The organism is Streptomyces sp. NPDC047841, assembly GCF_040704085.1.
GTDB lineage: Bacteria > Actinomycetota > Actinomycetes > Streptomycetales > Streptomycetaceae > Streptomyces > Streptomyces argyrophylli.
Map to the genome: position 1 here is coordinate 113,259 of NZ_JBEYRP010000008.1, position 167,105 is coordinate 280,363.

At 72.8% G+C, this 167,105-nt stretch carries 158 protein-coding genes, 1 tRNA gene and 1 pseudogene (1 of these 160 only partly in view); 100 read left to right on the top strand and 60 right to left on the bottom strand.

Going from position 1 to position 167,105, the window contains the following annotated elements:
* A protein-coding gene (locus AB0947_RS14665) for a penicillin acylase family protein (RefSeq protein WP_366750705.1) crosses the window boundary here: on the top strand, window positions 1-1,926 show its 3' portion. It extends 864 nt beyond the left edge of the window; 1,926 of the gene's 2,790 nt are visible here — the last part of the coding sequence; its start codon lies off the left edge, out of view; its stop codon occupies window positions 1,924-1,926.
* Between the two features lie 18 nt (window positions 1,927-1,944).
* On the opposite strand, the gene AB0947_RS14670 is transcribed toward AB0947_RS14665, so the two are convergent.
* The gene (locus tag AB0947_RS14670) at window positions 1,945-3,243 is read right to left on the bottom strand and encodes a serine-threonine protein kinase (RefSeq protein ID WP_366750706.1); all 1,299 of its coding nucleotides are present in this window, start codon (window positions 3,241-3,243) and stop codon (window positions 1,945-1,947) included.
* 32 nt (window positions 3,244-3,275) lie between these two features.
* On the bottom strand, window positions 3,276-4,496 hold the full coding sequence (locus AB0947_RS14675; protein ID WP_366750707.1) for a DUF1343 domain-containing protein: 1,221 nt from the start codon (window positions 4,494-4,496) through the stop codon (window positions 3,276-3,278).
* A gap of 166 nt (window positions 4,497-4,662) precedes the next feature.
* On the opposite strand from AB0947_RS14675, the gene AB0947_RS14680 reads away from it, so the two are divergent.
* Genes AB0947_RS14680 through AB0947_RS14690 form a run of 3 tightly spaced genes read left to right on the top strand, consistent with a single transcriptional unit; the run spans window position 4,663 to window position 7,713 of the window.
* Entirely contained in the window at window positions 4,663-5,436 is a 774-nt protein-coding gene (locus AB0947_RS14680; RefSeq protein WP_366750708.1) for an SDR family oxidoreductase, read from the top strand.
* Entirely contained in the window at window positions 5,433-7,094 is a 1,662-nt protein-coding gene (locus AB0947_RS14685; RefSeq protein ID WP_366750709.1) for an AMP-binding protein, read from the top strand. Before AB0947_RS14680 ends, AB0947_RS14685 begins: the two co-directional genes overlap by 4 nt.
* A 25-nt stretch (window positions 7,095-7,119) precedes the next feature.
* Window positions 7,120-7,713 (top strand): TetR/AcrR family transcriptional regulator, encoded by a 594-nt coding sequence (locus tag AB0947_RS14690; RefSeq protein WP_041665058.1) that lies wholly within the window; start codon window positions 7,120-7,122, stop codon window positions 7,711-7,713.
* A gap of 40 nt (window positions 7,714-7,753) precedes the next feature.
* On the opposite strand, the gene AB0947_RS14695 is transcribed toward AB0947_RS14690, so the two are convergent.
* From AB0947_RS14695 to AB0947_RS14725, 7 genes are all read right to left on the bottom strand, one after another.
* A complete protein-coding gene (locus tag AB0947_RS14695) occupies window positions 7,754-8,977 on the bottom strand; it encodes an acyl-CoA dehydrogenase family protein (RefSeq protein ID WP_366750710.1) in 1,224 nt (407 codons plus the stop codon).
* Between the two features lie 5 nt (window positions 8,978-8,982).
* Complete coding sequence (locus AB0947_RS14700) at window positions 8,983-10,005, bottom strand: phosphotransferase family protein (protein WP_366750711.1); 1,023 nt, start codon at window positions 10,003-10,005, stop codon at window positions 8,983-8,985.
* Window positions 10,006-10,172: 167 nt separating this feature from the next.
* On the bottom strand, window positions 10,173-10,472 hold the full coding sequence (locus AB0947_RS14705) for a hypothetical protein (protein WP_366750712.1): 300 nt from the start codon (window positions 10,470-10,472) through the stop codon (window positions 10,173-10,175).
* A gap of 185 nt (window positions 10,473-10,657) precedes the next feature.
* Window positions 10,658-10,984: a DUF202 domain-containing protein gene (locus AB0947_RS14710; RefSeq protein WP_366750713.1), complete on the bottom strand. Its 327-nt coding sequence runs from the start codon at window positions 10,982-10,984 to the stop codon at window positions 10,658-10,660.
* A complete protein-coding gene (locus AB0947_RS14715) occupies window positions 10,981-11,373 on the bottom strand; it encodes a DUF202 domain-containing protein (protein ID WP_366750714.1) in 393 nt (130 codons plus the stop codon). Before AB0947_RS14715 ends, AB0947_RS14710 begins: the two co-directional genes overlap by 4 nt.
* A gap of 21 nt (window positions 11,374-11,394) precedes the next feature.
* Complete coding sequence (locus tag AB0947_RS14720) at window positions 11,395-11,910, bottom strand: NUDIX domain-containing protein (protein WP_366750715.1); 516 nt, start codon at window positions 11,908-11,910, stop codon at window positions 11,395-11,397.
* A 145-nt stretch (window positions 11,911-12,055) separates the two neighbouring features.
* Complete coding sequence (locus AB0947_RS14725) at window positions 12,056-12,952, bottom strand: DMT family transporter (RefSeq protein ID WP_366750716.1); 897 nt, start codon at window positions 12,950-12,952, stop codon at window positions 12,056-12,058.
* Between the two features lie 397 nt (window positions 12,953-13,349).
* On the opposite strand from AB0947_RS14725, the gene AB0947_RS14730 reads away from it, so the two are divergent.
* From AB0947_RS14730 to AB0947_RS14740, 3 genes are all read left to right on the top strand, one after another.
* Window positions 13,350-14,324: a hypothetical protein gene (locus AB0947_RS14730; protein WP_366750718.1), complete on the top strand. Its 975-nt coding sequence runs from the start codon at window positions 13,350-13,352 to the stop codon at window positions 14,322-14,324.
* Between the two features lie 141 nt (window positions 14,325-14,465).
* Complete coding sequence (locus AB0947_RS14735; RefSeq protein ID WP_366750719.1) at window positions 14,466-15,215, top strand: molybdopterin-dependent oxidoreductase; 750 nt, start codon at window positions 14,466-14,468, stop codon at window positions 15,213-15,215.
* The gene (locus AB0947_RS14740) at window positions 15,199-15,825 is read left to right on the top strand and encodes a cytochrome b/b6 domain-containing protein (protein WP_366750720.1); all 627 of its coding nucleotides are present in this window, start codon (window positions 15,199-15,201) and stop codon (window positions 15,823-15,825) included. Before AB0947_RS14735 ends, AB0947_RS14740 begins: the two co-directional genes overlap by 17 nt.
* Before the next feature lie 35 nt (window positions 15,826-15,860).
* Here the strand turns inward: AB0947_RS14740 and AB0947_RS14745 are convergent, their stop codons facing one another.
* Genes AB0947_RS14745 through AB0947_RS14760 form a run of 4 tightly spaced genes read right to left on the bottom strand, consistent with a single transcriptional unit; the run spans window position 15,861 to window position 19,631 of the window.
* Complete coding sequence (locus AB0947_RS14745; RefSeq protein WP_366750721.1) at window positions 15,861-16,880, bottom strand: L-idonate 5-dehydrogenase; 1,020 nt, start codon at window positions 16,878-16,880, stop codon at window positions 15,861-15,863.
* A gap of 14 nt (window positions 16,881-16,894) precedes the next feature.
* Entirely contained in the window at window positions 16,895-17,656 is a 762-nt protein-coding gene (locus tag AB0947_RS14750) for an SDR family oxidoreductase (RefSeq protein ID WP_366750722.1), read from the bottom strand.
* A gap of 10 nt (window positions 17,657-17,666) precedes the next feature.
* Complete coding sequence (locus AB0947_RS14755) at window positions 17,667-19,064, bottom strand: gluconate:H+ symporter (protein ID WP_366750723.1); 1,398 nt, start codon at window positions 19,062-19,064, stop codon at window positions 17,667-17,669.
* 39 nt (window positions 19,065-19,103) lie between these two features.
* On the bottom strand, window positions 19,104-19,631 hold the full coding sequence (locus AB0947_RS14760; protein ID WP_366750724.1) for a gluconokinase: 528 nt from the start codon (window positions 19,629-19,631) through the stop codon (window positions 19,104-19,106).
* A gap of 139 nt (window positions 19,632-19,770) precedes the next feature.
* On the opposite strand from AB0947_RS14760, the gene AB0947_RS14765 reads away from it, so the two are divergent.
* The gene (locus AB0947_RS14765) at window positions 19,771-20,472 is read left to right on the top strand and encodes a FadR/GntR family transcriptional regulator (protein WP_366750725.1); all 702 of its coding nucleotides are present in this window, start codon (window positions 19,771-19,773) and stop codon (window positions 20,470-20,472) included.
* A 22-nt stretch (window positions 20,473-20,494) separates the two neighbouring features.
* On the opposite strand, the gene AB0947_RS14770 is transcribed toward AB0947_RS14765, so the two are convergent.
* Window positions 20,495-20,872: a YchJ family protein gene (locus AB0947_RS14770; protein WP_366750726.1), complete on the bottom strand. Its 378-nt coding sequence runs from the start codon at window positions 20,870-20,872 to the stop codon at window positions 20,495-20,497.
* Between the two features lie 173 nt (window positions 20,873-21,045).
* Here AB0947_RS14770 and AB0947_RS14775 point away from each other — a divergent pair, with 173 nt between their 5' ends.
* The 3 genes from AB0947_RS14775 to AB0947_RS14785 are packed head-to-tail and all read left to right on the top strand — an operon-like array spanning window position 21,046 to window position 23,798.
* Window positions 21,046-21,354, top strand: coding sequence for a dsRBD fold-containing protein (locus AB0947_RS14775; RefSeq protein WP_366750727.1), 309 nt, complete (start codon window positions 21,046-21,048; stop codon window positions 21,352-21,354).
* A gap of 11 nt (window positions 21,355-21,365) precedes the next feature.
* The gene (locus AB0947_RS14780) at window positions 21,366-22,670 is read left to right on the top strand and encodes a phosphoribosyltransferase family protein (protein ID WP_366750728.1); all 1,305 of its coding nucleotides are present in this window, start codon (window positions 21,366-21,368) and stop codon (window positions 22,668-22,670) included.
* A gap of 9 nt (window positions 22,671-22,679) precedes the next feature.
* The gene (locus AB0947_RS14785; RefSeq protein ID WP_366750729.1) at window positions 22,680-23,798 is read left to right on the top strand and encodes a CapA family protein; all 1,119 of its coding nucleotides are present in this window, start codon (window positions 22,680-22,682) and stop codon (window positions 23,796-23,798) included.
* Window positions 23,799-23,801: 3 nt separating this feature from the next.
* Here the strand turns inward: AB0947_RS14785 and polX are convergent, their stop codons facing one another.
* Together polX and AB0947_RS14795 are read right to left on the bottom strand one after the other, a co-directional pair.
* On the bottom strand, window positions 23,802-25,529 hold the full coding sequence (polX, locus tag AB0947_RS14790; RefSeq protein ID WP_366750731.1) for a DNA polymerase/3'-5' exonuclease PolX: 1,728 nt from the start codon (window positions 25,527-25,529) through the stop codon (window positions 23,802-23,804).
* A 62-nt stretch (window positions 25,530-25,591) separates the two neighbouring features.
* Window positions 25,592-25,679, bottom strand: a tRNA-Leu gene (locus tag AB0947_RS14795).
* Window positions 25,680-25,889: 210 nt separating this feature from the next.
* Between AB0947_RS14795 and AB0947_RS14800 the strand changes: the two genes are divergently transcribed.
* From AB0947_RS14800 to AB0947_RS14810, 3 genes are all read left to right on the top strand, one after another.
* Window positions 25,890-27,215, top strand: a complete 1,326-nt coding sequence (locus tag AB0947_RS14800; RefSeq protein ID WP_366750732.1) for a M20/M25/M40 family metallo-hydrolase — start codon at window positions 25,890-25,892, stop codon at window positions 27,213-27,215.
* A gap of 161 nt (window positions 27,216-27,376) precedes the next feature.
* Window positions 27,377-27,610, top strand: a complete 234-nt coding sequence (chpH, locus tag AB0947_RS14805) for a chaplin ChpH (protein WP_014671723.1) — start codon at window positions 27,377-27,379, stop codon at window positions 27,608-27,610.
* Between the two features lie 117 nt (window positions 27,611-27,727).
* On the top strand, window positions 27,728-28,588 hold the full coding sequence (locus tag AB0947_RS14810; RefSeq protein WP_366750733.1) for a chaplin: 861 nt from the start codon (window positions 27,728-27,730) through the stop codon (window positions 28,586-28,588).
* Window positions 28,589-28,664: 76 nt separating this feature from the next.
* Here the strand turns inward: AB0947_RS14810 and AB0947_RS14815 are convergent, their stop codons facing one another.
* On the bottom strand, window positions 28,665-28,853 hold the full coding sequence (locus AB0947_RS14815) for a DUF5703 family protein (RefSeq protein ID WP_014671721.1): 189 nt from the start codon (window positions 28,851-28,853) through the stop codon (window positions 28,665-28,667).
* A 47-nt stretch (window positions 28,854-28,900) separates the two neighbouring features.
* Here AB0947_RS14815 and AB0947_RS14820 point away from each other — a divergent pair, with 47 nt between their 5' ends.
* The gene (locus tag AB0947_RS14820; RefSeq protein ID WP_366750734.1) at window positions 28,901-29,602 is read left to right on the top strand and encodes a hypothetical protein; all 702 of its coding nucleotides are present in this window, start codon (window positions 28,901-28,903) and stop codon (window positions 29,600-29,602) included.
* A gap of 125 nt (window positions 29,603-29,727) precedes the next feature.
* On the opposite strand, the gene AB0947_RS14825 is transcribed toward AB0947_RS14820, so the two are convergent.
* Together AB0947_RS14825 and AB0947_RS14830 are read right to left on the bottom strand one after the other, a co-directional pair.
* A complete protein-coding gene (locus AB0947_RS14825; RefSeq protein ID WP_366750735.1) occupies window positions 29,728-32,073 on the bottom strand; it encodes a helix-hairpin-helix domain-containing protein in 2,346 nt (781 codons plus the stop codon).
* A complete protein-coding gene (locus AB0947_RS14830) occupies window positions 32,070-33,053 on the bottom strand; it encodes an aldo/keto reductase (RefSeq protein ID WP_366750736.1) in 984 nt (327 codons plus the stop codon). Before AB0947_RS14830 ends, AB0947_RS14825 begins: the two co-directional genes overlap by 4 nt.
* Window positions 33,054-33,308: 255 nt before the next feature.
* Between AB0947_RS14830 and AB0947_RS14835 the strand changes: the two genes are divergently transcribed.
* Window positions 33,309-34,364, top strand: coding sequence for an LLM class F420-dependent oxidoreductase (locus AB0947_RS14835; protein ID WP_366750737.1), 1,056 nt, complete (start codon window positions 33,309-33,311; stop codon window positions 34,362-34,364).
* A gap of 190 nt (window positions 34,365-34,554) precedes the next feature.
* On the opposite strand, the gene corA is transcribed toward AB0947_RS14835, so the two are convergent.
* Entirely contained in the window at window positions 34,555-35,550 is a 996-nt protein-coding gene (gene corA, locus AB0947_RS14840; RefSeq protein ID WP_366750738.1) for a magnesium/cobalt transporter CorA, read from the bottom strand.
* A 62-nt stretch (window positions 35,551-35,612) separates the two neighbouring features.
* Between corA and AB0947_RS14845 the strand changes: the two genes are divergently transcribed.
* From AB0947_RS14845 to mshC, 4 genes are all read left to right on the top strand, one after another.
* A complete protein-coding gene (locus AB0947_RS14845) occupies window positions 35,613-36,299 on the top strand; it encodes a histidine phosphatase family protein (RefSeq protein WP_366750739.1) in 687 nt (228 codons plus the stop codon).
* A gap of 99 nt (window positions 36,300-36,398) precedes the next feature.
* Window positions 36,399-36,989, top strand: a complete 591-nt coding sequence (locus tag AB0947_RS14850) for a DUF3090 domain-containing protein (RefSeq protein ID WP_366750740.1) — start codon at window positions 36,399-36,401, stop codon at window positions 36,987-36,989.
* Window positions 36,953-37,777 carry an SCO1664 family protein gene (locus AB0947_RS14855; protein ID WP_366750741.1) on the top strand — a complete coding sequence of 275 codons (825 nt, stop codon included), beginning with the start codon at window positions 36,953-36,955 and terminating at the stop codon, window positions 37,775-37,777. Before AB0947_RS14850 ends, AB0947_RS14855 begins: the two co-directional genes overlap by 37 nt.
* Window positions 37,778-37,870: 93 nt before the next feature.
* Window positions 37,871-39,100, top strand: coding sequence for a cysteine--1-D-myo-inosityl 2-amino-2-deoxy-alpha-D-glucopyranoside ligase (mshC, locus tag AB0947_RS14860; protein ID WP_366750742.1), 1,230 nt, complete (start codon window positions 37,871-37,873; stop codon window positions 39,098-39,100).
* Window positions 39,101-39,160: 60 nt separating this feature from the next.
* On the opposite strand, the gene AB0947_RS14865 is transcribed toward mshC, so the two are convergent.
* The 6 genes from AB0947_RS14865 to AB0947_RS14890 form a co-directional block, all read right to left on the bottom strand.
* On the bottom strand, window positions 39,161-40,081 hold the full coding sequence (locus tag AB0947_RS14865; protein WP_366750743.1) for a PAC2 family protein: 921 nt from the start codon (window positions 40,079-40,081) through the stop codon (window positions 39,161-39,163).
* Between the two features lie 164 nt (window positions 40,082-40,245).
* Window positions 40,246-40,917 carry a FadR/GntR family transcriptional regulator gene (locus AB0947_RS14870; RefSeq protein ID WP_366750744.1) on the bottom strand — a complete coding sequence of 224 codons (672 nt, stop codon included), beginning with the start codon at window positions 40,915-40,917 and terminating at the stop codon, window positions 40,246-40,248.
* A 158-nt stretch (window positions 40,918-41,075) separates the two neighbouring features.
* Window positions 41,076-42,692, bottom strand: coding sequence for a glycerol-3-phosphate dehydrogenase/oxidase (locus tag AB0947_RS14875; protein WP_366750745.1), 1,617 nt, complete (start codon window positions 42,690-42,692; stop codon window positions 41,076-41,078).
* A gap of 48 nt (window positions 42,693-42,740) precedes the next feature.
* Entirely contained in the window at window positions 42,741-44,279 is a 1,539-nt protein-coding gene (glpK, locus tag AB0947_RS14880; RefSeq protein ID WP_366750746.1) for a glycerol kinase GlpK, read from the bottom strand.
* Between the two features lie 91 nt (window positions 44,280-44,370).
* The gene (locus AB0947_RS14885; protein ID WP_366750747.1) at window positions 44,371-45,165 is read right to left on the bottom strand and encodes an MIP/aquaporin family protein; all 795 of its coding nucleotides are present in this window, start codon (window positions 45,163-45,165) and stop codon (window positions 44,371-44,373) included.
* Between the two features lie 360 nt (window positions 45,166-45,525).
* Complete coding sequence (locus tag AB0947_RS14890) at window positions 45,526-46,290, bottom strand: IclR family transcriptional regulator (RefSeq protein WP_366750748.1); 765 nt, start codon at window positions 46,288-46,290, stop codon at window positions 45,526-45,528.
* A gap of 283 nt (window positions 46,291-46,573) precedes the next feature.
* Between AB0947_RS14890 and metH the strand changes: the two genes are divergently transcribed.
* The 3 genes from metH to AB0947_RS14905 all read left to right on the top strand — a co-directional run bounded on the left by metH (window position 46,574) and on the right by AB0947_RS14905 (window position 52,941).
* A complete protein-coding gene (gene metH, locus AB0947_RS14895; RefSeq protein ID WP_366750749.1) occupies window positions 46,574-50,089 on the top strand; it encodes a methionine synthase in 3,516 nt (1,171 codons plus the stop codon).
* A gap of 112 nt (window positions 50,090-50,201) precedes the next feature.
* Window positions 50,202-50,903 carry an HAD family phosphatase gene (locus AB0947_RS14900; protein ID WP_366750750.1) on the top strand — a complete coding sequence of 234 codons (702 nt, stop codon included), beginning with the start codon at window positions 50,202-50,204 and terminating at the stop codon, window positions 50,901-50,903.
* Window positions 50,904-51,336: 433 nt separating this feature from the next.
* On the top strand, window positions 51,337-52,941 hold the full coding sequence (locus tag AB0947_RS14905; RefSeq protein ID WP_366750751.1) for an ABC transporter substrate-binding protein: 1,605 nt from the start codon (window positions 51,337-51,339) through the stop codon (window positions 52,939-52,941).
* 87 nt (window positions 52,942-53,028) lie between these two features.
* Here the strand turns inward: AB0947_RS14905 and AB0947_RS14910 are convergent, their stop codons facing one another.
* Window positions 53,029-53,700, bottom strand: coding sequence for a response regulator transcription factor (locus AB0947_RS14910; RefSeq protein WP_014671700.1), 672 nt, complete (start codon window positions 53,698-53,700; stop codon window positions 53,029-53,031).
* A gap of 53 nt (window positions 53,701-53,753) precedes the next feature.
* A complete protein-coding gene (locus AB0947_RS14915; RefSeq protein ID WP_366750752.1) occupies window positions 53,754-54,758 on the bottom strand; it encodes a RecB family exonuclease in 1,005 nt (334 codons plus the stop codon).
* Window positions 54,759-54,935: 177 nt separating this feature from the next.
* On the opposite strand from AB0947_RS14915, the gene AB0947_RS14920 reads away from it, so the two are divergent.
* From AB0947_RS14920 to AB0947_RS14930, 3 genes are all read left to right on the top strand, one after another.
* Window positions 54,936-56,897, top strand: coding sequence for a site-2 protease family protein (locus AB0947_RS14920; protein ID WP_366750753.1), 1,962 nt, complete (start codon window positions 54,936-54,938; stop codon window positions 56,895-56,897).
* A gap of 81 nt (window positions 56,898-56,978) precedes the next feature.
* On the top strand, window positions 56,979-57,881 hold the full coding sequence (locus AB0947_RS14925; protein ID WP_366750754.1) for a tRNA (adenine-N1)-methyltransferase: 903 nt from the start codon (window positions 56,979-56,981) through the stop codon (window positions 57,879-57,881).
* A 234-nt stretch (window positions 57,882-58,115) separates the two neighbouring features.
* A complete protein-coding gene (locus AB0947_RS14930; protein WP_366750755.1) occupies window positions 58,116-58,697 on the top strand; it encodes a hypothetical protein in 582 nt (193 codons plus the stop codon).
* Between the two features lie 7 nt (window positions 58,698-58,704).
* Here the strand turns inward: AB0947_RS14930 and AB0947_RS14935 are convergent, their stop codons facing one another.
* Window positions 58,705-59,007 carry a ferredoxin gene (locus tag AB0947_RS14935; protein ID WP_366750756.1) on the bottom strand — a complete coding sequence of 101 codons (303 nt, stop codon included), beginning with the start codon at window positions 59,005-59,007 and terminating at the stop codon, window positions 58,705-58,707.
* 519 nt (window positions 59,008-59,526) lie between these two features.
* Between AB0947_RS14935 and arc the strand changes: the two genes are divergently transcribed.
* From arc to prcA, 6 genes are all read left to right on the top strand, one after another.
* Complete coding sequence (arc, locus tag AB0947_RS14940; RefSeq protein ID WP_366750757.1) at window positions 59,527-61,293, top strand: proteasome ATPase; 1,767 nt, start codon at window positions 59,527-59,529, stop codon at window positions 61,291-61,293.
* A gap of 232 nt (window positions 61,294-61,525) precedes the next feature.
* Window positions 61,526-63,037: a depupylase/deamidase Dop gene (dop, locus tag AB0947_RS14945; protein WP_366750758.1), complete on the top strand. Its 1,512-nt coding sequence runs from the start codon at window positions 61,526-61,528 to the stop codon at window positions 63,035-63,037.
* Window positions 63,038-63,209: 172 nt separating this feature from the next.
* Window positions 63,210-63,428 (top strand): ubiquitin-like protein Pup, encoded by a 219-nt coding sequence (locus AB0947_RS14950; protein WP_030608326.1) that lies wholly within the window; start codon window positions 63,210-63,212, stop codon window positions 63,426-63,428.
* A gap of 123 nt (window positions 63,429-63,551) precedes the next feature.
* Window positions 63,552-64,064: an endonuclease VII domain-containing protein gene (locus AB0947_RS14955; RefSeq protein ID WP_366750759.1), complete on the top strand. Its 513-nt coding sequence runs from the start codon at window positions 63,552-63,554 to the stop codon at window positions 64,062-64,064.
* Window positions 64,016-64,861, top strand: a complete 846-nt coding sequence (gene prcB, locus AB0947_RS14960; protein ID WP_366750760.1) for a proteasome subunit beta — start codon at window positions 64,016-64,018, stop codon at window positions 64,859-64,861. Before AB0947_RS14955 ends, prcB begins: the two co-directional genes overlap by 49 nt.
* Window positions 64,862-64,922: 61 nt before the next feature.
* The gene (gene prcA / locus AB0947_RS14965) at window positions 64,923-65,678 is read left to right on the top strand and encodes a proteasome subunit alpha (RefSeq protein WP_366750761.1); all 756 of its coding nucleotides are present in this window, start codon (window positions 64,923-64,925) and stop codon (window positions 65,676-65,678) included.
* A gap of 63 nt (window positions 65,679-65,741) precedes the next feature.
* Here the strand turns inward: prcA and AB0947_RS14970 are convergent, their stop codons facing one another.
* Window positions 65,742-66,761, bottom strand: coding sequence for a LacI family DNA-binding transcriptional regulator (locus AB0947_RS14970; RefSeq protein ID WP_366750762.1), 1,020 nt, complete (start codon window positions 66,759-66,761; stop codon window positions 65,742-65,744).
* 118 nt (window positions 66,762-66,879) lie between these two features.
* On the opposite strand from AB0947_RS14970, the gene AB0947_RS14975 reads away from it, so the two are divergent.
* The 16 genes from AB0947_RS14975 to AB0947_RS15050 all read left to right on the top strand — a co-directional run bounded on the left by AB0947_RS14975 (window position 66,880) and on the right by AB0947_RS15050 (window position 83,425).
* The gene (locus tag AB0947_RS14975) at window positions 66,880-68,139 is read left to right on the top strand and encodes an MFS transporter (RefSeq protein ID WP_366750763.1); all 1,260 of its coding nucleotides are present in this window, start codon (window positions 66,880-66,882) and stop codon (window positions 68,137-68,139) included.
* A gap of 9 nt (window positions 68,140-68,148) precedes the next feature.
* Complete coding sequence (gene pafA / locus AB0947_RS14980; RefSeq protein WP_366750764.1) at window positions 68,149-69,510, top strand: Pup--protein ligase; 1,362 nt, start codon at window positions 68,149-68,151, stop codon at window positions 69,508-69,510.
* A 152-nt stretch (window positions 69,511-69,662) separates the two neighbouring features.
* The gene (locus tag AB0947_RS14985; RefSeq protein WP_366750765.1) at window positions 69,663-70,673 is read left to right on the top strand and encodes an FKBP-type peptidyl-prolyl cis-trans isomerase; all 1,011 of its coding nucleotides are present in this window, start codon (window positions 69,663-69,665) and stop codon (window positions 70,671-70,673) included.
* An 87-nt stretch (window positions 70,674-70,760) separates the two neighbouring features.
* Window positions 70,761-71,132, top strand: a complete 372-nt coding sequence (locus AB0947_RS14990; RefSeq protein ID WP_366750766.1) for an FKBP-type peptidyl-prolyl cis-trans isomerase — start codon at window positions 70,761-70,763, stop codon at window positions 71,130-71,132.
* Window positions 71,133-71,276: 144 nt separating this feature from the next.
* Complete coding sequence (locus AB0947_RS14995; RefSeq protein ID WP_366750767.1) at window positions 71,277-72,230, top strand: WYL domain-containing protein; 954 nt, start codon at window positions 71,277-71,279, stop codon at window positions 72,228-72,230.
* A gap of 15 nt (window positions 72,231-72,245) precedes the next feature.
* The gene (locus tag AB0947_RS15000) at window positions 72,246-73,250 is read left to right on the top strand and encodes a WYL domain-containing protein (protein ID WP_366750768.1); all 1,005 of its coding nucleotides are present in this window, start codon (window positions 72,246-72,248) and stop codon (window positions 73,248-73,250) included.
* 145 nt (window positions 73,251-73,395) lie between these two features.
* Window positions 73,396-73,656 (top strand): hypothetical protein, encoded by a 261-nt coding sequence (locus AB0947_RS15005; protein WP_366750921.1) that lies wholly within the window; start codon window positions 73,396-73,398, stop codon window positions 73,654-73,656.
* A gap of 42 nt (window positions 73,657-73,698) precedes the next feature.
* Window positions 73,699-73,893, top strand: coding sequence for a hypothetical protein (locus AB0947_RS15010; protein WP_366750769.1), 195 nt, complete (start codon window positions 73,699-73,701; stop codon window positions 73,891-73,893).
* A 259-nt stretch (window positions 73,894-74,152) separates the two neighbouring features.
* Window positions 74,153-74,434 carry a Sec-independent protein translocase subunit TatA gene (gene tatA / locus AB0947_RS15015; protein WP_366750770.1) on the top strand — a complete coding sequence of 94 codons (282 nt, stop codon included), beginning with the start codon at window positions 74,153-74,155 and terminating at the stop codon, window positions 74,432-74,434.
* Between the two features lie 47 nt (window positions 74,435-74,481).
* A complete protein-coding gene (gene tatC, locus AB0947_RS15020; protein WP_366750771.1) occupies window positions 74,482-75,432 on the top strand; it encodes a twin-arginine translocase subunit TatC in 951 nt (316 codons plus the stop codon).
* 147 nt (window positions 75,433-75,579) lie between these two features.
* Window positions 75,580-78,432 carry a DEAD/DEAH box helicase gene (locus AB0947_RS15025; RefSeq protein WP_366750922.1) on the top strand — a complete coding sequence of 951 codons (2,853 nt, stop codon included), beginning with the start codon at window positions 75,580-75,582 and terminating at the stop codon, window positions 78,430-78,432.
* A 349-nt stretch (window positions 78,433-78,781) separates the two neighbouring features.
* Window positions 78,782-80,452, top strand: coding sequence for an ATP-binding protein (locus AB0947_RS15030; protein ID WP_366750772.1), 1,671 nt, complete (start codon window positions 78,782-78,784; stop codon window positions 80,450-80,452).
* On the top strand, window positions 80,449-80,853 hold the full coding sequence (locus tag AB0947_RS15035) for a roadblock/LC7 domain-containing protein (RefSeq protein WP_366750773.1): 405 nt from the start codon (window positions 80,449-80,451) through the stop codon (window positions 80,851-80,853). Before AB0947_RS15030 ends, AB0947_RS15035 begins: the two co-directional genes overlap by 4 nt.
* A complete protein-coding gene (locus tag AB0947_RS15040) occupies window positions 80,850-81,284 on the top strand; it encodes a DUF742 domain-containing protein (protein ID WP_366750774.1) in 435 nt (144 codons plus the stop codon). Before AB0947_RS15035 ends, AB0947_RS15040 begins: the two co-directional genes overlap by 4 nt.
* On the top strand, window positions 81,265-81,885 hold the full coding sequence (locus AB0947_RS15045) for an ATP/GTP-binding protein (RefSeq protein ID WP_366750775.1): 621 nt from the start codon (window positions 81,265-81,267) through the stop codon (window positions 81,883-81,885). Before AB0947_RS15040 ends, AB0947_RS15045 begins: the two co-directional genes overlap by 20 nt.
* Before the next feature lie 46 nt (window positions 81,886-81,931).
* Window positions 81,932-83,425, top strand: coding sequence for a cytochrome P450 (locus tag AB0947_RS15050; protein WP_366750776.1), 1,494 nt, complete (start codon window positions 81,932-81,934; stop codon window positions 83,423-83,425).
* A 72-nt stretch (window positions 83,426-83,497) separates the two neighbouring features.
* Here AB0947_RS15050 and AB0947_RS15055 read toward each other — a convergent pair whose 3' ends face one another.
* The gene (locus tag AB0947_RS15055) at window positions 83,498-84,448 is read right to left on the bottom strand and encodes an RluA family pseudouridine synthase (RefSeq protein WP_366750777.1); all 951 of its coding nucleotides are present in this window, start codon (window positions 84,446-84,448) and stop codon (window positions 83,498-83,500) included.
* Between the two features lie 87 nt (window positions 84,449-84,535).
* On the opposite strand from AB0947_RS15055, the gene AB0947_RS15060 reads away from it, so the two are divergent.
* A complete protein-coding gene (locus AB0947_RS15060; RefSeq protein WP_366750778.1) occupies window positions 84,536-85,117 on the top strand; it encodes a GNAT family N-acetyltransferase in 582 nt (193 codons plus the stop codon).
* Between the two features lie 137 nt (window positions 85,118-85,254).
* Here the strand turns inward: AB0947_RS15060 and AB0947_RS15065 are convergent, their stop codons facing one another.
* Window positions 85,255-86,103: a siderophore-interacting protein gene (locus AB0947_RS15065; RefSeq protein WP_366750779.1), complete on the bottom strand. Its 849-nt coding sequence runs from the start codon at window positions 86,101-86,103 to the stop codon at window positions 85,255-85,257.
* Window positions 86,104-86,214: 111 nt separating this feature from the next.
* Window positions 86,215-87,135 (bottom strand): 5'-3' exonuclease, encoded by a 921-nt coding sequence (locus AB0947_RS15070; protein ID WP_366750780.1) that lies wholly within the window; start codon window positions 87,133-87,135, stop codon window positions 86,215-86,217.
* A gap of 397 nt (window positions 87,136-87,532) precedes the next feature.
* On the opposite strand from AB0947_RS15070, the gene AB0947_RS15075 reads away from it, so the two are divergent.
* Both AB0947_RS15075 and AB0947_RS15080 read left to right on the top strand, forming a co-directional pair.
* Window positions 87,533-88,105, top strand: coding sequence for a helix-turn-helix domain-containing protein (locus AB0947_RS15075; protein ID WP_171157960.1), 573 nt, complete (start codon window positions 87,533-87,535; stop codon window positions 88,103-88,105).
* 112 nt (window positions 88,106-88,217) lie between these two features.
* Entirely contained in the window at window positions 88,218-88,910 is a 693-nt protein-coding gene (locus tag AB0947_RS15080; RefSeq protein WP_366750923.1) for a helical backbone metal receptor, read from the top strand.
* On the opposite strand, the gene AB0947_RS15085 is transcribed toward AB0947_RS15080, so the two are convergent.
* Window positions 88,822-89,979 (bottom strand): TDT family transporter, encoded by a 1,158-nt coding sequence (locus AB0947_RS15085; RefSeq protein WP_366750781.1) that lies wholly within the window; start codon window positions 89,977-89,979, stop codon window positions 88,822-88,824. The two genes, AB0947_RS15080 and AB0947_RS15085, sit on opposite strands and share 89 nt — an antisense overlap.
* 70 nt (window positions 89,980-90,049) lie before the next feature.
* Between AB0947_RS15085 and AB0947_RS15090 the strand changes: the two genes are divergently transcribed.
* Window positions 90,050-90,967, top strand: coding sequence for a LysR family transcriptional regulator (locus AB0947_RS15090; RefSeq protein WP_366750782.1), 918 nt, complete (start codon window positions 90,050-90,052; stop codon window positions 90,965-90,967).
* Between the two features lie 85 nt (window positions 90,968-91,052).
* Here the strand turns inward: AB0947_RS15090 and AB0947_RS15095 are convergent, their stop codons facing one another.
* Window positions 91,053-91,739: a gamma-glutamyl-gamma-aminobutyrate hydrolase family protein gene (locus AB0947_RS15095; protein WP_366750783.1), complete on the bottom strand. Its 687-nt coding sequence runs from the start codon at window positions 91,737-91,739 to the stop codon at window positions 91,053-91,055.
* Window positions 91,740-91,803: 64 nt separating this feature from the next.
* Window positions 91,804-92,541: an FCD domain-containing protein gene (locus tag AB0947_RS15100; protein WP_366750784.1), complete on the bottom strand. Its 738-nt coding sequence runs from the start codon at window positions 92,539-92,541 to the stop codon at window positions 91,804-91,806.
* A 96-nt stretch (window positions 92,542-92,637) separates the two neighbouring features.
* Between AB0947_RS15100 and AB0947_RS15105 the strand changes: the two genes are divergently transcribed.
* From AB0947_RS15105 to AB0947_RS15115, 3 genes are read left to right on the top strand one after another with little or no spacing between them, the layout of a single operon-like run.
* Complete coding sequence (locus AB0947_RS15105) at window positions 92,638-93,996, top strand: glutamine synthetase family protein (RefSeq protein WP_366750785.1); 1,359 nt, start codon at window positions 92,638-92,640, stop codon at window positions 93,994-93,996.
* 11 nt (window positions 93,997-94,007) lie between these two features.
* Window positions 94,008-95,381 carry an aldehyde dehydrogenase family protein gene (locus tag AB0947_RS15110; protein WP_366750786.1) on the top strand — a complete coding sequence of 458 codons (1,374 nt, stop codon included), beginning with the start codon at window positions 94,008-94,010 and terminating at the stop codon, window positions 95,379-95,381.
* A gap of 11 nt (window positions 95,382-95,392) precedes the next feature.
* On the top strand, window positions 95,393-96,175 hold the full coding sequence (locus AB0947_RS15115) for a 3-oxoacyl-ACP reductase (protein ID WP_366750924.1): 783 nt from the start codon (window positions 95,393-95,395) through the stop codon (window positions 96,173-96,175).
* A 6-nt stretch (window positions 96,176-96,181) separates the two neighbouring features.
* On the opposite strand, the gene AB0947_RS15120 is transcribed toward AB0947_RS15115, so the two are convergent.
* Window positions 96,182-97,384, bottom strand: coding sequence for an amino acid deaminase/aldolase (locus AB0947_RS15120; protein WP_366750787.1), 1,203 nt, complete (start codon window positions 97,382-97,384; stop codon window positions 96,182-96,184).
* Window positions 97,385-98,444: 1,060 nt separating this feature from the next.
* On the opposite strand from AB0947_RS15120, the gene AB0947_RS15125 reads away from it, so the two are divergent.
* Together AB0947_RS15125 and mycP are read left to right on the top strand one after the other, a co-directional pair.
* Window positions 98,445-99,302 (top strand): hypothetical protein, encoded by an 858-nt coding sequence (locus AB0947_RS15125; protein ID WP_366750788.1) that lies wholly within the window; start codon window positions 98,445-98,447, stop codon window positions 99,300-99,302.
* Window positions 99,299-100,507, top strand: a complete 1,209-nt coding sequence (mycP, locus tag AB0947_RS15130; RefSeq protein ID WP_366750789.1) for a type VII secretion-associated serine protease mycosin — start codon at window positions 99,299-99,301, stop codon at window positions 100,505-100,507. The genes AB0947_RS15125 and mycP overlap by 4 nt, the downstream gene beginning before the upstream one ends.
* 4 nt (window positions 100,508-100,511) lie before the next feature.
* Here mycP and AB0947_RS15135 read toward each other — a convergent pair whose 3' ends face one another.
* On the bottom strand, window positions 100,512-101,696 hold the full coding sequence (locus tag AB0947_RS15135; RefSeq protein WP_366750790.1) for a lipase: 1,185 nt from the start codon (window positions 101,694-101,696) through the stop codon (window positions 100,512-100,514).
* A gap of 133 nt (window positions 101,697-101,829) precedes the next feature.
* Window positions 101,830-102,780: a serine hydrolase gene (locus AB0947_RS15140; RefSeq protein ID WP_366750791.1), complete on the bottom strand. Its 951-nt coding sequence runs from the start codon at window positions 102,778-102,780 to the stop codon at window positions 101,830-101,832.
* A gap of 149 nt (window positions 102,781-102,929) precedes the next feature.
* Between AB0947_RS15140 and AB0947_RS15145 the strand changes: the two genes are divergently transcribed.
* Window positions 102,930-103,658, top strand: a complete 729-nt coding sequence (locus AB0947_RS15145; RefSeq protein WP_366750792.1) for an SseB family protein — start codon at window positions 102,930-102,932, stop codon at window positions 103,656-103,658.
* Window positions 103,659-103,681: 23 nt separating this feature from the next.
* Here the strand turns inward: AB0947_RS15145 and AB0947_RS15150 are convergent, their stop codons facing one another.
* Window positions 103,682-104,056 (bottom strand): DUF1844 domain-containing protein, encoded by a 375-nt coding sequence (locus AB0947_RS15150; RefSeq protein WP_366750793.1) that lies wholly within the window; start codon window positions 104,054-104,056, stop codon window positions 103,682-103,684.
* Between the two features lie 340 nt (window positions 104,057-104,396).
* Here AB0947_RS15150 and infC point away from each other — a divergent pair, with 340 nt between their 5' ends.
* From infC to AB0947_RS15200, 10 genes are all read left to right on the top strand, one after another.
* Window positions 104,397-105,095 (top strand): translation initiation factor IF-3, encoded by a 699-nt coding sequence (gene infC / locus AB0947_RS15155; RefSeq protein ID WP_366750794.1) that lies wholly within the window; start codon window positions 104,397-104,399, stop codon window positions 105,093-105,095.
* Window positions 105,096-105,217: 122 nt separating this feature from the next.
* Complete coding sequence (gene rpmI, locus AB0947_RS15160; RefSeq protein ID WP_004933563.1) at window positions 105,218-105,412, top strand: 50S ribosomal protein L35; 195 nt, start codon at window positions 105,218-105,220, stop codon at window positions 105,410-105,412.
* A gap of 96 nt (window positions 105,413-105,508) precedes the next feature.
* Complete coding sequence (gene rplT, locus AB0947_RS15165; RefSeq protein ID WP_014671645.1) at window positions 105,509-105,892, top strand: 50S ribosomal protein L20; 384 nt, start codon at window positions 105,509-105,511, stop codon at window positions 105,890-105,892.
* A gap of 194 nt (window positions 105,893-106,086) precedes the next feature.
* On the top strand, window positions 106,087-106,947 hold the full coding sequence (locus AB0947_RS15170; RefSeq protein WP_366750795.1) for an RNA methyltransferase: 861 nt from the start codon (window positions 106,087-106,089) through the stop codon (window positions 106,945-106,947).
* Window positions 106,948-106,997: 50 nt separating this feature from the next.
* Window positions 106,998-108,128, top strand: coding sequence for an ATP-binding protein (locus AB0947_RS15175; RefSeq protein ID WP_366750796.1), 1,131 nt, complete (start codon window positions 106,998-107,000; stop codon window positions 108,126-108,128).
* Window positions 108,129-108,280: 152 nt separating this feature from the next.
* On the top strand, window positions 108,281-109,402 hold the full coding sequence (pheS, locus tag AB0947_RS15180) for a phenylalanine--tRNA ligase subunit alpha (RefSeq protein WP_366750797.1): 1,122 nt from the start codon (window positions 108,281-108,283) through the stop codon (window positions 109,400-109,402).
* Window positions 109,402-111,924, top strand: coding sequence for a phenylalanine--tRNA ligase subunit beta (pheT, locus tag AB0947_RS15185; RefSeq protein WP_366750798.1), 2,523 nt, complete (start codon window positions 109,402-109,404; stop codon window positions 111,922-111,924). Before pheS ends, pheT begins: the two co-directional genes overlap by 1 nt.
* Before the next feature lie 166 nt (window positions 111,925-112,090).
* Entirely contained in the window at window positions 112,091-113,188 is a 1,098-nt protein-coding gene (locus AB0947_RS15190; RefSeq protein ID WP_366750799.1) for a PP2C family protein-serine/threonine phosphatase, read from the top strand.
* Between the two features lie 187 nt (window positions 113,189-113,375).
* A complete protein-coding gene (locus AB0947_RS15195; protein ID WP_366750800.1) occupies window positions 113,376-114,716 on the top strand; it encodes a transcriptional regulator in 1,341 nt (446 codons plus the stop codon).
* Window positions 114,717-114,781: 65 nt separating this feature from the next.
* The gene (locus tag AB0947_RS15200; protein ID WP_366750802.1) at window positions 114,782-115,318 is read left to right on the top strand and encodes an NUDIX hydrolase; all 537 of its coding nucleotides are present in this window, start codon (window positions 114,782-114,784) and stop codon (window positions 115,316-115,318) included.
* Between the two features lie 11 nt (window positions 115,319-115,329).
* Here AB0947_RS15200 and AB0947_RS15205 read toward each other — a convergent pair whose 3' ends face one another.
* A complete protein-coding gene (locus AB0947_RS15205) occupies window positions 115,330-115,590 on the bottom strand; it encodes a hypothetical protein (RefSeq protein WP_171158001.1) in 261 nt (86 codons plus the stop codon).
* 194 nt (window positions 115,591-115,784) lie between these two features.
* Window positions 115,785-116,645: a 3-hydroxybutyryl-CoA dehydrogenase gene (locus AB0947_RS15210; RefSeq protein WP_171158003.1), complete on the bottom strand. Its 861-nt coding sequence runs from the start codon at window positions 116,643-116,645 to the stop codon at window positions 115,785-115,787.
* A 170-nt stretch (window positions 116,646-116,815) separates the two neighbouring features.
* On the opposite strand from AB0947_RS15210, the gene AB0947_RS15215 reads away from it, so the two are divergent.
* Window positions 116,816-118,090 (top strand): family 10 glycosylhydrolase, encoded by a 1,275-nt coding sequence (locus AB0947_RS15215; protein WP_366750803.1) that lies wholly within the window; start codon window positions 116,816-116,818, stop codon window positions 118,088-118,090.
* On the opposite strand, the gene AB0947_RS15220 is transcribed toward AB0947_RS15215, so the two are convergent.
* Window positions 118,091-118,288, bottom strand: coding sequence for a DUF1918 domain-containing protein (locus AB0947_RS15220; RefSeq protein ID WP_366750804.1), 198 nt, complete (start codon window positions 118,286-118,288; stop codon window positions 118,091-118,093).
* A 19-nt stretch (window positions 118,289-118,307) separates the two neighbouring features.
* The gene (locus tag AB0947_RS15225; RefSeq protein WP_366750805.1) at window positions 118,308-119,219 is read right to left on the bottom strand and encodes a DMT family transporter; all 912 of its coding nucleotides are present in this window, start codon (window positions 119,217-119,219) and stop codon (window positions 118,308-118,310) included.
* On the opposite strand from AB0947_RS15225, the gene AB0947_RS15230 reads away from it, so the two are divergent.
* Genes AB0947_RS15230 through AB0947_RS15240 form a run of 3 tightly spaced genes read left to right on the top strand, consistent with a single transcriptional unit; the run spans window position 119,218 to window position 121,802 of the window.
* On the top strand, window positions 119,218-120,696 hold the full coding sequence (locus AB0947_RS15230) for a PLP-dependent aminotransferase family protein (protein ID WP_366750806.1): 1,479 nt from the start codon (window positions 119,218-119,220) through the stop codon (window positions 120,694-120,696). The genes AB0947_RS15225 and AB0947_RS15230 overlap by 2 nt on opposite strands.
* A gap of 10 nt (window positions 120,697-120,706) precedes the next feature.
* The gene (locus AB0947_RS15235; protein ID WP_366750807.1) at window positions 120,707-121,159 is read left to right on the top strand and encodes a GNAT family N-acetyltransferase; all 453 of its coding nucleotides are present in this window, start codon (window positions 120,707-120,709) and stop codon (window positions 121,157-121,159) included.
* A gap of 49 nt (window positions 121,160-121,208) precedes the next feature.
* Window positions 121,209-121,802, top strand: a complete 594-nt coding sequence (locus AB0947_RS15240) for a histidine phosphatase family protein (RefSeq protein WP_366750808.1) — start codon at window positions 121,209-121,211, stop codon at window positions 121,800-121,802.
* Here AB0947_RS15240 and AB0947_RS15245 read toward each other — a convergent pair.
* Both AB0947_RS15245 and AB0947_RS15250 read right to left on the bottom strand, forming a co-directional pair.
* A complete protein-coding gene (locus AB0947_RS15245; RefSeq protein ID WP_366750809.1) occupies window positions 121,784-122,251 on the bottom strand; it encodes a DUF6314 family protein in 468 nt (155 codons plus the stop codon). The two genes, AB0947_RS15240 and AB0947_RS15245, sit on opposite strands and share 19 nt — an antisense overlap.
* A 114-nt stretch (window positions 122,252-122,365) precedes the next feature.
* Window positions 122,366-123,598, bottom strand: coding sequence for a cysteine desulfurase (locus tag AB0947_RS15250; protein WP_366750810.1), 1,233 nt, complete (start codon window positions 123,596-123,598; stop codon window positions 122,366-122,368).
* An 82-nt stretch (window positions 123,599-123,680) separates the two neighbouring features.
* Between AB0947_RS15250 and AB0947_RS15255 the strand changes: the two genes are divergently transcribed.
* The 11 genes from AB0947_RS15255 to AB0947_RS15305 all read left to right on the top strand — a co-directional run bounded on the left by AB0947_RS15255 (window position 123,681) and on the right by AB0947_RS15305 (window position 134,879).
* A complete protein-coding gene (locus tag AB0947_RS15255; RefSeq protein ID WP_366750811.1) occupies window positions 123,681-124,283 on the top strand; it encodes an ABATE domain-containing protein in 603 nt (200 codons plus the stop codon).
* A gap of 247 nt (window positions 124,284-124,530) precedes the next feature.
* Window positions 124,531-127,083 (top strand): YfhO family protein, encoded by a 2,553-nt coding sequence (locus AB0947_RS15260; RefSeq protein ID WP_366750812.1) that lies wholly within the window; start codon window positions 124,531-124,533, stop codon window positions 127,081-127,083.
* Window positions 127,084-127,105: 22 nt separating this feature from the next.
* On the top strand, window positions 127,106-128,056 hold the full coding sequence (locus AB0947_RS15265) for a glycosyltransferase family 2 protein (RefSeq protein ID WP_366750813.1): 951 nt from the start codon (window positions 127,106-127,108) through the stop codon (window positions 128,054-128,056).
* Complete coding sequence (locus AB0947_RS15270) at window positions 128,056-128,424, top strand: GtrA family protein (RefSeq protein WP_366750814.1); 369 nt, start codon at window positions 128,056-128,058, stop codon at window positions 128,422-128,424. The genes AB0947_RS15265 and AB0947_RS15270 overlap by 1 nt, the downstream gene beginning before the upstream one ends.
* A 46-nt stretch (window positions 128,425-128,470) precedes the next feature.
* On the top strand, window positions 128,471-129,499 hold the full coding sequence (argC, locus tag AB0947_RS15275; protein ID WP_366750815.1) for an N-acetyl-gamma-glutamyl-phosphate reductase: 1,029 nt from the start codon (window positions 128,471-128,473) through the stop codon (window positions 129,497-129,499).
* An 88-nt stretch (window positions 129,500-129,587) separates the two neighbouring features.
* A complete protein-coding gene (gene argJ, locus AB0947_RS15280; RefSeq protein ID WP_366750816.1) occupies window positions 129,588-130,742 on the top strand; it encodes a bifunctional glutamate N-acetyltransferase/amino-acid acetyltransferase ArgJ in 1,155 nt (384 codons plus the stop codon).
* Window positions 130,739-131,647 (top strand): acetylglutamate kinase, encoded by a 909-nt coding sequence (argB, locus tag AB0947_RS15285; RefSeq protein ID WP_366750818.1) that lies wholly within the window; start codon window positions 130,739-130,741, stop codon window positions 131,645-131,647. Before argJ ends, argB begins: the two co-directional genes overlap by 4 nt.
* 59 nt (window positions 131,648-131,706) lie before the next feature.
* Entirely contained in the window at window positions 131,707-132,870 is a 1,164-nt protein-coding gene (locus AB0947_RS15290; protein ID WP_366750925.1) for an acetylornithine transaminase, read from the top strand.
* 7 nt (window positions 132,871-132,877) lie between these two features.
* A complete protein-coding gene (locus AB0947_RS15295) occupies window positions 132,878-133,423 on the top strand; it encodes an arginine repressor (protein ID WP_014671617.1) in 546 nt (181 codons plus the stop codon).
* Window positions 133,424-133,531: 108 nt separating this feature from the next.
* Window positions 133,532-134,119, top strand: coding sequence for a sigma-70 family RNA polymerase sigma factor (locus AB0947_RS15300; RefSeq protein ID WP_366750819.1), 588 nt, complete (start codon window positions 133,532-133,534; stop codon window positions 134,117-134,119).
* Complete coding sequence (locus AB0947_RS15305) at window positions 134,109-134,879, top strand: hypothetical protein (RefSeq protein ID WP_366750820.1); 771 nt, start codon at window positions 134,109-134,111, stop codon at window positions 134,877-134,879. Before AB0947_RS15300 ends, AB0947_RS15305 begins: the two co-directional genes overlap by 11 nt.
* Window positions 134,880-135,018: 139 nt before the next feature.
* On the opposite strand, the gene AB0947_RS15310 is transcribed toward AB0947_RS15305, so the two are convergent.
* The 7 genes from AB0947_RS15310 to AB0947_RS15340 form a co-directional block, all read right to left on the bottom strand.
* Window positions 135,019-136,833 (bottom strand): ABC transporter ATP-binding protein, encoded by a 1,815-nt coding sequence (locus AB0947_RS15310; protein ID WP_366750821.1) that lies wholly within the window; start codon window positions 136,831-136,833, stop codon window positions 135,019-135,021.
* 115 nt (window positions 136,834-136,948) lie between these two features.
* Window positions 136,949-137,122, bottom strand: coding sequence for a hypothetical protein (locus tag AB0947_RS15315; protein ID WP_366750822.1), 174 nt, complete (start codon window positions 137,120-137,122; stop codon window positions 136,949-136,951).
* Between the two features lie 138 nt (window positions 137,123-137,260).
* Window positions 137,261-138,052, bottom strand: coding sequence for an FAD:protein FMN transferase (locus AB0947_RS15320; protein ID WP_366750926.1), 792 nt, complete (start codon window positions 138,050-138,052; stop codon window positions 137,261-137,263).
* Between the two features lie 4 nt (window positions 138,053-138,056).
* A complete protein-coding gene (locus AB0947_RS15325) occupies window positions 138,057-138,830 on the bottom strand; it encodes an FMN-binding protein (RefSeq protein WP_366750823.1) in 774 nt (257 codons plus the stop codon).
* A gap of 16 nt (window positions 138,831-138,846) precedes the next feature.
* Window positions 138,847-140,229 (bottom strand): ferredoxin reductase family protein, encoded by a 1,383-nt coding sequence (locus tag AB0947_RS15330; RefSeq protein ID WP_366750824.1) that lies wholly within the window; start codon window positions 140,227-140,229, stop codon window positions 138,847-138,849.
* A gap of 59 nt (window positions 140,230-140,288) precedes the next feature.
* A complete protein-coding gene (locus AB0947_RS15335) occupies window positions 140,289-140,747 on the bottom strand; it encodes an FMN-binding protein (RefSeq protein WP_366750825.1) in 459 nt (152 codons plus the stop codon).
* 40 nt (window positions 140,748-140,787) lie between these two features.
* Window positions 140,788-142,149, bottom strand: coding sequence for a ferredoxin reductase family protein (locus tag AB0947_RS15340; protein WP_366750826.1), 1,362 nt, complete (start codon window positions 142,147-142,149; stop codon window positions 140,788-140,790).
* A 156-nt stretch (window positions 142,150-142,305) separates the two neighbouring features.
* On the opposite strand from AB0947_RS15340, the gene AB0947_RS15345 reads away from it, so the two are divergent.
* Together AB0947_RS15345 and AB0947_RS15350 are read left to right on the top strand one after the other, a co-directional pair.
* Complete coding sequence (locus AB0947_RS15345) at window positions 142,306-143,046, top strand: response regulator transcription factor (protein WP_366750827.1); 741 nt, start codon at window positions 142,306-142,308, stop codon at window positions 143,044-143,046.
* A 20-nt stretch (window positions 143,047-143,066) separates the two neighbouring features.
* Window positions 143,067-144,524 (top strand): HAMP domain-containing sensor histidine kinase, encoded by a 1,458-nt coding sequence (locus tag AB0947_RS15350; RefSeq protein WP_366750828.1) that lies wholly within the window; start codon window positions 143,067-143,069, stop codon window positions 144,522-144,524.
* A gap of 166 nt (window positions 144,525-144,690) precedes the next feature.
* Here AB0947_RS15350 and AB0947_RS15355 read toward each other — a convergent pair whose 3' ends face one another.
* The 3 genes from AB0947_RS15355 to AB0947_RS15365 form a co-directional block, all read right to left on the bottom strand.
* Complete coding sequence (locus AB0947_RS15355; protein WP_366750829.1) at window positions 144,691-145,395, bottom strand: L,D-transpeptidase family protein; 705 nt, start codon at window positions 145,393-145,395, stop codon at window positions 144,691-144,693.
* A 3-nt stretch (window positions 145,396-145,398) separates the two neighbouring features.
* The gene (locus AB0947_RS15360) at window positions 145,399-145,986 is read right to left on the bottom strand and encodes a pyridoxamine 5'-phosphate oxidase family protein (RefSeq protein ID WP_366750830.1); all 588 of its coding nucleotides are present in this window, start codon (window positions 145,984-145,986) and stop codon (window positions 145,399-145,401) included.
* A 122-nt stretch (window positions 145,987-146,108) separates the two neighbouring features.
* Window positions 146,109-146,960, bottom strand: a complete 852-nt coding sequence (locus AB0947_RS15365) for a hypothetical protein (RefSeq protein ID WP_366750831.1) — start codon at window positions 146,958-146,960, stop codon at window positions 146,109-146,111.
* 172 nt (window positions 146,961-147,132) lie between these two features.
* Here AB0947_RS15365 and AB0947_RS15370 point away from each other — a divergent pair, with 172 nt between their 5' ends.
* The 5 genes from AB0947_RS15370 to AB0947_RS15390 all read left to right on the top strand — a co-directional run bounded on the left by AB0947_RS15370 (window position 147,133) and on the right by AB0947_RS15390 (window position 153,094).
* Entirely contained in the window at window positions 147,133-148,326 is a 1,194-nt protein-coding gene (locus tag AB0947_RS15370; RefSeq protein ID WP_366750832.1) for an argininosuccinate synthase, read from the top strand.
* A 114-nt stretch (window positions 148,327-148,440) separates the two neighbouring features.
* On the top strand, window positions 148,441-149,874 hold the full coding sequence (gene argH / locus AB0947_RS15375; RefSeq protein WP_366750833.1) for an argininosuccinate lyase: 1,434 nt from the start codon (window positions 148,441-148,443) through the stop codon (window positions 149,872-149,874).
* Between the two features lie 92 nt (window positions 149,875-149,966).
* On the top strand, window positions 149,967-150,938 hold the full coding sequence (locus AB0947_RS15380; RefSeq protein ID WP_366750834.1) for an aldo/keto reductase: 972 nt from the start codon (window positions 149,967-149,969) through the stop codon (window positions 150,936-150,938).
* 84 nt (window positions 150,939-151,022) lie between these two features.
* Window positions 151,023-151,574 (top strand): helix-turn-helix domain-containing protein, encoded by a 552-nt coding sequence (locus AB0947_RS15385; protein ID WP_366750835.1) that lies wholly within the window; start codon window positions 151,023-151,025, stop codon window positions 151,572-151,574.
* Window positions 151,571-153,094, top strand: a complete 1,524-nt coding sequence (locus AB0947_RS15390) for an MFS transporter (protein WP_366750836.1) — start codon at window positions 151,571-151,573, stop codon at window positions 153,092-153,094. Before AB0947_RS15385 ends, AB0947_RS15390 begins: the two co-directional genes overlap by 4 nt.
* A gap of 82 nt (window positions 153,095-153,176) precedes the next feature.
* On the opposite strand, the gene AB0947_RS15395 is transcribed toward AB0947_RS15390, so the two are convergent.
* Window positions 153,177-154,829 carry a multicopper oxidase family protein gene (locus AB0947_RS15395; protein WP_366750837.1) on the bottom strand — a complete coding sequence of 551 codons (1,653 nt, stop codon included), beginning with the start codon at window positions 154,827-154,829 and terminating at the stop codon, window positions 153,177-153,179.
* A 146-nt stretch (window positions 154,830-154,975) separates the two neighbouring features.
* Window positions 154,976-155,596, bottom strand: coding sequence for a lysophospholipid acyltransferase family protein (locus tag AB0947_RS15400; RefSeq protein ID WP_366750838.1), 621 nt, complete (start codon window positions 155,594-155,596; stop codon window positions 154,976-154,978).
* A gap of 399 nt (window positions 155,597-155,995) precedes the next feature.
* On the opposite strand from AB0947_RS15400, the gene AB0947_RS15405 reads away from it, so the two are divergent.
* The 3 genes from AB0947_RS15405 to AB0947_RS15415 all read left to right on the top strand — a co-directional run bounded on the left by AB0947_RS15405 (window position 155,996) and on the right by AB0947_RS15415 (window position 158,348).
* The gene (locus tag AB0947_RS15405; protein WP_366750839.1) at window positions 155,996-157,174 is read left to right on the top strand and encodes a glycerophosphodiester phosphodiesterase; all 1,179 of its coding nucleotides are present in this window, start codon (window positions 155,996-155,998) and stop codon (window positions 157,172-157,174) included.
* A 124-nt stretch (window positions 157,175-157,298) separates the two neighbouring features.
* Window positions 157,299-157,805, top strand: a complete 507-nt coding sequence (locus AB0947_RS15410) for a sigma-70 family RNA polymerase sigma factor (RefSeq protein ID WP_366750840.1) — start codon at window positions 157,299-157,301, stop codon at window positions 157,803-157,805.
* A 45-nt stretch (window positions 157,806-157,850) separates the two neighbouring features.
* Complete coding sequence (locus AB0947_RS15415) at window positions 157,851-158,348, top strand: GNAT family N-acetyltransferase (protein WP_366750927.1); 498 nt, start codon at window positions 157,851-157,853, stop codon at window positions 158,346-158,348.
* 72 nt (window positions 158,349-158,420) lie between these two features.
* Here AB0947_RS15415 and AB0947_RS15420 read toward each other — a convergent pair whose 3' ends face one another.
* Window positions 158,421-158,840, bottom strand: a complete 420-nt coding sequence (locus AB0947_RS15420) for a hypothetical protein (RefSeq protein WP_366750841.1) — start codon at window positions 158,838-158,840, stop codon at window positions 158,421-158,423.
* Between the two features lies 1 nt (window position 158,841).
* Window positions 158,842-159,201, bottom strand: coding sequence for a hypothetical protein (locus AB0947_RS15425; protein ID WP_171158062.1), 360 nt, complete (start codon window positions 159,199-159,201; stop codon window positions 158,842-158,844).
* A 532-nt stretch (window positions 159,202-159,733) separates the two neighbouring features.
* Here AB0947_RS15425 and AB0947_RS15430 point away from each other — a divergent pair.
* From AB0947_RS15430 to AB0947_RS15460, 7 genes and pseudogenes are all read left to right on the top strand, one after another.
* The gene (locus AB0947_RS15430; protein ID WP_366750842.1) at window positions 159,734-160,768 is read left to right on the top strand and encodes an ATP-binding cassette domain-containing protein; all 1,035 of its coding nucleotides are present in this window, start codon (window positions 159,734-159,736) and stop codon (window positions 160,766-160,768) included.
* Window positions 160,765-161,502, top strand: a complete 738-nt coding sequence (locus tag AB0947_RS15435) for a methionine ABC transporter permease (RefSeq protein ID WP_366750843.1) — start codon at window positions 160,765-160,767, stop codon at window positions 161,500-161,502. The genes AB0947_RS15430 and AB0947_RS15435 overlap by 4 nt, the downstream gene beginning before the upstream one ends.
* Window positions 161,503-161,587: 85 nt before the next feature.
* Window positions 161,588-162,418, top strand: a complete 831-nt coding sequence (locus AB0947_RS15440; RefSeq protein WP_366750844.1) for a MetQ/NlpA family ABC transporter substrate-binding protein — start codon at window positions 161,588-161,590, stop codon at window positions 162,416-162,418.
* 20 nt (window positions 162,419-162,438) lie between these two features.
* A complete protein-coding gene (locus tag AB0947_RS15445) occupies window positions 162,439-163,260 on the top strand; it encodes a MetQ/NlpA family ABC transporter substrate-binding protein (protein WP_366750845.1) in 822 nt (273 codons plus the stop codon).
* Between the two features lie 161 nt (window positions 163,261-163,421).
* Window positions 163,422-164,060 (top strand): GNAT family N-acetyltransferase, encoded by a 639-nt coding sequence (locus tag AB0947_RS15450; protein ID WP_366750846.1) that lies wholly within the window; start codon window positions 163,422-163,424, stop codon window positions 164,058-164,060.
* Window positions 164,061-164,153: 93 nt separating this feature from the next.
* Window positions 164,154-165,377: a precorrin-6y C5,15-methyltransferase (decarboxylating) subunit CbiE gene (cbiE, locus tag AB0947_RS15455; protein WP_366750847.1), complete on the top strand. Its 1,224-nt coding sequence runs from the start codon at window positions 164,154-164,156 to the stop codon at window positions 165,375-165,377.
* Between the two features lie 342 nt (window positions 165,378-165,719).
* A pseudogene (locus tag AB0947_RS15460) lies at window positions 165,720-167,105 on the top strand (5,6-dimethylbenzimidazole synthase); the annotation flags it as partial.

Sequence of the window (167,105 nt, forward strand, 5' to 3'; positions counted from 1 at the left end):
GCCTCCGTCATCGGCTCGCTGTTCGGCTCCGGCGGCGGCGGCGAGGTCGACAACGCCGTCTCCCTGCTGGCCGCCCAGGCGAAGTACGGCGTCGAGGAGGGCACCAGGGTCTGGGAGTCCTTCCGCGAACGCAACGACCCCGAGGCCGTCCTCACCCTCCACGACGGCCAGAGCTTCCCCTACGGCGCCAAGCCCGCCGACGCCCAGGGCGAGGCCCTGCCGGACGCCGGCTCGGTGACCCGGGAACCGCTGGTCTACGACCGTACCGGCAGCGCGGCCACCGCCGCCGCCACCGGCACCTCGGCCACCGCCGCGAAGAGCGTCCTCGGCTCCGCCCGGCGCGGCATGTCCAACGCCCTCGTGGTCAGCGGCAAGTACACCGCCAGCGGCCACCCCATCGCCGTCTTCGGGCCGCAGACCGGCTACTTCGCCCCGCAGCTGCTCATGCTCCAGGAGATCCAGGGCCCGGGCATCAGCGCCCGCGGAGCCTCCTTCGCGGGCCTGAGCATGTACGTCGAACTCGGCCGCGGCCAGGACTACTCCTGGAGCGCCACCACCTCCGGCCAGGACATCATCGACACCTACGCGGTCGAGCTGTGCCAGGACGACTACCACTACCTGTACCACGGCACCTGCACGGCCATGGAGAAGATCGAGCAGAAGAACGCCTGGAAACCGACCACCGCCGACGGCACGGCCGCCGGGTCGTACACCATGCGCGCGTGGCGGACCAAGTACGGTCCCGTGGAGTACCGCGCCACCGCCGGCGGCAAGAAGGTCGCCTACACCACCCTGCGCTCCTCCTACCTGCACGAGGCCGACTCCATCATCGGCTTCCAGATGCTCAACGACCCCGACTACGTCAAGGGGCCGAAGGACTTCCAGAGCGCGGCGCAGCACATCAACTTCACCTTCAACTGGTTCTACGCCGACTCCCAGCACACCGCCTACTACAACAGCGGTGACAACCCCGTCCGCGCGAGCGGTGTCGACAGCGAGTTCCCGGTCTGGGCGCAGCCGGCGTACGAGTGGCGGAACTGGGACCCGGCCACCAACACCGCCGACTACACCCCGCCCTCCGCGCACCCCAACTCCGTCGACCAGGACTACTACGTCTCCTGGAACAACAAGCAGGCCGAGGACTACGCGGCCGCGCCCTGGGGCGAGGGCTCCGTGCACCGCGGCAACCTGCTGGACGACCGGGTGAAGAAGCTGGTCGCGGCCGGCGGGGTCACCCGGACCAAGCTGGTGCAGGCCATGGCGGACGCGGGCCTCGCCGATCTGCGCGCCGAGGACGTGCTGCCCAAGCTGCTCAAGGTGGTCACCTCCTCGCCGGTGACCGACTCCACGGCCGCCGCGGCGGTGGGCAAGCTCCAGGCGTGGGTGGCCGCCGGCGCCAAGCGCACCGAGACGTCGGCCGGTTCCAAGAAGTACGCCGACGCCGACGCGATCCGCATCCTGGACGCCTGGTGGCCGCTGCTGGTCAAGGCCGAGTTCGAACCCGGCCTCGGCAGCGACCTCTACACGGCGGTCACCGGCAGCCTGCCGGTCGACGAGGCACCGTCCGCCGGCCACGGCCCGACCGGCTCGCACGCCGGCAGCTCCTTCCAGTACGGCTGGTGGTCCTACGTCGACAAGGACATCCGGGCGGTGCTCGGGGAGCCCGTGCGGGGCGGTCTCGCCCGGACGTACTGCGGCGGCGGCAGCCTCACCGCCTGCCGGGACACCCTGATCAGCACCCTGAAGCAGGCCGCCGGCCTGACCGCCGCCCAGGTCTACCCGGGCGACGACCAGTGCTCGGCGGGCGACCAGTGGTGCGCCGACTCGATCGTCCAGCGCACGCTGGGCGGCATCAAGCACGGCAGGATCAGCTGGCAGAACCGGCCGACCTTCCAGCAGGTCGTGGAGTACACCGCGCACCGCTGACCCGCCACGGGCGGCGGGTCAGGCGATACGGCCCGCCGCCAGCACCAGCCGCGCCAGTTCGGGGTGCACGATGTCGCTGTGCGCCCCGGACGGCGCGCCACCGCGCCGGACCACGGCCGCCGCGTCCACGTTCACGCACCCCGACGGGGGCAGCCGGCCGCCGAGAGCCGCCGCCAGGTCGAGCCGCACGGTGCCCGGCACCGCCTGCGTCCCGTCGTGGCCCATGGCACCCCACCGGGGCCCGAGCACCGCCGCGATCTCGCTGCCCGCGCACGTCCGGTCGTCTCCGGTCAGCCGGGAGGCCAGCGGATAGAACGTGCCGAGGGCCGCGTCGAAGCGCGAGTGGCAGCACACCAGCGGGCCGTCGACGCGCCGCTGGAGGTCCTTGAGCGCGCCCGACCGGTCCGGGGCGTGCGGCAGCCTGGCCGCGAACGCGTAGTGCGAGAAGGCACCCTGGAGCAGGGTCACCGACTTCACCGCGCCGACTCCGGCGGGCAGCCCGCGCAGCGCGAACGCCACCAGCCGGCCGCCGAAGCTGTGCCCGACCAGATGCACGCGCACCCCGGGCGCCGCCCCCGCCAACCGCCCCAGCAGCGGGCCGAGTCCCCGCTCGCCGACCGTCCCGGCCCGCCGCTTCATCTGGAGGTACGTCGCCTGCCGCAGCAGTTCCTTCGCGCCGTCCCAGGGGTTCGGAAGGGTGAACCGGGGCGCGTCGCCGGACGCGTCGAGCGCGGCCAGGGCCTCGGCGAACTGCTCGCACACGGTGACCGGGTCATCGCCGAACACGGCCGGTTCGCCGTCCTCGTCCGTGTCGGCCGCCGCCCCCTGCCGGCCGTCGTCCAGCAGCAGCCGCACCAGCCCCCCGAACTCGGTCACCCCCTCGGCGCCGCCCGGCCGTTCGTCCAGCATCCGGGCCAGCCGGTCCAGCACGGTCGCCCGGCCCGGGAACGCCTCCAGCAGGGCGCGCCGGGTGTCCTGGTCCAGCGCCGGGCGCGGTGCCGCCGCCTCCACGGCCGCCACGGACCCCGGGAAGTCCGGGATCGGCTCGTCGCTGAACCGCATCGACGGCCAGATCACGCCGACGTACCCCAGCCGGGCCCCCGGGGCCAGCGCCGGGAGGGGGGCGAGGAAACGGCGGTACAGCGCGGTCGCGCCCGAGCGGTCGTTGTTCCAGCCGTGCGAGAAGACGACCAGGTCACGGACGCCGTGGTCGGTGACCTGCGTCAGCAGCCGGTCGCGTTCGGGGCCGTCCACGTCCCCGTCCGCGTCGAAGGTCAGCTCCCAGTAGGGAGTCACACTCGTCCCGGGCTGCGCCATGCCAGACCCCCAAGCTCCCGGAGGGAGGAGCGCTACGTGTACAGGAGATACCCCTTCCGGACCCGCCGGAACGCGGCCAGCTCCTCCTGCCAGGCGCCCGTCACCTCGTCGGTGCCGGCGCGCGCGTCGATCATCGTGCGGACCTGCGCGGAACCGGTGAGCTTGTCGATCCAGTTGTCCGGCCGCCAGGCGAAACCGCCCCACGCCTTCCGGGCGGTCACCAGCAGCGCGATCCCGGTGCGCACGGGGTCGTAGGCGGCCCGGTCGGTCACGTGGATCTGCACCCCGCCGACGGTCTTGCCCTGGAACTTGGAGAACGTGGGCGTGAAGTACGCCTCCCGGAACCGCACACCCGGCAGCCCCTCCTCGTTCGCGGCGGCGGCCCAGCGGCCGTCTAGGCCCTCGGCGCCGAGGAGTTCGAAGGGCCGGGTCGTGCCGCGCCCCTCCGAGAGGTTGGTGCCCTCGAACAGGCAGGTCCCGGAGTACACCAACGCGGTGTCCGCCGTGGGCATGTTGGGGCTCGGCGGCACCCAGGGCAGACCGGAGGCGTCGTAGAAGCCGGAACGCTTCCAGCCCGACATGCGGACGGTCTCCAGCGGGACGGGCGTGGCCAGGAACTCGCCGTTGAACAGGCGGGCCAGCTCCGCCACGGTCATCCCGTGCGCCTGCGCGATCGGCTGCCGGCCGACGAAGGTGGCGAACTCCTTGTGCAGCACCGGGCCGAGCGCCTCGCGTCCGGTCACCGGGTTCGGGCGGTCCAGCACGACGAACCGCTTGCCGGCGAGCTGGGCCGCCTCCATGCAGTCGTAGAGCGTCCAGATGTACGTGTAGAAGCGGGCGCCGACGTCCTGGATGTCGAAGACGACGGTGTCGACGCCGGAGGCGGTGAAGACGTCGGCGAGCGGGCGGCCGCTCTTCAGGTACGTGTCGTACACCGGGAGGCCGGTCGCGGGGTCGTCGTAGCGGCCCTCGGAGCCGCCCGCCTGCGCGGTGCCCCGGAAGCCGTGCTCCGGGCCGAAGACCGCCGTCAGCCTGACGCGGGGGTCCCGGTGCATGACGTCGACGATGTGCTCGGTGTCCCTCGTGACGCCGGTGGGGTTGGTGACGACGCCTACTTTCTGGCCGGAGAGGGGTGAGTAACCGTCGGCTTCGAGTCTTTCGAACCCGGTGTGGAGATGCTCGCGGTGCGGGGGCGTCGCTGGGAGGGCTGCTGTGGTTGCCGATGCGAGAAGGGTCCGTCGGGACAGGTGCATGGGACCTCCGGTGGGTGAGCATGTGCGGGCCGTCTGTGGTTGCTCGCGCAGTTCCCCGCGCCCCTTGAGGTTGGAGCAGTTCCCCTTCCTTCACACATACCGACCGGTTAGTCTGACCCGACCAGAGCCGACGCGCGCCGCGCGAGAGTCGTGTCGAAGGAGACCGATGGTGGAAGCCGTGCAGGATGCGGGAGTGGTCGTCACCGGAGCCGGCGGGGGGATCGGGGCGGCGCTGGCCCGGCGGTTCGCCGCCGAGGGGGCGCGGGTCGTGGTGAACGACCTGGACGCCGTGCGGGCCAAGGCGGTGGCCGACGAGATCGGCGGGACCGCCGTGCCCGGTGACGCCTCGGCGATCGTCGCCGAGGCCCGCGACGCGCTCGGCGGCACGGTGGACGTCTACTGCGCCAACGCCGGCGTCGCCTTCGAGGACGGCGACCTCGCGGGCACCCTGGACGAGAAGACCTGGGCCACCTCCTGGGACGTGAACCTGATGGCCCACGTGCGGGCCGCGCACGCGCTGCTGCCCGACTGGCTGGAGCGGGGCGGCGGGCGGTTCGTCTCCACCGTCTCGGCCGCCGGGCTGCTCACCATGATCGGCGCGCCCTCCTACAGCGTCACCAAGCACGGCGCGTACGCCTTCGCCGAGTGGCTGTCGCTGACGTACCGGCACCGCGGGATCAAGGTCCACGCCATCTGCCCGCAGGGCGTCCGCACCGACATGCTGGCCGCCACCGGCAGCGCGGGCGACCTGGTGCTCCAGCCGACCGCGATCGCGCCCGAGGCCGTCGCCGACGCCCTGTTCGAGGGCATCGCGCAGGACCGCTTCCTGATCCTGCCGCACCCCGAGGTCGCCGGCTTCTACCAGGCGCGGGCCGGCGAGCCCGACCGCTGGCTCACGAACATGAACCACCTCCAGCGCAAGTGGGAGGCCGCCCGGTGACCGCCTCCCCGTACGCGGCCCGCCCCTGGCTGGCGCTGCTGACCGAGGCCCAGCGCGCCCCCGTCGACGCCGCCGACTCGCTGGTGCACGCCCTGCGCGAGGCCGTCGCCCAGGCCCCCGACCGCACCTTCCTCGCCTACTTCGACGGCCGGATCAGCTACCGGGAGGCCGACGAGCTGAGCGACGCCGTCGCCGCCCACCTCGCCGCGCGCGGCCTGGAACGCGGCGACCGGGTGGCCGTCCTGCTCCAGAACTCCCCGCACTTCGTGCTCGCCGTGCTCGGCGCCTGGAAGGCCGGCGCGACCGTCGTCCCGGTCAACCCCATGTACAAGTCCGGGGAGGTGGCGCACGTCCTGCGGGACGGCGAGGTGGCCGCGCTGATCTGCTCCGACCGGGCCTGGGAGGCGTACCTGCGGGAGACGGCCGCCGGCTCGCCGGTGCGGATCGTGCTCACCGCCTGCGAACGGGACCTCCAGACCCGCGACGACCCGCGCGTACTGGGCTTCGAGCGGCTGCCCCAGGCCCCGGACGCCGACGACCTGGTGGCCGTCGCCCGGCAGGGCGGCCGGGCCCCCGAGGGCCGCGCGCCGCGCCCGGACGACATCGCGCTGATCAGCTACACCTCGGGCACCAGCGGCACGCCCAAGGGCGCCACCAACACGCACGCGAACGTCATGCACAACGCCGGGCGGCAGGCCGCCGGGCTCGGCCTGCCCGAGGCGCCCGTGTACTACGCGCTCGCGCCGCTGTTCCACATCACCGGCATGGTCTGCCAGTTCGGCGCCTGCCTGGTCGGCGCCGGCACCCTCGTGCTCACCTACCGCTTCGAGCCCGGCGTCGTCCTGGACGCCTTCGCCGAGCACCGCCCGCACTACACCGTCGGCCCCTCCACCGCCTACATGGCGCTCGCCGCCCGGCCCGACGCCACCCGCGAGCACTTCGCCTCGTTCGTGAACCTGTCGTCGGGCGGCGCCCCCGTGCCGCCGGCCCTGGTGGAGGCGTTCCGGGAGCGTTTCGGGCCGTACCTCCGCGTCGGCTACGGCCTCACCGAGTGCACCGCCCCCTGCGCCTCCGTCCCGCCGCACCTGGAGGCGCCCGTGGACCCGGTCTCCGGGACGCTCTCCGTGGGCCTGCCCGGCGCCGACACGGTCGTGCGCATCCTGGACGAGCAGGGCGCGGAGGTGCCCTTCGGGCAGCACGGCGAGATCGTCGTGCGCGGGCCGCAGGTGGTGCCGGGCTACTGGCGGCGGCCGGACGCCACCGCCGAGACCTTCCCGGACGGCGAGCTGCGCACCGGCGACATCGGGTTCATGGACGAGCAGGGCTGGCTGTACGTCGTCGACCGCAAGAAGGACATGATCAACGCGTCCGGCTTCAAGGTGTGGCCGCGCGAGGTCGAGGACGTCCTCTACACCCACCCGGCGGTGCGCGAGGCGGCCGTCGTCGGCGTCCCCGACGGGTACCGTGGCGAGACCGTCAAGGCCTACATCAGCCTCCGTCCGGGGGCCGGGACGGACCCGGGCGAACTCGCGGCGTACTGCAAGGAGAGACTGGCCGCCTACAAGTACCCGCGCCAGGTGGAGATCCTGCCCGACTTGCCCAAGACGGCGAGTGGGAAGATCCTCCGGCGGGAACTGCGTTCCCGCGACAGCGAGTGACCTCACGGAAAGGCAGGTGGCGGCAGTGCCCAGGACGACGGACGGAGACGGGACGCCCGTCCCGCAGCGGCTGCTGGCCGCCGCCACCCGGCTCTTCGCGGAGCAGGGCTACGACCGCACCTCCGTGCAGGAGATCGTGGAGGCGGCCGGCGTCACCAAGGGGGCGCTGTACCACTACTTCGGCTCCAAGGACGACCTGCTGCACGAGGTGTACGCGCGCGTGCTGCGCCTCCAGCAGGAGCGTCTCGACACCTTCGCGAACGCCGACGAGCCGGTGGAGAAGCGGCTCAGGGACGCGGCGGCGGACGTCGTCGTCACCACGATCGAGAACCTCGACGACGCGATGATCTTCTTCCGGTCCATGCACCACCTGAGCCCGGAGAAGAACAAGCAGGTCCGCGCCGAGCGCCGGCGCTACCACGAGCGTTTCCGCGCGCTGGTGGAAGAGGGCCAGAAGGCGGGCGTGTTCTCCACCGCGACCCCGGCCGACCTGGTCGTGGACTACCACTTCGGCTCGGTCCACCACCTGTCGACGTGGTACCGGCCGGACGGCCCGATGGGCCCGCAGGAGGTGGCCGACCACCTGGCCGACCTGCTGCTGCGGGCCCTGCGGCCGTAGCGCACCTCAGAGGCCGGGGGCCTGCGAGGCGCCTGCGGCCTCAGAGGTACTTCTTCAGCTCCCGGCGCGCCAGCGACCGCTGGTGGACCTCGTCCGGGCCGTCGGCGAGCATCAGCGTGCGGGCGCTCGCGTACAGCTCGGCCAGCGGGAAGTCCTGGCTCACCCCGCCCGCGCCGTGCAGCTGGATCGCCCGGTCCAGGATGCCGACCACCGCGCGCGGGGTGGCGATCTTGATGGCCTGGATCTCCGTGTGGGCGCCCTTGTTGCCGACGGTGTCCATCAGCCACGCCGTCTTCAGCACCAGCAGCCGCAGCTGCTCCACGGTGACCCGGGCGTCGGCGATCCAGTTCTGGACCACTCCCTGCTGGGCGAGCGCCTTGCCGAACGCCGTACGGGTCACGGCCCGCCGGCACATCAGCTCGATCGCCCGCTCGGCCATCCCGATCAGCCGCATGCAGTGGTGGATGCGGCCGGGGCCGAGCCGTGCCTGCGCGATGGCGAAGCCGCCGCCCTCCTCGCCGACGAGGTTCGCCGCGGGCACGCGCGCGTGGTCGAAGACGACCTCGGCGTGGCCGCCGTGCGAGTGGTCCTCGTAGCCGAACACCCGCATCGCGCGCTTCACGGTGACACCCGGCGTGTCGCGCGGGACCAGGACCATGGACTGCTGGCGGCGGATGTCCGTCCCGTCCGGGTCCGTCTTGCCCATCACGATGAAGATCTTGCAGTCCGGGTTCATCGCCCCGGAGATGTACCACTTGCGGCCCGTGACGACGTACTCGTCTGTGCCGTCGGAGGCGCGCTCGATGCGCGTGGTGATGTTGGTGGCGTCCGAGGACGCCACCTCCGGCTCGGTCATCGCGAACGCCGAGCGGATCTCACCGGCCAGCAGCGGCTCCAGCCACTGCTTCCGCTGCTCCTCGGTGCCGAACTGCGCCAGCACCTCCATGTTCCCGGTGTCGGGCGCGGCGCAGTTGGTCGCGGTCGGCGCCAGGTGCGGGGAACGGCCGGTGATCTCGGCGAGCGGCGCGTACTGGAGGTTGGTCAGCCCGGCGCCGTACTCGGCGTCGGGCAGGAAGAGGTTCCACAGGCCCTGCCTGCGGGCCTCGGCCTTCAGCTCCTCGACCACGGCCGGCGTGTCCCAGGGGGACGCCAGCCGCGCCCGCTGCTCCTCGGCGACCGCCTCGGCCGGGTACACGTGCTCGTCCATGAAGGCGAGGAGCCTGCCGCGCAGCTCCTCGGTGCGCGCGTCGAACGCGAAGTCCATGCGGGTCAGCCTTCCTGAAGGGTCGTCAGTCCGTGGTCGATGAAGACGGGCACGAGGTCGCCGATGCGGTCGAAGCCGCGGCCGACCGTCTGGCCGAGCGTGTACCGGTAGTGGATGCCCTCCAGAATCACGGCGAGCTTGAACCAGGCGAACGCCGTGTACCAGGAGACGGCCGAGACGTCCCGGCCGGAACGGGCGGCGTACCGCTCGACCAGCTCCCGCGGGTCGGGGTGCCCGGGCGCCTCGGCGGTCGTGGACACGGGCGAGTCGGGCATGCCGAGCGGCAGGCTGTACATCACCAGCAGACCCAGGTCGGTGAGCGGGTCGCCGAGCGTGGACATCTCCCAGTCGAGAATCGCCCTGATCGTGTCGTCCTCCCCGATCAGGACGTTGTCCAGGCGGTAGTCGCCGTGGACGACGGCCGGGGCGGGGGAGGTGGGCAGCCGGCGGCCGAGGGCCGCGTGCAGCTCGTCGATGCCCGCCAGCTCGCGGTTGCGGGAGGCGTCCAGCTGCTTGCCCCAGCGGCGCAGCTGGCGGTCGAGGAACCCCTCGGGGCGGCCGAAGCCGGCGAGGCCCACCTCGGCGGGGTCCACGGCGTGCAGCTCGACCAGCGTGTCCACCAGGGACAGCACCGCGTTCCGGGTGCGCTCCGCGCCGAGCGGGGCGAGCTGGTCGGCGGTGCGGTACGGCGTGCCCGCCACGAACTCCATGACGTAGAAGGGCGCCCCGAGCACCTCCTCGTCCTCGCACAGCAGCAGCGGGCGGGGGACCGGCACCCGGGTCGGGTGCAGCGCGCTGATCACGCGGTGCTCGCGCTTCATGTCGTGCGCGGTGGCCAGTACGTGGCCGAGCGGCGGCCGGCGGACGACCCACTTCGAGGTGCCGTCCGAGAGCGCGTAGGTGAGGTTCGAGCGTCCGCCCTCGATCAGCCGTCCGGTCAGGGGGCCGTTCACCAGACCGGGGCGCTCGCGGTCGAGCAGGGCGCGCAGCCGGTCCAGGTCGAGACCGGGTGGGTGGTCGGCGCTCATACGTCACTCCTACGAACGGGCGAACAGGTCTGGACTCATGATGCCGACCGGTCGGTATGCCGTCCAGTGCGCGTCCTGAAGATCGGGCGGAACGTGACCGGAGCCACGATAGGCCGACGGCGCCCGGGCGCGCCGCCCGGAAGCCGTCGCCGTACCTCCCCGGCGGGTCAGTGGTCGTCCCAGTGGTCCCCGTGCTCGGCGTGCCGGTGCCCGCCGTGCAGGTAGTCCACGTGGTCGCCGTGCGGCACCTGCGCGTGCCCGCACTCGTCGTGGTGCACGTGCTCATGGCCCTCGTGGACGGCGTGCCCGGCCGGCTCGCACTCGTCCCAGTGGCCCTCGTGCTCCCGGTGCAGATGGCCGTCGTGGACGTAGTCGACATGGTCGCCGTGCGGCACGGCGTTGTGCCCGCAGTCCGGTCCGTGACGGTGCGTCGCGTGCTCGGCGTGTTCCTGGTGGACGGTGGTCATGGTGCTCACCTTCGAGGGGTGCGGGGGTGCCTGACGCCGGAAGACTGCCACGCGAAAGCCGCGTACCAGGGCATCCCGGTCGTGTGGCGTCCGAGTACCCCGGAGGACCGGCACCTCGTAGACCGCCGTGGCTCGTAGGACCGCCTACCTCGCAGGAGTCGCCGCCGGCCGGGCCGGACCGGGCCCTAGACCACCAGTACGGCGGCGCACACCGCCATCGCCACCGCGCACAGGACCGCCGCCGTCGCCTGGCGCGGGGCGAGCGCGGGCGGTGGGGTGCCGGCCGCCAGGGCGTGGATGCGGAGGTGGGCGATCCGGAGGAAGGCCAGGCACAGCCCGCAGCACAGCGCGCCCAGGACGGCCGCGCCGGCCGAGACGCCACCGTGCAGCGCCGCCCGCACGGCCAGTACGGCGGCCACGGCGGCCGACAGGGTCGTACGCCGCCAGGCCAGCCGGGTGCGCTCCGGCTGGAGCCCGGGGTCCCGCCCGGCGCCCGCCTCCCCGGCACTCACCCTTCCCACCCCACCAGGACCACCAGCACCATCACGACGGCCACCGCGGCCACGACCAGGCTCAGCAGCACGGGGAAGCGGGACACGGGCAGGTCCTCGCCGCGGCGCATCGCGCGCTCGCAGCGCACCCAGTGGTTCACCGCGCGCAGGGCGCACAGGACGCCGGCCGCGAGCAGGGCCAGCGCGAGTCCGACCCGCCAGGCCCGGCGCAGGTCCGGGAGGAACTGGTCCACCGCGAATCCGCCGCCGATCAGTGCCAGCGCGGTGCGCAGCCAGGCGAGGAAGGTGCGCTCGTTGGCCAGCGAGAACCGGTAGTCGGGGGTCCCGCCCTCGTCGCGCAACCGTTCCGGCGCGAACCACAGCCGGATGTTCCGTACGAATTCGCTCACGCGGCCGACCCTACCCGGCGGTCACCGGCCCGCCCGGAACGCCCGCAGCCGCTCGTAGGCCGCCAGCCCGTCCGGCACCCACTCCCACTCGCCGAGCCGCCGCGCGACCTCCTCCCCGGACAGGAAGGCGTGCCACTGGACCTCCTCCGCCTGCGGCCGCACCGGCAGCTCGCAGCGGACCTCGTACACCGCCGACCACCAGCTGTTCCCGGCGCCGTCGTCGTAGAGGAACTTGAAGAGGAACTCCGGCCGGGGCAGCCCGGTCACGCCCAGCTCCTCCTCGGCCTCCCGCAGCGCCGCCTCGTCGTAGGACTCGCCGGCGCCGACGACCCCGCCGACGAACAGGTCGTACAGGGAGGGGAACACCAGCTTGGTCGCCGTGCGCCGGTGCACGAAGAGCCGGCCGGCCGCGTCCCGGGCCTCGATGAACACGCACCGGTGACGCAGCCCGAGGGCATAGACCTCGCCGCGCGGATACCGGCCGACGACCCGGTCGTGCTCGTCGACGATGTCGAGAATCTCGTCAGCAGGATTCATGCCGATCATTCTGGCCGGGAGGGGTCGCCCCGGTCGGCCGGGGTCGCCCCGACCGGGGACAGGGTGGCCCCATCCGAGCAGGCCCCCCACCCGGGAACGGGCAGAGCCCCCGGCCCGGGAACAAACCAGGGGACCGTAGAGGGGCTCAGCGGCGTTGGAGGTCTCGGGGGTCCGGTTCCTGTTCCGTCGTGCCGCACGGCATCGCCGGGTGCAGGCCGAGCAGCACGATGCCCGCCACCACCGCCGCGAGTCCGGCCGCCTCCCCGGCCAGCGCACCGGCGTCGGTGCGCAGCCGGTCGCCCATGAAACCCACCCCGCACAGGATGCCGGTCAGCGGCTCGGCCGCCGTGAGCGCCGGCAGCGACATGCGCAGCGGGGCGGTCTCGAACGCGCTCTGCACCAGGACGAGACCGGTGACCCCGCAGGCCACCACCCCGTACGGCTGCCAGCCGGAGAACAGCTCGGTGAGGCCGCCGGCGGAGAAGCGGGTGCCGCTCACCCGGGTCAGCGCGTCCTGGACGCCGTAGAGCAGTCCGGCCGCCAGGGCCAGCAGCACCGGGCCCCAGCTCAGCCGGGACCGCTTGGCGTACGTCGTCAGGACCAGGGCCGCGCCCACCACCGCTCCGATGATCAGCCAGTGCCGCAGCGGATCGGTGACCGCCGTGCCGCCGCGCGGCTCGCCCGCGACGATGAACGCGCTCACCCCGCCCGCGAGCAGCAGCAGCCCGGCCCAGCCCTGGCGCCCGAGCGGTTGCCCGGTCTGGTGCCGGGAGAGGGCGAGGGCGAACAGCAGGTTGGTCGCGAGCAGCGGCTCGACCAGGGAGATCTCACCCTTGCCGAGGGCGATCGCACCCAGCACCATGCCGGCCACCATCAGTCCGAGACCGCCCAGCCAGCGCGGTATCCGCACCAGGTCGATCAGCAGGCGGAAGGAGAGGAAGTCGCTGAGCGGTGCCTTCTGCGCCGCGTCCTGCTGGAGGACGAACCCGAAGCCCAGACAGCAGGCCGCGCTCACGGCGAGAAGGAGAACCAGAACCGACACGCTGTGTACCTCGATCATCCGGCCGTACCACGGGCGGTAGTGGCCGACTGTAGCGCTCCCAGGAGGACATTGCCCCGGAAGTACCCGGAACCGGGCGATTGACTCGTCATGATCCGGGTCTGACTCGCCGTGGTCCGGGACCGGGGACGCGCGGCGCCATGGCCTGCGCCACAGAAGCCGGGGCGTACGCCCCGGAAAACGGGACGGCATGCGCCACAGGAACTTTCCCGTCCTCGGACGGCCGCGCCCCGGCCCACCTGCACCGGGACGATCAAGTTCCGCTTCGGGCACGGAAGTTGAAGCTCGCACCACCGCCGTTCCGCTTGACGCAACCCTTGGCTGGGGGTTTGCTGTGCGTGATCGGTCGATGGCAGCCCGAGAAACAGGAAGTCCCGCGGTGTCCCCTCTCCCGCCCCTGCTCGGCGCTCGCCGGGCCCTCCCGGAACCGTCCGGCGAGACAGCCGCCGACGCTTCCGGGGCCTTCGACGCCGCCCTCGACGACGCGGAACTGCGCACCGCGCGCGCCGCGTTGGCCCAGGGCCGGCGGCAGGCCGCCCGCTCGCTGCTGGTGCACACCGGCGACGACTGGGACCGCCGCGGCCACCGCCTCACCGTGCTCGCCCAGGACGCCCGCGCCGCCGCCTGGGCGACCGACTGGCTGACCGCCGAACCCGGCTCCGCCGACGCCGCCGCCCTGCTCGCCCTGGCCCTGGTGCACCGCGCCGTGTGCGGCGGGGAGGAACCCGGCCGGGCCCGCGAGGCGTGCGGCACGGCCGCCGGGCTGGCCCCCGACGACCCCACCCCCTGGCTCGGCCGGCTGCTGCTCGCCCGCGCCCTGGGCCCGGAGCGGGAGGTGCTCGCCGCCTTCGCCGAGCTGCGCCGCCGCCACCCCGAGCACCACCACGCCCACCACCTGCTGGTCGCCCGCCTCGCCGAACGCCCCGCCGGCGGCCGTGCCGAGGCCCACGAGGTGTACGACGTCGCCGAGCTGGCCGCGGCCGAGGCCCCCGCCGACTCCCCGCTGGCCGTCCTGCCGGTCGTCGCCTACGCCGAGCGCCACCGGGTCCTCGCCGCCACCGGCCTCGCCCCCGCCGACCCCGCCGCCCGCGGGCACTGGTCCGGCCCGCGCGCCCGGCGCATCCTGCGCGCCTGCTTCGACTGGTGGCTGGAGTGGGAGCACGACGAGCACCCGCGCCGCCACGTCGACCTCAACCACCTCGCGTTCGCCCTGTCCTGCGCCGGCCGCCCGGCCGAGGCGGCGGCCCTCTTCCAGCGCATCGGCGCCCACGCCACCCCCGCGCCCTGGTCGTACGCGCACTCCGACCCCCTGGCGGCCTTCCGGACGGCCCGCGCCCGCGCGCTCGGGCACTGAGACACCGGGGCCCGGACGCCGTACACAAGAAGCGACGCATGCGAGAAGCGACGCCCGTGAGAGGCGACGCACGTAAGAAGTGATTACGGAAATCTGACCAGTGGCCCGACCGCCTGGCCCCGCGCGGCCCCGAGTGCTCGAATGAAACACGTGAACGCTGAACGGTCCGAGGAACAGGCGCACGAGCGGGACGGCAGGCCCATCGGCCGCCGCGTCTTCCTCGGCACCCTCGGCCTGGGCGCGCTCGGCGTGGTCGCGGCACCCGCGCTGCAACGCGGCGTCGAGGGCTTCCTCGGCGGCGTCGCAGGCAAGGACCCCACCGGCCTGACCGGTCTGCTGCCCAACGGCGGCGGCTTCCGCTACTACTCCGTCGCCGCCTCCGTGCCGCACAGGACCGCCGCGGACTACCGCCTCACCATCGACGGCCTGGTCGACCACCCGCGCGGCTACACCCTCGACGAGCTGCGCGCCCTGCCGCAGACCCGGCTGGTCAAGGACGTCCAGTGCGTCACCGGCTGGCGGGTCCCCGGCACTCCCTTCGAGGGCGTACGCCTGTCCCGCCTGCTCGACGCGGCGGGCGTCCGCTCCTCCGCCAGGGCCCTGCGCTTCACCTGCTTCGACGGCACCTACGCCGAGAGCCTCACCCTCGGCCAGGCGCGCCGCCCGGACGTGCTGGTCGCCCTGCGCATGCAGGACGAGGACATCGGCCACGACCACGGCGGCCCGGTCCGCCTCTACGTCGCCCCCATGTACTTCTACAAGTCCGCCAAGTGGCTCTCCGGCATCACCGTCACCGACCGGGTGGAGCCGGGCTACTGGGAGGACCTCGGCTACGACGTCGACGCCTGGGTCGGCCGCTCGAACGGACGCGACGATGAGCCTACGAGCTGAGACCCCGGCCCCGCCGAGCGCCCGCGTCCACCGCTTCACCCGCGCCGAACGCTGGGTGCACCGCGCGACGGCCGCGCTGATGGGCGTGTGCGTGCTGACCGCGGCCTTCCTCTACGTCCCCCAGCTGGCGGTCCTGGTCGGCCGCCGGGAACTGGTCGTCCGGGTGCACGAGTGCGCGGGGCTCGCGCTGCCGGTGCCGGTCCTGCTCGGCCTGGCCTCCCGCGCCTTCCGCGCCGACCTGCGCTTCCTCAACCGCTTCGGCCCGCACGACCGGGTCTGGCTGCGTGCCGCGCTGCGCCGCGACCGGCGCCCCGCATCGCGTCCCGCGGGCAAGTTCAACGCCGGCCAGAAGGTCTACGCCGCCTGGATCGCCGGGGCGGCCCTGGTCATGCTCGGCACCGGCCTGCTGATGTGGTTCACCCGGCTCACCCCGCTGATGTGGCGGACCTCGGCGACCTTCGTCCACGACTGGCTGGCCCTGACGATCGGCGTCGTCCTGGCCGGCCACATCGGCATGGCCCTGGGGGACCCGGAGGCGAGGCGGGGACTGCGGACGGGAACGGTGACGGGGGAGTGGGCGCGCAGGGAGCACTCCCTGTGGCGCCCGTGACACGGAACACCGACTGCCCGTTTCCCCCCGCGCCCTCAGAACTCCAGCAGCACCTTGCAGGACCGCTCCCGGTCGGCGGCCAGCACGAACGCGGACTCGGCCTCGCGCACCGGGACCACAGCGCTGACCAGGCCGACGAACTCCCCGCGGGCCGCCAGCAGTTCGAGAGCATCGTCGAACTCGGCGGCGAACCGGAACGCGCCCCGCACTTCGATCTCCCGGCTCACCATCAGGTTCCCGGCGAACGGCGTCCGCCCGGCCGGCAGCATCCCGAGCTGGACGACCACGCCCCCGCGCCGCACCCGCCGCAGACAGGTGTCCAGACCGGCGGCCACCCCCGACGCCTCCACGGCCACGTCCACCTCCGGCGGCCACCCGGGATCGTCCGGATCGTCGGCCCGCACCAGCGTGTCGGCCCCGGCGACGGCCGCGTACCCCAGCGCCTCGGGCACCAGGTCGGTCACCGTCACCCGCGCCGCGCCCGCCGCCTTGGCCGCCGCGACGACCAGGCACCCGATCGGCCCGGCCCCGGTGACCAGGACGTGCCGTCCGGCCACCTCCCCGGCCCGCCGCACCGCGTGCAGCGCCACCGACAGCGGCTCGGCCAGCGCGGCCCGGCGCAGCCCGAGCCCGTCCGGCAGTGCCCTCAACTGGCTCGCGGGGACGGCCACCTGCGCCGCGAAGGCGCCCTGCACGTGCGGAAAGCGCGCCGCACTGCCCAGATAGCGCGTGTCGCGGCACACGTTCGCCCGCCCGTCGGCGCACTCCGGGCACGTCCCGCACGGCGTGGCCGGGTGCACGGCGACGGCCGTACCCGGGGCGGGACCGGTGGCCCCGGGGCCGTAGGACACGACCGTGCCGACCACCTCGTGCCCGAGCACCATGGGCTCGCGGAGCCGGAAGTCCCCGACCCCGCCGTGCCGCCAGTAGTGCAGGTCGGACCCGCACACCCCGCCGTACCTGACCGCCACCAGCGCCTCGCCGGGCGCGGGCTGAGGGGGCGGCAGCTCCTCCACCCGCAGCTTGCCTGCCCCGTGGATCACACACCCCAGCACGCCTGCCGCCCCTTTCACAGCACGCTCGTCATGCCGCCGTCGACGTACAGCACCTGCCCGCCGACGAAGTCCGCAGCCGGCGAGGCCAGGAAGAGCAGCCCGCCCACCAGGTCCCCGGTACGGCCCCAGCGCCCGGCCGGGGTGCGGCGGCGCACCCACGCGCTGAACTCCCCGTCCTCCACCAGGGGCCGGGTCAGCTCGGTCTCGATGTAGCCGGGGCCGAGGCCGTTGACCTGGACGCCGTACGGCCCCCAGTCGGCGCACATGCCCTTGGTGAGCATCTTCAGCGCGCCCTTGGTCGCCGCGTACGGCGCGATGCCGGGCCGGACGACCTCGCTCTGCAGCGAGCAGATATTGACGATCTTGCCGTGGCCGCGTGCCGTCATCCGCCGGGCGGCCTCCCGGCCGACGAGGAAGGCGCTGGTGAGGTTGGCGTCCAGGATGCGGTGCCAGTCGGCGTCGGCGAACTCCAGCAGCGGGGCGCGCAGTTGCATGCCCGCGTTGTTGACCAGGATGTCGAGCGGGCCCACCCGCTCCTCGACGTCCGCGATCCCGGCGGCCACGGCCGGGCCGTCGGTCACGTCGAACACCGCCGTGCGCACCTCTCCGGGAAGGCCCGCGGCGGCCTCGGCCAGCCGGCCCGCGTCGCGCCCGTTGAGGACCACCGTGCAGCCGGCCTCGGCCAGGCCCCGGGCCAGCGCGAGGCCGATGCCCCGGCTGGACCCGGTGACCAGGGCCGTGCGGCCGCTGATGTCGAAGAGGGGGTGAGCCGTCATCGCCGTACCCCTAGACGACCAGGGAGAGGAGCAGGACCAGACCGCCGGCGACCACCGAGATGATCGTCTCCATCACCGACCAGGTCTTCACGGTCTGCCCGACGCTCAGCCCGAAGTACTCCTTCACCAGCCAGAAACCGGCGTCGTTGACATGGCTGAAGAACAGCGAGCCCGCGCCGACGGCCAGGACGAGCAGGGCCGCGTGCGTGGTCGACATGTCGGCCGCGAGCGGTGCGACCAGGCCGGCCGCCGAGACCGTCGCCACCGTCGCCGAACCGGTCGCCAGCCGGATCGCCACCGCGATCAGCCAGGCCAGCAGCAGTGCCGGGATCGACCAGTCCTTGGAGACGTCCAGGATCATCTGGCCCACGCCCGAGTCGATCAGCGTCTGCTTGAAGCCGCCGCCCGCGCCCACGATCAGCAGGATGCCGGCGATGGGCATCAGGCCCTTCTCGACGGTCTGCTGGAGCCGGTCCTTGGTGAACCCGGCCGGCCGGCCCAGCGTGAAGAAGCCGACGATCACCGCGGCGAGCAACGCGATCAGCGGGGAGCCGACGACGTCGAAGACGCGCTGGGTCGTGTCCGTGGGGTCGTCGACGACGATGTCCACCAGCGCCTTGGCCAGCATCAGCACCACCGGCAGCAGCACGGTGGCGAGCGTGGCGCCGAAGCCCGGACGGCGCTCGAGCTCCTCCGAGGCGCGCTGCGGCAGCATCCGGTCCGGCGCCGGCACGTCCACCCAGCGGGCCGCGACCTTCGAGAACAGCGGACCGGCGATGATCACCGTCGGGATGGCGACCACGAGGCCCAGCGCCAGGGTCACGCCCAGGTTGGCCTTGACCGCGTCGATGGCGACCAGCGGGCCGGGGTGCGGCGGGATCAGGCCGTGCATCACGGACAGGCCGGCGAGCGCCGGGATGCCGATGCGCATCAGCGAGTAGTTGCCGCGCTTGGCGACCATCAGCACGACCGGGATCAGCAGCACGATGCCGACCTCGAAGAACAGGGGCAGGCCGATCACGGACGCGATCAGCACCATCGCCCAGGGCATGGCGCGCCCGCCGGCCTTCGCGAGGATCGTGTCCACGATCTCGTCGGCGCCGCCGGAGTCGGCGAGCAGCTTGCCCAGGATCGCCCCGAGCGCGATCAGGACGCCGACGCCGGCCACGGTGGAGCCGAGTCCGGTGGTGAAGCTGGTGATGGCCTTGTCGAGGGGCGCCCCGGCGACCGCCCCGAGCGCCAGCGACCCGATGGTCAGCGCCAGGAAGGCATGGAGCTTGAACTTGGTGATGAGCAGGACGATGACCGCGATGCCCACCAGGACGGCTATGCCCAACTGGGCGTGTCCTGCGGAGGTGATCGGCGGAGGCGCGTCCGCTGCCAGCATCTCGACGCTGAGTCTGGTCACGGGGGTTCCCTTGCGGTTACTTGGGTGTTCTGACGGGCGCTACTGAGCGCTGCCCGCGGTGTCGGGAAGCGAGCCGAGTGCCTGTACGGCACGCTCGGTGATGTCCTGGGGGCTGCCGCTGACGTCCACGGCGACTCCCGCCTCGTCCGGCTCCAGGGGCTGGAGCGTCGCGAACTGGGAGTCCAGCAGCGCGGTGGGCATGAAGTGCCCCTGACGCTGCGACATCCGCTCCTCGATCAGCTGACGGTCACCCGTCAGGTGCAGGAACACGACCCCGGGGGCCACGGCCCGGAGCCGGTCGCGGTACGCCCGCTTCAGCGCCGAGCTGCTGACCACCCCGCCCAGTCCGGCCCGGCCGTGCGCCCAGTGCCCGATGGCCTCCAGCCACGGCCACCGGTCGGCGTCGTCGAGCGGGATCCCGGCCGACATCTTGTCGATGTTGGCCTGGGGGTGGAAGTCGTCGCCCTCGGCGTACGGCACGCCCAGCCGCGCGGCGAGCAAGGGACCGATCGTGGTCTTGCCCGTCCCCGCGACGCCCATCACGACGACGACCTGGGGGGTTCGCATCACTGCCTCGCTGTCTTCCTCGACATCGACGCCACTGCGGCGTCGCCACACTGAAACCCATTAGGTACGACGAATTCAAGAGTCTGTGACGTATAAGTCTGACTTTTTGTCGCTGTGATCCACGCCGTACGCTGAGTGCATGAGCACAGCGGGCCGGGGGCTGCACGGCCATGTACTGGACACCCTCGGCCCCGCGATCACAGCGGGCGAGTACCCGCCGGGCAGCGTGCTGCGCACCGACGAGCTGGCCCAGCACTTCGAGGTGTCGCGCTCCGTGATGCGCGAGGCGGTCCGCGTGCTCGAATCCATGCACCTGGTCGAGTCCCGCCGCCGGGTGGGCGTCACCGTCCGTCCCCGGGCCGAGTGGAACGTCTACGACCCGCAGGTCATCCGCTGGCGCCTGGCGGGCGCCGACCGCCCGCACCAGCTGCGCTCGCTCACCGTGCTGCGCTCCGCGGTCGAACCCGTCGCGGCCGGCCTCGCCGCGCAGCACGCCACGGCCGAGCAGTGCGCCGAACTCACCGAGTGCGCGCTCGGCATGGTGGCCAACTCACGCGGCCACAAGCTGGACAAGTACCTGGTCCACGACATCGCCTTCCACCGGGTCGTCCTGACGGCCTCGGGCAACGAGATGTTCGCCCGCCTCGGTGACGTCGTCGCCGAGGTGCTGGCCGGCCGCACCCATCACGAGGTCATGTTCGAGGACCCCGACCCGGCGGCCGTCACCCTGCACGTCCAGGTGGCCGAGGCGGTCCGCGCGGGCGACGCCCCCCGCGCCCAGGAACTGACCCGGCAGATCACCGTCGGCGCCCTCCAGGAACTGGACATCCTGGCGCCCTAGCGTCGGACGGGCCCCGGCCGGGCTACTCGCCCGGGAAGTCCCCGTCCACGTACACCCACGCCCCGTCCACCCGCTCGAACCGGCTCCGCTCGTGCAGCGAGCCGCCCCGGTAGGAGGCCCGGAACGTCACCGTGCCGGTGCGGTGGAAGGCGGACCCGTCGGCGGTGTCCAGGATCTCCAGCCCCGTCCACCGCACCCGCGGGTCGAGGTCCAGCCGCGCGGGCCGGGTCCGCGGATGCCAGGTCCGCAGCAGATACCCCGCGTCCCCCTTGACGAACGCGCTGTACCGCGAGCGCATCAACAGCTCGGCCGTCGGCGCGGCCGCCGCGCCGGTGTGGAAGCGGCCACAGCAGGCGTCGTAGGACCGGGGGAGCCCGCAGGGGCAGGTGCGCGAGGTCATGGCCCACATTCTGCCCCCGGCAGGGGAGGCGTCCGCAGCGGGTCGGGTGCACAGTGGAAGTGCCGGACTGGAGCGCCCCTCACGGGCGCGGGGAACTGCGCGACCAGCCACGATGGACCGGCGGACGGCCGGCGGCCCGTCGCGGCACGGCCCGCGGAGCGAGGTGGCGGACGATGACCGGACCCATGAACAGCCGTCCCGCCGTCAAGGAATGGCGGCTGAACCTGTACCTGTCCGAGCACGATCCGGACACCACGGCCCGGATCATCCTCGACACCGGCGACAACGTCCTGGAGAGCCACGCGGAGGCCCGCCGCAACCCCTACGACCGGGCGATGCCCGACATCGGCGACGAACTCGCCGCCGGCCGGGCGCTCATCGCCATGGGCCGCCTGCTGCTGCGCGCCGCCGACGGCGACATGAAGGCGACCGGAGCCGCCGACACCGAGGCCCCGGCCCCGCTCTGGCAGCCACGGGAGTGAAGGAGCCGGCCGTGCACTTCACGAACCGCCTCGAAGCGGGACGCACACTGGGCGAACGCCTGGAGTACCTCAGGGGCCAGGATGTGGTGGTGCTCGGGCTGCCCCGGGGAGGGGTGCCGGTCGCCGCCGAGGTCGCCGCGGCGCTCGACGCGCCCCTGGACGTCTGCCTGGTGCGGAAACTGGGCGTGCCGTACCAGCCCGAGCTGGGCATGGGGGCGATCGGCGAGGACGGCGTCCGCGTGATCAACCAGGAGGTGCTGCGCGGCACCGGTGTCTCCGCCGACGACCTCGCCCGGGTCGAGGAACGCGAGCGCCGGGTGCTGCGGGAACGGGCCGCGCGTTACCGGGGCGCCGCACCCGCCGTCTCCGTCGCCGGCCGGACCGCCGTCGTGGTGGACGACGGCGTGGCCACCGGCTCCACCGCGCGGGCCGCCTGCCGGACCGTCCGCGCCCGGGGCGCCGCCCGCATCGTGCTGGCCGTCCCCGTGGCCCCCCGGGACTTCCCCCGGCGCCTCGGCGGGGACGCCGACGAACTGGTCTGCCTGGACACCCCCTGGCACTTCGCCGCGGTCGGCCAGTTCTACGCCGACTTCGCCCAGGTCGACGACGAGGAGGTCACCGCCTGTCTGCGCCGGGCCGCGAGCCGCCACCGGCACACCGCGGGCGCCGGCTCCACCGACCGGGAGGTGACGGTGACCGCGGGCGGCGTCCGGCTGGGCGGACGGCTCACCGTGCCCGAGGACGCCACCGGAGTCGTGGCCTTCGCACACGGCAGCGGCAGCAGCCGGCACAGCCCGCGCAACCGGTTCGTGGCCGCGGGACTGCACCGGGCCGGCCTCGGCACCCTGCTGTTCGACCTGCTCACCGACGCCGAGGAGGCCGACCGGGGCAACGTGTTCGACATCGCCCTGCTGGCCGGGCGGCTGCTGGACGCCACCCGCTGGCTGCGCGAGGAACCCGGCACCGAGGGCCTCGCCGTCGGCTTCTTCGGCGCCAGCACCGGCGCGGCCGCAGCCCTGTGGGCCGCCGCCGACCCCGGCGCGCGACCCGCCGCCGTCGTCTCCCGCGGCGGCCGCCCCGACCTCGCCGGACCCCGGCTGGCCGCGGTGAGCACGCCCACCCTGCTCGTCGTCGGCGGCGCCGACCAGCAGGTCCTCGCCCTCAACCGGGACGCGCGGGCACAGCTCAGGTGCGAGAACCGGCTGGAGGTGGTCCCCGGCGCCACCCACCTCTTCGAGGAGCCCGGCACGCTGGAACGGGTGACCGAGCTGGCGCGTGACTGGTTCACGGACCACATGGCACCCGCGCACGTATAGCCCCGCGCCATGGGCGAGAACGCCGTCACCCTGTTCCTCGCCGGCGACGTCATGCTCGGCCGGGGCGTCGACCAGATCCTCCCGCACCCCGGCGACCCCGCCCTGCGCGAGGACTACCTCCGCGACGCCCGCGACTACGTCGCCCTCGCGGAGGCCGCGAACGGACCGGTACCCCGGCCCGTGGACGCCGCCTGGCCCTGGGGCGAGGCGCTGCCCGTCCTGGAGCGTGCCGCCCCGGACGTGCGCGTGGTCAACCTGGAGACCGCCGTCACCCGGGACGGCGACTACGCCCCCGGCAAGGCCGTCCACTACCGGATGCACCCGGCCAACCTGCCCAGCCTCGCCGCCGTCCGGCCCGACGTCTGCGTCCTCGCCAACAACCACGTGCTCGACTTCGGGCCCTCCGGCCTCGCCGAGACCCTCGGCACCCTCGCCGCCGCCGGGCTGCGCACCGCCGGGGCGGGCCCGGACGCGGACGCCGCCTGGCGCCCGGCGGCCGTCCCGCTGCGGCCGGGCGGACGCGTCCTGGTCTTCGCCTTCGGCATGCCGTCCAGCGGCATCCCGCACGGCTGGGCCGCCACCGCCGAACGCCCCGGCGTGGCCCTCGTCACCGCGTCGGCCCCCGCCGCCGCGAGGGACTTCGCCGACCGCCTGCGGCGCACCGGCCGACGGCCCGGCGACCTCGTCGTCGCCTCCGTCCACTGGGGCCCCAACTGGGGCTACCGGCCCTCCCGCGACGAGGTCCGCTTCGCCCACGCGCTGATCGACGCGGGCGCTGACGTCGTCCACGGGCACTCCTCCCACCACCCCCGCCCACCGGAGGTCTACCGGGACCGGCTCGTCCTGTACGGCTGCGGCGACCTCGTCGACGACTACGAGGGCATCGGCGGCCACGAGCGCTACCGCGACGACCTGCGGCTGCTGTACCTCGTCTCGGTGGAGCCCGGCACCGGCCGGCTCACCGGCCTGCGGATGGTGCCCTTCCAGGCGCGCCGGCTGCGCCTGGAGCACGCCTCCCGCGAGGACACCGCCTGGCTGCGCACGGTCCTCGACGGGCACGCCCGCGCCCTCGGCACCCGCGTCGAGCACGGTGACGGCGGCACACTCACGGTACGGCCGCTGCGCTGACCCTCAGGGACGCCCGCCCTTGCGCAGGAACCTCCGCAGCCGGGTCAGCGTCCAGGTGTTGATCACGTCCTCCCCGGTGAGCCAGCCGCGCTGCGCGGTCGCCACTCCGTAGCGCAACTGCCCGAGGTGCGGCACGCAGTGCGCGTCGGTGTTCACGGCGAACCTCACCCCGTGTTCCCTGGCCCGCAGGATGTCCTCGTCCCGCAGGTCCAGCCGGTCCGGCTGGGCGTTGACCTCCAGCGCGGTGCCGGTGCGCGCGCAGGCCGCGAACACCTCGTCCCAGTCGGCGTCCACACCCGGCCGCTTGCCGATCAGCCGGGTCGTGGGATGCCCGATGATGTTGACGTACGGATGCTCACAGGCCCGCACCAGCCGCCGCGTCATCGCCGCCCGGTCCAGGTCGAAGTGCGAGTGCAGCGAGGCCACGCACAGATCGAAACCGGCCAGGAACTCCTCCGGCCAGTCCACCTCCCCGTCCGGGCCGATGTTCAGCTCGGTGCCGTGCAGCAGCCGCATCCGGCGCCGGGTGCCGTCCAGCTCCCGCAGCCGCTCCCGCTGGGCGAGGATCTTCTCGTCCGTCATGCGCTGCATGTACAGGTTGGGCGCGTGGTCGGTGACCGCGTAGTACGCGTGACCGCGCTCGGCGGCGGCCTCCACCATCGCCTCCAGCGGGGCCAGGCCGTCCGTGAGATCGGTGTGCGTGTGCAGGTCGCCGCGGATGTCCCGCTCCGTCACCACCTCGGGCAGGCCGTCGCCCAGCGCCGCCTCGATCTCCCCGCGGTCCTCGCGCAGCGTCGGCGGGATCCACGGCAGGCCGAGCCGCGCGTACACCTCCTCCTCGGTGCGGGACGCCACCGACTCCCCGCTGCCGGTGTCGAACACGCCGTACTCGGAGAGCTTCAGTCCCTGGTGCACGGCGATGGTCCGGGTGCGGATGTTGTGCGCCTTGGACCCGGTGAAGTACTGCAACGCGGCGCCCCAGGACTCCGGCGGCACCACCCGCAGGTCCAGCTGGAGCCCCTCGCCGGTGCGCACCGACGTCTTCTTCGTGCCCCGCGCGATCACCTCGGCGGTGACCGGCAGCCCGCACAGCGCGTCCATGAGCGGCGCCGGCCGCCGCGCCGAGACCAGCACGTCCAGGTCGCCGACGGTCTCCCGCATCCGCCGCAGCGAACCGGCGTACCCGCAGCGCTCGCAGCCCGGCACGGCGGACAGCTCGGCGACGATCCGCTCGGCGGTGTCCAGCGCCGACGACAGCGGCACCCGTCCGCCCGCCCGCCGGAGCAGCTCGATCCCGTGCCGGATGTTCTCCTGCGTCTTCTCGCCGAATCCCTTCAGACCGGCCAGCGCGTCCGCCTCGATGGCCGCGGCCAGCTCGCTCACCGAGGAGATGTGCAGGTCCTCGTAGAGCCGCAGCGCCTTCTTCGGCCCCAGGGTCGGGATCGTGATCAGCTCCCGCACCCCCGCCGGGATGCTCGCCCGGCGCTCCTCCACCACGGCCATCGTGCCCGTGCGCAGGTACTCGGCCACCTTCTCGGCGATCGACCGGCCCACGTTCGGGATCTCCCGCAGCCCGTCCGCGTCCAGTGCCGCGACGTCCGCCGGGTAGCCGCCGATCGCCCGCGCCGCCTTCTCGTAGGCACGCGCCTTGAACGCGTCGCCTCCGGTGATCGCGATGAGATCGGCGTACTCCCTCAGGAGCGCCTCGACCTCGTCGTTGCGGCGGGCCACGCCTCAAGTCTAGGAAGCGGCGCCGGGGCACGCGAAAGGCCCCTGCCGGGCAGGGGCCTCACTGGTGTCCGAGGGGGGACTTGAACCCCCACGCCCGATAAAGGGCACTAGCACCTCAAGCTAGCGCGTCTGCCATTCCGCCACCCGGACAAGGTGTCTGTCGTGCGAGGTTCCCCGGTGGGGCTCCCTCGCGGCGACGAAGGAAACATTACCAGGCTTTCGCGGGTGCCTGATCACCCCCGGTCGCGGGGCCGGTCGGGCGTGAACGGCGTGTGACGGGCCGGGACCGGTCTTGGGCCCGGGGCGGCAGCGGAGAGAGGATGACAGGGACCACCAGCAGTGACAGTGGGAGGAAGCAGCGTGAGCGAGACGGACACGACCAGGACCGTCACCGGCGAGGACGAGGTCGTGGACCTCTGCCGCGAGCTGATCCGGTTCGACACCAGCAACTACGGCGACCACTCCGGCCCCGGCGAGCGCAAGGCCGCCGAGTGGGTCGCGGAGAAGCTCGCCGAGGTCGGGCTGGAGCCCAGGATCTACGAGTCGCACCCCGGCCGCGCCTCCACGGTGGCCCGCATCGAGGGCGAGGACCCGTCCCGGCCCGCGCTGCTCATCCACGGCCACCTGGACGTCGTACCGGCCAACGCGGTCGACTGGACTCACGACCCGTTCTCCGGCGAGATCGCCGACGGCTGCGTGTGGGGACGCGGGGCCGTCGACATGAAGGACATGGACGCCATGACGCTGGCGGTCGTCCGCGACCGGCTGCGCAGCGGGCGCCGGCCCCCGCGGGACGTCGTCGTCGCGTTCCTCGCCGACGAGGAGGCCGGCGGCACGTACGGCGCCCGGTACCTGGTCGACCACCACCCCGAGCTGTTCGAGGGCGTGACCGAGGCGATCAGCGAGGTCGGCGGCTTCTCCTTCACCGTCGACGACCAGCGGCGGCTCTACCTGATCCAGACGGCCGAGAAGGGCATGCACTGGATGAAGCTGACCGTGGCCGGTACCGCCGGGCACGGCTCGATGATCCACCGCGACAACGCCATCACCGAGCTGTCCGAGGCCGTCGCCCGGGTCGGCCGGCACAAGTTCCCGGTGCGGGTCACCAAGACCACCCGGGCCTTCCTCGACGAACTGGGCGACGCGCTCGGCACCGAGCTGGACCCGGAGGACATGGAGTCCACGCTCGCCAAGCTCGGCGGCATCGCCAAGCTCATCGGCGCGACCCTGAGCAACACCGCCAACCCCACCCAGCTGACCGCCGGCTACAAGGTCAACGTCATCCCGGGCGAGGCCACCGCGCACATCGACGGACGCTTCCTGCCCGGTCACGAGGAGGAGTTCCTCGCCGACCTCGACCGGCTGCTCGGCCCGAAGGTCCGCCGGGAGGACGTGCACGCGGACAAGGCCGTCGAGACCACCTTCGACGGCGCCCTGGTCGAGGCCATGCAGGCCGCGCTGCTCGCCGAGGACCCGACCGCCAAGGCGATCCCGTACATGCTCTCCGGGGGCACCGACGCCAAGTCCTTCGACGACCTCGGCATCCGCGGCTTCGGCTTCGCACCGCTCAAGCTGCCGCCGGAGCTCGACTTCGCCGGAATGTTCCACGGCGTGGACGAGCGGGTGCCGGTGGACGGCCTGCGGTTCGGCGTCCGCGTGCTCGACCGGTTCCTCGACGCGTCGTGAGCCGGACCCCGTCCGGGGCGCGCACGGCGGGAATCGGGCAGCCGTACGAGATCGACTGAGAAGGGTGAATGCGACGATAGGCTCGTAGCTTCATCAGCCCCTCCTCGTTGCTTTCGATGTGACCCCGCGCCTTGGGGTCGCATTGCCAACTAGGAGGAAGAATGATCAAGAAGGTCGTCGCTGCTGCGGCTGCCACCGGTGGGCTGGTTCTCGCGGGCGCGGGCCTGGCCGTGGCCGACTCCGGTGCCCAGGGTGCCGCCGTGCACTCCCCGGGCGTCGTCTCCGGCAACGTCATCCAGGTGCCCGTGCACGTCCCGGTGAACGTGTGCGGCAACACGATCAACGTGATCGGGCTCCTGAACCCCGCCTTCGGCAACGCCTGCGTCAACAAGTGACGCCGGCTCCCTGAGGGGCGTCTTTTACGAGCCGTCGGCCTCGGAGCGCGCGCCATGCGCTCCGGGGCCGACCGGTCTTTGCGGATCGAAGACAGGGAAGGCAGGGGGGAATCCAGCATGCGACAGGGCACACGCAAGAGCCTGATGACCATGGCCGCCGCGACCGGTGTCATCGCCGCCGCCGGCGGCTACGCACACGCCGACTCGGGCGCGGCCGGCTCCGCCGGGGGCTCACCCGGCGTACTGTCCGGCAACACGGTGCAGGCGCCCGTGCACGCGCCGGTGAACATCTGCGGCAACACCGTGAACGTCGTCGGGCTCCTGAACCCGTCGGTGGGCAACAGGTGTGCCGAGCACGGCGGCGGCCCGGGGGGTCACCACGGCGGCTCCGGCGGCTCGCACGCGGGCGGCCACACCGGCGGCTCCCCGGGCGTCGGCTCCGGCAACACCGTGCAGGTGCCGGTCGACGTCCCGGTCAACGTGTGCGGCAACAGCGTCGACGTCATCGGGGCGGGGAACGCCGCGGTGGGGAACGACTGCGCCGACGACGGCGGGTACGGCAATCCGCCCGGGAAGCCGGGGCACCCCGGACACCCGGGCCACCCGGGCCACCCGGGGGAGCCCGGGCATCCGGGGAAGCCCGGTGAGCCGGGTCATCCAGGGAAGCCTGGTGGGCCGGGAGAGCCGGGGCACCCCGGGCAGCCCGGCAATCCGGGGCAGCCGGGTCACCCCGGTAAGCCCGGCAATCCGGGGCAGCCGGGTCACCCCGGCACCGGCACCCAGACCGGCACGGGCGGCTCGGGGACGCACGGTACGTCCCAGGTCAGGACCCAGGTGGGCCGCGACGGCCGGCCTCTGGGCGCCGCCCAGCTCGCCCACACGGGCAGTGACGTGCCGCTCGGCATCGCCCTGCCGGCCGGCGCGGGCGCGCTGCTCGCGGGCGCGGTGCTCTACCGCAAGGCGCGCGCCAGGGCGTGACCCGCGACGGAGCGGGCCCTGCCGTGCCGGCGGGGCCCGCTCCGTTCATCTGTCCACCCTCATCCTGTGATCACGCTCACCATGTCGCGCGCACCTGGCGGATGATCCGCCGGCGCAACCGCACTCTGCGGCTGCCGTCGCGCAACAGGCTCAGTCGGTCCAACTCCCAGTGTCCGTACTCGGCATGGTCCGTCAGCAGACGTGTGGCCTCCTTGCGGGAGACCCCGCGAGGCACATACACGTCGACAAATTCGTATTCCGGCATCGCATCTATTGTGCGGGCTGGTGCCCGGTACGGATAGCGTCTGCACTATGTCTGATGCTGCGCAGCCCACCGCTGCCGAGGTACGCGCCGCCGCCGAGGCCGTCAAGACCGCGCTCGACCGTCATCTCGCCGCGGTCGAACGCAGGTCGGGGGAGGACGACCCGGCCGTGTCCGAGGCGTTCAACCAGCTGGCCGCTGCCGCCGAGGCGTACGACGAACTGCTCTACGACCGCTTCGACGAGGTCACCCCCTTCGAGATCCCCAGCGCGGACGAAGCGCTGCCGCCGTACGCGGGCCCGGAGGAGCCGAACGCGATCAGTGTGCTGATCCGCCGCGACTACACCGTGGCGGAACCCCAGCGGCTGCTGGCGCAGGCCCAGCGGGTGGAGGCGGCGGAGTACGACGCCGTGGACGAAGACGATGCCGCCGGGACGGTCCCGGGGGCGCTGGGCGTCCTCTTCGGCGAGTTCGAACCGGACGAGATCGCCTCCCGGCACAAGGAGTTCGGCCTGGAGGAGGGCGACTCCACGCTCTGGGTCACCGCTGCCGAGGAGCCGCCCGAGGCCGGGGAGTGGCTGGAGGCGCCGTTCGAACACATCGATCCGCAGCAGGTGGTGTGCCGCTTCGACGTGAGCGCGGTGTTCGACGACGAGGTCTCCGACGACGAGGACGACATCGACTTCGTCGACGAGGACGAGGAAGAAGAGGACGGGGACGGGGAGCTGGAGCCGGTCAACGCCGAGAAGTGACAGGACGGACGTGACCGGGGCGGCGGTGCCGCCGGCCTGGGGCCGGTACGGCACCGCCGGACTCCGCCGCCGTGACGAGGGCCCGCGCACGGCGGGCCTGCCGGGAAAGGCGCGCGGACGAAGGCTCAGGCCGCCGGGACCTGCGTGCGCAGCAGCGTCTGCAGGCGGGTCGTGCGCGGCTTGGGCGGGACCTCCGCCACCGCCTTCGGCAGGGCCTGCTCCACGCCGTGCACGACGGACAGGTGCCGTTCCGCCCGGCCGAACGCCGTGTACACCCACGGGCGGCTGAGGGCCTGCGCGGCGTCCCCGGGCAGGACGACCACCACCGCCGGCCAGCGGGTGCCCACCGCCTGGTGCGCGGTCAGCGCCCAGCCGTGCCGGACACTGCCCTCCACCCGCTCGCGCGGTACGACGACGGGGGCGCCGGCGCACGACAGGTGCAGTCCGTCGGCGTCGGCACTCACCACCACACCCGGCACGGTGCGCCCCGGCGCGGGGGAGTAGGCGATCCGGTCACCGGGGTCGAAGCCGCCGAACCGGCCGGGGCCGGGGTTGAGGCGCTCCTTCAGGGCGGAGTTGAGGGCGCGGGTGCCCGCGGCGCCGCCGTGGCCCGGGGTGATCACCACGGTCTGGTCGGCCGGGACGCCGATCGCCCGCGGCACCGAGTCCGCGACCAGCTGCACCGTCCGGTGCACGGCCTCGCCCGCGTCCCGCACCGGCACGATGACGATCTCCTTGCCCGGTGCGGCGACCTGGTTCAGCTCACCGACGCCGATGCCGGAGACCAGCTCGCCGAGCGGACCGGGGTCGGGGACGCGGGACGCGATCTGCGGGCAGGCACGGGCCGCGAGCAGATCGGCGAAGACACGGCCCGGACCGGCCGACCACAGCACCCCGGGGTCGCCGCAGAGCAGCAGCCGGGCCCCGTCGGGCAGCGACTCCACCAGCATCGCGGCGCTCTCCACGTCCAGCTGGGGCGCGTCCGGCACGATCAGCAGATCGAGTTCCAGGGCGCCGTCCGCGTCGCGGCCCGGACCCTCGGCACCGGACAGCAGCCCCGCGACCGTGCCCGCGCCGTGCTCCGCCGCCTCCCCGCCCAGCCGCTCGGCCAGACGCCGGCGCCCGTCCGGGGTGTGGCAGGCGGCGAAGGCCCGCAGGCCCGCCGCACGGGCGGCACCGAGCAGCGCGGCCGGTTCGGCGCGGGCCGCCTCCCCGCCGGTGTGCAGCACCAGGCCGTGCCCGGCGACCGCGCGGGCCAGCTCGGCCGCACCGCCGGACAGCCCGGCCGCGGTGGCCTCCCAGGCCTGCCCCGGCTCCTTCGCCAGGGAGTTGACCAGCCGGGCCAGGCCGTCCGCGAGGCTCTCCTCGGCCAGCGCGTACCGCTCCAGGCCGACGAGGACCCGGACCGGCCGCTCCCGCTCCTCGTCGGCGTCCTCGTCGCCTGCCTGGGGCGCGGCGGCGCCGGGCTCCTCCAGGGCGTCCTGGAACGCCAGTGCCTCGCCCTCGGCGAGCGCGCCCTGCACCGCCGCGTCCGGGTCGGGCACGCCCTGCTTGCCGAGCGCCGCGATGAGCGTGGGCAGCTCCAGCGCGGTGTGCCCGGCCACGGCCGCCTGCTCCAGCAGCCAGACGGTCAGGGCGCGGCCGCGCCGCTCGTCGTCCGGGCCGCAGGCCGCGCCGAGCAGCGCCCGGGCGAAGCCGTCGGCCTGGTCCGGGCGTACGCCGCCGACCCGGAGCAGCTGCCAGGGGTCCTCCCTCAGCGCGGTGCCGGCGCCCTCGCCGAGGGCCGCGGCGGCCTGGGGGGCCAGGGTGTCGGGCGCGCCGCCCTCGGCCAGCACACGGCGCACGGCGTCGACGGTCTCCGGGGCGGGGCCGCCGGGCGCGACCGGGGCGGGGGCCGGCTGGGGCCTGCGCACCGGTTCCGGGGCGGTGCGGCGCGGTGCCGGTGCGGGCTCCTCGAACACCGTGGCCGCCGGCTTCTCGCCGCTCTCCACGGCCCGGATGGCCGCGAGCAGGTCGGCCGCCTTGCCGCTGAGCTTGGCGCCGCTGTCGATCGGGCCCTGCTTCTCGGCCTTGCGCCGCTCGATCCGCTCCCGCTCGACCCGCTGCGCGGCCAGCTCGGCCTCCGCCTCGGACACCCCGGCAGCGGCGGCACCACCCTCAACAGCCCCGGAGCCACCGCCGGCCTCCGCCCCGGCCGAGCCCTCGCCGGCGTCCACGCCGTCCGAGCCGTCCGTGGCCTCGGCGCCCTCCGAGCCGCCCGCTGCCTCGGTACCGTCCGAGCCGCCCGCGCCGCCGGCGGCATCCTGCGGGCCCGATTCGCCAACCGCGTCCGTCCCGTCCGGGGCGCCGGCGGCACCCGTGTCGGTCGTGCCCCCGGCCGTGACGGCCCCGTCGGTGCCGTGCTCCGTGGTCCCCGGTGTGTCCGGCGTCCCCGGCCCGGCTTCCTCCGTGGTCTCCGGCTCCGTGCTCACAGCGTGCTCCAGTCGTGATCGGGATAGCGGTGCACGGGCGCCGACACATCGTCCAGCGCCCGGCAGATCTCGTCAGGAAGACTAAGGGCCTCCACTGACAACGCCGCCGTGAGCTGCTGTGCGTTGCGCGCGCCGACGATCGGCGCGGCCACCCCGGGCCGGTCCCGCACCCAGGCGAGGGCCACCTGGAGCGGGGTGACCGCGAGCCCGTCGGCCGCCGTCGTCACCGCGTCCACGATGCGGGTCGCCGCGTCGTCCAGGTACGGCTCCACGAACGGCGCCAGGTGCTCGGAGGCGCCGCGCGAGTCCGGGGGAGTGGCGTGCCGGTACTTGCCGGTCAGCACGCCCCGGCCGAGCGGCGAGGAGGGCAGCAGGCCCACCCCGAGGTCGAGCGCGGCGGGCAGCACCTCCCGCTCCACGCCCCGCTGGAGCAGCGAGTACTCCATCTGCGTGCTGGCCAGCCGGGTCCGGACGCCCGGCGCGGCGAGCTGCCAGGTGGCCGCCTTGGCCAGTTGCCAGCCGCAGAAATTGGACACTCCCGCGTACCGGGCCCGGCCGCTGCCGACCGCGAGGTCGAGGGCGTGGAGCGTCTCCTCCAGCGGGGTGTCGGGGTCGTAGGCGTGGACGTGCCACAGGTCGACGTAGTCGGTGCCGAGGCGGGCCAGGGACGCGTCGAGCGCGGCGAGCAGATGGCCGCGGGAGCCGTCGAAGCGGCGGTCGGGGTCGGGCACGCTGCCCGCCTTGGTGGAGATGACCAGGTCACGGCGCGGCACCAGACCGTCGATGAGCTGCCCCAGCAGATACTCCGCCTCCCCGTCGCCGTACACGTCCGCGGTGTCGACCAGGGTGCCGCCGGCCTCCCAGAACGCCTTCAGCATGTCCGCGGCGTCGTGCTCGTCGGTGTCCCGGCCCCAGGTGAGGGTGCCGAGCCCGATCCGGGACACGCGCAGGCCGGTCCGGCCGAGATGCCTCTGCTCCATGACCGCGAGATTACTGGCCAGAACCGGTGCGGTGGGTTGCCTGTGGACAACCCGTTCGGAGTGCTCCGAGGGGCCGGGGAACCCGCACTGCCGCCCCCGCCGGCCGGCGGCGCACGCACCGCCGGGGGACCCCGCCGAGCCACCGCCGGCGAACGACCGGGGAATCGCCGGAGCCGGGCACTCTGCCCCAGGCGCCCGCCCCCGCGCTAAGGTCTGCCGCACAGGGACGTTACTCATGGGTAAGGGGATTCGGCCATGCAGCTCGGGATCAACCTCGGCTACTGGGGTGCCGGAATGGACGGCGACAACCTGGCCGTGGCGCAGGAGGCCGACCGGCTGGGCTACGCGGTGTGCTGGGCCGCCGAGGCCTACGGCTCCGACGCCGCGACCGTGCTCAGCTGGGTCGCCGCCCAGACCGAGCGCATCGACGTCGGCTCGGCCATCTTCCAGATCCCGGCCCGGCAGCCCGCGATGACCGCGATGACCGCGGCCACGCTGGACTCGCTCTCCGGCGGCCGGTTCCGGCTCGGCCTCGGCGTCTCCGGCCCGCAGGTCTCCGAGGGCTGGTACGGCGTCAAGTTCGACAAGCCGCTCGCCCGCACCCGGGAGTACGTGGAGATCGTCCGCAGGGCGATGAGCCGGGAGCGGCTGACGTACGAGGGCGAGCACTGGACGCTGCCGCTGCCGGGCGGACCGGGCAAGCCGATCAAGCTGACCGTGCACCCGCAGCGCGAGCACATCCCGCTCTACATCGCCGCGATCGGCCCGAAGAACCTGGAGCAGACCGGTGAGATCGCCGACGGCGCGCTGCTGATCTTCCCCTCCGCCGAGCACCTGGAGGAGACCACGATCACCCACCTGCGGGCCGGACGCGAGAAGGCGGGCCTGACGCTCGACGGCTTCGACGTGTGCCCGACCCTGCCGCTCGCGGTCGGCGACGACAAGGACGTGGCCCGGCTCGCGGACACCTTCAGGCCGTACACCGCGCTGTACGTCGGCGGCATGGGCAGCGCCAGGCAGAACTTCTACAACAAGCTCGCGCAGCGCATGGGGTACGAGAAGGAGGCCGCCGAGATCCAGCAGAAGTACCTGTCCGGGGACAAGCAGGGCGCCGCGGCGGCGATCCCGCACGACCTCATCGACAAGACCACGCTGCTGGGCTCGGTCGACCGCATCGCCGACCGGATGAAGGCCTACGCCGCCGCCGGGGTCACCACCCTCAGCCTGGCCCCGGCCGGCTTCACGCTGGAGGAGAGGATCGCCTCCCTGCGGGCCGGCCGCGAGGCCCTGGAGCGCGCCGGGCTCGCGTAAGGGATGTCAGCGGCCGTGGTGGGGGCTCGGGGGTCTTCCCCGCCACGGCCGTCACCGGGAACAACGCGCCCGGCCCCGCCCGGTTACGACCACGCCCCGTACTTCCCAGCCCCCCACCACGTCTCCGGCGGTACGCGCCGTCAGCCGCGCCTGGCCGCCTCCTCGCCGCGCCTGTTCGCCCGGGCGGCGCTCACAGCCAGCCGCGCCGCTTGAACTGCCGGTACAGCAGCACCTCCAGCACCGCCATCACCAGGATCACCGCCGGGTACGACCACAGCCAGTGCAGCTCGGGCATGTGGTCGAAGTTCATGCCGTAGATGCCCGCGATCATCGTGGGCACCGCCGCCATCGCCGCCCACGCGGAGATCTTCCGCATGTCGTCGTTCTGCCGCACGCTCATCTGCGCCAGATGGGCGGAGAGGATGTCCGACACCAGCCGGTCCAGGGCCTCCACGGACTCGTTCACGCGCATGAGGTGGTCGCCGACGTCCCGGAAGAACGGCCGCGCCTTGTCGTGCACGAAGGGCACCGTGCCGCCCATCGGCCCGTTGCCGGCCAGCCGGGCCAGCGGCAGCGTCAGCGGCCCCGTGGCCCGGCGGAACTCCAGGACCTGCCGCTTGAAGGTGTAGATCCGCGACGCGGTGCTGCGGGAACCGCCGGTCTCCGGCTGGAACACCTCCGCCTCCAGCTCGTCCAGGTCGGTCTGCAGCTCCGTCGCCACCTCCAGGTAGTGGTCGACGGTGGCGTCCGCGATGGCGTACAGCACGGCGGTGGGGCCCTTGTCGAGCATCTCCGGCTCCTCCTCCAGCCGGTGCCGCACCGCCGCCAGCGGAGAGCACTCGCCGTGCCGGACGGTCACCACGAAGCAGTCGCCGATGAACACCATCACCTCGCCGGCGGAGACCGCGTCGCTCTCGGGCTCGTACACGACCGGCTTCAGCACCATGAACAGGGAGTCGTCGTACACCTCCAGCTTGGGCCGCTGATGTGCCTTGAGGGCGTCCTCCACGGCCAGCGGATGCAGCCCGAACTCCTGGGTGACCAGGTCGAACTCCCGCTCGGACGGCTCGTGCAGCCCGATCCACACGAAACCGCCGGCCGCCCGGGCCTCGGCGAGCGCGTCGGACAGGTCCTCCGGTCCCTCGGTCCGGTGCCCGTGCCGATAGATGGCGCAGTCAACGATCACGCCGCGCATTCTCCCTTCGCCCAGCCGCCGGCGCACACCTCCATGCGCCTACCCTGGTCCGCATGCCCACGCTGATCCTCGTCAGGCACGGACGTTCCACAGCCAACACCTCGGGTGTGCTCGCCGGGCGGGCGCCCGGCGTCGCCCTGGACGAGCGCGGCGCCGCTCAGGCCGCCGCGCTGCCCGCACGGCTCGCCGGCCTGCCGCTCACCGAGGTCGTCACCAGCCCGCTCCAACGCTGCCAGGAGACCGTACAGCCGCTGCTTGAGGCCCGCCCCGGCGTGCCCGTCCACACCGAGGAGCGGATCACGGAGTGCGACTACGGCGACTGGTCGGGCCGCAAGCTCGCGGAGCTGAAGGACGAGCCGCTGATGGAGGTCGTCCAGGCCCACCCGTCCGCCGCCGCCTTTCCCGGCGGGGAGTCCATGCGGGCCATGCAGACCCGGGCCGCCGAGGCCGTACGCGAGTGGAACGCGCGCGTGGAGCGCGAGCACGGCGCCGACGCCGTCTACCTGATGTGCTCCCACGGCGACATCATCAAGTCGCTCGTCGCCGACGCCCTCGGCCTTCACCTGGACCTCTTCCAGCGCATCTCCGTGGAGCCCTGCTCCGTCACCGCCATCCGCTACACCCGCCTGCGGCCCTTCCTCGTCCGCCTCGGCGACACCGGGGACTTCGCTTCGCTCGCCCCGCGCGAGGAACCCGGTGAGGGCGACGCACCGGTCGGGGGTGGTGCGGGCGCACCGTGATCGTCGGCCGCAGTAGGGTGAAGCGATCCACCCCGCCGCGTGTCCCCACGGCCCGCACCGCCGAACCGCCCGAAACCACGACATCAATGGAGACAGGACGTGTCCCGTCAGGTGTTCCTCTACGACCAGCCGGACCGCTTCGTGGCCGGCACGGTCGGACTGCCCGGGCGCCGTACCTTCTTCCTCCAGGCCACCGCAGGCCCCCGGGTGACCAGCGTGGTCCTGGAGAAGACCCAGGTCGCCGCGCTCGCCGAGCGCATGGACGAACTGCTCGACGAGGTCGTACGCCGTAGTGGCGGCAGCGCCGCGGTCCCCGCCGTGGCCCCCTCCGAGATCGCCGACACGGCGCCGCTGGAGACCCCCATCGAGGAGGAGTTCCGCGTCGGCACCATGGCCCTGGCCTGGGACGGCGAGGACCAGCGCATGATCGTCGAGGCGCAGGCCCTGGTGGAGCTGGAGGCCGACACCGAGGAGGACCTGGCCGAGGCCGAGGAGCGGTTGCTCCAGGACGAGGAGAACGGACCCCCGATGCTGCGGGTCCGGCTGACCGGCGCGCAGGCCCGGGCCTTCGCCAAGCGCGCCCTCGACATCGTCAACGCCGGGCGGCCACCGTGCCCGCTGTGCAGCCTCCCGCTCGATCCGGAAGGACACGTATGTCCGCGCCAGAACGGATACCGCCGCGGAGCGTGACGGCCGATCCGAACCCCGCCGAACTGCTCGCGCGGGGTGAGCTGACCGTACGCGGCCGGATCCGCGAGGCGTCCAACGCGGCGCTGTTCTGCACGGTCGCCCTGGACGGCCGGGAAGCCTCCTGCGTGTACAAGCCGGTGGCCGGGGAGCGCCCCCTGTGGGATTTCCCCGACGGCACCCTCGCGGGCCGCGAGGTGGCCGCCTACGAGGTCTCCGAGGCCACCGGCTGGGGGCTCGTACCGCCGACCGTGCTGCGTGACGGGCCGTACGGCGAGGGCATGTGCCAGCTGTGGATCGACGTCCAGCCCGAGGCGGAGCTGCTCGCCCTGGTCGACGGCGAGGAGCCGGAGCCGGGCTGGAAGGCGATCGGGTTCGCCGAGGTCGGCGAGGGGCGCACCGCCCTGCTGGTGCACGCCGACGACGAGCGGCTGCGCCGGCTCGCCGTCCTGGACGCGGTGATCAACAACGCCGACCGCAAGGGCGGCCATCTGCTGCCCACCGCCGGGGGCGGCCTCTACGGCATCGACCACGGCGTCACCTTCAACGTCGAGAACAAACTGCGCACCCTGCTGTGGGGATGGGCCGGGGAGCCCCTCACCCCGGAGGCCGTCGACGTCCTCAAGGGGCTGCGGGACGGCCTGGGGGGCGAGCTGGGCCGCCGGCTGGCCGCGCTGATCACGGCGGCCGAGATCGACGCCACGCGCGCGCGTGTCGACGCGCTGCTCACCGCGGGCGTGCATCCGGAGCCGAGCGGGGAGTGGCCCGCCATCCCCTGGCCGCCCGTGTGAGCACATCCGGCGCCGAGGCACAAGACCGCAGAACCGGCCATCCAGCCGGATCCCGTTCGTATCCGCAGCTCGGCGCCGGTTAGGCTCATGTACATGCATGCCTGGCCCGCTTCCGAGGTCCCCGCCCTGCCTGGTCAGGGCCGCGACCTGAGGATCCACGACACCGCGACCGGCGGCCTGGTCACCCTCGACCCCGGTCCCGTCGCCCGCATCTACGTCTGCGGCATCACGCCGTACGACGCGACCCACATGGGTCACGCGGCGACCTACAACGCGTTCGACCTGGTTCAGCGCGTGTGGCTCGACACCAAGCGGCAGGTCCACTACGTCCAGAACGTCACCGACGTCGACGATCCGCTGCTGGAGCGGGCGGACCGGGACGGCGTCGACTGGGTCGCCCTCGCCGAGAAGGAGACCGCCCTCTTCCGCGAGGACATGACCGCCCTGCGGATGCTCCCGCCGCGGCACTACATAGGCGCCGTCGAGGCGATACCCGGCATCGTCCCGCTCGTGGAGCGGCTGCGCGACCTCGGCGCCGCCTACGAGCTGGAGGGTGACGTCTACTTCTCCGTCGAGTCCGACCCGAACTTCGGCAAGGTGTCGAACCTGGACGCCGCCGCCATGCGGCTGCTGTCCGCCGAGCGCGGTGGCGACCCGGACCGCCCGGGCAAGAAGAACCCGGTCGACCCGCTGCTGTGGATGGCGGCCCGGCCCGGCGAGCCCAGCTGGGACGGCGGCTCCCTCGGCCCGGGCCGGCCCGGCTGGCACATCGAGTGCGTGGCCATCGCCCTCGACCACCTCGGGATGGGCTTCGACGTCCAGGGCGGCGGCTCCGACCTCGCCTTCCCGCACCACGAGATGGGCGCCTCGCACGCCCAGGTGCTCACCGGCGAGTTCCCGATGGCCACGGCGTACGTGCACGCCGGCATGGTCGCCCTGGACGGCGAGAAGATGTCGAAGTCCCGGGGCAACCTGGTCTTCGTCTCGGCGCTCCGCCGTGACGGTGTCGACCCCGCCGCGATCCGCCTCGCGCTGCTCTCCCACCACTACCGCGCCGACTGGGAGTGGACCGACCAGGTCCTCCAGGACGCCGTCGCCCGCCTCGGCCGCTGGCGCGCGGCCGTCTCCCGCCCCGACGGCCCCTCCGCCGACGCGCTGGTGGAAGAGGTCCGCGAGGCCCTGGCGAACGACCTGGACGCCCCCAGCGCCCTCGCCGCCGTCGACCGCTGGGCGGCCCGCCAGGAGCAGGAGGGCGGCACCGACACCGGCGCCCCCGGCCTGGTGACGCGCACGGTGGACGCGCTGCTCGGGGTGGCCCTCTAAGCACCGTCGGGCACGGCGAAGGGGCGGTTCCCGCGCGGGAACCGCCCCTTCGCCGTGCCCTCAGTCGTCCGGGTTGTCCTCGTCCTCGTCCTTGGGCACGCCCCCGGCCGCCGGGGGCCTCGGCTTGCCGCCCGGAGGGCCCACGTCCCGGCGGCGCAGGTACCGCTCGAACTCGCGGGCGATCGCCTCACCGGACGCCTCCGGCAACTCCGCGGTGTCCCGGGCCTCCTCCAGCGTCTGCACGTACTCGGCGACCTCGCTGTCCTCGGCGGCGAGCTGGTCCACGCCCACCTGCCAGGCCCGCGCGTCCTCGGGCAGCTCGCCCTGCGGGATGCGCAGGTCGAGCAGGTCCTCCAGGCGGTTGAGCAGCGCCAGCGTCGCCTTGGGGTTGGGCGGCTGGGAGACGTAGTGCGGTACGGCCGCCCACAGCGACACCGCCGGGACGCCCGCGTGCGTGCACGCCTCCTGAAGGACGCCGACGATGCCCGTCGGCCCCTCGTACTTGGTCTCCTCCAGGTCCATCCGGCGGGCCAGGTCAGGGTCGGACGTGACCCCGCTGACCGGCACCGGACGCGTGTGCGGGGTGTCCCCGAGCAGGGCGCCCAGGATGACCACCAGCTCCACGCCCAGCTCGTGCGCGAAGCCCAGCAGCTCGTTGCAGAACGAACGCCAGCGCATGGACGGTTCGATGCCCCGGACCAACACCAGGTCGCGCGGCTTGTCACCGCCGACGCGGACCACCGACAACCTCGTCGTCGGCCACGTGATCTTGCGCACACCGCCGTCCATGAACACCGTGGGGCGGTTCACCTGGAAGTCGTAGTAGTCCTCGGCGTCCAGCGCCGCGAACACCTCGCCCTTCCATTCGCGTTCCAGATGCGCGACCGCCGTGGAGGCGGCGTCGCCGGCATCGTTCCAGCCCTCGAACGCGGCCACCATGACTGGGTCGATCAGCTCGGGAACCCCCTCCAGCTCGATCACCCAGTGCCTCCTTCCGACGTGCCCTCGCTTGACTCACCAACCTTACGGCGTCCGGCGGGGGCGCCCGCAGCCCCCTTGCGTGGGGGAGTGAACGGATCACTGCCCCGTTCACCACCGCGGAACACGCGCGCGCAGCCAACTCCCGGAGCCGGCCGCCCGCAGGCTCACAGCGTGGACCGCAGCCACTGCTCCACGCTCGCGATGTGCACGGTCGCCCAGGAGCGCGCCGCCTCCGCGTCCCGGTCGCGCAGCGCGCCCAGGATCGCCCGGTGCTCGCGCAGGGTGCGGCCGACGGCGTCCTCCTGGGTGAGCCCCCGCCAGATCCGGGCCCGCGTGGTGGGCCCCGACAGCCCGTCCAGCAGCGAGCACAGCACCGAGTTCCCGGCGCTCTGCACGATGCCGCGGTGGAACTCCAGGTCGGCCGCGACCAGCTGCTCCACCGACGGCTCCGCGCCCAGCGCGTCCAACTGGGCCTCCAGCGCGTCCAGTCGCCCGGCGTCGATCCGGGGGGCCGCCAGCGCGGTCGCGGCCGGCTCCAGGATGCGGCGCACCGCCAGGAACTCCAGCACCGTGTCGTCGCGGTGGAAGTCCACGACGAAGCTCATCGCCTCCAGCAGCAGCTGGGGGTCGAGACTGGTGACGTAGGTGCCGTCGCCCTGCCGTACGTCGAGGATCCGGATCAGCGACAGCGCGCGCACGGCCTCCCGCAGGGAGTTGCGGGACAGGCCCAGCCCGGCGGCGAGCTCGCTCTCCTTCGGCAGCCGGTCGCCCGGGCGCAGCGCACCGGAGACGATCATGCCCTTGATCTTCTCGATCGCCTCGTCGGTGACTGCCACGGCCGGCCTCCTGTCGCCCCAGACATCGGATGTCAGCACATTATGCGGCGGTGCCGCCGGGGCGCGGAGCGCGTTCCGAGGCGCGGGGAGGCGGAAGGGGCGGCCCCGTCGGCAGGGGGCCGCCCCTCGCGGCGCGCCGGATCGTGCGCGTCCGCCTGCTACTTCCCGTCCAGCAGGTCCTGGACCTTGGCGCGGACCTCGTCCGTGGCCAGGCCCCGGATGGTCAGCGTGGTGCGGCGGCGCAGCACGTCGTCCGGCGTCTCGGCCCACTCGTGGTCACGGGCCCAGACGACCTGTGCCCAGATCTCCGGGGCGTCGGGGTGGACGCGCTCGGCCAGCTCCGGGCTCTCGTTCGCCAGGCGGGCGATGTCGAAGGCCAGGGAGCCGTAGTGGGTGGCCAGGTGCCGGGCGGTGTCGGCGGCCATGCGCGGACCCGGGGCCGGGCCGTCGACCAGCAGCCGGTGGGCGACCGCGCGCGGGTTGGCGACACCGGGCAGCGGCAGCTTCTTCGGCAGCGAGGAGATCGGCTCGAAGTCGTCGCCGAGCGGGTGACCCGGCAGCGCCTCCAGCTTCTTCATGATCGTCCGGCCGATGTGGCGGAACGTCGTCCACTTGCCGCCCGCGACGGACAGCATGCCGCCCTTGCCCTCGGTCACCACGGTCTCGCGCTTGGCCTTGGCGGTGTCGCCGGGGCCGCCCGGCAGCACCCGCAGACCGGCGAACGCGTAGGTGATGAGGTCGCGCTGGAGCTGCTGGTCCCGGACGGAGAACGCGGCCTCGTCCAGGATCTGGGCTATGTCCTTGTCGTTGACCGCGACGTCCGCGGGGTCGCCCTCGTACTCCTCGTCGGTGGTGCCGAGCAGCAGCATGTCCTCCCAGGGGAGGGCGAAGGTGATGCGGTACTTGTCGATGGGGGTCGCGAGCGCGGCCTTCCACGGAGACGTCCGCTTCAGGACCAGGTGCGCGCCCTTGGACAGACGGATGGACGGCGCCGCGCCCGGGTCCTCCATCCGGCGCAGGTGGTCGACCCAGGGGCCGGTCGCGTTCAGCACCAGGCGGGCGTTGACGCCGAACTCCTCGCCGGACAGCCGGTCCCTGAGGTCGGCGCCGGTGACCCGGCCCCTGGTGAAGCGCAGCCCGGTGACCTCGGCGTGGTTGAGGACGACCGCGCCCGCCTCGACGGCCGCGCGGACCGTCATCAGCGCCATGCGGGCGTCGTTCATCTGGTCGTCGCCGTAGACGGCCACGGCCTTGAGGTTCTCGGTGCGCAGCTCGGGCACGTCCTGCGCCGCCTTGGCGGGGGAGAGCAGGTGGCCGACGCCGTCGCCGAACGCGGAGAGCGCGGAGTAGGCGAAGACGCCCGCGCCGAGCTTCGCCGCGCCGTGCGGGCCGCCCTTGTACACGGGGAGGTAGAAGGTGAGCGGGTTCGCCAGGTGGGGGGCCACCTGGCGGGAGACCGCACGGCGCTCGAAGTGGTTCTCCGCCACCAGCTTCACCGCGCCGGTCTGCAGGTAGCGCAGACCGCCGTGGAGCAGCTTGGAGGAGGCGGAGGAGGTGGCGCCGGCGAAGTCGCCGGCGTCGACCAGCGCCACCCTGAGCCCGGACTGAGCGGCGTGCCAGGCGGTGGAGATGCCCAGGATGCCGCCGCCGATCACAAGAAGGTCGTACGACGCCTTGGCGAGCTGCTCCCTGGTCTCGGCCCGGCTCGGGTTGGAGCCGGAGGCCGGGTGCGTCCCCAGGGCGGGCACGGTCTGCAGGGTGGACTGACTGGTCATGTCGGGTACTTACTCCTCGTCAGAGATGGCTGAGCCGGGAAGGGCCGCTCAGCTCTCGTCTTCGAGCCAGCCCATGGTCCGGTCGACGGCCTTGAGCCAGTTCTTGTACTCACGGTCGCGGGTCTCCGCGTCCATGCGGGGGGTCCACTCGGCGGCCCGGCGCCAGTTGGCGCGCAGGTCGTCGGTGCTGTTCCAGAAGCCGACGGCGAGACCGGCGGCGTAGGCGGCGCCGAGGCAGGTGGTCTCGGCGACCATCGGGCGCACCACCGGTGCGTCGAGGACGTCGGCGAGGGTCTGCATCAGCAGGTTGTTGGCGGTCATGCCGCCGTCGACCTTCAGGGTCACCAGCTCGTCGCCGGAGTCCTTGACCATGGCGTCGGCGATCTCCCGGGTCTGCCAGGCGGTGGCCTCCAGGACGGCCCGCGCGAGGTGCGCCTTGGTCACGTACCGGGTCAGGCCGGCGATCACACCGCGGGCGTCGGAGCGCCAGTGCGGGGCGAACAGGCCGGAGAAGGCCGGCACGAAGTAGGCGCCGCCGTTGTCCTCGACCGAGAGCGCGAGCGTCTCGATCTCGGCCGCGGTGGAGATCAGGCCCATCTGGTCGCGCATCCACTGCACCAGCGAGCCGGTGACGGCGATCGAGCCCTCCAGGGCATAGACCGTCGGCTCGTCGCCGATCTTGTAGCCGACGGTGGTCAGCAGACCGGCGTAGGAGTTGATGATCTTGCTGCCGGTGTTCATCACCATGAAGGTGCCGGTGCCGTAGGTCGACTTGGTCTCGCCCTCGGAGAAGCAGGTCTGGCCGAACAGGGCCGCCTGCTGGTCGCCGAGCGCGGAGGCGACCGGGATGCCGCCGAGCAGTTCGCCAAGCTGGCCGCCCGTGATCTCGCCGTAGACCTCGGCGGAGGAGCGGATCTCGGGCAGGATCTGCATCGGCACGCCGATGGACTCGCAGATCCTCTCGTCCCACTGCATCGTGTGCAGGTTCATCAGGAGGGTGCGGGAGGCGTTGGTGACGTCGGTGACGTGCTTGCCGCCGTTGACACCGCCGGTCAGGTTCCAGATGACCCAGCTGTCCATGGTCCCGAAGAGGATGTCGCCGGCCTCGGCGCGCTCCTGCAGGCCGTCGACGTGGTCGAGCAGCCAGCGGGCCTTGGGCCCGGCGAAGTAGGAGGCCAGCGGCAGGCCCGTCTCGCGGCGGAAGCGGTCCTGGCCGACGTTGCGGGCCAGCTCCCTGCAGAGCGCGTCGGTGCGGGTGTCCTGCCAGACGATGGCGTTGTGGACGGGCTCGCCGGTGTTCTTGTCCCACAGCACGGTGGTCTCGCGCTGGTTGGTGATGCCGATGGCCTTGATGTCGTCCCGGGTGATGCCGGCCTTGGCGACGGCGCCGGCGACGACTTCCTGGACGTTGGTCCAGATCTCGTTGGCGTTGTGCTCGACCCAGCCCGGCTTGGGGAAGATCTGCTCGTGCTCCTTCTGGTCGACGGAGACGATGCGGCCGTCCCGGTCGAAGACGATGCAGCGCGAGGAGGTCGTGCCCTGGTCGATCGCCGCGATGAAGGGGCCTGCGGTGTGGGCGTCGGTCACTGTGTGCTCCTGGAAGGTCCGTGGTGAGAGGGCTGTACGTACGGCGCGTGCGCGAAGCCTCGGTGCTTGGTCGGGCTTCTCACGAGGCTTCTCAGGCGAAGGCGACGTTGTAGATGCCTGCACCGATGGCGCCGCCGATCAGCGGGCCGACCACCGGGATCCAGGCGTAGCTCCAGTCGGAACCGCCCTTGTTGGGCAGCGGCAGCAGCGCGTGCACGATGCGCGGGCCCAGGTCGCGGGCCGGGTTGATCGCGTAGCCCGTCGGGCCGCCGAGCGACAGACCGATCGACACCACCACGAGCGCGGTGATCAGACCGCCGAGGACGCCGAGGCCGTTGCCCTTGTCGTTCAGGCCCTGGGTGAGGACCGCGAGGATCAGCACCACGGTGCCGATGATCTCCGTGGCGAGGTTCTGCACCACGTTCCGGATCTCCGGACCGGTGGAGAAGATGCCGAGGACGGGGCCGGCGCCCTGCTCCTCGGCCTCGACCGCCTTGGCCGCCGTGGCCTGCGCGCCCGGACCGCCGACGATCTCCTTGTCGGTCAGGTGGGCGTAGAACTGCCCGTAGTAGGCCACCCACACCAGAGCCGCGCCGATCATCGCGCCGAGCAGCTGGCCGGCGAAGTAGGTCGGAACGTTGCTCCAGTCGCCGTCCTTGATGGCGAGGGCGACGGTGACGGCCGGGTTGAGGTGGGCGCCGGACAGCGGTCCGGAGATGTACACGGCCGTCATGACGGCGAAGCCCCACCCGAAGGCGATGGCGAGCCAGCCGGCGTTACGGGCCTTGGAGGCCTTCAGCGTCACGGCGGCGCAGACACCGCCGCCGAGCAGGATGAGTATGGCGGTACCGATGGTCTCGCCGATGAAGATGTCGGAGCTGGACACCCGCGACTCCTTTGTCCTTCGTCCAGGGGTAAGCCGAACCCCGGTCCCAGCGGGGGTTCTGGCGCCCTCGGGGATGAGAGCGATGCCGGCCCTTGGCGTTGTCACACTCTAGCGCGTATTGCCGGAAGGTGTTCGACAATGCCGACCGATGGACGGGAGTCTCGCTTCGGCGTTACACGTGAGTCAAGGGTTCTGTTATCGAAAACAGGATCGTTATTGATCGCTGCGCCTTATCAACGTTCGTGCCCGGACATACGATCTAGCCGTTTTTGCCGATTTCAGGGTAGATCGACGACCGGAACGCCGCCTGGCGTCCCGGTCGTCCCGGTTCTTCCGTCCGTTACCCGCCCGCGCCCGCGGTCAGAACCGCCCGCCGCCCAGATCGCGGGAGACCGCGCGGGCGCAGTCGCGCACCGCGGCGATCAGCTCCGGGCGCAGCTCGCCCTCCCGGCACAGCCGCTCCACGGCGCCGGTGATGCCGACCGCGCCCACGGGCATCCGGCGCCGGTCGTGGATGGGCGCGGCGATCGACGCCACGCCCTCCCAGGTCTCCTCCACGTCGGCCGCGTACCCACGCGCGCGCGTGACGTCCAGGAGGTGCTCGAAGTCGCCGGCGTCGCACACCGTGCGGTCCGTGAAGGCCTTCCGCTCGGTGTCCAGCGCCTCGCTGTGCGCGACCGGGTCGTACGCGGAGAGCACCTTGCCGAGGGCCGTGGAGTGCAGCGGCTGCATGGCCCCGATCTCCAGCACCTGCCGGCTGTCGTCGGGCCGGAAGACGTGGTGCACGATCAGGACGCCCTGCTGGTGCAGGACGCCCAGGTGCACGCTCTCCCCGCTGGACCTGGCCAGGTCGTCGGTCCACACCAGCGCCCGCGCGCGCAGCTCGTGCACGTCGAGGTAGGTGGTGCCGAGCCGCAGCAGCTCCGCGCCCAGCTGGTAGCGCCCGGAGGCGTCGTCCTGCTCCACGAACCCCTCCTGCTGGAGGGTGCGCAGGATGCCGTGGGCGGTGCCCTTGGCGAGGCCCAGTGACGAGGCGATGTCCGAGAGGCCGAGCCGCCGCTCGCCGCCCGCGAGCAGCCGCAGCATCGCCGCCGCCCGTTCGAGCGACTGGATGTTCCGTGCCATCGCCGTCCTGCCTCCGTCCCCTTCGACCGTGCCGCGGTGCCCAGGCGAAAATCACCGTTCGGCAATGCCGAACACTACCGGTCCATGCCGACCTCCCGCTAACGGTCGGACGGCACCTGTTACATCAGACGTGATCCGTGCGTGGCACGCGGGCCACCGCGTCCGTCCCGTGGACGCCGGTGCCCATCCAAGCCGACTCCCGGTTACTCTGACGCCGTGCGGCAACCCGGCCGGTCCGGGCAGCCGCATAGCCGACAGCCGTCGCACCCCAGGGAGCCCTTACATGGCCTCGTCGCCAACGTCCCCTTCCGCCGACAGCCGGACCCGTGTGTCCGCGCTCCGCGAGGCGCTCGCCACCCGAGTGGTGGTCGCCGACGGAGCCATGGGCACGATGCTCCAGGCGCAGGACCCCACCCTCGAGGACTTCGAGAACCTCGAAGGCTGCAACGAGATCCTCAACCTCACCCGCCCCGACATCGTCCGCTCCGTCCACGAGGCGTACTTCGCCGTAGGCGTCGACTGCGTCGAGACCAACACCTTCGGGGCCAACCACGCGGCCATGGCGGAGTACGACATCGCCGACCGGGTCCACGAACTCTCCGAGGCCGGCGCCCGCATCGCCCGGGAGACCGCGGAGGAGTTCTCCGCCCGCGACGGCCGGCCCCGCTGGGTCCTCGGCTCCATCGGCCCCGGCACCAAGCTGCCCACCCTCGGCCACATCGGGTTCACCACCATCCGGGACGGCTTCCAGGCGAACGCCGAGGGCCTGCTCACCGGCGGCGCGGACGCCCTGATCGTCGAGACCACCCAGGACCTGCTCCAGACCAAGGCGTCCGTCCTGGGCGCCCGGCGCGCCATGGAGCGCCTCGGCACCGAGGTCCCCCTGCTCGTCTCGATGGCCTTCGAGACCACCGGCACCATGCTGCTCGGCTCCGAGATCGGCGCCGCGCTCACCGCGCTGGAGCCGCTCGGCATCGACATGATCGGCCTGAACTGCTCGACCGGCCCGGCCGAGATGAGCGAGCACCTGCGCTACCTCACCCGGCACTCCCGTATCCCGCTGCTGTGCATGCCCAACGCCGGCCTGCCCATCCTCACCAAGGACGGCGCCCACTTCCCCCTCGACGCCGAGGGCCTGGCGGACGCCCAGGAGAACTTCGTACGCGACTACGGCCTCTCCCTCATCGGAGGCTGCTGCGGCACCACCCCCGAGCACCTGCGCCAGGTCGTGGAGCGGGTGCGGGACCTGACCCCGCCCGAGCGCGAGCCGCGCCCCGAGCCGGGCGCCGCCTCCCTCTACCAGTCGGTGCCGTTCCGGCAGGACACCTCCTACCTGGCCATCGGCGAACGCACCAACGCCAACGGCTCCAAGAAGTTCCGCGAGGCCATGCTGGAGGGCCGCTGGGACGACTGCGTGGAGATGGCCCGGGAGCAGATCCGCGAGGGCGCCCACATGCTCGACCTGTGCGTCGACTACGTCGGCCGGGACGGCGTCGCCGACATGGAGGAACTGGCCGGCCGCTTCGCCACCGCCTCGACCCTGCCGATCGTCCTGGACTCCACCGAGGTCGACGTCATCAGGGCCGGCCTGGAGAGGCTCGGCGGCCGCGCGGTGATCAACTCCGTGAACTACGAGGACGGCGACGGCCCCGACTCCCGGTTCGCCAAGGTCACGCGGCTGGCGCGGGAGTACGGCGCCGCGCTGATCGCGCTCACCATCGACGAGGAGGGCCAGGCCCGCACCCCCGAGAAGAAGGTGGAGATCGCCGAACGGCTGATCGACGACCTGACCGGGAACTGGGGCATCCGCGAGGAGGACATCCTCATCGACACCCTGACCTTCACCATCTGCACCGGTCAGGAGGAGTCCCGCAAGGACGGCATCGCGACCATCGAGGCCATCCGCGAGCTGAAGCGGCGCCACCCGGCCGTGCAGACCACGCTGGGCCTGTCGAACATCTCCTTCGGCCTCAACCCGGCCGCCCGCATCCTGCTGAACTCCGTCTTCCTGGACGAGTGCGTCAAGGCCGGGCTGGACTCGGCGATCGTGCACGCCTCCAAGATCCTGCCGATCGCCCGGTTCAGCGAGGAAGAGGTCCGCACCGCCCTCGACCTGGTCTACGACCGCCGCGCCGAGGGCTACGACCCCCTCCAGAAGCTCATGCAGCTCTTCGAGGGCGCCACGGCGAAGTCCCTGAAGGCCGGCAAGGCCGAGGAACTGGCCGCGCTGCCCCTGGAGGAGCGGCTCAAGCGCCGCATCATCGACGGCGAGCGCAACGGCCTGGAAGCCGACCTCGACCAGGCGCTCCAGGACCGCCCGGCGCTCGACATCGTCAACGAGACCCTGCTGGACGGCATGAAGGTCGTCGGCGAGCTGTTCGGCTCCGGCCAGATGCAACTGCCCTTCGTCCTGCAGTCCGCCGAGGTCATGAAGGCCGCCGTCGCCTACCTCGAACCGCACATGGAGAAGTCGGACGCCGAGGGCAAGGGCACGATCGTCCTCGCGACCGTGCGCGGCGACGTGCACGACATCGGCAAGAACCTCGTCGACATCATCCTGTCCAACAACGGCTACAACGTCGTCAACCTGGGCATCAAGCAGCCGGTCTCCGCGATCCTGGAGGCGGCCGAGGAGCACCGGGCCGACGTCATCGGCATGTCCGGGCTCCTGGTGAAGTCCACGGTGATCATGAAGGAGAACCTGGAGGAGCTGAACCAGCGCGGCCTCGCCGCCCGCTTCCCGGTCATCCTCGGCGGCGCCGCCCTCACCCGGGCCTACGTCGAACAGGACCTGCACGAGATCTACGAGGGCGAGGTCCGCTACGCCCGCGACGCCTTCGAGGGCCTGCGCCTGATGGACGCCCTCATCGGCGTCAAGCGGGGCGTGCCCGGGGCGAAGCTGCCCGAGCTCAGGCAGCGCCGGGTGCGGGCCGCCGCCGCCGTGGAGATCGAGGAGCGCCCGCAGGAGGGCCACGTCCGCTCCGACGTCGCCACCGACAACCCGGTCCCCGAGCCGCCCTTCTGGGGCACCCGGGTCGTCAAGGGCATCCAGCTCAAGGAGTACGCGAGCTGGCTGGACGAGGGCGCGCTGTTCAAGGGCCAGTGGGGCCTGAAGCAGGCCCGCACCGGCGAGGGCCCGACGTACGAGGAACTGGTCGAGACCGAGGGCCGGCCCCGGCTGCGCGGCCTGCTCGACCGCCTCCAGACCGAGAACCTCCTGGAGGCGGCCGTCGTCCACGGCTACTTCCCGTGCGTGTCCGAGGACGACGACCTGATCATCCTGGACGAGCAGGGCAACGAGCGCACCCGCTTCACCTTCCCGCGCCAGCGGCGCGGCCGGCGCCTGTGCCTGGCCGACTTCTTCCGCCCGGAGGAGTCCGGCGAGACGGACGTCGTCGGCTTCCAGGTCGTCACCGTCGGCTCGCGCATCGGCGCGGAGACGGCGAAGCTCTTCGAGGCCAACGCCTACCGCGACTACCTGGAGCTGCACGGACTGTCCGTCCAGCTGGCCGAGGCCCTCGCCGAGTACTGGCACGCCCGCGTGCGCGCCGAACTCGGCTTCGGCGGCGAGGACCCGGCCGCCATCGAGGACATGTTCGACCTGAAGTACCGGGGCGCCCGCTTCTCCCTCGGCTACGGCGCCTGCCCCGACCTGGAGGACCGCGCCAAGATCGCCGAACTGCTCGGGCCGGAGCGGATCGGCGTCCACCTGTCGGAGGAGTTCCAGCTCCACCCCGAGCAGTCCACGGACGCGATCGTGATCCACCACCCGGAGGCGAAGTACTTCAACGCACGGTGAGGCGTGTCCCACCCAGCAGACTGATCGGACACGTCGTACACTGGTCGGTCCACCGCAGGCCGGTTCCCCGCACGGGAACCGGCCTGGTCGTCCCTCAAGGAGGTGCGCCCGGATGACCAGTACGGTCCCCGCGCTCGGAACCCGTACAGCCGAAGGCTCCGCCCTGCAGGCGGTGCTGCTCGACATGGACGGCACCCTGGTGGACACAGAGGGCTTCTGGTGGGACGTCGAGGTGGCGGTCTTCGCCGCCCTCGGCCACACCCTGGACGAGTCCTGGCGGCACGTCGTGGTCGGCGGCCCCATGACCCGCAGCGCCGGCTTCCTCATCGAGGCGACCGGCGCCGACATCACCCTCGCTGAGCTCAGCGTGCTGCTCAACGAGGGCTTCGAGGACCGGATCGGGCGCACACTGCCGCTGATGCCGGGCGCCTCCCGGCTGCTCGCCGAACTGCACCTGCACGGCATCCCCACGGCCCTGGTCTCCGCCTCCCACCGGCGCATCATCGACCGGGTGCTCACCGTGCTCGGGCCGCACCACTTCGCCCTCTCCATCGCCGGCGACGAGGTCTCCCGCACCAAGCCCTTCCCGGACCCGTACCTGCTCGCCGCCGCCGGACTCGGTGCGGATCCGGCCAGATGCGCGGTGGTCGAGGACACCGCCACCGGCGTCGCCGCCGCCGAGGCCGCGGGCTGCCGCGTGGTCGCCGTCCCCTCCGTGGCCCCCATCGGCCCGGCCGAGGGGCGCACCGTCGTCTCCTCCCTGGAAGAGGTCGACCTGGCATTTCTGCGGGGCCTGATGACGGAAATGCGCTAGCCGTTCACCCAGCGTGTTAAGTCCATTGACGACTGTGGACACATTTCCGGGGAAGTACACCCGAGGGGAATTCGCCGACCGCGGAGCGGCCGAATTCCGCTGACTGACCGCACAGTTGACCGTGTGACGTTCCCCACGTCGACGGGGCTCGACAACGTGGGCCAAGTGTGCTGACCGGGCCGGCCCCGGGTGTTTCCGCGCGACCTTGTGTCCCGATTGATGGGAAGCTGCACTAATCCTGCCGCTGTCGGGTTTTCGGTGTGTCCGCGGCCGGTTCCACTGCGTGATGGGGGGTCAACTCACGCGGCTGCGAACCCGCCTGCGGGCGCGGACTAATCTCGTCGCGAGAACATCGCCGAGAACCCCCGTGATCCGCCGCCTCACCCCTGCATGCCGGATACACGGACCCGAACAGCTCTGGAGAAACTCCCGCATGAACCGCAAGACTTTGGTGCTGCCGGCGGTGGCCGGCCTGCTCACCCCGGTTCTCGCCGCGTGCGGCGGATCCGACAGCGGGAGCAAGAGCGGTGACGCCATCGTCGTCGGGACCACGGACCAGTTCACGGCCACCAAGGAAGCCCCGGCGCCGCTCGACCCGGCCTTCGCCTACGACGTCGGCACCTGGAACATCCTGCGCCAGTCCGTGCAGACCCTGATGGCCCAGCCCAAGGGCGAGGGCGACCCCGTCCCGGACGCCGCCGAGAGCTGCTCCTTCACCGACAGCGGCAGCGAGCGCTACGCCTGCAAGCTGCGGGAGGGCCTGAAGTTCGCGAACGGCGACCCGGTGACCGCCGCAGACGTCAAGTACTCCATCGAGCGTGCCCTGCGCATCAACGTGGCCGGCGGCCCGGCCGCCCTGCTGAACACCATCGACACCGTCGAGACGCAGGGCGAGCGCGAGGTCATCTTCCACCTCAAGACGGCCGACGCCACCTTCCCGTACAAGCTGTCCACTCCGGTCGCGGGCATCGTCAACCCGAAGGACTACGCGAAGGACAAGCTGCGGGACGGCTTCGAGATCGACGGTTCCGGCCCGTACACCTTCAAGGCCGACGTCAAGGACAACGCGATCGTCGACGCGACCTTCACCAAGAACCCCAACTACAAGGGCGGCGTGACGGTCAACAACGACAAGGTCGAGCTGCGCTCCTTCACCGACGCCGACGCCATGGGCGCCGCGATCGACAAGGGTGACATCGACGTCATGACCCGCACCATGTCGCCCGCGCAGATCCAGAAGCTGGACGCCGGCACCGACGGGAACGTCGACCTGGTCGACATGCCCGGCCTGGAGATCCGCTACCTGGCCTTCAACACCGACGCCGACAGCGTCAAGTCCAAGGCCGTGCGCCAGGCCATGGCCCAGCTCATCAACCGCGGCGAGCTGGTCTCCAAGGTCTACGGCACCCAGGCCGAGCCGCTGTACTCGCTCGTCCCGGCCACCGTCACCGGCCACTCCAACTCGTTCTTCAACAAGTACGGCAACCCCAGCGTCGACAAGGCCAAGTCGCTGCTCACCAAGGCCGGCATCACCACCCCGGTGAAGCTCACCCTGCACTACACCACCGACCACTACGGCTCGGCCACCAAGCAGGAGTTCGAGGTGCTGCAGAAGCAGCTCAACGACAGCGGCCTGTTCGACGCCACCATCCAGGGCCACCCCTGGAAGATCTTCCGGCCCGCCGAGCAGAAGGGCCGCTACGACGTCTACGGCATGGGCTGGTTCCCCGACTTCCCGGACGCCGACAGCTTCATCGCGCCCTTCCTCGACAAGGACAACACCCTCGGCTCGCCGTACAGCAACAGCACCATCCAGCACACGCTGATCCCGCAGTCCCGCCGCGAGGCCGACCGGCTCAGCGCGTCCAAGAGCCTGAACCAGATCCAGGACATCGTCGCCGAGGACGTCCCGGTCCTGCCGCTGTGGCAGGGCAAGCAGTACGTCGCCGCGCGGGACGACGTCACGGGCGTGGCCTACGCCCTCAACTCCTCCTCGACGCTCCAGCTCTGGGAGCTCAGCCGCGGTGTGAGCGGCTGACGCGAGGGCTGACGCCCGGTTACGGCAAGGGCGCCCTTCCCCACCGGGGGAGGGCGCCCTTCGTCGTCGTACCGCTGTTTCCCCGTCCTACTGCGCGCCGGGACGCACCAGGCCGCTCTCGTAGGCGTACACCGCGGCCTGCACCCGGTCCCTGAGCCCCAGTTTGGTGAGCACATGGCCCACATGCGTCTTCACGGTCGTCTCGCTGACGAACAGGTCGGCCGCGATCTCCGCGTTGGACAGCCCGCGCGCCACCAGCTTCAGGACCTCCACCTCGCGGTCGGTGAGGGTGTGCAGGGTGTCCGGCACCGGCTCCTCGCCGGACGGCAGGTGCGTGGCGTACTTGTCGAGCAGCCGCCGGGTGATGCTCGGCGCGAGCATGGCCTCGCCGGCCGCGACCACCCGGATCGCCTGCACCAGCTCGTTGGCGGGCGCGTCCTTGAGCAGGAAGCCGCTGGCCCCCGCACGCAGCGCCTCCACCACGTACTCGTCCAGGTCGAACGTGGTCAGCACCAGCACCTTGGCCGGGCCGTCCCGGCCGGGACCGGTGATCTGCCGGGTGGCCTCCACACCGTCCATGCGCGGCATCCGGATGTCCATGAGCACCACATCCGGCTGCAGCGCGCGCACCTGGTCGAGGGCCTGCAGGCCGTCACCGGCCTCGCCGACGACCGCGATGTCCTGCTCGGCCTCCAGGATCATCCGGAAACCGGTGCGCAGCAGGGGCTGGTCGTCGACCAGTAGGACGCGGATGGCCACGTGACACTCCTTCGCTAGTCCGGGCCCATTCTGCCCTGCCGGTGTTCGCGGGCTCACAGGGTCCCGGACCCCGGCGCCGTGACCGGCAGCGGGTAGGGCGGGGGAGTGCCGCCGAACTCCGGGCAGTGCGCGCGGTGGTCGCACCAGCCGCACAGCTTGGTGGGCCGGGGCCGCCAGTCGCCGCTCCGGGTGGCCTGCTCGATGGCCTCCCACAGCGCGTGCAGCTTGCGCTCCACCCGCTCCAGGTCGGCGAGGACGGGGTCGTACGTCAGCACGTCCCCGCTGCCCAGGTAGACGAGCTGGAGCCGCCGCGGCACGACCCGCTTCAGCCGCCACACCACCAGGGCGTAGAACTTCATCTGGAACAGCGCGCCCTCGGCGTACTCGGGCCGGGGCGCCTTGCCCGTCTTGTAGTCGACGATCCGCACCTCGCCGGTCGGCGCCACGTCCACCCGGTCGATGATCCCGCGCAGCCGCAGCCCCGACTCCAGCTCGGCCTCCACGAACAGCTCGCGCTCGGCCGGCTCCAGCCGCGTGGGGTCCTCCAGCGTGAACCAGCGTTCCACGAGCCGCTCGGCCTCGGCCAGCCATCCGGCCAGCCGCTCGCCCTCGGGGTCGTCGGCGAACAGCTCGGTCACCTCCGGGCGGCTCTCGCGCAGCCGGTCCCACTGGCTCGGGATCAGCGCCTTGGCGCGCGGCGCCGTCCGTTCCCCGGCGGGCGCGTCGAACAGCCGCTCCAGCACCGCGTGCACCAGCGTGCCCCGCGTCGCCGCCTCGCTCGGCTTCTCCGGCAGCCGGTCGATCACCCGGAACCGGTACAGCAACGGGCACTGCATGAAGTCACCGGCCCGTGAGGGCGACAAGGAGGTCGGCGCGGCGGGGCTCCGCTCCTCGCCCGTGCCGCCCGTGGCCGGGACCGGGGCCGTCGGCGGCGCCGCTTCCCCTGCCGGTTCCGTGGCCGCGGGCATCGCGGGGTCCGGCGCCGGGAGCGGGGTGGCCGGGGGCGTCCGTCCGGCGCCGCCCGGCTGGGCCGCCGCCTCGTCGATGCTGCTGTCCATGTCCACAGACCTTACGGCCCACCACTGACAGTGACCCAGCCGCCGCCCGCGCCGGGCGCACGTTGCCGGGGCGAACACAGGGTGCCGGGGCGGAACGTGCCACCACCGCCGCATACCATCGACTGGAGACCCTTCCGTCCGGCAGGTGCGGAAGGACGCTTCGAACGAGGGGACACCGTGGACGTGAGCGGCGGGAGCGGGCAGCCGCGGTCGGGCAACGACGAGCCGGCCGAGCACTCCGCTGACCCTACGGCCCCGGCGACCGGCCACCCGGGCCCGGAGCCCGGACCCCCGCGCCCCGCCGACCGGGCCGACAGCGGCACCGAGGAGCCGGCGGAGGAGGCCCCGGCGGGCAGGACCGGAACGGGCGGCGCAGACGGTACGCAGCCCCGTACGAACGACGGCACCATCGACACGGCCCCCCAGCCCGACGCCCCGGCCCCGACGTCCCCCAGGCCCGACGCGGACAGCGCTCCTGCCGCCACCCCGGCGGAGGGGGAGCACGGAACCCCGGCCGAGACTCCCCGGCCCGCCGCCGCCCCGGCCGGGCGGGATTACCGGTCCTCGGACGAGACTTCGCGACAGGGCGCCACCCCGGCCGAGCCGGACCACCGCGCTTCGGACGAGACTCCCCGACCCGCCGCCACCCCGGCCGGGCGGGACCACCGGTCCTCGGACGAGACTCCCGGAGAGGACGCTGCCCCGGCCGAGCCGGACCGCCGCGCCTCGGACCACCGGGCTCAGGGCGACTCCGACCGGTCCGCCGCCGCCCCGGCCGAGCGGGATCACCGGGCCCCGGCCGGAACTCCCCGACAGAGCCCCGCCCCGGCCGGGCCGGACCACCGCGCCTCGGACCACCGGACCCCGGCCGAGACCCCCCGGCAGGGCCCCGCCCACGTCCCCACGCATCACGCCGCCGCCCCCGAGCACCGTTCCCTCGCCCACTCCGGTATCGCCAAGGGTGAGCCGCCCGAGCCGCGGCCGAAGGAGCCCGGTGGCGGCATTCTCATGGGGCGCCCCTTCGGCGTGCCCGTCTACGTCGCGCCGAGCTGGTTCCTCGTCGCCGCGCTGATCACCTGGGTCTTCGGCGGGCAGCTCGACCGGGTGCTGCCCGAGCTGGGCGCCGCCCGCTACCTGGTCTCCCTCTTCTTCGCCGTCGCCTTCTACGCCTCCGTCCTGGTCCACGAGCTGGCCCACACGGTCGCCGCGATCCGCTTCAGGCTCCCCGTCCGCCGCATCCAGCTCCAGTTCTTCGGCGGCGTCTCGGAGATCGAGAAGGAGGCCGAGACCCCGGGCCGGGAGTTCGTGCTGGCCTTCGTCGGCCCGCTGCTCTCCCTCGCCCTGGCCGGACTGTTCTACCTCGCCATGAAGCCCGTGGAGCCCGGCACCGTGCCCGGCGTCCTGCTGGCCGGGCTCATGATCTCCAACCTGATCGTGGCGATCTTCAACCTCCTCCCCGGCCTCCCGCTCGACGGCGGCCGCATGCTCCGCGCCGTCGTCTGGAAGATCAGCGGCAAGCCGATGACCGGCACGGTCGCCGCGGCCTGGGTCGGCCGCGCCCTCGCCGTCTCCGTCCTGATCGGCCTGCCCCTGCTCAACCAGTCCGGCGCCTTCGGCGGCGGCGGCGAGGACGTGGGCGGCATGGACACCGTCACCGACGCCCTGCTCGCCGCCATCCTCGCCGCGATCATCTGGACCGGCGCCGGCAACAGCCTGCGCATGGCCCGGCTGCGCGAGCACCTCCCCGAGCTGCGCGCCCGCACCCTCACCCGGCGGGCCGTGCCGGTGGAGAACGACACCCCCCTCTCCGAGGCGCTGCGCCGCGCCAACGCGGCAGGGGCCCGCGCCCTGGTCGTGGTCGACGCCGACGGCAACCCGCTCTCGCTGGTCCGCGAGGCCGCCATCGTCGGCGTGCCCGAGCACCGCCGCCCCTGGGTCTCCGTCAGCGGTCTCGCCCAGGAGCTGACCGACGGCATGCGGGTCTCCGCCGAGCTGGCCGGCGAGGAACTGCTGGACGTGCTGCGCGCCACCCCGGCCACCGAGTACCTGGTGGTCGAGGAGACCGGCGAGATCTACGGCGTCCTGTCCGCCGCCGACGTGGAGCGGGCCTTCGTGCGGGCCATGGCACGGCCGGCCTGACACCGCCGCCGCCCCCGCCCACGCGCGCCGCCCACCCCTCCGCCGGTCAAGCCCCCGGCGGGGAACCGGTAGGCTGAGCACATGTCCGAACCGACCGGTGCCGCCCGCAGGCGCGGGCCCTTCAAGGTCGGGGACCAGGTACAGCTGACCGACCCCAAGGGTCGCCACTACACGTTCACGCTCGAAGCCGGGAAGAACTTCCACACCCACAAGGGCTCCTTCCCGCACGACGAACTGATCGGCGCTCCCGAGGGCAGCGTTGTCCGGACCACCGGCAACGTCGCCTACCTCGCGCTGCGCCCCCTGCTCCCCGACTACGTCCTGTCCATGCCCCGCGGGGCAGCCGTCGTCTACCCGAAGGACGCGGGGCAGATCCTCGCCTTCGCCGACATCTTCCCCGGCGCCCGCGTCGTGGAGGCCGGCGTCGGCTCCGGCTCGCTCAGCAGCTTCCTGCTGCGGGCCATCGGCGACCAGGGCATGCTGCACTCCTACGAGCGCCGCGAGGACTTCGCCGACATCGCCCGGCAGAACGTGGAGCGCTACTTCGGCGGCCCGCACCCCGCCTGGCAGCTCACCGTCGGCGACCTCCAGGACAACCTGTCCGACACCGACGTCGACCGCGTCATCCTCGACATGCTCGCCCCCTGGGAGTGCCTGGAGGCCGTCTCCAAGGCGCTCGTCCCGGGCGGCATCCTGTGCTGCTACGTGGCCACCACCACCCAGCTCGCCCGGACCGTGGAGTCCATCCGGGAGATCGGCTGCTTCAACGAGCCGACCGCCTGGGAGACCATGATCCGCAACTGGCACATCGAGGGCCTGGCCGTCCGCCCGGACCACCGGATGATCGGCCACACCGGCTTCCTGCTCACCGCCCGCCGCCTCGCGGACGGCGTGGAGCCGCCCATGCGCCGCCGCCGCCCCGCGAAGGGCGCCTACGGCGAGGACTACGCCGGACCGAACGCCGACGGCGGCACCGCCCGCTGACCGGCCGCACAGCGGTACAACGCGAGGGCGCCGTGCCCGAGTTCCCGGCCGCATCCGGGAACTCGGTCACGGCGCCCCTCCGTTGGCACGGCACCGGCATCGACGCCTCCCACGCGCGCGAGGGTGTGCACACGATCCGGCCGGCAATCCCCGACCCCGCCGTTCCCGCGCACTGTGACGTGTGGCACCATGCAGCCCATCCCACCGGCACAGCCCTCACAGGAGACGCTCCTCGTGCAGCAATCCGCCGTTCCGGAGCTCGCGCACACCCAGACCCGGCCCATCCACTGGGTCGCCACCGCCACGGCCGTCGCGGGTGTCGTGGCCCTCTCCTCGGTCGTCCAGCCCGGCTCGGCCACGGCAGCCCAGTCCGCCCCCGCCCCCGGGGGCAGGTCCGCCGCGGCGGCCGTCGCCCCGCCGGACACGGCCGGTGTGCGGTTCCCGCTGGACTGCGGCCCCGTGAAGGCGGTGGTCGTCAAGAAGGCCACCGGGGACCTGGACGGCGACGGCAGGCCGGAGACCGTCGCGGTCGTGCACTGCGACGCGCCCATGGGCACCCCGCCCGACGGCGTCTACGTCCTCACCCGCTCCGCGAACGGCGGCGAGCCGCGCGTGGTCGCCACCCTCGTCGAGCCGAAGGAACGGCTCACGGTCACCGACTTCGCGCTCCGCGCGCGTGCGGTCTCCGCCACGCTCCTCGGCTACTCCTCGGACTCCGTGCCCAGTTGCTGCCCGGACGTGAAGACCCCGGCCTCGTGGCGGTGGAACGGCAGCGCCTTCCTGCGCACCACCCCGGCCGGGACCCAGAGCGTCTGAACCGGGCTCACTCCGCGTCGGGCCCGTACACCTCGACCTTGTCCAGAACCCGCCGCACGTGGATGCAGTCGCCGGGACACTCCTTCGCGGAGTCCACCACGTCGGCCAGCAGCGGCAGCGGCACCGGCGTGGTCGCCCCGGGGGCCTGGAGCAGCTCGTCGTCGGCGCCCTTCACATAGGCCAGCCCGTCGATGTCCAGCTCGAACACCTCGGGGGCGTACTGGGCGCAGATCCCGTCGCCGGTACACAGGTCCTGGTCGATCCAGACCTCCAGCGCCTCGCCGCCCGGGGCCTCCTGCTGCACGGTCATCTCTCCTGCCGTCGGTTCGCCGGGCGGTCCGGGCACCCGAGGGCCAGCCGGGTCCGCTCCAGCGGCTGTTGAACACCCCCGACCCTACCTCCGCCCGGTTTGTTGCCGTGTGGGAGCGGCCCGGGGTTTCCGGCCCGGCCCGCTCGGGTACCAGCGCCGGACCGGGAAAGGGGTTCCCCGGCGGCCGGGTCGATCACTTCAGGCCGCCGCGGCGGTCACACCATCCGCCGACACCGTCGCTCTGCGTGATGATCGTACGAGCGCTCTGTGTGCTGCCCGTATACGGGCCGATCGGTAGGGTGCGGACAACTCCGGTCAGCAATGAAGGGATTCGACCACGCCATGCATGGAACAAGCTGCTTTCCCTTCACGTTGAGTGGGTATCCCCTCCGTGCGAGGGAGTGTGCACCGGGTGACCGACGACACACCTTGACAGTCTTTGTGATCTAGGGGTTTCAATCGACACCCACCCAGGTAGGGTCTGGAAGCGTCCAGCTCCCCTTGGAGGAGGTGAGGACCGTGGCAGCCCACGACGACGACATGAACCGCGGCATCCGCCCGGGACGCGGGTCCGACGACCCGGCCGGGCAGATTGCCTACCTTGAGCAGGAGATCGCCGTCCTGCGCCGCAAGCTCGCCGACTCTCCGCGCCACACGAGGATTCTCGAAGAGCGGATCGTCGAGCTGCAGACCAACCTGGCCGGCGTGTCCGCCCAGAACGAACGACTGGCCAACACCCTCCGCGAGGCCCGCGATCAGATCGTGGCCCTCAAGGAGGAGGTCGACCGGCTCGCGCAGCCGCCGGCCGGCTTCGGTGTCTTCCTGCAGGCCAACGAGGACGGCACCGCCGACATCTTCACCGGCGGCCGCAAGCTCCGGGTGAACGTCAGCCCCAGCGTCGAGGTCGACGAGCTGCGGCGCGGCCAGGAAGTCATGCTCAACGAAGCGCTCAACGTGGTCGAGGCCATGGAGTTCGAGCGCGTCGGCGACATCGTCACCCTCAAGGAGATCCTGGAGGACGGCGAGCGTGCCCTGGTACTGGGGCACACCGACGAGGAGCGGGTGGTACGGCTCGCCGAGCCGCTGCTGGACGTCACCATCCGCGCCGGCGACGCGCTCCTGCTCGAACCGCGCTCGGGCTACGTCTACGAGGTCGTGCCCAAGAGCGAGGTCGAGGAACTGGTCCTCGAAGAGGTCCCCGACATCGGTTACGAGCAGATCGGCGGTCTCGGCAACCAGATCGAGGCCATCCGCGACGCGGTCGAGCTGCCGTACCTCTACCCGGACCTGTTCAAGGAGCACGAGCTGCGCCCGCCCAAGGGCGTCCTGCTCTACGGCCCGCCCGGCTGCGGCAAGACGCTGATCGCCAAGGCCGTGGCGAACTCGCTGGCCAAGAAGGTCGCCGAGGTCACCGGCCAGGCGGCGGGCAAGAGCTTCTTCCTGAACATCAAGGGCCCCGAGCTGCTCAACAAGTACGTCGGCGAGACCGAGCGGCAGATCCGCCTCGTCTTCCAGCGTGCACGTGAGAAGGCCAGCGAGGGCACCCCCGTGATCGTCTTCTTCGACGAGATGGAGTCCCTCTTCCGCACCCGCGGCTCCGGTGTCAGCTCGGACGTGGAGAACACCATCGTCCCGCAGCTGCTCGCCGAGATCGACGGCGTGGAGGGCCTGCAGAACGTGGTCGTGATCGGCGCCTCCAACCGCGAGGACATGATCGACCCCGCCATCCTGCGCCCCGGCCGGCTCGACGTGAAGATCAAGATCGAGCGTCCGGACGCGGAGGCGGCGAAGGACATCTTCGGCAAGTACCTCACCGAGCGTCTGCCGCTGCACGCGGACGACCTCACGGAGCACGGCGGCGACAAGGGCTCCACGGTCCAGGGCATGATCCAGACCGCGGTCGAGCACATGTACGCCGAATCCGAGGAGAACCGCTTCCTGGAGGTCACCTACGCCAACGGCGACAAGGAAGTCCTTTACTTCAAGGACTTCAATTCCGGCGCCATGATCGAGAACATCGTGGGCCGGGCCAAGAAGATGGCGATCAAGGACTTCCTGGAGAAGAACCAGAAGGGTCTCCGCGTCTCCCACCTGCTCCAGGCCTGCGTGGACGAGTTCAAGGAGAACGAGGACCTGCCCAACACCACCAACCCGGACGACTGGGCCCGGATCTCCGGAAAGAAGGGCGAGCGGATCGTGTACATCCGTACGCTCATCACCGGAAAGCAGGGCGCGGACACCGGACGCTCCATCGACACGGTGGCGAATACCGGTCAGTACCTGTAACGGCAGGGCGGCTGCGGGTGCCCTCGGCGGGTACCCGCAGCCGACTGTTTTTCGGGCCACGACCGGAGCAGCCAATGACGCAAATGATCTCCCCACCAGCGCAAAGGCGTTCTAGGCTCGTTCCTGCCGCCGAGTCGCGCCGTGCGGGGACGGGCACCGCACACGCACCGGAGCGCCGGCGGTACTTGAGCGGCGCCCACGACCGAGGGTGCCGCCGGGCAAGGAGGGCCGCATGACCGTACGGCGAGTAATGGGCATCGAGACGGAGTACGGCATCTCCGTCCCCGGCCACCCGAACGCCAATGCCATGCTCACCTCGTCCCAGATCGTCAACGCCTACGCGGCGGCGATGCACCGGGCCCGCCGGGCCCGCTGGGACTTCGAGGAGGAGAACCCGCTGCGCGACGCGCGAGGCTTCGACCTCGCCCGGGAGGCCGCCGACTCCAGCCAGCTCACCGACGAGGACATCGGCCTGGCCAATGTCATCCTCACCAACGGTGCGCGCCTCTACGTCGACCACGCCCACCCCGAGTACAGCGCGCCCGAGGTCACCAACCCCCGCGACGCCGTCCTCTGGGACAAGGCCGGCGAGCGGATCATGGCCGAGGCCGCCGAGCGGGCCGCGCAGCTGCCCGGCGCCCAGCCGATCCACCTCTACAAGAACAACACGGACAACAAGGGCGCCTCCTACGGCACGCATGAGAACTACCTGATGAAGCGGGAGACCCCCTTCTCGGACATCGTGCGCCACCTCACGCCCTTCTTCGTCTCCCGCCAGGTCTTCGCCGGGGCCGGCCGCGTCGGCATCGGCCAGGACGGGCACGAGCACGGCTTCCAGATCAGCCAGCGCGCGGACTACTTCGAGGTCGAGGTCGGCCTGGAGACGACGCTCAAGCGGCCGATCATCAACACCCGCGACGAGCCGCACGCGGACGCCGAGAAGTACCGCCGGCTGCACGTGATCATCGGCGACGCGAACCTCTCCGAGATCTCGACGTACCTGAAGCTGGGCACGACCGCCCTGGTCCTGTCCATGATCGAGGACGGCTTCATCGCCGTGGACCTCGCCGTCGACCAGCCCGTGCGCACCCTCCACCAGGTCTCGCACGACCCGTCGCTCAAGCGCCTGGTCACCCTGCGCAGCGGGCGCACGCTCACCGCGGTCCAGTTGCAGATGGAGTACTTCGAGCTGGCCCGCAAGTACGTCGAGGAGCGCTTCGGCGCCGACGCCGACGACCAGACCAAGGACGTCCTCAGCCGCTGGGAGGACACCCTCACCCGGCTGGAGAACGACCCGATGAGCCTGGCCGGCGAGCTGGACTGGGTCGCCAAGCGGGAGCTGATGGAGGGCTACCGCCGCCGCGACGACCTGGACTGGGACGCGGCCCGGCTGCACCTGGTCGACCTCCAGTACGCCGACGTGCGGGCCGAGAAGGGCCTCTACAACCGCCTGGCGGCCCGCGGGCGCATGAAGCGGCTGCTGGACGAGGCCGAGGTCGACAGGGCCCGCAGGAAGCCCCCGGAGGACACACGCGCCTACTTCCGCGGGCGCTGCCTGGAGCAGTACGCGGACGACGTCGCGGCCGCCTCCTGGGACTCGGTCATCTTCGACCTCCCCGGCCGCGACTCGCTCCAGCGCGTTCCAACCCTGGAACCGCTACGCGGAACGCGAAATCACGTCAAGGAGCTCCTGGACCGCTGCCGTACCGCGGAAGACCTGGTCAGGGTCCTGTCCGGCGGGTGAGCGGAGCCAGAGGGGTACCCGGTGCGTCCGGGCGGCCGGGGTGGAAACCCCACCGCCCGGGAATCATCGGGATGGCCCCCGTACGTTGAAGAAACTGCGGGGCCGATGTCGGACCCGGCTTGTAGGGTCTGATCATCACCGATCGGCAGGCGAACTGAGCGGGGTGAGGGTTATGGCAACCAAGGACACCGGCGGCGGTCAGCAGAAGGCGACGCGCTCGACCGAGGAGGTCGAGGAGCAGGCGCAGGACGCGCAGGCCTCGGAGGACCTCAAGGAGCGGCACGAGAAGCTGTCGGACGACGTGGACTCCGTCCTGGACGAGATCGACGACGTGCTCGAAGAGAACGCCGAGGATTTCGTGAGGTCATTCGTTCAGAAGGGTGGCCAGTAAGGCCCTCTGCCTTCGAATCGAAGGCGAAGGGTGGGGGTTCGGGTCGTGGAAGAGACGACATGGCGGCGCTGCTCGCGGTGCAGGCGCAACCTGCCGCGGGCAGCTTTCGCTGGAAACAGGTCGATGCCCGACGGCCTTCAGGCGTACTGCCGTGAGTGCTCTGCCGAGTACTACCGTCAGCGCCAGCAGGCCAAGGGGAGGGTGGTTCGGCAGAGGGTGCCGGTCCCGCCCGGGCACAAGCGGTGTCCGCAGTGCGAAGCGATCAAGCCCCACTCCGAGTGGGAGCCCAACAAGTCGTCCTCGGACGGCTGGTCCAGTTACTGCCGTGCGTGCCGGGCGGAGCGGAATCGCATCAGCTATTTCAAGCGGAAGTACGGTCTCACGCCGTCTGAGCTGGGCGCCATGATCGCGGCACAGCGTGGCATCTGTTGCATCTGCCTCGCGGCCCCCGCCGAGCATGTGGATCACTGCCATGAGACGGGTAGGGTCCGTGGCGTACTGTGCTTCAGCTGCAACGCTGCACTGGGGCAGTTCAAGGATCAGCCCGAGGTCATAAGGCGGGCTGCTGCATATGTGGAAGGAAACGCGTGGAAGCCAACACTCGTAGCACCGGGCGTCTACCAGCTGCCTTCCTGACGCCAGGATCCTCTTCGTTCATGGACTTCCTCGCCGAGCACCAGCCCGAGCTGCTGCCCGGCAACCGGCAGCTGCCGCCCGCCAAGGGCGTGATCGAGGCGCCGCACGGCACGACCATCGTGGCCGTGACGTTCCCCGGCGGGGTGGTGCTCGCCGGGGACCGCCGGGCCACGATGGGCAACGTGATCGCGCAGCGGGACATCGAGAAGGTGTTCCCGGCCGACGAGTACTCGGCCGTCGGCATCGCGGGCACCGCCGGCCTGGCCGTCGAGATGGTCAAGCTCTTCCAGCTGGAGCTGGAGCACTTCGAGAAGGTCGAGGGCGCCCAGCTGTCCCTGGAGGGCAAGGCGAACCGGCTGTCGACCATGATCCGCTCCAACCTCGGCATGGCCATGCAGGGCCTGGCGGTGGTCCCCCTCTTCGCGGGGTACGACCTGGACCGCGAGCGGGGGCGCATCTTCTCCTACGACGTCACGGGCGGCCGTTCCGAGGAGCACAACTTCGCGGCGACGGGCTCCGGCTCGATCTTCGCGCGCGGTGCGATGAAGAAGCTGTTCCGTGACGACCTGACCGAGGAGCAGGCCACCACCCTGGTGGTGCAGGCCCTCTACGACGCGGCTGACGACGACTCGGCGACCGGCGGTCCCGATGTCGCCCGCCGGATCTATCCGATCATCACCGTGATCACCGAGGACGGCTTCCGCCGGCTGACCGGGGACGAGTCGTCGGAGCTCGCCCGCGCGGTGCTCCAGAAGCGCCTGGAGGAGCCCGACGGCCCCAAGGCCGCCCTGCTCTGAGCGCGGGCCCGGTTCTTATCAAGGTGATCCAGTGACCATGACAGAAAGGGACGGATAACCGGTGTCGACGCCGTTCTATGTCTCACCCCAGCAGGCCATGGCCGACCGGGCGGAGTACGCCCGCAAGGGCATCGCCCGTGGCCGCAGCCTGGTCGTGCTGCAGTACGCCGACGGCATCGTCTTCGTCGGCGAGAACCCGTCCCGCGCGCTGCACAAGTTCAGCGAGATCTACGACCGGATCGGCTTCGCGGCGGCCGGCAAGTACAACGAGTACGAGAACCTGCGCATCGGCGGCGTCCGCTACGCCGACCTGCGCGGCTACACCTATGACCGCGACGACGTCACCGCCCGCGGCCTGGCCAACGTCTACGCCCAGACGCTGGGCACGATCTTCTCCTCCGCGGCCGAGAAGCCGTACGAGGTGGAGCTGGTGGTGGCCGAGGTGGGGGAGACCCCGGAGGGCGACCAGATCTACCGGCTGCCGCACGACGGCTCCATCGTGGACGAGCACGGCTCGGTCGCGGTGGGCGGCAACGCCGAGCAGATCAGCAGTTTCCTGGACCAGCGCCACCGCGACGGCATGAGCCTCGCCGAGGCCCTCAAGCTGGCCGTGCAGGCCCTGTCGCGGGACACCAACGGCAGCGAGCGGGAGATCCCCGCCGAGCGCCTGGAGGTCGCCGTACTGGACCGCACGCGCCCGCAGAAGCGCAAGTTCAAGCGGATCGTCGGCCGCCAGCTCGCCCGCCTGCTGGCGGCGGACGGCGCGAGCACGGAGGCGGAGAGCGCCGAGGGCTCCGACGACTCCGACGAGGAGTAGCCGTCCCCCGCACGTCCTTCCGGGTGCCCCGGCCGGAGAGATCCGGCCGGGGCCCTCTGCTTTTCACGCCGGCGCGCGTGGCGGCGCCGTGGAGCCCCGGACGACCAGTTCGACGGGGATGTCCCCGCCGTCCGGCTCCCGGCCCTCCAGGACCGCCAGCAGGGCCCGCATGCCCCGCTCCCCGAACAGCTCGGCGTCCAGCCGCACCGTCGTCAGCTCGGGGTCGAGCGCGGTGGCCAGGGCCAGGTCGTCCAGACCGGTGACGGACATGTCGTCCGGGACGCGCAGCCCCAGCCGGCGCAGCGCCTTGTAGGCGCCGGCGGCGAGCTTGTCGTCGTCGCAGACCACCGCCGTCGGCCGGGGGCCCGGCGCGGTGAGCGAGGCCTCGGTGGCGGCGAGCGCGCCCTCGATGGAGATCGGGGCCCGGACCGTGCGGACCTCGGTGCCGGGCACGGCGGCCAGGCGCGCGGCCAGCTCCCTCGCGCGGACCTCGAAGGTCCAGGAGGGCACGTCGGCGGCGAGGTGCAGCACCCGTCGGTGGCCGAGGGCCAGCAGGTGCGCGGCGACCTGCCGGACGCCGTCGGCGATGTCCAGGTTCACGGTCGCGGCGCCCCGGCTGCCCTCCGGGTCGCTGTCGAGCATGACCAGGGGAAGCTGGTCGCCCCGGATCGCGGTGAGGGCGTCGGCGGCCATCGAGGAGGCGATGACGCCGTCCAGGGCGGCCTGCGCGGAGGCGAAGGGGTCGCGGGCCGGGCCGATGCCCTCGGGGGAGGGGTAGAGCACCACGCCGAAGCCGTGTTCGGCCGCCACGCGCGCGGCGCCGGTGTAGACGCCGGCGAAGAACTCCGTCGTCAGGGCGGGCACCACGAGCAGGACGGTACGGGTGCGGCCCAGGCGGAGGTTGCGGGCGGCGAGGTTGGGGCGGTAGCCCAGCTCGCGCGCGGCCTCGCGGACGCGCTCGGCGGTGGTCTCGGAGACCCGGCCGCGCCACTTGTCGCCCAGTACGAGGGAGACGGCGGCCTGGGAGACGCCGGCCGCCCGGGCGACGTCCCGGCTGGTCGGGCGCGTGCTGCTGCGGGCCACCACATGACTCCCGGTCGTCTGGACGTGCGAATGCGCACATGGTACGTATGAACGAGAGACGTTATACGTAACACTTCCGGGCCCTCACGGCGTCCCGGCGAGCCGCGGAGGGCAGCACATGGCCACGGGATACCTGGACATCCTGAGGGCGAGGCACGCCCTGCGGCTGCTCACCGGCACCCTGGTGGGCCGGCTGCCCAACGCCACCGCCGCCATCGCCCTGGTGCTCTTCGTCCGCGCCGAGGGCGGCACCTACAGCCTCGCCGGCGCCCTGGCCGCCGTGTACGGCGTCGCCAACGCCGTCGGCCAGCCCGTGCTGGGCCGCCTCGTGGACCTGTACGGCCAGCCGCGCGTCCAGCTGCCCGCGGCCGTCCTCGCCGCCCTGGCCATGACCCTCTTCGCCTTCTCGGGCACCTCCCCGCTGCCGCTCGCCTACGCGGCCGTCGCGGCGGCCGGCCTGTTCACCCCACCCCTGGAGGGCGGTCTGCGGGCCCTGTGGCCGTCCGTGCTGGGCCGTGAGGAGCAGGTGCACACCGCGTACGCCATGGACGCCATCGCACAGGAGGTCATGTTCACCGCCGGACCGCTGCTGGTGACCCTGTGCGTGACCCTCTGGGACGAGCGCGCCGCCCTGCTGGCGCTGAACCTGGTGGGCGTGCTCGGCGCGCTCTCCGTGGTGGTCTCGCCGCCTTCGCGCGCGTGGCGCTCGGCCCCGCGCGACGCCCACTGGCTGGGCGCCCTGCGCTCGCCCGGCCTGCTCGTGCTGCTCGCCGCCTTCCTGTTCGTCGGCATCGCGCTGGGCTCGATCACCGTCGCCTCGGTGTCGTACGCGGACGGTCACGGCGGTGACGCGGTGTACGGCTGGCTGATGGCCGGGGTGGGCCTCGGGGCCCTGGCGGGCGGTACCGTCTACGGCGCCCGCGCGTGGGGCGGCGCACCCGAACGGCGACTCAGGGTGTTGGTGGCCCTCCTGGCGGTGTGTTACCTGCCGCTGATGCTGATGCCCGGACCTGTGGCCATGGTGTTGCTCAGCGTGGTCGCCGGTGTGTTCCTCGCGCCCTGCATCGCCTGCGCGTTCATCATCGTCGACCGGCACGCCCCGAGCGGCACCGTCACCGAGGCGTTCTCCTGGCTCGTCACCACGTTCACCGTGGGCGCCTCGGTCGGAACGGGCCTGGCAGGGCCGGTGGTCCAGGCCGGTGGCACCCTGTGGGGCTTCGCGCTGCCGGGTGCCGCCGGGGCCGTGTCCCTGCTGGTCCTGCTCGCCACCGGAAGGGTCCTCGCAGCTCCCGCGCGGGGCGGGATCGTTGCGGCTTCATCGGAAAATGATCCAAATCGTGCTGCCGAACCCCGTTTCAGCTCGGGGGATCGGGCGTAATGTTCCCTCATGGACCGCCGCATTTTCGGGCTGGAGAACGAGTACGGCGTCACGTGCACGTTCAGGGGACAGCGCCGCCTGTCTCCTGACGAGGTGGCGCGGTACCTCTTCCGCCGTGTCGTGTCATGGGGCCGCAGCAGCAATGTCTTTCTGCGAAACGGCGCCCGGCTCTATCTCGACGTGGGCTCACATCCGGAATACGCGACCCCCGAATGTGACAACGTGACCGAACTGGTCACCCACGACAAGGCCGGCGAGCGCATTCTCGAAGGACTCCTGGTGGACGCGGAACGACGCCTGCACGAGGAGGGAATCGCGGGCGACGTCTACCTCTTCAAGAACAACACCGACTCGGCGGGCAACTCCTACGGCTGCCACGAGAACTACCTGGTGGCCCGGCACGGGGAGTTCTCCCGGCTCGCGGACATCCTCATCCCCTTCCTCGTCACCCGGCAGCTGCTGTGCGGCGCCGGCAAGGTGCTCCAGACCCCGCGCGGCGCCGTCTACTGCGTCAGCCAGCGGGCGGAGCACATCTGGGAGGGCGTCTCCTCGGCGACGACCCGCTCCCGGCCCATCATCAACACCCGCGACGAACCCCACGCGGACGCCGAGCGCTACCGCCGGCTGCACGTCATCGTCGGCGACTCGAACATGTCCGAGACGACGATGCTGCTCAAGGTCGGCGCCACCGACCTGGTGCTGCGCATGATCGAGGCCGGCACCGTGATGCGCGACCTCACGCTGGAGAACCCGATCCGGGCGATCCGCGAGGTCAGCCACGACATCACCGGACGGCGCAAGGTACGCCTGGCCAGCGGCCGGGAGGCCTCGGCGCTGGAGGTGCAGCGCGAGTACTTCGACAAGGCCGTGGACTTCTGCGACCGCCGGGGCATCCGCACCGGCACGGTCGCGCAGGTCCTGGACCTGTGGGGCCGCACCCTCGAAGCGATCGAGAACGAGGAACTCGACCGCATCGAGACCGAGATCGACTGGGTCATGAAGTACAAGCTCATCGAGCGGTACCGGGCCAAGCACAACATGACGATGTCGCACCCGCGGGTCGCCCAGATAGACCTCGCCTACCACGACATCCACCGCCGTCGTGGCCTGTACTACCTGCTGGAGAGGAAGGGCCAAGCCGCCCGGATCTGCAACGACTTGAAGATCTTCGAGGGCAAGTCGGTTCCGCCGCAGACCACTCGCGCGCGGCTGCGCGGCGATTTCATCCGGCGGGCACAGGAACAGCGCAGGGACTTCACGGTCGACTGGGTGCACCTCAAGCTCAACGACCAGGCACAGCGCACCGTGTTGTGCAAGGACCCGTTCCGTTCGGTGGACGACCGGGTCGAGAAGCTCATCGCCGGAATGTAGTCACCGGGAGGTCATGCTTAGGCGGGCCGGCGTTCCGGCGCACAGGGCCGGAACGCCACACGGGCGCCGTACGTTTCCCGTACGGCGCCCTGTCCTGGTCGTAGAGTGGCGCGCACGCCATCCGCCAGACCGACCGATTACGAGGCTCTTCCGTGCGCCGACGCTCACTCCTCCTCGCCGCCGTTCCCGCAGGACTGGTCACGCTCGCCGGATGCGGTGACGGCAAGTCCGACTCCGGCAAGACCGGCGCCTCACCGTCGGCCTCGGCCTCGGCGTCGTCCGCGCCCCCGCCCAAGATCGTGGACGGGCCGCTGCCGGCGGTCACGGCGGGCACGAAGTTCGGCGAGAAGCCGACCGTCGCCAAGGGGCCGGGCGACCCGTCGAAGAACCTCGCGGTGAAGACGCTGATCGCGGGCAGTGGCCGCACGATCGCGGAGAACGACTTCGTCCAGGCGAACTACCTCGGCCAGATCTGGAGCACGGCCAAGGTCTTCGACAACTCCTACGACCGCAAGCGCCCCCTGGTCATCCAGCTCGCCCAGGGCGGCATCATCGACGGCTGGCGGTACGGCCTCGCGGGCAAGAAGACCGGCAGCCGCGTCCAGATCGCCGTCCCGCCCACCTGGGGCTACGGCAAGGAGGGCAACGCGCAGGCGGGCATCAAGGGCACCGACACCCTGGTCTTCGTCATCGACCTGATCGACTCCTTCAACTCCAAGAGCTCCGTCAAGGGCACGCCGGTCCCGCAGCACGACACGGCCCTGCCGAAGGTGGCCACCAACACCGACGGCCAGGTGCCCAAGGTCACCGTCCCCCGGACCGACCCGCCGAAGAAGCTCGTGTCGGAGTACGTCCTGGAGGGCGACGGTCCGCAGCTGAAGGCCGACCAGACGATCCTGTGCCAGTTCCAGGGCCTGGTCTGGGACGGCGGCAAGACCTTCCAGCGGACGTACGGCTCCGGCCGGCTCAGCCAGTTCTCGCTGGAGCAGATGCAGCAGGCGGTCAAGGGCCTCGCCCAGGGCCTGACCGGCAAGAAGGTCGGCAGCCGGGTACTGATCGTCGTCCCGCCGGACCTGGGGTACGGCGACAACCCGCCGAGCGGCGGAGTCATCAAGAAGGGCGCCACCCTCGTGTTCACCGTGGACATCCTCGCGGCGATGTAGCGCCCGGGACGTCCGGGGCGGGCGGGAGGCCCGCGATGATGACAGACTGTCCACGTTTCGTGTCGTACACAAGCAGGAGCTTTTGACGTGAGCATCGACAAGCCCGAGATCGACTTCCCGGGCGGCGAGCCCCCGGCGGACCTGGAGATCAAGGACATCTGGGAGGGCGACGGCCCGGTCGCGCAGGCGGGCCAGAACGTCACCGTCCACTACGTGGGCGTCGCCTTCAGCACCGGCGAGGAGTTCGACGCCAGCTGGAACCGCGGCACGCCGTTCCGCTTCCCGCTGGGTGCCGGCCGGGTCATCAAGGGCTGGGACCAGGGCGTGCAGGGCATGAAGGTCGGCGGCCGCCGCCAGCTGACCATCCCCGCCCGCCTCGCCTACGGCAACCAGAGCCCGACCCCGGCGATCAAGCCCGGCGAGACCCTCATCTTCGTGGTCGACCTGCTCGGCGTCTGATCCACGCCCGGCCGGCCGGATCCGACCGGAACCGACCACCTGGGGCCCATGCCTGCTCGGGCATGGGCCCTCGGCTTTTGTCACCGCCCCGCGGAGCGGTACGGTCATCGGTCGGAAGCACCATAGGGAAGGCGAAGGGCGTCGATGGCCATTGCCAAGGCCGAGCGGCTGATGAACCTCGCGCTGTGTCTGCTCGGGACGCGGCGGCCGCTCAGCAAGCGGGAGCTGCGCGAGTCCATCGAGGCCTACCTGGAAGCGGGCAGTGACGACTCCTTCAACCGCATGTTCGAGCGGGACAAGGACGACCTGCGGGAGCTGGGCCTGGTCATCGAGACCGTTGAGAACCTCGAAGGCGAGGTCGGCTACCTCGCCCGCCGCGACAGCAACCGCCTGCCCCCCATCACCCTGGACGCCGAGGAGGCCGCCGCCCTCGGCCTCGCCGCCAAGGTCTGGCAGCAGGCCCGGCTGGCCGGGGCCGCCAGCGGCGCCCTGCAGAAGCTGCGCGCGGCCGGGCTCCCCGAGGACGTCGACCCGTACGAGGCGCACGGCGCCCTGGAGCCGCGCATCCCGGTGCACGAGGCCGCCTTCGAGCCGCTGATGCTGGCCTGCCGCGACCGCCGCACGGTGGTCTTCGAGTACCGCAAGGCCTCCGCCGCCCACCCCGAGCCCCGGCACGTCGAACCGTGGGCGCTGGAGTGCTGGCGCGGTCACTGGTACCTGGCCGGCTTCGACCGCGACCGGGGCGCCGAGCGCGTCTTCCGGCTCTCCCGGATCACCGGCAGGGTCCGCTCCCGGGGCACGGGCTTTACCGCGCCCGTGCCGGACGTCGTCACCGTGCGCGAGACCGTCGCCGGCTGGGCCGGTGAGATCGCCGACCGCTCGGCCCTGATCCGGCTGCGCTCCGGCGCCGGTTACCCCCTTCGGGCGAAGGCCACCGCCGTCCGGGAACTCGGCGACGGCTGGGACGAGTTGGAGATTCCGTACGGGCACGGCCTGGACGCCTGGCTGGTGGAGTTCGGGCCGGACGTGGTGGTCCTGGAGCCGGCCGAGCTGCGGGCCGACGTGGTGGACCGGCTGCGTGCCGTGGCCAAGGGCTGAGGGAGGAGCGGGACTGTGGCAGTCAAACCGGCCAGGACGGTCAACGCCATCGACCAGACGCGGCGGATGCTCTCCCTGGTGACCTACCTCAGAGAGCGCCCCGGCGCCCGGATCGCCGACGTGGCGCGCGCCTTCGGCATCACCGAGGACGAGCTGGTCGCCGACCTCGATCTGCTGCCCATGTGCGGCACCAGCTTCCGCGGCGGCGACCTGCTGGACATCGACACCGACGGCGAGCGCATCTGGTGGCACAACCCGGCCGCACTCGGCGAGGACGCGGCCGAACCGCTCCGGCTCGCCGCCGACGAGGCCACCGCGCTGCTGGTCGCCGCCCGCGCGGTGTCGACCCTGCCCGGCCTGCGGGAGGGCGACCGCCAGGCCCTGCTGCGGGCCACCGCCAAGGTGGAGGCCGCGGCCGGTGAGGCCGCCGGTGCCAGCTCCCGGCTGTCGGTGACCTTCGAGTCCGAGGGCGGCGTCTTCGCCGATGTCGACCGGGCGATCTCCGAGCGCCGCCGGCTGTGGATCCGCTACTACTCCCCGGCCCGGGACGAGGTCACCGAGCGCGAGATCGACCCGATCCGCCTGGTCAGCGTCGGCCACACCTATGTGGAGGCATGGTGCCGCCGCTCCGAGGCGCGGCGCACCTTCCGCCTCGACCGGGTCGCCGAGATCAAGATCCTCGACGCGCCCTCGGCGCCGCCCGAGATAGAACTGCGCGACCTCTCCGAGGGGCTGGTGCAGCCGGCCGCCGAGGACCCCGAGGTGGTGGTCGAGGTCGGCCCCGGTGGCCGCTGGGTGGCCGAGTACTACCCGCACGACAGCGCCGATGAGCTTCCCGACGGCGGGCTGCGTATCACCCTGCGCACCCCCGAGCCGGCCTCCCTGCGCCGGCTCGCCCTGCGCCTCGGCCGCGACGGCCGGATCGTCTCCCCGCCCCAGCTGGCGGAGAGCGCCCGCGAAGCGGCGGCGGAGGCGTTGGCCGCGTACGACGCCGAGCCGTCCGTGGGTTCCCGGCGGTGAGGCGCGTCCGCAGGGGGGCGGGGAACCGCGCGGCGAGCCGCCGCGGCGCCGCGGACACGCGACGGCGCGCCGCGGCGGTCCCAGCGACGCCCCTGGTGAACGACCGGAAGAAGGAGCGAGGCCTGTGAGCGAGCGTGCGGGTGAGATGACGGTGGCGACCGCCTTCGCCGGCATGAGACGAGCGGTCCCGGTGATGTTCAGGGCCGGCTGCCCGGACTGCCGCGGCCGCTTCGAACTCGCCGCCGGCGCGCTGCGCCTCGCCATCGGCGCCAGCAGCAAGACGACGTTCTACTCCTTCACCTGCCCCGACTGCGGCGCCGCGGTCCGCAAGCCCGCCGGGGAGCGGATCGTCGAGCTGCTCACCGGCGGCGGGGTGCGGACCCTGCGGCTGCACTCCACGGTGTAGCCCCCCGCGTCGCGCGCCGGCGGACGGTCTAGGCTCGGCGTCATGTTCTGGCCGATGTTCGCGGTAGCGATGGGGTTCCTGGGTATCGCCGTCCTGGGGGTGCTCGCCGTGCGGGTGTTCCTGGAGGCGCGGCGCCTCGGGGAGCAGGTCGCGGACTCCGCACGCCGTATCAACAGGGCCGCCGAGGATCTTGAGCGGGCGTCCGCGCGCGCGGCCCGCGCCGTGGACGCGCTGTGAGCGGTGCCGGGCGGTGCCCATGAGACCGGCGATGCAAGCGCTTTGTGTCACTTCGCCCTGTCATGCTGCCCTGTGGGACAGGTACGCTGCTGGTCATGGTGTGGAGAACGAGGCCCGCACCGTGGACCGGGAGTACGCACGGGGATTGCCTCACGTTTACCCCTGAGCGTTACGATCGCTGCCAGCATGACCATCGGACACATGTCCGACTGGTCGGACAGCACCCCACCCAGCCGCCTCGGTGAGAAGGTAAAGACTTATGTTCGGAAGGCTCGGAGCTCCCGAGATCATTCTCATCCTCGTCGTCATCGTCCTGCTGTTCGGCGCGAAGAAGCTTCCGGACATGGCCCGCTCGCTCGGCAAGTCCGCGCGCATCCTCAAGAGCGAGGCCAAGGCGATGAAGGAAGAGGGCGGCAGCACGTCCGCCCAGCCGCCCACCACGGGCGAGCAGCCCCCGGCGCAGCGCACCATCCAGGCGGCCCCCGGTGACGTGACCAGCTCGCGGCCGGTCAACGAGCCGACGGACACCACCCAGCGCTGACGCACGGCCGGAGACCCCCGGCCTGCCGCACGAGATGAGGACGTGGGTTGCTCAAGCCTGCCCGCAAGAAGGAGAAGGATCCCGAGGGGCGGATGCCCCTCGCGGATCACCTTCGTGAGCTCCGCAACCGGCTCGCGAAGGCGATGCTGGCCATCGTCATCGTGACGATCGTCGCGGCCTTCTACTACAACGACATCATCAACTTCCTGACGAAGCCGATCCTCGACTCGGTCGGCTGCCAGGAGACCTTCGCACAGCTGGCGCACTCCAACGGCAAGACCCAGTGCGCGGAGATCACGATCAACGGTCTCCTCGCGCCGTTCACGCTGGCCCTCCAGGTCTCGCTGACGGCGGGTGTCGTGCTCGCGTCGCCGATCTGGCTCTACCAGCTGTGGGGCTTCGTCGCGCCGGGCCTGCACCGCCACGAGAAGAAGTACGCCTACGCCTTCGTCTTCACGGGCGCCCCGCTGTTCTTCGCGGGTGCCTTCTTCGCGTACAAGGTGCTGCCGACCACCGCGAAGGTGCTGATCGACTTCACGCCGAACGGCGACATCAAGAACCTGCTGCCGCTCGACGACCTGCTCCAGCTGGTCACCCGCATGGTGGTCGTCTTCGGCCTCTCCTTCGAGCTGCCGCTGCTGCTGGTCATGCTCAACCTCACCGGGGTGCTGACCGGCCGGCGCATGCTCGGCTGGTGGCGGGCCATGATCCTCGGCATCACGGTGTTCGCGGCCGTGGCCACCCCGAGCACCGACCCGCTGTCCATGCTGGCCCTCGCCGGGCCGATCTGGGTGCTGTACTTCGGCGCGGTCGGCTTCTCCCTGCTCAACGACAAGCGCCGACGCCGGCGCGAGGCCGCGGGCCCCGCGGACGACGAGGCCTCCGAGCTCGACCTCACGCCCGAGGACATCGGCGACGTCGAGCCCGTCCCGGCCGCCCGGGCCGTGCCCGAGCAGGCGAGCGCCGACCGGGTCAACGGATACGACGACGCGACCTGAGCCCTCACCGAACCGCCACGCGATGCCCCCGCCTCCCCGAGGACGGGGGCATCCGTGTCCCACCGGGCCGTCCGCCGCGATTCTTCCGGTCTTCTTACCCTCCGGTTCTCTTACCTTCGGGCTGTCGTCCGGAGGGTGATCCGGATAATGATCGTCCTGTTGTCAGCGGGGCCCGGTACGCTCGAAAGCACGATGACAGAGGACCTCTCACCGGCCGAGCGGTACGCGGCAGCCCGCAGGCGGGCAGCCGAGCAGGCCACCGCGCTCGCCTCCTTCCGCGAGATGTACGACTTCGGCCTCGACCCCTTCCAGATCGAGGCCTGCCAGGCCCTCGAAGCGGGCAAGGGCGTCCTGGTGGCCGCCCCCACCGGCTCGGGCAAGACGATCGTGGGCGAGTTCGCCGTCCACCTCGCCCTGCGGCAGGGCAAGAAGTGCTTCTACACGACGCCCATCAAGGCGCTGTCGAACCAGAAGTACGCCGATCTGTGCCGCCGCTACGGCACCGGGAAGGTGGGCCTGCTCACCGGCGACAACAGCGTGAACTCGGACGCCCCGGTGGTCGTGATGACCACCGAGGTGCTGCGGAACATGCTCTACGCGGGCTCGCAGACCCTCCTCGGCCTCGGCTACGTGGTCATGGACGAGGTGCACTACCTCTCCGACCGCTTCCGCGGCGCCGTCTGGGAAGAGGTGATCATCCACCTGCCCGAGTCGGTGACCCTGGTCTCGCTCTCCGCCACCGTGTCCAACGCGGAGGAGTTCGGTGACTGGCTGGACACCGTCCGCGGTGACACCGACGTGATCGTCTCCGAGCACCGGCCGGTGCCGCTGTTCCAGCACGTGCTCGCCGGGCGCCGGATGTACGACCTGTTCGAGGAGGGGGAGGGCCACAAGAAGGCCGTCAACCCCGACCTGGTCCGCCTCGCCCGCATGGAGGCCACCCGGCCGTCGTACCAGGACCGCAGGCGCGGACGGGCGATGCGGGAGGCCGACCGGGAGCGCGAGCGCCGGCAGCGCTCGCGCGTGTGGACGCCGGGCCGTCCCGAGGTCATCGAACGGCTCGACTCCGAGGGCCTGCTGCCGGCCATCACCTTCATCTTCAGCCGCGCGGCCTGCGAGGCCGCCGTCCAGCAGTGCCTGTACGCGGGCCTGCGGCTCAACGACGAGGAGGCACGGGAGCAGGTCCGCGCCCTGGTCGAGGAGCGCACCGCCTCCATCCCGACCGAGGACCTGCACGTCCTCGGCTACTACGAATGGCTGGAGGGCCTGGAGCGCGGCATCGCCGCCCACCACGCGGGCATGCTGCCGACCTTCAAGGAGGTCGTGGAGGAGCTGTTCGTACGCGGTCTGGTCAAGGCCGTGTTCGCCACCGAGACCCTCGCGCTCGGCATCAACATGCCCGCCCGCTCGGTGGTCCTGGAGAAGCTCGTCAAGTGGAACGGCGAGCAGCACGCCGACATCACCCCCGGCGAGTACACCCAGCTGACCGGCCGGGCCGGCCGCCGGGGCATCGACGTCGAGGGCCACGCCGTGGTGCTGTGGCAGCGCGGCATGAGCCCCGAGCACCTCGCCGGGCTCGCGGGCACGCGCACGTACCCGCTGCGCTCCAGCTTCAAGCCGTCGTACAACATGGCGGTCAACCTGGTCGAGCAGTTCGGCCGGCACCGCTCGCGCGAGCTGCTCGAGACCTCCTTCGCCCAGTTCCAGGCCGACAAGTCGGTCGTCGGGATCTCCCGGCAGGTGCAGCGCAACGAGGAGGGTCTGGAGGGCTACAAGGCCTCCATGACCTGCCACCTCGGCGACTTCGAGGAGTACGCGCGGCTGCGCCGCGAGCTGAAGGACCGGGAGACCGAGCTGGCCCGGCAGGGCGTGCACGAGAGGCGTGCGGAGGCCACCGTCGCCCTGGAGAAGCTGAAGCCGGGCGATGTCATCCACGTGCCCACCGGCAAGTACGCGGGCCTGGCCCTGGTCCTGGACCCGGGCCTGCCCGCGGGCCGGTCCAACGGCCACCGCGGCTTCGACCACCACGACGGGCCGCGTCCGCTGGTGCTGACCGCCGAACGGCAGGTCAAGCGGCTGGCGTCGATGGACTTCCCGGTGCCGGTCGAGCCGCTGGACCGGATGCGCATCCCCAAGACCTTCAACCCGCGCTCGCCGCAGTCCCGCCGGGACCTCGCCTCCGCGCTGCGGACCAAGGCCGGGCACATCCCGCCGGAGCGGGCGCGCAAGAAGCGGTCCCAGGCCGCCGACGACCGCGAGATCGCACGGCTGCGTACGGCGATCCGGGCGCATCCCTGCCACGGGTGCAACGACCGCGAGGACCACGCGCGCTGGGCCGAGCGCTACCATCGGCTGCTGCGCGACACCTCGCAGCTGGAGCGGCGCATCGAGGGCCGTACGAACACCATCGCGCGGACCTTCGACCGGATCGTGGCCCTGCTGACCGAGCTGGACTACCTGCGGGGTGACGAGGTCACCGAGCACGGCAAGCGGCTCGCGCGGCTCTACGGCGAACTGGACCTGCTGGCCAGCGAGTGCCTGCGCGAGGGGGTCTGGGAGGGACTCGCCCCCGCCGAACTGGCCGCCTGTGTCTCGGCCCTGGTGTACGAGGCGCGGGTCGGCGACGACGCGATGGCGCCGAAGCTGCCCTCCGGCAAGGCCAGGGCCGCGCTCGCTGAGATGGTCAGGATCTGGGGCCGGCTCGACGCGCTGGAGGAGGAGTTCCGGATCAACCAGACCGAGGGTGTCGGGCAGCGGGAGCCGGACCTCGGGTTCGCCTGGGCGGCGTACATGTGGGCGTCCGGCAAGGGGCTGGACGAGGTGCTGCGGGAGGCGGAGATGCCGGCCGGGGACTTCGTGCGGTGGTGCAAGCAGGTCATCGACGTGCTCGGGCAGATCTCCGCCGCGGCCCCCGCGGAGGGCTCGACCGTGGCCAAGGCCGCGCGCAAGGCCGTCGACCAGTTGCTGCGGGGCGTGGTCGCCTACTCGTCCGTGGGCTGACCCTGCCGTCACGGCGTGGGAACGGGGGTCGCACCGGTCGAGGTGCGGCCCCCGTCGTCATTTCACCCCGCACGGTGAGCAACTCTCGTACACCCGTGCGCTGTTACTCCTTGTGTGCACGCAAAAACCCAGCGTGCAAAAGGAGTTGAGAGTACTCCCCTCGCGGGGCGATTTCAGGTGCTTGCCGAATATGACACGGCGATGATCCGGTCGGACTAAGCTCGCCCGCGGCGCACCGAGTTGAGATGAATCGTGCGTCTGTTCGCACATGTGGAATGTGCCCCGGTAGTTCCCTGTATTCCCCCCACATGCACCCCCGAACCCAGCCGACTCGTCCCAGAAGGCATCCATGGTGAGTGTTCAGAAGCCTCCCGGTCGCCGTGAACGTCCCTATGCGCGCGTGCTGTTGCCGCCGGCCATAGTGATGGCCGCGGCGGCCGGGGCCGCCGTCGCCCTGGTACCGCCCACGGCCCGGCTCGCCGTCGGCGCGTGCGGAGCACTGGCCGTCCTGCTGGTCCTCGGCACGGCCGGGGAGGCCGCCCGGCGCGGCCGTCTGCTCCGCGAGGCGCGGGCCGAACACGCCCGCCACGCCGCGCACCTGGAGCAGCGGATCGCCGCGCACAACGACCTGATGGAGCGCTTCGCCACCGACGTCCTGCCCGCCGGCTTCTACCGGCTGCGCCGCGGCCAGGTGCTCAGGGACGTCGTACGCGACGTGTTCGACGCGGACCCCGAACTGCGCGGCCTGCCCGAGGGCTACCGGGAACTGGTGCGCATCGCGCTGCGCGGCGCCGACCAGGAGATCTCGATGCGCGACGCCACCGAACGCTCCTTCGTGAGCGTCGCCCGGCGCGTCCAGGCCATCGTCCACCAGCAGGCGTACGAACTCCGCGAGATGGAGGAGGACCACGGCCGCAACCCCGAGGTCTTCGACGACCTGCTGCGCATCGACCACGGCACCTCGCTGATCGGCCGGCTCGCCGACACCATCTCCGTCCTCGGCGGTGGCCGGCCCGGCCGCCAGTGGCCCAAGCCGGTCTCCCTCTACAGCGTGCTGCGCGGCGCGATGTCCCGCATCCTGGAGTACCGCCGCATCAACCTCGCCTCGATCGTCAACATCAACATCAAGGGCACCGCGGTCGAGCCGGTCATCCACGCCGCCGCCGAACTCCTCGACAACGCCACGCGCTACTCGCCGCCGTCGACGAAGGTGCACGTCACCGCCGTCGAGGTGCAGGCAGGCATCGTCATCGAGATCGAGGACTGCGGCGTCAGCCTCAGCGAGGAGTCCCGCGCCCGCATCGAGCGGATGATCGAGGACGCCAAGAACGGCGAGGACGCGCACAATCTCGGCGAGAACCCGCGCCTCGGCCTCGCCGTCGTCGGCCGCCTCTGCAAGCGGTTCGACATGGACGTCTCGCTGCGCGCCTCCGCGTACGGCGGTGTCCGCGCGATCCTCGTGGTGCCGCGCGTCATGACGACCACCGAACCCGGTGTCGGCGCGGCGCACGGCATCGGTGCCGCCGCCGCCCAGATCCCCACGGCGGACGCCGTCGAGGGCCCCAAGCGCCCGCCCAAGAAGCGCCGTCCCACCAGCCCCAAGATCCCCGCCGGGATCTCGCTGGAGGACGACGTCCCCGAGGTCACCGAGTGGACCGCGGGCGGTCTGCCGCAGCGCCGCAGCCGGGTGAAGACCCCGCTCAGCCAGCGGTACGCCGAACAGGCCGCCATCGAACGCGCCGAGCGCGAGGGCCGGCCGACCATCTGGTCGCAGAAGAAGGCGGAACCGGAACCCGAGCCCGAGATCGACCCCGAGCGCAAGAAGCTCATGGAACGGCCGCCGGGCATGTGGATGGAGGCCTTCTGGGACGGTCTGCGCGAGGGCATGCCCCCGGACACCCCCACCCACGAACTGACCGACTTCACGCTCCACCCCACCAAGTACCTGCATCTGCTCAAAGATTCGGCCGACCCCGTCCAGGGCGCCACCGAGGCCGACGACGAGGGGGACCCCCAGTGATCCAGCAGCAAGGCAACCTGGACTGGATGCTCAAGCAGCTGAACGACGGCGTGCCGGGCATCGAGATGATCGTGGTCCTGTCCGCCGACGGCCTGCGCATCGCCCGCTACGGCGGCGACCCCGACGCCGCCGACCGGGTCGCCGCCGCCTGCGCGGGCGTGCAGAGCCTGGCCGTCGCCATCATCCAGGAGCTGCCCGGCGCCGGCGACATGAAGACCGTCGTCTTCGAGATCGACGGCGGCTACTTCTACCTCATGAACGCCGGCCCCAACGCCTTCCTCGCCGTGCTCTCCGACGTGACCTGCGAACCGGGGCGGATGAGCGGCATGATGCGCGACCTCGTCGTCCGGATCGGCGCCCATCTCACCAGTCCGCCCCGGCGGAACGGGCAGACCGTATGACACCTCCACGACGCACGCGGCGCCGGCCGCAGCCCCCGCCCGCCCCGCGGCTGCCGCAGCCCCCTCAGCGTCCGCCGCAGGACGCGGCGGAGGCCAAGGGGCCGGGCGACAACCCGGAGCGGCTGTACTCCGTCACCGGGTCCGGCGACGGCGCCCGCGCCGAACTCGACCTGGTGACCCTGATCGTGGCGCGCTCCGGACCCCCGGTCTCCGCCACCCCGGAGCAGGCGGCGGTGCTCCGGCTCTGCGGGACCCCCCTGTCCGTGGCGGAGCTGTCCGCCTACCTCCGACTGCCGTTCAGCACGATGACCGTCCTGCTCACCGAGCTGATCACGGCCGAACTGGTGCAGGCGCGCGCCCCCATCGTCCGGCAGGCGCTCCCCGACCGTTCACTCCTCGAAGCGGTGATGCATGGACTTCAACGGCTCTGACACCCTCCCCGGCCCGCGCACCGAGGACCACCTGCCGCACACTGCGCAGGCCGCGGTGAAGATCGTGATCGTGGGAGGCTTCGGCGTCGGAAAGACCACCATGGTCGGTGCGGTCAGCGAGATCAGACCGCTGACCACCGAGGAGACCATGACCCAGGCCGGCATCGGCGTCGACGACGACTACGGCTCCGAGTCCAAGACGGCCACCACCGTGGCCATGGACTTCGGCCGGATCAGCATCACCGAGAAACTGGTCCTCTACCTCTTCGGCACCCCCGGCCAGGAGCGCTTCTGGTTCCTGTGGAACGGCCTGTTCGAAGGCGCGCTCGGCGCGGTCGTCCTGGTCGACACCCGGCGCCTGGAGGTCAGCTTCGACGTGATGGGCCGGCTGGAGGAGGGCGGCGTGCCCTTCGTCGTCGCCGTCAACTCCTTCCCGGACGCGCCCCGTTACCCGGTCGAGGAGCTGCGCACCGCCCTCGACCTGAGCCCGGGCATCCCGATCATCGACTGCGATGTGCGCCGCCGGGCCTCCAGCAAGGACGTGCTGATGACCCTGATGGGCTTCCTGCACTCCCTCGCCATGTCCGGCGCCCTCACCTGACCGGCAGCCCACCGACCCCGAACCCTTCCGCCCCGGAGCGACCACTGTGACGCCTGAATCCCCCTCACCGACCGGGACACCCGACACCCTCTCCGGTCCGCCACCGGGCTGCCCCGCGCACGGCCCCGGCCCCGGGGGGCCGCGCCGGCTCTACGGCCCCGACGCGGAGGACCTCGGCGACCTCTACGAGCGCCTGCGGGAGGAGCACGGCCCCGTGGCACCCGTGCTGCTCCACGACGACGTACCGATGTGGGTGGTCCTCGGCCACGCCGAGAACCTGCAACTGGTGCGGAACCCCTCGCAGTTCACCCGCGACAGCCGGATCTGGACCCCGCTGCGCGAAGGCATGGTCAAGCCCGACCACCCGCTCATGCCGCACATCGCCTGGCAGCCCGTCTGCTCCCACGCCGAGGGCGAGGAGCACAAGCGGCTGCGCGGCGCGGTCACCGCGGCCATGGAGACCATCGACCACCGCGGGATGCGCCGGCACATCGGCCGCTACACCCAGATCCTGGTCAACGGCTTCTGCGAGCGGGGCCGGGCCGAGCTGGTGTCCCAGTTCGCCGAGCACCTGCCGATGGCCGTGATGTGCGAGATCCTCGGCATGCCCGAGGAGTACAACGACCGCATGGTGCAGGCCGCGCGTGACGCCCTCAAGGGCACCGAGACCGCCATCCAGAGCCACGCCTACGTCATGGACGCGCTCAGCCGGCTCACCACCCGGCGGCGCGTCCGGCCCGAGGACGACTTCACCAGCCACCTCCTCACCCACCCGGCCGGGCTCGGCGACGACGAGGTCCGCGAACACCTGCGCGTCGTCCTCTTCGCCGCCTACGAGGCCACCGCGAACCTCCTCGCCAACGCGCTGCGCATGGTCCTCACCGAGCCGGGGTTCCGGGCCCAGCTCAACGGCGGCCAGATGACCGTGCCGGAGGCGATCGAGCAGTCCCTGTGGGACGAGCCGCCGTTCAGCACGGTCTTCGGCTACTACGCCAAGCAGGACACCGAGCTGGGCGGGCGGCAGATCCGCGAGGGCGACGGGCTGCTCTTCGCGCCGGCACCGGGCAACATCGACCCGCGGGTGCGGCCCGACCTGTCCGCGAGCATGCAGGGCAACCGCGCCCACCTCGCCTTCGGCGGCGGCCCGCACGAGTGCCCCGGGCAGGACATCGGCCGCGCCATCGCCGACGTCGGCGTCGACGCGCTGCTCACCCGGCTGTCCGACATCCAGCTCGACTGCGCCGAGGAGGACCTGCGCTGGCGGTCGTCCATCGCCTCCCGGCACCTGGTGGCCCTGCCGGTGCGCTTCGAACCGAAGCCGCAGCAGGACGTCGACATGCCGCCGCGAGCCATGCCGGTCCCGCCGCAGCGCTCCGACTGGCAGGTCGGCACCCTGCGTGGCGATCCGGCCCCGGCTGCCGAGCCGGCCCCGGCACCCGTGCGCGCGGCCTTCCCCCCGGCCCCCGCCCCCGCGGCCCCGGAACCGCCCCGCCCCCGGGGCCTGTGGGGCCGACTGCTGCACTGGTGGCGCGGAGAGTGACACGGCGCCGCTGCCGGCGGCACCTGCTCCGGGGGAGCGGGTGCCGGCCCGGCGTGATCCGGACGAGCGGCCCTACGTCCCGGCCGTCCACGCCTCGGGTGACGTCCACGCGCCCAGGGTGCGGGCGCTGGTGAACGCGTGTTCCGCACCGGTGACCGGGTCGGTGAACTCCAGGCCGCGCGCGAGCAGTTGCAGGGGGCGGCGGAAGTCGCCGGGCGGTACCGGGGCGGTCACCTCGGGGTACAGCGGGTCGCCGAGGATGGGCACGCCCAGCGCGGTCAGGTGCACCCGGAGCTGGTGGGTCTGCCCGGTGGCCGGCACGAGCCGGTAGCGGCCGAGCCCGGCCCGCTGCCCGATCAGCTCCACCCGGGTCTGCGCGTTCGGCTCGCCCGGCACCTCCCGCGCTGCCGGCACCCCGCGCTCCTTCACGATCCTGCTGCGCACGGTCCGGGGCAGCACGAGCGCGGGATCGTACGGCGCCACGGCCTCGTACTCCTTGCGCACCCGCCGGTCCCGGAAGAGCGACTGGTACGCACCCCGCTCCTGCGGCCGCACGGTGAACAGCACCAGCCCGGCGGTGAGCCGGTCCAGCCGGTGCGCGGCCGTCAGCGTCGGGATGCCGAGCTCACGCCGGAGCCGGGCCAGCGCGGTCTGGGCGACGTGCGCGCCACGCGGGGTGGTGGCCAGGAAGTGCGGCTTGTCGGCCACCACGATGTGCTCGTCCCGGTACACCACCTCCACCGGGAACGGCACCGGCACCTCGGCGGGCAGCTCTCGGTGGAACCAGACGAACATCCCCGGCCGGTACGGGGCGTCCGGCGCCACGGCCCGCCCGTCGGCCCCGACCACCAGCCCGGCGGCGAACATCGACTCCACCACCCCGGCCGGGGCCCCCGTCAGCCGCTCCACCAGATGCTCCCGCACGGTGGCCCACGCCCCCTCCACGGGCAGCCGGACGCGGACGGGGTCCACGCCCTCGCGCTGGGGGAGCGGGGCGGGCGGCGGCGGGGTTCGGCGTCTCATCGGGGTCAAGGGTACGGGGGCACGCTCACCCCGCCGGCCGTCGCAAAGAGGCGGTCCGCCGGTCCCGTACTCGGCAGGATGGGGATCATGCCGTTCCTCACCAGCCCCGTCCTGACCCCCGGCGTCCTCGCCCGTATCCCGCAGCCCGCCCTCCCCGCCGCCGGCGGCACGCTCCTGCGCCCGTGGCGGGCCGAGGACGCGCCCGCCGTGCACGCCGCCTTCGAGGACCCGGTGCTGCGCCACTGGCACGGCCGGTCCTGCGACTCCGCGGACGAGGCCGCAGGCTGGATCGCGCAGTGGCGACAGGGGTGGGCGGAGGAGCGCGAGGCGCAGTGGGCCGTCGTGGACGAGGGCACGGACGAGCTGCTGGGCCGGGTGGCGCTGCGCCGGATCGTGCTGAGCGACGGCGTCGCCGAGATCGCGTACTGGACGGTGGCGGGGGCGCGGGGCCGGGGCGTCGCCCTGCGTGCCGCGACCGCCCTGACCCGCTGGGCCTTCGACGAGGCCGGCTTCCACCGCCTGGAGCTCATGCACGCGATCGCCAACCCCGCTTCCTGCCGGGTCGCCGGCAAGGCCGGCTTCGCCCTGGAGGGCACCAAGCGCAGCGCCTACCTCCACCAGGACGGCTGGCACGACATGCACCTGCACGCGCGGGTACGGGGCGACTGACCCGGCGGGACTGCGCGGGAGCGGGGGACGGGAGACCGGCGTACGGAACCGGCGCCGTCCGGCGTACGAAGGCCGCGGCGTCCGGCGTACGGAAGCGACGGCACCCTTCCCGGATGCCGCCGCTGCTTTCCGTCCGCTCAGGCGGCCGCCGCCGGGCCGTGCTCCTGCTCCGCCTCGATCCGGGCGTTCCACTCCCGCTTGGAGGCCTGCCAGCCGTCCTCGTTGTGGCCGAGCCGCCAGTAACCGGAGATCGACAGGTCCTCGCGCGGGATCTGGCGCTCGACCCGCAGCAGCCGGCGCAGCTCCTTCACGAAGCCCGCCTCGCCGTGCACGAAGGCGTGCGGCCGGCCCTCCGGGAACTCCAGCCTGCGCACGGCCTCCAGCAGGGCCTCGCCGACCGGCCGGTCCCCGCGGTGCAGCCAGACGACCGGCACCTCGGTGTCGATCTTCTGCTCCTCCTCGGGTCCGGAGACCTCGACGAACGCGTGCGCTCGGGCACCGGCGGGCAGCGTCTCCAGGGCGCGGGCGATGGCGGGCAGCGCGCTCTCGTCCCCGGCGAGCAGGTGCCAGTCGGCCTCCAGGTCGGGCGCGTACGCGCCGCCGGGGCCCATGAAGCGCACGGTGTCGCCGGGGCGTGCGCGCAGCGCCCAGGGGCCGGCCAGGCCCTCGTCGCCGTGGACCACGAAGTCCAGGGTCAGCTCGCGATGTCCGGGGTCCCAGGCGCGCACGGTGTAGGTCCGGGTCACCGGCCACTGCTCGCGCGGGAACTCGGCGCGGATCCGCTCCAGGTCGAAGGGCTCCGGGTAGACGACTCCGGCGGCGCCGAACAGCAGCTTCACATAGTGGTCGGTGCAGGTGTCCGCGGTGAATCCGGCCAGACCCTCGCCACCGAGCACCACGCGCTGCATGTGCGGGGTCAGCCGCTCGCTGCTCACCACCCGGGCGGTATGGAGCTTGCGCGGCTTTCGTCCCGGACGCTCTGCCATCACGGCCTCCTGCAAGGTTGGTTAGGTTTACCTAAGTTAGCACCTCGCGCCGATTCGACACCTCTGTGATGAGTGTTCGATGAGATCCTTTTGCCGGAACATGGGCCGGGCTCACTCCGCGAGCGTGTGCAGCAGCCGCTGCAAGGAGCCGCCGAGGCCCCACCGGTGCGTCAGTGCCTCCAGTTCCGCCGGGTCGTGCGGTGCGCGCGGCAGGGCCGTGCGGACGTCCGGCAGCGGCACGTCGTCGGCGACCCGCACCACCTTCGGCGCGACCGCGAGGTACGGCCGGGCCTCGGTGAGCCGCTTGCGCTGCGACGGCGTGAGCTTCGCCCGCGGGTCGTCGACCGCCGCCATGATCCCGGCGAGGTCACCGAACTCGGCGAGCAGCTTCGCGGCCGTCTTCTCGCCGATGCCGGCCACGCCCGGCAGTCCGTCGCTCGGATCGCCGCGCAGCAGCGCCAGATCCGCGTACCCCCGCCCGTCGACGCCATACTTCGCGCGCAGCACCGCCTCGTCGGTCAGCTGGAGCGTGCCGACGCCCTTCACCGGATACAGCACCCGGACCCGGCGCTCGTCGTCCACGAGCTGGTACAGGTCGCGGTCGCCGGTGACGATGTCCACCGGGCCCCCGGCCCGGGCCGTGAACGTGCCGATCACATCGTCGGCCTCGTACCCCGCGACCCCGACACGGGCGATACCGATCGCGTCCAGCACGTCCTCGATCACCGGCACCTGCGGGGCGAGGGTGTCCGGCACCTCCTCCTCGTCCGGCACGCCCTCGTGCTCCTCGGCGACCCGGTGCGCCTTGTAGCCGGGGATGAGGTCCACCCGCCACTGCGGGCGCCAGTCGGCGTCCATGCAGGCCACCAGGTGCTCCGGGCGGTGGTCCTTGACCAGCCGGTCGATGAAGTCCAGCAGCCCGCGCACCGCGTTGACGGGCGTGCCGTCCGGCGCCTTCACGGAGTCCGGGACGCCGAAGTAGGCGCGGAAGTACAGCGAGGCGGTGTCGAGAAGCATGAGTCGTCCGGTCACGGACGCATCATGCCGCACGGCACCGACAGCGGCCCGCGCTCCCGGAACGCGTGCGTCACGGGCGGGCGCCGTGCGCCGCGGCGGCCGGGGACCCGGCGGCCCACGGACAGGTTCAGGCCAATCACCCGGCGTGAGGAACCCTGGCCCGTGCCCGGACACCCGGCCCAGCTCGACGGCAGGTTCACGCGCCGGGGCGACCGCGTCCCGGAGTGCTCCCCGGCCCCCGGGTGCTGGCGCGAACCGTGAGGTTCCGGAGGCCTGGAAGTGTCAGGGATGTGACAGGCACGTGAAACGGTTTGCCGAACATGCGTAGGGTGCAGAGAAGTCATCGGAAGAGGTGTGCCCCACAGCGGGCACCCGGCAAGCGGCACGACGAGCGAGGGAGGGAGCCGGAGCGATGGGCGACCACAAAGAGCAGCAGCCCGTGCGGGTGGGCGCGGCCGTCCGGCGGCGCCGTCGTGCGCTGGAACTGACCCTCGCCGTCGTGGCCGAGCGCAGCGGCCTGTCGGTGCCCTTCCTCAGCCAGGTCGAGAACGACCGGGCCCGCCCGAGCCGCACCTCCCTGGAGAAGCTGGCCGACGCGCTGCGCACCACGGCCGTCGAACTCCTCGCCGCCGCCGACCCGGCCGCCAGCGTGGACGTCGTCCGCGCCGAAGCCGTCGCCGAGGGCGACTTCGACCCCCGTACCCGCTCCCTCGTGCGCGGCCACCACCAGCTGCACGCGTCCGAGTTCACCGGCGACCACGACGCGGGCCGCGAGTTCCAGCACCGCAACGACGAACTGATGTACGTCGCCGACGGGGCGGTGGAGATCGAGGCCGAGGGGCGCGCGTACCGCCTCGGACGCGGTGACACGCTGTATCTGACGGGCGGGGTGCGGCACCGGTGGCGGGCGACCGTGCCGGACACGAGGGTGATCGTGGTGGCCGTGGCGGAGCACATCGAGGCGGTGCAGGATCGGGCACGCTGAGCGCCCGCCGGACGGAGCGGTGCCCGACCGCCGGAGTCCCCGGGTCCGCGCCGGCCGGTCGCTCGGTTCGTCGCGCCTCTTCCGGCCGCGTGTCGTCTCCCTCGTCCCCTCGCTGACCGAGGCGGTGGCGAGGACGCTCCCCGGAACCCTCGTCGGGGCCACCGCCTGGTGCAGTCGTCCGCGGGGGCTGGACGTCGTCCGGATCGGCGGTACGAAGAACCCGGACGTGGACGGGATCATCGGACTCGGCCCGGACCTGGTGCTCGCCAACGAGGAGGAGAACCGCGCGCCCGACCTCGACGCCCTCCGCGCGGCCGGTCTGGACGTGCTGGTCACCGAGGTGCGGAGCGTGCCGCAGGCCGTCGCCGAGCTGGACCGGGTGCTCACCGCGTGCGGCGCGGCGGGCCGGCCCGGCTGGCTGGACGAGGCGGAGCGGACCTGGACGGCCCTGCCCGGACCGGCCCGGCGCGAGACGGCGGTCGTACCGGTCTGGCGGCGCCCCTGGATGGTCCTCGGGCGGGACACCTTCGCCGGTGACGTCCTCGCCCGCCTCGGCGTGGACCACCTGTATGCCCACCACCCCGAGCGCTATCCCCGCGTCCCCCTGGACGAGCTGCGCGCCCGGCAGCCTGACCTGGTGGTCCTGCCCGACGAGCCGTACCGCTTCACCGCCGACGACGGCCCCGAGGCTTTCTCGGGGCTGCCCTGCGCCCTGGTCAGCGGACGGCATCTGACCTGGTACGGCCCGTCCCTGACGGAGGCGCCGCGGGTGCTGGCCGCGGCGCTGGGAGCAGCTCGCCGCTGAGCAGGCCGCGCACGGTGCCGCGGGCCGCCGCGAGCCAGGCCGCCACCAGGACGCCGTACAGACCGGCCGCCAGGGCGTCGTACACCGCGAGACCGGTGTGCCGGGCGAGCGTGGCGGCCCCGGTGACACAGGTCCCCACCGGGAAGGTGAAGGCCCACCAGGTCAGCGTGAAGCCCATGCCCCGCCGCCCGGCCCGCACCACGTGCGCGGTGGCGAGCGCCAGCCACAGCAGCGCGAACCCCATGACGGGCACCCCGTACAGCACCGCGAGGACGGCGAGGCCGCGGTCGTAGGGCGCCGCGACGACGCCGGGAGCGGCGTCCGCGATCAGCCCGACGGCGGTGGTGGACTGTCCGAGCGGGCCGAGGACCAGGAACAGCGCCGGGGTCAGCGCGAGCGGCAGCGGCCCGGTGGTGATCAGCCGGGCGAAGACCAGCGGCAGCGTCAGCAGCACGGCCAGCAGGCTCAGCCCGAACAGCGCGAGGCAGGCCAGCAGCAGGGTCGCCCGGGGCTGTCCCGGCGGCAGACGCGGCACCAGGAGCGGACCGGCCGAGGCCGACACCATGGGCGCCACCAGCGGCAGCAGCCACACCGGGGAGGCCTGGCCGGCATCGACCCGGTGCCGTACGGCCATCAGGTACGGCACCGCCACGGCGGCCCCGAGCCCGGCCGCCGTACCGGCGGTGAACAGCACGGCGTCCAGCGCGACGGCCGTACGCGTGCCGATCAGCTCCCGGCCGGCCGTCAGGGCGCCGGTGCCCACCGCGAGCAGCGCCATGGCCAGGCAGCCGTAGAAGGGGGCGACGGCCGGGTCGAGGAGATGGGCGCGGGCCTGGTCGCGGTGGTGGCTCCAGTGCAGGGCCCGGGCGGTCAGCAGGGCCGTCAGCAGGAGCAGGGACAGCGCCCAGACGGCCGCGAAGACGGCGCGTGCCCCGTGCGCCGGGCCGGGCAGCGCGGCTCCGGCCGTGCCGACGATCGCGGTGCCCATCACGGAGGCGTACCAGTTCGGGCCCAGGTGACGGAGCCGGGCGGTGCGGGGGAGGGACAGGGGCTGGGCTGCGGTGACCATGCGTCCAAGATCCCGCCGACCGGCCCCCGGGACCAGGAGTCACGGGCCTATGAGGACATAAGCTGGTCTTATGACCGAGGAGAAGGGGCGGCACACGCAACCGCTGGCGCACCGGGTGCCGGACCTCGCCGCGCTGGAGCTGCTGCTCGCGGTGGCACGGCTGGGCAGTCTGGGCGCGGCGGCGCGCGAGGTCGGCATCACCCAGCCGGCCGCCAGCAGCCGCATCCGTTCCATGGAACGGCAGCTGGGCGTGGCCCTGGTCGACCGCTCGCCGCGCGGCTCCCGGCTCACCGACGCCGGCGCCCTGGTCACGGACTGGGCCCGGCGGGTCGTGGAGGCGGCGGCGGCCTTCGACGCGGGCGCGCGGGCGCTGCGGGACCGGCGGGACTCACGGCTCCGGGTCGCGGCGAGCATGACCATCGCCGAGTACCTGCTGCCCGGCTGGCTGCTCGCGCTGCACGCCGGGCGGCCCGACACGGCGGTCTCGCTGCTCGCCGGGAACTCGGCGAAGGTCGCGGAACTCCTGCTGGCCGGCGAGGCGGACCTGGGCTTCGTGGAGGGGCTGAGCGTGCCCACGGGCCTGGACTCCACGGTCATCGCCCGCGACCGGCTGATCGTCGTCACCGCGCCCGCCCACCCGTGGGCCCGCCGCCGACGGCCCCTGACGGCGGCGGAACTGGCCGCGACCCCGCTCATCCTCAGGGAGCGGGGCTCCGGCACCCGTCAGGTCCTGGACGCGGCCCTCGGCGGGCTGGCCCGCCCGCTGATCGAGCTGTCCTCCACGACGGCGGTGAAGGCGTCCGCCGTCAGCGGGGCGGGCCCCTCCGTCCTCAGCGAACTCGCGGTGGGGGAGGAGCTGGGGATGCGGCGCCTGGTCAGCATCCCGGTCGAGGGCGTCTCCCTCCGCCGCGACCTGAGAGCCGTGTGGCCGACCGGCCACCGCCCCACGGGCCCGGCCCGGGAACTGCTGTCCCTGACCCGGAACTGAAGCAGGGGGAGCGTAGAAGGGGTGCGGGGAACTGCGCGACCGGCCACGACGCAGCGCACCGGACGGAGGGCCCCCACAGCGGCGCTCAGCCCGCGGCAGCGACCAGCGCCGCCATCACCCGCGGGTCCTCGCCCATCTCCGGATGCCACTGCACCCCCAGCGCCCACCCCCGCTCCGCCGGCAGCTCCACGGCCTCCACCGTGCCGTCCGCCGCGTAGGCCGACGGGACCAGCCCCTCGCCGAGCCGTTCCACCGCCTGGTGGTGATACGTCGGCACCGTCACCTCCTCCGGCACGATGCCGGCGTACAACGTCCCCGGCACCGGCTTCACCGGGTGCTCACCGAACGCGCCGACCACCTCGGCGTGCCCGTCCAGGTGCTGGACGAGGGTGCCGCCGAGGGCCACGTTCAGCAGCTGCATGCCCCGGCACACCCCGAGCAGCGGCACGCCCGCCGACAGCGCCGCGTCGATCAGGGCCAGCTCCCAGGCGTCGCGCTCCGGTGCGGGCGGACCCGTGCGCGGCGAACGCCCGGCGCCGTACCGGGCCGGGTCGACGTCCGGGCCGCCCGCGACGACCAGCCCGTCGAGCCGGGCCACCGCCGCCCCGGCGTGCTCCGGCGCGTCCGGCGGCAGCAGCGCGGCCAGCCCGCCGGCCCGCTGCACCAGCCGTGGATAGCCGGCCGGCAGCAGCACCGCGTCCAGCTCCCACACCCCCCAGCGCACGCCGGACTCCAGGTACGTGCTCACACCGATCAGCGGCCGTACGGCCATGCTGCCCTCCTCGGTTTCAAAGGTTCAGTGGAGAACCTTTCTGGAATGCCCTTCCACGGCGGACTCACGCCAGGAAACCCCGCAGCAGCGCCGCCGTACCCGCGCAGTGCTCGCGCGCGATCTCCCGCGCCCCGTCCGCGTCCCCGTCCAGCACCGCCTCCACCAGCGCGGTGTGCTGGCGCTGGGAGTGCTCCAGGTTGCGCACCAGCAGCGGGATGCGGTCCAGCAGGTCGTTGACCGTGGCCCGCACCGCCGCGTACTGCGCGGTCAGCGACGGCGAACCGCACAGCCCGGCCAGCGTCAGGTGCAGCAGCGTGTCCGCCCGGCGGTAGTCCGTCAGCGGGGCCTCGTGCGTGCGGTCCAGCGCCTCCCGCAGCCGCCGCGCCCGCTCCGGCGCCAGCCCGTGCGCCGCGCACAGCCCGGCCGCGCCGACCTCCAGCACCTCACGGAAGCGCAGCACGTCCTCGATGTCGACCTCGGCGATCCGGCGCCGCAGCCCGTCCTCGCCGCCGCCGTCCGGCCGGGGCAGTACGAACGTTCCGCCGTACCGCCCGCGCCGCGCCTCCACCAGCCCCTGGTCCTGGAGCACCTTCAGCACCTCGCGCAGCGTCACCCGGCTGACCCCGAGCCGTTCCGCCAGCTCCCGCTCGGCCGGCAGCCGCCCGCCCGCCGGCACCAGCCCGAGCCGCACCACCTGGAGGATCTGCTCCAGCGCCTCCTCGAAGCCGTTGCCCGCCCGCACCGGCCGCAGCACCGGGGCGAGCCGGTCGACCACCCCTCGCACATCCGTCTCCCGCGACATCCGGGCGCACCCCCTTCCCAAGCAATGGTTCGCGGCAATACCTTATGGCTCCCGGCCCGGCCGAAGAAGCGCGATGGCGCCGAAGGAGGCTTCCCCGTGGCAGACCGCACACCCCCGCTCAGCGTCGAGGAACTGCACGCCCTGGTCGCGGGCGGCGAGATCGACACGGTCGTCCTGGCCTTCCCCGACATGCAGGGACGCCTCCAGGGCAAGCGGTTCGCCGCCCGCTTCTTCCTCGACGAGGTCCTGCACCACGGCACCGAGGGCTGCAACTACCTGCTCGCCGTGGACACCGAGATGAACACCGTCGACGGCTACGCGATGTCCTCCTGGGAACGCGGCTACGGCGACTTCGCCCTGCACCCGGACCCGTCCACCCTGCGCCGCGTCCCCTGGCACCCCGGCACCGCGCTCCTCATCGCCGACCTCGCCTGGAACGACGGCTCCCCGGTCGCCGCCGCCCCCCGCCAGATCCTGCGCCGCCAGCTCCGGCGGCTCGCCGAGCACGGCTACACCGCCCAGGTCGGCACCGAGCTGGAGTTCATCGTCTTCAAGAACAGCTACGAGCAGGCGTGGGACGCGAACTACCGGGGCCTGACCCCGGCCAACCAGTACAACATCGACTACTCCGTCCTCGGCACCGGCCGCATCGAACCCCTGCTGCGCCGGCTGCGCAACGACATGGCCGGCGCCGGCCTCACCGTCGAGTCCGCCAAGGGCGAGTGCAACCCCGGCCAGCACGAGATCGTCTTCCGCTACGACGAGGCCCTGCGCACCTGCGACCAGCACGCCCTGTACAAGACCGGCGCCAAGGAGATCGCCGCCCAGGAAGGCGTCTCGATCACCTTCATGGCCAAGTACAACGAGCGCGAGGGCAACTCCTGCCACATCCACCTCTCGCTCGCCGACGCCGACGGCACCAACGCGATGGCCGGACCCGACGGCATGTCCGAGGTGATGCGGCACTTCCTCGCCGGACAGCTCGCCGCGCTGCGCGACTTCTCCCTGCTGTACGCCCCCAACATCAACTCCTACAAGCGGTTCCAGCCGGGCTCCTTCGCCCCCACCGCCGTCGCCTGGGGCCACGACAACCGCACCTGCGCCCTGCGCGTCGTCGGCCACGGCCGCTCCCTGCGCTTCGAGAACCGCCTCCCCGGCGGCGACGTGAACCCCCACCTCGCCGTCGCGGGGCTCGTCGCGGCGGGCCTGTACGGCATCGAGCACAAGCTGGAGCTGCCCGAGCCCTGCCCCGGCAACGCCTACACCGCCGGCTACGCGCAGGTGCCGACCACCCTGCGCGAGGCCGCCGAGCTGTGGGAGAACAGCCCGATCGCCGCGGCGGCGTTCGGCGACGAGGTCGTCGCCCACTACCGCAACATGGCGCGCGTCGAGCAGGAGGCCTTCGATGCCGCGGTCACCGACTGGGAGCTGCGCCGCTCCTTCGAACGCCTGTGAAAGGTCACCCCGTGCCCGACCCGACCGAGCTGACCGTCCTCGACCCCGCCACCGAGGAGACCGTCGCCACCGTCCCCGCCGCCACCGCCGGGGACGTGGACACCGCCGTCGTACGCGCCGCCCGCGCCCAGACCCGCTGGGCCGCCCTCGCCCCCGCCGACCGGGCCCGGCTGCTGCGCCGCTTCGCCGACGTGGTCGACGCCCACACCGAGGAACTCGCCCAGCTGGAGGTCCGCGAGGCCGGCCACACCGTCGCGAACGCCCGCTGGGAGGCCGGCAACGCCCGCGACCTGCTCCTGTACGCCGCCGGCGGCGCCGAACGCCTCACCGGCAAGCAGATCCCCGTCCCCGGCGGCTGGGACGTCACCTTCCAGGAGCCGCTGGGCGTCATCGGCGTCATCGCCCCCTGGAACTTCCCCATGCCGATCGCCGCCTGGGGCTCCTTCCCGGCGCTCGCCGCCGGGAACGCGGTCCTCCTCAAGCCCGCCGAGACCACCCCGCTCACCGCGCTCCGCCTCGCCGGACTGGCCCTGGAGGCGGGCCTGCCCGAGCACCTCTTCCAGGTGCTGCCCGGCCACGGCGACACCGCCGGACGCGCCCTGGTCGACCACCCGGACGTCGCCAAGATCGTGTTCACCGGCTCCACCCGCACCGGCCGCGAGGTCATGGAGCGCTGCGCCCGCCTGGTCAAACCGGTCACCCTCGAACTCGGCGGGAAGAGCCCCAACGTCGTCTTCGCCGACGCCGACCTCAAGGCCGCCCTCGACCCCTTCTCCTTCCTGGACAACGCCGGCCAGGACTGCTGCGCCCGCACCCGCGTCCTGGTCCAGGAGACGGTGCTGGACGAGGCCCGCGCCCTCCTCGCCGACGCCCTGGCCGCCGTGGTCGTGGGCGACCCGGCCGACGAGAGGACCCAGATGGGCCCGCTCATCTCCGGCCGGCAGCTCGAGCGCGTACGGTCCTACGTCCCCGACGACGCCCCGGCCCTGCGCGGCAAGGCCCCCGACGGCCCCGGCTTCTGGTTCCCGCCGACCGTGCTCACCGGCGAGCGGCACGACAGCCCGGCGGCCCGCGAGGAGATCTTCGGCCCGGTCGCCGTCCTGCTGCCCTTCACCGACGAGCAGGACGCGATCCGCCTCGCCAACGACACCCCCTACGGCCTGTCCGGCTCCATCTGGACCCGGGACGTGGGCCGCGCCCTGCGCGTGTCCCAGGCCGTCCGCGCGGGCAACCTGTCCGTCAACTCCCACTCCAGCGTCCGCTACTGGACCCCGTTCGGCGGCTACAAGCAGTCCGGCCTCGGCCGGGAACTCGGCCCCGACGCCCTGACCGCCTTCACCGAGACCAAGAACGTCTTCCTCAGCACGGAGGTCCCCGCACCGTGACCGACAACAGCGTGACCGACACCCACGTCTGCCGCCGCCTGGCCGGCCGTACCGCCGTCGTCACCGGAGCCGGCAGCGGCATCGGACTCGCCAGCGCCCGACGCCTCGCCTCCGAAGGCGCCCACGTCGTCTGCGCGGACGTGGACGAGGCGCGCGGCAAGGCCGCCGCCGACGAGATCGGCGGGCTCTTCGTGAAGACCGACGTCACCGACCCCGAGCAGGTCGAGGCGCTGTTCAAGGCCGCGTACGACACCTACGGCAGCATCGACGTCGCCTTCAACAACGCCGGCATCTCCCCGCCCGACGACGACTCCATCCTGGAGACCGGGCTGGACGCCTGGAAGCGGGTCCAGGAGGTCAACCTGACCTCCGTCTACCTGTGCTGCAAGGCCGCCCTGCCCTACATGCGGCGCCAGGGCAGGGGCTCCATCATCAACACCGCGTCCTTCGTGGCGCGGATGGGCGCGGCCACGTCCCAGATCTCCTACACGGCCTCCAAGGGCGGCGTCCTCGCCATGTCCCGCGAACTGGGCGTGCAGTTCGCCCGGGAGGGCATCCGGGTCAACGCGCTGTGCCCCGGCCCGGTCAACACCCCGCTGCTCCAGGAGCTGTTCGCCAAGGACCCGGAGCGGGCCGCGCGCCGGCTCGTCCACATCCCGCTCGGCCGGTTCGCCGAGGCCGAGGAGATCGCCGCCGCCGTCGCCTTCCTGGCCAGCGACGACTCCTCCTTCGTCAACGCCACCGACTTCCTGGTCGACGGAGGGATCGCCGGCGCGTACGTCACGCCCCTGTAGGACGGCTCAGAGGAACGTCCGCCCCTCGCCCCGGTAGGTGGGCACCGCGGCGGTCACCGTGTCCCCCTCGACCAGGTGCAGGGTGTCGAACCGCTCGCACAGCTCGCCCGCCTTGGCGTGGCGGAACCACACCTTGTCGCCGATGAGCAGATCGTCGGCGGGCGAGCCGAGCAGCGGGGTCTGCACCTCGCCGGGGCCCTCCTGCGGGTCGTACCGCAGCCCCTCCGGCAGGTACGGCACCGGCAGCCGGTCGGGGCCGGCGGCGCCGGAGGCCGGGTAGCCGCCGCCGAGCACGGTGACGACGCCCACGCCGGGCCGCCGGACCACCGGCTGCGCGAAGAGGGCGGCCGGACGGGCGGAGAAGGACGTGTAGTTGTCGAACAGGCGCGGCACGTACAGCCCCGAGCCGGCCGCGATCTCCGTCACCGCGTCCTCGGCGGCGGTGTGCTGCACGCTGCCGGTGCCGCCGCCGTTGACGAACTCCAGGTCCGGGGCCACCGCCCGGACCGCCCGGACGACATCGGCCCGCCGCTCGGCCAGCTCCCGCCGGGCGGTGGCCTGCATCAGCCGGATCGCCCGCGAGCGCAGGGGCCGCCCGGCGACCGCGTCCCCGACCCCGGCGATGTGCCCCTCGTACGCCATGATCCCCACCAGCCGGAAACCCGGCCGCCGGGCCACGGACCGGGCCAGCTCGGCGAGTTGGGCGGGGGAGTGCAGCGGCGAACGCCGTGCCCCGACCCGGACCCGGCCGCCCAGCAGCCTCAGCGAGGTGTCCAGCTCCAGGCACACCCGCACCACTTCGCGTCCGCCGTCGCGGGCCGCGTCGATGAGAGCGAGCTGCGCCGGATCGTCGATCATCACGGTGACCGCACCGGCGAGCTTGGGATCGGCGGCCAGTTCGGCGAACCGGGCCCGGTCCGCCGACGGATAGGCCAGCAGGATGTCCTCGAACCCCGAACGCGCGAGCCACAGCGACTCGTCCAGGGTGAACGACATGATGCCCTGGAAGCCGTCCCTGGCCAGCACGCGTTCCAGCAGGGCCCGGCAGCGGACGGACTTGCTGGCGACCCGCACGGGCTTGCCTCCGGCACGGCGGACCAGGTCGTCCGCGTTGGCGTCGAAGGCGTCCAGGTCCACGATCGCGAGAGGGGCGTCGAGATGGGCGGTGGCCCGGTCGTAACGGGCCCGGTCGGCGGCGCGCGCAGTCATGACGGAAGCGTGCCAGACAGGATTACCGCAGGGTAGGGGACGTTCCGGGCAGATGCCCCGGGCTCGTGGACTGGTTCTCCCTCCCTCCCGGACAACCCGTAGAGTGACGCGCACGTACGGCGGAACCCGCCCGGTCACCGGCTGAACCGGGATGCCGGTCCGGCCGTACGGGTATGCGTGCCCGGAAGGAGCTTCCACACCGGGCGGCCGAGCAGTGGACCGGCCCGCGTACGAGGAGACGGCCCGGGCACGAGGAAACGGGGGGTGCATGAGCACGGGAGCCCGCCACGCCCCGGTCCCGCGACGCCCGTCGACCCCCCCGGGGCCTCCGGCCCAGCGCCCGCCGGCGCGGCCGGACGAGGACCCCGAAGAGGAGCCGTCGGTCTTCACCCCGCGCGGTGCGCGGCCCGCACCCGAAGCGGTCCCGCACGCACACCGCCCGCGCCCCTCGGCCGTACCCGACGCACCCGCCCCCCTGAGCCCGCCCCCGCCGCCCGCCTCGGCCCGGTTCCCCGACAGCCCACCGGCCGCGAACCCCAGCGGCGCACCGGCTCCGGCGGGTCCGACCGGTCCGGCGGCTGCGAGGGGGCTGACGGCTCCGGATGCCCGGGTGGGTTCGGCGGGTTCGGCGGCCCCGGTGGAGACGGCGAGCCCGGCCGAGACGGCCACGGAGACCGGCACCGTCCGGCTCCGCCCGGGCAGGGACCCCGGAGGACGGGGCACCCCGGCAGCAATCCCGTCGGAGACGACGGCACGGCTGCGCCCGATCCGCCCGGCAACGTCACCGGCGCCGGTGTCCCCGACGCCGCCGGTGTCCTCGCGTACGCCGGATACCCCGCGTAGTCCGTCACCCGGCCCCGGACACCCCGGCTCGGCCCCCAGCGCGCCCACCGGTTCGGCTCCGGCCGGCTCCGTGGGTGCGCCCGGGGCCCGCCGTACCGCCGACGTGTCCGCGCCCGGGCAGGCGGAGGGCGCTCGCGCTGGGGTCGTTCCCCCGCCCGGCCGGGGAGACGACCGGGCCGGGGCCTGGAGTCCCCTGGGTTCCGGTTCCGCTCACCCCGTGCGTTCCGCGCCCGACCCCGCTCACTCCTGGGGGGCCGGAAGCGACGGGCGGCCGTTCGTGTCGTTCGGGGAGCCCGAACGGTTCGGGGAGCGGACGCGTCCCCGTGTCGGGGCCCGCACCGTCGCCGCCGCTGCCTGCGTCGTGCTCGGGCTCGGACTCATCGGCGGTGCCGCGACCGGGAGCTGGCTCACCGGTGCGGACGGCGCGGGCGGCGCCGGGAACGCCTTCGGCACCGCCCGGACCCTCTGGCACAGCGTGCCCGTGGACGACCTGTTCCCGCGCACCGTCCAGGGCACGGGCGCGGGCCCCGGCGGCGCCGACCGCACCTGGACCCGGATCGCCGTCGCCCGGGACAGCGGCTGCGCCCACGCCTTCGACCCGCTGCTGCACAAGGCCCTCGCCCCCGTCGGCTGCCAGCGGCTGCTGCGCGCCACGTACACCGACGCCACCCAGACCTACGTCACCACCGTCGGACTGCTCTTCACCAAGGCCGACCCCGCCGCGATGTCCGCGCTCGCCGCCCGCTTCCGCGACGAACACCTCGACAGCCGCGCCGATCTGATGCCCCGGCCGTACGCCGCCGCCGGCACGGCCGCCGCCGGGTTCGGCGACCGGCAGCGGGCCTCGTGGACCGTCTCCGTGCTCACCGATGCCCCCGTCGTCGCCTACGCCGTCTCCGGCTGGGCCGACGGCCGTACCGTCGACGCCCCCCAGCCCGCCGCGGACGCCGTCCGCTCCGGCGCGACCACGGCACCGGCCCAGGCCGGCCTCGGCAACGAGGCCCAGGGCCTGGCCGACCGCGTCGAACGGCGCCTGCGCAAGACCGTCGGCACGGCCACGGAGAAGCCTTCATGAAGCACGCGGCCAGGCACGCCGCCGAGTCCGCCGCCAGGCACGCCGTCGAGCACGCCGCCCGGGCGGCGGTGAGCCTGCTGCTCGCCGTCCCCCTCGCCCTGCTGCCGTCCGCCGCCGCCCGCGCCGACGGCATCCGCGCCCAGCAGTGGGGCCTCACCGCCCTCCACCTGGACGAGGCCTGGCGGACCACCAAGGGCCGGGGCGTCACCGTCGCCGTCCTGGACACCGGTGTCGAGGCCGGCCACCCGGACCTCGCCGGCAACGTCCTGCCCGACAAGGACATGATCGGCTTCGGCTCCGGACCCGGCGACCGCACCTGGGCCCGGCACGGCACCGCCATGGCCGGGATCATCGCCGGGCACGGCCACGGCCCCGGCCGCACCGACGGCGTCGTCGGCGTCGCCCCCGAGGCGAAGATCCTGCCGGTCCGGGTGATCCTGGAGGACGGTGACCCGGCCCGCGCCAAGGCCCGCACCACCCGCGGCAACGCCCTCGCCGACGGCATCCGCTGGGCCGCCGACCACGGCGCCGACGTCATCAACCTCTCCCTCGGCGACGACTCGAACTCGGCCCATCCCGAACCCGGCGAGGACGAGGCGGTGCAGTACGCCCTGAGGAAGGGCGTGGTCGTCGTCGCCTCCGCGGGCAACGGCGGCGACAAGGGCGACCACGTCTCCTATCCGGCCGCGTACCCGGGCGTCATCGCCGCGACCGCCGTGGACAAGTACGGCACCCGCGCCGCCTTCTCCACCCGCCGCTGGTACGCGGCCGTGAGCGCGCCCGGCGTCGACGTCGTCATCGCCGACCCCGACCACAAGTACTACGCGGGCTGGGGCACGAGCGCCGCCTCGGCCTTCGTCTCCGGCGCGGCGGTCCTGATCAAGGCCGCCCACCCCGGCCTCTCCCCGGCCCAGGTCAAGAAGCTCCTGGAGGACACCGCGCGGGACGCCCCGGCCGGCGGCCGGGACGACTCCCGGGGCTTCGGCATGATCGACCCGGCGGCGGCCCTCAGGGCGGCCGCCCGCGTCCGACCCCGGGACCTTGAGGCCGCGTCCTACGGCGAGAAGTACTTCGGCGCCGGCCCGGACGCCCCCAGGGCCACGAGCGGCCCCTCCGACTGGGCGGCCCCGCTCGCGGGCGGCGCGGGCGGGGTCCTGCTGGTGGCCGGGGTGGTCCTGTGGCGGGGCCGCAGACACCCGGACTGAGCCGCTAGCCGGCGATGTACCCGATCTCCGGGTGGCGCGGCGAAGCACCGAGCAGCAGGTGCGCGGTGTCGGGGCGGCGGCGCAGATGCAGGTCGAAGAAGGCCCGCACCGTGGCCCGTACGGCCGCCACCGCCCGGTCGGCGGGGAGGGTGCCGACCTGCAACTGCCGCCGCACCACGTCCGGGACCTGGGGCGCGACGGCCACCAGGTCCGTGTAGGAGTTGTGGTCGGCGTCCGCGAGCCGCAGGCAGCGGCGCCAGCCGCGCAGTCGCTCCCAGAACGGGTGCCAGGTCGGGTCCTGGTCCATGCCGTCGTGAACGGCCGTGTCCATCAGCAGGAACGGCCGGTCGAGACCGTGCTCGACCACCGGCCCGTACAGCGCGCCGTCCAGGTCGATGCCGGCCCGCACCCGCTCGTCCAGGTACATGACGGCCGCGGACGCGGCACCGCCCCGGGAGTGCCCGAAGGCGCCGGTCCGCGTGAGGTCCAGGCTCCCGCACAGACCGCGGGGCAGCGCGCGCCGCTGTGCGTCGGGACTGCCGCCCCGGTTGACGACGGCCAACTGGTCGAGCACGAACCGCAGATCGCCGGCGCGCACCGCGACCGCCTCCGCCCGGCCGGCCGGGTCCGGCTCGGGGCGGGTCACGACGCGGCCGTCGGGGAACTCCACCTCGCCCGAGTCGTACGGGTGGTCCACCGTGACCACCACGTACCCATGGGACACCAGGTCCTCGACGACGAGGGTGCTGAACGTGCGGTCCGCGGTGTAGCCCGGCGAGTACAGCAGCACCGGCCGGCGGCCCGGCCGGGCAGGCGCCCGGTCCGCGCTGTGTGTCCACGGCAGCGCGTAGCCGTCCAGCGCGCCGCCGAAGCGGGCCTTCACCGCCCGCTCGGCACCGGGCGGCAGCCACGGCAGCGGCGCGTGCCCACGTACGTCGGCGGCCGGGTAGTGCACGGTCACCATCAGCTCACGCGGTTCTCCCGTGCCCGACCGGGGTTCGGTCCGCGACCGGTCGACCAGGTGCAGCTCCACGGCTCCCACCGGCTCGGGCCCGGTCGGTCCGGCCAGCCGGACGGGGAGGAGGCCGGCCGCCGAGGCGTGTCCGGGAGCGGACAGGGGAGCGGCGGCTGCGACGGCTCCGAGGCCACCGGCCAGGAGGGATCGGCGAGTGGGGCGTACGGGAGGCACCAGGCTCCTTCCGCGGCCGGACGCAGGCTCGGCGAGGACATCGCCGGCGCCCGGCCTGTTCATCGTCAAGTCCCTTGCACGCTAGATCATGTGGTCGACCGGCGCTGGACCTTTTACGGCCGAACGCGAGGGATCATTCGTCGCCGAACACCCCTACCGCCGCCTTCGCCGCCGCCTCCACCAGGGAGATCCCCCGCGCCTGGCTCGCCGTGCCGTCCGAGAGCACCGCCACCAGGTAGTCGGTCCCGTCCACCGTCACCCGGCCGATGCTGTTCACGTCCCACAGCCCCGTCGTGCTGCGCGGCAGCCACCCGTTCTTCAGCGCCCAGGAGTTGCCCTCGGCGGCGGCCGACACCCCCCACCGCTGGTCCGGCTCGACGGACTTCATCAGCCCCTCAAGGTACGTCCGCGAGGCGGCGCTCAGCTTCGAGCGCTCACCGAACACCTGCTGGAGGAGGACCAGTTGGTCGGCCGCGGTGGTCCGCGTCAGCCCCCACAGCTCACCGTCCCCGCCGGAGGTCCCCGTCAGCCCGAAGCGCTCGTTGGCCGCGTCCAGCCCGGCGGCCCGCCCGATCGTGTGCCACAGGGCGGTCGCGGACGCGTTGTCGCTGTTGACGATCATCTTCGTGGCGTACGCCCGCTCCGGCGCCGTCAGCCGCCGGCCGGCGTCCTGCGCCTGGAGCAGCAGCGCGGCCAGGATGTCGACCTTGACGATGCTCGCCGTGTCGAAGGAGGCGTCCCCGTACACGGCGCTCTCCCCGGACCCCGGCGCCAGCACCGCCGCCGACACCCGCGCGCCCGTCGGCACCCCGATCTTGGCCATGGCAGCGCTCAGCAGGGCTTTCCGGTCCACCGCCGCGGGCTCGCGCACGGACGCCTCCTCCCCGGCCCCGGCCGAGGCGGTGGCCGTGGGCGCCGCCGCCGACGATACGGCCACGGCCGCGGGGCGTGCCCGGCCCTGCACGTAGACCGTGCCGGCGGCGGTGACCCCGCCCACGGCGACGACGGCGAGGGCGGTGCACAGCAGGGCACGGCGCCGGGGCGGTCGCGCGCGGCGGCCACGGCGGGCTCCCGAGGACTCCATGCCGCGATGCTCGGGGCAGCGGCTGTGCGCCCCGTGGGACGGAGCTGGGAGCCGGGTCAGGGAAGACCGGGATCGCTGTGAACGCGCTGTCACCGGCGTCCCCGGCCCCGGACAGGCCCCGCAGCCGTCCCCCTATAGGGTCAGGGACCGTGGCGAACAAGAACATTCCCGACCCCGGCTTCTCCGACGACGACGGCTCCGCCGACCCCCGGCTGAGCGCGGCGCTGGCCGCCTGGGCCGAGGACCGCAGTGCCCTCGGGCCCGTCCTGGAGGCGCTCCGGGGCGCCCGTCTGCTGGTCCCCGTCGTCGCCGTGCTCGGCGAGGTGGAGGAGGACGAGAACGGCCTGCGCCGCGAGAAGACCAGCGACATGGCCGTACCCACCCTGAAGGCCGGCGGCCGCACCGCGCTGCCCGCCTTCACCTCCACCGACTCCCTCGCCCGCTGGGACCCCGCGGCCCGCCCGGTCGCCGTCCCCCTGCACCAGGCCCTCCAGGCCGCCGCGCACGAGAAGGCCGACACGGTGGTGCTCGACCTCGCCGGCCCCGTGCCGTTCGAGCTGACCGGCCCGGCGCTGCTCGCCCTCGCCGAGGGCCGCACCAGCACCGACCCGCTCGCCGACCCCGCCGTGGTGGAGGCCGTGCGTACGGCGGTGGCGGCGGAGCCCGCCGTGCTGCGCGCCCACCTCGGGCCCGGCCAGGCCGACGGCACCCTCGCCCTCGTCCTCGACCCGGCCGCGCCGCCCGCCGAGGCCGCCCGGGCGGTCGCCGAGCGGCTGGCGGCCGACGAAACACTGCGGGCCCGCCTGGTGCGCGGTCTCGACCTGGCACTGCTGCCGGCCGGGACCACGCCTCCGGGCGAGCCCCTGTACGTGAGGTAAGGGATCAGTCGCGGGGGAGCGGGTCAGCCGTAGACCGGGCCGGTGTACTTCTCGCCCGGCCCCTGGCCCGGCTCGTCCGGGACGATCGACGCCTCGCGGAACGCCAGCTGGAGCGACTTCAGGCCGTCGCGCAGCGGAGCCGCGTGGAAGGAGCTGATCTCGGTCGCGCTCGCGTCCAGCAGACCGGCGAGCCCGGTGATCAGTTTGCGGGCCTCGTCCAGGTCCTTGTACTTCTCGCCCTCCTCGCTGAGCCCGAGCTTCACGGCGGCGGCGCTCATCAGGTTGACGGCGACCGTCACGATCACCTCGACGGCGGGGACCTCGGCGATGTCCCGGGTCATCGCGTCGAAGTCGGGGACCTCTGAAGACTCAGCGGGCTCGGCAGGGGTGTCACTCATGCCCCACACCATAGGTGGTCGCGCCCGGCGCCCCTGAATTCGCCCTTGTCAAGCGATCCTGCTAATCTGGAGGACGACCGGCTGGACATGGTTGTGTCCGGCCCACAAGTGGAGGCTCCGATCTCCCACCCGACCGTCCCCTGGGACGGCGGGTCACCCGGTCAGGCGGCCGCCATCGTTCCGTACGGACGATGGAGTCGCCCGAAAGCGCGCCCCGCGGCATCGCGGCGGTGCTCCGGTCGTTTGGAGCCCCGCCTGTGATCGTCCGGGGCATTTTTTATGCTTCGGCGCGGTTAGGTCTCACGAAAAGAGACGTTACGCGGCTGTCCGCCAGACCGCCGTGTGGTGCTACCGAGGAGGATCCATCAGCGCCGAGCCCCGCATCAACGACCGGATTCGCGTTCCCGAGGTGCGACTTGTCGGTCCCAGTGGCGAGCAGGTCGGCATCGTGCCGCTCGCGAAGGCACTGGAGCTTGCGCAGGAGTACGACCTGGACCTGGTCGAGGTCGCGGCGAACGCCCGTCCGCCAGTGTGCAAGCTCATGGACTACGGGAAGTTCAAGTACGAGTCGGCCATGAAGGCCCGTGAGGCGCGCAAGAACCAGGCGCACACGGTCATCAAGGAGATGAAGCTCCGGCCGAAGATCGACCCGCACGACTATGACACCAAGAAGGGTCACGTCGTCCGGTTCCTCAAGCAGGGCGACAAGGTCAAGATCACGATCATGTTCCGTGGTCGCGAGCAGTCCCGCCCCGAGCTGGGCTACCGACTGCTGCAGCGGCTCGCGGAGGACGTCCAGGACCTCGGTTTCGTGGAGTCGAACCCGAAGCAGGACGGCCGAAACATGATCATGGTCCTCGGTCCGCACAAGAAGAAGACCGAGGCGATGGCCGAGGCCCGCCAGGCGCAGGAGGCCCGCAAGGCCGACGCGAAGGCGAACCCCGGCAAGTCGCAGAACCCTGCCGAGGCCGAGGCGCCGTTCGAAGCGCCGTCCGAGGAGTCGGCCGAGGCGCCGTCCGAGGAGCCGGCCGAGGCGTGATCCCGGGGGATGTACGTCCCGTACGTCCCCGAGGATGTAACCGACAGAAGAGAGCGACGCTCCACCGTGCCCGGTTTCACGACCGGGCACCGGAGCGCCACCGACGAGGAGATAACGGCGCTATGCCGAAGAACAAGTCGCACAGCGGTGCCAGCAAGCGCTTCAAGGTCACCGGCTCCGGCAAGGTGCTCCGTGAGCGCGCCGGCAAGCGCCACCTGCTCGAGCACAAGTCGTCCCGCGTCACGCGTCGCCTCACCGGCAACGCCGAGATGGCCCCGGGCGACGCCGCGAAGATCAAGAAGCTTCTCGGCAAGTGACGCGTCGGCGCGCTGAGCGCCGTGCGTCGGGACCGGGACCGAATCGATTCCGGGTCGTGTGAGGACCACCACGACCCCGCTACAAGGAGTTAACAAGTGGCACGCGTCAAGCGGGCAGTCAACGCCCACAAGAAGCGCCGGGCGATCCTCGAGCAGGCCTCCGGCTACCGCGGTCAGCGCTCGCGCCTGTACCGCAAGGCCAAGGAGCAGGTCACCCACTCGCTGGTCTACAACTACAACGACCGCAAGAAGCGCAAGGGCGACTTCCGTCAGCTGTGGATCCAGCGCATCAACGCCGCTGCCCGCGCCAACGGCATCACCTACAACCGCTTCATCCAGGGTCTGAAGGCCGCGAACGTCGAGGTCGACCGCAAGATCCTGGCCGAGCTGGCCGTGAACGACGCGAGCGCCTTCGCGGCGCTCGTCGAGGTCGCGCAGAAGGCGCTGCCGTCGGACGTGAACGCGCCCAAGGCCGCGTGACGCCGCGCCGGCTCTGAGCCGACGCTCACTGTAGGACCCGCAGGCTGTCACGGCTTGCGGGTCCTGTCGTTGGGCCCCTCGGCGGTCGTTCGGCCGACGGCCGGTGGGGGCCGGCCGCGCCCACGCGGCGGAGCCGCATATCGACAGAGCCCCGCGCCCCTTCGGGGGCGCCACGAGTTTCCGAAAGTACGAGGATGCCCCCCGCCACCCCTGAGCTGATCTCTCCCCGGTCCACCCGTGTCTCCGCCGCGCGGCGGCTGGCCAAGCGGAACTTCCGGGGGAAGGACCGGCTGTTCCTGGCCGAAGGGCCGCAGGCCGTCCGGGAGGCGGCCGGGCACCGGGTCGACGGCGTCCCGACCCTCGTCGAGCTGTTCGCGACCGTGGAGGCCGCGGAGCGGTACGCCGACATCATCGGCGCGGCCCGCGACGCCGGTGCCCGGGTGCACCTGGCCTCCGAAGAGGTCATCGCCGACATCTCCACCACCGTGACCCCGCAGGGCCTGGTCGGGGTCTGCCGCTTCCTGGACACCCCGTTCGAGGACATCCTCGCCGCCCGGCCCACGCTGGTCGCCGTGCTGGCGCACGTGCGGGACCCCGGCAACGCCGGCACCGTGCTGCGCTGCGCCGACGCCGCCGGTGCCGAGGCCGTGATCCTCACCGACGCCTCCGTGGACCTGTACAACCCCAAGGCCGTCCGGGCCTCCGTCGGCTCGCACTTCCACCTGCCCGTGGCCGTCGGCGTCCCCGTCGAGCGGGCCGTGGCCGCGCTGCGGGAGGCCGGGGTGCGCGTCCTGGCCGCGGACGGGGCCGGCGACCGCGACCTGGACGAGGAGCTGGACCGGGGCACCATGGGCGGGCCGACCGCCTGGGTGTTCGGGAACGAGGCCTGGGGACTGCCCGAGGAGACCCGCGCCCTCGCCGACGCCGTCGTACGCGTCCCGATCCACGGGAAGGCCGAGAGTCTGAACCTCGCCACCGCCGCCGCCGTATGTCTCTACGCGTCGGCCCGTGCACAGCGCGCCTCCGGAGGGTGCCGCTCCGTCACCGAGAGCTAGTAGGGTGACCAGCGCGGGGCCCTGCGCCGTCTGAGAGGTGGGGTACGGGGATGACTGTGGCCGGCACGAGCACCGCGCCGGAAGGACGGGACGCGCGGGGCGCGCCCGCGTCCCGGTGCGCCGGCTCCGGCGTCGATCCCGACCAGCTGCCCGACGGCCTCGTCGTCGCCGACGCACACGGCCGCGTGACCTGCTTCAACGCCGCCGCCGCACGGATCACCGCGGTGCGGCCCGCCGACGCCCTCGGACAGTCCCTGGAGAAGGCGCTGCCGCTGGAGGACCTGGAGGGGCGCCGCTGGTGGCAGCTCACCGACCCCTACGGCGGGCTCGCCATCCGGGTGCGGCAGCCGGAGCGCAACCTGCTGCTGCCCGGCGGCCGCGAGGTCCTCGTCTCCGCCCGCTACGTGCGCGACGCGCCGCTGGGTCCGGTGCGCAGCGTGGTCATCTCCCTGCGGGACACCGAGGCCCGCCGCCGCACCGAGCGCAGCCACGCCGAGCTGATCGCCACCGTCGCCCACGAGCTGCGCTCCCCGCTGACCTCCGTGAAGGGCTTCACCGCCACCCTGCTCGCCAAGTGGGAACGCTTCACCGACGACCAGAAGCGGCTCATGCTGGAGACCGTCGACGCCGACGCGGACCGGGTCACCCGTCTGATCGCCGAGCTGCTGGACATCTCCCGCATCGACTCCGGGCGGCTGGAGGTGCGCCGCCAGCCCGTCGACATCGGGGCCGCCGTCTCCCGGCACATCCAGGCCTACGTCGCCGCCGGCCAGCCCGCCGACCGGTTCCTGCTGCGGATCGAACAGCCGCTGCCCGCCCTGTGGGCCGACCCCGACAAGATCGACCAGGTGCTCAGCAACCTCATCGAAAATGCCGTGCGGCACGGCGAGGGAACCGTCACCATTGACGTCACGCCCACGCCGTCCCCGCGCGAGGGCGAGGAAACCGGCACGTCGGTCACCGTGAGCGACGAGGGGCCCGGCATCCCGGAGGAGTCCATGAACCGCGTCTTCACCCGTTTCTGGAGGGGCAGCAAGCGCGGCGGCACGGGCCTCGGGCTGTACATCGTCAAGGGCATCGTCGAGGCCCACGGCGGCACGATCACGGTCGGCCGGGCCGCCGGCGGCGGCGCCGAGTTCCGATTTACGTTGCCCGTGAGCGCGCCTGCGTATCTCGCCTAGCGGCCCACGGGCCATTCGTCTACGTCCACCCCGTTAGACTCGGCCTTTGGCACCTTTGTGTCCTGCACGGCCCTCTACGCCGGTCACGGGGACCATCCGCCAGGGGGCACCTCCCAGCGTCAGCTGGGGGACAATCGGAAGCACGGGAAGAGATGTCGGCACCCAATAAGTCGTACGACCCTGTCGAGGTCGAGGCGTTGAAACCGGAAGAGATCGAGCGCATGCGGGACGAGGCGCTCGCCGCCTTCGCCGCCGCGGACTCCCTCGACGCGCTCCACGAGGCCAAGGTCGCCCACACCGGCCCCGCCTCCCCGCTGGCCCTCGCCAACCGCGAGATCGGCGCGCTCCCCCCGCACGCCAAGGCCGAGGCAGGCAAGCGCGTCGGCATGGCGCGCGGCGCCGTGAACAAGGCCCTCGCCGCCCGCCAGGGCGAACTGGAGGCCGAGCGGGACGCCCGCGTGCTGGTCGAGGAGGACGTCGACGTCACGCTGCCGTACGACCGCGTCCCGGCCGGTGCCCGCCACCCGCTGACCACGCTCTCCGAGCGCATCGAGGACATCTTCGTGGCCATGGGCTACGAGGTCGCCGAGGGTCCCCAGGTCGAGGCGGAGTGGTTCAACTTCGACGCCCTGAACATCGGCCCGGACCACCCGGCGCGCGGTGAGGCCGACACCTTCTTCGTCCAGGGGCCCGACGGCGGCGCCGAGTCCGGTGTCGTGCTGCGCACCCACACCTCGCCGGTCCAGATCCGCTCCCTGCTCGACCGCGAGCTGCCGGTCTACGTGATCTGCCCGGGCCGCGTCTACCGCACCGACGAGCTGGACGCCACGCACACGCCCGTCTTCCACCAGGTCGAGCTGCTCGCCGTGGACGAGGGCCTGACCATGGCCGACCTCAAGGGGACCCTGGACCACATGGTCCAGTCGCTGTTCGGCGAGGGCATGAAGACCCGGCTGCGGCCGAACTTCTTCCCGTTCACCGAGCCGAGCGCCGAGATGGACATGCTCTGCTACGTCTGCAAGGGCGAGTCCGTCGGCAACCCCGACCGGCCCTGCCGCACCTGCTCCAGCGAGGGCTGGATCGAGCTGGGCGGCTGCGGCATGGTCAACCCGCGGGTGCTCACCGCCTGCGGCGTCGACCCGGAGAAGTACAGCGGCTTCGCCTTCGGGTTCGGCATCGAGCGGATGCTGATGTTCCGCCACAACGTCGACGACATGCGAGACATGGTCGAGGGTGACGTCCGGTTCACCCGGCCGTTCGGGATGGAGATCTGATGCGGGTCCCGCTTTCTTGGCTGCGGGAGTACGTCGACCTGCCGGCGACCGAGACCGGCCGTGACGTCCAGGCCAAGCTCATTTCGGCCGGTCTGGAGGTCGAGACGGTCGAGCAGCTCGGCGCCGACCTCAAGGGCCCCCTGGTCGTCGGCCAGGTGCTGACCATCGAGGAGCTGGAGGGCTTCAAGAAGCCGATCCGCTTCTGCACCGTCGACGTCGGCCAGGCCAACGGCACGGGCGAGCCCCAGGAGATCGTCTGCGGCGCCCGCAACTTCCAGGTCGGCGACAAGGTCGTCGTGGTCCTGCCCGGCGCCACGCTGCCCGGCGGCTTCTCCATCTCCGCCCGCAAGACCTACGGCAAGACGTCCCACGGCATGATCTGCTCCAGCGACGAGCTGGGCATGGGCGACGACGGCACCCACGGCATCATCGTGCTGCCGCCGGAGACCGAGGTCGGCAAGGACGCCATCGAGCTGCTGGAGCTGGTCGACGAGGTCCTGGACATCGCCGTCACCGCCAACCGCGGCGACTGCCTGTCCATCCGCGGTGTCGCGCGCGAGACCGCCATCGCCTACGGCCTGCCGCTGCGCGACCCGGCCCTGATCGACGTCCCGGCGCCGAACGCCTACGGCTACCCGGTCCAGGTCTCCGACCCGTTCGGCTGCGACCGCTTCACCGCCCGCACGGTCACCGGTCTGCACCCCGAGGCGCGCTCCCCGATCTGGCTCCGGCGCCGGCTCCAGAAGGTCGGCATGCGCCCGATCTCGCTCGCCGTCGACGTCACGAACTACGTGATGATGGAGCTGGGCCAGCCGCTGCACGCCTACGACCGGTCCCTGGTCCAGGGCACCATCGGCGTGCGCCGCGCGCGGGAGGGCGAGAAGCTCGTCACCCTCGACGGCACCGAGCGCACGCTGCACGCCGAGGACCTGGTCATCACCGACGAACGCGGCCCGATCGGCCTCGCCGGGGTGATGGGCGGCGCCAACACGGAGATCGCCGACCACGAGGTGACCGAGGACGGCGTCAACGGCACGACGGACGTGGTCATCGAGGCCGCGCACTTCGACGCCGTCTCCATCGCCCGGACGGCCCGCCGCCACAAGCTGCTCTCCGAGGCGTCCCGCCGCTTCGAGCGGGGCGTCGACCCGCAGGCCGCCGCTGCCGCCGCGCAGCGCACGGTGGACCTGCTGGTCCTCCTCGCGGGCGGTACGGCGGAGGCCGGCGTCACCGAGATCATCGCGCCCTCGGCGCCGCACACCATCACCCTCCCGGCCGGCCACCCGGACAAGGTCGCGGGCGTCGACTACGGCCGCGAGACGGTCGTACGCCGTCTCCAGCAGGTCGGCTGCGACGTGTACGGGCAGGACGAGCTGCTGGTCACCGTGCCGTCCTGGCGTCCCGACCTGGTCGACCCGAACGACCTGGCCGAAGAGGTCATCCGGCTGGAGGGCTACGAGAACCTGCCCTCCACGCTGCCCAAGCCGCCCTCGGGCCGCGGTCTGACGCACCGCCAGCGGCTGCACCGGCGGGTCGGCCGGGCGCTGGCCGGCGCGGGCTACGTCGAGGCGCCGAACTACCCGTTCGTCAGCGAGCAGGTCTTCGACCAGCTCGGGCTGGAGGCCGGTGACCCGGCCCGCCGCGTCGTGAAGCTGGTCAACCCGCTCAGCGACGAGGAGCCGGCGCTGCGCACCACGCTGCTGCCGGGCCTGCTCGGCGCCCTGCGGCGCAACGACGGCCGGGGCTCGCACGACCTCGCCCTGTTCGAGACCGGGCTGGTCTTCCTGCCGCGCGAGGAGTCGCGCGGTGCCACGCACCTGCCCGTCGACCGGCGTCCCACCGACGAGGAGATCGCCGCGCTGAACGCCGCGCTGCCCGAGCAGCCCCGGCACGTGGCCGTCGTCCTCGCGGGCGCCCGTGAGCAGGCCGGCTGGTGGGGCAAGGGCCGTCCGGCCGACTGGGCCGACGCCGTCGAGGCCGGGCGCGCCGTCGCCCGGGAGGCCGGTGCCGACCTGGTCGTCCGCAAGGGGCAGTACGGTCCGTGGCACCCCGGCCGGTGCGCCGAGCTGGTGGTCGTCGCCGACGGCGCGGAGCAGGTCGTGGGTCACGCGGGCGAGCTGCACCCGAGGGTCCTCAAGGCCCTGGGGCTGCCCGAGCGCACGTGCGCGATGGAGCTGGACCTGGACGCCCTGGAGGCGGTGGGCGACGGCGTTCCGCAGGCGCCGGGCATCTCCACGTTCCCGGTCGCCACGCAGGACGTCGCCCTCGTCGTCGACAAGCCGGTGCCGGCCGTGGAGGTCGAGGCGGCGCTGCGCGAGGGCGCCGGTGAACTGCTGGAGTCCATCCGGCTGTTCGACGTGTACGAGAACGCCGAGCAGCTCGGGGAGGGCCGCAAGTCGCTCGCGTACGCGCTGCGGTTCCGGGCCGCCGACCGCACGCTGACCGTGGACGAGGCCTCGGCCGCGCGGGACGCGGCGGTCGCCCTCGCGGGTGAGCGGACCGGGGCGGTGCTCCGGGGCTGAACGCCTCCGCCAGCTGCATAAATGCGGGCTGACCGACGGAGGCTCACTCGTTCGGGTGGGAAGTGAGGGTGATCCTCGCCGCCCGGGTCATGCCGTCGACAGAATCGGACCGGCCTTTCGGGGCCGGTCCGATTCCTCTGTCAGGCCCATATGGGGGACCAGAGGCATGATCCGCATCAAGGCACGGGCGCCCACCGGGCGGGTGGCAGTACTGCCCACGGTCTGGGGAGCCGTCGCGGTCGGCTACAAGTTCGGCTGTCCGCTCGCCCAGCAGAACGGGCTCGGGGCCCGCATCGTCACCAGTGCCGTGTTCTTCGCCGTCGGCACCGGCCTCATCGTCCATGTCCGCCACTCCCTGCTGCGGGAGCTGCGGCTCGCCCGGCGGGCGGCGAACGCCGCGCAGGACGTCGTCCTGCGTCCGCTGCCGCCACGGCTCGACGGGATCGACGTCGCCGCCGCCCAGCTCTCCGCCGACCGGGGCGCTAGCGTCGGCGGCGACCTGTACGAGGCCGTCGCCACCGAGCACGGGGTCCGGGTGGTGATGGGGGACGTACGCGGGCACGGCCTGGCCGCCCTCGGCACCGTCGCCGCCCTCCTCGGCAGCTTCCGCGAGGCCGCCCACGACGAGCCCGGGCTCGACCGCGTGCTCCGCAGACTGGACCGCGCCCTCGCCCGCCACCTGCGCGAACGCGCCCGCGCCGAGCACCCCGCGCACGGCCGCTGCGACCTCGACCACCCGGTCGCCGAGGAGTTCGTCACCGTGCTCCTCCTGGAGATCGGCCGGGACGGCGAGCTGCGCGCCCTCAACTGCGGCCATCCGTGGCCGTACGCGCTGCGGGGGACCAGGGTCGAGCAGCTGACCGGCGCGGACCCCCTTCCGCCGCTGGGGGCGTTCCCGCTGCCGGCCGAGCTGGAGGTCCTGCCCTGCGGCCGGCTGGGTCCGGGGGAGTCGCTGGTCCTCTTCACGGACGGGGCGGAGGACGCCAGGGACGGCCGGGGACGGTTCTTCTCGCTGCCGGAGGCCCTGCGCGCGGCCGTCCGGGACCACCCCGTCTCACCCCAGAAGGTCCTGCGCACCGTCTTCACGGGCCTCCTGCGCCACACGCTCGGCAGGACGACGGACGACGTCGCGGTACTGGTCCTGCGGAACGGCCGGCGAGGGGCGGGCCACGACTCCCCGGGGGCGCGGGGCGACGGCATCAGCGACTCCGCCGCGTGCGCGGGTACGGCACCCACCCGCCCGCAGCCGACGACGTACGGCTAGCGGCCGGGCCGCCGTCGTTCGAGGGGGAGCCGGCGGCCCGGCCGGCCTCTCGCGAGGCATCTCAGTCAACCGGATCGACACGCTCCGCAACAGCGCGCGTACGCCACGGATACGGGCACTCGGTTCACACCCCGTGTGAACGCCCAGCCACTACGCTGACCGCACCAGGCCACTCGGGGGGCATCCCATGCAGCCCAACACCCTGCTCGACGCCATCCTGGACGAGGCGGGCATCTCGCACGCCGGTCTCGCCGCCCACGTGAACCAGGCGGGCCGCGCCCGCGGACTCGCGCTGCGGTACGAACACACCGCCGTGGCACGCTGGTTGAAGGGCCAGCGGCCCCGCGGTCAGGTGCCGGACCTGATCTGCGAGGTGCTCGCGGCACGGCTGCAACGCCCCGTCACGCTCGACGACATCGGGCTCGGCGTGCCCGGTGAGCCCAGCACCCCGCACCCCGGTTCGCTGGGCGGGTTCGTGGAGCGGGCCACCGCCCTGTGGCGCTCGGACGAACAGCAGCGGCCCCATGTGCTGGGCGCCCCGGCCGTCACCGGGACGCCGGCGGTGATGCCGGTGTGGGAGTGGGAGAACCCGCCCGAGGACGTCGACGTCTCCCGGGGCGGCCGGCACCCGGTGACCACGGCCGACATCGAGATGCTGCGCGCCGCCCGGACGCACTACGAGCAGATGTACCGCAAGACCGGCGGTGTCGCGACCCGCTCACGGATCGTCGGGTTCCTCAACTCCGAGGCCGCGCCGCTGCTGCGCGGCAGCTACACGGACGCCACCGGCCGTCAACTGCACCGGGCCACCGGCGGCCTGGTGGCGATCGCGGGCATCTGCGCGTACGACTCCGACGCGCACGGGCTCGCCCAGCGCTACTTCCACCAGGCGCTGCGGCTGGCGAAGGCCAGCGGGGACCGCGGTCTCGGGGCGTACGTCATCGCGCTGCTGGTCAACCAGTCGCTGTTCATGCGGGAGTACCGGCAGGCCGTCGCCTTCGCCGAGGCCGCGCTGCGCGCCGCCGGCCGGCACATCACCCCGGCGCTCGCCTCCGACCTGTACGCGATGCAGGCCAAGGCGTACGCGCACCTCGGGGACAGCACGAGCGCGCTGTCGTGCATCCGGCGGGCGGAGACGGCGGCCGAGCGGATCCGGCGGGGCCACGAGCCCGACGAGACCGGGTACGTCCAGCCGGGGCTGGTCAACGTGCAGGTGGCCGAGGCGCTGCTGAGCCTCGGGGAACTCGCCGCCGCCCGGGAGCACGCGGCGGAGGCCGTCGACAACCCGGCCCACGACCGGGGCCGGGTGCACCGGCTGGCCATGCTCAGCACCATCGAACTGCGCCAGGGCAACGCCGACAAGGCCGTCGCCACCGCCGTGCAGATGGCGGAGCAGGCACGGGGAATGGAGTCCCAGCGGCTGCGCGACAGACTGCGCGCGGTACGCGAGCACCTGGTGCGTTGCGGCTCGGCCGGCACCGCCGAAGCCGCCGAACTCATCGACGGGGCACTGCGCGTACCGCTGTAGGCCCTCTGTAGGCGCACCGTCCCTGCTGCGATATTGCCACTTACTCGGCGGAAGGTGGCAGAACCGTGCAGTGGACGAAACAAAGCGAACAGACTGTGTATGAAAACCGCTGGTTCAGCGTCAATCTCGCGGACGTCGCGTTGCCGGACGGCCGGCACCTCGACCACTTCCTGATCCGGCTGCGCCCCGTGGCCGTGGCCACGGTCGTCAACGAGGCGAACGAGGTGCTGCTGCTGTGGCGGCACCGCTTCATCACCGACAGCTGGGGCTGGGAGCTGGCCGCGGGCGTCGTCGAGGACGGCGAGGACATCGCGAGCGCGGCGGCCCGGGAACTGGAGGAGGAGACCGGCTGGCGGCCGGGGCCCCTGCACCACCTGATGAGCGTGGAGCCGTCCAACGGCCTCACCGACGCCCGGCACCACATCTACTGGTCCGACCGGGGCGAGTACATCGGGCACCCCGTGGACGACTTCGAGTCGGACCGGCGGGAATGGGTGCCCCTGAAACTCGTCCCCGACCTGATCGCCCGTGGGGAGGTCCCGGCCGCCAACATGGCGGCCGCGTTACTCCTGCTGCACCACCTCAGGCTCGCGGAAGGCTAGGGAGCCGGCGGCTAGCGGGCGGCCAGCGCCTGCCACACCGTCACCACGAGCGCACCGAGCGCGGTCAGCGCGGCGAGCGAGGGCAGCGGCCAGCGTGCGTGTTCCAGCGAGGCCATCCGGGTGTTCAGCTCGTCCAGTTCCTTGGCGGTCTCCTCGGTACGGTGGCGCAGCAGCGCCAGTCCTCCCTCGACACGGGCATAGGCCACGTCGAGGCGGCGCCGTAACTCTGCGAGTTCTCCATGGACCACGGGATGCTCCGGTTCGGCGGTCACAGGTCCGCTCCTTTCGGTGGTCGAAATGGATGGTTCCGCATCCCTTGCATGCGCATGATGAGTCAACTCGCCTGGTGGGCGCGTGGGGAGCGTGTGTGGCGGGCATATGCGTGCCCGGCGCGCACACGGTGTGTGAAACGGACGGGCCCGGCACCGGATTCCGGTGCCGGGCCCGTGGGCGTCGCTGTTCGTAATCAGCCGTAGGTGTAGAAGCCCGAGCCGGTCTTCCGGCCGAGCCGGCCCGCCTCCACCATGCGCTGGAGCAGCGGGGGAGCGGCGTACAGCGGCTCCTTGTACTCGGCGTACATCGAGTTGGCGATGGAGACGATGGTGTCCAGGCCGATCAGGTCGGACAGCTTCAGCGGGCCCATCGGGTGGGCGCAGCCCATCTCCATGCCGTTGTCGATGTCCTCGCGGCTCGCGATGCCCGACTCGAACATCCGGATCGCGGACAGCAGGTACGGCACGAGAAGCGCGTTCACCACGAAGCCGGAACGGTCCTGGGCGCGGATGGCGTGCTTGCCGAGCACCTTCTCGGCGAAGACCTGGGCGCGGCTGAGCGTGCCCTCGGAGGTGGTGAGCGCCGGGATCAGCTCGACCAGCTTCTGCACCGGGGCCGGGTTGAAGAAGTGGACGCCGACCACGTGGTCCGGGCGGGAGGTGGCGACCGCCAGCTTCACCAGCGGGATCGAGGAGGTGTTGGAGGCCAGGATCGCGTCCGGCCGGGTCACCACCTGGTCGAGCACCTGGAAGATCTCCGTCTTGACCTGCTCGTTCTCGACGACGGCCTCGATCACCAGGTCCCGGTCGGCGAACTCGCCGAGGTCGGTGGTGAAGCTCAGCCGCGCCTGGGTGGCGTCCCGCTCCTCCTCGGAGATCTTGCCGCGCTCGGCGGCCTTGGCCAGGGAGTTGTACAGCCGGGTACGGCCGATCTCCAGGGCCTCGCCGGTGGTCTCGGCGACCTTCACGTCCAGTCCCGCGCGGGCGCACACCTCGGCGATGCCCGCGCCCATCTGGCCGCAGCCCACGACTCCGACGCGCTCGATGTCGGTCACATCGTTCCCTTCGCTGAGTTCTCCGGCTCGCTGGCAGACCTCCGGGTTCGGCGCCTGCTCCGATCGTGCACGTTACCGCCAAGTATCGATGATCGATCGCGGGGGTGGGGGATCCTGAACCGCACAGCGGTCCGTGACCGAGCGGATCCCGAGCGAATGAGGGTGTGCCGATGGGGCGCATGTCGCGGCGGACCTTCGCCCTGGGCGCGCTGTCCACGCTGGCCACGGCACCGGCCGTGCCGACGCGGAGCACGCCGGTCCCGGGCCGGGCCGGGCCCGCTCCCACGCCGCACGCCGCCGGCCGCGCCGCGCGCGCCGCCGGCCGGATGCGGGGCGTGTGGATCGCCACCGTCGCCAACCGGGACTGGCCCTCGCGGGCCGGCCTCCCGGCGAGCGCGCAGCGCGAGGAGCTGACCGCCCACCTCGACCGTGCGGTCCGCGACCGGCTCAACACCGTGATCCTCCAGGTGCGGCCCACGGCCGACGCGCTGTGGCCGTCGCCGTACGAACCCTGGTCCGAGTACCTCACCGGCACCCAGGGCAGGCACCCGGGCTGGGACCCGCTCGGCACGGCCGTGAAGGAGGCACACGCCCGGGGCCTGGAGCTGCACGCCTGGTTCAACCCGTACCGGATCGCCCAGCACACCAATCCGGGCCGGCTGACCGCCTCGCACCCGGCCCGCAAGCACCCCGACTGGGTGGTGCCCTACGACGGCCGGCTCTACTACAACCCCGGCCTGCCCGAGGTGCGCGCCTTCGTGCGGCAGGCGATCCTCGACGCGGTCGCCCGCTACCCGGTCGACGCCGTTCACTTCGACGACTACTTCTACCCCTATCCGGCCGACGGGGAGACCTTCGACGACGACGACGCGTACGACCGCCACGGCGGTGCCTTCTCCTCCCGGGCCGCCTGGCGCCGGAACAACATCGACACCCTCGTGCGCGAGACGGCCGCCGGCATCAAGCGGGTCCGCCCCGGCACCCGGTTCGGCGTCAGCCCCTTCGGGGTATGGCGCAACGCGTCGACCGACCCGCGCGGCTCCGACACACAGGCGGGCGTGCAGACGTACGACGACCTGTACGCGGACACCCGCACCTGGGTCCGCAACCACTGGATCGACTACGTCGTCCCGCAGCTCTACTGGCACATCGGGGACCCCGCCGCCGACTACACCCGGCTCCTGGACTGGTGGGCGCGGGCCGCCGAGGGCACCAGGACCCAGCTCTACATCGGCGAGGCCCTGTACCGGGCGGGCGCCGCCGGGGAGTCGTCGGCCTGGCGGGACCCGGTCGAACTGTCCCGGCACCTGACCCTCGCCGCCCGGTACCCGCAGGTGCGCGGGCACGTGTTCTTCGCCGCGGCGGACGTGGCCGCCGACCGGATCGGGGCGATGGCACGGGTGGTCGCCGACCACTACCCCGGGCCGGCGGACCCACCGCGCTGACTAATGCTGTTGCTCGTTCCTGTGCTTGACCTGGCAGTCGGGGCCGGGGGACATGATCGCCTCGTGCCCGTCCTCGAAACGGACGCGGTACGGCGGGTTGCCCTCCTGCCCGAGCACTTCTACGACTTCCGAGACGTGGTCGTGCTGACCCACCACCCTGCCGTGCTGGACCAGCTTGTCGCCCTTGGACGCGCGCATCTACAGGCCCTCCTCACGATCACGACCGCTGGGTGACGGCGATGCACACGAGCACCGCGAGGGCGGTCAGGGGAGCGGCCACCGTGAAGTGCTCGCCCAGCAGCAGCGCCGACCACACCAGTGTGAGCAGGGGCTGAGCCAACTGCAACTGGCTGGCCCGGGGTATGCCGATGGCCGCCATTCCGCGGTACCAGACGACCAGCCCGAGGAACTGCGAACCGAGCGCCACCCACACCAGGCCGGCGACGCCGTGCGCGCCCAGGCGCACCGGCTCGTACGACAGCGCCAGCGCCGCGGCCGGCACGGTCAGCGGCAGGCACAGCACCAGCGCCCAGCCGATGACCTGCCAGCCCGGCATGACCCGGGCCAGCCGGCCGCCCTCGGTGTACCCGGCCGCGCACACCAGCAGCGCCCCGAAGAGATAGCCGTCGGCCGTGGTGAGCGCGCCGCCGCTCTGGCCGACGGTGAAGGCGAGCACGGCCGCCGCGCCCGCCACGGCCGCCAGCCAGAACCGGCGGGAGGGCCGGGCGCCGGTGCGCAGCGCCGAGAAGACGGCGGTGGTCAGCGGCAGCAGGCCCACCACGACGGCCGCGTGGGCGGTGGTGGACGTCTGGAGCGCGAGCGTGGTCAGCATCGGGAAGCCGAGCACCACTCCGGCGGCGACCACCGAGAGCCCGGCGAGGTGCCGCCGCGCCGGCAGCCGTACGCGCAGGGCCAGCAGACAGCCGCCGGCGACCAGGGCTGCGAGGACGCCGCGCACCGCCACCAGCGACCACGGGCCGAAGCTCTCCAGGCCCCAGGCGGTCGCGGGGAAGGTCAGGGAGAAGGCGACCACGCCGAGGGCGGCCTGGACGGTGCCGAGTCCCCGGAACTCCCCGGGGGTGCCGACTGCTATCGGACTCGCGGTAGTAGCGCTACTCTGTACTCTCATGCAAGAGCGTAGCAGTGTGGGCGAACTGGCGGAACAGTTGAGGAGAGAGCTCGACCGCTACTCTCCAGGTGGAAAGCTCCCGTCGAGCCGGGCGCTGGTCGAACGGTTCCGGGTGAGCCCCGTGACCGTCTCCCGGGCACTCGCCCGGCTCGCCGCCGAGGGCCTGGTGGTCACCCGGCCCGGCGCGGGCGCCTTCCGGGCCCGGCCGCACGGCGGCGAGACCCTCGCCGGCGACACCTCCTGGCAGGAGGTCGCGCTGAGCGCCGACGGCGCCGCCGACCTCGTACCGCGCACCGTGGACGCCTCGGGCGTCACGGTCTCGCTCGCCGCGCCGCCCCCCGGGGTCCTGGAGCTCAGCGGCGGCTATCTGCACCCCTCGCTCCAGCCCGAGCGCGCCATGGCGGCGGCCCTCGCCCGGGCCGGGCGGCGGCCCGGCGCCTGGGGAAGACCGCCGCTGGAGGGGCTGCCGGAGCTGCGGGAGTGGTTCGCGCGCGGGATCGGCGGCGCCGTCACCGCGGCCGAGGTGCTGATCGCCGCGGGCGGCCAGGCCGCGCTGGCCACCGCCCTGCGCGCGCTCGCCCCGCCCGGCGCCCCGGTGCTCGTGGAGTCGCCCACCTACCCGGGCATGCTGGCCCTCGCCCGCGCGGCCGGACTGCGTCCCGTCCCGGTGCCCGTCGACCCCGACGGGGTGCGCCCGGACCTGCTCGCGGACGCCTTCCACGCCACCGGTGCCCGCGTCTTCGTCTGCCAGCCGCTGTTCCAGAACCCCACCGGCGCGGTGCTGGCTCCCACCCGGCGCACCGAGGTGCTGCGCATCGCCCGGGAGGCCGGCGCCTTCGTCGTGGAGGACGACTACGTCCGCCGGCTCGTGCACGCCGACGCCGGCCCGCTGCCCCGCCCGCTGGCCGCCGACGACCCGGACGGCGTCGTCGTCCACGTCGGCTCGCTGACCAAGGCGACCTCGCCCAGCTTCCGGGTGAGCGCCCTGGCCGCGCACGGGCCGGTGCTGGAACGGCTGCGCGCCATCCAGGTCGTGGACAGCTTCTTCGTCCCCCGGCCGCTCCAGGAGGCCGCCCTGGAACTCGTCGGCTCCCCGGCCTGGCCCCGCCACCTGCGGGCGCTGTCGGTCGAGCTGAAGACCCGCCGCGACGCCATGACCAGCGCGCTCGCCCGGCAGCTGCCGGACCTGGCCCTGCCGCACATCCCGTCCGGCGGCTACCACCTGTGGGTGCGGCTGCCCGACGGCGCCGTCGGCTCCGGGGCGGAGGCCGCGCTGACCGCGGCGGCCCTGCGCGCCGGTGTCGCCGTCACCCCCGGCCGCCCCTACTTCAGCGCCGAACCCCCCGCCGCCCACCTCCGCCTGAGCTTCGCCGCGGTCGCCGGCACCGGGGAGATCGCGGAGGGGGTGCGGCGGCTGCGGGCGGCGTACGACGAAGCCGTGCGCAATCCGCTCGCCGGCGAGCAGCCGGGCCTGTGAGGATCACCGTATGAGCGATGCATCCGACCTGCCCGAGGGGTACGAGTTCTCCGCCGATTCCGACCGCGTCGACGTCGAGCGCGTGCACGGCTGGCTGTCGTCCGACGCGTACTGGGCGGTCGGCCGCCCGCGGGAGAAGCACGAGCGGGCGATGGCGTCCTCGCTGAACTTCGGGGTGTACGACACGTGCTCGGGGGAGCAGGTGGCGTACGCGCGCGTGGTCACCGACCAGGCGCTCTTCGCCTGGCTCGCCGACGTGTACGTCGACCCGGCGGTGCGCGGCAAGGGCGTCGGCGCGGCGTTCGTCGCCCGCGTCCGCGCGCACCTGGAGCCGCTCGGCCTGCGCCGCCTGCTGCTGGCGACGCAGGACGCGCACGGCCTCTACGAGAAGCTGGGCTTCCGGCCGCTGGACCGCCCCGAGCTGTACATGGTGCACACCTTCGGGCGGACGGCCGGCGCCTGACCGCGCCGCTTCTCTTGACCTGCTGCTCGCCGGGGCCCACCATCACCGCATGCCACTGAGGCTGACGTTCGTCGCCGCCGCGCGCGGTGCCGCGCCGCTCGCGGAGCGCTTCGAGGACGACCGGCCGCTGGACCAGGGCGGCTGGGACGAGGTGCAGCGGGTCGCCCGGGACCTGCTGCCGCTGGCCGCCGCCGAGCTGCGCTACTGCTCGCCGACGCCGCGCAGCCGGGCCACCGGCGACGCCCTGGGCTACGCCCCGCTGGTCCAGCTCGCGCTGCGGGACTGCGACATGGGCCGCTGGCGGGGGCTGACGCCGGGCGAGGCGATGGCCCGGGAACCGGACGCGGTGGACGCCTGGCTCGCCGACCCGCGGTCCGCCCCGCACGGCGGCGAGTCGTTGCTGGCGTTCATCTCCCGGGTAGGCGGCTGGCTGGACACCCGGCCGGCGGACGACGGCGGCCGGATCGTCGCCGTGGCCGAGCCGTCCGTGATCCGGGCGGCCCTGGTCTACGCGCTGAAGGCGCCCCCCTCGTCCTACTGGAACATCGACGTCCGCCCGCTGTCCACGACGACGGTCACGGGCCGCGCCGGCCGCTGGAACCTCCGCTTCGACGGGGTTCCGGCTCAGGCCCCGCGCGGATAGCGGGCCGCTGCCTCGCGCACGTAGTCGGTGGTGAGGACGAGGTCCTTCGCGGGTCCGCCGACCCGCCACACCGTGCGCCAGCGGTCGGCGTCCCGGACGGTGAACTCGCCGCGGTAGAAGTCGGCCGCGCAGGGGTGGCCGGCGACGTACCGGCCCGTGGTCAGGTCCAGCTCGTGGAAGGGCCGTCCGTCCGCGAACCGCACGTCGGCCCGGCCGGGCGTGGGTCCCGGCAGGAAGCGCAGGGTCCGGGTGGCGGGCCGGGCCACCCCCTGCCAGGTGAAGGTGCCGGACTCCTCGTGCAGCAGCCCGCCGCCGTCCAGCGCGGTGAAGACGGTCGTCCCCGTGAAGTGCCCCGCGTCCCCGCTCGCCAGGTCGCGCACGTCACGCTCGACGCGCCACCGCCCGGCCAGATGGGCCAGCACGTCGGGCACCGGCCAGAACTCACGCATGTCCCGGAGCTTACGCGGCCCCGGTGCCGCCGGGTGCGGGGTGCCGGGTGCCCCGTGGACGCGCACGACCGCCGTCGGCAATCAGGCGGAGATGGCGGCGGCACAACCCGCCGGTCACACCCCGAAGTACTTCTGCGCCGCCCGGACGCCGTCCACCAGCGCGTCCACCTCCTGAAGGGTGTTGTAGACGTAGAAGCTCGCCCGGGTCGTCGCCGGGATGCCGTAGCGGCGGACGACCGGGCGGGCGCAGTGGTGGCCGACACGGACGGCGACGCCCCGCTCGTCCAGCACCTGGCCGACGTCGTGCGGGTGGACGCCGTCGACCGTGAAGGAGACGGCCGAGCCGCGGTCGGTGAGGTCCGCGGGGCCGACCACCCGGACCCCGGGCACCTCGGCGAGCAGCTGGAGGGCGCGGGCGGTGAGCGTGTCCTCGTGCGCGGCCACCTCGGCCATGCCCAGCCGCTCCAGGTACTCCACCGCCGCCGCGAGCCCCACCGCCTGCGCGGTCATCGGCACCCCGGCCTCGAAGCGCTGCGGCGGCGGCAGGAAGGTGGTGCGGTCCATCTCCACGACCTCGATCATGGAGCCGCCGGTGAGGAACGGCGGCAGCCCGGCGAGGAGCCCGGCGCGGCCCCACAGCACACCGACGCCGTTCGGCCCGAGCATCTTGTGCCCGGAGAAGGCGAGGAAGTCCGCGCCCAGCTCGCCCACGTCGACCGGGCGGTGCGGGACGGACTGGGCGCCGTCCACGACCACGAGGGCGCCGTGCGCGTGGGCGCGGTCGGCGAGGGCGCGCACCGGGTTGACGGTGCCGAGGACGTTGGACTGGTGGGTGAGGGCGAGCACCCTGGTGCGCTCGTCCAGCAGCTCGTCCGCCCGGGACAGGTCGAGGCGGCCGTCGTCGGTGAGGCCGAACCAGTCGAGCGTGGCGCCGGTCCGCTCGGCGAGCTGCTGCCAGGGGACCAGGTTGGCGTGGTGCTCCATCTCGGTCACCACGATCCGGTCGCCGGGGCCGAGCCGGCCGGCGTTGCCCAGCGCGTAGGCGACCAGGTTGATGCCCTCGGTGGTGTTCTTGGTGAAGACCACCTCGTCGTCGGCCGCGCCGATGAACCGGGCGACGGTGTGCCGGGCCTGCTCGTACGCCTCCGTCGCCTCGCCCGCCAGCTGGTGCGCCCCGCGGTGCACGGCCGCGTTGCGCGTGAGGTAGAAGTCCCGCTCGGCGTCCAGCACCTGGAGCGGCTTCTGGGTGGTCGCCCCGGAGTCCAGGTAGACGAGCGGCGCGCCGCTCGCCACCGTCCGCCGAAGGATCGGGAAGTCCTTGCGCAGTGCGTCCACGTCGAAGCCCACGACGGCTCACCTCTCACGGTTTCGTTCTCGATTCACCGTGAGACACGCTAAGTCCTCCTCACGCGGAACCGCAAGGATTACCATGAGAGCCGTGCGTCCCGAGGCCCCCGTCCACCTGCGCCAGCTCCCCGTCCCCGGCGAGGACGAGTACGCCGCGCTGGCTCTGGTCAACACCCGGTTCACGGTCAGCCACGGCCAGGTCGACCTGCTCGACGACACCGAGGCCGCCCACCTGTGGCTGGTCCGGCACGCGCTGCTGCCCGACCGGGTGAGCCTGAACGGCAGGCAGTCCGGCCGGCTGCGGGCCCTGCGCGAGGCGCTGCGGGCCCTCTTCGCCGCGCGGGCCGCCGGGACGCGGCCGCCCGCCGACGCCCTCGACACCCTCAACGCCACCCTCGCCGCCGCCCCCGCCACGCCCCGGCTGGCCTGGACCGCCGACGGCCCCCGCCGCGCCGACGTCCCCGACACCGGCAACCCGGCCGCCGCCGCGCTGTCCCAGCTCGCCGAGGACGCCACCGATCTGCTCACCGGCGCCGACGCGGACCTGCTCACCGAGTGCGCCGCCCAGGGGTGCGCCCGCTGGTTCCTGCGCTCCCACGGCGCCCGCCGCTGGTGCACCACCAAGTGCGGCAACCGGGTCCGGGCGGCCCGGGCCTACGCGGCCCGCAAGGCCGGTTCACCCTGAGAACACCCGCCGGAAAGCGAATGTTTTCCGGAAGGACATCGAATTCACGCGGTGTTTCCCGTGTGCGGAAGAGGTCGCCCTATTTTCCGGTGGGCGGGCAACCATCCGGAATCCCGCCCCGTCTAAGTCGGCGAATCGATGGGGCACACATTCCGTGAGGACCGCCGAAAATGCAGCGCAATACCCCGCCCGGCGAAAGCGGCACCGCGCACGGGAACCCGCACCGGCACCCGGACAGGAACAGGGTGTGAAAGCGGTCGCCCGGCCGCGCCAGGCCGCCGCCCTGCTCGCCGCCGCCGTCACGGTCACCGCCTTCTGCGCCGGTGACGTACTGGCGCGCGGCTATCCCTTCGGCCCCCGCACCCGCAGCGTCAACGACCTCGGCAACCAGTACGTGCCCTTCCACGCCCACCTGTGGGACCTGCTGCACGGCAGGGGCCACGGCGGCCTCCTCGTCAACTGGCAGTCCGGCTACGGCGCCGGCTTCCTGCCCGACCTCGGCACCTACCTGGGCAGCCCCTACGCCCTGCTCGTCGCCCTCTTCCCGCGCGACGAGATCGACCTCGCCGTCTACGCCGTCACCGTGCTGAAGACCGCCTCCGCCGCGGCGGCCATGGCCTGGCTGCTGCTCACCCTGCGCCCCGGCCGCTGGTGGGCGGCGGGCCTGCTCGGCACCTCGTACGCGCTGTGCGGCTGGAGCACGGCCGACGCCTCCTACAACCCCATGTGGCTCGACGGCCTGATCGCCCTGCCGCTGCTGTGCCTGGTCGGCGAGTGGGCGCTCACCGGACGCCGGCGCCTGACCGGCGTCCTGGTCGTCGCCCTCGCCTGGACCGCCAACTTCTACACCGCCTACATGGCCACCCTCGGCGCCGCCCTCGTCCTGCTGCTGCGCCTGCTGCTCGCGCGCCCGCCGCGCCGGCAGGCCCTCGCCGCCGCCGGCCGCGCCGCCCTCACCACCGCACTCGGCGCGGGCCTCGCCGCCCCGCTCGTCATGGTCGTCTACTTCGGCACGCAGCACGCCTACCCCGGCCGCGTACGCCACTTCGCCCCCGTGCCCACCGAGGACGTGGCCGCCCGGCTGCTGCCCGCCACCTACGGCTTCGGCTCCCCGGCCCTCTACGTCGGCGTCACCGCCCTGCTCCTCGCACTCGCCCTGCCCTTCCACCGCGCGGTCCCGGTCCGGGAGCGCGCCGGCTGGACGGCGCTGGCGCTCGCGGTGCTCCTCTCCCTCCAGTGGGGCCCGACCCACCTGCTGTGGCACGCCTTCGCCACCCCGCAGGGCAGCGCCTACCGGCAGGCGTTCGTGCTGTGCGGCCTGCTGGTCGTCGCCGCCTGGCACGCCGTGGCGTACGGCCTGCCCGACCGGCGCGCCCTCGGCGCCGCGGCCGCCCTGCTCGTGCTGGTCGTCGCCGTCGCGAGCCGCAGCACGCTGGTCCGGCCGTACACCTGGCCGGTGCTGCTGCTCGCCCTCGCGGGCACCGTCGGCGGCCTGGCCCTGCTGGGCCGCGCCGGACACCGCACCCGGCTCGCCGGGCTGGCCGTCGTCCTGCTCCTCGGCGCCCAGGTGGGCGAGACGGCCGCCACCTCGGCCGTGGCCACCCGGCTGCGCCTCGGGCACCTGGACGACTACGCGCCCTGGGGCGAGCGGCAGCGGACGCAGGCGGCGGCGATCGCCGGGGCCGACGGCTGGCCGCGGTACCGCACCGACCCCGGCCGCGAGCAGACCGTCGGCAACGACCCGCTGCTGGTGGGCGGCGAGGGCGCCCAGTACTACAGCAGCCTGACCTCGGACGTCCTCAGCCGCACCCTCACCGCCCTCGGCGACGGCTGGACCTCGCGCGGCCGCAGCCCGCAGAGCCTGGACAACGCCGTCACGGACGTCGTCTTCTCCGTCGGCGCCCGGGTGCACTCCCCGCCTGACCCGCACCAGAAGGACCCGTCCCCGTACGCCGGGCCGGTGACCGTCACCCGCCGGGACGTACCGCCGCTGGTCACCGTCCGGGCCGCGCCCGACAGGACACCGTTCGGACCGTCGCCGTACCGCAACCAGGAACTGCTGCTCGGCAGCCGCGTCTACACCGTGTCCCGCGTCACCGTGCGCGACGACGCCGGGCGGCCGCTCCCGTCCCGCCGGGTCGGCACCGGCAACGCCCTGGTCCGGCCGACGATCACCGCCCGGTGCCCGGCCGGCACCCAGGTCCACCTGTGGGCCCCGAACTTCTCCGGCACCGCGCGGCTCGCCGGCGCCAGGGAGCCCGCCCGGTTCCGGTCCCGGTTCCCGCGCAACCGCGCCGCCATGGAGCCGCTCGGCACCGCCCCCGCCTCGGGTCCGCTGCGGATCGAGCTGCGGCCGGACCGGCCCGGACGCATCCCGTCCGCCGCCGTCGGCTGCCTGGACCCGGCGCGGCTGGCCGCGGCCGCCGCCCGCCTGAAGGCGGCCGGCGCCACCGAGGTGACCGTCTCCGGTGCCACGGTACGGGCCCGGCTGCGCCCCGGCAGCAAGGGCGTCGCGGTCGTCGCGGCACCCCGGATCGCCGGCTGGCGCTGCGCCACCGGCCACGGACCCGAGCGGCCCGCCGACACCTTCCACGGCCTGATCGCCGTGCCCCTCGACGGCACCGCCACCAGTCTGACCTGCACCTTCCACCCACCCGGCCTGCGGCTGGGCACGGCCGTGGGCGCCGCCTCGCTGCTGACGCTCGTCGTGCTCACCGCCCTCACCGCCGTCCGCCGCCGGCGCGCCCCGGCGCCGCCCACGACCACTTCGCCGCGCGAGTGCCTGACCGCCGCTCACTGACCGCGCCCAGGGGGGACCCCGCATGCTGATATCGATCGTCGCGCCCTGCTACAACGAGGAGGACGTCCTCGCCCGCTTCCACGAGGAGGTCCAGAAGGTCGCCGAGGAACTGCTGCCGCTCGGCCACGACATGGAGTTCGTGTACGTCGACGACGGCAGCCGGGACCGGACGCTCGCGGTCCTCAGGGAACTGGCGGACCTCGACTCCCGGGTGCGCTACGTCTCCCTCAGCCGCAACTTCGGCAAGGAGGCGGCCCTGCTCGCCGGCCTGCGGCACGCCTCGGGCGACTCGGTGATCGTCATGGACGCCGACCTCCAGCACCCGCCGGCGCTGATCACGCGCATGGTCGAGCTGCGCGAACAGGGCCACGACCAGGTCATCGCCAAGCGCACCCGCACCGGCGACCGGTTCACCCGGACCCTCACCGCCCGGCTGTACTACCGGCTCGTCAACCGCCTGGTCGACGTCGAACTCGTCGACGGCGTGGGGGACTTCCGGCTGCTGTCGCGGCGGGTGGTGGACGCGGTGCTGGCGCTCACCGAGTACAACCGCTTCTCCAAGGGCCTGTTCGCCTGGGTGGGCTTCCCGAGCACCACCTTCGAGTACCGCAACGCCGCGCGCGAGGCCGGCCGCAGTTCCTGGAACCTGCGCGGCCTGCTCAACTACGGCCTCGACGGCCTGCTGTCCTTCAACAACCGCCCGCTGCGCGCCGCGCTCTGGCTCGGCGTGGGCCTGCTGCTGTGCGCGGGCCTCTACACCGCCTGGATCGTGGGCGCCGCGCTCGTCCACGGTGTCCAGACCCCCGGCTATGTGACCATCATCACCGCCGTCACCGCCCTCGCGGGCGTCCAGATGGTCATGCTGGGAGTCATCGGGGAGTACACCGGCCGCATCTACTACGAGGTGAAGGGGCGTCCGCACTTCCTGGTGAAGGCGACCAACGTGGAACGGACGAAAGATCTCATCCCCTGATGCGGCAGATTCTGACCTTCGCGGCGGTCGGCGTCGTGAACACGGCGGCCTACTACTGTCTTTACCTGTTGTTCCTGACCGCCCTTCCCTATCTGGCCGCGCACGTCCTGGCATTTCTGCTCAGCATGGTCGGGTCTTTTTTCCTGAACGCGCGCTTCACCTACCGGACCCGGCCCACCTGGCGGAAATTCCTGCTGTTCCCGCTGACGAACGTGACGAATTTCCTGATCACCACCGCGGGCGTCTACGTCATCGTCGACCTCCTGCACGCCGGCAGCCGCTTCGCGCCGCTGCTCGCCTCCGCGGCGGCGATCCCGGTCACCTTCCTCGTCTCGCGCCGGGTGATGTCGCCCCGATCGATTGCATAAACGTGCAGCGATACGTATAGTCATGCCATCCAGGAGGAGGATGGACATGGCGGTACGTGCGGCGGTGGCCGGAGCGAGCGGATACGCGGGCGGCGAGGTCCTGCGCCTGCTCCTCGCGCACCCCGGGGTCGAGATCGGTGCCCTGACCGGGAACTCCAACGCCGGACAGCGGCTCGGCGCGCTCCAGCCGCATCTGCTGCCGCTGGCCGACCGCGTGCTCGCCGAGACCACGCCCGAGGCACTCGCCGGGCACGACGTGGTCTTCCTCGCGCTGCCGCACGGCCAGTCCGCCGCCGTCGCCGAGCAGCTCGGACCCGACGTCCTCGTGATCGACATGGGCGCCGACTTCCGGCTCGAGGACCCGGCCGACTGGGAGCGGTTCTACGGCTCCACGCACGCCGGCACCTGGCCCTACGGCCTCCCCGAACTCCCCGGCGCCCGCGCCCGGCTCACGGGCTCCAAGCGTATCGCGGTGCCCGGTTGCTACCCGACCGCCGTCTCCCTCGCCCTGTACCCGGCCTACGCGGCCGGAATCGCCGAGCCCGAGGCGGTGATCGTCGCCGCGTCCGGCACCTCCGGCGCGGGCAAGGCCCCCAAGCCGCACCTGCTCGGCAGCGAGGTCATGGGCTCCATGTCGCCGTACGGCGTCGGCGGCGGCCACCGGCACACCCCCGAGATGATCCAGAACCTCAGCGGCGTGGCCGGGCAGGCCGTGAAGGTCTCCTTCACCCCCACCCTCGCCCCGATGCCGCGCGGGATCCTCGCCACGTGCAGCGCGTCCGCCGCCGAGGGGGTCACGGCCGACGCGGTGCGCGCCGCCTACGAGAAGGCCTACGCCGACGAGCCCTTCGTCCACCTGCTCCCCGAGGGCCAGTGGCCCGCGACGGCGTCCGTCCACGGTTCCAACGCCGTTCAGGTGCAGGTCGCGTACGACGCCGCCGTGGGCCGCATCATCGCGATCAGCGCCATCGACAACCTGACCAAGGGCACCGCGGGCGGTGCCGTCCAGAGCATGAACATCGCCCTGGGTCTCGACGAGACCACCGGGCTTTCCACGATCGGAGTCGCACCGTGAGCGACGTACGTGCAGCCGCCGGGCCGCAGACGACGACGATGGCCGCACCGCCGCGCTGCACGGGCGGAGAAGCGAACAAGGAGAAGCAGTGAGCGTCACGGCAGCCAAGGGATTCACGGCCGCGGGGATCGCCGCCGGGATCAAGGAGAACGGCAACCCCGACCTGGCCCTCGTGGTCAACGACGGGCCCCGCCGTGCCGCCGCGGGCGTCTTCACCTCCAACCGTGTGAAGGCCGCGCCGGTCCTCTGGTCCGAGCAGGTCCTCAAGGGCGGCCAGGTCTCGGCGGTCGTCCTCAACTCCGGCGGCGCCAACGCCTGTACCGGTCCCCAGGGCTTCCAGGACACCCACGCCACCGCCGAGAAGGCCGCCGAGGTGCTCGGCCGGGGCGCCATCGAGATCGCCGTCTGCTCCACCGGCCTGATCGGCGTGCCGCTCCCCATGGACAAGGTCCTGAAGGGCGTGGAGACGGCCGCCGCCTCCTTGAGCGAGCACGGCGGCGAGAAGGCCGCCATCGCCATCAAGACCACCGACACCGTCCACAAGACGTCCGTCGTCAGCGGCGAGGGCGGCTGGACCGTCGGCGGCATGGCCAAGGGCGCCGGCATGCTCGCCCCGGGCCTCGCCACCATGCTCGTCGTCCTCACCACCGACGCCGACCTGGACGACGCGACCCTGGACCGGGCCCTGCGCGCGGCGACCAGGGTCACCTTCGACCGCGTCGACTCCGACGGCTGCATGTCCACCAACGACACCGTCCTGCTGCTCGCCTCCGGCGCCTCCGGCGTCACCCCGCGGTACGAGGAGTTCGCCGAGGCCGTACGGCAGGTCTGCGCCGACCTCGGCCGGCAGCTCATCGGTGACGCCGAGGGCGCCAGCAAGGACATCAGGGTCGAGGTGGTCAACGCGGCGAGCGAGGAGGACGCCGTCGAGGTGGGCCGCTCCATCGCCCGCAACAACCTCCTCAAGTGCGCGATCCACGGCGAGGACCCCAACTGGGGCCGCGTGCTCTCCGCGATCGGCACCACCAAGGCCGCCTTCGAGCCGGACCAGCTCAACGTCGCCATCAACGGCGTGTGGGTCTGCAAGAACGGCAGCGTCGGCGAGGACCGCGACCTGGTCGACATGCGCTACCGCGAGGTCCACATCGTGGCCGACCTCGCCGCCGGCGCCGAGACCGCGACCATCTGGACCAACGACCTGACCGCCGACTACGTCCACGAGAACAGCGCCTACTCCTCATGACCACGACGCGGAAACACACGGCACTGCCGAAAGCCCAGATCCTCATCGAGGCCCTGCCCTGGCTGACCCGGCACCACGGCAAGATCGTCGTCATCAAGTTCGGCGGCAACGCCATGGTGAACGAGGAGCTGAAGGCCGCCTTCGCCCAGGACGTCGTCTTCCTGCGGCACGCCGGTCTCAAGCCCGTCGTCGTGCACGGCGGCGGCCCGCAGATCAGCGCCGCCCTCGACCGGCACGGCATCGTCAGCGAGTTCAAGGCGGGCCTGCGCGTCACCACCGAGGACGCCATGGACGTCGTACGGATGGTGCTGGCCGGGCAGGTGCAGCGCGAGCTGGTCGGCCTGCTCAACCAGCACGGCCCGTTCGCCGTCGGCCTGACCGGCGAGGACGCGCACACCATCACCGCCACCAAACACACCCCTCAGATCGACGGCGAGCCGGTCGACATCGGGCGGGTCGGCGAGATCACCGCCCTCGACACGGGCGCCATCGAGGCGCTGCTCGCCGACGGCCGCATCCCGGTCGTCTCCTCGATCGCCCGCTCCCAGGACGACGGACATGTCTACAACGTCAATGCTGATACGGCGGCTGCGGCACTCGCTGCGGCACTGGGCGCCGAAACCCTCATGGTCCTCACCGACGTCGAGGGCCTCTACGAGGACTGGCCGAACTCCGACGAGGTGATCAGCCGGCTCACCGCTGCCGAGCTGGAGAAGCTGCTGCCGGAGCTGAGTTCCGGCATGGTGCCGAAGATGGAGGGCTGCCTGCACGCCGTGCGCAACGGCGTGACGACCGCCCGCGTCATCGACGGCCGGGTCCAGCACTCGATCCTGCTGGAGATCTTCACCGACGAGGGCATCGGCACCATGGTCGTGCCCGACGAGCTTGAGGGGGACGTGCAGTGACGGGCCACCAGGGCAACCAGGGCAACCAGGAGCTGACCGAGCGCTGGCAGGGCGCGCTCATGAACAACTACGGCACCCCGCGGCTGCCCCTCGTCCGCGGTGAGGGCACCCGGGTCTGGGACGCCGCGGGCCGGCAGTACCTCGACTTCGTCGGCGGCATCGCCACCAACGCGCTCGGCCACGCCCACCCCGCGATCGTCGAGGCCGTGACCCGGCAGATCGGCTCCCTCGGCCACATCTCCAACTTCTTCATGGCCGAGCCCACCGTCGCCCTCGCCGAACGGCTCCTGACGCTGTTCGGCCGGGAGGGCAGGGTGTTCTTCTGCAACTCCGGCGCCGAGGCCAACGAGGCCGCCTTCAAGATCGGCCGGCTCACCGGGCGCACCCACATGGTCGCCACCGACGGCGGCTTCCACGGCCGCACGATGGGCGCCCTCGCGCTCACCGGCCAGCCCGCCAAGCAGGAGCCCTTCCGGCCGCTGCCCGGCGAGGTCACCCACGTCCCCTACGGCGACGCGCAGGCGCTGGCCGCCGCGGTCACCGAGGACACCGCCCTGGTGGTCATCGAGCCGATCCAGGGCGAGAACGGCGTGGTCGTGCCCCCGGCCGGCTACCTCAAGGCGGCCCGCGCGATCACCGCCGCCACGGGTGCGCTGCTCGTCCTGGACGAGGTGCAGACCGGCATCGGGCGGACCGGCACCTGGTTCGAGTACCAGGCGCACGAAGGCGTGCTGCCCGACGTCGTCACCCTCGCCAAGCAGCTCGGCGGCGGGCTGCCGCTCGGCGCGACCGTGGCCTTCGGCCGGGCCGCCGAACTGCTCCGGCCCGGCCAGCACGGGACCACCTTCGGCGGCAACCCGGTCGCCTGCGCCGCCGGGCTCGCCGTGCTCGACACCATCGAGGGCGAGGGCCTGCTCGACAACGTCAAGCGGCAGAGCGAGAGGCTGCGGGACGGCGTCGAGGCCCTGGACCACCCCTTGGTCGATCATGTCCGGGGTGCGGGCCTGCTCCTGGGTATCGTGCTCACCGGGCCGCGCGCACCGCAGGTGCAGGAGGCGGCCCAGGAGGCCGGATTCCTGGTGAACGCGCCCGCCCCCGACGTCGTACGGCTCATGCCGCCGCTGAATCTGCGCGACGACGAGGCGGGTGCGCTGCTCCGGGCGCTGCCCGGCATCCTCGACGCGGCGAACCCCGCCGACGGGGAAGGACGATCCGGAGAATGAGACGACGATGAGCGAGGCGCAGGACTACGAGGCGGGCAACGGTGCCGGGCCCGCCGTGCCGCAGACCCGCACCGCACGGCACCGGCGGATCGTGGACATCCTCAACCGGCAGCCGGTGCGGTCGCAGAGCCAGCTGGCGAAGCTGCTCGCCGACGACGGGCTGAGCGTGACCCAGGCGACGCTCAGCCGGGACCTCGACGAGCTGAACGCGGTGAAGATCCGCAACACCGACGGCGACCTGATCTACGCGGTGCCGAGCGAGGGCGGCTTCCGCACGCCCCGCGCTCCGCTCGGGGAGTCGGCGAAGGAGGAGCGGATGCGGCGGCTCTCCCAGGAGCTGCTGATCTCCGCGGAGGCCTCGGCGAACCTGGTGGTCCTGCGGACTCCTCCGGGGGCCGCGCAGTTCCTCGCCTCCGCCATCGACCAGGCGGAGCTGCACGACATCCTCGGGACGATCGCCGGTGACGACACGCTGCTGCTGATCAGCCGGGACCCCAGCGGGGGCCAGGCTCTGGCCGACCATCTGCTGCGGCTGGCACAGAACGGGCACTGACCGGGTGCGGGGCCCGGCCGCCCGGCGCAGAATGGGCATGTGATCTTCCGCGGCGAGCGGCCAGCGGGACGGGCAATCCCCTGGCGGCCGTCGAACGTACACAGAGGTGTGTCGGGTCATCGGTTCGCCGTCGGCCGCCTCCCGGACGAGGCGCTGCTGTCCGGGCTGGCCGCCGGAGATCCGGAGCTGGCCGTCATCTTCGTACGCAGGTTCCAGCACCGGGTCTTCGGCGTCGCCATGGCCGTCACCGGGGACCAGCAGCTCGCCGAGGACGTCGCCCAGCAGACGTTCGAGCGCGCGTGGCGCCACGCGCAGATCTACGACTCGCGCCGCGGCTCGGTCATGACGTGGCTGACGACCATCGCGCACAACCTGGCCGTCGACGCGGTCCGGGCCCGGCGGACGGAGCCGGTGGCTCCCGAGGACCTCGAAGACCTCCTGGACGCCGTCACCGAGACTCCCGAGCGGTGGGCACTGGCCGACGAGGCGTCCGCCCAGGTCCGGTCCGCCCTGGCACGGCTGCCACGGGAACAGGCCAGGGCGCTGATGATGGCCGGCGTCTACGGCATGACGGCCCGGCAGGTCGCCGACGCGGAGCGGATCCCGCTGGGTACCGCCAAGACGCGGATCAGGACGGCGATGGCGCGGCTGCGCGCCGCCGTCGCTTCTCGGGAACGGGGCGGCCATGTCCAGTGACGCGAACTGCGAGAAGCTGCGGGAGATCGGTCCCGAGCTGGCCCTGGGCGTGCTGCCCGGCCGGGAACGGGCCGAGGCGGTCGCCCATCTGGACCGGTGCGCGGACTGCCGGGAGTACGTCCGGCAACTGACCCTGGTCGGCGACCGGCTGGTCGGTCTGCTCCCGGACCGCGAGCCGCCGCCCGGCTTCGAGACCCGCGTGGCGCGCGGCCTCGCCCGGTCGGCGGCGTCCGAGGGGCAGCGGCCGGCGGGCGCCCCCGGCCGCTCGCGCCGGGGCCTGCGCCACGGCGCCCGGCGGCACCGGGTACGGGTCGCCGCGGTCGGTGCCGCGCTCGCCGTCGCGGTCGGCTTCGCCGGCTGGGCAGCCGGCACCGCCGTCGAAGAGGTCACCGCCTCGCCGCCGCCCGCCGTCGAGTCCGAGCCGGTGCTCGTCGGGGACATGACCCCGGCCGGGCGCGGCGGGCAGTCCGCCGGCGAGGTCTACGCCCACCCCGGCGCGCCCGGCTGGATGTTCCTGACCGTCGCGCTCACCCGCCCCGGCACCCGGTACACCGGAAGGGTCACCTGTTTCCTGGAGCGCGCCGACGGCACCAGCGTCCGCGTCGGCGACTTCACCGTGCGCGACGGCCACGGCGCCTGGGGCGTGGCCGTCCCCGTCGACCTCACCCGGTACTCCGGGGCCCGTCTGACGTCGTCCGACGGCACCGTCCTCGCCACCGCGCGGCTGCGCGAGGCGCAGGTCGTCACCCCGAAGACGTGAACCGGTCCGCTCAGCCGTCGCGGGGGCGGCACGGGAGGGCCCGGCACGGTCACGGTGGCGCGGCCCGTGGGCCGTCCGGACGGGCGTCGGGACCGGTCGGGTGCCGGGGGCCAGGGGGCGTCCGGTTCGGCGGTGACGCTCATGCTCCCACCGCTCCCGTGTGCAGCCGGTGCAGCCGGGCGTAGGCGCCGCCCTGCCCGAGCAGGTCGGCGTGGGTGCCGTGCTCGGTGATCTGGCCGTGGTCGAGCACCAGGATGCGCGTGGCGTCGCGGACGGTCAGCAGGTTGTGGGAGATGACGACGGTCGTGCGCCCGGCCATGAGCCGGCGCAGCGGGTCCATGATCCGCCGGCCGGACCGGGCGTCGAGCCCGGCCGTCGGCTCGTCCAGGAGCAGGACGGGCGCGTCCCGGACCATCGCGCGGGCGATCGCCAGGCGCTGGCACTGTCCGCCGGACAGGGTCCGGCCGCGCTGGCCCACCAGGGTGTCGTAGCCCTCCGGGAGCAGCTCGATGAAGTCGTGGGCGTCCGCGGCCCGCGCCGCCGCGACGATGTCCGAGTCCGTGGCGCCCGGCCGCCCGTAGGCGATGTTGTCCCGCACGGTGCCGTGGAAGACGAGCGTCTCCTGGAGCACCACCGCCACGCTGTCCCGCACGTCGGACAGGCCGAGCCGGCGCAGATCGGTCCCGTCGAGGCGGACCGCGCCCCGGTCGGGGTCGTAGAAGCGCAGCTGGAGCTTGGCGATCGTCGACTTGCCCGCCCCGCTGGCCCCGACCAGCGCCAGCGTCTCCCCGGGCGCCGCGTGGAAGGATACGTCCGACAGCGCCCAGGAGGGGCCGCCCGGGTAGCGGAACCACACCCCGTCGAACTCCACGTCCCCCCGGGCGCGGCCGGTGCGCCGGGCGTGCGGGGACTCGGTCACCTGGGGCCGCTGGTCCAGCAGCTCGATGATCCGTTCCGCCGAGGCGGAGGCCGCGTAGAAGGTGGTGCCGAGGCGGGACAGGCCGCGGACCGGGCCGTACAGCTTGCCGATCAGCGCGAGGAAGACCAGCAGTCCGCCGAGCGTGAGCTGCCCCTGGGCCAGCTTCCAGGTGCCCAGGCCCAGCACGGCGAGGCCGCCGGCCACCTCGATGACCTCCACGACGGGCCCGTACACGGCACGGATCCGCGCCGAGGCCATCGCCGCCCGGAACCGGCCCAGGTTCTCCCGCTCGAACCGGCGCTGCTCCCAGCCCTGCCGGTTGTACGCCTGCACCAGGACGACATTGCCCAGCGACTCCTCGGCGATCGCGCTGAGCGAGCCGCTGCGGCGCCTGCGCTCCCGCGACGCGTCCTTGAGCAGCCGTGAGAAGTGCCGGGCGGCGCCCCAGAACAGGGGCACGACGACCAGGGCGAACACGGTCAGGTCCCAGCGCAGGCAGACCAGCAGGCCCAGGAAGACGGCCAGGCGGACGGCGTAGTAGAGGGCGTCCGCCACGCCCGAGAGCAGGAACGTCTCCACCGCGTCGACGTCGCCCGTGACCCGGGACAGCACGTCGCCGAGCCTGCGGCGCTCGAAGAAGCCGAGCGACAGCCCCTGGACGTGCCGGAACACCTCCGAGCGCAGGGCGAGCAGGAAGCGCTCGCCGACCCAGGTGGACGTCACGTCGTCGGCGAAGCCGAGGATGCCGGAGCACAGGACCAGGCCCAGAAAGGCCGGCGCGATCCACAGGAAGGGGTGCAGGTCCCGGGGGACGAGCACGTCGTCCACGAGGATCTTGAAGAGCCACAGCTCGGCGGCGTCGACGGCGGGGCCGGTCACGCTGAACAGGACGACGGGCACGAGCCAGCGCCGGCCGCCGCGGGTGTACGGCCAGAACCGCCGGAACACCTCGCGCGGGGGGACCCTCGGCGCGGTCGCGACCACGGCATCGGAGCTCTCCCCGCTCGGGAGCGGACGCCGCAGGACATGCGCCATGGCACGGGTTCCTCGTCACGTGCGTCGGGGTCGCGTCGCCCGGGGCCGCGTTCCCCGGGCACCGGCCGGGCGGACCGGGGCCTTGGTCCCGCGGTCCGCTCGGCTTCGTACGCGGTCAGTAGGTGTCGTGGTCGTGGCGGTCGCCGTGACCGTGGCGGTCGTCGTGGTCGTGGCGGTCGCCGTGGCCGTGGCCGTGGTCGTCGTCGCGGTCGTGACCATGTCCGTGCCGCGAGCCGTCGTCCCTGTCGCGGTTCCGCATCGCGGGCAGCAGACTGCTGAAGATGGCCATGTCGTCTCCTCCTGGAAATCGCCCCACAGGGGATACGTCCGAGGGCGGACGTCGGATGGCGTCGCGGGGGAGGGAATTCCGGACGGCGGACCGGGAGCCGCGTGAACTCCCGGGCGGTGCACGGGGAGCGGGCCGCTCTCAGCCCAGCCGCGCCGCCAGCCCCCCGGTGCACCGCACCTCGTCGCCGGCGGTGATCAGCAGGGCCTCCACGTCCGGCAGGGACTCCAGCCAGTCCAGCCCCGCCCGGGAACCCATCGCGAACGCGGCCGTGGCCCAGCAGTCGACGAACGTCAGACGCGGCCCCACGACCGTGACCGCCACCAGGTCCGTCACCGCGGACCGGCCGGTGCGCGGGTCCACGATGTGCGCCCCCCGCTCCGCCGTACCGGACGTCGCCACCGCCAGCTCCGCCGTGCCCGCCGCCGAGACCACCGCCGCCAGCCCGCCGGGCCGGAGCGGATCGGACACCCCCACCCGCCAGGCACGCTGCGGCTCGGGCGCGCCCAGCAACTGCACGTCCCCGCCCCCGTTGACGCTCACCCCCCGCACCCCGGCCAATGCCGCCAGCAGCCGCGCCGCCCGCTCGGCCGCCCAGCCCTTGACGATGCCGGTGGGGTCCAGCGAGCCCCGGTAACGGGTGCTGAACCACCCCTCGCTCACCCGCTCCGCCTCGGCCGCCAGCTCCAGCACCTCGGCCACCTCGGGGGCGCACCGGGAGACGTCCAGCTCATCCCGGGCCAGCCGTGACACCTCGCTGTCCTCGCGGTAGGTGCTGAACAGCGCGTCCGCCCGGTGCAGCCCGGCGACGGCCTCGGCGAGCGCCGCCCGTACCGCGTCCGGCTCCCCGCCGCGGACGTCGAAGGAGAAGACCGTCCCCATGACCTCCTCCGCGTGACGCACCGTGGCGGGCGCCTGAGCCTCCTCGGCCATCGTGTCAGCCACCGGCCTGGTCCAGGGCCGACTGGAGGGACTGCCGGTAGCCGGTGCTGGTGTAGGTGGCCCCGGAGACGGAGTCGATGTCCGCCGTTCCCGCCGCCACGGCTTCCTGGTTGAGTCTGGGGACGGCGAGCTGGGTCTTCTGGTCGCTGAGGCCGCCCTTGGGGGCCTGGACCGCCTCGGCCTTCGTGATCTTGCCGGCGGTGAGCGTGATCCGCACCTGGACCGGCCCGTACTGGGTCTGCGCGGTCTGCCCGGTGACGGTGCGCGCCTGCGTCGAGCCGGTGGTGCCCGAGGTGCCCGGTGACGCCGGTTCGACCTTGTCCAGCGCGGACTGCAGCGACTTCTTGTAGCCCTCGCTGGTGTAGGTGGCCCCGGAGACGGCGTCGATGTCCGCCGTTCCGGCCGCCACGGCTTCCTGGTTGAGTCTGGGGACGGCGAGCTGGGTCTTCTGGTCGCTCAGCCCGCCCTTGGGGGCCTGGACCGCCTCCGCCTTCGTGATCTTCCCCGCGCTGACGGTCAGCCGTACCTGCACGGCCCCGTACTGCGTCCGCACCGCGTCACCGGTCACCGTGCCGGAGCCGGCCGGGGCCGCGCCCCGCGCTCCGCCCTGCGGCGACTCCTGCCCGGCCGCCGGCGCCCGCGGTGCCGCGCCCGCCGCCGACGCGGCGGCCGGATCCGACGCCGGCTTCAGCGACAGCAGCAGCACGACACCGGACACGGTCGCGGCGGTGGCCAGCACGACCCGCCGCACGGGGTGGCTCTTCCTCATCGCTTCGCAGCTCCGCTCACATCTCGAACGACTCGTGGTGGATACGGCGGGCGGGGACCCCCGCCTCGCGCAGTGCCTCGTACACGGACTGCGCGAACCCGGGCGGACCGCACATGAAGACGTCGTGCCGGTCGACGTCCGGGATCTTCCGCCGGAGGTTCTCCGCGGAGATGTCCGGCCGCTCGCCCTCCGGGCTGTTCACCGCGTACATCAGCCGGGCCCCCCGCTCCTCGGCGATGGCCGCCAGCTCGTCCCACAGTGCCAGGTCCTGGGTGGTGTTCGCCCGGTACAGGAGCGTGATGTCACCGGCGGCGCCGGGCAGCGTCTCGAACAGCGCCCGCATCGGCGTGATGCCCACCCCGCCCGCGACCAGCAGCACCTTGCCCCGGCTGCGCCGCTGCGCGGTGAGCGCGCCGTACGGGCCCTCCGCCCACACCTTCGTCCCGGGCTCCAGCTCGCGCAGCCGGGCGCTGTGGTCGCCGATCGCCTTCACCGTGATCCGCAGCATCCCGGGGCGCGGCGCGGCCGAGAGGGAGTACGGGTGCGAGCTGAACCGCATCCCCGGCGCGAGGAACCGCCAGCGGAGGAACTGGCCCGCCTCCGCGCCCATCCGGTGCAGCTTCCGGCCGCCGATCAGCACCGACACGATGCCCGGCGTCTCCTCGATCACCGCTTCCACGTACATGCGGTGCCGCAGGTTCAGCCGGATCGGGGTGAGGATCCGGTACCAGAGCACCAGCGCGGTGACCGCGCCGTACAGGCCGTACCAGAAGGTCTTGGCGGCGGGCTGAACCGCGAAGTCGTTGCCGGTGGTGATCTGGTGCCAGAACGTCAGGAACACCGCCGCGTAGGTCAGCAGGTGGACGTGGTACCAGGTGTCGTACGGCAGCCGGCGGCGTACCGGGCCGATCGACGTCAGCCCGATGACCACGAACAGGCCCGTGCCGACGGCCGCCTTGCCCATGTCCGGCAGCTGGCCGACGGAGTCGGCGGTCTGCTGGACGATGTCCCCGAGGGACCTGCCGGCCTGGCGCGCGTACCCCCACATGACGAGGAAGACGTGGGCGACGACCAGGCACAGCGTGTACCGGCCGCTCATCGCGTGCCAGCGGGCCACCCGGTCGGAGCCGACCCGCCGCTCCAGCGCCGGCACGCGCGCCATCTGGAGCACGACCAGCGCCATCAGATAGCCGGCCAGCAGACCCGTGATCCGGCCCGCGCCGAGGATGCGGCCGGTGTCGTCGGCGATGGACGGGGTGTCGTGCCACCAGAGCCACAGCACGGCCGCCGCGCCCGCCCAGACGGCGAGCAGCAGCGGTACGGCCGGGGAGCGGCGCGGGCGGATGCGGCGCATCGTCTGTCGGCGGGCGGCACGTCCGCCTGCGAGCGTGGTGGTCACGGTTCCTCCGTGGGGACTTGACCCTTGGCCCACAGATACGTGCCGCACGACGGGAGTGTTCAGAGCCCCGCCGAGTCCAGCGCGGACTGGAGGGACTGCCGGTAACCGTCACTGGTGTACGTCGCTCCCGACACCGTGTCGATCTCCGCGCTCTGCGCCGCCAGCGCCTCGCGCCGCAGCTGGGGCAGCGCGTAGCTGTTGATCTCCTGGTCGCGCGGGTTGTCCTGCGGGTAGCTGACGGCCGTGACGTCGGTGAGCCTGCCGTCCCGCACGGTGACGCGCACCTGGACCGGGCCCCAGCGGGTCTGCACGGTGTCCCCGGTGGCCGTCGCGGTCCCGGAGGCCGAGCCGGAGCCGTGCGCCGGACTGCTCGACGCGGCCGGGGACCTGGTGCTCGCCGACGCCAGCGTGGGCGCCGTGTGCGGCTTCAGCGCCAGCAGCAGCACCATCCCGGAGACGGTCGCGGCGCTCGCCAGCACGATCCGGCGCAGGGGACGGTTCTTGTTCAACGCGTGCATGTCCGGCTCTTCTCCGTCTCTTCGCGGGCCTTGCCCCGGCTCACAGCTCGAACGACTCGTGGTGGATGCGGCCGTCCGCCACCCCGGCCTCCCGCAGCGCCCGGTACACGTCCTGGGCGAAACCGTGCGGCCCGCAGAGGAAGACGTCGAGGTCGTCGGCGAGGCCCGGGAAGGTGGCGCGCAGGGAAGCCGCCGTCAGGGGCGGGCGCTCCCCGCCCGGACCGTTGAGCGCGTACAGCACCCGCCCGCCGCGCCAGCGGGCGATCGCCTCCAGCTCGCCGCCCAGCGCCAGGTCCTCGGCCGAGCGCGCCCGGTACAGCAGCGTCACCTCGCCGGGGAGCGTCTCGAACAGCGCCCGCAGCGGAGTGATGCCGACACCGGCGGCGATCAGCAGGGTGCGCCGGCCGGCGGCCCGGTCGGCGGTCAGGGCGCCGTACGGGCCCTCCGCCCACACCCGGGTGCCGGGGCGCAGCAGGGAGACGGCCGCGCTGTGGTCGCCCAGCGCTTTGACCGTGATGCGCAGCAGGTCCGGGCGCGGCGGCGCCGACAGGGAGTACGGCGTCGACGTCCGGCGCATGCCCTCGGCGAGGAACCGCCAGCGGAGGAACTCGCCCGGCCGCGCCCCCAGTTCGTCCAGGCGCCGGCCCCGGACGACGACCGAGTACACCCCCGGCGCCTCCCGGTGGACGGAGTCCACACGCAGGCGGTGGCGCAGGTTGAGCCGCACCGGGGCGAGGACCCGGAACCACAGCACCAGCGCCGCCACGCCCAGGTACAGCGCGTACCAGGCGGCGGTCGCGACCGGTTCGCCGTTGAACTGGTCACCGAGGGCCAGCTGGTGCCCGAAGGCGAGGAAGACGGCCGCGTACGTCAGCAGGTGGACGTAGTACCAGAACTCGTGGCTCGTCCGGCGGCGCACGGCCCGCGCCGAGGTGACGCCGACCGCGAGGAGGATCACCGTGCCGGCGGTGGCCTTCAGCATCTCCGGGTAGTCGAGGACGACGGTCACCGTCTCGTGCCAGAGGGAGGCCCCGTCCTGGGCGGCGTACCCCGCGAGGATCAGCACGACGTGCGCGAGCAGCAGGCAGACGGTGTACCGGCCGGCCTGCGCGTGCCAGCGCGCCACCCGGTCCGAGCCGACGCGCCGCTCCAGCAGCGGCACCCGCGCCATCAGCCCGACCAGCACCGCGCAGGCGTACCCGCACAGCAGCCCGGCGATCCGCCCGGCCCCGGTCAGCCACCCGGCCGCCCCGACGACGGACCCGGTGCCCGCCCACCAGAGCGCGAGTACGGCCGCCGCGCCCGCCCACAGCAGGGCCAGCACGGGCCCGGCGGGGGAGCGCCGTGCGGTCACGGGCAGCGGCGGGGCCGGGGCCGCCCGCCGCGTCTCCACGGTGGTCATACGATGTCGCCGTCCTTTCGTCCGTCGGCCAGGCCACTGTGCGGGGCGAAGCTCTGAAACAGCTCTGAGCGAGGCCCCGCCGGGGCGTACTCACAGGAAACTCAGAGGCGGCCGCCTCACCCCGGGCCCCGCGGACCGGCGATGCTGGGAGGCGCGATGAACACCACCCCCTCCGGCCGCCCCGCACTCACCCGCCCCGACGGCACCCCGCTGCGCGTCCTCGTCGTCGACGACGACCCCGACCTCGCGGAGGTGCTCACCGGAGCCCTGCGCTACGAGCGCTGGGAGGTACGCGCGGCCGGCGACGGCGCTGCCGCCCTCGCCGCCGCCCGCGAACTGATGCCCGACGCCGTCGTCCTGGACGTGATGCTCCCCGACACCGACGGCTTCGCGGTGCTGCGCCGCCTGCACGAGGTGAAGCCCGACGTGTGCGTGCTCTTCCTGACGGCGCGGGACGCGGTCGAGGACCGTATCGCCGGGATCACCGCGGGCGGCGACGACTACGTCACCAAGCCCTTCAGCCTGGAGGAGGTCGTCGCCCGGCTGCGCGGCCTGCTGCGCCGGGCCGGCATGGCCCGCACGCAGGAGGAGGGCCCGCGGCTGGCCGTCGGTGACCTGATGATGGACGAGGACGCCCGCGAGGTGACCCGGGCCGGCGAGCTGATCGACCTGTCGCCGACCGAGTTCGAGCTCCTGCGCTTCCTCATGCGCAACCCGCGCCGGGTGCTCAGCAAGGCGCAGATCCTCGACCGGGTCTGGTCCTACGACTTCGGCGGCCGGGCGCACGTCGTCGAGCTGTACATCTCCTACCTGCGCAAGAAGGTCGACGCGGGCCGCGAACCCATGATCCACACCGTGCGCGGCGCCGGCTACGTCCTGAAGCCGGTGACCAGGTGACCCCGCCGCGTCCCCGTGCTGTGCGTCCCCGCACCCTGCGGGCCCGGCTCACCGTCGGACTGGTGACGCTGCTCGCGGTGAGCTGCGCGGCCGTCGGCCTGGCCGCGGTCGTGGAACTGAACGGCTTCCTCACCCAGCGCCTGGACGAACAGCTCACCCAGGTCGGCACCCGCTTCCCGGAGAGCCTGGAACACGACGGCCTGCTGCCCCACGCACGTGACGACCACGACGGCGACGAACAGGGCGACACCCGCCGCATGGCCACCGGCACCTTCGGCGCCCGCCTGCTGAACGGCACGGTCACCAACACGGGGCTGATCCGCTCCGGGAACCCCGCCGCCGACCTGGACGTCGACCTCACCGCGCGGGACGCCGGCCGGCTGGCCCGGGTACCGGCCGACGGCAGACCCCACACCGTCGACCTGTCCGCCCTGCACGACTACCGGGTCGTCGCCTCCCCGGGCCGGGACGGGGACGTGCTGCTCGTCGGCCTCCCGCTGGAGCCGGTCCAGGCCGCGGTCCACCGGCTGGAACTGGTGGCCGGCGTCGTCTTCGGCCTCGCCCTGGTCGTCACGGGCGTGGCCGGAGCCTGCTGGGTCCGCTGGTCGCTCCGGCCGCTCAGCCGGGTCGCCGCCACCGCCACCCGGGTCAGTGAACTCCCGCTGGCCAGCGGCGAGGTCGCGCTGCCGCCACGGGCCCCGGACACCGACCCGCACGGCGAGGTCGGCCAGGTGGCCACGGCCTTCAACCGCATGCTGGGCCACGTGGAGGACGCGCTCACCAAGCGGCACGCCGTGGAGGAGCGGCTACGGCGCTTCGCCGCCGACGCCAGCCACGAACTGCGCACCCCGGTCGCCTCCGTGCGCGGCCACGCCGAGCTGGCCCTCCTGCACCCCGGTCCGGTGCCCCCGAAGGTGACCCGCGCCCTGAGCCGCATCACGGCCGAGTCCGCCCGCATGGGCGAGATGGTCGACGACCTGCTCCTGCTCGCCCGACTGGACGCCGGCCGCCCGCTGGAACGCCGGCCGGTGGACCTGACCCGCCTGGTCCTGGACGCGGTGACGGACGCCCGCGCCGCGGGCCCGGCCCACCGCTGGACCCTGGACCTGCCCGAGGAACCCGTGACGGTGCCGGGCGACGCCCACCGCCTCCACCAGGCGCTGGCCAACCTGCTGGCCAACGCGCGTCTGCACACACCGGCCGGCACCAAGGTGACGGTCACTGTGGAGGCGGGCACCGCCCACGCCACCCTCTCCGTCCACGACGACGGCCCCGGCGTCCCGGAGGACATCCGGCCCACCGTCTTCGAACGCTTCACCCGGGCGGAACACCGCCGCCGCACCGATGCCCCCGGAGGAGGAGCGGGCCTGGGCCTGTCGATCGTGGCGGCGGTGGCGGAGGCACACGGGGGGAGCGTGGAACTGGAGAGCCGGCCGGGTGCCACGTCGTTCACGGTGAGGCTGCCCACGGCGCCCTGACGGGCGCTGTCACAGCTCCGGCCGGAAGAGGGCGCCCAGCCTTCTCGGCGGGGCGAGGCGTTCGTACGCGGCGGCGGCGCCCGAGCGCCCTAGGACCGCGCGCGGATGGCGAGGGCCTCACCGGTCAGCGGTGTCCACCGGGGCGACCCCGAACCACTCGTCGTCTTCAGTAACGGCCGACCGCCGTGGCGCCCTTCGCCGTGCCGATCGCGATGTGCGGCTTCGCCGCGGGGTCGGTCCAGGTGAGGATGCGGCGCATGGCGTCCTGGGGCACCGACACGCAACCGGCCGTCGCGCCGCGGCCGTTGACGTGCAGGAAGATCCCGGCTCCGCGTCCGCGCACCGGCCGGTCGTAGTTGAAGGCGATGACGAGGCCGTACGCGTACTGGGTGCCGTAGTCGGTCAGGTGCTCGGACTGGGCGGCGCGGCAGTCGGCGGGGAGCGGGTCGACCCAGCGGTTGTAGGAGCGGGAGTCGTTGTCCTGGCACCACCAGGAACTGTCCCGGACCGGGCGGTACGCGACGCGTGTGCCGGCCGGCGCGGCCTTGGTCCCGAAACCGAAGGGGAGGCCGTACAGCCCGGTCGGTGTCGTGTTCGTGCCCTGGACGCGGGCGGCGCCGTCGACGAGCCCGCCCGCCCCGAACCGTGCCGGTGCGGAGCCGGCCCGGACCCACTGGCCGTCCCGCAGGTCCCACCAGCTGACCGTGCCCGTCGTGGCCGCGGTGTCCGGGGCCTGGGCGACGATCAGCTGGCGGCCGCCGCCCGTGTCCGCCATCCCGGCGGGCAGCGGCACCGCGCCGCGGCCGGGAGCGGCGCCGAGCAGGGCGAGGGCCGAGGCGGAGACGAGGGCGAGGAGCACACCGGGGCGCATGGCTCAGACGGTAGAGGGCGGCAGCGGCAACGGCAGCCCGGGTAGGCCGTCCAGGCTAGTGGCGATGTGCTCCTTCTTCTCGAAGTACGCGTTCAGCGAGACGTCGTCCTCGCGGGCGAAGCGCCTGCCGTGCAGTTCGCGGTCCTCCTCGTACGCCATGTGCGGGACGGCGTATCCGCAGCTGTCCCGGATCAGTTCGGCGTGCACCACGATGACCGCGCGCAGCCCGTGCCGGCCCGGGTCGACGTCCGGGAAGAGGGCGAGCAGTTCCGGGAAGCGAGGGTCGTCACGGAAGACGGGCTCGCCCCGGCCGTGCACGCGCACGATGTTCGGCGGGCCCTGGAAGGCGCACCACATCAGCGTGATCCGCCCGTTCTCCCTGAGGTGCGCGATGGTCTCGGCGGTGGACCCGGCGAAGTCCAGGTAGGCCACGGTGAGTTCGTCGAGGACGGCGAACGAGCCCTTGAGGCCCTTGGGGGAGAGGTTGACCGTGCCGTCGCCGGAGAGCGGGGCGGTCGCGGTGAAGAAGAGGGGCTGCTCCTCGATGAACGTGCGCAGCCGGCCGTCTATGCGCTCATAGGTCTTTCCCATGTCTGCCGAGTATCGGCGCAAGTTCTTCGACTGTCTAAGTAATTGCCGGATCCGGCGCGGAGAGGTTCACCGTGGCCGCCCCGGCCGGCGCTTCCACGGGGCGGCCACGGCTGCCTGTCACCTCACCGGGTGAGGGTGCAGGCGGCCAGCGAGTCCAGCCCGGCCGGCCTGGCGGAGGCGCGGCCGATGGCGATGGCGATGCGGTCGATGGTCGAGGCGCGCTTGTCCTTCAGCGGGCCGAGGATCGCGTTGTTCACGAAGTCGGGTCCGCCCTGGCCGACGGTGTCGGCCAGCCGGGTGTCGGCCTCCTTGATCTGGGTCTGGAGGAGGGTGAGGTTGCGGTCGACCTCGGCCTTCGCGGACGCGGGGACGGCGGGCAGCTTCGAGGCGACGTCCGGGCAGGTGATCGTCCCCGCCCCGGTGTTCCCGCCGGCCGTGCCTCCCCCGCCCGCCGCCGCGCCGCCCCCAGCCGGCTGCCGAGTGGCGGGAGCGCTCGGGGCCGCGCCGGCGGACGCCCCGCCGCCGCCCGCGTTCAGGGTGCAGGGCGCCAGCGCGTCCAGCCCGGCCGGCCTGGCCGCCGTACGCCCGATCGCCGTCGCGATGCGGTTGACGGTGGCCACGCGCTTGTCCTTCAGCGGGCCGAGGATCGCGTTGTTCACGAAGTCGGGTCCGCCCTGGCCGACGGTGTCGGCCAGCCGGGTGTCGGCCTCCTTGATCTGGGTCTGGAGGAGGGTGAGGTTGCGGTCGACCTCGGCTTTCGCGGACGCGGGGACGGCGGGCAGCTTCGAGGCGACGTCCGGGCAGGTGATCGTGCCGGGGCTCGCCAGGGTGCGGGCACCGGCCGCGCCGTCGTCCCCGCCGGGGGTGCCGGCGAGGGCGGAGCCGGCGATCACCGCGCCGGACAGCACCGCGGCGGCGGCGCCGCCGATGACCGCCACGCGACGCTTGTCGTACTTCGGAAGAGCCCTGGACATGCGAATGCCTCACTCGGGTCGGGGAGTGTCGTCGTCGGACGAACGCGGCGCCTGCGTCCGGCGGGGAGTACGAGAAAGCGGTTGCGCGTGTTCAACCCCAGCGGAGATTGACGAATCATGCAGAGTTCTGCATACTCATGCATGTCAGCGAATGCACTGTGAGGAGAAACCCGTGACCGAGCGCGTCGTACTCGCCTACTCAGGCGGTCTGGACACCTCCGTCGCCATCGGCTGGATCGCCGAGGAGACGGGCGCCGAGGTCATCGCCGTTGCGGTCGACGTCGGCCAGGGCGGCGAGGACCTGGACGTCATCCGCAAGCGCGCCCTCGCGTGCGGCGCCGTCGAGGCCGAGGTCGCCGACGCCAAGGACGAGTTCGCCGACGAGTACTGCCTCCCGGCGATCAAGGCCAACGCCCTCTACATGGACCGCTACCCGCTGGTCTCCGCGCTGTCCCGGCCGGCGATCGTCAAGCACCTCGTCGCCGCCGCCGAGAAGCACGGCGCCACCACCGTCGCCCACGGCTGCACCGGCAAGGGCAACGACCAGGTCCGCTTCGAGGCCGGCATCGTCGCCCTCGCCCCCGGCCTCAAGTGCATCGCCCCGGTCCGTGACTACGCCATGACCCGGGACAAGGCGATCGCCTTCTGCGAGGAGAAGCAGCTCCCGATCGCCACCACCAAGAAGTCCCCGTACTCCATCGACCAGAACGTCTTCGGGCGCGCGGTCGAGACGGGCTTCCTGGAGGACATCTGGAACGCCCCGATCGAGGACATCTACGAGTACACCTCCAACCCGGCCGTCCCGCGCGAGGCCGACGAGGTGGTCATCTCCTTCAAGGAGGGCGTCCCCGTCGCCATCGACGGCAAGCCCGTCACCGTCCTCCAGGCCATCCAGCAGCTCAACGAGCGCGCCGGCGCCCAGGGCATCGGCCGGATCGACATGGTCGAGGACCGCCTCGTCGGCATCAAGTCCCGCGAGGTGTACGAGGCCCCAGGCGCCATCGCCCTGATCACCGCCCACCAGGAGCTGGAGAACGTCACCGTCGAGCGCGAACTCGCCCGCTACAAGCGCCAGGTCGAGCAGCGCTGGGGCGAACTGGTCTACGACGGCCAGTGGTTCTCCCCGCTCAAGCGCGCCCTGGACGGCTTCATCAACGAGGCCAACCAGCACGTCACCGGCGACATCCGGATGACCCTGCACGGCGGCCGCGCCGTCGTCACCGGCCGGCGCTCGCAGGAGTCGCTGTACGACTTCAACCTTGCCACCTACGACACCGGCGACACCTTCGACCAGTCGGCGGCCAAGGGCTTCATCGACATCTACAGCCTGTCGTCGAAGATCGCGGCCAAGCGGGACCTGGCGTAGCCGCGACCGGTCACACGCACGGGTTCACCTCACACGCATCAGCCTGACAGCCGCCTCCTCGCCTGGAAAGGTGGGGAGGCGGTGGCACACCTAGAGCTTCGAGGAGCAACGCAAGTGAGCAGCAACAGCGGTGACGTACGGCTGTGGGGCGGCCGTTTCGCCGACGGCCCGGCCGAGGCCCTGGCGAAGCTGTCCGCGTCCGTCCACTTCGACTGGCGGCTCGCCCCCTACGACATCGCCGGCTCGCGTGCCCACGCGCGCGTGCTGCACACGGCGGGGCTCCTCACCGAGGACGAGCTCCAGCGCATGCTCGCCGGACTCGACCGGCTGGAAGCCGACGTGGCGGCCGGCACCTTCGTCGGCACGATCGCCGACGAGGACGTGCACACCGCCCTGGAGCGCGGCCTCCTGGAGCGCCTCGGCCCCGACCTCGGCGGCAAGCTCCGCGCCGGCCGGTCCCGCAACGACCAGGTCGCCACCCTCTTCCGCATGTACCTGCGCGACCACGCCCGGATCATCGGCGGCCTGATCGCCGACCTCCAGGACGCCCTGATCGGCCTCGCCGAGGCCCACCCCGACGTGGCGATGCCCGGCCGCACCCACCTCCAGCACGCCCAGCCGGTGCTCTTCGCCCACCACGTCCTGGCCCATGTCCAGTCCCTGTCCCGGGACGCCGAGCGGCTGCGCCAGTGGGACGAGCGGACGGCCGTGTCGCCGTACGGCTCCGGCGCTCTCGCCGGCTCCTCCCTGGGCCTGGACCCGGAGGCGGTCGCGCGCGACCTCGGCTTCGAGCACGGCAGCGTTGCCAACTCCATCGACGGCACGGCCTCCCGGGACTTCGTCGCCGAGTTCGCCTTCATCACCGCGATGATCGGCGTGAACCTCTCCCGGATCGCCGAGGAGATCATCATCTGGAACACGAAGGAGTTCTCCTTCGTCACGCTGCACGACGCGTTCTCCACGGGCTCGTCGATCATGCCGCAGAAGAAGAACCCGGACATCGCCGAGCTGGCCCGGGGCAAGTCCGGCCGGCTGATCGGCAACCTCACCGGGCTCCTCGCCACCCTCAAGGCACTGCCCCTCGCCTACAACCGCGACCTCCAGGAGGACAAGGAGCCGGTCTTCGACTCCTGCGACCAGCTCGAGGTGCTGCTCCCCGCCTTCACCGGCATGGTCGCCACCCTCACCGTCCACCGCGAGCGCATGGAGGAACTGGCCCCGGCCGGCTTCTCCCTCGCCACCGACATCGCGGAGTGGCTGGTCAAGCAAGGCGTGCCGTTCCGCGTCGCGCACGAGGTCGCGGGGGAGTGCGTCAAGGTCGCCGAGGCGGAGGGCAAGGAGCTGGACGACCTCACGGACGAGCAGTTCGCGAAGATCTCCGCGCATCTCACTCCGGAGGTCCGCTCCGTCCTCAGCGTCCCGGGCGCCCTCGCCTCCCGCGACGGGCGCGGCGGTACGGCCCCGAGCGCGGTCGCGGTCCAGCTGGCGGAGGTCAAGGCGGACGTGGCGGCCCAGCACCAGTGGGCCGAGGCGAAGAAGCAGGGCTGAGGGGCAGCCCCCCGCCCCTGCACCGCGATCACCAGGGCATCGCGGGTTACGTTGGTCGCGAGCCTCACCGAGCCGACCGAACGGAGCCCGCGATGCCCTTCGCGCGACTGGCCACAGCGACGACCCCCACCTGCCACATCGGACTCGGCCTGGCCGCGGTGGGCCGCCCCGGCTACATCAACCTCGGCCGCGACGAGGACCTCGGGGACGACCGCAGCGTCGAGGCACTGCGCACCCGGACCCACGAACTTCTCGACGCCGCCTACGCCCAGGGTGTCCGCTACGTCGACGCCGCCCGCTCCTACGGCCGCTCCGAGGAGTTCCTCGCCGAGTGGCTGAACGCCCACCCCGAGGCCGGCGACGTGGTCGTCGGCAGTAAGTGGGGCTACACGTACACCGCCGGCTGGTCCACCGACGCCGAGCGGCACGAGGTCAAGGACCACGGCCTCGCCACCTACGAACGGCAGCGCGCCGAGACCGACGCCCTGCTCGGCGACCGGCTCGACCTCTACCAGATCCACTCGGTGACCCCGGACAGCCCGGCCCTCACCGACAAGGACCTGCACGCCAGGCTGGCGGAAGCCGCCGCCCAGGGGCTGACCGTCGGCTTCTCCACCAGCGGCCCCGCCCAGGCCGACGCCATCCGTGCCGCCCTCGCGGTCACGGTCGACGGCGAACCCCTCTTCCGTACCGTGCAGTCGACGTACAACGCGCTGGAGACGTCGGCCGGCCCCGCCCTCGCCGAGGCGCACGACGCCGGGCTCACGGTGATCGTCAAGGAGGGCATGGCGAACGGCCGGCTGGCCGGGCAGCACGCCCCGGACGCGCTGAAGGCCGTGGCCGCCGAGACCGGCATGGGCTGTGACGCCGTCGCCCTCGCCTGGATCCTGCGCCGGCCCTGGGCCGGAGTCGTCCTCTCCGGCGCCGCGACGGTCCCGCAGCTCGCCTCCAACCTGCACGCCCCCGCCGTCGACCTCGACGAGGAGCAGCTCACCCGCCTCGACGCGCTGGCGGAGGACCCGCGCGTCTACTGGGAGCGGCGCGGGCAGTTGCCCTGGCACTGACGAGCACCCCGCTCCGGCCACCCTTCGTGAGGCATCCGCGCTCCTCATGAGACACCAATGTCTCACATGGGCTACCCTTGTCTCATGGCCCTCGATCGTGACCACGTGCTGCGCAGCGCCGCCGCCCTGCTGACCCGCAGATCCACCGCGACCATGGACGAGGTCGCCAAGGCCGCCGGGATCAGCCGGGCCACGCTGCACCGCCACTTCGCCGGCCGGGACGCGCTCGTCCGGGCCCTGGAACAGCTCGGCATCGCGGAGTGCGAGGGGGCGCTGGACCGGGCCCGGCCGGAGGAGGGGTCCGCCGCCGAGGCCGTCCGCAGGCTGGTCCGCGAGATCCAGCCGGCCGCCGGACTGCTCGCGTTCCTGTACGGCGAGAGCCAGCTGTGGGAGGGCGACCGGCAGAACGAGGGCTGGCAGCGCCTGGACGCCCGGATCGGCGCCCTCTTCCAGCGCGGACAGCGCGACGGCGAGTTCCGCATCGACCTCAGCCCGGTCTGGCTCACCGAGGCGCTGTACGGACTGATCGCCTCCTGCGCCTGGGCCACCCTGGACGGCCGCGTCGCCTCCCGGGACTTCCCGACCATGATCGCCGAGCTGTTGCTCGGCGGCGCTGTGCGAAGAGAGGGATCATGACCAGCACCGTGCGGCCTGCGCACACGACCGGGGCGGTGAGGCGTCCGGGCCGCTGGGTCGCGCTCTCCGTCCTCGTCCTGGCCGTGCTGCTGGTGGCCGTCGACGCCACTGTCCTCGGCCTGGCGACCCCCTACATCAGCGAGGACCTGAACCCCTCCGGCACCCAGCTGCTGTGGATCGGCGACGTCTACTCCTTCGTCATCGCCGGTCTGCTGGTCTCCATGGGCAGCCTCGGCGACCGCATCGGCCGCAAGCGGATCCTGCTGGGCGGGGCCACCGCGTTCGGCGCGCTGTCCGTGCTCAACGCCTACGCGACGACGCCCGAACTGATGATCCTGGCCCGCGCGCTGCTCGGCGTCGCCGGCGCGACCCTGATGCCCGCCACCCTGGCCCTGATCCGCAACATCTTCCACGACCCGCGCGAGCGCAGCCTCGCCGTCGGCATCTGGGGCGCCACCGCCTCCGCCGGCACGGCCGTCGGCCCGATCGCCGGCGGGTTCCTGCTGGAGCACTTCTGGTGGGGCTCGGTCTTCCTGATCAACCTGCCGGTGATGGCGGTCCTGGTCCTGGTCGGCATCCGCACCCTGCCCGAGTCCCGCAACCCGCACCCCGGCCCCTGGGATCTGAGCAGCGTCCTGCTCTCGCTGGCCGGCGTGATCGGCCTGGTCTACGCGGTCAAGGAGGCCGCCGCCCACGGCCTGACCGGGACCATCCTCGGCGCCGGTCTGCTGGGCGCGGCGGCCCTGTACGGCTTCGTCCGCCGCCAGCTGACCATGCCGGTCCCACTGCTGGACATGCGGCTGTTCCGCCGCCGTGGCTTCAGCGGAGCGGTCCTCGCCGACCTGCTGACCGTCCTCGGCATGTCGGGCCTGGTGTTCTTCCTCTCCCAGTACCTGCAACTCGTCCAGGACCGGCGCCCGTTCGAGGCGGGCCTGGCCGAACTGCCCGCCGCGGTGGGCGCGGTGACGGCCGGTCTGGCCGCGGGCCGGGCCGCCCGGCGCTTCTCGGTCCGCGCGGTGGTCTCCGGCGGCCTGGCCGCGGTCGGCGCCGCCCTGGCCGCGCTGACGACCCTCGGCGAGTCCACCGGCTACCCGGTCCTCGGAGCCGCCCTGCTGGTCGTGGGCGTCGGCGCGGGCTTCTCCTTCACGGTGACCGCCGACGTCATCCTCTCCAGCGTCCCCAAGGACCAGGCGGGCGCGGCCTCGGCGGTGTCCGAGACGGCGTACGAACTGGGCGCCGCCCTGGGCATCGCGCTGCTGGGCTCCATCGTGACCGGCGTCTACCGCGGCTTCGCGGGCCCGTCCGGCACCCCGGCCGGCGCCCACGAGTCGCTGGGCGCGGCGGTGGAGGCGGCGGCGCACCTGCCCCCGCAAGCGTCGGCGGCCCTTCTGGACGCGGCCCGGGACAGCTTCGTCCACGGCCTGCACCTGGCCTCCGGAGCGGGAGCGGCGGTCCTGCTGGCGGCGTCGGCGGCGGCGTGGTTCCTGCTGAAGGACCAGGCGCTGGAAGGGTCCGGGTGATCCGGCCGGCCCGGGGGCGCGGGCAACCGCGCGCCGAGCCGCCACGCGGCCGCGCCCGGAGCACGACCGGACCACCCCGGACTCAGCGCTTGTAACCCAGCACCGTCATCATGCCGCTCTCCGAGTGGTACTGGTTGTGACAGTGCAGCATCCACAGCCCCGGATTGTCGGCGTCGAAGTCGAGCACCAGCTTGCGGTGCGGCAGCACCAGCGCGGTGTCCTTGAGCGCCCCGACGGAATCCAGCCCCTTCAACGAGAACGTGTGTCCGTGCAGGTGCATCGGGTGCCACATGCCCGTGGCGTTGATGAGGGTGAGCCGCACCCGCTCACCGGCGCGGACGGGGTGGCGCTGCTGCGGGGAGTAGGGCTTGTGGTCGAACCCCCAGTCGAACTTCTGCATGGTGCCGGTGATCCGGATGCGGATCTCCCGGTCGGGGTCCCGGTCGGTGAGCGCCACCGAGTCGGCGGGCAGCAGACGGCGGGCGGGGACGGTGTTGCCGTCGAGTTCGTCCGGGTGGACGTCGGCCCGGGGCAGGTTCCCGCTCCCCTTGCCGGTGCGCAGGACGGCGACGGCCCGGCCCTTCTTGCCCTCGGGCAGCGCGACCAGGGGGAAGACCCCGTCCCGGGCGGTGATCAGCACGTCGTACCGCTCCGCCATGCCGATGAGGAGGGCGTCGGTCCTCTTGTGCTTCACGGGGTAGCCGTCGGTGTGGGTGACGGTCATCGCGTGGTCGCCCAGCGCGACCCGGAAGGCGGTCTCGGAACCGGCGTTGATGATGCGCAGCCGCACCCGGTCGCCGGGACGGCAGCGGAACACCGACGGATCGTCCGGCAGGCGCCCGTTCACCAGGTAGTACGGGTAGGCGACGCTGCCGCCCTCCCCGTTCAGCATGCGGCTGTGGGAGTCGTGCAGCACCCGGTTGGGGCCCGTGGATCTCCCCGCGGACTTCCCGGACCCCGACCGGTGCGCGTCCGGCCCGTGGGCGCTCGGGCCGCCGTGGCCGGGACCCATGGCCATGCCGCCCATGTCCATGCCGCCCATGTCCGTGGCGCCGCCGGGCTTGAGCTGGCTCAGGACGCCCTCGGGCGTGGAGCCCTGCACGCCGTCGAGCCAGTCGTCCAGGACCACGACCCACTCCTTGTCGTAGGAGAGGGGCTCCTTGGGGTCGTCGACGATGAGCGGCGCGTACAGGGCCCGGTCGGGCTGCATCCCCACGTGGGAGTGGAGCAGGTAGGTGCCCGGGTGCTTGACGACGAAGCGGTAGCGGAAGTCGCTCCCGGGGTGGATGGCCCGCTGGGTCAGGTCCGGCACGCCGTCCATGTCGCAGCGCAGCCGCACCCCGTGGGAGTGCAGCGTGGTCGTGGCCGGCAGCCGGTTGGTGAGCGTCAGGTCGAGCACGTCGCCGGCCGTGACCCGCACCAGCGGGCCGGGTACCTCCTCGTTGTACGCCCACGTGCGGACCGAACGTCCGCCCAGGTCCAGCTTGGCCTCGGCGGCGGTGAAGCTGAAGGTGCGTTCGCGGCCGGCCCCGCGCTTGCGCTCGGCGGCCAGGACTTCCGGATCCGAAGGGTTGACGTACCCCCGGGGTCCGGCCGGGACGAACTTCTCCCCGCCGTGCGAGTGTTGGGGGCCGGAACTGGGATCGGAACCGGAACTGGTGCAGGCTGCCAGGAATCCCGCGCCGGCGACGGCGACCGGGGTACGGAGCAGAGTACGCCGAGAAGGTTTGGACATGTCTGAATCAGACATGTTGTGTGGTCATATGGCCGTCTGATACGGCCGAATGCCCGATGTGTCGGGGGCAGATTCCACCGGCAGGCGGACGGCGGCCGGTCCGGCACCGGTCCGCCGAGGCGTCCGGGGGCCGTCTGACGGACCCTCTAGGCGGCCTTCGCCTTCGTGGCGTACATGTCCACGTACTCCTGCCCGGACAGCCGCATCACCTCGGTCATCACCGAGTCCGTCACCGCCCGCAGCACGTACCGGTCCCGGTCCATGCCGTCGTACCGCGAGAACTCCATGGGCTCGCCGAAGCGGACGGTGACCCGGCCGGGCCGCGGGATGCCCCGGCCCCCCGGCTGGAGCTTGTCCGTGCCGATCATCGCGAAGGGCACCACCGGCGCACCGGTCATCAGCGTGAGGCGGGCGATACCGGTGCGGCCCCGGTACAGGCGTCCGTCGGGCGAGCGCGTGCCCTCCGGGTAGATCCCGAAGATCCTGCCCTCCTCCAGGATGCGCCGCCCGGTCATCAGCGCGGCCACCCCGCCGCTCGCCCCGTCGCGGTCCACCGGGATCATGCCGACGCCGGTGAAGAACCACGCCATCAGCCGGCCCTTGACGCCCTTGCCGGTGACGTACTCGTCCTTGCCGATGAAGCACACCTGCCGCTTGCTGACCAGCGGCAGCACCATCGAGTCGATGAACGTGAGGTGATTACCGGCCAGAATCACCGGACCCTCGCCGGGGATGTTCTCCACGCCCTCCACCTGTGGGCGGAACATCAGGCGCATGATCGGTCCGAGCACTGCCTTGATGAGCGCGAAGCGGGACAACGGGTCCTCCGATGTCAAAGGGGGCGATATGAGTCTGTGCAGGTGAGGACATTACTCGCGGCGCCGGGCCGCGCGCACATCGGGGACGTCCGGTTCACCGAGGTCTTACGAAGTGTTGACGCGGGTTTACCTGCGGTGGCGTGCGCGGGACGGCGCGTGACCGCCGCGCGCCGATGTGACGGACATCGCGCCGCACGGGAGCCGCGGGCCTGGCGACGACACGTCATCTTCCGCCGTTCGCAGGACATCCGACGGCACCCGGCTGTTCGGACCGGAGCCTCCCTCCCGTCATGTGCACGCCCCTACGATCGGGCCGCACCGATGGACGAAGGCGGCAGGAGAGCGCTCATGGACAGCGACCAGGCGAACGAGCAGACGCAGACGACGGGACGGAGGGCGCTGCTCGGCGCCGCGGTGCTCGGCGCGGGCGGAGCGGTCCTCGGGCTGTCCGGCACGGCCCGCGCGGCCGAGGCCCGGACGGCCGGGCACGGAGGCGGCCGCGGACTGAAGGGCCTGCCGGTGCCGACGGTCATCGGCCACCGGGGTGCCAGCGGCTACCGCCCCGAACACACCTTCGGCTCGTACGAGCTGGCCCTGGACCTGGGCGCCGACGTGGTCGAGGCGGGCGACCTGGTGCCCACCAAGGACGGTCACCTGGTCTGCCGGCACGAGCCGGAGATCGGCGGCACCACGGACGTCGCCTCCCACCCGGAGTTCGCCGACCGCAGGACCACCAAGGTGCTCGACGGGGTTCCCACCACCGGCTGGTTCACCGAGGACTTCACGCTCGCCGAGCTGAAGACGCTGCGCGCCGTCGAGCGCATCCCGGCCAACCGGCCGCACAACACGCTCTACGACGGCCGCTGGGAGATCCCCACCTTCGAAGAGGTCCTGCGGTGGCAGGACGAGCAGACCCGCAAGCGCGGCAAGCAGGTCTGGATCTACCCGGAGACCAAGCACCCCACCTACTTCCGCAAGCTGGGCCTCGGCCTGGAGGAGCGGGTGGCCAAGCTGCTGCGCAAGTACGGCAAGGACGGCCGGAACTCCCCGGTCATCCTCCAGTCCTTCGAGCCCGGCAGCATCCAGCGGCTGAACCGGCTGGTCGACAACCCGCTCGTCGTCCTGCTCTCCTCGGCGAACAGCCGCCCGTACGACTTCGTCGAGGCGAACGACCCCCGCACGGTCGCCGACCTCATCACGCCCAAGGGCCTGCGCGAGATCGCCGGTTACGCCCAGGGCATCGGCCCGACCCTGGACCTGGTCATCCCGAAGAAGGCGGACGGCACCCTGGCCGAGCCGACCACGCTGGTCTCCGACGCGCACAAGGTCGGCCTGATCCTGCACCCTTACACCATGCGGAACGAGAACCCCTTCCTGCCGGCCGAGTACCGCAAGGGCACCGCGGCCGACGCCTACGGCGATGTCTTCGGCGCCTTCAAGAAGTACTTCGCGACCGGGATCGACGGCGTGTTCACCGACAACGCCGACACCGGACTGCTCGCCCGCGCCGACTTCCTGAAGGGCTGACGGCTCCCGTCCGGACGGCCGGCGGCACCCCGGCGCGTCAACCGCCGCGCCGCCCGGCACCCCGTTCGGGGTGACTGTGCGCCGCCCCGGCAACCCGCCGCCGGGGCGGTTCGTCGTTCCGCGTATGACGCACGACCTGGTCGCCTCCCTGCACCCCCTGCTCACCGCCGAGGCCTCGGCCGAGGCATATGCCTGGGGAGGCGAGCCGGGCGACCTGGAACAGGCCGTCTGGCTCCGGCTCCTGGAGCGGCTGGAGACCGACGGGCCACCGCCGGACCCGCACGGCTGGCTGCGCAAGGCGGTCCGCGCCGAGGCCCGCCGCACCCGCCGCACCACCCGCCTGGAGCGGCCCTACGGCACCGACCCGGCCGACGACCTGCGCGCCGGGCCGGAACAGCGCGCCCTGACCACCGCCCGGCACCGCGCCCTGCGGGACGCGGTGCGCCGCCTGCCCGGCCGCTGCCCCCGTCTCCTCGAGGCGCTGCTGTCGCCCGAGGACCCCACCTACCGGGAGATCGCGGGGGAGTTGGGTATCTCACAGGGCAGTCTCGGCCCGGAACGCTCCAGATGTCTGGGATGTCTGCGCCGATTGCTCACACCGGAGGTTGCGGCACGCGAAGCGCGGGGATAGGAGTGGGGGACGACAGGTGATCAGGTGAGCGGGAGGCATGCGCACATGGGCATGAGCGTGACCATCTCGGTGGCGACCGAACAGGACGCGGAGCAGATCTTCCGGCTCCAGTACCTGTGCTTCCAGAGCGAGGCGGCGCTGTACGGCAACTACCGCATCGACCCGCTCGTGCAGACCCTGGAATCCGTCCGCGCGGAGGTCGCCTCCGACTGCGTCTTCGTCGCCCGGCTCGGCGACGAGGTGGTCGGCTCGGTGCGCGGCAGGGTCACCGAGGACGGCGCGGCGGCCATCGGCAAGCTCTGCGTCCACCCCCGCCTCCAGGGCCACGGCATCGGCGCGAGGCTGCTGCGCGCGGCCGAGGCCGCGCTGGCGGACGAGCGCGGCGCCACCCGGTTCCGGCTCTTCACCGGCCACCGCAGCGAGGGCAACCTCCGCCTGTACCGCCGGTCCGGCTACGAGACGGTCGGCAGGGCCAAGGGCGCCGACGGCGTCGAGATGATCATCCTGGAGAAGCAGGCGGGCGCGTACGCGCAGACGGCGTGAGGGCACGCGCCCCGGACGGGGCGCGGCCGGCCGCCCGGGCGACCGCGCCGTGCCCGCGGCGGCCCAGGTCCCTCAGGCGCCCCTTCGGACCGACGCCTTCCGCAGCCAGTACAGCGCGGAAAGCGGCAGGAGCACGGGGATGAAGACGTACCCCATCCCGTACTTCGACCACACCGTCGCGTCCGGGAACGCGGACGGCTCGACCAGGGTCCACGTACCGACGATCAGCACGCCCGCGAGCTCCGCCGCACAGCACACCAGCGCCGCCCGGCGAGCCGTCTCCCCGCCGCGCACCAGCGTGTACGTGATGAAGCCGTACACCACGCCGGCCACGGCGGACAGGGAGTACGCGAGCGGCGCCCGGTCGAACTCCGTGGAGATCTGGTACGCGGACCGCGACACGGCGCCGACCACCATCACGCCGTAGAACCAGACGAGCAGCATGCCCGGCCCGCTGATCAAACGGGCCGGCTTCTCCTGCGCCACCGTCACCTCAGCCTCCCCAGATGTCGAAGAGCCGCACTTCCAGCACGGCCAGCACCACACCGCCGGCGGCCACCGTCACGGAGCCCCAGCGGCTCCGCTCGGCCAGCGACATGAAGCCCGCCGCCGGAACGCACGCGAACGCGCCCAGCAGATACGCCACGAAGATCGTCGTGCCCTGCTCCGGCTTCTCGCCCCGCGCCAGCGCCACGATCCCGATGACCAGCTGCACCAGGGCCAGCAGCGACACCACGGCCATGCCGATGAAGTGCCAGTCCTTGGTCGGCTGGTCACGGTAGGCGGCCCAGCCGCACCAGGCGGCGAGCAGCAGCGCGGCGACCCCGGTCACCAGCGTCAGGGCATTGAGCATGCCGTGACCTTATTACGGCGGAAACGGCCCATCGTCCCCGCCCCCGCCGTACGCGGTCCCAAGCGGCCACCGTGGCATTGGCCACAACGCACCGGGCGGCCGCACCGGACGCCGGCCCGGTGGAGGGCACCGCCGCCCTTGTCCGCACTGGTGAGGGACGGGGGAGCGGGGCCATCGTGCCTGGCCAGGTGTCCCACCGTGACTGTCCGCAGCTGTCCAGCATGCGGACAGCGGCGGCCGGTCAGGACCGTTCGTCTGCTTTACTTCTCACATGACCACGACGAGCTGCCGCACCCTTGCGACCGAGGCGACCCTGACGCCCGGTGCTCGTTGTATGTGTCGCCTGATGTGTCGAATGTGCGCCTTCTAGAGGGCCCCCGCATCAGCTGAGCCTCGCGCCCCGAAGCGAGACCCCCGGCATGTCCGTGCGCCGTAGGCCGTACGAGACGCACCCGCTCCCCCATGCCGGAACCGCATGCACCCGTGCCCGGGCACACCCACGCCCGCGCACTCGACAGTGACGGAAACCCACGTGATCACCACCTCGGGCCTGACCAAGGTCTACCGCTCCCGCGGCCGTGAGGTCACCGCCCTCGACGGCGTCGATCTGCACGTCCGCGAAGGCGAGGTCTACGGCGTCATCGGCCAGTCCGGCGCCGGCAAGTCCTCGCTCATCCGCTGCGTCAACCTGCTGGAGCGCCCCACCTCCGGCACCGTGACCGTCGCCGGGCAGGACCTCACCGCCCTGGCCGGACGCGGCCCGCGCGCCGGCAGGGAACTGCGCCGGGCCCGCAGCCGGATCGGCATGGTCTTCCAGCACTTCAACCTGCTGTCCTCGCGGACCGTGCAGGACAACGTCGAACTGCCGCTGGAGATTCTCGGCCAGTCCGGCCGGGCCCGGTCCCGCAAGGCGCTGGAGCTGCTCGACCTGGTCGGCCTCGCCGACAAGGCCAAGGCCTACCCCGCCCAGCTCTCCGGCGGCCAGAAGCAGCGCGTCGGCATCGCCCGCGCCCTCGCCGGCGACCCCAAGGTGCTGCTCTCCGACGAGGCCACCAGCGCCCTCGACCCGGAGACCACCCGCTCCATCCTCCAGCTGCTGCGCGACCTGAACCGGCAGCTGGGCCTGACCGTCCTGCTCATCACCCACGAGATGGACGTCGTGAAGTCGATCTGCGACTCCGCCGCCCTGATGGAGCGGGGCCGGATCGTGGAGTCCGGCACGGTCAGCGAGCTGCTGGCCACCCCGGGCTCGGAGCTGGCCGCCGCGCTGTTCCCCGTCGGCGGCGAGGCCACGGGCAGCGACCGGACCGTCCTCGACATCACCTTCCACGGTGAGACCGCCACCCAGCCCGTCATCTCCCAGCTCTCGCGCACCTACAACATCGACATATCGATCCTCGGCGCCGCCATCGACACCGTCGGCGGCCTCCAGATCGGCCGCATGCGCATCGAACTGCCCGGCCGCTACGAGGACAACGTGGTGCCGGTCGGCTTCCTGCGCGAACAGGGCCTGCAGATCGACGTGGTGGGCCAGGAGGCCCTGCTGGTGAAGGAAGGTGCCAAGTGACCTGGTCCGAGATGCAGCCGCTGCTGTCCCAGGCGTGTTCCGAGACGCTCACGATGGTGCTCTGGTCCACCCTGATCGCCGTCGCGGCCGGCCTCCCGCTCGGCCTCCTCCTCGTCGTCACCGACCGGGACGGCCTGGTCCAGAACGTCGTCGCCAACAAGGTGGTCGGCCAGGTCGTGAACATCGGCCGGTCCATGCCGTTCATCATCCTGATGGTCGCGCTGATGAGCTTCACCCGCTGGGTCACCGGCACGACCATCGGCACCACCGCCGCGATCGTGCCGCTCGCCATCGGCGGCATCCCGTTCTTCGCCCGCCTGGTCGAGACGGCCGTCCGCGAAGTGGACCACGGCCTGGTCGAGGCGGTGCAGTCCATGGGCGGCAACACCTGGACGGTCGTCCGCAAGGTCCTGATCCCCGAGGCCCTGCCCTCGTTGATCGCCTCCACCACGACCACGCTCATCGCCCTCATCGGCTACTCCGCCATGGCCGGCACCGTCGGCGGCGGCGGCCTCGGCGACCTCGCCGTCCGCTACGGCTACCAGCGCTTCGAGACCCAGCTCATGTGGATCACCGTCGCGATCCTGGCCGTCGTCATCTCCCTCATCCAGTTCGCCGGCGACTTCGCGGCCCGCTCCCTGTACAGCCGGGGCGGCCGGTCGGGCCCGGCGCCCAAGCTCCGCCTGCTCAAGGCCAAGGAGCCGGCGGCGGCCGACGTCAGCAAGGTCGCCTGAGCTTCCACCACCACCCCGCAACGACGGCGCTTCGCCGACAGCCCCTGATCCGGGGCCGCACCACCCTTAAGGAAAGGCACTTTTCGTGCGTAACACCGCCAAGATCACCACCGCCGTCCTCGCCGCCGGAGCCGTCACCTTCGGGCTCACCGCCTGCGGCTCGGACAAGGACTCCGGCTCCTCCGACTACAGCGGCCCGCTGGTCGTCGCCGCGAGCCCGACCCCGCACGCCGAGATCCTGAACTTCGTCAAGGACAAGCTGGCGAAGAAGGCGGGCCTCGACCTGGAGGTCAAGGAGTTCACCGACTACATCACGCCGAACACGGCGACCGAGGACGGTTCGGTGGACGCCAACTACTTCCAGAACCAGCCGTACCTGGACGACTTCAACAAGAAGCGCGGCACCCACATCGCGCCCGTCGTCACGGTGCACCTGGAGCCGCTCGGCCTGTACTCCCACAAGGTCAAGAAGGTCGACGCCCTCGAGAGCGGTGCGACCATCGCCGTCCCGAACGACGCCGTCAACGAGGCCCGCGCCCTGAAGCTGCTCGCCGCCAACGGGCTCATCACCCTCAAGGACGGCGTCGGCACCGAGGCGACCCCGCAGGACATCACCAAGAACCCCAAGGACCTCAAGTTCAAGGAGGTCGAGGCGGCCCAGACCGCGCGCTCCCTGGACGACGTGGACGCGGCCGTGATCAACGGCAACTACGCCATCTCCGCCGGCATCAAGCCCGCCAAGGACGCCCTGGTCCTGGAGTCCGCGAAGAACAGCCCGTACGGCAACTTCCTCGCGGTCAAGGAGGGCAACCAGAAGGACCCGCGCGTGAAGAAGCTCGCCAAGCTCCTCACCTCGCCCGAGGTCAAGAAGTTCATCGAGGACAAGTACCAGGGCTCGGTCATCCCGTCCTTCTGAGCCGCGAGGAAGACCGACCGATGCGCGTATCCGTCATCGCCGTGGCGGCCCTGGCCCTCGGCCTGACCGCCTGCGGCTCCGGCACGGACTCCGGCAAGGGCGGTGGCACGGACGACACCCTCGTCGTCGGCGCCACCGCCGTCCCGGCCGGCGAGGTGCTCACCTATGTCAGGGACCACCTCGCCGCCAAGGCCGGCCTGAAGCTGGAGGTCAAGGAGTTCACCGACTACGTCCTGCCGAACACCGCCCTCCAAGAGGGCGAGCTGGACGCGAACCTCTACCAGAACCAGCCCTACCTGGACGACTTCAACAAGTCCAAGGGCACCGACCTCGTCCCCGTGGTCAAGCCCTACCTGCCGCCCATGGGCGTCTACTCGCACAAGGTGAAGAAGGTCACCGAGCTCGCGGACGGGGCCACCGTCGCCGTGCCGAACGACATCACCAACGAGGGCCGCGCCCTGAAGCTGCTGGCCGCGGGCGGCGTCATCGAGCTCAAGGCCGGCGCCGGCACCGACGCGTCCCCCGCGGACGTCACGTCCAACCCCCGGCACCTGAAGATCCGGGAGCTGGAAGCCGCCCAGCTGCCCCGCTCGCTCGACGACGTGGACGCCGCGGTCATCAACAACAACTACGCCCAGGACGCGGGCCTCAGCCCCACCGGGGACGCGATCCTCCTGGAGTCGGCGAAGGACAACGCTTACGCCAACCTCCTCGCCGTCAGGCGCGGCGACGAGGACGACCCGCGGGTGAAGAAGCTCGCGAGGCTGCTCGTCTCGCCTGAGGTGCGGACGTTCATCCAGGACAGGTACCACGGGTCCGTCCTGCCGGCGGCCGGCGGCTGACGGCACGTACACGGCGTTTCGCGACGCACGGGGTCCACTCCCTCACCGGGTGTGGACCCCGTCGTGCGGTTCAGTGGTCCCATGCTGCATGCTGGGCAGTTCAGCAGACCTGACGGTCCTGACGGTCTCTCGAGGAACTTCCGAAGGTTACGGAGCGGCGCATGACGAGCACCTTCCCCAACATCTCCATCAGCACGGAGCGGTTGGTGCTGCGCCCCCTCGACGAGGACGACGCGCCCGCACTGGCGGACATGATGAACGACGAACAGGTCGTCGCCTGGACCACCGTCCCGCACCCCTACACCGAGGCCGACGCCCACCGGTGGATCACCGGCGTCGCCCCGGGCGAACGCACCGCAGGGCGCGGGATAGTCCTCGCCGTCACCGAGTTCCTCACCCAGCGGCTCGTCGGCGTCGTCCACCTCAGGAACACCGACTGGCGCGTCCGCTCCAGCCAGATCGCCTACGTCATCGCCCCCTGGGCGCGCGGCGAGGGCTACGCCTCCGAAGCCGTCCTCGCCACCGCGCAGTGGCTCTTCCACGACCAGAAGTTCGAACGTCTCGAACTGCGCACCGCCGCCGACAACACCGCCTCCCAGCAGGTGGCCCAGAAGATCGGCTGCATCAGCGAGGGCGTCCTGCGCAACGCCTGGACAGCCCGCGCCAGGACCGGGGACGGTGCCTGGACCGAGGTGCGCACGGACGTCATCGTCTGGAGCCTGCTCCCGGAGGACCTCGCCGGGGCCGGCGAGCAGCCGGCCGACAGCGGGGGTTTCACGTCGTACTCGGACTGGAACTGAGCCTCCCCGGCACCACCAGGTACTCTCACGGAGCCCGCCCCGGGCTCTTCCCCCCCCCCAAGACCCGCGCAGAACCACTGGAGACTGACGACGATGGCCGACCGGGTCACGGTGATCGGCTGGGACGGCTCGCCGCCGACCGACGCGGCACGGGCCGCCCTGGGAGCCGCCACCCTCGTGGCCGGCGCCGCCCACCACCTGGCGCTGCCCGAACTCCCGCCCAGCGCCGAACGCGTCCGCCTCGGCAGCCCCGCCCTGGCCGCCCGCCGCATCGCCGCCCACCGCGGCACCGCGGTCGTGCTCGCCGACGGCGACCCCGGCTTCTTCGGTGTCGTGCGCACCCTGCGCGCCCCGGAGTTCGGCCTGGAGGTGGAGGTGGTCCCCGCCGTCTCCTCCGTCGCCGCCGCCTTCGCCCGCGCCGGCATGCCCTGGGACGACGCCCAGGTCGTCGTCGCCCACCCGCGCAGCCTGCGCCGCGCCGTGAACGTCTGCCGCGCCCACACCAAGGTCGCCGTCCTCACCTCGCCGGGCGCCGGCCCCGCCGAACTCGGCCTCCTCCTGGAGGGCGTGCACCGCACCTTCGTCATCTGCGAGGAACTGGGCACCGAACGCGAACAGGTCAGCGTCGTCACCTCGGACAAGGCCGCCGACCACACCTGGCGCGACCCCAACGTCGTCATCGTCATCGGCGGACCGGCCGGCGCGCAGGAGGGCGGCGGCTGGATCGCCGGACGCGACCCGGGCGCCGGACCGCGCGGCTGGGTGCAGCCCGACGAGAGCTACGGCGCCGGTCCGGCCGGTGGTCTCGGCGAGGGCGAGAACCAGCTGCTGCGCGCCGCGCAACTCGCCCGTCTCGGCCCGCGCGTCGGCGACCTCGTCTGGGACATCGGCTCCGGCAGCGGCGCGTTCGCCACCGAGGCCGCGCGCGCCGGCGCGGCCGTCATCGCCGTCGACCACGACCCGGCGGCCTGCGCCCGCACCGAGAACGCCGCGCGCCGCTTCGGCGTCCAGCTCCAGATCGTCCACGGCAGCGCCCCGCACGTCCTCGAAAACCTGCACGAACCGGACGTCGTACGGGTCGGCGGCGGGGGACCGGCCGTCGTCTCCGCGGTCGCCGACCGGCGCCCGCAGCGGATCGTCACGCACGCCGCCAACCGGGACGTCGCCGAACGCGTCGGCCGCGACCTCACCGAGCACGGATACCGGGTCGAGTGCGCCCTGCTCCAGTCCGTCGAACTCGACACCCGGGCCTGGACGGAGACCGAGCGGAACGTGGCGTTCCTGCTCAGCGGGGTATTGCCGGACCGCGCCCCGTGATCCTGTTGTCGTACCGCGCGCGGTAGGCTGGCCGATCGTTGTACCGCACCGGTGGGCCGAACTTCGTTCACCAATGTCCGGAACGCACGCCCGTTTTGGGGTGGGTGTGGTACGGCGGAACCGGAGGACGCGCAACGTGGCGCAGTCCACAGCGGGCTGTCGCGGATCTTGCTGTCGCGACGGCACGGCGACCGGGACAATGCCACTGAATGGCTTTGTCGCCTTTTCCGGCGGGTCGTTCGTGCCGCTGGGCACGGACGCTCGTTCTTCACTGCGGGCGGTCGGTGCGCCGTTCCGGGTGAGCTGGTCGTAGGAGCACTAACCGATGGGCGAGGGGTACGCATGACCGACACCGGCCAGGTCCCGGGCGAGGGGCAGCCGGAGAGCGCAGGCATGGTGGAGCAGCCGGGCGTCCCCCCGCACGGTGCGTACACCTACCTCTCCGAGGCTCCCGCCGAGGACGAAGACCTGCTGCTGCCGGGTGCCCAGGGCGCGTGGGGCAACGAGGTGCCGCCACCCGCTCCGGAACCGGTGGTGGAGGCCGTCCACGAGCCGGGCCCGCACGAGACGGCCGGACGTGACAGCGGCTCGGTCGACCTCAGCGGTGTCCGCCTGCCCGATTCGGGCCCGGCGTCGGTGCCGCCGTCGCCCATCCTCTCGGCGCCGCACGACCCGACGGCCGCCCCGCAGCCGCCGCGCCGCCCGCTGCACCTCGGCCCGCCGATCCCGGACACCTCCGCCAGCCCGGTCCGCTCCCTCGCCGACCGCGGCCCCGCGGGAGCGCCGGTACGGCAGCCCGGACCGGCAGTGGGCGGCCCCGAATACCTCGAAGCCCAGTCGCAGGCGGCCCCGCAGAGCGCGGCACCCTGGGGCGCGGCGCAGGCCGCCCCGCAGGCCCCGGCTGCCGAAACGGTTGGCCCCTCCGACGCGGCCCAGGCCGCGGTGGCCCGGCTCACCGGCCAGGCGTCCTCCCCGGCCGACACCGGCCACGTGCAGGTCGTCCACGGTCACGACGGGGTCCAGCCGGCCCACGCGCACGACGGGGTCTACACGGCACCGGCGACGCCGGGCGCGGCTTCCGGTGACGCAGGGCCCGCCGCCGACGCGGCGCCCGCCGCGGTACAGGCCGCTGACGGAGCGCCGGGACCGGCGCACGGGGTGCCGCCGACGGCGGAGGCCCAGAGCGTTCCGGCCGAGGCGGTGCCGGGACAGGCCGCACCGACCGGCGCGCCGCCCGCGGAGGCCACCGGTGCCGAGGGGGCCGCGGAGGCGGTGGCGGTCGCCGGGCCGGCGGCCCAGGAAGTGACCGGGGACGCGACTCAGCCGCCGGCACCGGCGGAGCCGGCCGACGGCGCACAGCCGACCGAGCCGGCGCAGCCCGTGCAAGTGCAGTCCGCTGAGGTTACGCAGCCCGCAGAGGCGGCTCAGCCTGTCGAGGCCGTGCAGGTCGCCGAGCCTGTGCAGGTTGCGGAGCCTGTGCAGGTTCCCGGTGTCGGGGAGGTCGTGGCTGCGGAGCAGGTCGTCGCGCAGGCCGTTGAGGTTGCGCAGGCTGCCGAGGCGGCTCAGCCTGTCGAGGCTGTGCAGGTTGCGGAGCCTGTGCAGGTTGCGGAGGCCGTGCTGGTTGCCGGTGCTGGGGAGGTCGTGGCTGCGGAGCAGGTCGTCGCGCAGGCCGTTGAGGTTGCGCAGGCTGCCGAGGCGGCTCAGCCTGTCGAGGCTGTGCAGGTTGCG

Bases quoted from the DNA above. Each gene is read 5' to 3' on its own strand.
- AB0947_RS15305 (WP_366750820.1), top strand. From the start codon at position 134,109: ATGTCCAGTGACGCGAACTGCGAGAAGCTGCGGGAGATCGGTCCCGAG.
- AB0947_RS14810 (WP_366750733.1), top strand. From the start codon at position 27,728: ATGCGACAGGGCACACGCAAGAGCCTGATGACCATGGCCGCCGCGACC.
- AB0947_RS14900 (WP_366750750.1), top strand. From the start codon at position 50,202: ATGACCAGTACGGTCCCCGCGCTCGGAACCCGTACAGCCGAAGGCTCC.
- AB0947_RS15290 (WP_366750925.1), top strand. From the start codon at position 131,707: ATGAACAACTACGGCACCCCGCGGCTGCCCCTCGTCCGCGGTGAGGGC.
- AB0947_RS14975 (WP_366750763.1), top strand. From the start codon at position 66,880: ATGGCCACGGGATACCTGGACATCCTGAGGGCGAGGCACGCCCTGCGG.
- AB0947_RS14925 (WP_366750754.1), top strand. From the start codon at position 56,979: ATGTCCGAACCGACCGGTGCCGCCCGCAGGCGCGGGCCCTTCAAGGTC.
- AB0947_RS15045 (WP_366750775.1), top strand. From the start codon at position 81,265: ATGGACTTCAACGGCTCTGACACCCTCCCCGGCCCGCGCACCGAGGAC.
- AB0947_RS15325 (WP_366750823.1), bottom strand. From the start codon at position 138,830: ATGAGGAAGAGCCACCCCGTGCGGCGGGTCGTGCTGGCCACCGCCGCG.
- AB0947_RS15395 (WP_366750837.1), bottom strand. From the start codon at position 154,829: ATGTCCAAACCTTCTCGGCGTACTCTGCTCCGTACCCCGGTCGCCGTC.
- AB0947_RS15295 (WP_014671617.1), top strand. From the start codon at position 132,878: ATGAGCGAGGCGCAGGACTACGAGGCGGGCAACGGTGCCGGGCCCGCC.
- AB0947_RS14875 (WP_366750745.1), bottom strand. From the start codon at position 42,692: ATGACCAGTCAGTCCACCCTGCAGACCGTGCCCGCCCTGGGGACGCAC.
- AB0947_RS15245 (WP_366750809.1), bottom strand. From the start codon at position 122,251: ATGCGTGAGTTCTGGCCGGTGCCCGACGTGCTGGCCCATCTGGCCGGG.
- AB0947_RS15405 (WP_366750839.1), top strand. From the start codon at position 155,996: ATGGACAGCGACCAGGCGAACGAGCAGACGCAGACGACGGGACGGAGG.
- AB0947_RS15085 (WP_366750781.1), bottom strand. From the start codon at position 89,979: ATGGTCACCGCAGCCCAGCCCCTGTCCCTCCCCCGCACCGCCCGGCTC.
- AB0947_RS15090 (WP_366750782.1), top strand. From the start codon at position 90,050: ATGACCGAGGAGAAGGGGCGGCACACGCAACCGCTGGCGCACCGGGTG.
- AB0947_RS15175 (WP_366750796.1), top strand. From the start codon at position 106,998: ATGACTGTGGCCGGCACGAGCACCGCGCCGGAAGGACGGGACGCGCGG.
- AB0947_RS15310 (WP_366750821.1), bottom strand. From the start codon at position 136,833: ATGGCGCATGTCCTGCGGCGTCCGCTCCCGAGCGGGGAGAGCTCCGAT.
- rpmI (WP_004933563.1), top strand. From the start codon at position 105,218: ATGCCGAAGAACAAGTCGCACAGCGGTGCCAGCAAGCGCTTCAAGGTC.
- chpH (WP_014671723.1), top strand. From the start codon at position 27,377: ATGATCAAGAAGGTCGTCGCTGCTGCGGCTGCCACCGGTGGGCTGGTT.
- AB0947_RS15255 (WP_366750811.1), top strand. From the start codon at position 123,681: ATGAGAGCCGTGCGTCCCGAGGCCCCCGTCCACCTGCGCCAGCTCCCC.
- AB0947_RS15120 (WP_366750787.1), bottom strand. From the start codon at position 97,384: ATGACTGCGCGCGCCGCCGACCGGGCCCGTTACGACCGGGCCACCGCC.
- AB0947_RS14905 (WP_366750751.1), top strand. From the start codon at position 51,337: ATGAACCGCAAGACTTTGGTGCTGCCGGCGGTGGCCGGCCTGCTCACC.
- AB0947_RS14950 (WP_030608326.1), top strand. From the start codon at position 63,210: ATGGCAACCAAGGACACCGGCGGCGGTCAGCAGAAGGCGACGCGCTCG.
- AB0947_RS15365 (WP_366750831.1), bottom strand. From the start codon at position 146,960: ATGTCCAGGGCTCTTCCGAAGTACGACAAGCGTCGCGTGGCGGTCATC.
- AB0947_RS15340 (WP_366750826.1), bottom strand. From the start codon at position 142,149: ATGACCACCGTGGAGACGCGGCGGGCGGCCCCGGCCCCGCCGCTGCCC.
- AB0947_RS14760 (WP_366750724.1), bottom strand. From the start codon at position 19,631: ATGCGAACCCCCCAGGTCGTCGTCGTGATGGGCGTCGCGGGGACGGGC.
- AB0947_RS14775 (WP_366750727.1), top strand. From the start codon at position 21,046: ATGACCGGACCCATGAACAGCCGTCCCGCCGTCAAGGAATGGCGGCTG.
- AB0947_RS14995 (WP_366750767.1), top strand. From the start codon at position 71,277: ATGGCCATTGCCAAGGCCGAGCGGCTGATGAACCTCGCGCTGTGTCTG.
- AB0947_RS14785 (WP_366750729.1), top strand. From the start codon at position 22,680: ATGGGCGAGAACGCCGTCACCCTGTTCCTCGCCGGCGACGTCATGCTC.
- AB0947_RS14765 (WP_366750725.1), top strand. From the start codon at position 19,771: ATGAGCACAGCGGGCCGGGGGCTGCACGGCCATGTACTGGACACCCTC.
- AB0947_RS15010 (WP_366750769.1), top strand. From the start codon at position 73,699: ATGTTCTGGCCGATGTTCGCGGTAGCGATGGGGTTCCTGGGTATCGCC.
- AB0947_RS14835 (WP_366750737.1), top strand. From the start codon at position 33,309: ATGCAGCTCGGGATCAACCTCGGCTACTGGGGTGCCGGAATGGACGGC.
- AB0947_RS14830 (WP_366750736.1), bottom strand. From the start codon at position 33,053: ATGGAGCAGAGGCATCTCGGCCGGACCGGCCTGCGCGTGTCCCGGATC.
- metH (WP_366750749.1), top strand. From the start codon at position 46,574: ATGGCCTCGTCGCCAACGTCCCCTTCCGCCGACAGCCGGACCCGTGTG.
- AB0947_RS14720 (WP_366750715.1), bottom strand. From the start codon at position 11,910: ATGAATCCTGCTGACGAGATTCTCGACATCGTCGACGAGCACGACCGG.
- AB0947_RS14695 (WP_366750710.1), bottom strand. From the start codon at position 8,977: ATGGACTTCGCGTTCGACGCGCGCACCGAGGAGCTGCGCGGCAGGCTC.
- AB0947_RS15025 (WP_366750922.1), top strand. From the start codon at position 75,580: ATGATCGTCCTGTTGTCAGCGGGGCCCGGTACGCTCGAAAGCACGATG.
- AB0947_RS15170 (WP_366750795.1), top strand. From the start codon at position 106,087: ATGCCCCCCGCCACCCCTGAGCTGATCTCTCCCCGGTCCACCCGTGTC.
- AB0947_RS15195 (WP_366750800.1), top strand. From the start codon at position 113,376: ATGCAGCCCAACACCCTGCTCGACGCCATCCTGGACGAGGCGGGCATC.
- AB0947_RS14735 (WP_366750719.1), top strand. From the start codon at position 14,466: ATGAAACACGTGAACGCTGAACGGTCCGAGGAACAGGCGCACGAGCGG.
- AB0947_RS15215 (WP_366750803.1), top strand. From the start codon at position 116,816: ATGGGGCGCATGTCGCGGCGGACCTTCGCCCTGGGCGCGCTGTCCACG.
- AB0947_RS15385 (WP_366750835.1), top strand. From the start codon at position 151,023: ATGGCCCTCGATCGTGACCACGTGCTGCGCAGCGCCGCCGCCCTGCTG.
- AB0947_RS14670 (WP_366750706.1), bottom strand. From the start codon at position 3,243: ATGGCGCAGCCCGGGACGAGTGTGACTCCCTACTGGGAGCTGACCTTC.
- AB0947_RS14680 (WP_366750708.1), top strand. From the start codon at position 4,663: ATGGTGGAAGCCGTGCAGGATGCGGGAGTGGTCGTCACCGGAGCCGGC.
- AB0947_RS14890 (WP_366750748.1), bottom strand. From the start codon at position 46,290: ATGGCACGGAACATCCAGTCGCTCGAACGGGCGGCGGCGATGCTGCGG.
- AB0947_RS15060 (WP_366750778.1), top strand. From the start codon at position 84,536: ATGCCGTTCCTCACCAGCCCCGTCCTGACCCCCGGCGTCCTCGCCCGT.
- argB (WP_366750818.1), top strand. From the start codon at position 130,739: ATGACCACGACGCGGAAACACACGGCACTGCCGAAAGCCCAGATCCTC.
- AB0947_RS15150 (WP_366750793.1), bottom strand. From the start codon at position 104,056: ATGAGTGACACCCCTGCCGAGCCCGCTGAGTCTTCAGAGGTCCCCGAC.
- AB0947_RS15065 (WP_366750779.1), bottom strand. From the start codon at position 86,103: ATGGCAGAGCGTCCGGGACGAAAGCCGCGCAAGCTCCATACCGCCCGG.
- AB0947_RS14820 (WP_366750734.1), top strand. From the start codon at position 28,901: ATGTCTGATGCTGCGCAGCCCACCGCTGCCGAGGTACGCGCCGCCGCC.
- AB0947_RS15095 (WP_366750783.1), bottom strand. From the start codon at position 91,739: ATGGCCGTACGGCCGCTGATCGGTGTGAGCACGTACCTGGAGTCCGGC.
- AB0947_RS15415 (WP_366750927.1), top strand. From the start codon at position 157,851: ATGGGCATGAGCGTGACCATCTCGGTGGCGACCGAACAGGACGCGGAG.
- AB0947_RS15235 (WP_366750807.1), top strand. From the start codon at position 120,707: ATGAGCGATGCATCCGACCTGCCCGAGGGGTACGAGTTCTCCGCCGAT.
- dop (WP_366750758.1), top strand. From the start codon at position 61,526: ATGACCGTACGGCGAGTAATGGGCATCGAGACGGAGTACGGCATCTCC.
- AB0947_RS14675 (WP_366750707.1), bottom strand. From the start codon at position 4,496: ATGCACCTGTCCCGACGGACCCTTCTCGCATCGGCAACCACAGCAGCC.
- AB0947_RS14705 (WP_366750712.1), bottom strand. From the start codon at position 10,472: ATGACCACCGTCCACCAGGAACACGCCGAGCACGCGACGCACCGTCAC.
- AB0947_RS15055 (WP_366750777.1), bottom strand. From the start codon at position 84,448: ATGAGACGCCGAACCCCGCCGCCGCCCGCCCCGCTCCCCCAGCGCGAG.
- tatA (WP_366750770.1), top strand. From the start codon at position 74,153: ATGTTCGGAAGGCTCGGAGCTCCCGAGATCATTCTCATCCTCGTCGTC.
- AB0947_RS14855 (WP_366750741.1), top strand. From the start codon at position 36,953: ATGTCCGCGCCAGAACGGATACCGCCGCGGAGCGTGACGGCCGATCCG.
- AB0947_RS14750 (WP_366750722.1), bottom strand. From the start codon at position 17,656: ATGACGGCTCACCCCCTCTTCGACATCAGCGGCCGCACGGCCCTGGTC.
- AB0947_RS15190 (WP_366750799.1), top strand. From the start codon at position 112,091: ATGATCCGCATCAAGGCACGGGCGCCCACCGGGCGGGTGGCAGTACTG.
- AB0947_RS15355 (WP_366750829.1), bottom strand. From the start codon at position 145,395: ATGCGCCCCGGTGTGCTCCTCGCCCTCGTCTCCGCCTCGGCCCTCGCC.
- AB0947_RS15240 (WP_366750808.1), top strand. From the start codon at position 121,209: ATGCCACTGAGGCTGACGTTCGTCGCCGCCGCGCGCGGTGCCGCGCCG.
- AB0947_RS14955 (WP_366750759.1), top strand. From the start codon at position 63,552: ATGCCCGACGGCCTTCAGGCGTACTGCCGTGAGTGCTCTGCCGAGTAC.
- AB0947_RS15360 (WP_366750830.1), bottom strand. From the start codon at position 145,986: ATGGGAAAGACCTATGAGCGCATAGACGGCCGGCTGCGCACGTTCATC.
- pheS (WP_366750797.1), top strand. From the start codon at position 108,281: ATGTCGGCACCCAATAAGTCGTACGACCCTGTCGAGGTCGAGGCGTTG.
- pheT (WP_366750798.1), top strand. From the start codon at position 109,402: ATGCGGGTCCCGCTTTCTTGGCTGCGGGAGTACGTCGACCTGCCGGCG.
- AB0947_RS15075 (WP_171157960.1), top strand. From the start codon at position 87,533: ATGGGCGACCACAAAGAGCAGCAGCCCGTGCGGGTGGGCGCGGCCGTC.
- AB0947_RS14770 (WP_366750726.1), bottom strand. From the start codon at position 20,872: ATGACCTCGCGCACCTGCCCCTGCGGGCTCCCCCGGTCCTACGACGCC.
- AB0947_RS15100 (WP_366750784.1), bottom strand. From the start codon at position 92,541: ATGTCGCGGGAGACGGATGTGCGAGGGGTGGTCGACCGGCTCGCCCCG.
- AB0947_RS15315 (WP_366750822.1), bottom strand. From the start codon at position 137,122: ATGGCCATCTTCAGCAGTCTGCTGCCCGCGATGCGGAACCGCGACAGG.
- mycP (WP_366750789.1), top strand. From the start codon at position 99,299: ATGAAGCACGCGGCCAGGCACGCCGCCGAGTCCGCCGCCAGGCACGCC.
- AB0947_RS15225 (WP_366750805.1), bottom strand. From the start codon at position 119,219: ATGAGAGTACAGAGTAGCGCTACTACCGCGAGTCCGATAGCAGTCGGC.
- AB0947_RS15265 (WP_366750813.1), top strand. From the start codon at position 127,106: ATGCTGATATCGATCGTCGCGCCCTGCTACAACGAGGAGGACGTCCTC.
- AB0947_RS15270 (WP_366750814.1), top strand. From the start codon at position 128,056: ATGCGGCAGATTCTGACCTTCGCGGCGGTCGGCGTCGTGAACACGGCG.
- AB0947_RS15410 (WP_366750840.1), top strand. From the start codon at position 157,299: ATGACGCACGACCTGGTCGCCTCCCTGCACCCCCTGCTCACCGCCGAG.
- mshC (WP_366750742.1), top strand. From the start codon at position 37,871: ATGCATGCCTGGCCCGCTTCCGAGGTCCCCGCCCTGCCTGGTCAGGGC.
- AB0947_RS15220 (WP_366750804.1), bottom strand. From the start codon at position 118,288: ATGCGCGCGTCCAAGGGCGACAAGCTGGTCCAGCACGGCAGGGTGGTG.
- AB0947_RS15030 (WP_366750772.1), top strand. From the start codon at position 78,782: ATGGTGAGTGTTCAGAAGCCTCCCGGTCGCCGTGAACGTCCCTATGCG.
- argC (WP_366750815.1), top strand. From the start codon at position 128,471: ATGGCGGTACGTGCGGCGGTGGCCGGAGCGAGCGGATACGCGGGCGGC.
- AB0947_RS14845 (WP_366750739.1), top strand. From the start codon at position 35,613: ATGCCCACGCTGATCCTCGTCAGGCACGGACGTTCCACAGCCAACACC.
- AB0947_RS15450 (WP_366750846.1), top strand. From the start codon at position 163,422: ATGACGAGCACCTTCCCCAACATCTCCATCAGCACGGAGCGGTTGGTG.
- AB0947_RS14815 (WP_014671721.1), bottom strand. From the start codon at position 28,853: ATGCCGGAATACGAATTTGTCGACGTGTATGTGCCTCGCGGGGTCTCC.
- AB0947_RS15400 (WP_366750838.1), bottom strand. From the start codon at position 155,596: ATGTTCCGCCCACAGGTGGAGGGCGTGGAGAACATCCCCGGCGAGGGT.
- AB0947_RS14740 (WP_366750720.1), top strand. From the start codon at position 15,199: ATGAGCCTACGAGCTGAGACCCCGGCCCCGCCGAGCGCCCGCGTCCAC.
- AB0947_RS15140 (WP_366750791.1), bottom strand. From the start codon at position 102,780: ATGGAGTCCTCGGGAGCCCGCCGTGGCCGCCGCGCGCGACCGCCCCGG.
- AB0947_RS15005 (WP_366750921.1), top strand. From the start codon at position 73,396: ATGACGGTGGCGACCGCCTTCGCCGGCATGAGACGAGCGGTCCCGGTG.
- AB0947_RS15040 (WP_366750774.1), top strand. From the start codon at position 80,850: ATGACACCTCCACGACGCACGCGGCGCCGGCCGCAGCCCCCGCCCGCC.
- AB0947_RS15390 (WP_366750836.1), top strand. From the start codon at position 151,571: ATGACCAGCACCGTGCGGCCTGCGCACACGACCGGGGCGGTGAGGCGT.
- pafA (WP_366750764.1), top strand. From the start codon at position 68,149: ATGGACCGCCGCATTTTCGGGCTGGAGAACGAGTACGGCGTCACGTGC.
- AB0947_RS15320 (WP_366750926.1), bottom strand. From the start codon at position 138,052: ATGGCCGAGGAGGCTCAGGCGCCCGCCACGGTGCGTCACGCGGAGGAG.
- AB0947_RS15445 (WP_366750845.1), top strand. From the start codon at position 162,439: ATGCGCGTATCCGTCATCGCCGTGGCGGCCCTGGCCCTCGGCCTGACC.
- cbiE (WP_366750847.1), top strand. From the start codon at position 164,154: ATGGCCGACCGGGTCACGGTGATCGGCTGGGACGGCTCGCCGCCGACC.
- AB0947_RS15345 (WP_366750827.1), top strand. From the start codon at position 142,306: ATGAACACCACCCCCTCCGGCCGCCCCGCACTCACCCGCCCCGACGGC.
- AB0947_RS15335 (WP_366750825.1), bottom strand. From the start codon at position 140,747: ATGCACGCGTTGAACAAGAACCGTCCCCTGCGCCGGATCGTGCTGGCG.
- AB0947_RS15230 (WP_366750806.1), top strand. From the start codon at position 119,218: ATGCAAGAGCGTAGCAGTGTGGGCGAACTGGCGGAACAGTTGAGGAGA.
- AB0947_RS14700 (WP_366750711.1), bottom strand. From the start codon at position 10,005: ATGAGCGCCGACCACCCACCCGGTCTCGACCTGGACCGGCTGCGCGCC.
- AB0947_RS15425 (WP_171158062.1), bottom strand. From the start codon at position 159,201: ATGCTCAATGCCCTGACGCTGGTGACCGGGGTCGCCGCGCTGCTGCTC.
- AB0947_RS14915 (WP_366750752.1), bottom strand. From the start codon at position 54,758: ATGGACAGCAGCATCGACGAGGCGGCGGCCCAGCCGGGCGGCGCCGGA.
- AB0947_RS14935 (WP_366750756.1), bottom strand. From the start codon at position 59,007: ATGACCGTGCAGCAGGAGGCCCCGGGCGGCGAGGCGCTGGAGGTCTGG.
- AB0947_RS15380 (WP_366750834.1), top strand. From the start codon at position 149,967: ATGCCCTTCGCGCGACTGGCCACAGCGACGACCCCCACCTGCCACATC.